Genomic DNA, 230,686 nt, shown 5'->3' with positions numbered 1-230,686 from the left:
ACACGAAGGAGGCCCGGGGCGCCGATCTCGCGCCCCGGGCCTCCGGTCCCGCCCGGGTCCGACCCGGTCCCGCGCCGACTCAGCCGACGAGCTGCTTGCGCAGCGTCTCCTCGTCGTGCAGCGCCGACATGGTCGAGAACCGTCCGTCGCGGACCGTGTAGATGCCGTACTCGGCGATCTCGAACCCCTTGCCGGTCGGCGCGACCCCGAGCCACTCCTGGACCGGGGTGCCGGTGTTGATCACGCGGGCGCCGATCCAGTCGCCGCTGACCAGGATCTCGTCGATCTCCCAGTGCATGTCGGGGACCGGGCCGCTGATGCTGTGCAGCTGCTCCACCAGCTCTGCCCGCGAGCTCGGCCGGCTGTGCATCACGATCTCGTCGTGCACGAACTCGTCCATCCGGTCGAAGTCGTGCGCGTTCAGCGCCTCGATGTAGCGGTGGTAGAACTCGCGCGGGTCGAAGTCAGGCATGGGTCTCCCTCTCGGTCGCCCCGGCATCCCGGGGCCGTCTCTGGCTCTTGTCCGAACCCCGCCCCGCCGAATTCTATTCCGATCGGTACAGAAATAGCCGAGCGACCTACTGCCCGGCGACGCGCGCCCGCTGGTAGTGGCGCCGCGCCTTGAACCGGTTGCCGCACAGCGCCATCGAGCACCAGCGGGCGGTGTTGGCGTTGCTGCGGTCGAGCAGGAAGCGGCGGCACTCGGGGTTCGCGCACGGCCGCAGCCGGCCCGGGTGCCGCTCGCCGATCGCCACCCAGGCGAGCAGCGCCCGCGCCGCGAGCCGCTCCCCCGCGGGCGCCTCCAGCTCCCAGCGCACCGCGCCGTCACGCACCCGGGGTCGCACCACGACCCGCTCGACGTCGGCCGCGAGCGCCTGCGGGCCCGAGCCGTCGCGGACGGCGTCGTCGACCGCGTCGCGGACGCGCCGGAGCGCCGCGACCTCGTCGGCAGTTCCTGCCCCGTCGCGGGCCACGGCCCAGCGCGCGGCGGCCTCGGGGTCGGCGAGCTCGTCGACCCGCTCGCCGTCGACGACGGGCGCCGTGTTCAGCAGGTCCAGCAGCAGGTCCTCGTCGTCCCGGGTGACCACGTCCATCCCTAACCTCCTTGATCGGTGTTGACAGGTTAGCACCGGCGATGTTGTTATAACCAGACCAAACCTACTGAGAGGGTTAGCATCATGGTCGCCATCCATCACCGGTTCACCGACGTGGACGGACACCGGATCTTCTACCGCGAGGCGGGGCCGGCGGACGCGCCCACGGTCGTCCTGCTGCACGGCTACCCGACGAGCTCGCACATGTTCCGCGCCCTGATCCCCCGGCTCGCCGAGCACTACCACGTCGTGGCGCCCGACCACCTCGGCTTCGGCCTGTCGGACGCCCCCGGCGTCGACGAGTTCGACTACACGTTCGACGCGCTCGCGCGGATCACCGCCGGGGTCCTGTCGAACCTGGGCGTCACGCGGTACGCGATCTACGTCCAGGACTACGGCGCGCCGATCGGCTGGCGCCTCGCGCTGGCGAACCCGGGCGCGATCACCGCGATCGTCAGCCAGAACGGCAACGCCTACGAGGAGGGGTTCGTCGAGAGCTTCTGGACGGACGTGTGGGCGTGGGGGCACCAGCAGGACGAGCGGACGGAGTCCGCCGTGCGCTTCGCCCTGAGCCGCGAGGCGATCCGGTGGCAGTACCTGCACGGCGTGCCCGACCCCACGCTGGTGGACCCGGGTACCTGGGAGCACGACGTCGCGCTGGTGTCCCGCCCGGGCAACGACCTGGTCCAGCTCCGGCTCTTCCGGGACTACAGCACGAACCGGCCGCTGTACCCCCGGCTGCAGCAGTACTTCCGCGACTCCCAGGTCCCGCTGCTGGCCGTGTGGGGCGAGAACGACGAGATCTTCGGCCCCGCCGGCGCGAAGGCCTTCGCCACGGACCTGCCCGACGCGCGGATCGCCCTGCTGGACGGCGGGCACTTCCTGCTCGAGTCCGCCCTCGACGAGGTCTCCGCCCTGATCCTCGACTTCCTCGAGACGACCCTCGCCCGATGACGTCCGGCGGGCCGCGTCCTCAGCCGAGCGTCAGCACGGTCTTGCCCGGCTCGCGGGTGCTCCCGTCCGCGAAGGCCGCCGGCAGCTCGTCCCAGGGCCGCACGGCCGAGACCACCGGGTCGAGCCGCTCCTCGTGGATCTCGCCGGCGAGCCAGGCGAAGTCCGGGCCGAGGTCCGGTTCCGCGCCCAGGAAGAACGTCGTCAGCGACCGGTCGTGCAGGGCGTCGTTGCCGAACAGGGCGCCGTAGGGGAAGGTCTCGGCCTGGCCGGCGGCGTGACCGAGCGCGACGAGCGTGCCGCCGGGCCGCAGCCGCGCGAAGGCCTCGACCAGCCCGGGCCCGCCCACGAGGTCGAGACCCCCGGCCACCGGGCCGTCGAGCTCGGCCGGCGAGGCCACGACCTCGCGGGCACCGAGCCGCAGGAGCAGCTCGTGGCGGGCCGGGTCCCGCGTCGTCGCCACCACGTGGGCGCCGCTGCGCGCCGCGAGCTGCACGGCGAACAGCCCGACCGCGGTGGTGCCGCCCAGCACGAGCACCCGGCGGCCGAGCACCGAGCCGAGCCGGCGCAGGCCGCGCAGCGCGCTCGTGGCCGCGACCGGCACGACGCTCATGTCCCGCGGGTCGGCGCCGGCCGGGGCGAGCCCGACCGACTCCGCGGTCACGAGACGCCGCTCGGCCCAGGCGCCGTCGGCCCCCAGCGAGACGACCGTCTCGCCCCGGCGCGGGCCGGTCCCGTCGGCGGCCTCGGCGACCACCACGCCCGCGGCGTCCCAGCCGGGCACGTGCCCGTCCGGCAGGCCGGCCAGCCCCTCCAGGTCGCCGTGGTTGGGCGCGAACGCCCGCACCTCGACGACGGCCTCGTGCGGGCCGGGTACGGGTTCGGGCACCTCCCGCAGGGCGAGCAGGGAGGCCGACGTGTGGTCAATGGTCCAGGCGAGCATGGTGCCACTGTATGCCAAGTGCCAGTGAGTGCCAGTTTGCTATGGTCGCCCCATGGACGACGACGCACCGCATCGCGGGACCCTCCGCGCACGGCGCATCGCCCGCACCCGGCAGCTCCTGGTGGAGACCGCGCTGCCGGCGTTCGGCGAGCTCGGCTACGACCGGGTGACGGTGGACTGGCTGTGCGACCGGGCCGAGGTCTCCCGGCGCACGTTCTTCCGCTACTTCGAGGGCAAGGAAGACCTCGCCCTGACGCCGCTCAACGACGTCTGGCGCGCCCTGATCGCCGACCTCGACACCACGCTGACCCGCGGCGGGCCCCTGCTCGACATCCTGTGCGACGCGCTCGTCGCCGCCGTCGAGCGCATGCCGCCGGGGTGGGAGCGGCTGGCCGTGCTCAGCACGCGCCTGACCGACGCCACCCCGGCGGTCGACGCCGCCGCCCTCCTGACCTGCGAACGCTTCACCCGGAGCACCCTCGACGCGCTCACCGCACGCCTGGCCGGCCAGGAGAACGCCGACCTGCTGGCCCGCGTCGTGTGCGCCGCCACGATCGCCGTGCACCGCACGGCCGTCGACCGCTGGCAGTCCGCCCCCGACGCCGAGCGCACGGCGACCCGGGCCGAGCTGTGCGCGCTGCTGCGCGCCGGGTTCGCGGACGCACGGCCGGCGCTGGCGATCGAGCTCCCGGACCCCGCGGCCTGAGCGCGGGGCCCGGCCGGTCAGGACGGGCGCCCGCTCACGCCCGGAGCAGTGCGGAGCGCCCCGCGAAGCGCGCCCTCTCCCCCAGCTCCTCCTCGATCCGGAGGAGCTGGTTGTACTTCGCGGTGCGGTCGGAGCGCGAGAGCGAGCCGGTCTTGATCTGGCCGCAGCCGGTCGCGACCGCCAGGTCCGCGATGGTCGTGTCCTCCGTCTCGCCCGACCGGTGCGACATGACGACCGTCCAGCCCGCCTCGTGGGCGGCGCCCACGGTCGCGAGCACCTCGGTGAGCGTGCCGATCTGGTTCACCTTGACCAGCACCGAGTTGCCGACGCCGGTGCGGATGCCCTCGCGCACCAGGGCCTCGTTCGTGCAGAACACGTCGTCGCCGGTGAGCTGGCAGCGGTCGCCGACCCGGGCGGTGAGGTCGCGCCAGCCGTCCAGGTCGTCCTCGGCCATCGGGTCCTCGATCGAGAGCACCGGGTAGGCGTCGATCAGCCCTTCCAGGTAGTCGGCGTGCTGGGCGGGCGCGCGCCGCACGCCCTCGCCCGCGTAGTCGTAGACGCCGTCGCGGAAGAACTCCGACGACGCCGGGTCCATGACCAGCCCGATGTCCGCGCCGGGCCGGTAGCCGGACCGCTCGACGGCGGCCATGACGAAGTCGAGCGCCTCCTCCGCGGTGCGCAGCGCGGGGGCGAAGCCGCCCTCGTCGCCGACGCCCGTGGAGTGCCCGGCCGCGAGCAGGTCGCGGCGCAGCGTGTGGAAGACCTCGCTGCCCATGCGGACGGCCTCGGCGAAGGTGTCCGCGCCCACCGGCACGATCATGAACTCCTGGAAGTCCAGCGGGTTGTCGGCGTGGGCGCCGCCGTTGACGATGTTCGTCATCGGCAGCGGCAGCAGGTGGGCCCCGTCGCCGCCGAGGTACCGGTACAGGGGCTGACGGCGGGCCGCGGCGGCGGCCTTCGCGGTGGCGAGCGAGACGCCGAGGACCGAGTTGGCGCCGAGCCGGGACTTCGTCGTCGTGCCGTCGAGGGCGACCAGTGCGGCGTCGAGACCCGCCTGGTCCGCCGCGTCCCGGCCGCGCACCGCCGCCGCGATCTCGCCGTTGACGTGGGCCACCGCGCGGTCCACACCCTTGCCGTGCCAGCGCGCGGGGTCGCCGTCGCGCAGCTCCACGGCCTCGCGGGTGCCCGTGGAGGCCCCGGAGGGGACCGCCGCGCGCCCCAGGGAGCCGTCCGTCAGGACGACGTCGACCTCGACCGTGGGGTTGCCCCGGCTGTCGAGGATCCGGCGCGCGGTGACGGTCTTGATGGCGCTGATCTCGCTGGCGGTTGCTCGTGCGGACATGGGATTCCTTCCCGTTGTCGTGCGCGGGCCCCGGCTGCGACGACGCTGGCGCTGAGCCCGACAGCGCCAAACAATACAGCAAGACTGTGCAGTTTAGGTGTGCAGTTTAGGTGCACAATTTTCCTGGCGACCGAAAGTTAAGATGACCTGTGCCCACCCCGGAGTCCGCCGCCACCGCCGCAGAGCTGCGCACCGCGATGGGCAAGCTCACCCGGCGCGTCAAGCACGAGGACCGCATCCCGCTCGGCCAGGTCGCGGTGCTCGGCGCCCTCGACCGGGACGGCGCCATGACCACCAGCGACCTCGCCGCCGACCAGCGCGTACGCCCGCAGTCGATGGCCCGGGTGGTAGGGCTCTTGATGGAGCAGGACCTGATCACGCGGCGCGCGCACCCCACGGACGGCCGCAAGTCGCTGGTGGAGCTGTCGGACGCGGGCCGCGCCGCGCTCGAGGCCGAGCGCGGCCGCCGGGCGGGCTGGCTCGCCGGGGCCATCGAGGCCGAGCTCACGGACGAGGAGCAGGTGCTGCTGGCCCGGAGCGCGGCGCTGCTGGAGCGGCTCGCCGCCCACTAGGGCTTGCGGGTCAGGCTCCGAACCGGCCTGGGCGGCAGCCCGCGAGCGCCGGCTCGACGGCGCCGTCGACCAGCTCGCGCGCGACCAGCCGGCCGACGACCGCGGCGAGCGTGACCGCCGGGTGCATCACCGCGAGGTAGAGGCCGGGGGCCTCGGCGACCGGGCCGATGATCGGGTCGCCGTCGGCCGGCATCGGGCGCCCGGCGACCCGCGCGCTCAGCAGCTCGACGCCGTCGGCGCCGCGGAAGGTGGACCGGACGGCGGCGAGCGCTCCTTCCGGAGAGTCGGCGGCGGCGATCAGCCGGTCGGAGGAGACCTGCCGCAGGTCGAAGTCCGGGGTGCTGACCACGCCGCGGACCAGGCCCGCCGGGGCGCGGAACCGCAGGAGCGTCGCGGGCGAGGCCTCGACCGGGACGCTCACCCCGAGCGGCGCGGCCAGGGCGGCCGTCGCGGTCCCGGCCGCGAGCACCACGGTCGCGGCCGGGTGGAAGCCGGCGGCGGTCTCGACGCCGACGACGCGGCCCGCGCCGTCCTGCCGGACGGCGGTGACAGGAGACCCCAGGTGCACCCGCGCGCCGTGCTCGCGCGCGCCCGCCACCAGCCGCTCGGCCGCGCCCGCCGGGTCGACGGCGCCGTCGCCGGGCGCCCAGAGGGCCCACCGTGGCGGCTGCCGGAGATTCTGCTCGCGCACCGCCACGGCCGCCGCGTCCAGGATCTCCTGCCCGGGCCCGGGCTCCGGCGCGCTCTCCCCCGCACCCGAGGCGTCCGCGCTCCAGCGCAGCGAGCCGGACCAGGTGACGGGCAGCCCCGGCAGCTCGGCCTCGAGCCGGTGGTACTCGTCGGTCGAGGCCACCCGCAGCCCGGCGGCCGCGCCGGTGCTGACGCCGGACGACCCGATCCACGCGAACGAGTCCGCCGTCACGCCACCGCCCGCCGGGCCGGCGTCGAGCAGCGTCACCGCCGCTCCGGCCCGGGCGGCTTGGTAGGCGATCGAGGCGCCGGCGATGCCCGCGCCGACGACCACCAGGTCCGTGCCGGCCGGTGAGCCCGGCGCATCGCGCGACGTCGTCATGCCGTCGACCGTAGGGGGAACACCCCCGGGGAGCACACGATTTTCCGGGCGCCCGGCCAAGCGTACGTAGGATCGGGCAGAGCGGGCAGGCCAGCGCAGGGGAGACATTCGACGGTGAACGACGACGCGGGAGCGACGAACAGCCCTGGCCGCCCGGCCCGGCGCGGCCCCTACGCCAAGGGTGTCGAGCGGCGGCGGCAGATCATCGACCAGGTGCTCGCCGTGTACGACGAGCTCGGGTTCGAGAGCACGTCCCTGCGGGCCATCGCCGACTCCATCGGGGTGACCCACCCGGTGCTCGTGCACCACTTCGGCACGCGCGAGCAGCTCTTCCTGGAGGTGCTGCGCGAGCACGACCTGCGCTTCGACGCGGACATCGAGGAGGGCTCGCTGGCCGAGCTGGTGCGGCGCTCGGCCCAGCACAGCGCCCGGGTCCCGGGGCTGACGGCGCTGCTGGGGAGCATGACCGCGCACGCGCTGGAGACCGGCAACCAGCGCAGCCACGCCTACTTCGTGCAGCGGTACGCGCGCCTCCGGCGTCAGGTGGGGGCGTTCCTCCAGGCCGCCCGCGCCGCCGGAACGGTGCGCGACGACGTCCCGCTGGACACCGCGGCCTGCCTGCTCCTCGCGGCCGCGGACGGGCTGTCCACGCAGTGGCTGCTCGACCGGGACGTCGACATGGAGGCAGCGCTCCTGCTCCTGGACCGGCTGCTGGCACCACCCGCGCCCGCCACGGCGACTTGAGTACCGACCGATCCTGAAAAAGTTACGCTGACGGGATGACCGCACCCGAGAAGTCGCTGCTCGGCCGCCCGCGAGGGTTCGACACCGACGAGGCGCTGGAGCGCGCGATGCTCTACTTCTGGGAGCACGGCTACGAGGGCGCCAGCCTGTCCGACCTCGAGGGCGCCATGGGCATCGGCCGCACGAGCATGTACGCGGCGTTCGGCAACAAGGAGCAGCTCTTCCGCAAGGCTCTGGACCGCTACGCCGAGGGCCCCGCCGCCTACACGGAGCGCGCGCTGCTGAAGCCGACCGCCCGGGAGGTCGCCACCGAGTTCCTCACCGGCGCAGTCCGGGCGTCGACGCGCCCCGGAGGACCCCCGGGGTGCCTGACGGTGCAGGGCGCGCTCGCCACCGGCCACTCCGGGCAGGCGGCGCACGACGCCCTGGTCACCTGGCGCGACGACGGCTTCCACCACCTGCACGAGCGGTTCCGACGGGCCGTCGACGAGGGCGACCTGCCGCCCGGCGCCGACGCGCGGAAGCTCGCCCGCCTCGTCATGACCGTGGGGAACGGCATCGCCGTCCAGGCCGCGAGCGGCGCCTCACGCGCCGAGCTGCAGGAGGTAGCCGACGCCGTCATAGACACCTGGCCCTCCCCCTGACCCTCGTTGAGTGCTGGGTTTTCGCCCGCCCGAACGGCGTCGGACGGGCGAAAACCCAGCACTCAACGAGGCCGGCGAGGCCGGCGGGGGTCGGGGACGGTTACGGGCGGGCCGCTTCCGAGACGGCCCAGCTGTCCTCGAGCATGTGGTAGCGGGTGATCAGACCGGCGTCGTCGACGGAGATGTCGAAGACGTACTCGCTGTCGATGAGCCGCCCGGTGGCGACCACCCGGGAGCTGAAGGTGCCCACGACGAGGGCACGGTTGCCGTCCGCCATGGTCACGTCGACCGCGAACCCCTCGGGCTGGATGCTCTCGGCGAGCTGGGCGAAGTGCTCGGCGACTCCCGCCCGGCCGGCCTTGCGGCCGATCCACGGCACGGTGCCGGTGTCGCCCTGGATGAACCAGTCGACGTCCTCGTGGAAGCGTTCCGCGAGCTCCTGGGGTGTGGCCCCGGCGAGCCGCGCGTCGAAGAAGCCGTTCACGGCGGTCAGGACCGTCGAGCTGCTGGGTCGGCCGGTCGGGCCGACGACTGTCGTATCGGTGGTCATCTCTGTCTCCTTGTGGGTTGCGTGATTGTCGGTACTTCGGGAAAGGGGAACGGTCATGCGGCGAACGCGCGCCTGCGCTGGACGGCCCAGATCAGCAGCGCGGGAAGCAGCAGGAGGCCGGCGGCGGTCATGATCACCGGCCAGCCGCCGGCGCCCCACAGGAGGCCGGCGAGTGCGGAGCCCACGGTGCCGCCGACGAAGTTGCCGACGACGAACACCGTGTTGAGGCGGCTGCGGGCCGACGGGTCGACGGCAAGCACGCGCGCCTGGAGGAGCATCTGCACCGCCTGCACGCCGACGGAGTACAGCGCGACCGAGACGACGACGGCCACGATCGAGCCGGGCGCGACGCCGGCGACCACGAACGACGCCATCGCCAGGACGAGGCCGACGCCGATCGCGGGCACGCCCAGGCCGCGGTCGTGCAGGCGCCCGACCTGCTGCGCCGCGAGCGCGCCGAGGATGCCGACCAGCCCGAGCAGGCCGATCCGGGTGGTCGAGAATCCGAACGGCTCGGCCGAGAGCAGCAGGGTCAGCCCGGTCCAGTACAGCGTGAACGTGGCCATCACCGCGGCGCCCATGAGGCCGAGCCACCGGACGGCCGCGCTCGTCACGTAGGTGCGCGGCACGGAGGCGAGGAGCGAGCCGTAGCCGACGCGGGCCCGGGGCTCGAGGCGCGGCAGGAACCGGTGCACCGTCACCGCCAGGACGAGCATGACCGCGGCGACGATCGCGTACAGCGCGCGCCAGCCGACGAGGTCGGTCACGACGCCGCTGACGGCCCGGGCGACCAGGATGCCGAGCAGCACGCCCGACACGACCGTGCCGAGCACCCGGCCGCGCTGCTCGTCGGTCGCGAGGTCACCCGCGAGCGGGGCGAGAAGCTGTCCGGACACGGTGCTCACGCCGACGAGCGCGAGGGTGACGAGCAGCACCGGCAGGCTCGGGGCGAGGGCGCTGAGCCCGAGCATGACGGCGGCGAGCAGCATGAGCAGGGGGATCATGACCTTGCGGTCGACGACGTCGCCGAGCGGCACCAGGAAGAACACCCCGACGGCGTACCCGATCTGCGTCACGGTGACCAGCAGGCCCGCCGCGCTCGCCGTCGTGCCGAACCCCGTGGCGATGGTGTCGAGGATGGGCTGCGACCAGTAGAGGTTGCCGACGGCGGCGCCACCGGCCAGCGCGAAGAGGAAGGTCGCGCCCCGGGACATCCCGGGACGCCGGCCGGCCGCGGGGGCGGCCGGCATCGGAGCTGGCGGCACAGAGGTGGTCACGTTCACGGCCTCGATAACAACGCCAACGTTGGCGTTGTTCCCGGGTAGTAGCGTGGGCTCGTCAGGCAACGCTTCCGTTGGGCAACACAGTGAGGATCCATCCGTGGTCAGGGACGTCGAGAGCACGAAGCGCAAGATCGTCGAGGCCGCGACCGTGGAGTTCGTCGCGCACGGTCCGGACGGCACGACGATCGAGCGGATCGCGCGGCGGGCCGGCGTGAACAAGGAGCGCGTCTACGCCTACTACGAGGGCAAGCCCCAGCTCTTCGCCGTCGTGCTGCGCGAGCAGTTCGCCGTGACCGCGGGCGCCGTGCCGCTGGAGGCGACCGACCCCGACGCCGTCGGCGAGTTCGCGGGCCGGCTCTTCGACTACAGCCGGGAGCACCCGCAGTTCGTCCGCCTCCTCATGTGGGAGGCGCTGTCGTACCCCGACGAGGTTCCCGACGAGGCCCTCCGGCGGGCCACCTACCAGCGCCGGTCCGCCTTCATCGAGGAGGGACAGGCCGCCGGCCGGCTGACGTCCGCGCTCGCCCCGGAGGTCCTCCACTTCATCCTCCTGGCGCTCGCCGCCTACTGGTCGGTCGTGCCCCAGGTGGCCCGCATGGTCACCGGCACCGCGACCGGCGACCTCGACGGGGCGGCCCGGCAGCGCGAGAGCGTCGTCGCGGTGGCCAGGCGCCTCGCCGAACCCGTGTGATCGAGAAGATCCCGGCCGGGCCGCGGACGCACGAGGCGCCCGTCCCGGACCACCGGGACGGGCGCCTCGCCGCCGTCAGGGCTCAGCCGGTGACGACCAGGCCCTCCTCCTGCTCGGCGGGGACCGCCGGCACGGGCCGCGGCGTGCCCTGGTCGGCGGGTCGGGTCTCGGCGGGGGTCGCCGGGGTGGCGGGCCGCTGCGTGCTCTGGTCCGTGGGTCCGGACTCGCTCGGGGTGGCCGGGACGGGCGTCGGCTCCGCCTCGTCGGACGGCGCCGGCGCTGCCTCGGACACCGGCTCCGCGGGGCGCGGCGCGGCGTCGTCGGCCTGGCCGGCGGCGTCGGCCCGCGAGCCGGAGTCCTGCGGCGCGGCCTTCGCGGTCTGCGGCGCGATGTCCGCGGCGGCGGACGGCGCGGCCGACCGCTCCTCCGGGACGGTGGCGCTGGCCTGCGTGCCCGCCGTGGCGAGCAGCGCGACGGCGAGCGCGCCCCCGGCGGCGGCGACGCCGCGCGCGGCCGCGCTCCAGGTGGCACGACGACGCACGGGGGCGCCGGTGGTCGATGGGACGTGGGTCTTCGGTTCGTTGGTCACGCAGCGGTCAGTGTGCGCCCGGGGGCGAAACATCACCGCCCCGGGATGTGGCGTGGTCCACACCGTTCGGGTGTGATGAACGGGGCCGTGCCGGACACCGAACCTTTCGCAGACCCGCGCCCGCTGTCCCCTGCCCACTGGAGCCCATCCTGTCCACCCACGCCGAGCCACGTGACCTCGCCCGGGACACGCTGACACCGGAGCAGACCGAAGCACTGGTCGACGAGCACGCGCGCGCCGTGCACCGCTACGCGCGCACACGCCTGGGCGCCGCCGAGGCCGAGGACGTCGTGGCCGAGGTGTTCCTCATCGCCTGGCGCAAGGGCGAGGTGCCGGACGAGCCGCGCTCCTGGCTGCTCGCCATCGCCCGGCGCGTCCTGGCCAACCAGGTCCGCGCCGACCGGCGGCGGGCCGCCCTCGCGGACCGGGCGATCCGGCATCCCGCACCACCCGGCCCCGACGACGCGCGGCTCGTCGACGAGCTCGACGTGCTGCACCGCGCCCTGGCGCTCCTGCGCCCCGCCGACCGCGAGGTGGTCGAGCTGCTGGCGGCCGCCGAGCTCAGCACCACGGAGCTGGCCCGCGTGCTCGGCTGCTCGGCCGCGACCGCGGCCACCCGCGTCTACCGGGCCCGACGCCGCCTGCGCGCCGCCTACCGCACCGTGACCGAAGGCCAGGAGGACTGACATGCGAGCGCTGACGAGAACGAAGAACGACCCCCTGCTGCGGGCCCGCCGGGCGATGCACCAGGTCGACGACGAGCTGGACCTGGCCCGCGTCCACGCCGCCACCTCGGGGTACGGCGCGCCGGGCACGGACCCCCTCCCCCTGGACGACGACGCCGCGGCGCGGGTGGAGATCCTCCGCCCCGGGCAGCGGCCCACGCAGCCCCGCCGTCGGGCGACCGCCTGGGCGCTGGCCGCGACCGTGGCGCTCCTGTGCGGGGCGGGGGTCGGCGCAGCCGCGCTGTGGTCGGACGACGGCGGGACGCTGCCCGGCGCGCCTCCTCCCGCGTCCCCGGCCCCCGCGTCCCCGGCCCCCGAGCACCCCGAGCACCCCGGGCAGACGCCGGCGCAGTCGTCGGAACCCGAGCAGACCACGGGCCCGCGCGAGTGTGCCCCGGCCCGCCCGACGCCGCAGCCGTCGGCCACCCCGTCGGACGAGATCGGCTCGGCCCGCTCCAGGTCTGCCGACTCGGGAGCGCCCGTCACCGCACCGCCGTCGGACGCCTGCGACGTGCCCGCGGGCGAGCGCTAGATCACATGCCCACCGCTTGAGTCTGCCCCTGGGGCAGATGGTCGACTCGGAGTGGATCATGGACGGGCAGCGCACCGAGCGCACCAGGGAGGCGGGGCGGCATGACGTGGAGCACGCGCGAGATCGCCGAGCTGTCGGGCACGACGACGAAGGCGGTGCGGTACTACCACGAGATCGGGCTGCTCGAGGAGCCCGACCGGGAGCCCAACGGGTACAACAAGCGGTACGAGGTGCGCCACCTCACGCGGCTCCTGCAGATCAAGCGGCTGACCGGCCTGGGCCTGTCCCTGGCGCAGGTGGCGGAGATGGGGACGACGAGTGACGGTCACCCCTCGGTGTTCCAGGAGATCGACGCCGAGCTGGAAGCCACGGTCGAGCGCATCCAGGGCATCCGGCAGGAGCTGGCCACGCTGTCCCGGCCGGGCGCGACCACCGACGTCCCCACCGGGTTCCAGGACGTCGCGCGGCCCCTGCGCGAGAACGACCGCGCCCTCCTGACGATCTACGCCCAGCTCTTCTCCGAGGAGTCGATGGACACGCTGCGCGAGGTCCTCGGCGCCGATCCGCACGGGGCGCTCGACGACGCGTTCCGGGACCTGCCCGCAGACGCGGACGAGGCCACACGGCAGGCGCTCGCCGAGCACATGGCGCCGTTCGTCGGCGCCAACGGGTCGGTGACGATGGAGCCCAAGGCGTCGACACCCCGCCAGGCCGAGGCGGCGCGGAACGCCGTGGGCCAGGCGCTGCAGGCGCTCTACAACGAGGCGCAGCTCGACGTGCTGCAGCGGGCGCACGCGCTCAGCTCGACCGTGGAGCCTGCGGCACGGCCGGAAACTCCGGCCAAGCCGGACACAGCCGACGACTAGAATTCACCCGCCGTCCGGAGTGTCGTCGGGTTGCCGTCGGCCGCAGGCGCGAAGATTCACCCGCTATGTCCCAACCGAGCGGGAGGTCAGCATGTCCGAGAACAAGAACAGAACCGTGTCCGGCCTGGTCAGAGTGCTCGTCGTCCTGTCCACCATGGTCAGCCTCGTCGCGGGCGGCGTCGTCGCCGCCGCACCGGCGGGCGCGACCGTCTACAGCTCCTGCACGCACAGCGGCTGCGCAGAGGCCTACGACTCCAGGTCGATCTGGAGCTCCAAGGGTTACCCGAGCACCCGCGGCTGGGTGAGCTGGCCGAACGGCCAGTGCAACTTCGCGGGTGGCACGCACTACAACAACGAGGGTCAGCTCCCGGCCGGCCACTCCTACCTCGAGTTCGACGTGACGCCGCGGGCCTGCGGCGCCTCCCGGCAGTCGTACCGGCTCGTGCTGGACCGCACGACCGGCGTCGTCTACTTCTCGCCCAACCACTACGGCGACTTCTACCGGATGTGAACCCGGCCCCGTGCGCCGCGCCCGGCCCGCCCGACGGCGGACGCGGCGCACGGGCCCGGCCCGATCGGACGGATAGCCTCGAACCATGACGCGTCACCTCCCCGTGCTCGTCGTCGACGGGACACGGTTCGACGACCTCGACGGCTTCGCCCGCGAGTTCTCCCGCCTGCTGAGCGGGTACACCTGGCGCGGCAACCTCGACGCGCTCAACGACGTGCTGCGCGGAGGTTTCGGTACCCCGCCGGACGGCTGGGTGCTGCGCTGGGCCGGCTCGGAGACGTCCCGCGTGGCGCTGGGACACCCCGAGACCGCACGGCGGCTGGAGCGCCTCCTGCCCGGCGTCGACCCGTCCAACCGTGCGGCCTTCGCCGCGCGGCTCGACGCCGCCCGCCGCGGCGAGGGACCGACGCTGTTCGACGAGATCGTCGCGGTCATCCGCGAGCACGGGCCGGGCGGCCGCGAGGCGGCGGACGGCGTCCTGCTCGAGCTGGTCTGACCCGATGGTCCCCGCCGCCGAGCTGCACGGGCTGCTGGTCGCCGACCGCGAGCGCACGGCCGAGCTGATCTCCTCCCTGTCCGGGAGCATCGCCTCGATGGTGGAGGCGGCGCGCCTGACGACGTCCGACGACGAGCACGACCCCGAGGGGTCGACGATCGCGTTCGAGCGCTCGCAGGCGAGCGCCCTGCTCGCCACGGCCACGGAGCACCTGGCCGACGTCGAAGCGGCGCTCGGGCGGATCGCCGCGGGCACCTACGGCGTCTGCGAGCGCTGCGGACGGGAGATCGCCCCCGACCGGCTGCGGGCCCGCCCGACGGCGCGCACCTGCATCGTGTGCGCCGCCGCCGTCGGGCCGAACCGGGGCGGGTGACAACGGGCCGCGGTGGTATCAGACGCGCCCGGCTCCCCTCGTTTTACTGCACACAGACAGACCTGCGCACGACAAGACGGAGTGCCTCGGCGTCCGCGCGACCTGGGAAGCGAGCACGCATGTCCGATCTTCACCTGGCCCTGCTGGGCCCTGTCCGGATGTGGCGGGACGGGACCGAGGTGCCCCTCGGCTCCCCGCAGCAGCGCGCCGTGCTCGCCGTGCTCCTGCTGCACGAGGGCCGCGTCGTGCCGGGCGAGGAGCTGGTCGACGCCCTGTGGGGCGACGTCCCGCCGAAGGGCGCCTGGGGCACGCTGCGCACCTACGTCTCCCGGTTGCGGCAGGTGTTCGCCGGATCGGCGGTCGTGATCAAGACGGCCGGCACCGGGTACGCCGCGCAGACCCCGCCGGGGTCCGTCGACGCCGTGGTCTTCAAGACCCTCGTGACGCGGGCCCGAGACCAGGCGGCCGCGGGCGACCCGGGGGCGGGGGCGACGACGCTGACCCAGGCGCTGGCGCTCTGGACCGGCGAGGGGCTCGACGGCGCGCCGGGCGAGTACCTCACGCAGCAGCGCGCCCGGCTGCAGGCCGCACGCCTGGCCGCCACCGAGCACCGGTTCGCCCTGCTGCTCGACGCCGGGACCGACGCCGCCGGGCAGGAGGACGTCACGGCGGAGCTGACGCTGCTCGTGCGGCAGCACCCGTACCTGGAGCAGCTCCGCGAGCTGCTCATGCGGGCGCTGTACCGGCAGGGCCGGCAGGCCGACGCCCTGGCCGTCTACCACGCGGGCGAGGCCCTGCTCCGCGACGAGCTCGGCATCGACCCCGGTCCCGCGCTCCGGGCCGTGCACCAGCGCATCCTCGTCTCGGACCCCGGCCTCCTGGGCACGAACGGGACTCCCGGGCCCCCGCCCGGCCCCGGCCCCCTGCCCGGGCAGCCCGGTCCGGCGCCCACCCTGCTGCCCGCGCGTCTGCCCCGCTTCACCGGCCGGGACACGGAGCTGGCCCGCATCGCCGACGCCTTCGCCGAGCCCGCCGACGGGCGGACCACGACCGTCGGGGTGCACGGGCTCGACGGCCTGGGCAGGTCGGCGCTCGTGGTCGAGGCCGCCCACCGGGCCGGCGACCGGTTCCCCGGGGGCCGCGTGTACGCGGACCTCGCGCAGGTGTCCGGGGACCTCGCCGAGGTCCTGGGCGCGTGGCTGGGCGCCTACGGGGTCCCGGCCGCCGAGGTGCCCGGCTCGGCGACCGCCCGGGGGGTCCGGCTCCGGGAGGCGGCGGGGAGCCGCCGCGTCCTGGCGGTCCTGGACGGCGTGGAGGACACCGCGACGCTCGGCCTGCTGACCGGCGTGCTGCCGCCGGGCAGCGTGGTGCTGTTCGTCGCGCGCCGCCGGCACCCCGAGCCGGTGAGCACCACGTGGGTGCCCGTCGGTCCCCTGCCCGCGGGCGACGGTCTGCGGCTCCTGGCGCACGTCGCCGGCCGCGACCGGCTCGCCGCCGAGCCGGCCGCCGCCACGCGCCTGGTGTCGCTGGCCTGCGGCTGGCCGCTGTCGCTCCGCCTCATCGGCGGCCGGCTGAACACCCACCCGCACTGGTCCGCCGCCGCGACGGCCGACCAGCTCGCCCACGAGCTCGCCCACCCGGCCGAGACGGTGCACGACGACTGCCTGCTCGCCGAGGCGCCCATCCTGCGTGCCTACACGCGCCTGCGGCCCACGCAGGCGCGAGCACTGGTCCGGACGGCGCGGCTGGACGGCGAGACCTTCGGCATCCACCAGGCCGCCGACGCGCTGGGGACGACGTGCGAGGACGCCTGGAGCGTCCTGGACTCGCTCGTGGAGCTGGGCCTGCTCACCGAGACCAGCCCGTCCGGCCTGCCGCAGGGCACGACGTACCGGATGGCCGGCGTCGTGCGCGCCTTCGCCCGGCGGCGGCCGGACGACGACGGTCCCGCCGCACGGCCGGTGCGGCGGGACCGCGCCGCGCTGTACGCGGCGAGCTGACCTCGGTGCCGGGCTGGCCCGGCGAAGGCCTGCGAAGGGCTCTGGTCAGGCCGGCACGGGCGCGACCGGGTGGTTGCCCCGGATCGTCCCCGCCGGGTCGTACGCCGCCTTGACCCGGCCGAGCCGGTCCAGCGTGGCGGGGTCGGCGAAGGGCGCCCCGCCGGCCCGTTCGGCGAAGTTCAGGTAGCCGGTCGGGGCCGACCAGGGGCGCATGACCTCGGACAGGGCGTCCAGGCCGCGGTGCGTCGCCTTCACGGCCGCCTCGACCGGCGTGATCGACACGCAGAAGACGGCGAAGGCCGCGTCGAACCCGGAGACCGCGCCACCCGCGGCAGGCTGCGGCGCCAGCGCGCCGCCGAGGTGCCGGATCTCGGCGCTGAGCACCGGGAAGTCGGCCTCCGGGCCGACCACGGAAAGGAACGCGTCCAGCGCCTCGGCCGGCAGCGCGTCCAGCAGGAAGCCGTCGCCCGTGCCGGGCATCGGCCCCGGCGGGTCCATGTGGATCTCGGCCAGCTCAGCGCCGGTGCAGGGGTGCACGGTGTCCATCACCGGCCCGAGCGCACGCAGGGGCGCGAGCGCGGCGTCGGTCGCACCCCCGTCCAGGGCGGAGACCAGCTCGACGACGACGAACGACCGGCCGCGCACCGGCTCGGGGACCTCGTCCATCATCGGGAAGCGCAGCAGCCGCCCGACCGACGTGACCTCGTCCGGGAGGGTCGCCGTCCACCCCCGCCACGCGTGCAGCACCTCGGCGGCCCGCTCGATCGGCCAGAACAGGGTGCCGCCGAGCGGCGCGCCGAGCTCGACGAGGCGGAACTCGAGCGCCGTCACGACGGCGAAGCTGCCGCCGCCCCCGCGGATCGCCCAGAACAGGTCCGGGTCGCTGTCCGCGTCGACGCGGCGCAGCACGCCGTCGGCGGTCACGACCTCGGCCGCCACGACCTGGTTCGCGGCCAGCCCACGCGAACGGGCCAGCCAGGACAGGCCACCGCCGAGGCTGTACCCCACCACGCCCACGTCCGCCGCCGTACCCGCCAGACCGGCGAGCCCGTACGGCGCCGCGGCGGCCGTGACGTCGGCCCACAGGGCTCCCGCCTCGACGAGGGCCGTGTGCGCGCCGGGATCGATCACGACGCCCCGCATCCCCGAGGTCTTGATCAGCACCGTGCCGGCCAGGGAGCCCAGCGGGCTCGCGTTGTGCCCGGTGCCCTGCGCCGCCACGCGGAGCCCCGCCCCACGAGCCAGCTCCACGGCGGCCACGACGTCCGCGGCGCTCGCCGCCAGGACCACGGCGTCGGGATGCTGGTCGACGGTGAGCTGCCACGCCTGGCGCGCGTCGTCCCAGGAGGGGTCGCCGGGCAGCACGAGGCCGCCGTCGAGCCGCGCGCGCAGCGCGGGTACGTCGAGTTCGTTCGAGGACATCGGGAGGTGCTCCGTTCGGTCGGGTTCAACGCCCTGATCCTCACGAGCCGCGGTCGACGACCGGTCGACGTCGTGTCGACGACCTGTTGACGGGTGAAAGTAGTCCTGATCAAGTCCTTGACACGACATCGGCCGCCCGACATGCTCCTTTTGCATGCATAGCGGCAAAAGTCCCACCGCCGTCGCTATCAACCGACAGAGTCGTCAAGGGGAGCATCCATGCAGAACTCGCTACGTCCGCCGCGCGCGCGGCGGATCACCACGGCCCTGACGGGCGGCGCGCTGCTCGCGGGCACGTTCGTCGGCGCCCCGGCCGTCGCCGCTCCTGCCACCCCCGCGGCCGCTCCACCGACCACCACGGCGACCACGACGTCGGCCGAGGCGTGCGGGGAGGGCGACGGGCTCCCCGACTCCAAGATCTCCATCCAGCTCTACACGCACGTCGGTGAGATCGGGTCCGGGACGCCGTCCCCGGAGACGATCGACCGGGTGCTCGGCGAGGTGGCGAACGCCGGCTTCACCAACGTCGAGCCGTACAACCAGCCCTACTCGATGCCGGTGGAGGACTACCAGGCGATCCTCGACCGGTACGGCCTCGAGGTGTCCTCCAGCCACGGCAGCACCGACTGGGACACGTGGCCCGCCACGGTCGACTACGCCGTCGCGCTGGGCCAGGACTACATCGGGACCGGCGGGATGGCGGGGAGCTACGGCACCTACGAGGAAGCGGTCGCGACCGCGGAGTACGTCAACCGGCTCGGCGAGTACGCGAACGAGCACGGCGCGAACAAGATCGTGCTGCACAACCACCAGACCGAGTTCACCACGCGCTACCCCCACCCGGAGACGGGCGAGATGGTCAGCGCCTGGCAGGTCATCGAGGAGAACACCGACCCGCGCTACGTCACGTTCCAGCTCGATGTCGGCTGGGCCGCGGACGCCGGCATCGACGTCCCGGCGTGGATCGAGGAGTACGGGGACCGCATCGAGCTCCTCCACGTCAAGGACGCCGTGAACCTGAACGCCGAGGGTGACCCGCGGCAGGTCGCCCTCGGCAACGGCGACATGGACCTCCCGGCGATCCTCGCCGCGTCCGAGCCGTACGTGCAGTACTACACCTACGAGTGGGACGACGCGCCGTCGTTCGAGTCCTCCGCGGAGTCCTACCGCTACCTGCGCTGCTACCTGGCCGACGGCGGGGGCGGCGACCAGTGCGACCCCGACGACGGTGAGTCGCTGGCGCTGGGCCGCCCGGTGACGACGTCGAGCGTCGACGACCCCGTCCGCACCGGCGAGATGGCGGTGGACGGCAACGCGGGCACCCGGTGGGGCAGCGCGTGGAGCGAGCCCGAGTGGATCGCGGTGGACCTCGGCGCGGACTACGACCTCAGCCGCGTCGTGATCGACTGGGAGACCGCGTACGCGTCGGGGTACGAGATCCAGACCTCGCCGGACGGCGAGGCCTGGACCACGGTGCACACCGTCACCGACGGTGACGGCAACTTCGACGACCTCGCCCTGACGGGCACGGGCCGGCACGTGCGCCTCCTGGCGACCGAGCGCGCGACGCAGTGGGGCTTCTCCCTCTACGAGCTCGAGGTCTTCGGCACGCCGGCCGGCGAGGAGCCGGCGCCGGGGCCTGTGACCCGCGGCGCCGGGTACTGGACGTCGGAGTACCGGCAGGTCCGGAACCCGGACCACACGGCCGACGAGCTGCTGTGCCTCCTGTCGGCCGCGCGCGGGCAGAGCGATGTCTTCGACGAGGAGGTCGGCCTGACCTCCCTGGACGACGCCGTGCGGGTGCTGTGGCCGCGCCACCACGACGAGCGGACCGACGGCTTCGACCGGCAGCTGCTCACCCTGTGGCTCAACGTCGCGACGGGCTCGGTCGCCCTGGACGACCGGGTCGCACGGTACGGCACGGTCGGTGACCTGCTGGCCGCCGCCGAGGCCGCGCGCCTCGACGAGGACACGAGGTGGGTCGAGCTCCTGAAGTACCAGGCGGTGCTGACCGTGGTGAACGCCCGGCACTGACCGGGACGGTGAGTGGCCGGGGGCCGGGGTGCGTCGTCGTGGCGCACCCCGGCCCTCGTCAGGTGGACGGGCCCTGGACGAGGATCGGCTCGACGAACCGCTCTCCCCCGGCGGTCGCCGGTTCGATGACGTTGTCGGCCGCGACGCGGCCCACGCCCATGAGGTCGAGGTCGATCGTGGTGAGGCGGCGCAGCTTCTGGTCGATCACGACCTCCTCCCAGTTGTCGACGCCGACCACGGAGACGTCCTCCGGCGCGCTGCGGCCCTGCGCCTCGAGCGCGTCGAGCATGCCGAACCCGATGTGGTCGTTGCCGCAGAACACCGCGTCGTACGGCTGACCGCCGTCGTCGAGCAGGTGCAGCGCCTGCTCGCCCCACTCGCGGCGCCAGGACCCGTGCAGGGTCGTGACGGGCGTCAGCCCGGCCTCCTCCAGCGCGCGCCGGAAGCCGGCATCGCGCCGCCGGACGGCGAGGTCGTCGGCCTGCGCGGTGACGTGCGCGACCCGGGTCCTGCCCCGCTCGACGAGGTGCCGCCCCGCGAGATACCCGGCCTGCTCGTTGTCCGGCAGGAAGACGTAGTCGCCGGGGTCGTCGGTGGCGGCGAAGGCATAGGTGACCGGGACCTCGAACTGGTGCGTGATCGACGGGGTCACGCGCGCGTAGCCGGACCCCACCACCAGGAGCCCGTCGATGCGCCGGTCCTGGAGGGTCCGGATGCTCTCGGTCATCTCACGGTGGGCGTCTATGCGGCCGTCGAACACGAGCGCCGCGCGCTCCCGGCTCCCGAGCCGCAGGACCGCGCCCATCACGACCGGCCGGGAGAACGTCGCCGTCGCGCGGTGGGTCAGCAGCCCGACGGTCCGGCTCCGGCCCGACGCGAACGACTGGGCGAGCGCGTTGGGCCGGAAGTCGAGTCGCTCGGCCGCCTCCAGCACGCGCGCCTTGGTCGCGGGTGAGACCACCGGGCTGTCGTTGAGCGCCTTGGAGGCGGTCGCCTTGGAGACGCCGGCCACCGCGGCGACGTCGCTCAGGCGCACGGCGCGTTGTGTCGCCATCCGATGATCCTATCGAGCCGTCGCCGGGTATCCGGGCACGTCGGCGGGCACGTCGGCCGGTTCGACGCCGAACGCGCCGCGGGCCGAGCCGAACGGGAGATCGCTCACGACGACGGGCCCGCCGCCGGCCAGCGACGCGTTGCCCGCCACGCCGACGGCGAGCGCCCGGACGCCGTCGAGCCAGGACGCGGCGCGGCCGAGGTCATCGCCGTCACCGTCACCGTCGGAGCCGACGCCGAGGAACAGGTCGCGGAGCAGCGCGTCGTCCGCGCCCCCGTGCCCGCCCATGGCCTGCGGCACGGCGATCTCGCGCGCGGCGCCGAAGTGCACCTGGACCAGCAGCCGCTCCCCGACCGGTCGCAGGCCGTCGCCGCCGGCCGCATCGGCCTGGGCGGAGGGGTCGACGGGCCGGTGCGCGGCGCGGGACTCGACGGCGCCGCGCTCGACCACCGAGAGCTCGGCCCGCCCCCGGGTGCCGTTGATCGCGACGGTGTACCCCTCCCAGGGGGCGTGCGCGTTCAGCGCGTACGTCATGGTCGCGCCCCGCGCGTAGTCGACGATCACGGACAGGTTGTCCTCGATGTCGATCCCGGCGGAGAACACGTCCTGGTCGCGCAGGTACCCGTCGTAGGCCTCCTGCTCGTGGTACAGGCCGCGCAGCAGCTCGTGCTCGCGCAGGTCGAGCGCGAACGGGTCGAGGTGGGCGCCGTCGTGGGTGCCCCGGGCCGGGCGCGGGCCGAGCCCGCGCCGGGCGGCGTTCACGTCGCCGTAGAAGCGCAGCCCGCCGCTGGCGTAGACCCGCGTCGGGAGGTCGGCGAGCCACCAGTTGACCAGGTCGAAGTGGTGGGAGGACTTGTGCACGAGCAGCCCGCCCGAGCTCTCCTTGAGCCGGTGCCAGCGGCGGAAGTAGTCGGCGCCGTGCGAGGTGTCCAGGAGCCACTCGAAGTGCACGGAGGTGACCTCGCCGATGTCGCCGCGCGCGACGACCTCCTTCAGCGCGGCGTTGCGGGGCGAGTACCGGTAGTTGAAGGTCGTGACGACGTCGCGCCCGGTGGCCTCGACCGCCTCCGCGATGCGCCGCACGCCCTCGGCGTCGGTGGTCAGGGGCTTCTCGACCACGACGTCGGCCCCGCCGTGCAGGGCCGCGACCACGAGGTCGGCGTGCGCGTGGTCGGGGGCGGTGACGATCACCCGGTCGATGCCCGCACGGGCGACGTAGGCGGTGACCGCGCCCAGGTCGATGCGCTCCGGCGCCGGGTACCCCGCCTGGGCCAGCCGGCGCTCGTTCCAGTCGAGCCGCCCGGCGTTGGTGTCGCCCCAGGCGACGAGCTCGGCCACCGAGGCGTAGGGGCCGGTGAGGGCGTCGAGGTAGAGCTGGGCGCGCCCGCCCGTGCCGAGCAGGGCGTACCGCGCGGGGCGGCTGGTCGTGCGTGTCATGGGTGTGTCCTCTGGATTCATGGGTACGGGTGGGTCAGCGGACCGGCACGACCGGGACGAAGAGCGCGGCGTTCTTGCTCGGCCCGATGCCGCTGCCCCACTCCAGGAACCCCTGGCGGGTGCCGCCGTCGTTGTCGTTGGCGAGCAGGGAGAACGAGAACGCGCCGTCCTTCGGGTCCACGCCGAGCTCGGCCCAGGGCACCACGACGTCGTACGTGGTGGTCCCGGCCTTGCGCACGACCTTTGCCTTGACGGTGCTGACGGTCCCGGCGGGGGCCGTGTACCGGTAGACCGACGTCGTCCCGCCGGGGTGGATGCCGAGCTCGACGCGCGAGGCCGGGTCCTGCCCGGGCAGGCCCCGCGCGGCGGCGAGCTGCACCGAGTCCCCCTCCCAGAGCCGGTCCACGGCGGCGGAGGGGCGGTGGTCGTCGTCGCGCACCGCCGCCCGGACCCGCAGGCCGCGGTCGCTCCAGGACAGCGCGAAGGTGCCGCCCAGGTCGTCCGCGGCCGGTGTGCCGCCGCTGAGCGCGACGTACGTGCCGCGGGCCCGCCAGTCCACGACGGCCGCGCGGTGCGGTTCCTTGGCCACCGGGGCCAGCGCCGTCGTACCGCTCAGGCGACGGATCTCCCCCGCCGCCGTCAGCGAGACCTCGAACTTCGTGGGCTGCCACGGGGTGAGGCCCGCACCACCGATCGCCGACGTCGTCGCCTCGCCCGCGGCCACCGAGAAGGCGGGGACCGCCCCGGACGTCTCGCCGACGGTCCAGCCGACGTCGGCCACGTCCACGGCGTCGCCGCCCGGGAGGTTCCGGGTGCCGAGTGCGAGCCCGACGTCGCCCCGCCTGCCAGTGACCGGACCGAAGGAGAGCACGGGGTTCTGCACGACCTCGGCGGTGTCGCCGACGTACGCGACCACGGCGTCGCCGCTGCGCACGGTGTAGGCGACGGGACGCTCCCCCGCCTCGCGCAGGGGCTCCAGGTCGAGCACGCCCTGCACCTCGGTGCCGGTGCCGCTCAGGGTCACGCCACCCCCGACCGGCCCGACGACGCTCACGTCGCCGGTCACGCCCAGGGCCGCGCGGTCCACGGCGACCGGGACGGACGCGCCGCCGCCGAGCGGGATCTGGTCCGGCGTGCTGACCTGGGCCGCCGCGTCGGCGACGACCGTCGAGGCGCCGACCGCGCCGGTGACGTAGACAGGGTCTCCCCCGACCGTGAGCTGCACCGTGGCGTTCGGACGCGCCCGCCAGGACCGCCCGTCACCCCGGACGACGCGGGACGAGGGGCCGGTCTCCACGGCCACGGTCACCTGGTCGCCGGTCGCCCACACCATCCGCACGACGCCGCCGGCATCGTCCGCGAAGTCGGCCACGACGGCGCCGTCGAGCCGACGGAGGTCGGTCAGCGTGCGCCCCGCCGTCTGGCGGTTGTAGACCGCGAGCGCCGGGTAGGCCGGCTTGGGCGTGAGCGCGGTGCCGCCGCCCGTGGGCAGCCGGCTGATGCCGAAGTTGTGCTCGGGCTCGGCGCGGTTGGCGCCGGAGTCGATGAGCTCGTAGTAGACGGTGCGCTCGACGCCCGCGGCCCGCAGCAGTGCCGCCGAGCGGACGACGTAGGCGGCCTGCTGCTGCTCGGTGGTGCCGCCGGTCGTCGTGGGCCAGCCGTGCTCGCTGAGCCAGATGGGGATGTCGGAGCCGGGCGCGTACTGGTCGATGAGGCCCCGGAGGGTGGCCACGCCGGCCTCGGTGCGGCCCTCGGGCGCCGCGGGGAAGTCGTAGGTGTGATAGCTGACGGCGTCGAGGTGGTCCAGGCCGCCGAGGGCGAACAGGTCCTCCATGAAGTCCCAGCGGGCGCCGGCGCTGACGGGTCCGACGACGCGGGCGCCGGGTGCGGCGGCGTGGATCGCGGCGGCGGCCGGTTCGAGCAGGTCGAGGTAGCAGGCGGCGGTCATGCCGCAGGCCCCGGTGTTGAAGGTGTGGTTGAACTCGTTGTAGACCTCGTAGTCGACGCCGGACCCGTAGTGCTCGGCGGCGGCCGCGGCATAGCGGGCGTAGGCGGCGATCCCCTCGGGCGACGACGGCGTCTTGCCGCCGTCGTACCAGCGGCTGAAGTAGGCGAGGATGACGATCGGGCGCTCGCCGCGGGCCTTGGCGGCCGCGATCTGGGCGTCGAACAGCGCGGGGAACTCGTACACCCCGGGCGACGTCTCGATGGTGTCCCAGGAGGGTCCTTCGCGCACCGTCCCGGCGCCGAGCGGCCCCATGAGCGCGTCGATCTGGTCGACGGAGTAGCGGTTGACGTGGGCGGCAAGGCCCACCTCCTGGTTGGGCCCGGCCGTGCCCTGCGGGTCGACGACCGCCAGGGTGCCGGTGCGGGTCAGGGGCTGCGGTGACGTGATGGAGAGGGTGAGCCCGTAGTAGCCGGCGGGCAGCGCGGACAGGTCGACCGAGGCCGCGCCGCCGGTGACGGCCGCCGTCCCCGTGTCGAGCCGCTGCCCGGAGGAAGCGCGCAGCTCCCATGCGACGCCGGCGGCGACGGTCGTGATCCCGACGTGCGCGTCGCCCGTCTCGTAGACGAGAGCGGTATCGGCGAAGGCGAGCGTGCCGGGCGGTGGCTCGTGGTCCTCGAACGACGGGTTGACCACGAGGTTCTCGTCGTCGCCCGCGACGGACATCCGCACGTCGTCGAACCAGACGGTCCCGGTGCCGCGCACGAGGAACCGCATGACGAAGGTCATGCTGCCCGCGGGCTGGGTGTGGCTCCACTCCAGGCGGGTCCAGCCGTTGGTGCCGGCAGGCAGCTCCACGCGCTGGGAGTGGTCGCCGCTGAGCACCACGTAGGCGGCGTCCGACGCGGAGAGGTCCTGCGTGCGGACCCAGACGCTCATGTCGTAGGTGACGCCTCCGTTGGCGCGGATGTTCTGCCGCAGGTCCACGTACGAGGCCGAGTACGGCGTGTCGAAGTCGACCCGTGCGGCGGCCGCGCCGTCCTGCGCATCCGTGGCGTCGGCGGTCACCACGAACTCGGGGCTGCCCGAGACCGTGGTGGTCCACCCGGGGAACGAGTCGGAGGCGGCGAGGTCGGCGCGTGCGGTCGGGGGTGCTGCGAGCAGCAGGCCCGCGAGCAGCGTGGTCGAGGTGAGCAGGGCGAGGACGGCACGCAGGGGCCGTCTCAGGGTGACGCGCATGTGGTTCTCCCTCCGGCTGACCGTCATCGGTCAGCCCTTCACGGCGCCGGCCTGGCCGGCGCTCCGCAGGAACTGGCGCTGGAACACGAGGAACAGCACGACCGGGATGACCACCGAGATGAACATCCCCGCCATGAGCAGGTTGGTCGGGGCCGTGTCGCTCACCCGGTAGAGGCCGACCGACAGCGGCTGCAGGTCCGGCGAGGGCAGGACGAGCAGCGGCCAGAGGAACTCCTTCCACGACGCGACGATGGTCAGCAGCGAGACGACGCCGATCACGGGCCGCGACATGGGCAGGACGATCGACCAGAAGACCCGGAACACGCCCGCGCCGTCGATCCGCGCGGCCTCGAAGACGTCCCGGGGCAGCCCGGCGAAGAAGCGCGCGACGAGCAGCACGTTGAACGCACTGGCCGCCGACGGCAGCCAGACCGCCCAGAACGTGTTGACGAGGTTGACGCCGAGCAGCGGCACGTCGAGCACCGTGACGTAGAGCGAGATCAGGGACACGACACCCGGGATGAAGAGGGTCGCCAGCACGGCCCCGTTCACCACCCGGGCGTACCGGGGTCGCAGCACCGCGATGCCGTAGCCGCCGGTCAGGGCGACCAGCAGCCCGAAGAACCAGCACCCCGCGGCCACCCAGACGGTGTTGAGCAGGTATTGGCCCACGTGGATCTGCGACCACGCGTCGGGGAGGTTCTGCCACTGGATGCCGCTGGGCCACCACGCGAACGGCTCGCGCAGGATGTCCTGGCTGGTGGACAAGGCGGCCTTGAACAGCCACAGCAGCGGCCCGAGGGCGACGACGCACAGGGCGACGACGAGCAGCACCGTCAGCACGCGCGTCGTGACCCGGACGGTCCGGCGCGACCGGTCGAGCGTCGAGACGTTCGACCGCTCCTCGGAGTCGGCAGCGCGGGTCGCGCTCCTGCGGGCACGGGGCGGGACAGGGGTCAGGGTGGTCATGACTCGCTCCACTTCCGGGTGAGCCGCAGGTAGACGGCGGACAGGAGGCCCAGGCCGACCGCGAGCAGCAGGCTCAGCGCGGTGGCCTTGCCGAAGTCGCCCGAGAGGAAGGCGTAGTTGTAGACGAGCATCAGCAGCGTCACGGTGCGGTTCTCCGGGCCGCCGCCGGTCATCACGAACGGCTCCGTGAAGACCTGCATGGTGCCGATGAGCTGGAGCAGGAGCATCAGCAGGATCACGCCGCGCAGCTGCGGCAGCGTGACGTGCCAGGTGCGCTGCAGGATCGACGCGCCGTCGACCTCGGCGGCGTCGTACAGCTCGGTGCGGATCGACATGAGCGCGGCGAGGTAGATGATCGTCGCGGTCCCCGCCGACGCCCACGTGGACTGGACGACGATGCTCGGGATCGCGAGGGCCGGCTCCTGGAGCCAGCCGACGGGCTCGATACCCAGCCGCGTGAGCACGCTGTTGAACAGGCCCGTGTCCGACGGCTCGTAGAACTGCTTCCACAGCAGCACGCTCACCACCGGCGGGATGATCACGGGCAGGTAGGCCAGCACGCTCGTGATCTGCCGGGTGCGGCGCAGCTCCGCCATGACCACCGCCATCAGGACCGGCAGCGGGAACCCGATCACCAGCGCGAGCACCGCGAACCACGCCGTGTTGCCGAGCGCCGTCCAGAGCAGCGGGTCGGCGAGCACCCGCTCGAAGTTGCTCAGCCCCACCCAGGTGGGCTCGGTGATGAGGTCCGTGCGCTGGAACGCGAGGATCAGGCTCTTCGCGATCGGCCACCACGCGAAGTACCCGAAGGTGAGCAGCAGCGGGAGGAACATCACGAGCGTGCCGACCCCGCCGCCGCGCACCCACGACAGCAGCGCGGCGGCCGGTGAGCGGCGGCGGCCGCCGCGGCCCGGGGGTTCCGCGTCACGCGGCGGCGTGGGTGGGGCGTCCGCGGCGGGCGGAGCGGTGACGGTCAGGGTGTTCTCCCTCATCCGGCGTCGACGAGGTCCTGCACCTGCGCCTGGGCGGCCTGCAGCAGCTCGGCGGGGTCGGCGTCCTCACGGGTGAGCACGGCCTGCGCGACCGGGTCGAGGGCCGCGTACAGCTCCTGCGCCTTGACGGCGGGCTCGGCCACGATCGTCGCGTCAGGCAGGGAGTCGATGTAGGCCCGGTAGTTCTCCCGCGGCACGTTGACCTGCGGTTCGATCCAGCCGAGGAAGGTCTCGTACTGCTCCTGCGAGACGACGGGGACCTCGGGCAGGCCCACGGGCAGGTCGTCCGCCACCTGCGACTCGGCCCAGGTGGTCGCCGCCTCCTCGTCGACGTAGCGGTCGAGGAAGTAGTACTTGGTCCACTCAAGCGCCGCGCAGAGCTGGTCCGGCGTCGCCTTCGGGCTGAACCACTGGATGTTGCCGCCTCCGAGCACGCCCACGGCGTCGTCGCCCGCCGGGAAGGGCGCCAGCCCGAAGTCCTCGGCCGGCATGCCGCGCGAGATCACGACGCTGTTGTAGAGGTTCGCGCCGTTGAGGCTCTGGCCCACGTAGCCGGCGGCCAGGTCGTCCCGGACGGTGTTGTTGTCGTGCAGGAAGTTGTCGCCCGCGGCGTCCTGCCCCCAGCGCACGTCGTGCAGGAACTCCAGGCTCTCCCGCATCCCCGGGGTGTCCAGGGTGACGGTCGTCGTGTCGCCCTCCGCCTCCTGGACGAGGCTGCCGTTCGAGTACGCCATCGAGGTCAGGAGCCAGCCGCCCACGTTGCCGGTGGTGGGGATGATGAACCCCGTCTCCCCCGTCTTGTCCGAGATGGTCGCGGCGGCGTCCAGCACCTCGTCCCACGTGGCCGGCGGCGCGTCCGGGTCCAGGCCGGCCTGCTCGAACAGCGCCCGGTCGTACACGAGGCCCATCGTGTAGGCGGCCCGCACGACCCCGAAGGTGTGCCCCTCCGCGTCCTGCGTGACGCCGGCGACCTGCGGGTTGAGCTGGCTGAGCACCTCGTCGCCCTCGACGTAGGTCGTGATGTCGGCGGCCTGCCCGCGCGCGACGAGGGCCTGGATGTCCGTGAACGGCACCTGCAGGGTGGTCGGCAGGGTCCCGCCGACGAGCAGGGCCGAGAACGTGGAGACGTCGTACTTGGTCTCCTCGTCCTCGATCGTGATGTTCGGGTGGAGCTCCTCGAACGCGGCGATCGCGTTCTCCCACGCCTCCAGCGTGGCCGCCTGGTCCGACGTCGGCCGCTCGCCCACCGTGATCGTCACGTCGGCCTCGGGGTCACAGGCCGCCCCGACCTGCGCTTCCGCACCCGTGTCCGCCCCGTCCGAGCAGCCGGTCGCCAGCACTCCGACGAGCGCGAGGCTCGAGACCACACCGCCGACGCGGCTCCAACGACGCTGTCGCATCCTCTACTCCTTCGTAGATCCCGGCCTCTTCGATAAAACCGGTTTCACGAAGAGTGCCCTCCCCAGCGCGGGAGTGTCAACCCCCGATCTCACGCCGGACCGTCCAGCGCTCCCGGACGAGCCAGGCCTCGCACGCCCGCGCCCACCCGAGCCACGACTCGTCCAGGCCCACGCCGTGCCCGCCGACGGGGTACAGGTGCAGCTCGTGCGGCACCCCCGCGGCCCGCAGCGCGGACGAGAGCAGGAGCGAGTGCTCGGCCGGCACCTTGTGGTCGTCGAACGAGTGGAAGACGAAGAACGGTGGCGCGGCGGGCGTCACGAGCGCGTTCAGCGACAGCGCCGCGCGCCGGGCAGGTGTGTCCTCCTCGCCCAGGAGCACCTGCGCGGAGTCCCGGTGCACGTGGTTCTGCAGCGTCACGACCGGGTACCCGAGCACGACGCCGTCGACGCGGGCGGCCGGGCCCGCCGGGGCGAGCGCCGCCAGGCCGGCGGCATGGCCGCCCGCGGAGAAGCCCACGAGCAGCACCCTTTCGACGCCGCCCGACCGGAGCTCGGCGACCCGGGCGGAGACCGCGTCGTGGGCCGCGGGGTGCGACTGCCCGACCGGGTACCGCAGCACGCTGGCCGGCAGGCCGAGCCCGCGCAGCCACTGCGCCACCGGCTCCGCCTCGTGCGCGGCGTGCCTCCGGTAGCCGCCACCGGGGAGCACGAGGGCATGATCCGTCATCTACAATCCTTGAAACCGGTTTTAGAAGAGGGGTCAGCGTGGCATGCGTCGACCGGGGCGTGCAAGTCGTCGTGACCCATCAACGGAAGGGCGCTGTGATGTCGCATGATCTGCTCGTGCTGCGGGAGGGCGACGACGTCGCCGTCGCCACGCGGGACCTGAGCCCGGGCGACCAGGTCGTGGTTCCCGGGGGTGGTCCGGTCGACGTCGGACAGCTCGACGTCGGGCAACCCGTGCCGCGGGGCCACAAGGTCGCGCTGCGGGCCGTGCCCGTGGGCGCTCCGGTGCGCAAGTACGGGCAGGTCATCGGGGTCGCCACCGCTCCCGTCGCGCCGGGTGATCATGTGCACTCCCACAACCTCGGCTTCGAGGACGGGTCGCGGGAAGCGCCTTTGGGCGGCGCGCACCACGAGCTTCCCGTGCCCGACGGCGTCCGGCCTACGTTTCGTGGTTTCCGGCGGGCCGACGGGCGGGTCGGGACCCGGAACTTCGTCGCGATCCTGACCAGCGTGAACTGCTCCGCCTCGACCGCGAAGATGATCGCCGACCAGTTCCGCGGCAACGTGCTGGACGAGTTCGAGAACGTCGACGGCGTCATCGCCCTGACCCACACCTCCGGGTGCGGCCTGGTCCCCGACTCCGAGGGCGGCCAGATCCTGCTGCGGACCCTGCGCGGGTACGCCGCCCACCCCAACGTCGCCGGCCTGCTCGTCCTGGGCCTGGGCTGCGAGATGGTGCCCGGCGCGGCGCTGTCGGCCCGGTCGGGGCAGGTCGCCGACCTCGGCATGCCCGGCATCGGCGCCCCCGACGACACTCGGTCCGGGCTGCTGGCCGCCATCGCCGACGACACCGTCGTCCGCTCCCTGACCATCCAGGAGACCGGCGGCGTGCGCGCGTCCGTCCGCGCCGGCGTGGCCGCCGTCCGCGAGATCCTGCCGCTGGTCAACCAGCGTGAACGGGTCGAGTGCGACGTGTCCGAGCTGGTCCTGGCCCTGAACTGCGGCGGCTCGGACGGGTACTCCGGCATCACCGCCAACCCCGCGCTCGGGTGGGCGTCGGACCGGCTGGTCGCCTACGGCGCCACCTCGGTGCTGGCCGAGACCCCCGAGGTCTACGGCGCCGAACACCTCCTGACCGCCCGGGCCACCGAACCCACCGTCGCCAAGAAGCTCCTGGACCGGATCGACTGGTGGCGTTCCTACGTCAAGGCCGGGGGCGGCACCCTGGACAACAACCCGTCCCCAGGCAACAAGGCCGGCGGCCTCACCACCATCCTGGAGAAGTCCCTCGGCGCCGTCGCCAAGGGCGGGCAGGCCGACCTGGCCGCCGTCTACGAGTACGCCGAACCCATCACCGAGCGCGGGTTCGCCTTCATGGACACCCCCGGCTACGACCCGGTCTCCGTGACCGGGCTGGTCGCGGGCGGCGCCAACGTCGTCGTCTTCACCACCGGCCGCGGCTCGGTGTTCGGGTGCCGGCCGACGCCGTCCATCAAGGTCGCGACCAACACCCCGATGTACTCCGTGATGTCTGAGGACATGGACCTCAACGCGGGTGTCATCGTCGACGGCACCGCGACCGTCGCCGACGTCGGCCGCCAGATCTTCGACCGCATCCTCGCCGTCGCCTCCGGCCAACAGACCGTCAGCGAGGAGCTGGAGATCGGCGCGGAGGAGTTCATCCCCTGGCACATGGGCGCCGTCACCTGACCCACACGCACGTGTCAGACGCTCAGGTCCCCCGAGGGACCTGAGCGTCTGACACGTGCGTGTGGGTCAGCGGGTCGAGCGAACCCCGCCGGTCGAGCTCGTCGCTTCGGCGGTCGAGCTTGCCGAGACCCCCGTGGTGTCATGGAGCCCTCTGTCCCACCTGACCCCGCGAGGAGCCCCACCCATGACCCGAGACGCGCTCGCGGTCCGACACGTGCACTTCGAGGACCTCGGGCTGCTGGCCCCGCTGCTGGAGGCCCGGGGCTACCGGACGTCGTACCTGGACGCCCCCGTCGAACCCGTCACACCCGAGGCACTGCTGGGCCCCGACCTCCTGGTCGTGCTCGGCGGCCCCGTCGGGGTGTACGACGACGAGGCCTACCCCTTCCTGCGCGAGGAGAAGGCGGCCATCCAGGCGCGCCTCGACGCGGGCCTGCCCACCCTCGGCGTGTGCCTGGGCGCGCAGCTCGTCGCCGCGGCGCTCGGCGCCGACGTCGAGGCCACGGGCCGCACCGAGATCGGCTACGCGCCGCTCTCCCTGACGGCCGAGGGACGCGGCTCCGTGCTGGCCGCCCTGGACGGCGTCCCGGTGCTGCACTGGCACGGCGACCAGTTCGCCGTGCCGGAGGGCGCCACCCTGCTCGCGGAGACACCCGGGTTCCCGCACCAGGCGTTCGCCCTGGGGCCGCAGGTGCTGGGGCTCCAGTTCCACCTGGAGGCCGACCACACGCGGATCGAGCAGTGGCTGGTCGGCCACGCCCACGAGCTCGCGAGCGCGGGCATCGACCCCGGACGCATCCGGGCGGACGCCGCGGCACATGGCCCGAAGCTCGCCGCAGCCACGGCACGCGTCTTCGAGCAGTGGCTGGACGGGATCGACCCACCAACGCGAACGCCCCGGGTCCCGTAAGGACCCGAGGCGGTATCGCAGATCAGACGTTGAACCCGAGCATCCGGAGCTGCTCCTTGCCGTCGTCCGTGATCTTCTCCGGACCCCACGGCGGCATCCAGACCCAGTTCACGCGGAACCCGTCCACGATGCCCTCGAGCGCCTGCGCGCTCTGGTCCTCGATCACGTCCGTCAGCGGGCAGGCCGCCGACGTGAGCGTCATGTCGATGGTGGCGTGGTTGTTCTGGTCCACCTGGACGCCGTAGATCAGGCCCAGGTCCACGACGTTGATGCCCAGCTCGGGGTCGATCACGTCGCGCATGGCCTCCTCGACGTCCACCACGGTGGTGGGCGTCGAAGCCGCTCCCTGCGCGGGGGCGTCCTGAACTTCCTGGCCGACGTCGGCGCTCGCCTCGGTCATCGGTCTCTCCTCAGCTCGTGGCCAGCGCGCCGCTGCGCGCCAGCGAGTCCTTGAGCGCCGCCCAGCCGAGCAGCGCGCACTTGATCCGGGCGGGGTACTGCGACACGCCCGTGAAGGCCGTCGCGTCCCCGAGGGCGTCCTCGGCGTCGTCGTCGCCCAGGCCCTTGCCGCGGGACGACATCAGGTCGTGGAACAGGCCGTCGAGCCGCGCCACCTCGGCGAGGTCGGCGCCCTCGACGAGCGACGTCATGACGGACACGGACGCCTGCGAGATGGAGCATCCCTGCCCCTCCCAGGAGACGCCCGCCACGGAACCCTCCGGCGTGACGTCGACCCGGAGGGTCACCTCGTCACCGCACGTGGGGTTCACCTGGTGCGACTCCCCCGCGAGGTGCCCCTCCACGGAGGCGGCCTCGACGAGCCCACGGCCCACCGGGTGCTTCGCGTGGTCCAGGATCACCTGCTGGTACATCTGCTCGAGCGTGCTCACGACGCTGCCTCTCTAGATCTCACCGAACCAGATCTCCTCGAAGAGATCACTCTGCTCCGAAGAACGCGCGGACCCCCGCCAACGCTTCCCGGAAGGCGACAACTTCTTCGACCGTCGTGTAGACCGACGCCGACGCGCGCGCCGTGGCGGCCACGCCGAACCGGCGGTGCAGCGGCTGCGCGCAGTGGTGTCCGACCCGCACGGCGATGCCCTTGTCGTCCAGCACCTGCCCGACGTCGTGCGCGTGCACGCCGTCGACCACGAACGAGACCACGGCGAGGCGGTCGGCCGTGTCGAGCGGGCCGATCACCCGCACGCCCGGGATGTCGGCGATCTTCAGCATCTCGGCGGCGAGCTCGGTCTCGTGCCGGGCCACGCCCGCCATGCCGAGCTCCCCGAGGTACTGCGCCGCGCAGCCCATGCCGACGGTCTGGGCGACCATCTGGGTGCCGGCCTCGAAGCGCTGCGGCGGCGGCGCGTACGTGGTCGACTCCATGGTCACGACCTCGACCATGGACCCGCCGGTGACGGTGGGCGGCATGGCCTCCAGCAGCTCGCGCCGCCCGTACAGGGCGCCGACGCCGGTGGGGCCGAGCATCTTGTGCCCGCTGAACGCGGCGAAGTCGACGTCGAGCGCGTGCAGGTCCACGGGCATGTTCGGCACCGACTGGCACGCGTCGAGCACGGTGAGCGCCCCGACCCGCTTCGCCGCCGCCACCAGGGTGGCGACGGGCGCGATCGCGCCGGTCACGTTCGACACGTGGCCGAAGGCCAGGACCTTGGTCCGCTCCGTCACGACCTCGTCGAGGGTCGAGAGGTCGAGCCGGCCGTCGTCCGCCACCGGGATCCAGCGCAGGACGGCGCCCGTACGGGCGGCCAGCTCCTGCCACGGGACGAGGTTGGCGTGGTGCTCCGCCTCGGTGACCACGATCTCGTCGCCCGGCGCGAGCCGGAACCGCGCCGCGGCCTCTCCCCCGCGACCCAGGGTCGCGTTGGAGAAGGCGTAGGCCACGACGTTGATCGCCGCGGTGGCGCCCGGCTGCCAGACGATCTCGCCCTCGTCGGCGCCGACGAACTCGGCGACGGCGGCGCGCGCCTGCTCGAACGCCTCGGTGGCCTCCTCGGCGAGCTGGTGCGCGCCGCGGTGGACCGCGGCGTTGCGCTGCTCGTAGAAGTCCACCTCGGTGTCCAGCACCACCTGGGGTTTCTGGGAGGTGGCGGCGGAGTCCAGGTACACGAGGGGCTGACCACCCCGCACCGTGCGCTCGAGCAGCGGGAAGTCCGCCCGGACGGCGGCCAGCTCGGTGGTGGAGAGCGAGCCGGTCTCGGCGGGCTGCAGCGCCGGGTCGCCCGGTCGCACGGTGGTGGTGGTCATCTTGTCTCCTCGAAGTGCCTCAGCGGTCGGTCAGGCCGTGGCCGTCGCGTTCGCGCCGACGTACTTGTCGTAGCCCTCTTCCTCGAGGCGGTCGGCCAGCTCGGAGCCGCCCTCCTCGGCGATCTTGCCGTCGACGAAGACGTGCACGAAGTCGGGCTTGATGTAGCGCAGGATGCGCGTGTAGTGCGTGATGAGCAGAACGCCGACCTCGGTGTTCTCCTTGGCGCGGTTCACGCCCTCCGACACGATGCGCAGCGCGTCGACGTCGAGGCCCGAGTCGGTCTCGTCGAGGATGGCGAAGCGCGGCTTGAAGAGCTCCATCTGCAGGATCTCGTGGCGCTTCTTCTCACCGCCGGAGAAGCCCTCGTTCACGGAGCGCTCGGCGAAGGCCGGGTCCATGCGCAGGTTCTCCATCGCGCCCTTGACCTCCTTGCCCCAGGTGCGCAGGGCGGGAGCGGTGCCGTCGATGGCGGTCTTGGCGGTCCGCAGGAAGTTCGCGACGGAGACGCCGGTGACCTCGACCGGGTACTGCATGGCCAGGAACAGGCCGGCGCGGGCGCGCTCGTCCACGGTCATCGCCAGCAGGTCCTCGCCGTCGAGCGTGACGGTGCCCGAGGTGACGGTGTACTTGGGGTGGCCGGCGAGCGCCGAGGCCAGCGTGGACTTGCCCGAGCCGTTGGGGCCCATGATCGCGTGGGTCTCACCGCTGGCGATCGTCAGGTCGACGCCGCGCAGGATCGGCTTGGGGCCTTCCTTGGTCTCGACGCTGACATGCAGGTCGCGGATCTCGAGGGTGGGCATATCTGTTACTCCAGGGTTGCGGAAGTCAGTGGTTCAGGAGACGGGGACGGTCACGTCGATGTCGACGAGCACGCGCTCGCCGTCGACGGTCACCGGGTAGACGGGCACGGGGCGCACCGCCGGGAGCTGGACGGGCATACCGGTCCGCAGGTCGAACTGGGAACCGTGCAGCCAGCACTCCACGAGGCAGCCCTCGACCTCGCCGTCGGACAGCGAGACGGCGCCGTGCGAGCAGATGTCGGAGACGGCGTGGAAGTTGCCGTCGGCGTCGCGGGCCACCGCGACCGCGACCGGGGCGCCGTCGGCGCCGTCGAGCTCCACGAGCATCGCCTCCTCCGGTCCCAGGTCGTCGGTCATGCAGGCCAGCTGCGCGGTCATGCGGTCGGAGCCTCGGCGGCCGGCGCCCCGGTGATGACGCTCATCGACTTCTCCAGCTCGGCCTCGATGGAGGCCAGCAGGCGCTCCTCGACCGACGGGACGCCGATCTCGTGGATGAGCTCGGCGAAGAAGCCGCGCACGACGAGACGGCGGGCCTCGATCTCGGGGATGCCCCGGGCCTGGAGGTAGAAGAGCTGCTCGTCGTCGAAGCGGCCGGTGGCGCTGGCGTGGCCGGCGCCGGCGATCTCGCCGGTCTCGATCTCGAGGTTCGGCACCGAGTCCGCGCGCGCGCCGTCCGTGAGGACCAGGTTGCGGTTGAGCTCGTAGGTGTCGGTGTTCTCGGCGTTCGCGCGGATCAGCACGTCGCCCACCCACACGGTGTGCGCGCCGGAGCCCTGGAGGGCGCCCTTGTAGGTCACGCGGGACTTGCACTCCGGCACCGCGTGGTCCACGAAGAGGCGGTGCTCCTGGTGCTGGTCGGTGTCCGCGAAGTACAGGCCCACCATCTCGACGTCGCCGCCCTCGGCGGTGAACTCGGCGTCCGGCGTGATGCGCACGACGTCGCCGCCGAACGTCACCACGACGTGCTTGAGCTTGGCGTCGCGCCCGATGCGGGCCCGGTGCGAGGAGGCGTGCACGGCGCCGGCGGCCCAGTCCTGGACGCTGACGACGGTCAGGTGCGCGCCGTCCTCGACCACGATCTCGACGGTCTCGGCGAGCGAGCCGACGCCGTTGTGGTCGATGACCACGACGGCCTCGGAGTGCCGCTCGGCGCGGACCAGCACGTGGGCGGCGGTCGCGTCGGCGGACACGCCGGTCAGGCGCACGGACGTGACGTCGGAGGCCACGGCCTCGGCCGGCACCGTCACGACGGTGGCCTGCTCGAAGGCGTTCCACGCGGTGACGGCGGTGCGGTCGCCGGGCTTGCCGGCGGTGCCCAGGCGGGCGTCGTCGCGGGCGACGGTCTCCACCTTGACCTCGGGGGCCGCGGTCACCTCGACCGTGACGCCCGAGGAGCCGAGGTCGGCCTGGAACAGCGGCTGGAGGCGGTCGGCCGGGGAGAAGCGCCACTCCTCCTCGCGGCCGTTGGGCACGGGGATGTCCTCCAGGGAGAAGGACGTGAGGCGCTCGGCGCGTGAGCCCTGGGGCTTGACGACGCCGTGGGAGTGGGCGCCGTCGGCAACAGCGCGCGTGTGATCGGTCGTGAGAGTCATGTCAGCCGACGGACCCTTCCATCTGCAGCTCGATGAGGCGGTTGAGCTCGAGTGCGTACTCCATGGGCAGCTCGCGCGCGATGGGCTCGACGAACCCGCGCACGATCATGGCCATGGCCTCGGTCTCCTCCATACCCCGGGACATGAGGTAGAACAGCTGGTCCTCGCTCACCCGCGAGACCGTGGCCTCGTGACCCATGGACACGTCGTCCTCGCGGACGTCGACGTACGGGTAGGTGTCGCTGCGGGAGATCTGGTCCACCAGCAGCGCGTCGCAGAGGACGTTGGACGCGGAGTGGGAGGCGCCCTCGAGCACCTGCACCAGACCGCGGTACGACGTGCGGCCGCCGCCGCGCGCCACGGACTTGCTGACGATCGACGACGACGTGTTCGGTGCCGCGTGGACCATCTTGGCGCCGGCGTCCTGGTGCTGGCCCTCGCCCGCGAAGGCGATGGACAGCGTCTCGCCGCGGGCGTGCTCGCCCAGCAGGTAGATCGCCGGGTACTTCATGGTGACCTTCGAGCCGATGTTGCCGTCGACCCACTCCATGGTGGCGCCCTCGGCCGCGGTGGCCCGCTTGGTCACCAGGTTGTAGACGTTGTTCGACCAGTTCTGGATCGTCGTGTAGCGCACGCGGGCGTTCTTCTTGACGACGATCTCGACGACGGCCGAGTGCAGGGAGTCCGACGTGTAGATCGGCGCCGTGCAGCCCTCGACGTAGTGCACGTACGAGCCCTCGTCGGCGATGATCAGCGTGCGCTCGAACTGGCCCATGTTCTCGGTGTTGATCCGGAAGTAGGCCTGCAGCGGGATCTCCACGTGCACGCCCGGCGGCACGTAGACGAACGAGCCGCCCGACCACACGGACGAGTTCAGCGCGGCGAACTTGTTGTCGCCCGACGGGATGACCGTGCCGAAGTACTCCTGGAACAGCTCCGGGTACTCGCGCAGGCCGGTGTCGGTGTCGACGAAGATGACGCCCTGCTCCTCCAGGTCCTCACGGATCTGGTGGTAGACGACCTCGGACTCGTACTGCGCGGCGACACCCGCGACGAGGCGCTGCTTCTCCGCCTCCGGGATGCCGAGCCGGTCGTACGTGGCCTTGATGTCCTCGGGCAGCTCCTCCCAGGAGGTGGCCTGCTTCTCCGTGGACCGCACGAAGTACTTGATCTTGTCGAAGTCGATGCCCGACAGGTCGGAGCCCCAGCTCGGCATCGGCTTCTTGCCGAAGAGACGCAGCGCCTTGAGACGCTGGTTCAGCATCCACTCGGGCTCCTTCTTCAGGGCCGAGATGTTGCGGACCACGTCCTCGTTCAGGCCACGCTGGGCGATCGCGCCGGCTTCGTCGCTGTCGTGCCAGCCGTACTCGTACTGGCCGATGCTGGCGATGATCTCGTCGTCGGAGCGCTGCTCTGGCGCTTGCGTTTCTGCGCTCATCACTTTCCTTCGGTGGGGGTCGTCGCGGGGAAGGTCTTCGGGCCGCCGGTGCCCTGGTGGGCGGAGGCGGTCACGGGGATGTTGGTCGTGCAAGCGTGCGCGCCGCCGGCGATCGTCGCCAGTCGCTGCACGTGCGAGCCCAGCAGCTCGCTGAACGCGCGGGCCTCCTGCTCGCACAGCTCGGGGAACTCCTCGGCCACGTGCTGGACCGGGCAGTGCCCCTGGCAGAGCTGGACCGCGGGCGCCACGACACCGGCCGTGGGGCCGGTCAGCGGCGCGGGCACGGGACGCACGGAGGCGGCGTAGCCGTCGGCCGACAGGAGCTGGACGAGCTGTGCGGCCCGCCCCTCGGCGTCGGCGGCCGTGAGGTGCGGGGCGTAGCTGCGCGCGACGGCGTCGAACCGCTCCTTGGCGAAACCCGCCACGGCCGCGCTGCCGCCCGTCTCCTTGAGGAACCGCAGCACCTGCCGGGCGATCTCCTGGTAGCCGCCCGCCAGCTCGGACTGGCCGCCGCTCGTGACGACGTACCGCCGGGCGGGGCGCCCGCGTCGGGGGGTGCCCGACGGCGTGGCCTCGTGGACGGTGATCTTGCCGTCCTCCTCCAGGAGGCCGAGGTGCCGGCGCACGGCCGGGGCGGTGAGCCCCAGGACGGTGGCCAGCGCGCCCGCGGTGACCGGGCCGCGCGAGGCGACGAGCTCGAGCACGCGCCGTCGCGTGGTGCCGTCCGTCTCGTGGCTCGCCGGATGGCTCACCGCGTGGCCGGCGGACACCTGTGCCGGTGCGCTCATGCTGGTCACCTCCTCGTCCGTCGGTCCGGGGCAGACCTCACCCGGCGGGCACGCCTTCGTAGACGCCAATGCTTTTGAGAACATCCTTGTTCCCTAATTCGAGATGCGCAAGGAAGGCGACCCTCAGTTGAGGCCGATCGCGACACATCTCACACGCCCTGTCCGCACCCAGGTCACGCCCTACGACGCCGCCCACGCGCGGCGCCGCCTACGATTGTGCGGTGCCCCTGTCCGACGCGCCCGCGATCGACCCCGCCCAGGCGGCCACCGCGAGCGCCGCCACAGCCAGCCCCGCCGGTGCCGACCACGAGGTCGCCGTCCAGGTGCGCGGGCTCGTCAAACGCTACGACGGTCGCGCCGTCGTGGACGGCCTGGACCTGGTCGCCCGCCGGGGCGCCGTCACCGCCGTCCTGGGGCCCAACGGCGCCGGCAAGACGACGACGATCGAGTGCTGCGAGGGCCTGCGCTCCCCCGACGGCGGCACCGTCCGCGTGCTCGGCCACGACCCCGTCTCCGAGGCCCGGGCGCTGCGCCCGCGCGTCGGCGTCATGCTGCAGGACGGCGGGCTGCCCACCGGGGTGCGCGCGCTGGAGCTGCTGCGGCACGTCGCCGCCATGTACGCGGCGCCGCGGCCGGTGGACGAGCTCGCCGAGCGCCTCGGCCTGCACGGTTTCGCGCGCACCACGGTGCGCCGCCTGTCGGGCGGGCAGCGCCAGCGCGTCGCGCTCGCCGCGGCGGTGGTCGGGCGGCCCGACGTCGTCTTCCTCGACGAGCCCAGCGCCGGCATGGACCCGCAGAGCCGGCGCGCCGTCTGGGACCTGGTGCGCGAGCTGCGGGCCGACGGCGTCGCCATCGTGCTGACCACGCACCTCATGGACGAGGCCGCGGACCTGGCCGACCACGTGCACGTCGTGGACCACGGCAGCGTCATCGCGTCGGGCAGCGTCCGTGAGCTGACGTCCGGCAGCGGGGCGGGCCCGGGCTCGATCCGCGTCGAGGCCACCCCGGACCTGGACCTCACCCCGCTCCGCGCCGCCCTGCCCGGTTCCTGGGTGGTCGGCGAGGGCGAGGCCGGCGTGTACACCGTGACCGGGGACGTGGACCCGGCGGCCGTCGCCGCCGTCACCGCGTGGCTCGCGGGACAGAACGTGCTGGCCCGGTCGGTCACGACCGGCAGCCGCACCCTCGAGGACGTGTTCCTCGACCTCACCGGAAGGCACCTGCGATGAGCGCGCCCACCTCGGTCGACGGCGCCTCGCGGGCCGAGCCCACCTCGCGGGTCGAGCCTGTCGAGACCGGTCCCGCCGCCGCGCCGGTCGTGCGCCGGATCGCCGCCCAGGCGTCGTTCGAGACGCGCGCGATCCTGCGCAACGGCGAGCAGCTCCTGGTGACGATCGTGCTGCCGGTGCTGGTCCTGTTCGCGCTGGTGCGCACGTCGTTCATCGACCTGGACACGCACGGCTTCTCGCGCGTCGACTTCGTGACGCCGGGCGTGCTCGCGCTGGCCGTCATGTCGACGGCGTTCACGTCGCAGGCGATCGCGACGGCGTTCGACCGCCGCAACGGCGTGCTGCGGCTGATGGCGACCACGCCGCTCGGGCGGTCCGGCCTGCTGGCCGGCAAGGTGCTCGGCGTGCTCGCCGTCGAGGTGGTACAGGTCGTGGTGATCTGCGGCGTGGCCGTGGCGCTCGGCTGGCGGCCGGAGCTCGGGGCGCTGCCCGCCGTCGTCGGCGCCGTGCTGCTCGGGACCGCCGCCTTCACCGCCCTGGCCCTGCTGCTGGCCGGGACCCTGCGCGCCGAGGGCGTGCTCGCCGTGGCCAACCTGGTGCTCGTGCTGCTCACGGTGGGCGGCGGCGTGCTGCTGCCCGCGGAGCAGCTCGCGGGCCCGCTGGCGCACGTCGCGGTGCTGCTGCCGTCCGGCGCGCTGGGCGAGGCGATGCGCGGGGCGCTGCTGTACGGCTCGGTGCCCCCGTTCTCCGTGGTGGTGCTGCTGGCCTGGACGGCGGCGCTGGGCGCGGGCGCGGCCCGCCTGTTCCGCTGGCACTGAGCCTCCGCGAGGCCTGATCCTCGACGGCGCGGGCCCCCTCGGGGAACCACGTACCACTCCACGCATACCCGGGCGGTATGACCTTTTCGTGAGGTTGGCGGGTGAAATTTGCCCATTTAGGGTTCACTTCACCTACATTCCCCAGGGAGGCAGCGTGACTTCCACTCACAGCAACCGTCGTCGGCTCATCGTCGGTGCCGGCTTCGCGATCGCCCTCGCGGCGGCCCCGGCGGCAGCGGCCGTGGCCTCGGCCGCACCGGACGAGGCAGCCACACCCGTCGCGGGCGCGGTCGTCGAGGACTCCTACATCGTGGTCCTCAAGGACAGCGACGTCACCAAGAAGCAGGTCCGGAGCACCGCGAGCAGCCTGGTGCAGGAGTACGGCGGCGAGGTGCAGCGCTCGTACACCAACGCGGTGCGCGGCTTCTCGGCGTCGATGTCGGCGGAGCAGGCCGAGCTCCTCGAGGCCGACCCGACCGTCGCGTACGTCGAGCAGAACCGCGTGATGACGGCGACCGACACGCAGTCGCCGGTCCCCTCCTGGGGTCTGGACCGGATCGACCAGGAGGCCCTGCCGCTCGACGACTCGTACACGTACGGGAACACGGGCGCGGGCGTCACGGCCTACATCATCGACACCGGCATCCTGAACAGCCACGAGGACTTCGGCGGCCGCGCGGTCAGCGGCACCGACACCGTGGACGGCGACGACGACGCCACCGACTGCGCGGGCCACGGCACGCACGTCGCGGGCACCGTGGGCGGCTCGGCCTACGGCGTGGCCAAGGAGGTCTCCCTCGTCGGCGTGCGCGTGCTGGACTGCGGCGGCTCGGGCACCTTCGACGGCGTGATCGCCGGCATCGACTGGGTCACGGCCGACCACGAGGCCGGTGAGCCGGCCGTCGCCAACATGTCGCTCGGCGGCGGCTTCTCGCAGGCCGTGAACGACGCCGTGTCCGCGGCCGTCGCGGACGGCGTGACCTTCGCGCTCGCCGCCGGCAACGACTACGCCGCCGACGCCTGCGACGGCTCGCCGAGCTCCACGCCGGAGGCCATCACGGTGGGCGCCACCGAGGACACCGACGCCCGCGCCGTGTACTCCAACATCGGCACCTGCGTGGACATCTTCGCGCCGGGCACCGACATCACGTCGGCCTGGTACACCGGCGACTCCGCCACCAACACCATCAGCGGCACCTCGATGGCCACGCCGCACGTCGCGGGCGCCGCGGCGCTCGTGCTGGGCGGCAACCCGGCCGCGACGCCGGCCGAGGTCGGTGACGCCCTGACCGGCGCCGCCGTGCCCGACGTCGTGACCGACCCGGGCACCGGTTCGCCGAACCTGCTGCTCAACGTCAGCGGTCTCTGACCCTCACCCCGCACGTGTCAGACGCTCAGGTCACCCCGGTGACCTGAGCGTCTGACACGTTCGTGACAGCTCGTCCGCATAAAGTCACACCCGGTGCGGTACCGGCGCGGGAGGCGGCGCCGTCGTCGGGCACTAGCGTGGGACCCGTGACCGCACCCGCCGCCCCCACCTCCTGGATCGACGCGCTCCCCGGCCGCGTGGACCGCTTCCGGCACTGGACCCGTGCCGTCCTGATCGCGAACCTGATCGGTCAGATCGGCATCATCGGGACCGGAGGCGCCGTGCGCCTGACCGACTCGGGCCTGGGCTGCTCCACGTGGCCGCAGTGCGAGCCGGGCAGCTTCACGCCGGTCTTCCACGAGGCCACCACGCTGCACCCGTACATCGAGTTCGGGAACCGCACGCTGACCGGGGTGCTCGGGATCATCGCGATCCTGGTCGCCATCGCGGTGTGCACCGACGTCAAGCGGTCCGCCTCCTACCGCATGCTCGGCCTGGTGCCCGGCGTCGGCGTGCTGATGCAGGCCCTGATCGGCGGCATCGTGGTGCTGCTGCACCTGCACCCGGGCTGGGTGTCCCTGCACTTCGCCGTCTCGGGCGGGCTGGTCGCCGCCTCCCTGTACCTGCTGCACCGGCACGGTGAGGGCGACGGCGCCCCGCGGCTCGTGGTCACGCCCCGCCGGCGGAACCTCGCGTGGGCGCTGGCCGGGCTGACCGCCGTCGTCGTCGTGCTCGGCGTGCTGACCACCGGCGCCGGCCCGCACAGCGGCGACTCCGAGGTGGGCTACCGGTTCTCGATCGACCCCGCGCTGCTGACCAGGTGGCACGCCATCGCGGTCTGGGCGTTCCTGGCCGCGCTGGTCGTGTTCCTCGTGGGGGTGCGCCGCGGCCCCGACACGGTGCGCCGGGCGGCCGTGCTCCTGCTGGTCATCACGCTGGCGCAGGGCCTGATCGGGTACGTGCAGTACTTCACCGACCTGCCGGAGCTGCTGGTCGGGCTGCACATGATCGGCGCCGCGGCCCTCATCGCGGGCACCACGCGCGTGTGGCTGACGACGCGGGTGCGCGACGTGACAGCGGTGAGCGCGCCGGTGGTCGCGCCGTGACAGCGGTCTGACAGTCCCGTGCGAGCGGCCCCGCGCACGCTGGGGCCATGAACACGAACGCGATCGAGGCACAGGGCCTCGTCAAGATCTTCGGCGACAACCGCGCCGTGGACGGCGTGGACCTCACCGTCCGCACCGGGACCGTCTACGGGGTGCTCGGGCCCAACGGCGCGGGCAAGACCACGACCATCCGCATGCTCGCCACCCTGCTGCGGCCCGACGGCGGACAGGCCCGCGTGCTCGGGTACGACGTCGTCCGCGACGCCGCCGCCGTCCGCTCGCTGATCGGCGTGACCGGCCAGTACGCCTCCGTCGACGAGACGCTGAGCGCGACCGAGAACCTGGTGGTCTTCGGCCGCCTGCTCGGCCTGTCCTCGCGCGCCGCGCGCGCCAAGGCCGCCGAGCTCCTGGAGGAGTTCTCCCTGACGGAGGCCGCCAGGCGGCCCCTGCGCGACTACTCGGGCGGCATGCGCCGCCGGCTCGACCTGGCGGCGAGCCTGATCTCCCGGCCGCCGCTCATCTTCCTCGACGAGCCCACCACCGGCCTCGACCCCCGCACCCGCAACCAGATGTGGGACACCATCCGCCGCCTGGTCGCCGAGGGCTCCACCGTGCTGCTCACCACGCAGTACCTCGACGAGGCCGACCAGCTCGCCGACCGGATCGCCGTCATCGACCGCGGCAAGGTCGTGGCCGAGGGCACCGCCGACGAGCTCAAGGCCACCGTCGGCGCCCAGTCGCTGCAGGTCGGGCTCGCCGAGGCGGGCGACCTCGGCACGGCCCTGAGCCTGGTGCAGCAGGTCTTCGGCACCGCCGGGACAGTCGCCCCGGAGGGGCTGCGCATCACCGTGCCGGTCCCCCACGCCGAGGCCGTCGCCGACCTGCTCGTCCGGTTCCGCGAGGCGCGCGTCGCCATCGACTCCGTCAGCCTCGACAAGCCGAGCCTCGACGAGGTCTTCCTGACGCTCACGGGCCACGCGGCCGACGACGACGCCGCGGCCGGCTCCGCCTCCGACCACACCGAGAAGGTGACCGCATGACCACCGCGACCCTCGCCCCCGCGCCCCGCCCCGCCGTGCCCCGGCCGGCGCGCATCGGGCTCGCCACCACCGTCTCGCAGTCGGTGACGATGGCCTACCGCGGCCTGCTCAAGGTGCGGCACACGCCGGAGCAGCTCATCGACGTGACGTTCCAGCCCATCATCTTCACGCTGATGTTCACCTACCTGTTCGGCGGCGCCGTCTCGGGCAGCGTGGCGGCGTACCTGCCGCTGATCATCCCCGGCATCCTGGCGCAGACCGTCATCACTGCCTCCGTGGTCACGGGCGTCCAGCTCCGCGAGGACATGGACAAGGGCGTGTTCGACCGCTTCCGCTCGCTGCCGATCGCCCGCATCGCGCCGCTCGCCGGTGCCCTGCTCGCCGACACCGTCCGGTACGTCGTCGCGACCACTATCACGTTCCTCACGGGCCTGGTCATGGGCTGGCGCCCGGGCGGCGGCCTCGGCGGCGTGGTGCTCGCCGGGCTGCTCGTGATCGTCTGCGCGTGGGCGCTGAGCTGGATCTTCGCCTACATCGGCGTGATCGCGCGGTCGGCCACGTTCGTGCAGGGCGTCTCGTTCATGGTGCTGTTCCCGCTGACGTTCCTGTCCAACGCGTTCGTCGAGGTCGACACCCTGCCGGGCTGGATGCAGGCGTTCGTGAACGTGAACCCGGTGTCGCACCTGGTCTCCGCCGTGCGCACCCTGGCGAACGAGGGCCTGGTCAGCGCCGACGTCGGCTGGACGCTGCTCAGCGCGGCCGTCGTCGTGGCGATCTTCGCGCCGATCGCGGTCCGGGCGTACCTCCGCAAGGCCTGATTCTGCTGGGCGGGTGCCCCGGCTCCGCCGGGCGGCGTCGAACGTAGGAGTAGTCGCTTCATGAGGGCTCATGGGGCGACTACTCCTACGTTCACCTGCTCGCGTTCACCGGCGTGACAGTCGTCAGGGACTCCAGGGTGGTCAGGGCGTGCTCCGCGAGGTTCTCGCGGGGGATCGCCGCGACGGCGGCCCGCGCCGACGCCACGGCGTCCGCGCCGTACCGGTCGGCCGCGGTCGCGAGGACCGGGCCGCGCCACAGGGCCTTGAAGTCCTGCCGCGAGCCCAGCGCCTCGGCGAGGGCCAGGAGCTCCAGGCCGACGGCGGGGTCTGGGCGGGGCTTCAGCTCGGCGGCTCCGGGGTCGGGGGGCGTTCCCGACGTGAGCACCGAGCCCACGGCGAGGCACACCGTGCCGAGCACGGGGTGGTCGGCGACGTGCCGCATCCACTCCCGGTACAGCGCCACCGCCCGACGGCGGACGACGTCGGCGACCTGCGCCGCCCGCGCGACCTGACCGGCGTCGACGAGGCGGATGATCCACGCGGACCCGACGATCACGGCCCAGGGCGCCGCCGGGGACGGGTCGCCCCGTCCGGCCGGGGGCGGCCCGCCGTCCGCGACCCCCGGAAGGTCCGCGACGCCCGGCAGGTCCGCGACGCCCGGCAGGTCCGCGAACACGTTCACCGCCTGCTCGTACAGGTCGAGCGCGCCGTCGACGTCGCCGCGCACCCAGGCGATCTCGGCCCGCCCCGCCCGGAAGACGGCGCGCGACTCGTCGCCTCCGCGCTCGGACTGGTCGGCCTCCGTCCCGTCCCGCTCGATCCGGGCGCAGATGGCCTCGGCCCCCGCGAGGTCGCCGTCGGCGATCGCGGCGCCGAGGTCCACCCAGTCGAGCTGCCGCAGCGCGCCGTCGGCCCCGATCACGGTCAGACCCTCGCGCGCCACGCGGGACCAGTGCTTCGCCGTCCGCGCGTCCCCCGCGCCGAAGGCCGTGGTGGCCAGGAACATCGCGGCGCCCGCGCGGCTGGCGACGTCGCCGATGCCCTGCGCCAGGTCGTAGGCGCGCGCCGCACCGGCGAGGGCCTCGTCGAGCCGCCCGGCGTTCTCCGCCTCCTGCGAGGCGACGAGGTGGGCGAGGAAGGCGATGAGCGGGTCGTCGGAGTCGCGCAGGGCGAGCACCGCGCCCGGCTCCCCCGCCAGCAGCATGCTCGCCACGGCGCGGGTCCGGGGGCCGACGGCGGCGCCGTGGTCGCGCAGCACGCGCCGGAGCCGGGCGAGCGCCCGCAGGTTCGCCGTCGTCCCGGAGAACGCCGTGGTGGCCGCGGCGTAGGCCAGGGCCAGCGCGGTGACGTCCGCCTCCGCGGCCGGGACCGGCCAGCCCGTGACCGCGTCGAGGACGGCGGGCGCCAGGTCCGCGGCGCGCTCCTCCGCGCCGCGCAGGGTCCACGCGCCGCCGAGCGCCACGAACCCGTGCACGACGACGTCGGGCCGCCCCGCCCGCACGGCCGCCCGGATCGTGAACAGCAGGTTCTCGTGCTCGCGCCGCAGCAGGTCGACGGCAGCGACCTGCTCGGGACCCAGCAGCCGGGACGTGCAGTACCGCGCCACGCCCGTGCCCCAGGTCAGCAGCGCGTCGCGGACGGCGTTGTCCTCGCCCGCCTCGGTAAGCCGCAGCAGACCGAACTCCCGGACGGTCTCCAGCATGCGGTAGCGCACCGGGGCCGGGGTGCCGGTGGTGGTGCCGGACGGCGCGGTGCCTGATGTCGCGGAGTGCTCCTCGACGACGAGGAGGGACTGGGTCACCAGGCCGTCGATGTCGTCGAGCACGTCGAGCGGGACCGGGTCCTCGGGGCCCGGCTGGTCGGGGCCGACGTCGTCCGCGCCGGTGCCGTCGAGGCGGCCGAGCGGCGCTGCCGCCTGGGCGGACAGGCCGTCGGGCAGCACGGACACCCGCCGCCACAGCGCGCGCTGCGAGGGCTCCAGCAGGTTCCAGCTCCACTCGATCACGGCCTCGAGGGTGCGGTGCCGGTCGGGCGCGGTCCGGTCGCCGCCGCGCAGCAGCGCGAACCGGGCGCCGAGGTGCCGCTCGATCTCCTCGACCGACAGGGTGCGCACGCGGGCGGCGGCCAGCTCGATCGCGAGCGGCAGCCCGTCGAGGCGGTCGCAGAGCCGGGCGACGACGTCGTCGGGCAGCCGGGCGCCCGGCCGGGCCGCGAGCGCCCGCTGCCGGAAGAGCTCGACCGCCGGGCCCCGGGCGGGCCCGGAGGTGCCGGTGCTGTCGCTCTCGGTGCTGCCGGCGGCGGGCGCCGCCGAGGCGAGCGGCGCCAGCGGGTACACCTGCTCGGCGGCGAGCCGCAGGGGTGCGCGGCTCGTGGTCAGGATGCGCAGGCCGGGGGCGGCGGAGAGCAGGACGTCCGCCCAGCGGGCGGCGCCGTCGGGCACGTGCTCGCAGTTGTCCAGCACCAGGAGGGTGCGCGCCGTGCGGGCACGCTCGACGATGCGGTCGCGCAGGTCCCCGGCGAGCAGGCGGTCGGCGAGGCGCGCGGAACCGGCCACCGCGGACACGCCGAGGCCGTCGGCGATCGCGAGGGCGACGTCGTCGTCGGCGCGGACACCCGCGAGCTCCGCGATCGCGATCGACAGCCCGTCCAGCGGGCCCGACGCCGTCGCGGCCCCGTCCGCCGCGACCGTGCGCGCCACCTCCTGGGCCAGGCGGGTCTTGCCGAGCCCGCCCGCGCCGAGGACGGTGACCAGCCGGTGCCGGGTGAGCTCGCCGACGACGGCGCGCACGTCGTCGGCCCGTCCGATCAGGGGCGTCGCGGGGGCGCGCAGGCCGCGCACGAAGCGGCCGGCGCCGGGCCGCGGGGTGGCGCCCTGCGAGGCGTCGACGGCCTGCGTGGCATCGCCCGAGGGTGTGGGTGGGGCGCTGTCCGCCTGCGGGGCAGGAGCGGACGGCGAGGCGGCAGCCGTCGGCGCCACGGGAGCATCCGCGGCGATGCGGTCGTGCAGTGCCACGAGGTCGGGGGCGGGGTCAGTGCCCAGCTCCGCGACGAGGGCGTGGCGCAGCCGCCCGAAGACGCGCGCCGCCTCGTCCGGCCTGCCCGACGCCGCGAGCGCCGTCATGAGGTCCCGCGCCGCGTCCTCGTCGAGGGGGTCCGCGGCCAGGGCCCCGCCGGCGAGCGTGGTCACGGTCGCGACGTCGCCCACGGCCCCGGCGGCCCGACGGCGCAGTGTGGTCAGCTCGTCGCGGAGCCGCCCGGCGGTGTCGCGCAGCTCTGCGGCGAGGCCCGGTGTCGTGTCGGCCAGCCCGTCGCCGGGCTCGCCGCGCCAGAGGGCGAGGGCGTCGTCGAGGAGCGCGGCCGCCGCCTCGGCACGCTCGCCGTCCGGTGCCCCGCCGTCCGGTGCGGGGTCGTCGTCGTGCGCCTGCTCCAGGAGCTCTCGCGCCTCCGCCACGGCCGCCCGTGCGCGGTCCAGGTCGCTCAGCCCGCCGAGCGCGTACCCCGCGGGCGTGAACCGCACGACGTCGGGACCCAGGGCGCGCAGCCGCGACACGAGGCTCTGGAGGGCGGCACGCGGGTTGGCCGGCAGGTCCTCGCCCCACAGCGCGTCGACCAGGGCCGAGACCGTCACGGCGCGAGGCGCCGCGAGCGCGAGCTGCGCCACGAGAGCGGAGGCGCGGGCGCCGCGCGGGGCGACCGGACCGGCGTCGGACAGCACGGCGACCGGCCCGAGAACCGCCACGACCGGGTCTTCCCCGCGCGCCCCGGTCGGGGTGCCGGAGGTGACGTGCTGCATGCGCGCCACTCTAAGCCGTGCACCTGGCCCGACGCCCCTGTACTCCCCCACCGCCCCGGAACGTGTCAGACCCTCAGGTCACCGGAGGGACCTGAGGGTCTGACACATCAGACGCGGGGAGCTCAGACCTCAGGAACCCAGAGGTCCTCGCCGTTCGCGGGCGTACCGACGGCGCCGACGCCGACCGGCACGGCCTCCGGCACGTCGCCCAGCGCGCGCTGCGCCACGGCACCCGACGAGAAGTTGGCGTAGCACTCCGGGCAGTACCAGTCCGGCGTCGGGACCGGGGTGTCGAAGCCGCCGTAGACGACGTCGGGCTCGAGCTTCATGTTGTCGTGGATCGCCTGGCCCCAGACGATGCGCTTGGTGGCGCCGCGCTGGCCGCACGACGGGCACGCCGGGCGCATCTGCGCGCGCTGCGAGAGCACGGCGTGCGGGTGCAGCAGCGCGTGGCACGGGGCGCACACGAGGAAGGTCTGCTCGATGAGCTCGGCCAGGGGGCGCTCGCCGGTCTGGCCGGTGTGGGCGCCGTCGTCGTGCGGGTTCAGCTGCATGACGTCGACGAACCGCTCGCAGGACGCGCAGCGCTCCTCGCGGCGCAGGTCGGTGCCGGAGACCTGCTTGTGGCCGAGCAGGCGCAGCACGTGCAGGTTGGGCGACAGCTCGTCGGTCTCGCAGTTGCCGGCGTCGAGCGTGCCGGTGGCGCCGTGCTTGTACTGGTGGGCGATGCCGTCGAGCACGAGGCGTGCGTGCTCCTGCGGCAGCCAGCCGGACGAGCGCGCGTAGGCCGCGGCGCCGTTGAAGAGGTCGTCCCAGACGACGGGCTTGTCCGGGCCGAAGACCTCGTCGCTGACCCAGTCCTCGCCCTGGCTCGCGCCCATGAGCTCGACCGCGGCGACGATGCCGGGCTCGGAGCCCACGACGGTGACGACGACGTCACCGCGCTGGGGGCCGTCCGCACCGCCCGGCAGGCGGTGCTCGTGGCTCCGGCTCGCGATGGCGACCGCCTCGCCCAGCCAGTCCTCGGACCAGTTCAGGTAGACGGACGGGACGAGCCAGGCAGGAAGGGACGAAACATTGGGAAGCATGTCGGGTTCGCTGGTCACGCGGGGAGAATAGCGCAGCGCGGTGACGCCGTTATGACACGCCCGGTGAGCGACCTTCGCGACTTACCCGGACACTTACCCGAACTCGACCACGACCTGGTCGTACCCCAACGGGGACAACATCGCCTGGAGGGTCGAGGTCGTGTTCGCGCGGGCGCGTTCGTCCAGGTCGGAGCCCGCCGCGGCGTCCGAGATCCGGTCCTGGGCCGTCGCGAGCGCCTCCTGCCGGGCGTCGGTGTCGGACGCGAAGAGATCACCCACGCGGTCGACGAGACCCCGGTCCTCCGTCAGGGCGCGGCTGGCGTCGAGGTCGATGCGCGGCTCGGCGAGCTCCGGCTCGGGCAGCGTGACGGTGACCGTCGTGCCGTCGTCGGAGATCTCGATCGCGTCCTCGTCGAGGTCGCGGAAGTCCACGTACGCGTCGACCGACCCGTTCACGGCGAGCACGATCCGCTCCCCCGCGAGCCAGCTCGGCACGTACTTCACGTCGTTCTCCAGGTCGACGAGCACCTCGTACTGCGCCTCGGCCGCCACGAACCGCGCCAGGTCCTGGATGCTGACCAGCACCGGCGTCTCGGAGCGGTCCACCTCGCCCGTCGTGAACGGGTTGAGGTTGTCCAGCACCGTGCGCCAGATCGCGTCGCGGAAGTCGTCGCGCAGCGTGAAGGCGGCCCCGACGACCAGTCCTGCGGTCAGGGCAGCGCCCAGGAGGAACCCCAGCACGCCCGCGAGCCCGGCGGGCATGCGGCGGCGCGGCTTGTTCGCCGTCGGCCCGCTGCCCGACGGCGTCGGCTCGGTCCTGGAACCCACCTGCTCGGTCTCTACCTCGGTGCCCGTCATCGCCGCGCCCCTTCCCGGGGAGATACCCGACATATCTCCCACCCAGGTCTCCCACGCTAGCCCCCACCACTGACACTCGCCCAGCAGGCCGGCACCTTCAAGGGGACCGTCCAGAAACGACTTCGGTCGGTTGCCCCGAGATCGGTCCGTCGACCGACCGATCTCGAAGCAACCGACCGAAGTCAGCAACGCATGCGACCTGAATTTTGCCTCAGGTCAGCCTCAGTTCTTGCGGTACTCCCACGGGGAGTCCACCGGGCGCAGCGTCTCCCAGGCGGAGGCCCGCCCGATCGCCGCCGCGAGCACGCCCGCGATCGTCGCCGCGTTGTGCAGCCGGCCCGCGAGCGCCAGCGCCGCGGCCTCCTCCAGCGGCACGGGCACCACGACCATGTCGGCCTCCTCGGCCTCGCGGGTGTGCCGCTCGTCGTCGGGCACCGGCGTGAGGTCGCGCGCCAGGTACACCCGGACGGCCTCGTTGCTGCCACCCGGCGTGGGCAGCAGGTCGAGCAGCACGTCCCAGGAGGCGGCGTTCATGTCCGCCTCCTCGGCCAGCTCTCGGGCCGCCGCGACGTGCGGGTCCTCGCCGTCCAGGTCGAGCAGGCCGGCGGGCGCCTCCCAGAGGAAGGCGCCGACCGGGTGCCGGTACTGGCGCAGCAGCAGCACGTCGCCGTCCTCGTTCAGCGCGACGACGACCACCGCGCCCGGGTGGTCGACGTACTCCCGCCGGACGATGCCGCCGGCCTCACCGAGGTCGACCTCGTCCGAGACCATGTCGACCACGAAACCCTGGAACGGGACGTCCAGCCGCCGCGCGGGGCGGGGGTCGATGACGTCCGTTACCTCGTCGCTGCTCATGCTGTCCCTCCGCCGCACCAACCGGCGATCCTGCTCGGTCTCATGCTCTGTCCGTTCCACACCGGTCGACGATCGTGCCGACGCTCATGCGGACTGCTTCTCGAGCGCCGCCGCGATCAGACCCGCGAAGAGCGGGTGTGCCCGCGTGGGGCGCGACTTGAACTCGGGGTGTGCCTGCGTGGAGACGAAGTACGGGTGCGTCTCGGCGGGCAGCTCGACGAACTCGACGAGCGACGAGTCGGGCGACGTGCCGGAGAACAGCAGGCCCGCCTCCTCCAGCTCGCCGCGGAACGAGTTGTTCACCTCGTACCGGTGCCGGTGTCGCTCGGTCACCTTCTCGCTGCCGTACGCCTTGGCGACGACGGAGCCGGCGGCGAGCTGCGCCTCGTAGGCACCCAGGCGCATGGTGCCGCCCATGTCGCCCTCGCCCTCCACGATCGACTTCTGCTCGGCCATGGTCGCCACGACGGGGTGGCTGCTGGTCGGGTGGAACTCGGTGGACGACGCGTCGGCCCAGCCCAGCACGTTGCGCGCGTACTCGATGACCATCGACTGCAGGCCCAGGCAGATGCCGAGGGTCGGCACCAGGTTCTCGCGCGACCAGCGCAGCGCCCCGACCTTGCCGTCGATGCCGCGCACGCCGAAGCCGCCCGGCACCAGCACTGCGTCGACGCCCTCCAGGGAGGCCTGCGCCCCCTCCGGCGTCTGGCAGTCGTCGGCGGCGACCCAGCGGATGGCGACCTTGGCGTCGTTGGCGAAGCCGCCGGCGCGCAGCGCCTCCGTGACGGACAGGTAGGCGTCCGGCAGGTCGATGTACTTGCCGACCAGCGCGACCTCGACGTTGTGCTCGGGCTCGTGCACGCGCTCCAGGAGGCGGCTCCAGCCGTCCCAGTCGACGTCGTGGAACGGCATGCCCAGGCGGCGCACCACGTAGGCGTCCAGGCCCTCGGAGTGGATGACGCGCGGGATGTCGTAGATCGACGGCGCGTCGGCGCAGTTGATCACGGCTTCGTTGTCGACGTCGCACATGAGGGCGATCTTGCGCTTGATGCTCTCGGGCACCACGCGGTCGGAGCGCAGCACGATGGCGTCCGGCTGGATGCCGATCGAGCGCAGCGCGGCCACGGAGTGCTGCGTGGGCTTGGTCTTCAGCTCGCCCGACGGGCCGATGTACGGCACCAGCGAGACGTGCAGGAAGAACACGTTGTCGCGGCCCAGCTCGTGCCGCACCTGGCGCGCGGACTCGAGGAACGGCTGCGACTCGATGTCGCCGACGGTGCCACCGATCTCGGTGATGATCACGTCGACGTCGTCGGACGCCTGCTCGCGCATCCGGAACTTGATCTCGTCGGTGATGTGCGGGATGACCTGCACGGTGTCGCCCAGGTACTCGCCGCGGCGCTCCTTGGCGATGACGCGCGAGTACACCTGGCCGGTGGTCACGTTGGACGAGGCGGGGAGCTCGACGTCGAGGAAGCGCTCGTAGTGCCCGATGTCCAGGTCGGTCTCGGCTCCGTCCTCCGTGACGAAGACCTCACCGTGCTGGAACGGGTTCATCGTGCCGGGATCCACGTTGAGGTAGGGATCCAGCTTCTGCATCGTGACGCTGAGGCCACGGGAGCGGAGCAGGCGGCCGAGTGACGACGCCGTCAGCCCCTTGCCGAGAGAGGACGCCACACCACCGGTGACGAAGATGTGCTTGGTCGGCGTGGAGGCGCCGGACCGCTGACGGGACTGGAGACTGCTTCGGTGTTCGACCACGGAACTCCATCCTAAACGAGGTACGGCGTGCTGGTGGTGTAACAACCAGCACACGCGCTTACCGCGTGGGACGTATTGCTCTGTTCTTGTCGAGTCTGCCCCTGTTGCGCCCTTTGCGCTCGCTAAGTCAGGACTTCCGGGAGAACTTCCTCCCCACCGTCCTGACCAGGGGGCCGAGGGCGGCGCGCAGGTCGCGGTCGAGCAGCACGGCCACCGCCAGCGTGATCACGGCGGCCAGCAGCCCGAAGGCCAGGCCGAGGCCCAGCTCGGCGGCGAACGCGCCGCCGTCGAACTCCACCTCGCCGGATGTCGCGCGCGACGCCGAGAAGAAAGAGCCCTCCGACAGCCCGAGCTGCCACGGCGCCCACAGCCCCGCCGCGGCCCCGACGGCGGCCGCCACGAGGAGCACGAGCAGCGCCCGCCAGACGCCACCGAGCGCGTCCCCGCCCAGGTGCCGCCGGACGGCCAGGAGCAGCCCCAGCCCGGCCACGACCATCCCGGCGGTGCCCACGGCGCCCAGGGCCGCCATGACGTCGGTCCGCAGCGCGAGGTCGACACAGGCGGAGGTGGCCTCGAAGCAGTCCGACTCCCGCGTCCGGGTCGCGAACAGCACCGGCACCAGGGCCGCGCCGACCGCCGCGACGCCCCAGCCGCTCGCGGTCGCGGTCACCGCGGCCCGCCCGTGGTCGACGGCGTACAGCGCGCGCGACAGGTGCAGGATCAGCGCGAACCCGATCAGCCCCGGCGCCATGGTGATCAGCCCGGCGGCCAGGCCGGGCGCGTCGCCCCGCACGATGAGGTCGAAGACCTGCTCGACGAACGGGGCCGCCGCGATCAGCGCGGCCATGCCGAGGGCGGTGACGAGCAGGAGCGACCGCGTGGTGCGCGCGACCAGGTCGCGCAGCTCCCGGAGCCGCCCCGCGGAGGCGTGCTCCGCGAAGTGCGGGAACGCGCTGGTCGCGATCGGGAAGGCCAGGACCGCGTACGGCAGCAGGTAGACCTGCTGGGCGTACAGGTAGACCGACAGGGTGCCGTCGCCGCCAGCCGCGTTGGCCGCGCGCAGGGTCAGGAACACCGAGAGCTGCTGCGCCACGAGAGCGCCCACGCCGGCGAAGGCGAGACGCGCGGCGCGCGGCCCCTCCCCCGACGGGAACCGCAGCGTGGGCCGCAGCCGCAGCCCTGTGCGCCACACGGGCACCACGAGCGGCAGGGCCAGGAACAGCACGCCCAGGGTGGTGCCCCACGCCAGCCAGACCAGCGCCTGGGTGGAGAGCGCGGCGACGTCCTGCTGGTCGCCGTCGGCCAGCAGGGCGAACACCCCGTAGACGACGATCACGACGAGGCTGGAGACCAGCGGCGCGAACGCCGGCCAGAAGAAGCGCTTGTGCGCCTGCAGGATGCCGCCCAGCACGACGGCCAGCCCGTAGAGCGGCACCTGGACGGCGAACACGCGCAGGAAGGACGTGGCGACGTCCACCTGCACCGGGTCGTCCAGGCCGGTCAGGCTGATGACGGGCCGCGCGAGCAGGGCCGTGAGGCCCGCCAGCGGCACGAGGACCACCAGGGTCCAGCCCAGCAGCGCCGACGCGATCCGCGAGGCCTGCTCCTTCGAGGCCGCGGTCCCGTCGGCGGTGAAGGCGGCCCGGGCCAGGGGCCCGGCCAGCAGCGGCACGACGGCGCCCGCCAGCGCCCCGCCGGCCGCGACCTCGAACAGCAGGTTCGGGAGCTGGTTCGCGGAGTTGAAGACCGTGCCGACGCCGTCGGACCCGAGCCACGCGCCCTGCGCGAGCCAGCGGCCGAAGCCGACCATGCGGCTGGCGAGGGTGACGACGGTGACGAGCAGCGCCGCGCTCGCCAGGGACCGGGTGCGGCTCACGCGCCCGGGGTGGCCACAGGCTTGGTCTGGGCGAGCTCGGCGACCGACTCCTCGACGGCGGCCGCGGGGCGGCGGCCGAGCATGTCGGCCCTGTTCAGCCACTCGTTCTCGGCGATCACCTGGGAGAAGCTCACCTTCTCGGAGGCGGCCATCAGGCCGACGACGCCGGCGAGCGTCGCCCACCGCACCGCCCGGGGCGCGTTGAACGCGACCTGGCTGCCGACCAGGGCGCCGAGGGCGTTGGCGCCGCCGTCGCCCAGCATGTCCTTCTCCCCCAGGTCACCGGGTGCCGCCGCGGCGGCCGCGCCCAGCACGGCACCCGCCGCGCCGGTGCCGGCGAGCGCGAACGGCAGGCTCGCGGCCACGCCGGCCTTGAGCGCCCGGCCGGGCCGCAGGTCGAAGAGGTTGATCAGGTTGGCGGTGCCGCCGATGAGCGCGCCGTTCAGGCCGATGTCGACCACGTGGCCGAACGCGGTGCGCGCCGTGCGCGGCGTGCCGACCGCCGAAGCGATGAGCGCCGAGCCGGAGATGCCGAGCACCTTGAGGCCGCCCGTGGTCAGTCGGCCCTCCAGGAGCGCGCCGAGGTGGCCGCGCAGGCCCTTGGTGCGGGTCTCGGTGTCCTCGGCGAGGTCGTCGTAGAGGCCGAAGCCGCCCGCGGCCGCCGTGGCGAACGCCGTCGCGACCGGGGCCGTGCCGCCGGAGACCGCGGCGCCGGCCACGAGGCCCGCGGTCACCGCGGGGCCCTCCAGCAGGCTGATCGGCTCGCCGCGGTGGTTGGTCCGCGTCCACGTCTCGTCCCCGCCGAGGGAGCCCTCGGCGACCTTCTCGTCGAGCTTGCGGCGCGCGAACGCGGTCGCGACCCCGGCCACGACGCCGGCGACGATGAACCTGCCTGCACCCATGAGTACCCCTCGGTCTGTGTCGGTCCTGCGGTTGTGTGCTGCGCGCGTGCGGCCCTGCTCGTCCCGGGTCAGCCCGCGGTCTCGCCGGTCGGGCCGCCGGCCGTGTCGCCGGACGTGTCCTCGGGGGCCGGCGGCAGCGGGAGCGTCGCGTCCTCCTCGAGCCCGTACTGCCCGACGACGCCGGAGAGCCGGGCCGCGACGGCGAGCGGCACGTTGATGCGGCCCACGAGCCGGTCGATACCGCTGACGGTCGTGATCTCGGCGGCGAGCTCCTCGTTGTCCCGCACGGCCTGCACGGCGTCGCCCGGGTCGTCCGTCGGCCCGGCGAGCACGGCCGCGCCGGAGACCTCCTGGGCGGCCTGCGCGACGGCGGTCCAGACGTCCGGCGTCGGCTCGGCATCCTCGGTGGCGCCGTCGGCCGTCTGCTGCGGCTGCCCGGCGGGGCCGACGAGCACCACCAGCGCCTCCGCGGCCTCGGTCTGCTCCTCGCCCGGCTCCACGAAGCCGAAGCGCTCGAGCTGGGCCTCCAGGTCGGTGGCCTGCGAGCTGCGGGTGCTGCCGCCGTCGTCGCCCGTGAGCGCGACGGCGAGCGCGGCGCCGAGCACGGCGCTCGGGTCGTCGTTCTCCGGGACGGCGTCGCCGAGGCCGTCGCGGAGGCCCGAGGCGACGGTCTCGCGCGTCGACTCCTCCTCCGGATCGGTCCACGCGTCGGTGAGCTCCGTCTTGGCCACGACGGTGGCGCCCGCGGTGTCGAGCTGGTTCAGCACGCCGTCGTGCACCTCCTGGGAGACGTCCCCGAGCTGCACCACCGCCACGCGGTCACCCTCGAGCGAGCCGGTGACCAGGCGCGTGCCGACGGCCTCGATGTAGCGCTCGTCGCCGTCCAGCGCGGTCTGCGTGGCGTCCAGCTCGGTGCGCAGGTCGGAACGCTCGGCGCGCAGCGCGTCCACCTGTTCCGTCAGCGTCTCCCCGATCGCTCCCTGCAGCGGGCCGGCGCCGAGGATGACACCGACCGCGAGGGCGAGGAAGACGGAGATGAGCGAGACGAGGTGGTATCGGAAGTCGATCACGGTAGGGAGAGGTCCTTAAGCATGTTCCGGGCGTGTCACGCCCGGCGTCAGGTCGGGGCGGCATACGTGCGAGGAGGCATCCTCGCAGGTCAGCCGCCGAAGAGGTTACCGATCCAGGACACGACGTCGTCGAAGCGTGCCCCCATCAGTCCGAAGAAGGTCTGGCCGGCCGAGGTCGAGGCGAGCGCGGCGAGCACCGCCGCGAGACCCGCGCCCGACAGCAGCGTGAGCTGGGTGTTCGAGATCCGTGTGCGGTACAGCCGGGACACGCCCTTGGCGTCGACCAGCTTGCCACCGACCCGGAGCCGGGTGAGGAAGGTGGAGGCCATGCCCGAGCGCCCCTTGTCGAGGAACTCCACGAGCGTGGCGTGGGTGCCGACGGCGACGATGAGCTCGGCGCCCTTGTCGTCGGCCAGCAGCATGGTGATGTCCTCGCTGGTGCCCGTCGCGGGGAAGACGACCGGCTCCACGCCGAGCGACTTCACGCGCTCCAGCCCGGGCGCCTTGCCGTCGCGGTAGGCGTGCACCACGATCTCCGCGCCGCAGGCCAGCGCCCGGTCGGACACGGAGTCCATGTCGCCCACGATCATGTCGGGCTGCCAGCCCGCGTCGATGATCGCGTCGGCGCCGCCGTCCACGCCGATCAGCACGGGCCGGTTCTCCCGGATGTAGGACCGCAGCTGCGCCAGGTCCTCCCGGTAGTGGTAGCCGCGCACCACGATCAGCACGTGCCGGCCGTCGATGTGGGTACGGATGTCGGGCACGCCGACGCCGTCGAGCAGGAGGTCCCGCTCGCGGCGCAGGTACGTCATCGTGTTCTCGGCGAACCGCTCGATCTCGGCCGACAGGCCCTCGCGGGCGGCGGCCATGTTCGCGGCCACGGTGCGCGGCGTCTGGTGCGTGCCGGTCGCCACGACCTCGCCGTCGACGACGACCTCGCCGCCCACGATCTCGATCTGGGCGTGCTCGTCGATCGCCATGACGGACGGGCCCAGGTCGTCGACGAGGACGATCCCGGCCTCGACCAGGATGTCGGGCCCCGTGTTGGGGTACCGGCCGGACGTGGACGGTGCGGCGTTCAGGACCGCGACGGGCGCGGCGGAGACCAGGGCGTCGGCGGCGACGCGGTCGATGTCGACGTGGTCGATCACGGCGATGTCGCCCTGCTTGAGCCGCGACGTGAGCTCCTTGGTGCGCGCTCCGATCCGGGCGGGTCCGTGGGCAACGGCCTGCGGCAGCACCGGGGCCTGGTCGGCGGCACTCTTGGCTGCGCTCTTGTCGGCGCGCTTCTCGGGTCGGGAGATCAGCTTCATCCGTTCTATCGTCCCACGACCGAGGACTCCAGGAGCTCCAGGGCGTGGGTACGCGCCGTCTCCGAGTCGTCCTGGCCGGACAGCATGCGCGCCAGCTCGCGGACGCGTGCGTCCGCGGTGACCTCGCGCACGCCCGTGACCGTGATCATCCCGTCGTCGCCGTCGCTCGCGCCGGCGTCGCCGTCGGAGCTCTTGGTGACCACGAGGTGGGCGTCGGCGAACGCGGCGACCTGGGCCAGGTGGGTCACGACGACCACCTGGGTGGTGCGCCCGAGCTGCGCCAGACGGCGGCCGACCTCGACCGCTGCCCGGCCGCCGACCCCGGCGTCGACCTCGTCGAACACGAAGGTGCTGCGCGGGGTCTCGGCCGTCCGCGCGGCGGCCGCGCCGCCCGACGTCGCCAGGGCGACCTCGAGGGCCAGCATCACGCGCGAGAGCTCACCGCCGGACGCGCCCTTGCCGAGCGGCCGCTCCGGGGCACCGGGGTGCGGCACCAGCAGGAACGTGACCTGGTCGGCACCGAACGGGCCCGGCTGGTCCAGCCGGTCCACCGTGACCACCAGGTGCGCGCCGCCCATCGCGAGCCCGTGCAGCTCGTTCGTCACGGCCGTGGCCAGGTCGGACGCGCCGCGCGAGCGCTCGGCCGTGAGGATCTCCGCGAGCCGGTTCAGCTCGCCGTCCAGCTCCTCGACGCGGGCCCGCATCGAGGTGAGGCGGTCGCCGCCGTCGTCCAGGTCGAGCAGGCGCAGGCCCGCGTCGCTGGCCCACTGCAGCACCGCGTCGATGCTCTCGCCGTACGACCGGGTCAGCGCGTTCAGCTCCGCCATGCGGTTGTGCGCGGTCTCCAGCCCGGCGGGGTCCGCCTGCAGGTCGTCCACGTAGGCGGCGACGTCGGTCGCCACGTCCGACAGGAGGTAGCCCACCTCGGCGAACCGGGTGGCCAGGGCACCGAGCGCGGCGTCGGAGTGCGCGGCGGCGTCCAGCGCGCGGCGCGCCCGCTCCACCAGGGCGATCGCGTTCTCCCGGGCGCCGTCGGCGTCCTCGCCCGCGACGGCCTCGTGCGCCTCCGTGGCCGCGGTGCGCAGGGCCTCCGCGTTGGACAGCCGCTCGATCAGCGCCTGCAGCTCGACGTCCTCGCCCGTCTGCGGGTCGACCCGCTCGATCTCCTCCAGGCCGATCCGCAGCAGCTCGACCTCGCGGGCCCGCTCGGCGCCGCGCGCCTCCAGGTCAGTGATCTCGGCCAGCAGGCCGCCGCGCTCGGTCCACGCGGCGCGGTACGCGGCCAGCACGCGCTGGTGGGCGGGGCCCACGAACGTGTCCAGGGCGTCGCGCTGCTTGCCGGAGGTGCGCAGGCGGAGCTGGTCGGCCTGGCCGTGCACCGTGAACAGGTCCTCGGCGATCTCCGCCAGCACGCCCTGCGGCACGGCACGGCCGCCCAGGTGGGCGCGCGAGCGGCCGTCGGCGATGGTGCGCAGGATCACGACGGTGCCGTCGTCCTCCACCTCGCCGCCCGCCTCGTCGACGCGGCCCAGCACGGCGTCGCGCCCGGAGACGCGCACGCGCCCCTCGACCGCCGCCGACGACGCGCCAGGGCGCACCGACTGCGGGTCCGCCTTGGCGCCCATGAGCAGGTTCAGCCCCGTGAGCACCATCGTCTTGCCCGCGCCCGTCTCACCCGTGATGACGGTCAGGCCGTCCGACAGGGGTACCCGGGCCGAGCGGATGACGCCCAGGTTCTCGATAGCGATCTCCTCGAGCACCTGACTCCTTAATGTTCTGGTGTGGTGTCGGCTGGGTCAGAAGGTACATCTTGCGCCTCGACGTGCCCCGACCCGACACGGTCCCGCCAGCCCGACACGGGAAGGTTGAACTTGGACACGAGGCGGTCCGCGAACGGTGCGTTGGACAGCCGTGCGAGCCGCACCGTACCCCCCTGGCGCACGACGACGCGAGACCCGCGGGGCAGCCGGATCTCCCGGCGCCCGTCACAGGTGAGCACGCCCTCGACCGTCGACTGGGGCAGCACGTCGACCGTGTACCTCGACTTCGGGCCGATGACCAGCGGCCGCGCGAACAGCGCGTGCGCGGACAGCGGCACCATCAGCACGGCGTCGACGTCGGGCCAGATCACCGGCCCGCCGCCCGAGAACGCGTGCGCCGTCGAGCCCGTCGCCGTGGACATCACCACGCCGTCGCAGCCGAACGACAGCAGCGGCCGGCCGTCCACCCCGATCGCGACCTCGAGCATGCGGTCGCGCGACGCCTTCTCGACGGTCGCCTCGTTCAGCGCCCAGCCCACGACCGGCTCCGCGGTGCCCGGCAGGTGCACCGTCACCTCGACCGTGGCGCGCTCCTCCACGTCGTAGTCGCGGGCAACGAGCCGCTGGACGGCGGCGCGCAGGTCCTCCCGCTCCGACTCCGCGAGGAAGCCCACGTGGCCCAGGTTCACGCCGAGCAGCGGCACCTCGGTGCCACGGGTCAGCTCCGCCGCGCGCAGGATCGTGCCGTCGCCGCCGAGCACCATCACGGCCTCGGCGTTGTGCACGCCCTCCGCGACACGCTTGGCGGCCATGTGGTCGCCGAACTCCTCCGCGAGGGCGTCGTCGTGCAGGGTGTACTCGAAGCCCGCGGCCTTCAGCTCGCGCAGCGCCTCGGCGAGCGCGGCGACCGCCCGGGGGCGGCCGCCATGGGTCACGATGAGGACGCGCCGGGTCACGGTCGGGGCTCCTTCTGCTCGTCGGTCTGCTGGTCCTGTTCCTGCTGGTCCTGCTGGTCGTGCTGTTCCTGCTCGTCCGGCTGCCGCCCGTGCACGACGACGGCCGGCGGCTCCGGCGGGTGGCCGGCCCGTGCGGCGGGCTCGCCCAGCACCGGGTCCCAGGCCACCGCCGTCTCGACGGCGGCCGCCAGGGCCAGGTCGTCGTCGGGCGTGGTCGTGTCCGGGGCCAGCCACACGAAGAACTCGCGGTTCCCGCTCGGCCCGGGCAGCGGGCTCGGCACGACCGCCCGCGCCACCAGGCCGAGGCGTTCGGCCGTGCTCAGCACCGTGGTGACCGCCTCCGCGTGCAGGGACCGGTCGCGCACCACGCCGCCGCTGCCCAGGCGCTCGCGCCCGACCTCGAACTGCGGCTTGACCATGAGCAGCGCCTGCGAGCCCGGGCCGAGCACGCCCGCGACGGCAGGCAGCACCACGGTCAGGGAGATGAAGGAGAGGTCGGCCACCACGAGGTCCGGCGTGCGGGCGAGGTCGCCCGGCACCAGGTCGCGGACGTTGAGGCCCTCGACCACCGTCACCCGGTCGTCGTCGCGCAGCGCCTGAACGATCTGGTCGTGCCCCACGTCGATCGCGACCACGTGCTCGGCGCCGCGGCGCAGCAGCACGTCCGTGAATCCGCCGGTCGAGGCGCCGAGGTCGGCGCAGAACGCGCCCTCGACCACCGGCGCGCCGGGCACACGAGCGAGCGCGTCGAGGGCGCCGGCCAGCTTGAGGGCGGCGCGCGACGCGAACTCGTGCTCCAGGTCGGGCCCGGGCGCGACCGTCACCTTGTCGCCGTCGGACACCGACGTCGACGGCTTGGCCACCACCTTGCCCGCGACCGTGATGCGCCCGGCCGCGACGAGGTCCGCGGCATGGCGCCGCGAACGGGCCAGCCCACGCCGGACCAGCTCCGCGTCCACACGCGCGCTCACAGTCGTCGTCGCCACCGTCAGGCGTCGCCGCTCAGGTGCGCCCGCAACGCGTCGTGAACCGCCTCGAACCGGGCGACGTGCTCGGCCGGGGGCAGGTCGTCGAGCCCGTCGAGCGCGTCGAGCGCATGCCGGACGCCCGCCTCGGGGTCGGCCGGGGCCGCCGCGGGTTCCTCGATCTCGTAGAACTCGTCCATCGTGCGTCAACGCTCCACTGTTGCTCGTCCGGCATGCTGCACAACACGGTACCCGCCGCCCCCGACAGAACCCGGGAGAATTCCGTGAGGTTCTCTGCGGGAGTAGCGCGGCGGAAGTGCGCTTCTACCCCGTCATTGCGCCCGGAAACTGCGTGTTTTCGGGCCCGATGACTGGGTAGAAGCGCACCTTCCGAGAGATCAGAGCGAGAAGTCCGGGACCGTCGTCTCGTCGAGCTTCTCGCCCGCGTCGACGGCAGCCCACGACGCCGCGCAGGCCGCGCGGACCAGGTCGATGCCCGCGCCGTCGACCCGCAGCTCGCCGTCGGCCACCTGCGCCGCCGCGCCGCCGGACACGTACCACCCGTCCGCGAGCACCGGCACCCGGTGCGGCTCCAGCAGTGCCCGCAGGTCAGCGCCCACGAACGACGGGCGCTCCCCCGGCACGGCCAGCACCGCGTCGCGCGCCGTCGAGACACCCGTCAGCACGTGCAGCCCCGGGTACCCGCCGCCGCGCGCGCCCGCGAGATCTGTGTCGAGCCGGTCCCCGATCACGAGCGGCCGGCTCGCGCGGGCCCGCTCGACCGCGAGCCGGTACATCGTGGGGGACGGCTTGCCGGCGCTGTCGGGGGTGACCCCCGTCGCCGACACCACCGCGCCCACCAGGGCGCCATTCCCGGGCGCGAAGCCGCGCGCCGTCGGCAGCGACAGGTCCAGGTTGCTCGCGACGTGCCAGGCGCCCCGGCCCACCGCGTAGGCGGCCTCGGCGAGCTGCGCCCAGCCCAGCTCGGGCGAGTAGCCCTGGGCGACGGCGTCCGGCTCGTCGTCCGCCGACTCCACCACCGTGAAGCCGGCCGACCGCACGGCCGTGACCAGGCCCTTCCCGCCGACGACGAGCACCTTCGCGCCCGCGTCCAGCCGGGTCGTGAGCAGCGCCGCACACGCCTGCGCGGCGGTCATCACCTCGTCCGGGTCGGTCGGGATGTCGAGGCCCGTGAGCTGGCCCGCGACCTCCTCCGGCTCCCGCGACGCGTTGTTCGTCACGAACAGCAGGCGCATCCCGCCCGACCGCGCCGCGGCGAGGCTCGCTGAGGCGTGCTCGATCGGCAGGTGCCCCTTGTACGCGACACCGTCCAGGTCGACGAGGGCGAGGTCGTAGGCCGCGGCCAGCGGGACGTCGCTGGAGAGCAGTCCGGCGCGCGCCGTCACGCCTTCTCCTGCCCGACGTCGGACCGGTCGCCCTCGGCGGCAGCGTCACCCTCGGTGGTGGTGGGCTGGGCGGGAGCCGGCTCGGCGTCGGCCGGTTCGGCCTGCTCGGCGTCGGCCGGGGCGTCGTCGGAGGCCTGGTCCGACTGCAGGTCGGAAGCCTCGTCGGACTCGGCGGCGGTGGGCTCGTCGACGGCGTCCGCCTCGGGCTCGTCCGCCTCGGTGTCGGCCTTGACGTCGTCGGAGTCGGCTTCGCCAGGCTCGTCGGAGTCGGGCTCGTCCGCGGCGTCCTCGTCCTCGGGCTCGTCCGGCGAGTCCGCGGAGTCTGCCGAGTCGCCGGAGTCCGCCGAATCGGCCGAGTCCCCGGAATCAGCCGAGTCAGCGGAATCGCCGGAGTCAGCGGAATCGCCCGACTCGGCAGACCCTGCCGAGTCCTCCTCGTCCTCGTCGTTCTCGTCCTCGTCCTCGTCCTCGTCGTCCGAGTCCTTGTCGTCGTCCTCGTCGTCGTCCGAGTCCTCGGGCTCGTCGTCCTCCGCGAACTCCTCGGGGTGCTCGGCGGCGTACTCCTGCTCGGCGAGCGCCGCGTCCTCCTCGACGTCGAACACGGTGATGTCCTCGCCGGGAGTCTGGGCGCCGATGGCGCGCTCGAGGGCCGCGCTGTCGACCGTCGCCAGGAGCGCGGTGGCCTCGTCGGCCCGGCCTGCGGCCTCGAGCGCCACGGCGCGGGCCTGCACCACGCGCAGCCCGAGGTCGCCCTGGGCGTCCTCGGCCGAGACCTTGTCCAGCACGGCCAGGGCGGCGTCGTGCTCGCCCAGGTCCGAGCGGGCGCCGCTCGCCACGATCGCGAGCTCGATGCGGCCTGTCGCGTCGAGGGTCGCGGCCTCCTCCGAGGCCGCGAGCGCCAGCGCGCGCTCCGGGCGGCCGAGGCCGCGCTCGGCGTCGGCCATGATCGGCAGGTGCTCCGACGAGCCGTTCAGCCGGCGGACCGTGCGCAGCTCGCGCAGCGCCTCGGCGTACCGGTTGGTGTGGTAGGCCGCGATGCCGGCGGCCTCGCGCACGATGTCGATGCGACCGGCGCCGCGCACCGCGGCCTGGGTGTGCTCGTAGGCACGCTCCGGGTCGACGTCGAGCAGCCGGCCCGCCATCACCAGGTGCAGCCCGACGTACTCGGCGTGGTCCTTGCTCAGGCCGCGCAGGCGCGAGCGGACGTCGCGGTCGAGCTGGCTGAACGAGGCGTCCTCGGCGATCTCCGGCTCGGGGGCGCGGGGAGCGCGCTCCTCACGCTCCTCGTGGTTCTCCGGGCGGGTCCGGTCGTCGCGGTCGCCGAACGAACGGCGCTGACGGTCGCCACCGCGGTCGTCGTTGCGCGGGCGGCTGCCGCCGCGGTCGTCGCGACGGGGACGGTCGCCGCCCCGGTCGTCACGACGCGGACGGTCACCACCACGGTCGTCGAAGGACCGGCGGGGCCGGTCGCCGTCGTTCCCCTGGAACGAGCGGGCGCCGCCGGCCTGCGCACCGCGGCTGTCGCGGGCGCCACGGTCGTCCCGGTCACCGTACGAGCGGCGCGGACGGTCGTCGCCGCCCCGCTGGAACGGACGGTCGCCACCGCGGTCGTCACGACGGGGACGGTCACCACCACGGTCGTTGAACGAACGCTGCGGGCGGTCGTCGCGTCCGCGGCCGTCGCGGGCACCCCGGTCGTCGCGGTCGTTGAACGAGCGCTGGGGACGGTCGTCCCGGTCACCGTACGAACGGCGCGGACGGTCGTCGCCACCACGCTGGTACGGACGGTCACCACCACGGTCGTCACGACGCGGACGGTCACCACCACGGTCGTCGAAGGACCGACGAGGACGCTCGCCCCCGTCGTTGAACGAACGCTGCGGACGGTCGTCCCGGTCACCGTACGAACGGCGCGGACGGTCGTCGCCGCCACGCTGGAAGGGACGGTCGCCACCACGGTCGTCACGACGCGGACGGTCGCCGCCGCGATCGTCGAACGAACGACGGGGACGGTCGTCACGGTCGTTGAACGAACGTTGCGGACGGTCGTCACGGTCGCCGAAGGACCGGCGGGGCCGGTCGTCGCCCTGACGCGCGGGGCGGTTGTCGCCCCGGTCGTCGAAGTTCCGGCGCGGCCGGTCGCCGCCGCGGTCGTTGAACGAGCGCTGCGGACGGTCGTCGCGGTCACCGAAGGACCGACGCGGGCCGTCGTCGCGGCGCGCGGGACGGTCGCCCCCGCGGTTGTCGCGGTCCTCGTACGGCCGGCGCGGACGGTCGCCGTCGCCACCACGGTACGGACGGGCACCGCGGTCGTCACGGGCGCCACGGTTGTCCCGCTCGCCGTACGGACGGCGGGGACGGTCGTCGCCGCCGCGCTGCTGGTACGGCCGGTCGCCGCCGCGGTCGTCGCGGCGCGGGCGGTCGGCCCCGCGGTCGTCGGAGGAGCGGCGCGGACGGTCGTCGTCGCGCCGAGGAGCGTTGCCACCACGGGGGCCGTCATTCCGGCGGCCCCGGTCACCACCGCGCTCTCCGCCCCGGTCGTCGCGACGCGGCCCGTAGCCCTCGCTGCGATTGCCGCCCTTGCGCTCGCCGCGGCGGTCGCCCTCGCGGTCGTTCCCCTGGTCACGGGGCGTTTCGTTCACGGTGTTCCCTTCGATGACAGATGCCCGAACATTCTCCCACGGGAGTGCCCGTCCCCCGGGGTCGAGACGATGTGACATGCACGTCCACGGGCTCCCTCACCGGACTTCCTACGGGCACATCGAGTTCGGTCCGTTGCCCCGAGATCGGTCCATCATCGGACCGGTCTCGACGCAACCGACCGAACTCAGTGCCGGCCCCTAGCCCAGCAGCTCCTGGGGCCCGACGCCGCGCAGCGACGCGTCGAGCACCAGCACCATGTGCGCCGTCGGCATGGCCCGTCCCTGCCGGGTCAGCGCGTCCGTGATCTGCAGCAGGCAGCCCGGGTTGGACGTGACCAGCAGCTCGGCGCCGGTCGCCGCCACGTGCGCGGCCTTGCGGTCCCCCAGCTCGCGTGCCGGCTCCGGGTTGGTCAGGTTGTAGATGCCGGCCGACCCGCAGCACATGTCTCCCTCGGCAATCTCCTTGACCACGAGCCCCGGGATCGTCGCGAGCACCGCGCGTGGCTGGGCCTTCACGCCCTGTGCGTGCCGCAGGTGACAGGCGTCGTGGTAGGCCACGGTCAGCGGCAGCGGGTGCCGCGGCGCGACGGGTTCCAGCTCCGCCAGCACCTCGGCGACGTCCCGGGTGCGGCGCGCGAAGGAGGCGGCCCGCTCCCCGTACGCGGCGTCGTCGGCGAGCAGGTCCGCATAGTCCTTCATCGTGGACCCGCACCCGGCCGAGTTCGCGACGATCCGCTCGACGCCGGCGTCCTCGAAGGCGTCGATCAGCGCCCGCGCGTAGTCCAGCCCCTCGGCCTCGCGCCCCGCGTGCACGGACAGCGCGCCGCAGCAGCCCTGGTCCGGCGGCACGACGACGTCGCACCCCTCCGCCGCGAGCACCCGCGCGGTCGCGGCGTTGACGCCCGGGTAGAACTCCCGCTGCACGCAGCCCAGCAGCAGCCCCACCGTCATCCGCCGCTCCCCGACGGCGGGCAGGCGCGCCGGCACCGGGACGCGTGGCCCCACCGGCGGCGCGACCGCCTCCATCGTCGCCAGCGTGGGCGAGATCCGCCCGAGCACCGGCCGCACCAGCCGCGACAGACCCGAGCGCTGGTATGCCGCGAGCAGCGGGAGCACCCGCCGCAGCCGCTCCGGACGCGGGAACAGCGCGAAGATCGCCGACCGCAGCAGCCGCTGCCCACGCGTCCGGTGCTCGGCGCCGCGCCGCTCGACCTGCTGCCGCGTCGCCTCGACGAGCTTGTCGTACTGCACCCCCGACGGGCACGCCGTCACGCACGCCATGCAGCCGAGGCACGCGTCGACGTGCTGCACGAGCGCCGCCGACATCGGCTCGCCCTCCAGGCCCTGCTTCATGAGGTGGATCCGGCCGCGCGGGGAGTCCATCTCCTCGCCCCACAGCGAGTACGTGGGGCAGGCGGGCAGGCAGAACCCGCAGTGCACGCAGTCGTCCACCAGCGCGCGGGCCGGCGGATGGTGCCCGTCGAAGGCGCCTTGCCCGTCAGACCCGGTCCCGTCACTCCCCGGACCGTCGAACGATCCCAGCAGGTCCGGCTTCGCCTCGGTCATCAGATGCCTCCCACGAATCGGCCGGGTGCCAGGTTCCGCCCGGGGTCGAGCTGCCGCTTGATCGCCCGCATCAGGTCGAGCCCGCCCACGGGACCCCACGCGTCGATCGCGGTCCGCACCTCGCGCGACGCGCGCAGCACCGTCACGGTCCCCTCCCGCGGGCTGGGTGCGGCCGCCCGCAGGTGCCCGACGGCGAGCGCGGTCGCCTCGGGCGTCCCCGTCACCGCGGCGTGCAGCACCCCGGCGGCGGTCCCGCGCAGCGCGATCCCGACGTCGTACCGCTGCTCGGCGTCGCGCGCGGCCGTGAGAAGTGCGGCCACCCCGGTGAGCGTGGCGGTCGCCTTGGCAAGCGTCACCCCACGGGTTTCGACAGGCTCAACCCGCGGGACCCCGCCCGTCGAGCCACCGCTGGTCAAGCTTGTCGAGACCCCGGTTTCGACAGGCTCAACCCGCGAAGAGCCGCCCACCGAGACCCCCGGAAGTTCCGCCCACCACCCAGGCGGCCCGTCCTGAACCCGCCCGCCCACCAACCCGGCCACGGCACCGGCCCGCTGCCCGACCGCGTCCCCCGTACCCTCCAGCAGCACCGCCACCTCGGCGACGTCGCTCCCCGCGGGCCGGTCGATCTCGACGGCGGCGGGCGCGAGCTGCGAGGCGACGACGTCCCGGGCCCGCGCGGCGACGTCGGCCAAGGGGCCGGAACCGACGACGAAGGCCCGGTCCGGCCGCACCGGGTGCAGCCGGAAGGCGGCCCGGACCACGATGCCGAGCGTGCCGTAGGCGCCGGTCAGCAGCTTGGCGAGGTCGTACCCGGCGACGTTCTTGACCACCTTGCCGCCCGACGACGCCCGCGTGCCGTCGGCGAGCACCACCGTCGCGCCGAGCACGAGGTCCCGGACCCCGCCGCGCTGCAGGCGCCGCGGGCCGGACGCGCCGGTCGACAGCAGGCCGCCGACCGTGGACCCGCCCACCAGGCGTCCGGGCGGCAGGTCCACCACGAGCTCCTGCGCCGCGCCGCGCACCGTCTCCAGCAGCGACGAGACGGGCAGCCCGGCCTCGGCCACGACCACGAGGTCGCCCGCGCCGTGCTCCACGAGCCGGTCCAGGCCCGTCGTGTCCAGGATCAGGTCGGCGCGCTCGGGCGGGGCGCCCCAGTCGAGCGCCGTCCCGGCGCCCCGCGCCACGGTGGCCATCCCCTGCGCGGTCGCCTCGCGCAGCACGGCCGCCACCCCCTCCGCCGACGCCGGCCGCGCCACCGCCGTGGCCGGCACCCCGTCGACGACGTCGTCGGGCCCGGCCTCCCGCACCTCGCCGCCGTGCTGCCGCAGCGCGTCGGCGAGCCGCCCCAGGTCCGCCATCAGAAGACCTCCGCCACACCGGACTCCGTCAGGGGGTGCGCGCCCTGGTGCCGCCCGGGCCGCTCCCCGCAGAGCCGCGGCGTGGGGAACACCTTGCCGGGGTTGGAGATACCGTCCGGGTCGAAGGCACAGCGCACCGCCTGCATCGTGTCGAGGTCGTCGGCGGTGAACATGCGTGGCATGTGCTTGGCCTTGTCGGCGCCCACGCCGTGCTCGCCCGTGATGGACCCGCCGTGCTCCAGGCACAGGTCGAGGATGCCGCCGGCCACCGCCTCCGCGCGGTCGACGGCGCCCTCGACCGCGCCGTCGAACAGGACCAGCGGATGCAGGTTGCCGTCGCCCGCGTGGAACACGTTCGCCACCCGCACGCCCGCGCTCTCGCCCAGCTCGGCGATCTGCCGCAGCACGAGCGGCAGTGCCGTCCGCGGGATCACGCCGTCCTGCACGATGTAGTCCGGGCTGATCCGGCCGACCGCCGCGAACGCGGACTTGCGGCCCTTCCAGATCAGGGCGCGCTCGTCGTCGTCCGCCGCGACCCGCACCTCGAACGCGCCCGCGGCCTCGCACAGCCGGACGACGTCGTCGAACTCCCCCGCGACGTCCGCCGCCGGGCCGTCCAGCTCGACCACGAGCACCGCGCCCGCGCCGGCCGGGTAGCCGCAGTGCACGGCGGCCTCCGCGGCCTCGATCGCGAGGGCGTCCATCATCTCGATCGCCGCGGGGACCACGCCGGCCGCGATGATCGCGGAGGTGGCGGCCCCGGCGTCGTCCATGGTGCGGAAGGCCGCGAGCAGGGTGCGGACCTCCTGCGGCAGCCGGGTCAGGCGCACCGTGGCCGCGGTGACGATGCCGAGCGTGCCCTCGCTGCCGACGAGCGCGCCGAGCAGGTCGTACCCGGGCGGGTCCGGCGCCTTGCCGCCGATCTCGACCAGCTCGCCGCCCGGGGTCACCAGGTCCACGCCGGTGACGTGGTTGGTGGTGAAGCCGTACTTGAGGCAGTGCGCGCCGCCCGAGTTCTCGGCGACGTTGCCGCCGATCGAGCACACCGACTGGCTGGACGGGTCGGGCGCGAAGTAGTAGCCGTCGGGGCTGGTCGCGGCGGTGAGGTGCAGGTTGATCACCCCCGGCTCGACGACGGCCCGCTGGTTGGCGACGTCGGCCTCCCGGATCGCGCGCATCTGCGACATGACCACGAGCACGCCCTCGGCGTGCGGCAGCGCACCGCCCGACAGCCCGGTGCCCGACCCGCGGGCGACGAAGGGCACGCCGTGCCGCGCACAGGCCCGCACCGCGGCCGCGATGTCGTCCGCGTCCCGCGCCAGGACCACGACCCCGGGGATCACGCGGTACGCCGCGAGCCCGTCGCACTCATAGGTCCGCCGCCGCTGACGGTCGGTGATCACCCGCTCCACCCCGAGCGCGCCCACCAGCTCGGCAACGACGCCGGACAATCCTGACTCGCTGACACCCACGGCAACCTCCTCGTTGCACGGTTTTCGCCCCGCGTTGAGTGCTGGATATTCGCCCTGCAAATCCGATTTGCAGGGCGAATATCCAGCACTCAACGAGGAAGGTCAGGGCATGCGGGCGTAGGCCGGGAGGGTGAGGAAGTCGGCGTAGTCGTCGGCGACCGCCACCTCCAGGAACGTCTGCTTCGCCTCCGCGTAGTCTGCCGGGTCGCCCGGCAGCTTGGCGATCTCCTCCTCGACGATCCGGTCGATCAGCTCGCGCGTGACCTGGTGCCCGGTGTCGGCGAGCGTGACGTCGTTGTGGAGCCACTGCCACACCTGGGACCGGGAGATCTCCGCGGTCGCGGCGTCCTCCATGAGGTTGAAGATCGCGACGGCACCCAGCCCGCCGAGCCAGGCCTTGAGGTACTGGATGCCCACCGAGATGTTGTTGCGCAGCCCCGCCTCGGTCACGTCCCCGGGTGTGGACGCGACGTCGAGCAGCTGCGCCGCCGTGACCTGCACCTCCTCGCGGGTGCGGTCGATCTGGTTCGGCCGGTCGCCCAGCACCGACGTGAAGACCTCCGTGCAGAGGTCGACCATGCCCGGGTGGGCCACCCACGACCCGTCGAAGCCGTCGTTCGCCTCGCGGGTCTTGTCGTCGCGGACCTTGGCGAACGCCGCCGCGTTGGCCTCCTCGTCGCGGCTCGGGATGAAGGCGGCCATGCCGCCGATCGCGTGCGCGCCCCGGGTGTGGCACGTCTTGACCAGCAGCTCCGTGTAGGCGCGCATGAACGGCACGGTCATCGTGACGGCGTTGCGGTCCGGCAGCATGAAGTCGGTTCCGCGGGTCCGGAACGACTTGATGACGGAGAACATGAAGTCCCAGCGCCCGGCGTTCAGCCCCGCGCTGTGCTCGCGCAGCTCGTAGAGGATCTCCTCCATCTCGAACGCCGCGGGGTAGGTCTCGATGAGCACGGTGGCGCGGATGGTGCCCCGCGGGATGCCGAGGAAGTCCTGGGCCAGCACGAACGCGTCGTTCCAGAGCCGCGCCTCCAGGTGCGACTCCATCTTGGGCAGGTAGAAGTACGGGCCCTGCCCCTTCTCGATCTGCCGCAGCCCGGCGGTGGCCAGGTAGAGCGCGAAGTCCACCAGGCTGCCCGACGCCGGACGCCCGTCCACCAGCAGGTGCTTCTCCGGTAGGTGCCAGCCGCGGGGACGCACGATGATCGTCGCCAGCTCCGCGTCCGGCTTGAGGGCGTAGTGCTTGCCGTTCTCGCCGGTGAAGTCGATGTTCCGGTTGATCGCGTCGAGCAGGTTGAGCTGCCCGCCCACGACGGCGCTCCACTGCGGCGTGTTCGCGTCCTCGTGGTCCGCGAGCCACGCCTTCGCCCCGGAGTTCAGGGCGTTGATCGTCATCTTGCGGTCCGTCGGGCCGGTGATCTCGCAGCGCCGCTCCTCGATGCCGGGCGCCGGCGGGGCGACGCGCCACGTCGGGTCCTCGCGGATGTGCCGCGTCTCGGGCAGGAAGTCCAGGGTGCCGCCGGCAGCCAGGTCCTCGACCCGCCGTCGCCGCGCCTCCAGCAGCTCGAGCCGACGGTCGTCCAGCTCGCGGTGCAGGGCCACGATCAGGCCGAGCGCCTGCGGGGTGAGCACCTCCTCCGCGCGGGGTGCGATGTCGCCGGTGATCGTCAGGCCGTCCGGAGTGTCCACGTCGATGTCCTTTGGTCGATCGGGCTGAGCTCCCGCTGATTCCATCGCTAATTCCACGATGCGGAAACCAAATACTTCCTAGCGAAAACACTAGGTGCCCGACGACGCCCGGTCAACGCTTCCGCGGTCGGTCAGCTCCCGGAGAGCTCCGCAGCGACCTCCCGCGCGGCCTCGTGCAGCAGCGGCACCGCACGCTCGCCGAACTCGAACGACACCCGGGCGGCCGGCCCGGACACGGACAGCGCCGTGGGCACGGGCACCCCCGGCACGACGACGGCGAAGCACCGCACACCGACCTCCTGCTCCCCGTCGTCCACGGCGTACCCGCGCTCCCGGATCTCGCCGACGGCGGCGAGCAGCGCCGTGACGTCGGTGATCGTCCGGTCGGTGGCGGCCTCGAGCCCGGCTCGGGCGGCGATGTCCCGGACCGCGGCGTCGGGCAGCTCGCCCAGCAGCGCCTTGCCGACACCCGTGCTGTGCAGGTGCACGCGCCGGCCCACCTCGGTGAACATCCGCATCGAGTGCGACGACGCCGACTGGGCCACGTAGACGGCCATCTCGCCGTCGAGCATCGCCAGGTTCGCGGTCTCCCCGAGCTCTCGTGCGATACGCGCCAGGTGCCGCCGGGCGCCTGAGCCGAGCTGACGGCCGGCGGCGTCGCCGAGTCCCATCACGCGGGCGCCGAGTGCATATCGGCGCGAGGGCAGCCGGCGGGCGTAGCCGCGGGCGACCAGAGTGCGCATCAGACGATGAATGGTCGCCAGGGGCAGTCCGGACTGCTCGGAGAGTTCGCTCAGGCCTGCGTCGCCGCCGTGCTCGGCCAACATCTCGAGCAGGTCGAGCGCCCGCTCGACCGACTGCACACCAGGTTCTGCCACGTCGCCCTCCCCATCGGAACGTCAGACCTGTCGGCTGACGGAACCAGCATTCCACAAGGCGGAAGAGGGGCGCCGTTCTTGGGCATGCAGAAGGGGGTGGGAGCTGGGTCGCTGTTGCGACCTGCTCCCACCCCCTGCTGGGAATGGTTGTCCGGCGGCGTCCTACTCTCCCACCCCGTCACCAGGGCAGTACCATCGGCGCTGTAGGGCTAAGCTTCCGGGTTCGGAATGGGACCGGGCGTTTCCCCCACGCTATGACCACCGTAACTCTATCGAGAACCAGGCAACCCCCGCGTCCAACACTCTGCCGGCGATGAAGCCAGTGGTGTTGGTAGGGGTTGGTGCCCGTGACTCGGGAACCGCATAGTGGACGCGACACGCAATGAACTTAATTTTTAGCTCGTGTGAGTGTGGTGATGAAGTTATCGGCAGGTTAGTACCGGTCAGCTCCACAGGTCTTCAGTCCCTGCTTCCACATCCGGCCTATCAACCCAGTGGTCTGCTGGGTGCCTCTCACACACAAGGTGTATGGAAACCTCATCTCGAAGCAGGCTTCCCGCTTAGATGCTTTCAGCGGTTATCCCTTCCGAACGTAGCCAACCAGCCATGCTCCTGGCGGAACAACTGGCACACCAGAGGTTCGTCCGTCCCGGTCCTCTCGTACTAGGGACAGCCCTTCTCAAGTTTCCTGCGCGCGCAGCGGATAGGGACCGAACTGTCTCACGACGTTCTAAACCCAGCTCGCGTACCGCTTTAATGGGCGAACAGCCCAACCCTTGGGACCTACTCCAGCCCCAGGATGCGACGAGCCGACATCGAGGTGCCAAACCATGCCGTCGATATGGACTCTTGGGCAAGATCAGCCTGTTATCCCCGGGGTACCTTTTATCCGTTGAGCGACGGCGCTTCCACAAGCCACCGCCGGATCACTAGTTCCGACTTTCGTCCCTGCTCGACCTGTCGGTCTCACAGTCAAGCTCCCTTGTGCACTTGCACTCGACACCTGATTACCAACCAGGCTGAGGGAACCTTTGAGCGCCTCCGTTACATTTTAGGAGGCAACCGCCCCAGTTAAACTACCCACCAGGCACTGTCCCTGATCCGGATTACGGACCGAGGTTAGACATCCGAAGCGATCAGAGTGGTATTTCAACAATGACTCCACCCGACCTGGCGGCCGAGCTTCACAGTCTCCCACCTATCCTACACAAACCGCACCGAACACCAATACCAAGCTATAGTAAAGGTCCCGGGGTCTTTCCGTCCTGCTGCGCGTAACGAGCATCTTTACTCGTAGTGCAATTTCGCCGAGTTCGCGGTTGAGACAGCGGAGAAGTCGTTACGCCATTCGTGCAGGTCGGAACTTACCCGACAAGGAATTTCGCTACCTTAGGATGGTTATAGTTACCACCGCCGTTTACTGGGGCTTAAATTCTGGGCTTCGCCGAAGCTAACCCGTCCTCTTAACCTTCCAGCACCGGGCAGGCGTCAGTCCGTATACATCGTCTTGCGACTTCGCACGGACCTGTGTTTTTAGTAAACAGTCGCTTCTCCCTGGTCTCTGCGGCCCTCCCCGCGTCCCCCAGCAAGTGGGTTAACGGTTCAGGCCCCCCTTCTCCCGAAGTTACGGGGGCATTTTGCCGAGTTCCTTAACCACGATTCTCTCGATCGCCTTAGTATTCTCTACCTGACCACCTGAGTCGGTTTAGGGTACGGGCGGCTAGTCCCTCGCGTCGAGGCTTTTCTAGGCAGCATAGGATCACCAGATTCCCGCATACACGGTCACTATCAGCTCTCACCCTCATATGACACCCGGATTTGCCTAGGTGTCGGGCTACAACCTTGGACGTGGACAACCATCGCCACGCCTGGCTACCTTCCTGCGTCACCCCTGTTAACACGCTTACCTACTACCGGATCAGGTCCCACGCCTCCCCCACGATGCCCTCCGAAGAGGACGGTGTGGGCTCGGGATGGTTAGTATCACCGGGCTCGGTATGGGCGGTACTTCGCCGGTAGGAGAATATCAACTCCTTGTCCATCGACTACGCCTGTCGGCCTCGCCTTAGGTCCCGACTTACCCAGGGCGGATGAACCTGGCCCTGGAACCCTTGGTCATTCGGCGGACGGGATTCACACCCGTCATTCGCTACTCATGCCTGCATTCTCACTCGTGTAGGCTCCACCGCTAGGTCACCCTGCGACTTCACTGCCCACACGACGCTCCCCTACCCACCCACACACCTGAACACACACCACAAGGGCGCATGCTGGGCTTGCGATCAAACGCAATGTGAGTGCCACGGCTTCGGCGGTGTGCTTGAGCCCCGCTACATTGTCGGCGCGGAATCACTTGACCAGTGAGCTATTACGCACTCTTTCAAGGGTGGCTGCTTCTAAGCCAACCTCCTGGTTGTCTGTGCAACTCCACATCCTTTCCCACTGAGCACACGCTTAGGGGCCTTAGCCGGTGATCTGGGCTGTTTCCCTCTCGACCACGGAGCTTATCCCCCGCAGTCTCACTGCCGCGCTTGCACTTACCGGCATTCGGAGTTTGGCTGACGTCAGTAACCTGGTGAGGCCCATTAGCCATCCAGTAGCTCTACCTCCGGCAAGAAACACGCGACGCTGCACCTAAATGCATTTCGGGGAGAACCAGCTATCACGAAGTTTGATTGGCCTTTCACCCCTAACCACAGGTCATCCCCCAGGTTTTCAACCCTGGTGGGTTCGGTCCTCCACGCCGTCTTACCGGCGCTTCAACCTGCCCATGGCTAGATCACTTCGCTTCGGGTCTAGACCCGGCGACTATGGACGCCCTATTCGGACTCGCTTTCGCTACGGATACCCCACACGGGTTAACCTCGCCACCGAGCACTAACTCGCAGGCTCATTCTTCAAAAGGCACGCCGTCACCCCTACCAAGGAGGCTCCGACGGATTGTAGGCACACGGTTTCAGGTACTATTTCACTCCCCTCCCGGGGTACTTTTCACCTTTCCCTCACGGTACTTGTCCGCTATCGGTCACTAGGTAGTATTTAGGCTTAGCAAGTGGTCTTGCCAGATTCACACGAGATTTCACGGGCCCCGTGCTACTTGGGATCCCCTCCACCAGGCCGCACCATTTCGTCTACGGGACTCCCACCCACTACGGTCCGGTATTCAACCCGGTTCGACTATGACACGACTTTCTTACTGGCCGGAAAACTGTCAGATTCTCCCGGAAGGTCCCACAACCCCGCACACGCAACGCCTGACAGCTTGACACGCATACGGTTTGGCCTCATCCGCTTTCGCTCGCCACTACTCACGGAATATCTCTTCCTGTCGGTACTGAGATGTTTCACTTCCCGACGTTCCCTCCACACGCCCTATACATTCAGGCGCGGGTAACCGAACATGACTTCGGCTGGGTTCCCCCATTCGGAGACCCTCGGATCACAGCTCGTCTGCCAACTCCCCGAGGATTATCGCAGGCTACAACGTCCTTCTTCGGCTCCTAGTGCCAAGGCATCCACCAATGTGCCCTTAAAAACTTCAGCAAACCTACAATCACAGAAACCAAGACCACATGCTCACACGACCACCAACCAGACGAAGTAAACCCCGCCGATCAGTTACGTCACGGAGCAGTCTTGGAAAAATTCAAAGATGCTCGCGTCCACTATGCAGTTCTCAAGCAACGGACGAACCCACCAGAGCAATCCGCAACCACCAACACCGGCTAGCCGGCTGGTCTGGTATGCCACTCAGTGACCCGTGTCCTCCAGAAACACTCAACCCACACTCACATCCCACCCGCCCGCTCCGAAGAGCAAGACCAGCAGTACGTGAGGCGGCCGGTTGCCTCAGGACCCAACAGTGTGCTTGGCAAGCCAACCCGTGCGACGACCACCACGTTCCTTCCCACCCCAAGGGGTCGGCGTACTAGCAGCAGTCACCACCAGGTGACTCTTCGTCAATGTTCCACCCATGAGCAACCACCCCAGACGCGTACGGCCTGGGCATGGCCTCTGCCACCAGCACCACCACCCACAAGGGGCGGCAAGGCGTCCCCGGTGTCCGGGGCCTGGTGGAGATGAGCTCCTTAGAAAGGAGGTGATCCAGCCGCACCTTCCGGTACGGCTACCTTGTTACGACTTAGTCCCAATCGCCAGTCCCACCTTCGACCACTCCCTCCCACAAGGGGTTGGGCCGTGAGCTTCGGGTGTTACCAACTTTCGTGACTTGACGGGCGGTGTGTACAAGGCCCGGGAACGTATTCACCGCAGCGTTGCTGATCTGCGATTACTAGCGACTCCGACTTCACGGGGTCGAGTTGCAGACCCCGATCCGAACTGAGACCGGCTTTTTGGGATTCGCTCCACCTCACGGTATCGCAGCCCTCTGTACCGGCCATTGTAGCATGCGTGAAGCCCAAGACATAAGGGGCATGATGATTTGACGTCATCCCCACCTTCCTCCGAGTTGACCCCGGCAGTCTCCCATGAGTCCCCGGCATAACCCGCTGGCAACATAGGATAAGGGTTGCGCTCGTTGCGGGACTTAACCCAACATCTCACGACACGAGCTGACGACAACCATGCACCACCTGTGTACGAGTGTCCAAAGAGAACCCCATCTCTGGGGCTTTCTCGTACATGTCAAGCCTTGGTAAGGTTCTTCGCGTTGCATCGAATTAATCCGCATGCTCCGCCGCTTGTGCGGGCCCCCGTCAATTCCTTTGAGTTTTAGCCTTGCGGCCGTACTCCCCAGGCGGGGCACTTAATGCGTTAGCTGCGGCACAGAACGAGTGGAACCCGCCCCACACCTAGTGCCCAACGTTTACGGCATGGACTACCAGGGTATCTAATCCTGTTCGCTCCCCATGCTTTCGCTCCTCAGCGTCAGTAACTGCCCAGAGACCTGCCTTCGCCATCGGTGTTCCTCCTGATATCTGCGCATTCCACCGCTACACCAGGAATTCCAGTCTCCCCTACAGCACTCTAGTCTGCCCGTACCCGATGCAAGCCCATGGTTGAGCCATGGGATTTCACACCAGACGCGACAGACCGCCTACGAGCTCTTTACGCCCAATAATTCCGGACAACGCTTGCGCCCTACGTATTACCGCGGCTGCTGGCACGTAGTTAGCCGGCGCTTCTTCTGCAGGTACCGTCACTCTCGCTTCTTCCCTGCTGAAAGAGGTTTACAACCCGAAGGCCGTCATCCCTCACGTGGCGTCGCTGCATCAGGCTTTCGCCCATTGTGCAATATTCCCCACTGCTGCCTCCCGTAGGAGTCTGGGCCGTGTCTCAGTCCCAGTGTGGCCGGTCGCCCTCTCAGGCCGGCTACCCGTCGACGCCTTGGTAGGCCATTACCCCACCAACAAGCTGATAGGCCGCGAGCCCATCCCCCACCGAAAAACTTTCCAACACCCACCATGCGGTAAGTGCTCGTATCCGGTATTAGACCTCGTTTCCAAGGCTTATCCCGAAGTGGAGGGCAGGTTGCTCACGTGTTACTCACCCGTTCGCCACTGATCCACCCAGCAAGCTGGGCTTCACCGTTCGACTTGCATGTGTTAAGCACGCCACCAGCGTTCGTCCTGAGCCAGGATCAAACTCTCCGTAAAAGAGAAACATCCACACCCACCAGGTGGGTGCGAACAATGATACTGGCCAGACCAAAACCAAACTGGTTTCAATCCGATCCAAAAAACGACCCCCACCATCCCCGCCCATCACCGAATGGTGATGCGACCTGAAACGCTGAGAGTCAAATGATTGGCATTGACTATCAAGCACACTGTTGAGTTCTCAAACAACCGACGCACACCGTCAGAGTCACGATTCCTACTGTTTCGCTTCCCTGTCCGGGGCAGTGACTTAAACTTACCAGGCCCTTTCGGACTTTTCCAAATCCCCGCCGGCCGCAGTGGCCGAGAGAATTCTTCGAGCAACCGAAGGAATTCTGATCCCATTTTTCGCCGACCATTCAAAGTCAGAAACCTTGATGATCCGCAGAGGAAGGGAACCATCCGAAGTGGACCGCGGTGCAAACCGCGTCATCCTCGTTCGGAGGCAACCTCTGTAACTTACCCTACCACGCTCCCCGGCGCAAGCATCCTGGTCAGAAACGATCAGAAGCGAAGCAACGGGGCGCCTGTCCGGCAAGCCCCACCCAGATCCGAAGCGCACGAAGCCACCTGCAAGATCTGGAGTGGTTTCCGCCCCGGGACCGGCCAGTCACGCCCTAAGCGCTTCCTGTCCGTGTCTCCCTGTCGGGCGAACAACGGGAACAGTACACAGCGATCGCTGTCCACGCAAAATCAGCGTGCGTACGACGTGCGCGGCGGTGCGCGAGGCATGTCTCGCCGCCGTCACCGGTGACGAGACAGGCGCCCGCGCACCCGCAGGCGACGTCATTCCACGGTGACGGACTTCGCCAGGTTCCGCGGCTTGTCCACGTCATGACCGAGCGTCAGCGCCGCGTGATACGCCAACAGCTGGAGCGGGACCGTCAGGAGCAGCGGGTCGAGCTCCCGCTCGTTGCGGGGCACGTCGATGCGCTCCGCCCGCAGCTCCCCCAGGTCCACGCCGGCGTGCGTGATGACCACGAGGGGGCCGCCGCGCGCGTCGATCTCGTGCAGGGCGGCCACGTTCCGGTCGGTCAGCTCGTCGTCGGGCACGATCGCGACGGTGGGCACCTCCGGCGAGATGAGCGCGAGCGGTCCGTGCTTCAGCTCGGACATCTGGTACGCCTCGGCGTGCCGGTAGCTGATCTCCTTGAACTTCTGCGCGCCCTCCCGCGCCACCGGGTAGCCGCGCACGCGGCCCACGAAGAACAGGCTCTCGGCGGCCGCAAGCGCCTTGGCAGCCTCCGCGATCCGCTCCTCGCCGTCGAGCACCTGCTCGATCTGGGCCGGCAGGGCCTGCAGGCCGGCGACGAGCCGGCGCCCGTCGGCGACGGAGAGGTCACGGACCCGGCCGAGCTGGAGGGCCAGCAGGGCGAAGCCCACGTACATGGTGGTGAGCGCCTTGGTGGAGGCGACGGCGATCTCGGGCCCGGCGTGCAGGTAGATGCCGCCGTCGCAGGCGCGGGCGATCGCGGAGCCGACGACGTTGACCAGGCCGATGACGTGGCCGCCCTTGCGCTTGATCTCCTCGACGGCCAGCAGCGTGTCGATGGTCTCGCCCGACTGGCTGACCGCGACATACAGGGTGTCGGGCTCGATGACGGGGTCGCGGTAGCGGAACTCGCTCGCGGCCTCGGCGTCGGCGGGGACGCGGGCGAGCTCCTCGACGAGCGACGCCCCCATCTGTCCCACGTAGTACGCCGAGCCGCAGCCCAGGATCTTGACGCGGCGGACGGCGCGCAGCGCGCGGGCGTCCATCTCGAGGCCGCCCAGGTGCGCGGTGGCGAAGCGTTCGTCCAGCCGGCCGCGCAGGGCGCGCTCCACGCTGGCGGGCTGCTCCAGCATCTCGGTGTACATGCGCGGGCGGCCGTCGATCTGGCCGTGCTCGTAGGCGCTGGGGTCGACGTCGACCTCGCGGGCCGTGGTCTGCGTGCGGGTCAGGTCCCGGCGGAACGTGGTGAAGCCCGCGGCCGTGACGGTCGCCAGCTCGCCGTCGGCCAGGTGGGCGACGGTGGTGGTGTGGCGGACGAGGGCGGCAAGGTCCGAGGCCACGAACATCTCCTTCTCCCCCACGCCGACCAGCAGCGGGCTGCCGTTGCGCGCCACCACCACCCGGTCGGGGAAGTCCGCGTGGACGACGGCGAGCCCGTAGGTGCCCTCCACCGCGTCGAGCGCGTCGATCACCTTGCCCTCCAGCGTGTCCGCGGTGGACAGCGAGACGAGGTGGGCGAACACCTCCGTGTCGGTGTCGCTCGCGAGCTCGATGCCCTGGCCGGTGAGGCGGGCGCGCAACGCGGCGGCGTTGTCGATGATGCCGTTGTGCACGACGGCGACCGTGCCGCTCATGTCGGTGTGCGGGTGCGCGTTCACGTCGGTCGCGGGACCGTGCGTCGCCCACCGGGTGTGGCCGATGCCGACGCGTCCGGACATCCGCTTGGGCAGCACCTCGGCGAGGTCCCGGACCCGGCCGGCGCGCTTGGTGACCTTGAGCTGGGAGCCGACGACGGCGACGCCCGCGGAGTCGTACCCGCGGTGCTCCAGCCTGCCGAGCGCCTCGACCAGCAGGGGGGCGGCGTTCTGGCCGCCGATGTAACCGACGATTCCACACATGATGGTGCTCCTTCGACGTGATGGGCGCGGGGCTCAGCCGTAGATCATCCGGCGCAGCTGCCGCTCGGTGAGCCGCGGCGCCGCGACGACGCGCTGCTCCAGCTCGGCGGCGATGCGCGCGAAGATCTCGGGGTTCTTCGCCCCGTGCGTCTTCAGCTCGGCGTGCCGGCGGCGGACGACGTCCTCCACCGGTTCGGCGAGGTAGGCGACGACGTCGCCGACGACCCGCGCCGCCTCGGCGGGCGTGAGGCCGGTGGTCGCCGCCACCTGGGCGACGAGATCAGGAGACGTCGTCATGACGCCGAGCATCACCCATCCGGACGGCGAACAGCAACTTCTTGCCCGGAATCGGGCAAGACCGTGCTCCGCGGCACGCACCGCGGCCGGAAAGAAGGTCCGGGCACACGAACGGCGGCCGCCCGCTGGTGAGCGGGCGGCCGCCGTCGTGCATGGCGGGCCGGTCAGGAAACCGGTCGGGCAGTCACTCCGAGGCGGCGACCGCCAGGGTCTTCTTGCCCCGGCGCAGCACCGCGTACCGCCCGTGGAGCAGGTCCTCGGGAGCGAGCGCGGCGTCGTCGGACGTGACCTTGACGTTGTTCACGTACGCACCGCCCTCGGCGATCGCGCGCCGCGCGGCGCCCTTGGACGCGACCAGGCCGGACCCGACCATCAGGTCGGCGACCAGGTCGCCGGCCTTGGCCGTCACGCGCGGCAGCTCGGAGACCGCGCCCGCGAGGGTGCGCACGTCGAGGTCGTCGAGCGAGCCGCGGCCGAACAGCGCCTGGCTCGCCGCGATGACCGCCTCCGTCGCCCCGGCGCCGTGCACCAGCGTGGTCACGTCACCCGCGAGCGCCTTCTGGGCCTCGCGCGCGAACGGCCGCTCGGCGACCTCCCGCTCGAGCTCCGCGATCTCGTCGCGGGAGCGGAAGGTGAACACCTTGAGGTAGCTCACGACGTCGGCGTCGGCCTGGTTGAGCCAGAACTGGTAGAAGGCGTACGGGCTGGTCATCTCCGGGTCGAGCCAGACGGAGCCGCCCTCGGACTTGCCGAACTTGGTGCCGTCCGCCTTGGTGATGAGCGGCGTCGTCAGGGCGTGCGCCCCGACCCCCTCCGCCTTGCGGATCAGCTCGACGCCGGCCAGCAGGTTGCCCCACTGGTCGTTGCCGCCGAGCTGCAGGGTGATGCCGTGCCGCCGGTACAGCTCGCGGTAGTCCATGCCCTGCAGCACCTGGTAGCTGAACTCGGTGAAGCTGATGCCCTCGTCCGAGGCGAGCCGTCGGGCCACGATGTCCTTGGACAGCATGGTGCCCATCCGGAAGTGCTTGCCGATGTCGCGCAGGAACTCGATCGCGGACATGGGGGCGGTCCAGTCGAGGTTGTTCACCATGCTCGCGGCGTTGCCCCCCTCGAAGGAGAGGTGCGGCTCGATCTGGGCGCGGATGCGCTCGACCCAGCTCGCCACGATCTCGGGCGAGTTGAGCGTGCGCTCGCCCGAGTCGCGGGGGTCGCCGATGAGGCCCGTCGCGCCGCCGACCAGCAGGTAGGGCCGGTGGCCGGCGTCCTGCAGCCTGCGTGCCGTGAGGATCTGGACGAGGTTGCCGATGTGCAGCGACGGAGCCGTGGGGTCGAAGCCCACGTAATAGTCCACGGTGCCCTCCGACAGTGCAGAACGCAGCGCGGCCTCGTCGGTGGACTGCGCCACCAGGCCTCGCCATTGCAGCTCGTCGAAGATGTGGGTCACCGTGGATGCTCCTTGTTTCATGGGACTGCGAGTTTCATGGGACTGCGGGCTCGTCTGCCCGCACGTCATAGTCTGCCCGACGGCGGGGCGGGGCTCGCCCCTCACCACTCCTCGTGGGACGCCGGCTCCGCGGCGGCGCGCACGATCACGATCGCGACGTCGTCGTCGACGTCGGTCGAGAGCATGCCGGACAGGGCCGTCTCGACCACGACGCCGAGCGCGGCGTCGTGGGTTCCCTCGAGCACCTTGGCGAGCTGGTCCAGCCGGGCGCGCAGGCCGGCCGTCCTCGTCTCGATCAGCCCGTCGGTGTAGAGCACGAGCGTGTCGCCGGGACACAGGTCCACCGCGTGGTCCTGCCGGGCCGCACCGGAGTCCATGCCGAGGAGCAGGTCGTTGCGTATCCGCAGGATCTCGCTCGTGCCGTCGGCCCGGACCAGGATGGGCGGCAGGTGCCCGGCGCTGGACCACCGCACGGTCCGGGACCGGCCGGTCGCCTGCTCCACGCGGGCCACCAGGGCGGTGGCGGTCGCGGCGTTGCCGAGCGCGAGGCCGTCGATGGCGGCGTCCACGCGCTCCAGCACCCGCGCGGGCGTCCCCTGGCTGTCGTAGCCGATGGCGCGTACGAGCGCACGGAGCTGGCCCATCGCGACGGCGGCGCGCAGGTCGTGCCCGATCACGTCGCCGATCACGAGGGTCGTCGCGCCGTCCCGGGTCGCGAACGCGTCGTACCAGTCGCCGCCGATGTCCCGCTCGGCCGCGGCCGGCTGGTAGTGCACGACGACCTCGAGGCCGTCGAACTGCGGTGGTTCGGTGAGCACGGCCTGCTGCAGCGCCAGGGACACCTCGGTGGCGCGGTTGCGTTCCTCCTCCGAGCGGGCGGCCCGGAGCTGCAGCGCGTCGTCGTTGACGCGGCGGCGGACGACGTCGCGCAGCGCCGCGGCGACCGTCGTCGACAGCACGACCATGAAGCGGACGTAGTCCGCGTCCCACGGCCGCACCACCGTGGCGCGCAGCACGAGGACGGCGAGGATCGTGCTGTCGTGGCCCGAGCGGACGGGTTTGACCACCATGCCGGGGGCCACCTGGCGCCGGCCGGAGCGCAGCGCCCGCAGGACGGCGGCCAGCTCGGCCGGCTCCCGGGCCTGCCCGGTCTCCAGGACGATCCCCGGGCCACGCACGTCGTACAGCGCGGCGCGGGCGATGTCGCCGCTGCGGGACAGCACCCGGAGCACGGGCAGCGCGAAGGTACGCAGGTCGGTGAACGTCGTGGGCAGGGTCGCGTGCACCTCGCCGAGCGCGACCAGGCGTCGCTGGTTGATCACCTCGAGCGTGGTCTCCGTCGCGATGTCGAGCACGCCCACGACCCGGCCGTCGTCGTCCAGCAGGGGGCTGTACGAGAAGGTGAAGTAGGTCTCCTCGTCATAACCGGAGCGGTTCATCAGCAGGAGCAGGTCACGGCTGAGCGTGGGCTGCCCCGTGGTCAGCACGGCGTCGAACAGCGGGCCGATGTCGTCCCAGATCTCGGCCCAGACGACGCGCGCGGGGCCGCCCAGCGCACCCGGGTGCTTGTCCGTGCCGAGCATCTCCCGGTAGCCGTCGTTGTAGATCAGCGTCAGGTCGGGGCCCCAGACCATCATCACGGGGAACCGCGTGGAGAAGCAGAGCCGGACGGCGTGCCGCAGCGACTCCGGCCAGGTGTCGGGCGGGCCCAGCGGGGTGGCGTCCCACGCCACCTCGCGGGCCTCGCGCCCGATGGCGCTGGGTGCCGTCGCCGCCTCGAACCATGCCGATCTCACGGGCAAATGCTAACGAGAACGTCGGCCCGTTCCCGACTTCCGCCGGGTGATTGCCGACTTGTCCCGGTTTGCGTCAGGCACTCCTCTTGGCGCCTCCGTCGGCCGCCGACGGCGCACCCGAGCGGTGGGCCGCCAGCCAGGCGTCCGCGATGAGCTGCGACGCCGCGGGCGTGGGATGCACGCCGTCGGGGGCGAGCTCCTGCGCCCCCGCGTGCTCCGCGGCGGCGGTGAGGACCGTGTGCAGCGGCACCGGCGTGGCCCCCGTCTCGGCCGCGAGCCGCCCCACGACCTCGCGCTTGCCGGCGAGGTCGTCGAGCCAGCCCTGCTGCTCCGGCCGCACCGGCAGCAGGAACGGCTCGACGAGGACCAGGCGGGGGCTGCCGGGCACCCGGTCCAGCAGCCGGCGGTACGTCGCCTCGAAGTCCTCGGCGCTCGTGGGGTCGTCGGCGTCGAACCGACGCCAGGTGTCGTTGACGCCCACGTACAGGGTGAGGACGTCGGGGGCGCTCGCCGCGACGTCGCGGTCCCAGCGGGCCTCCAGGTCGACGGCGCGGTCGCCGCCGATGCCGAGGTTGCGCACCTGGGCGCCGGGCAGGGCGGCCGCGACGAGGCGTACGTAGCCGTCGCCGAGCGAGGTGGCGTCCGCGCGGTCGCGGCCCGCGTCGGTGATCGAGTCGCCGACGAAGACGAGCCGCTCGGTGGTTCCGCTGCCGGTCATGAGGCAGTTCCTCTCGTGGTGGTGAACGCGTGGCGCTGGCGGCCGAGGCCCTCGATCTCCAGGGTGACGACGTCGCCGTCCCGCAGGTACGGGAAGCGGCCCGACAGGGCGACGCCCTCGGGCGTGCCCGTGCAGATCAGGTCGCCCGGCTCCAGCGCCATGTACTGCGACAGATGGTGCACGATCTCGGCGACACCGAAGATCATGTCCGCCGTCGACGAGTCCTGCCGCGGCTCCCCGTTGACGAAGGAGCGCAGCCGCAGGGCGCCCGGGTCCACCTCGTCGGCCGGGACGAGCGCCGGGCCGGTGGGCAGGAACCCCGGGCCGCACTTGCCCTTGGACCACTGGCCGAGCGAGTCGTCGAGCTGCCACGCCCGCTCGCTGACGTCGTCCACCACCGTGTAGCCCGCGACGTGCTCGCGCGCCGCCTCGACCGACGGCAGGTAGCTCGCGCGCCGGCCGATCACGACCGCGAGCTCCACCTCCCAGTCGACCTTCTCGGCGCCGGGCGGCAGCGGCACGGCGTCGTCCGGGCCGCCGATCGTGTTGGGGTGCTTGAAGAAGACGATCGGCAGGCGCGGCGGCTCCGCGCCGGACTCGCGCGCGTGCGCGGCATAGTTCTGCCCGATGCAGACGACGGCGGCGGGCCGCGCGACCGGCGCCCCGCGGCGCAGCCCGTCCGCGCCGTCGAGCACGGGCAGCTCCCCCGCCGCGAGCGCGGCCCGGGTGCGCGCCACGCCGTCGGCGGCGAGGAAGGTGCCGTCGACGTCGGAGGTGAGCGGGCGCAGGTCGTAGGTGACGCCGTCGGAGGTGACGGCGGGGATCTCCTGGCCGGCGGGGCCCAGGCGGAGCAGGTGCATCGTGTCCTCGTTCTCGGTGCGGGTACTGGGTGCGTTCTTGCGGGCGTTCTTGCGGGGGTGGGCTCAGGGCTGCTCTGGCGGGCGGACGCGCAGCTCGTGCATGCCGCCGTCGACCGCGAGCGCCGTGCCGGTGGTGGCCGTGGCGAGCGGGCTGGCGAGGTAGCACACGGCGTGCGCGACGGCCTCGGGGCTTACGAGCCGGCCGGTGGGCTGGCGGGCCTCCAGGGCGGCGCGCTCGGCCTCAGGGTCGGCGGCGGCGTCGAGCAGGCGGCCCACCCAGGGCGTGTCGACGGTGCCGGGGTTCACGCAGGTCACGCGGATGCCCTCGCGCACGTGGTCGGCGGCCATCGCGAGGGTGAGCGCCTGGACGGCGCCCTTGCTGGCGGAGTACAGGGCGCGCTGCGGCAGCCCGGTCCAGGAGGCGATCGACGCGGTGTTGACGACGGCGGCGTGCGCCGAGGCGCGCAGGTAAGGCAGGGCGGCGCGGGTGACCCGGACGATGCCGAGGACGTTCACGTCGAGCACGCGCAGCCACTCGGCGTCGTCGTTGTCGGCGACGGTGCCCTGGGCGCCGATCCCGGCGTTGTTGACGACGACGTCGATGCCGCCCATTCGCCGGGCGGCGGCCTCGACGGCGGCGCGCACGGCGGCGTCGTCGGTCACGTCGGCGACCTCTCCGGACGCGCCCTGCGGGACGCCGTCGGACGCGCGGTCGATCGCGACGACCTGGGCGCCGCGCTCCAGCAGGGCGGTCACGACGGCGGCGCCGATGCCGGACGCCCCTCCCGTGACGATGGCGCGGACGCCGTCGAACTCAAGGGCTGCGGTCACGGGAACTCCTCCTGGAAACGGCTGCGGTGGCGATTCATCGAATCTATAGCACCGATCCAGCGTGCTCCGATAGCCCTGGTCACCTGCTGGACCCACCGGTCGAGGGCTACCGGGGCGATACGTCATACCTCTTGGCCTCGTGGTCCATCCGGACGATGAACTACGGCGACGACCGATGAGTTCGGCAGTGCTCCGCCGTCGGACGTCGCATGGATACGAAAAAGGCTCTGCGGCAGGCCGGGACGTCGGGCAGGATCGAGCGATGAGCGCCACGGACATGCCCCACTGGAAGCGGAACGTCGGGCTGTTCCTGACCGGACAGACCATCTCGCTGCTGGGTTCGATGCTGGTCCAGTTCGCCGTCATGTGGCACCTGACCATCGAGACCCGGTCGGGTTCGGTGCTCATGCTCAGCATCGTGTTCGGCATGCTGCCGCAGGCGTTCGTCTCGATCTTCGGCGGCGTCTGGGCGGACCGGCACTCCCGCAAGCTGCTGATCATGGGCGCGGACACCACGATCGCCGTCGTCACGCTCGGCCTGGCGCTGCTCATGCTCAGCGGCGTGGACGACCTGTGGGTCATCTACGTGGCGCTGGCGGTGCGCTCGGTGTTCGCGGGCATCCAGACGCCCGCCGTGAGCGCGATGATCCCCCAGATCGTGCCGGCCGACCAGCTCATGCGGGTCAACGGGATGTTCCAGTCGATCCAGTCGGGCATGATGCTGCTCGCCCCGGCCCTGGCCGCCGCGATCTACGCGTCCTTCGACATCGTCGCGGTGTTCTTCGTGGACGCGGCCACCGCGCTCATCGGCGTCGGGATGCTCGCCCTGGTCACCGTGCCGCGCCTGGTCCGGGCCGACGGCGCGGACGGGCCGGTCAGCTACTTCGGCGACCTCGCGGCCGGCGTGCGCTACATCGGCGCCAACGCCCCCGTGAAGTGGCTGGTCGCGCTGTTCGCGCTGGTCATGTTCCTGGTCGGCGCCCCGAGCTACCTCACGCCGCTGATGGTCACCCGCACGTTCGGCGACGAGGTGTGGAAGCTGACCGCCAACGAGCTGTTCTGGGGCGGCGGCATGCTGCTCGGCGGCATCATCATGGCGACGGTCGGGCCCCGGATCAAGCGGCGGGTGCGGCTCATGGTCGGCTCGGTGCTCCTGACCGGCGTGCTGGTCGCCGGGCTGGGCCTGTCCACCAACATGTGGGTGTTCTTCGGGCTCGGCCTGCTGATCGGCATCATGTTCGCCGCCCTGAACACCCCGGCGTTCACGATCATCCAGGAGCGCGTCGAGCCGGAGATGCAGGGCCGGGTGTTCGGCTTCGTCGGCATCGTGATCACGGTCGCCATGCCGCTGTCGATGGTCGTGTTCGGGCCGCTGGCCGACCAGTTCTCCGTGGAGTCGCTGCTCGTCCTGGCCGGGGTGCTGCTCGTCGTGGTGCTGGGCGCGCTCCTCGCCGTCCCGGCGGCGCGGCGGTCGCTCGCGGAGATCGACCGGGCGCCGGAGCCTGCGGCGTCGGAGACTGCGGCGTCGGACGAGGCGACGGGGGCGCCGTCGTCGGAAAACCGGGAGCCGGCTGTGCCGCAGGACACAGCCGACCTGCACTGACGGCGTGAAAGGATCGATGGGTCCCATAGCCGGCAGCCATGTGCGCGGAAGGTTCCTGTGAGCGTCCCGAAGATCTATGCCCTGCACGAGAACCCCGAGTGGTTCCCTCCGTTCGCCGAGGCCTTCGCGGCCGAGGGCGTCGAGTACGTGGAGTGGGTGCTGACCGACGGCGTCCTGGACCTTGACGAGGCGCCGCCGGAGGGCATCTTCTGGTCCCGCATCTCGGCGAGCAGCCACACGCGCGACCACGGCCTGACCAAGGACTACTCGCGCGCGGTGCTGTCCTGGCTGGAGGCGTACGGCCGCCGCACGGTCAACGGCCGCCGCGTGCTGGAGCTCGAGATGAGCAAGGTGGACCAGCTCACCGCGCTCCGCGCCGCGGGCATCGACACCCCGCGCACGATCGCCGCCGTCGGCCGAGACCAGGTGCTGAAGGCCGCGCAGGGCTTCCCGACGCCGTTCGTCACCAAGCACAACCAGGGCGGCAAGGGCCTGGGCGTGCGCAAGTTCGACACGTTCGAGGACCTCGCGCAGTACGTGGCCTCCGACGAGTACGAGGAGCCCGTGGACGGCATCACGCTGGTCCAGGAGTACGTCGTGGCGGCCGACGGCGGCATCACGCGCGTCGAGCTCGTGGGCGGCGAGATGGTCTACGCCGTCCGCGGCGACACGGAGCGCGGCGGGTTCCAGCTCTGCCCCGCCGACGCCTGCGCCGTCGACCCGGTCACCGGCCGGCCGATCATGCCGGTGGGCGCGACCGTCTCGATGGCGCCCGACGAGGAGTGGGGGCTGTTCTCCGAGCGCGAGGGCTACGACGACCCCGTGGTCGGCAAGTACCTGGAGTTCACGCGGCGGCACGGCATCGAGGTCGCGGGCATCGAGAACATCCGGACGGCCGACGGCCGGGTGCTGACGTACGACGTGAACACCAACACGAACTACAACAGCGACGTCGAGCAGGGCACGGCCCGCTCGGGCCCGCGGGAGATCGTCCGCCACCTGGCCCGCGTTCTGAAGGACACCTACCCCGCCTGACGGCGCTCGTTGAGTGCTGGGTATTCGTCCTTCCGGCGCACGGAAAAGGGCGAATACCCAGCACTCAACGAACGGGTTGGGTTGGGTGGGGTGGGGTGGGGCGGGTCAGGCGAAGGCGAAGATCGGGCCGAACGTGATCACCACGATCGACGCCCAGATCGCGTAGACCGGGAGGTACTGCGTCTGCCAGTGCTCGATCGCGCCGAACGAGCGGCGGCCGCGCACGAAGCCCGTGGCGAGCCACGCCGCCCACGCGAGGTGGACCAGCAGCACGAGGTTGAGCCCGAGCGCCGCGACCTTGTTGGCGGTGAAGCCGAACTCGGCGATGCGGGTGAGCATCGCGGTCAGCGCGACGGCGTCCACCGCGAGCGCCGCGCCGACCAGCGCGAGCTGCATCCAGTCGAAGATCCCGGGCGGCGCGAGCGGGTCGCGCGCCGAGATCGAGTACAGCAGCAGGAACAGGACCAGCACGAGGATCGCGTCCATGAGGATGAGCAGGTCGCGGTCGACGTCGGTGAGCGGCCCGTTGACGAGCAGCACCACGAAGATCGCGACCAGCATGACGATGGTCAGCGGCGTGAACACCCGGGTCAGCACCGGGGCGATGTTCTCGACGACGTTCTTCTTGGCCTCCACCAGCCACGCGCCGACCAGGAGCGCGCCGGGCAGGCAGAACGGCAGGAGCCAGTCCGCGAAGACCGGCCCGAAGTCGACGCCGACGAGGCTGAGCGTGCCGAAGGTGAGCCCGATGAGCAGCATGCCGCCGAGCGCGATGAGCGCGAGGTAGATGATCAGCTCGCCGGTGAACCGCACGAAGTCCATGCGGCGCGCGCCCGACCGCCAGGCGCCGCCCGCGTAGACGACGCCGAGGAGCAGCCAGAGCACCACGGGCGTGTGGGTGATCGCGAGGAACTCGGTCATGCCGGCCCCGTCGAACTCGCCGGGCTCGAACGGGTAGAGGTTGACCACGAGCGCGAACGCCGTCGTGATCGCGACCAGCAGGGCGCTCACCCGCCACGGCACGTGCCGCTTCCACACGAAGTAGCCGGCGAGGAACGGCAGGACGGCGAAGACGCCGTTGCGCACGAGCACCAGCTCGTTGCCGACCGTCGCGGCGAGCAGCACCTTGAGCACGATGCCGGCGCCGACCGCGAGCGCCAGGACGACGGCGAGCTCCCGCCAGCGGCCGCCGTCGCCCGGCTCCTCGGGGACCAGCACGAGCTGCTTCCAGAGCCGGTCGGAGTGCTCGCGGGCGAACTCGCGGGAGACCTCGTCGAGGTTGCCCATGCGCTTGACGGCCACGAGGAAGGCTTCCTCGTCCTCCAGCCCGCTCGCGGTCAGGTCGCTGACCTGGCCGCGCAGGTGGTCCTCCATCTCGTCGACGTCGGCGGCGGAGATGGCTCGGCGGCGCTGGACGTAGCCGCGCCACAGGTCGATCTGCTCCTCGAGCACGACGTGCTCGGCCGGCTCGGCCGGCTCGGTCGGTTCGCTCCGGGGCCGGCCGAACCGGGGCTGCCCGCCGTCGTTCGCGTTCTGGTCGCTCATCAGGCCCACCCCTCGGCGACGGCGGGTCCGGGCTGGACGTCCTGCCAGACCTGCTTGAGCGCGTCGGACACGACGGCCCACTGCTGACGCCGTTCGGCGAGCGCCTCCCGGCCCGACGCGGTGATCGCGTAGTGCTTGCGCCGCCGTCCGACGTCGGAGGTGCCCCACGTCGCCTTGACGTACTCCAGGCGTTCGAGCCGGTGGAGCAGGGGGTAGAGCATGCCGTCGGTCCACTCCATGCGGCCGCCGGAGAGCTCGTTGACGCGCTTGAGGATCGCGTAGCCGTACGACTCGCCGTCGGCGAGGATGCCGAGGACGAGCGGCGTGGCGGACGCCGCGACCAGATCCTTGTCGATGTGCACCTGCACTCCTATGCCTAGTGCTGCTAGGGATGCCTACCCTAGCAGCACTAGGCATAGGGGTCCTAGGTTCGCGTGCGACGCGGCGCGGCCGCCCGGTAGACCGAGACGGTCGGCTCGCCGTCGAGCCAGAACCGCCAGGGGTACAGGTCCGCGCGGCCGCCGTCGCCGCTCACGCCCACGCGCGGCCCGGTCAGCACGCTGCCCGACGGCGCCGACGGCACGTCCAGCACCACCGCACCTTCCAGGTCCGTGACGTCGGCGCCGTCGTCGGACAGGTCGAGGCCGAGCGCGACGGTCAGGCGCGCGGGGCCGCGCGCCAGGTCGCGGTCGGTGCGGGCGACGCCGGAGGCGAGCCGCCGACGCCGGGCGAGCGCGACGCCCTCGGGGCCGGGGCCGGTCACCTCGCCGGCCCGCAGCAGCACCGCCGACGCCGCTCCCTCCGGCCCGCAGACCACGTTGGCGCAGTAGTGCAGGCCCAGGTGGCGGTACACGTACAGGTGCCCGGGCTCGCCGAACATCGTCTCGTTGCGCCGGGTCGGACCGCGGAAGGCGTGGGAGCCGGGGTCGTTGGTCCCGTCGTACGCCTCGACCTCGGTGATCCGCAGCGCGACGACGCCGTCGGCGGTGCGGCGGGTGAGCGTGGCGCCCAGCAGGTCGCGCGCGACGTCGACGACGGGCCGGTCGAAGAACTCCCGGGATGTCCGCCCCATCAGATCAGCGTGCCGACGCCGTCCAGGTGCAGGTCGGCGCGTTCCCGGGTGCGCTCGCGGGCGTAGTGCTCCGCCTCGTCGGCCATCCAGCGCAGCCAGTGCTCGCGGGCGTCCTCGCCGTCGCGGGCCAGGCCGCGGCGCAGCCGCTCGGCGTCGTCGGCCTGGACCCAGATGCGGAACGCGCCCAGCGCGTCCACCTGGCGCGCGCCCGCGCCGCAGCCCTCCACCACCACGTGGGCCGACGGCGGCACGTCGTGCCACTCGGCCCAGGCGCCGGCGACCCAGTCGTAGCGCCGGTAGCGGACCCGCTCCCCCGCGGCCAGCGGGTCCAGCACCCAGCGGCGCAGGTTCTCGGCGCCGCCGTCGGGGCCGGCCGCCCAGCCCTCGTAGAGGTCGTCCATGTGGATCACCGGGGCCTCCAGCGCGTCCGCGAGCTGTGCCGCCAGCGTCGTCTTGCCCGAACCAGCCGGCCCGTCGACGCACACCAGTCGCGTGTCGACCACCCTGATCCGGCCCAGCACCTCACCCAGCACCCCTGGCGTGACGGTCATCCCGCTCCCCTCATAGGTCTACCCAGTGATTGTGCCCGGAATCCGCGTGAGATCCGGGCACAATCGCTGGGTAGTGAGACCTAGCTGGGCTGGGCCCAGAAACGGAACTCCGTGGTCCGCTCCTTGGCCGCCTCGATCTGCTCGACGACGCGCGCCGGGGCGGTGCCGCCCACGTTGTCGCGCGAGGCGAGCGAGCCCTCGACGGACAGCACGGAGCGCACCTCGGGGGTGAGGTGCTCGGAGATCTTGGCGAGGTCGTCGTCGGACAGGTCCCACAGCTCGATCCCGCGCACCTCGCACTCCTGCACGCAGGAGCCCGCCACCTCGTGCGCCACCCGGAACGGGACGCCCTGCTTGACGAGCCACTCGGCGATGTCGGTCGCGAGCGAGAAGCCCTGCGGCGCGAGCTCGGCCATGCGGTCGGTGTCGAAGACCATGGTGCGCACCATGCCCGTGAACGCGGGCAGCACGGTGGTCAGGGTCGCCACCTGGTCGAACACCGGCTCCTTGTCCTCCTGCAGGTCGCGGTTGTACGCGAGCGGGAGGCCTTTGAGCGTGGTGAGCAGGCCGGTCAGGTCGCCGATCACGCGCCCGGCCTTGCCGCGCGCGAGCTCGGCGATGTCCGGGTTCTTCTTCTGCGGCATGATCGAGGAGCCCGTGGAGTAGGCGTCGTCGAGGCGGACGAAGCCGAACTCCTTGGTGTTCCAGAGGATGATCTCCTCGGAGATCCGCGACAGGTCGACGCCGATCATCGCCGCGACGAAGGCGAACTCCGCCGTCACGTCGCGCGACGCGGTGCCGTCGATCGAGTTCTCGACCGGCCCGCCCTCGAGGCCCAGGTCGGCGGCCACGGCCGCCGGGTCAAGGCCCAGCGACGAGCCCGCGAGCGCACCGGAGCCGTAGGGCGACTTCGAGGCGCGCACGTCCCAGTCGAGGAAGCGGTCGACGTCGCGCAGCAGCGGCCAGGCGTGCGCCAGCAGGTGGTGCGCCAGCAGCACGGGCTGGGCGTGCTGCAGGTGGGTGCGGCCCGGCATGGGCGCGCTGCCCGCGGCCTCGGCCTGGACGATGAGCTCGTCCACGAGGTCGAGCACCTGGGTGCCGATCGTGCGGGCCTGGTCGCGCAGGTACAGCCGGACCAGCGTGGCGATCTGGTCGTTGCGGGACCGGCCCGCGCGCAGCTTGCCGCCCAGCTCGTCGCCGGCGCGCTCCAGCAGGCCGCGCTCCAGCGCGGTGTGCACGTCCTCGTCGTCCAGCACGGGCAGGAAGGCGCCCGAGACGACGTCCTGCTCCAGCACGTCGAGCGCGTCGATCATCCGCGCGAGCTCCGGCTCGGTGAGCAGGCCGGCGGCCGCCAGGGCGCGGGCGTGCGCCCGCGACCCGGCGATGTCGTACTGCGCGAGCCGCCAGTCGAAGTGCGTCGACTGCGACAGAGCGGACAGCTCCGGCGACGGTCCGCCGGCGAACCGGCCGCCCCACAGGGCGACCTTCGGCCCGGTGTGCTCCCCCACCGTCGCGGACGGCCGGGCGGAGACGTCCTTGCCGTCGTGCTCGCTCACAGCGCGCCGGCCGTCAGGTTCGCCTTGGCGCCGAGGTCCACGCCGTTGCCGAACTTCTCGTCGCGGGCGGCGGCGAGCTTGGCCGTGAGGCCGTAGATCTCGATGAAGCCGCGGGCCTGCGACTGGTCGAACGCGTCGCCCTCGTCGTAGGTGGCGAGGTTGAAGTCGTACAGCGACTGCTCCGAGCGGCGGCCCGTGACCGTGGCCCGGCCGCCGTGCAGCACCATGCGGATCTCGCCGGAGACGTACTTCTGGGTGTCGTCGACGAAGACGTCCAGCGACTTCTTCAGCGGGGAGAACCACATGCCGTCGTAGACGAGCTCGCTCCAGCGCTGCTCGACCTGGCGCTTGAACCGGGCCTGCTCGCGCTCGATGGTCACGTTCTCCAGCTCCTGGTGCGCCGTGATGAGCGCGATCGCACCGGGGGCCTCGTAGATCTCGCGGGACTTGATGCCCACGAGGCGGTCCTCGACGATGTCGATGCGGCCCACGCCCTGCGCGCCGGCGCGGCGGTTCATCTCCTGGATGGCCTGCAGCGGGGTGACGGGCACGCCGTCGATCGCCACCGGGATGCCCTGCTCGAACGTGAGGATGACCTCGTCGGCGACCGGCGGGAACGTGGGGTCGTCGGTGTAGGAGTAGACGTCCTTGGTGGGCTCGTTCCAGATGTCCTCGAGGAAGCCCGTCTCCACGGCGCGGCCCCACACGTTCTGGTCGATCGAGAACGGGTTCTTCTTGGTCGTCGCGATCGGCAGGTCGTGCTTCTCCGCGTAGTCGATGGCCTTCTCGCGGGTCAGCGCGAGGTCGCGCACCGGGGCGATCGACTTCAGGTCGGGCGCGAGCGACGTGGTGGCGACCTCGAACCGCACCTGGTCGTTGCCCTTGCCCGTGCAGCCGTGGGCCACGGTCGAGGCGCCGAACTCACGGGCCGCGCGCACCATGTGCTTGACGATCACGGGGCGCGAGATGGCGGAGACCAGCGGGTAGCGGTCGAGGTACATGCCGTTGGCCCGCAGCGCGGGCATGCAGTACTCCGCGGCGAACTCGTCGCGCGCGTCGGCCACGTAGGCCTCGACGGCGCCGCAGTCCAGCGCGCGCTGGCGGATGACGTTCATGTCCTCGCCGCCCTGGCCGACGTCGACGGCCACGGCGACCACCTCGGCCCCGGTGGCCTCGGCGATCCAGCCGATGGCGACGGAGGTGTCCAGGCCGCCCGAGTAGGCGAGCACGACGCGTTCAGTCATGATTGACGTTCTCTTTCCGGTGGTGGTGTTCAGGTGCAATTCTGGGTGGTTCTCAGGCGCTGAGCGCGAGGAAGCGGCCCGCGAGGGCGGCGCCGTCGGCGTCGCGTGCGATCACGAGGATCGTGTCGTCCCCCGCGATGGTGCCGAGCATCCCGGGGAACACGGAGTGGTCGATCGCCGAGGCCAGCAGGTTGGCCGCCCCCGGCGGGGTGCGGAGCACCACGAGGTTGCCCGACGACTCGGCCGAGACCAGCAGCTCCTTGGCGAGCCGGGCCAGCCGCGCGGACAGGTACTCCTCGCTCGCGTCCGACTGGGCGCTGCGGTCGCCGCCCTCCCCCGGCACGGCGTAGACGAGCGTGCCGTCCGAGCCGCGCACCTTCTCGGCCTGCAGCTCGATCAGGTCCCGCGAGAGCGTGCCCTGCGTGACGCTCACGCCCTCGGCCGCCAGGGCGTCCGCGAGCTCGGCCTGCGAGTGGATCGCGTTGCGCGTCACGATCGCGGTGATCCGGGCGTGCCGGGCCGCCTTCGTGGTCGCGGTGGTCGCGGTGGTCGCCGCCGTCGGCTGCCGGGTGGTGACCATCAGCCCTGCCCCAGCAGCCAGGCCAGCAGCGCCTTCTGCGCGTGCAGACGGTTCTCGGCCTCGTCGAAGACCACGGACTGCGGCCCGTCGATCACCTCGGCGGTGATCTCCTTGCCGCGGTACGCCGGCAGGCAGTGCAGCACCAGCGCGTCCGGGGCGGCGACCGCGAGCAGCTCCGCGTTGACCTGGTAGTCCCAGAACGGCTTGGCCCGCTCCTCGGCCTGCGCCTCGTCGCCCATCGACACCCAGGTGTCGGTGGCCACGACGTCCGCCCCGGCCACGGCCTCCTTGGCCGACGTCGTCACGGTCACCGAGCCGCCCGTCGTCGCGGCGATCTCTCGCGCCCGGGCGACCACGCCGGCGTCGGGCAGGTAGCCCTCCGGGCCGGCGATCCGGACGTGCAGGCCCGCGGTGACGCCGCCCAGCAGGTAGGAGCTGCCCATGTTGTTCGCGGCGTCGCCCACGTAGGCGAACGTCGTGCCGGGCAGGCTCTCCAGCCCGCGGTGCTGCGCCACCGTGAGCAGGTCCGCGAGGATCTGGCACGGGTGGAACTGGTCGGTGAGCGCGTTGACCACCGGCACGCGCGAGGCGGCGGCCATCTCCTCGATGCGCTCCTGGCCGAAGGTGCGCCACACGATGGCGGCCACCTGCCGGTCGAGCACGCGCGTGGTGTCGGCGATCGACTCCCGCACGCCGATCTGCGCGAGGTTGCCGTCCACGATCAGCGGGAACCCGCCGAGCTCGGCGATCCCGGCCGCGAACGACACCTGGGTGCGCAGCGTCGGCTTGTCGGTGATGAACGCGACGGCGCGCGGGCCCTCCAGCGGGCGCTCGGCGTACCGGTCGGCGCGCAGGGCCAGCCCGAGCTCCAGGACCGTCTTCTGCTCGGCCGGCGTCAGGTCGTCGTCGCGCAGGAAGTGGCGGGTCATGCGAAGTCCTCCGGAAGGGAAGCGAAGAAGCGGGCGGCGTCGGTGGCCTGCTCCGCCGTCAGGATCAGGGGCGGGGCGAGCCGGATCGCGTCGGGCGCCACGGCGTTGACGATGAGTCCCGCCTCCAGCGCGGCCGCGGCGACCTGCGGCGCCACCGGCTCGTTCAGTACGACGGCGAGCAGCAGCCCGCGCCCGCGGACCTCCTTGACGAGCGGGCCGCCGCTCATCTCGATCTCCTGGCGCAGCAGCGCCCCGACCTCGCGCACGTTCGACAGCAGACCGTCGCGCTCGATGACGCCGAGCGTCGCGAGCGCCGCCGCCGAGGCCACGGGGTTGCCGCCGAACGTGCTGCCGTGCTGGCCGCGGCCGAGCAGGCGCGCGGCGTCGCCGTACGCGATGACGGCGCCGACGGGGAAGCCGCCGCCGAGGCCCTTGGCGACCGTGACGACGTCGGGCACGATGCCGCCGCCGATCTCCGGCTGCTGGTACGCGAACCACGTGCCGCACCGGCCGACGCCCGTCTGGACCTCGTCCAGGACGAGCAGCGCGCCGTGCGCCGTCGTGAGGCGGCGGGCGGCCGCGATGTAGCCGGGCGGCAGGGGCCGCACGCCGGCCTCACCCTGCACGGGCTCGACCACCAGGGCGGCGATCTCGCCGTGCTCGGCGACCGACCGCGGCGAGAACGCGGCCTCCAGGGCGGCGAGGTCGCCGAACGGCAGGTGCTCGACGCCGCCCGGGAGCGGCTCGAACGGCTCGCGGTACGCGGCCTTGGCCGTCAGCGCGAGCGCGCCCATCGACCGGCCGTGGAACGCGCCCTCCAGCGCGAGCACGCGCGTCCGGGTACCCACGCCCGACGACGTCGCGACGCGGCGCGTCATCTTGAACGCCGCCTCGACCGCCTCCGTGCCGGAGTTGGTGAGGAACACGCGCGACCCGTCGGGCGCCTCGGCGACGCGCAGCAGCGTCTCGGCGAGCGCGATCTGGGCGGGCGTGCCGAAGAAGTTGGAGACGTGGCCGAGCGTGCCGAGCTGGGCGCTGATCGCCGCCGTCAGCGTCGGGTGCGCGTGGCCCAGCGCGTTGACGGCAATGCCCGCGAGCAGGTCGAGGTAGCGCTTGCCGTCGGCGTCCCACACGTAGGAGCCCTCGCCGCGCACCAGCACGCGCTGCGGCGGGCCGAACGTGTCCATCACCGCGCCCGAGTACCGCTGGGTCCACGCGGCGACGGAGCCGTCGGCCGCCAGGGCCGCGCTCTCGTCGGCCGGGATCACCGTGCTCATGGGTTCGTTCCTTCCTGGGTCTCGACAGGCTCGACCAGCGGGCCCGGCACGACCATCGTGCCGTTGCCCCGCGTGGTGAAGACCTCCAGCAGCGCGCTGTGCGGCTGCCGCCCGTCGATGACGGTGGCGGCGCCGACGCCGCCCTCGACGGCGCGCAGGCACGCCTCCATCTTGGGCACCATCCCGGCCTGGAGGCTGGGCAGCAGCTCGGCCAGCTCGGGCGCCGTGATCCGCTCGACGAGCGAACCCTTGTCGGGCCAGTTCGTGTAGAGGCCCTCGACGTCGGTCAGGACGATGAGCTTCTTCGCGCCCAGCGCCACCGCGAGCGCCGACGCGGCGGTGTCCGCGTTGACGTTGAGCACCTGGGTGGGATCGTCCTTGTCGGGCGCGATGGTGGAGACGACGGGGATGCGCCCGGCCTCCAGCAGGTCCTCGACGGCGCGCGGGTCCACCTGGACGACGTCGCCCACGAGGCCGACGTCGACGGGCACGCCGTCGACGATCGCGTGGCGGCGCTGGGCGCCCAGGAGGCCGCCGTCCTCCCCGGACAGGCCGACGGCGACGGGGCCGTGGGCGTTGATCAGGCCGACGAGCTCCCGGCTGACCTGGCCGGTCAGCACCATGCGGACGATCTCCATGGCCTCCGGCGTGGTGACGCGCAGGCCGCCCTTGAACTCGGACTCGATGCCGAGGCGGTCGAGCATGGCGTTGATCTGCGGTCCCCCGCCGTGCACGACGACGGGCCGCAGCCCGACCTGGCGCAGGAACACCATGTCCTGCGCGAAGGCGGCCTTGAGCTCGGCGTCGATCATGGCGTTGCCGCCGTACTTGACCACGACGAGCGCGCCGGAGAACTCCTGCAGCCAGGGCAGGGCCTCGACGAGCACCTCGGCCTTCTGGTCGGGCCGCAGCCCGTTCACGATGTCGCTGCTCACGAGCTGTACGCGCTGTTCTCGTGCACGTAGTCGTGCGTGAGGTCGTTGGTCCACAGCGTGATCTCGGCGTCGCCGGCGTGCAGGTCGATCGTGAACGTCACGTCGCGCGACGCGGCCATGTCCACCTTCTCCGGGTCCTCGTGGGCGCCGCCGGCCTGGCAGACCATGACGCCGTTGACGCTGACGTCGAGCTCGGCGGGGTCGAACGGGGCGACGTCCTCGGGCACGGTGCCGACCTGGGACAGGATGCGGCCCCAGTTGGGGTCGTTGCCGAACACGGCGGCCTTGACCAGGTTGGACCGGCTGACCGCCCGGGCGACGGCGAGCGCGGCGTCCTCGGTGGTCGCGTTCGTGACGGTGATGGCGATGTCGTGGGACGCGCCCTCGGCGTCGGCGATGAGCTGGCGCGCGAGGTCGGCGCAGATCTCGGTGACAGCCTCGGTGAGTGCTGCCAGGTCGGGCGTGACGCCGGAGGCGCCCGAGGCCATGAGCACCACGGTGTCCGAGGTAGACATGGCGCCGTCGGAGTCGACGCGGTCGAAGGTGACGCGCGTGGCGGCGCGCAGGGCGGCGTCGGCGTCGGCGGCCGGGACGACGGCGTCCGTGGTCACCACGCACAGCATCGTCGCCAGGGCGGGCGCGAGCATGCCCGCGCCCTTGGCCATGCCGCCCACGGTGAAGGTGCCCGACGGCGTCTCGACGGTGCGGACCGCCGTCTTGGCGACGGTGTCGGTGGTCATGATGGCGGTGGCGGCGGCCGTCCCGGCCGCGTCGTCGGCGGCGAGCGCGCCGACGGCGACGGGCACGCCCGCGAGCAGCTTGTCCGCGGCCAGGCGGACGCCGATCAGACCGGTGGAGGCGACCAGCACGTCGATGGCGCCGATGCCGAGCTCGTCGGCGACCTTCTCCGCGGTGGCGTGCGCGTCCTGGAACCCGCCCGGCCCGGTGCACACGTTGGCGCCGCCGGAGTTGAGCACGACGGCGCGCGCGGCGCCGTCCTTCACGGCCTGGCGCGACCACATGACCGGCGCGCCGACCACGCGGTTGCTCGTGAACACCGCGGCGGCGGAGAACTCGGGGCCGTCGTTGACGACGAGGGCCAGGTCCGGGTTGCCGGAGGCCTTGAGGCCGGCCGTGATCCCGGCGGCGCGGAAGCCCTGGGGGGCGGTCACCGTCACGGTGCGACTCCTTCGGTGATGAGGCCGGCGGTCTCCCGCAGGCCGAGGGCGAGGTTCATGGACTGGACGGCGGCACCCGCGGTGCCCTTGACCAGGTTGTCGATGGCCGTGACCGTGACGACGCGGCGGGCGGCGGCGTCGACGGCCACCTGCACGAGGGCCGTGTTGGCGCCGAGCGTCATCGCCGTGCTGGGCCACTGGCCCTCGGGCAGCAGGTGCACGAACGGCTCGTCGGCGTACGCGGCCTCCCACGCGGCACGGACCTGCTCCGGGTCGGCGCCCTTCGCGAGCGGCGCGGTGGCCGTGGCGAGGATGCCGCGCGCCATCGGCACCAGGGTGGGCGTGAAGCTGATGGTCACCTCCGGCGCACCGGCGGCCCGCAGGTTCTGCTGGATCTCCGGGATGTGCCGGTGCGTGCCGCCCACGCCGTACGGCTGCGCCGAGCCGAGCGCCTCGCTCGCCAGCAGGTGCGGCTTGAGCGCCTTGCCCGCGCCCGAGTAGCCGTTGGCCAGCACCGCGACGATGTCGGTCGCCTCGACGACGCCCGCCGCGACGCCGGGCTGCAGGCCCAGGGTCACCGCGGTGACGTTGCAGCCGGGCACCGCGATGCGGCGCGCGCCGGGCAGCTTGTCGCGCTGGCGGGCGGCGGTCGCGAGGTCGGTCGCGGCCTCGCCGGGCGTGGGCGCGTGGATCAGCTCGGGCATGCCGTACGGCCAGGTCCCCGCGTGGGTCGAGCCGTAGAACTGCTCCCAGTCGCTCGCCGACTCCAGCCGGTGGTCGGCGCCCAGGTCGATGACCAGCACGTCGTCGGGGAGCTGCGCCGCGACCTGGCCGGACGCGCCGTGCGGCAGGCCGAGCAGCACGACGTCGTGCCCGCCCAGCGTGTCGGGCGTGGTGGGCTCCAGGATGCGGTGCGCGAGGCCGCGCAGGTGCGGCTGGACCTCGCCGAGGCTGGACCCGGCGCTGGAGTGCGCGGTCAGGGTGCCGATCTCGACGAAGGGGTGGGCCGCCAGGAGGCGCAGGGCCTCCCCGCCCGCGTAGCCGGAAGCGCCCGCGACGGCGACTCGGATGAGCTGGCTGCTGGACATATTCGGTACTATACATAGTTATGCAGCCGGGGCGAAACCTGTCTCGCGGGTGCGACGTAGGCTCGGGCTCATGCACGCAGTCGTAGCCCGTGAGGCGGGCGGCCCCGAGGTCCTGCAGTACACCGAGCTCCCCGACCCGACGCCCGGACCGGGGCAGCTCCTGGTCCGCGTCGCCGCGGCGGGCGTGAACTTCATCGACACCTACAAGCGCGCCGGCGTGTACCCGATGCAGTACCCGCACGTCGTCGGCGCCGAGGGCGCGGGCACCGTCGAGGCGCTGGGCGACGGCGTCACCGGCTTCGCCGTCGGCGACCGCGTGGCCTGGCACGACGGGCCCGGCTCGTACGCGGAGCTCGTCGCGGTGAACGCGGCCGGCGTCGTGCACGTGCCCGCGGACCTGGACCTGACCACGGCCGCCGCGCTGCCGCTGCAGGGCATCACGGCGCACTACCTGGTGCGGTCCACGTTCGAGGTGCAGCCCGGGCACGACGTGCTGCTGCACGCGGGCGCGGGCGGCGTCGGCCTGCTGGCCACGCAGCTCGCCGTGGCGCGCGGCGGCCGGGTGATCACCACGGTCTCGACTCCGGAGAAGGCGGCGCTCTCGTCCGCCGCCGGCGCGGCGCACACCATCGACTACGCCAGGATGTCCGACATCACCGCCGAGCTACCCGCGCTGGTGCGCGAGCTCACCGACGGCCAGGGCGTGCACGTCGTGTACGACGGCGTGGGCCGCAGCACCTTCGAGGCCTCGCTGGCGTCGCTGCGCCCGCGCGGCATGCTCGTGCTGTTCGGCGGCGCGTCGGGCCAGGTGCCGCCGTTCGACCCGCAGCGGCTCAACAGGGCCGGCTCCTTGTTCCTGACCCGGCCGACCATCGCGCACTACACGCTCACGCGCGGCGAGATCGAGTGGCGTACGTCGGAGGTGCTCTCGTCGGCGGCGTCGGGCGACCTGGACGTGCGCATCGGGGCGACGTACCCGCTGGCCGACGCCGGCGAGGCGCACCAGGCCCTGGAGGGCCGGGCGACTACTGGCAAGGTGCTGCTGGTGCCGTGAGGTGGTGGCTGTCGGGGCTTGGGCTTGGGTGAGATCGGTCGGTTGCGCTGAGATCGGTCGGTTGCGGGAACCCTTGCTGACTCTGAGATCGGTCACCTGCATGAGATCGGTCGGTTGCCTTGAGATCGGTCCACCGATGGACCGGTCTCGATGCAGCCGACCGATCTCATGTGCGGACCGCGATCAGGTAGGCATCCTGGCACTGTCGGCGGGTGCGGTCGGCGGCGCGGTGCTGCCCGGCGGTGCACGGTGAGGCCGGCAGTGGGCGGTGCGGCCGACTGCACCGAGATCGGTCAGTTGAGCTGAGGCTTGCTGGCCCTGAGATCGGTCACCTGCATTGACATCGGTCGGTTGCCTTGAGATCGGTCCGTCGTCGGACCGGTCTCGATGCAGCCGACCGATCTCATGTGCGGACCGCGATCGGGCAGGCCGCCGGGTGCGGTCGGCGGGTGCTGTCCGCAGGCGCGGTGCTGCCCGGCGGTGCACGGTGAGGCTGACCGTGCAGAGCGCGATCGACGGTGCACGGTACGGCCGACTGCACCGAGATCGGCCGGTTGCGCTGAGCCATGCCGACCCTGAGATCGGTCACCTGCATGAGATCGGTCGGCTGCCTTGAGACCGGTCCGACGATGGACCGATCTCAAGACACCCGACCGATCTCACCTGCGGACCACAATCAGGAAGGCAGCCGGGCGCGGTCAGCAGCGCGCGGCGCAGCCCGGCAGCGCCCGCTGCGGTCGACTGCACCGAGATCGGTCGGCTGCGCTGAGCCATGCCGACCCTGAGTTCGGTCACCTGCATGAGATCGGTCGGCTGCGTTGAGATCGGTCGGCTGCGTTGAGATCGGTCCATCGATTGACCGGTCTCGATGCAGCCGACCGATCTCACGGGGCGATCGCGGTCGGCAGTGCGCGGGGCGGACATCGGCGGCCGGGCGGCGTCCGCGGTCGACCTTCGGACGACGCCCGCTCCCCCACTGGTCGGGCGGTCCGGGCAGCGGCGTCGAACCGATCTAACGTTGAACCGGAATCAGCCGCGAGCAGCCCCGCGAGGGCCCAGGTCTTTACACAGAGCCCCGAGATAGCGACAATTCACCCGTCGAGTTTCGATCGCCCGGAGGTTCAACGTGGTACTTCCTCGCTTCAGCCCGCTCAAGCTTGTCGCCGGCGCGGCGGCCGCCGCACTTGCCGCAGGTGTCCTTGCCGTCGCCCCTGCTGTCGCGGCACCGGCCGACGTCGGCAGCCCCGCCGTCGGCGCCCTCGCCAACGCCGCACCCGGCACCCTCGGCGCCAGCGCCGACGCCGCGCCCAGCGCCCTCGCCGCCAGCGCACCCGCGGACGACGTCGCCGCCCAGACCACAGTGCGCCCGAGCCTCGTGCTCGACCGGGACTTCCCCGACCCTGACGTGTCCAAGTTCGGGAACACCTACTACGCCTACGCCACCAACCAGGGCAAGAACCTGCCCTGGGCCAGCGCGCCCGACCCGGACGGCCCCTGGACCTTCCAGTCGTCGGACGCCCTGCCGACCCTCGGCGCGTGGGCCAAGACGGGACGCACCTGGGCGCCCGACGTCTCCCAGCGCGCCGACGGCAAGTACCTGCTCTACTACACGGCCTGGCACAACTCCTCGGGCCGGCAGTGCATCGGCGCGGCGCTGGCCGACTCCCCCGGCGGCCCGTTCGTCCCCGTCGGCAGCGATCCGCTGATCTGCCCGCTGGAGGCGGGCGGCGCGATCGACGCGTCGAGCTTCGTCGACAGCGACGGCACCCGGTACCTGCTCTGGAAGAACGACGGCAACGCCATCGGCGCCACCACCTGGATCCACGTGCAGCGCGTCGCCGCGGACGGCCTCACCTTCCAGGGCGGCGCCACCCAGGTGCTGCGCAACGACCGGGCCGACGAGGCCGGCATCATCGAGGCGCCCGTCGTGACCAAGGTGGGCAGCAAGTACGTGCTGTTCTACTCGGCCGGCCCGTACAGCACCAACCAGTACGGCACCAACTACGCCGTCGCCGACTCGATCACCGGGCCGTACACCAAGGCGTTCCGGTTCCTCATGACCACCGACTCGCTCGACGGCGCCGTCGGCGGCCCCGGCGGTGCCGACGTATTGCGCGACGCCGGGGGCGACAAGCTGATCTTCCACGGGCACCGGGACGCGGGCGGCCGTGGCATGTACGTCGCCGACCTCGGCTGGGCGAACGGCAACCCCGTGGTGCGCGGCAGCCGGGTGCGCTACGAGGCCGAGCGCGGCACGCTGACCAGCTGCTCGGTCCGGGAGAACGCGGCCGGGGCGTCGGACGGCAAGGTCGCCGCGTACATCGACCACGCCGACAGCTCGGTCAGCATCGGGTCGATCTACGTGCCGACGTCGGGCAGCTACACGCTCCACGTGGGCTACGCCAACGGTTCGGTGGAGACGGCGTCGCACACGGTGACCGTCAACGGGACGTCCGCCGGGTCGGTCAGCTACCCGATCACCGGCTGGGACACCTGGCGGCAGGCGAGCAAGGACATCACCCTGCAGGCCGGCTGGAACACGATCCGGCTGGGCAAGGGGACGGCGTTCGCGGAGCTGGACTACATCGAGGTCGCGTAGGCCGAGAGATCGCGGATGCCGCCGACCCGGTGACCGCGCAGCCGAAGTGCGCGACAGCCCAGCGATCGGGCCCGGAACAGCCCTTGTTCCGGGCCCAATCGCTGGGCTGTGGCGCACATCGGGACCGGCGCCGCTACATACCTCCACGCACCGCCCGGCCCGCCGTGATGTATCTTGACGTCGAGATACTCGACGACGAGGAGTTGCCATGGCCGACTGGAACCCCGGCGCCTACCTGCAGTACACGGACGAGCGGTCCCGCCCGTTCACGGAGCTGGTCGCCCGCGTGCCCGGGTCGCCGGCCACGATCGTCGACCTGGGCTGCGGCCCGGGCCACCTCACCGCCGTGCTCCGCGCCCGCTGGCCGCAGGCGCAGGTCACCGGCGTGGACGCCTCCCCCGCGATGATCGCGCAGGCCCGCGCCGCCGACCCCGCCACGGAGTACGTGCTGGCCGACCTCGCCACCGACACGCACACCGCCGACCTCGTGATCAGCAACGCAGCGCTCCAGTGGGTCCCCGGGCACCGCGACCTGCTCACGACGCTCGCGGACCGCGCCGCGCAGACCTTCGCCTTCCAGGTGCCGGGCAACCACGACGCGCCCAGCCACCGGCTCCTGCGGGAGGTCGCCGCCCGTGCGCCGTACGCCGACGCCGTCGGGCCGGTGGAGCGGCGGGCCACCGCCGACCCCGCCGAGTACCCGGAGCTCCTGGCCCGGCCGGGCTGGGCCGTCGACGCCTGGGAGACCACGTACACGCACGTGCTGCACGGGCCGGACCCGGTGCTGCGCTGGATCTCCGCGACCGGCGCCCAGCCCACGCTCCAGGCGCTGGAGGCGAAGGACCCGGCCCTGCGCGCCCAGTTCGAGGAGGAGTTCGGGGCGGCGCTGCGCGAGGCGTACCCCGAGCACGCCCACGGCACGCCGCTGGCGTTCCGCCGGGTGTTCGCGGTCGCGACGCGCGCCTGAGACCCGCGTCTGAGACCCGGGCCGACGGCGGCCGCGCGCCCAAGCCCGGCCAGGCCCCAGGCCTCAGCCCTTCTGCGTCACCCGGGCCTCCAGCCCGGCCAGCTCCGCGTCGACGTACTCCCGGGTCCGCTTCCCCACCAGGCCGCCGACCAGCCACGCCAGCGAGCCGGTCTGGGTGATCGCGAGCGTCACCTTGGACCGGCCGTCCGGCAGCGGCTCGACCAGGTGCTCCGCCTGCGTGGTCACACCGGGCGCCTCGGTGATCCACGCGAAGTGCCGCGGCGGGTCCCACTCGTCCATCAGCCAGACCGCGAGCGGCAGCTCCGGCTGCTCGATCCGCACCTGGGTGCCGACGTCGGGCGGGTTGGGCCCGTCGATGATCTCGACCGACCGCATGGACGGCGTCCAGTCGGGCATGTGCTCGACGTCGGACAGGACCGCCCAGACCTCCTCGGGGGTCGCGTCGATCTCGGCGGAGGTGCTGTAGTTCGGCATCGGTGCTCCTGTCCTCGGGTCGGCGCCGTCGGCGGCGTCACCCCCTAGTCTCGGCCCGAACGGGCGGCGTCGGCCAGGTGGGGCAGGTGCTGCCCTGCTCGAAGAAGAGGTACTCGTGCACGGAGGAGACCTCGAACGCCCGCAGCATGCGGGCCCGTTCCTCCGGGGAGACCCAGCGTGCGGCGTCGTCGGCCAGGCGGCGGGCCTGGCGGGTGGACTCCTGGAAGCCCTCGTCGCCGTAGGTGCCGATCCAGGCCGCGTACGGGTGGCCGGCCAGGCCGCCGGGGCGGTGGCGGGCCTGGTCCACGAGCACGCTCCCGACGTGCGCGTACAGCCAGTAGCAGGGCAGCAGCGCGGCGACCGTCTCCGCGTAGCTGCCCGACGCCGCGGCGTGCAGGTGGCCGGTGTAGGCCGCGGTCACGGGCGAGGGCTCGACGGCCGCGATCTCGCCCGCGGCCAGCCCTGCGTGCGTGCCCAGCCAGTCCCGGTGGAGCGCTGTCTCGACCTCCAGCGCCGAGACGGACGACCGGGCGAGGAAGCCCTGCGCGGCCGGGTCGGGTGCGAGCTGGGCGGCGCGCGCCAGGACACGCGAGTACTCGCGCAGGTACGCGGCGTCCTGGGCGAGGTAGAACGCGAAGGACTCGGCGGGCAGCGAGCCGTCCGCGAGCGCCCGGACGAACGGCATGTGGTCGACGGCGTCGCGCCAGCCTGCGATGCGGTCCCAGGCCTCCTCGGTGAAGGTGCGGACGGCGGCCGGGCCGGCCGGTGGAGCGGCGTCGGCCAAAGCCTCGACGGAAGTCGAGGCGGAGACGGGGACAACAGAAGAAGTCACGATGGACATCCCTTCGCCAGCATGATCTGGATCAGGTTCGACGGGTGTGGTCTCAGCCCCGGTCGGGGCACCCCGTGTCACGTGCGGCAGAGGCTACCGGAACGGGCCGGTCGTAGGCTGCGGCCATGACAGACCGTCCGATCCGCATCGGTGTCCAGCTCCAGCCCCAGCACGCCGAGTACTCCCAGCTCCGCGACGCGGTGCTCCGCGCCGAGGACGCCGGCGTCGATGTTCTCTTTAATTGGGACCATTTCTTCCCGCTGCGGGGCAACCCCGACGGCAAGCACTTCGAGTGCTGGACCATGCTCGGCGCGTGGGCCGAGCAGACCGAGCGTGTGGAGATCGGCGCGCTCGTGAGCGGCATCGGCTACCGCAACCCGGACCTGCTCGCGGACATGGCCCGCACGGTCGACCACATCTCGGGCGGGCGGCTGATCCTGGGCCTGGGGGCGGGCTGGTTCGAGAAGGACTACGACCAGTTCGGCTACGAGTTCGGAACGCCGGGCTCCCGCATCGCGAGCCTGGCCGACGCCCTGCCGCGTATCAAGTCCCGGCTCGCGGCCGGCAATCCCGCGCCCACGCGGGAGATCCCGATCCTGATCGGGGGCGGCGGCGTGCGCAAGACGCTGCGGATCGTGGCCGAGCACGCCGACATCTGGCACGCGTTCGGCGACGCGCAGACCCTGACGAGCAAGTCGGCGATCCTCGACGAGCACGGCGCCGCCGTCGGGCGGGACACCGCCACGCTGGTCGAGCGGTCGGCCGAGGCCAAGGGCACGCCCGCCGAGACCGGCGAGGCGCTCGTCGAGGCCGGGGCGACCCTGTTCACCGTCGGGGTCACCGGGCCGGACTACGACCTGTCGACCGCCGAGGAGTGGATCGCCTGGCGCGACACGCGCGGCTGAGGCTCGGGCTCCGGTTCCTCGGAGCCGACGACGGCGGCCTGGCCCAGCCGCAGCGCGCTGTTCACCAGCCCGAGGTGGCTGAACGCCTGCGGCGTGTTGCCGAGGTGCTGTCCGGTGCGCACGTCGTACTCCTCGCTGAGCAGTCCGACGTCGTTGCACAGCGTGAGCAGCCGTTCGAACAGGGCGACGGCCTCCTGCACGCGGCCGGTGCCGTGCAGCGCGTCGACCAGCCAGAAGTTGCACACCAGGAAGGTCGCCTCGGCCCCGGGCAGGCCGTCCACCTTGTCGTCGGCGTCGTTGTGGTACCGCCGCACGAGCCCCTCCTGGCCGAGCTCCCGCTGCACGGCCTCGACGGTGCCGACGACGCGGGGGTCGTCCCACGGCAGGAAACCCACCTGCCCGATGAGCAGCAGCGCCGCGTCCAGGCCCTGGGACCCGTAGAACTGCGTGAACGTGTTGCGCACCGGGTCGAACCCGTTGGCGCACACGTCGGCGTGGATCCGGTCGCGCACCTCGCGCCAGTGCTCGACGGGCTCGTCCACCAGGCCGTACTTCTCGACCGCCCGCACGACCCGGTCGAAGCCCGCCCACGCCATGACGCGCGAGTGCACGAACGCGCGGCGCGGGCCGCGCACCTCCCAGAGCCCGTTGTCGAGGTCGTCCCAGTGCTCCTCGAGGTGCTCCAGCAGGGCGCGCTGCAGCCGCCAGACGTCGTCGTCCTGCTCCAGCCCCGCCTCGCGCGCCTGGTGCAGGACGTCCAGCGTCTCGCCCCACACGTCGATCTGGAGCTGGCTCGCGGCGTCGTTCCCGATCCGCACGGGTGCGGAGCCCTCGAAGCCGGGCAGCCAGTCGAGCGTGTACTCCGGCAGACGACGACGCCCGTCGAGCCCGTACATGATCTGCAGGTCCGCGGGGTCGCCGGCCACGGCCCGCAGCAGCCACGCCCGCCACTGCCGGGCCTCGTCGATGAACCCCGTGCCGATCAGGGCCTGCAGCGTGAGCCCGGCGTCGCGCAGCCAGCAGTACCGGTAGTCCCAGTTGCGGCTGCCGCCGAGCTGCTCGGGCAGCGACGTCGTCGCCGCCACGATGGCGCCCGTCGGGGCGTAGGTCAGCGCCTTCAGGGTGATCAGGGACCGGTGCACGGCGTCGGACCACGGACCCGAGTAGCTGCACCCCTCGAGCCAGGTGTGCCAGAAGTCCTCGGTGTCGCGCAGCGCCGCGTACGGCTCGACCGGCTCCTGGGTCTCCAGGTGGGACGCGTGGTAGTTCAGGACGAACGGCACCCGGTCGCCGGGCCCCACCGTGAACTCGGCGCGCAGCAGCGACCCGTCGCTGACCCCCTCGTGCGACATCGGGACCACCGAGTCGATGCGCACGGAGTCCGGGCCCGCCACGGCGCGCAGCGCGCCGCCGTCCTGCGTGATCCAGGGGACGATGTTCCCGTAGTCGAACCGCAGCCGCAGCTCCGTGGTCATCCGCACGCTGCCGCTGATGCCCTCGACGATCCGGACCAGGTCGGCCTCGTCGCCGCGCGGCGGCATCAGGTCGATCAGCCGCACCCGCCCCTCGGGCAGGTCCCACTCCGTCTCCAGGATCAGCGTGCCGTCCCGGTAGCGCCGGCTGGTGCACTCGCCGCCCGCCGTCGGGCCCAGCCGCCACGACCCGTGGCGCTCGTCCCCGAGCAGCGCGGCGAAGCACGCCGGCGAGTCGAACCGCGGCAGGCACATCCAGTCGATCGATCCGTCGCGGCCGACCAGGGCCGCCGTCTGCAGATCCCCGACCAACCCGTAGTCCTCGATGCGGCGCGTCACGGGACCACCCTAGGTTCGGCGCGACCGGGTGACCACCACCCCGGCCGCACCGCCCCCTCCGACGTGTCAGACGTACAGGTCACCCGGGGGACCTGTACGTCTGACACGAAGCGGGGCGCCCGGCTCGCTAGAACGACGACGCGTCCGCCGCGTACACCCACCGGTAGCCCGGGTACTCGCCGAGCGTCCACAGGTAGTCCCGCGTCGGGTCGTAGGACAGGTCCTCCGCACCCACCGTCAGCGCGTTGCCGTGCCGCACGATCGAGCCCGACGGCGCGACGAACGTGTGCAGGTCACCGTCCGAGTTCGGGTCCGCGAAGTTGTCGCCGTCGCTCTGCGAGAAGAAGAACTCCCCGTCGATCGCCGTCGAGCCCTGCACGCTCTCCAGGTCCGTCCGGTACGCCTCGGTCGCCTTGATGATCCCGTCCGACGCCGGCTTGAGGAACCGGTTCGTGTAGTCGATCGGCACCCGGATGGTCCTGACCTGCGCTCCCTTCTCGATGTCGTCGGAGCTGCGGTACTCGCTGACGACCACCGAGTCGGGCGAGCTGCTGCGGTCCAGCGACACCGACGAGTGCTGCAGCTGCGCGTAGCCGCCCGCCGTCGAGTCCGTGAACATGGCCGTCTGCGGCAGCACGTACTTGTAGTCGAACGCCTGGTACGAGCCGTCCGCCTGCCGCCCGATCTTCGAGGCCTCACCCGTCGAGACCTGCCACAGGTGGTCCAGGTCGAACACCCGGAACCCGCCCGTCGTGTCCGCCACGTACAGCAGGTTGCCGTACCACATGATGCCGCCCGCATGGATCTTCACCGGCTCGAACGACGGCGCGCTCGTGGTGCCGCTCGGCTCGACCAGCAGGATGTGCCGGTACGGCGGGGCGGAGGCGCTCGCCGACAGGTCCGACACGCTGATGCGCACACCCTTGTCGATGCCGTCCTTGGCGGAGTCGTACCAGCTCACCAGGTTGATGCGCCTGCCGTCGTAGGTGCCCGCGGCGAGGGCGTCCGAGCTGGTCGTGATGCCCTGCGGGTACCAGGCGTCCGTGTCCTGGTCGCCGTCGTTCCAGCAGTAGTACGCGGTGCGGTGCGTGACCGACGGCGCGCTGTCGCAGCTCGGCGTGCGGTTCGCGTCGTCGGCCACGGCGCCCATGGTCACGTTGGGCAGCGCGGAGTCGAGCGCGCCCACCAGGGCCGACGACGTCTGGGACAGCGTGTAGCGGAAGTTGCTCGCGGTGAGCGGGGTGGCGGCGGCCGCGAGGGAGCGGTCTGCTGTGTCGCTCGTGTCTGGGGCTGCTGGGGCCTGGGCTGCGGCGTGCTCAGCTGGGGCGTGGTCGGCTGCTGGGATCTGGGTGGCGGTGGCCTGGCTCGCCGTGGCGAGCAGGGCGACCAGCCCGAGGCTCGCTGCGGCAACTGCGGCGACTGTGGAGCGGCGACGACGGCGCACGGTGGTCTCCTTGCACGAAGGGACGTTGCCCGGCTCACCGTACGGAGCGTGGGTGTGTCCCGCCACGAAAGTTCACCCCGAACAGCGCTGACAGCGTTGACAGTCGGGTGCCCGGGTCATACGTTCCCTGGGGCGTGACGCACGGGGCGTCGCGGCACGTACTCGATCAGCGACGACTCGAGCAGCGAAACGGGTGGACCGATGGTGTTCCGAGACCTGGCACTGGCCTTGACCTCGCTCGTCACGGCGGTGGGGGTGGCTGTGGGCGGCAGCATCACCGCGGGTGCGGCGACGTCGGAGGGGATCGCGCCCGCCGCGACCAGGCCCGCCGCCGTCGGGCCCGCCGCCGTCGGGCCCGCCGCCGACACCTGGTCGACGTCGTGGACGCAGTCGCAGCAACGCAGCTCAGGGCTGAGCCCGGAGACGTTCCAGAACCGCTCGGTCCGGGTCGTGACGCGGCTGACGCAGGGCGGATCGGCGCTGCGCGTCCGGCTGCAGAACCAGTTCGGCACGACGCCACTGGTGGTGAACGCGACGACCGCGGGGCTGAGCGCCGGCGGCGCCGCGATCCGCCCGGAGAGCCTGCGTACCGTCACGTTCGGTGGGTCGGCCACGGTGTCGGTGCCCGCGGGCGGCGAGGTCTGGAGCGACCCGGTGGGCCTGGCGACGTCCGCCCTGGACGACCTGGCCGTCAGCTTCTACCTGGCGAACCCGACCCGGATGATGCTCCACGACCTGGCCGGCCGCACCAACTACTTCTCGGCGCCCGACGGCGGCAACACGACCGGCGACACCTCGGGCGGCGGGTTCCCCGACACGCACGGCTGGACGTACCTGGTCAGCGCGGTAGACGTCCTGGGGCCCGAGACCACGGGCACGGTGGTCGCGTACGGCAGCTCCGTGGTCGACGGCGTCGGCGCCGACAACTGCGGCGCCGGCTGCCCGCCGCCCGCCGTCTTCCAACGATGGACTGACACGCTCGCACAGCGGGTCGTCGACGAGCTGCCCGCGGACCGTCAGATCGCCGTCGTCAACGAGGGGATCGCCGGGACGACGGCGGTGCCCGCGTGCGGGGGCGGCGGCCTGGACGGCGTCTCCCGCCTGGACCGCGACGTGCTCGCCCTGCACGACGTGCGGGCGGTCATCTACTACTACGGCACCAACGACCTGGCGAACGACTGCGACGCGGAGACGATCCTGGCCGCCTACCGGGACACCTTCGCCCGCCTGCGGGCGGCGGGGATCAAGGTCTTCGTCACGCCGATCACGCCGCGGCCCGGCTACACGGCCGAGCAGAACGCGCGCCGCGCGGTCGTGAACGAGTTCGTCCGGGCGGGCGGCAACTGCTCGGGCACCTGCGACGGTGTCCTCGACTTCGACGCCGTGCTACGCGACCCGGCCGACCCGAACAGCATCTACCCGCCGTACGACACCGGCGACGGGGTGCACGCGAACATCCCAGGCCAGACGGCGATCGCCGATTCCATCCCCCTGAACAGCCTCACCCAAGCGGCGCTCCCGCCCCGCTGACGAAGTCCGGCCCGGCTGACGAGCCGCCCCCGTCGGCGAGGCGACCCCGGCCGGCGACGTCCGGCCAAACTCGGTGACGCCCCCTCCCCTTCGAGACCTAGGTCTCTTCGCTTTGAGCTGGTCCAAAGCCAAGAAACGTAGGTCTCAAAGGAGAGGTGCGGTCAGAGGCCAACCGCGACCGGACCGGCCGGGGCGCTTGCCCGACGGCGAAAGGGGCCCACCGGCGCGAGGGGCCGCCGGTCACCGGCTGCCCGCCGACGACGTCCGGCCAAACTCGGCGACGCCCCCTCTCCTTCGAGACCTAAGTTTCTTCGCTTTGAGGCGGCCCAAAGCGAAGAAACTTAGGTCTCGAAGGAGAGGTGCGGCCACGGGACTACCGCGACCGCGACCGGGGCCAGGGCCAGGGCCAGGGCCAGGGCCAGCCGAGCATCGGGCTCGCGTCAGCGGCCCGTGAGGGCTCGCTTCAGCGGGTCGGCGGTGCCCGCGGGCAGCACGCGGAGCCTGCGGGCCGTTCCCGACGCACCCTCCGCAGCCGCCTCGGCCGCACGCGCCCGCAGCGACTCGGGCGTGTCGTCCGAGACCCGGAGGAACCAGCCCGAGCACATGTCGAGCTCGCCGGCCGCGATCGCGTTGACCACGTCGGTCACCCGCTCGACCGGGGTCCACTCGGTGCGGTGCTCGTGGAGCGTCATGCCCGTGGACATGTCGGTCTTCACGACGCCGGGGGCCAGCTCGAAGACCCTGATGCCCTGGGCAAAGCCGTCGTCGTGCAGGTTGGCGCCCATCCGCAGCAGGGCGGTCTTGCTCGCGTTGTACGCCGAGCTGCCGCCACGCATCTCGTGCGAGCTCGCGCCCGAGGCCAGGTCGACGACCCGGCCCCCGCCGCGCGCGATCATGCCCGGCACCGTCCAGCGGCTGAACAGGAACGGCCCGCGCACGTTGGTCTCGAAGACCGACCACCACTCGTCGGGGTCGGCCTCCCACAGCGGGTGCTCCGACTCGATCGCGCCCGCGTTGTTGACCAGCAGGTCGATCGAGCCGAGCGCGTCCTGCGCCTGCTCGACGGCGGTACGCACCGCCCCCGGGTCGGACACGTCGGCGGTGAGCACGACGGCGTCCACCCCGGCGGCTCGAACCTCGGCGGCGACGGCCTCGAGCCGCGCCGCGTCCCGCGCGAGCAGGGCGACGTGCACCCCTGCCCGCGCGAGACCCAGCGCGATCTCCCGGCCGATGCCGCGCGAGGCGCCCGTGACGAGCGCCGTCCGCGCGGCCGGCACGGCGACGGGCCCCGCGGCGGCAGGCGCCCCCTCAGGGGTACCCGCCACCGGAGCGCCTGCCGCCGTGTCAGCCACGCAGCACCGCGCCGACCTTGGCGGACGCCGACTCCACGACGGCGTCGCGCACCGCGCGAACCTCCTTCGCGGACAGCGTCCGGTCCGCGGCACGCAGGCGCAGCGAGTACGCGAGCGACTTCTTGCCCTCGCCCACCTGCGACCCCGTGAACACGTCGAACAGGGCCACGTCCTCGAGCAGGTCACCGGCCCCGGCCACGATCGCCGACCGCACCGCCTCGGCGGGCACGCCGCCGTCGACGACGAAGGCGAAGTCCTCCTTGGCCGCGGGGAACGCCGACACCGGCGTGGCGCTGACGGGCTCGCCCGACGCCGCACCGACCAGGACGGTCAGGTCGACCTCGAACGCCGCCGCGCGGGCGGGCAGCCCGAGCGCCTCGACGACCTTGGGGTGCAGCTCGCCGGCGTGGCCGACGACCGTCCCGTCCGCGAGCTCGAGGCGCGCGCAGCGTCCCGGGTGCCACGGCATCCGCTCGGCGTCCCCGGAGACGACGACGTCGACCCCGGCGCGCTCGGCCACCAGACGGGCGGCCGCCAGGGCGTCCTCCCAGCCGGCGGCACGGCCGCCGCCCCACCAGCCGACGAGCTCACGCTTGCCGGTCAGCACGCCGGCGACCCGGCGCGGCTGGTCCGGGACCGCCGCGGCGAGTGCCGCGAGCTGCTCGTCGGTGGGCCGCACGCCGCCGGGCAGCGCGGGCGCGGCGGGCGCGCCCGGCACCGGGCAGGTGACGAGCCCGATCTCGTAGACCGCGAGGTCGGTGAGCCCGCGCGACACGTTGCGGCGCACGGTGTCGAGCAGCGTGACCAGCAGGTTCGACCGCATCAGCGGCTTGTCGTCCGCCATCGGGTTGACCAGACGGAGCGAGACGCGGCGCGCGTCGTCGTCCGGCAGGCCGAGGGCGTCGTACTCCGAGGTGCCCACGAACGGGTAGCTGAGCGTCTCGACGAACCCGGCCTCGGCCAGGGCGCGCGCGACGGAGCGACGCGTGCGCTGCTCCGCCGTGAGTCCGCGCCCTCCCGTGGCCGCGGGCAGCACCGAGGGGATCTGGTCGTAGCCCTGGATGCGCACGACCTCCTCGACCAGGTCGGCCGGCTCGGTCAGGTCGGGCCGCCAGGACGGCGGGGTGACCGTGAGCACGCCCTCGCCCGCCGGCTCGACGCCGGCGCCGATCTCCTCGAGCGTGCTGCGCACCTGCTCCGGGGTGTACTCGACACCCGAGAGCCGGGTGGGCTCGGTGACCTTGAGCGCGATCGGGGCGGGCGCCCCGGTCTCGTCCAGGTCGCTCACCGCGGGGTCGGCCATGCCGCCGCCCAGCTCGACGAGCAGGTCGACCACGCGCTGCGCCGCCACGGCGGGCAGCAGGGGGTCGACGCCGCGCTCGAACCGCTTGGCGGCCTCGCTCGACAGCTTGTGCCGGCGGGACGTACGGGCGACCGTGATCTGGTCGAAGTGCGCCGCCTCGACGAGCACGTCCGTCGTGGTCGGGCCGACCTCGGACGAGGCGCCGCCCATGACGCCGGCCAGGCCCAGGACGCGGCTGCCCGCACCCTCGGGCGAGTCGGTGATCAGCAGGTCCTCGGTGTGCAGCGTCCGGTCGACGTCGTCGAGCGTGGTGAGGTGCTCGCCCGCGACGGCGCGCCGGACCACGATCGGGGCGGAGACCTGCGCCAGGTCGTAGGCGTGCAGCGGCTGCCCGAGGTCGAGCATCACGTAGTTCGTGATGTCGACCGCCAGGGAGATGGACCGCATGCCGGAGCCCTCGAGGCGGTGCTTCATCCAGGCCGGCGTGGGCGCGGACGGGTCGATGTTCCGCACGATGCGCGTCACGAACCGGTCGCAGCCGACGGCGCCGTTGATCGGCGCGTCGTCCTGCACGCGCACCTCGAAGCCGTCGGCGGTGGCCGCCGGCTCGGTGCCGGTGACCAGCCCGTTGTCGGTGAACTTGGCGCCCGTGGAGTGGGAGTACTCGCGCGCCACGCCCCGGTAGCTGAACGCGTACCCGCGGTCGGGGGTCACGTTGATCTCCAGGACCTCCTCCCCGAGGCCGAGGAGCGCGATCGCGTCCTGGCCGGGGGTGAGGTCCTCCGCGGCGAACCCGTGCCGGGTCAGCACCAGGATGCCGTCGTGGTCCTCGCCGATGCCGAGCTCACGGACCGAGCAGATCATGCCGTCGGACACGTGCCCGTAGGTCTTGCGGGCGGCGATCGGGAACGGGCCGGGCAGCACCGTGCCGGGCAGCGACACCGCGACGAGGTCGCCCACGCCGAAGTTGTGCGCGCCGCAGACGATGCCGCGGGCGCCCTCCTCGTCGTTGTGCTCGGGGCCGACGTCGACCCGGCACCAGTTGATCGTCTTGCCGTTCTTCTGCGGCTCGGGGGTCATCTCGAGGACGCGGCCCACCACCAGGGGGCCGGTCACGGCCGCCCCGTGGATCGCCTCTTCCTCCAGGCCCACCTTCACCAGGTCGGCCGCGAGCTGCTCGGCGGTCAGGCCGGCGGGGAGCTCGACGTGGTCGGCGAGCCAGTCCTTCACGATGAGGGGCACTTCAGATCTCCGTCCCGAACTGGGTGGAGAAGCGCACGTCGCCCTCCACGATGTCGTGCATGTCCGCGATCGAGTGGCGCAGCATGAGCGTGCGCTCGATGCCCATGCCGAACGCGAAGCCCGTGTACTCGTCGGGGTCCACGCCGGCGGCGCGCAGCACGTTCGGGTTGACCATGCCGCAGCCACCCCACTCGATCCAGCCCGCGCCGCCCTTCTTCTGCGGGAACCACAGGTCCATCTCGGCGGAGGGCTCGGTGAACGGGAAGAAGGCCGGGCGCAGGCGCGTCCTGGCCTCGGGCCCGAACATCGCCCGCGCGAAGGCGTCCAGGGTGCCCACGAGGTTCGCCATGGTCAGACCCTTGTCGACCGCGAGACCCTCGACCTGGTGGAACACCGGCGTGTGGGTCTGGTCCAGCGCGTCCGTGCGGAACGTCCGGCCGGGGCAGGCGACGTAGAGGGGCACGCCGCGCTCGAGCAGGGAGCGCGCCTGCACCGGGGAGGTGTGGGTGCGCAGCACGAGGTTGGAGTCGGCGCCGTCCTGGCCCGCGACGTAGAACGTGTCCTGCATCTGCCGGGCCGGGTGGTCCGGGCCGAAGTTCAGCGCGTCGAAGTTGAACCACTCGGCCTCGACCTCGGGGCCGTCGGCGATCTCCCAGCCGAGGCCCACGAAGAAGTCGGCGATGCGCTCCTGGACGAGCTCGATCGGGTGCCGGGCGCCCGTCGTCGTGCGCTGCACGGGGAGGGTGACGTCGACCGTCTCCTCCAGCAGGACGTGCGCGTCGCGCGCGGCCTCGAGCTCCGTCTGGCGGGCGGCGATCGCCTGGTTGATCCGGCCGCGGCGCGGGCCCACGAGCTTGCCGGCCTTCGCCTTGTCGGGGCCCGGCAGCGCGCCGATCCCCCGGTTGGCGAGGGCCAGGGCGCTGCGGTCCCCCGTGTGCTGCGTACGGACGGCCTTCAGCGCATCGAGGTCGCCGGCCTTGGCGATGTCGTCGAGAGCGGTCTTGACCGCGGCGTCGAGTGCCGCCTCGTCGAGCGGATCGATGGGTGCCTTCTCATCGGGCGTGGACATGCTTGCCTTCCTGGCGGATTCGGGAGCCGGCCGGTCCCCTGCCTGGGGCCGCGCCGGCATCTGCAGTCTAGGTGCCCGCCAGGGCTCAGGACGCGTTGTCCACAGGGCAGCTCAGTGCCCGCGCGCAGCGCTCGCCGCACGGCCCGTGACGGGCCGCGTAAATCGGCGGGTGAGTGGCTGCATGGTGCCATCATTCCATGCCCTTCCGGGACCCGGCAACGTGATTGCGGGTGCCCACCCGACACCGCTTGGCACACTTTTTAGGGGTGTCGGTGAGCGGACATACGCTCGCTCCGGACGACCGGGCCATCATGCCCGTTTCAAGGCTTTGCGCTCGAATCAGCGCGGAATCATCGTCCTGCCGGGGTTCGGTGGCGGATGGTGAAGGGGTGCGTTATGGTGGAACACATGTTCGAGTGGTGGCTCGGACAACCATGTCTCCGCGGCCGGGGCGGCCCTGGTCCCGGCCGCGGAGACGGCCCCCGACCCGAGACCGGCGGCTCAGCCCTCGAGCGTCCAGGTCTCCACGACGTCGTACCGCGGCCCGCCCTGCGGCCCCTCCCCCGGGTGTGACTCCACCAGGGCGAACGACTCGGCCGTCCACCCGGGTCCGGCGTACACGGAGAGCGCCTGGGCGGCGGGTTCGAGCGCGGAGCGCGGCTCGGCTCCCGCACGCTTGCCCCAGCGGTCCCGGCCACGCGGCGGCTTGACCTGCCCGGCGCGCGCCCGGGCCACGGTCACGTGCGCGCGGTGCGGCTTGACGTCGTCGGGCACCTCACGGGGCGAGGCCGCGAGGCAGTCGGTCGCCAGGTCCTTCAGCGCGTCCGTGCCGCCGTCCACGCCGATCCACAGGACGCGCGCGCCGAACGACCCGGCACCGCGCAGCCGCAGGTCGATCGGCCCGTGCTTGCGCGCGACGTCGGACAGGTCGTCGCGCAGCTCCGGGACCGTCCCCTCGGGGAGGTCCGCGTAGAAGGCGAGCGTGATGTGCAGGCTCTCGCGGGGTACCCACCGCGGAGAGGCCGGCACACCGTCGATCGCGAGCCCGAGGTGGTCAAGGACGCTCTGGGGCGGGATGACCGCCGTGAACAACCGCACCTGACGATCCTAGGGGCGGGCCCCCGCTGCGGGCAGGCCTTTTCTCAGCGACGCCGACGGCGGCGGCGCGTGACGGCCCAGGCGACCACGGCGGCCGCGAGCACGAACGCGATCTGGCCCCCGAGGACGATCCGGTTCACGTCGACCGCGGGCACCCAGCGCACGCCCTGGTCGTCGACGACGAGGGCACCGGCCGGCTCGGCGCGCCGGCCGAAGCCGAACCCGCCGCCGCCACCCTCACCGAGGGTGTCGGCCTCGCCGCTCGTCTCGACCCCGGCCTCGCCCTCGGCATCACCGGTCGTGGCGTCATCGACCGTGGCAGCACCGCCGTGGTGCCCACCCGGCTCGCTGCCGCCTCCGCCGCCCGAGCCACCGCCGGTCGCCACGCGGGCGGCCGGGATCACCAGGGTGCCGTCGCGCTCGACCGGGTCCCCGTACACCTGCCGTACGCCGAACGCTCCGGTCAGGGCCTCACTGATGCGGTTCAGATCAGGCATGTACCTCATGCGCCCACGGTAGGCGACCGCGTCGCGACACGGTACGCCAGGACGCAAGAGTCACCCGCTCGGTCGACGTCAGCGCCGGCCGGTCGGCGCCCGGTCCGCCCACCACCGGCGCGAGCACAGCGCCGCCAGCAGGCCGCCGACGACGTTCACCAGCACGTCGTCAACGGACGCCACCCGGCCGAGCCCCAGCACGTACTGGAGCACCTCCACGGTCACGGCCACCCCGAGGAGCACGACGGCGACCCGCGCGAGCACCGCCCCGGTGCGGGGTCCGGGCACGGCGCGCCCGTCCGACCCCGGCACGAGCCGGAACCGGACCGGCAGGAAGAAGCCGAGCGCGGCGAGGACCAGCAGGTTGCCACCCACCTGGACCACCGCCGCCGGGACAGGTCCGGAAAGCTGTGCCGCAAGGTCACGGAACGGGACGAGCGACAGCCCACCGTCCCCGGGCACCGGCGTGAGGATCATCCAGATCCACGGCAGCGTGCCGACGACCATCCCGACCTCCGCGACCGAGTGTCGCCAGGCCCGGGCGTGCGGCACGCCCCGCAGGCGGCGGACCCGCACGAGCAGGCGGATCGCCACCGCCGCGGCGAAGAGCGCCAGCAGCGCCGGCCGCAGCACGTGGCCCCAGTCGCCCCACACGTCGGCGCCGGCGTCGGGGACCCTCAGCGCTGTGCCCTGCTGCTCGCGTACAGGCAGACCGTGGCCGCCGTCGCCAGGTTGAGCGACTCGGCCTTGCCCCGGATCGGCACCCGCACCACGGCGTCGGCCAGGGCCCGGTCCGCCTCGGGCAGGCCCCAGGCCTCGTTGCCGAACACCCAGGCGGTCGGGCCGGCGAGGTCCGGGGCGGTGCCGCTGCCGGCGTCGTCGAGCAGGTCGTCCAGGTCGAACGGGCCGGTGCCGTCCGCCGCAAGCACGTGGCACCCGGCCGCGCGCAGCTCGGCCAGCGCGGCGTCCAGCGACAGCCCCGTCACGACGGGCAGGTGGAACAGCGACCCGGCCGTGGAGCGCACGACCTTGGGGTTGTGCACGTCCACGCTCTCGCCGGCCAGCACCACGAGGTCGGCGCCCGCGGCGTCCGCGGCGCGGATCACCGTGCCGGCGTTCCCGGGGTCGCGGACCGTGGCCAGGACAGCGGCGAGCAGCGGCCGTCCGGCGCGCTCCTGGTCGCGCGCGTCCAGCGCCTCGCGCAGCGTGGGCGCGGCGGACCGGACGACGGCGAGCACGCCCTGGGCGTCAGCGCTCATCGCGTCGAGCACCTCGGGGGTGCCGACGTGCAGGAACAGCCCGGCGGCGCGGGCGTCGTCGACGATCTCGGTGTAGCGCGACGCCGCAGCGGGCGTCAGGTACACGTCCCGGACCGACGACGCGGCGTGCCGCACGACCTCGCGGACGCCCTGCGGCCCTTCGACCAGGTACTGACCGTGCCGGGAGCGTGCCGAACGCCCGGACAGTGACCGTACCTGCTTGACCCGGTCGGCTCGCGGGTTCGCGAGCGTCACGTCAAGCGGCACGGAGGCCTCCGAGGAGGACACTGTCCGGGCGTCCGGTGAGATGCTCAACCTCAGGCAGCGGCCGGGGCGTTGACGTCCGCCGGCAGCGCGTCCTTGGCGACCTTGACGATGGCGTTGAACGCGGCCACGTCGTTGACCGCGAGCTCGGCGAGCATGCGGCGGTCGACCTCGACACCAGCGGCCTTGAGGCCCTGGATGAGGCGGTTGTAGGTCAGGCCCTCCGCGCGGGACGCAGCGTTGATGCGCTGGATCCACAGCTTGCGGAAGTCGCCCTTGCGCGCCTTCCGGTCACGGTAGGCGTAGACGAGCGAGTGGGTGACCTGCTCCTTCGCCTTCCGGTAGAGGCGCGAGCGCTGGCCGCGGTAACCGGCGGCGCGCTCGAGGGTTGTACGGCGCTTCTTCTGGGCATTTACTGCCCGCTTCACGCGTGCCACGTGAGACTCCTTGTTACTTCGGGCTGGAAGGGTTCCTGGCGGCGCGCGTCAGGCGCGCGCCACGGGTTCACTTACCGAGCAGCTTCTTGACCTTCTTGACGTCGGCAGGCGAAACGACCTGGTCGACGGCCAGGCGACGCGTACGACGGCTGGACTTGTGCTCGAGGTAGTGGCGGGCGTTGGTCTGCTCGCGCATGACCTTGCCGCTACCCGTGACCCGGAACCGCTTCTTCGAGCCGGAGTGCGTCTTGTTCTTCGGCATGACTGCCGTCTCTCCTCATGTCGGTCGACCGCTGCAAGAGCGGCGACGTGTACCTGGGCCGGTCAGCCGGCCCGGTGTCGTGGTGGTCTTGGGGACCTCGTGCTCAGCCGGCCTGGCGCGGCGCACGCGGCTTGGGGGCCACGGGCTTCGGCACCGGCTTGGGGGCCGGGGTCGGCTTCGGGGCTGCCTTGGCGGCGGGCTTCGCTGCCGGCTTGGAGGCAGCCTTGACGACCGGCTTCGGCGCTGCCGGGGCAGGTGCCTCGACGACCGGCTCGGGCTCGGGCTCGACGACGGGCTCCGGCTCCACCTCGGCGGCGGGCTCGGGCTCGGCGACCGGCTCGGGCTCGACGACGGGCTCGGGCTCCGGCTCCGCGACCGGGGCCTCGACGGGCTCCGGGGCAGCAGCGACGGCGGGCTCCTCGACAGCAGACTCGACCGTCTCGTCGACCTGGTCCTCGACCTGGTCCTCGACGGGCTCGTCGACCGCACGCGCCTGCGCCTTGGCCTCCGACTTGGTCATCCGGCCCGCGTTGATCTCGGTGGCGCGCTTGCGCTGCTCGACCTTGGCGTCGGCCTTCTTCTTGACCGGCCCGAGGACCATGGTCATGTTGCGGCCGTCCTGCTTGGGCATGGACTCGACGAAACCGAGATCGGCGACATCCTCCGCCAGGCGCTCCAGCAGGCGACGACCCATCTCCGGGCGCGACTGCTCGCGGCCACGGAACATGATCATGACCTTGACCTTGTCGCCGGCCGAGAGGAACCGCTCGACGTGGCCCTTCTTGGTGCCGTAGTCGTGCGGGTCGATCTTGAGGCGGAAACGGATCTCCTTGAGGACCGTGTTCGCCTGGTTGCGCCGGGCTTCCCGCGCCTTCATGTCGGACTCGTACTTGAACTTGCCGAAGTCCATGAGCTTGGCGACGGGCGGGCGGGCGTCCGGCGCGACCTCGACGAGGTCGAGGTCAGCGTCCTGGGCGAGCTTCAGGGCGACCGCCGTGGCAACCACGCCGACCTGCTCCCCGCCAGGACCGATGAGACGGACCTCGGGGACACGGATCCGGTCGTTGATGCGAGGCTCGGTGATGGTGATGCTCCTTGGAAGTCGTTGATCGACCACCAGGAACGGGAAATGGCCCCCGCCCTGAACACAGGTGGAGGCCATCACGAGGAAAGGACACGCAAGGCCGGCGACGGTGCTGCCGGCCCTTCGTACCCGACCAAGGACCCGGACTCTGTCGGCATCTTGCGATGCGCTGTCGTGACTCGGGTGGGATGGAATCCACTTTGCGCACCCGGCTCACACCGGGTCGGTCGTGCCACACACGATAGCAGCCGGAGGAGACCGCTCGCCAGGCGGGCCGGTGTGAGGCCCGCCTCTCCCGTTTTCCGGGGGCGAAACCCGTTGCCCCACTCAACTGGAATGATTCCAGTTTAGGGCCTAGGCTGCTGGTCATGACCTCCACCGCCCCCGCCGCCGCGACGCCCGAGGACCTGCTCCGCGGCGCCGGCCTGCGCGTGACCGCCGCCCGCGTGGCCGCGCTGCGCGCCGTGGGCGAGAACCAGCACGCCACGACCGACGCCGTCCTCGGCTCGGTCCGCTCGGAGCTCGGCACCGTGTCCGTGCAGGCGGTCTACGACGTGCTGCACGCACTGACCGACGCCGGCCTGCTGCGCCGCATCGAGCCCGCCGGGCACCCGGCCCGCTACGAGCGGCGCACCGGCGACAACCACCACCACATCGTCTGCCGCTCGTGCGGCGCCATCGGCGACGTGGACTGCACGGTGGGCCACGCACCCTGCCTCACCCCGAGCGACGACCACGGCTTCGTGGTCGAGACCGCCGAGGTGACCTACTGGGGCCTGTGTCCCGACTGCCGCGACAAGGAGTCCGCCGTCGGCGACCCCGCCGTCGAGCACGCGACGCGGCAGCCAGCCGCGCGACCCTGACCGCACAGACCTTCCAGCCCCGCTGGAACCCCGCAAGAACCCCCGCAAGCAGCAGCAGAGGAAGGCATGTCTGAATGACTACTCCCTACACCACCACGCAGACCGGTACCCCGGTCGCCAGCGACGCGCACTCGCTGACCGTGGGCGCGGACGGCGCCACGGTCCTCCACGACCGCTACCTGGTCGAGAAGCTCGCGCAGTTCAACCGCGAGCGCATCCCGGAGCGCATCGTGCACGCCAAGGGCGGCGGCGCCTTCGGTGAGTGGGAGATCACCGGCGACGTGTCGCAGTACACGCGTGCCGCGGCCTTCCAGCCGGGCGCGACGGGCGAGGTGGCCCTGCGCTTCTCGTCGGTCGCCGGCGAGATGGGCTCCCCCGACACGTGGCGCGACGTGCGCGGCTTCGCGCTGCGGTTCTACACGACCGAGGGCAACCTCGACATCGTCGGCAACAACACGCCGGTGTTCTTCATCCGCGACGCGATCAAGTTCCCGGACTTCATCCACTCGCAGAAGCGCCTGCCGTGGTCGGGCCTGCGCGACGCCGACATGCAGTGGGACTTCTGGACCCTGTCGCCGGAGTCGGCGCACCAGGTCACGTACCTCATGGGCGACCGCGGCCTGCCGGCCTCGTGGCGCGAGCTGAACGGCTACGGCTCGCACACCTACCTGTGGACCAACGACGCGGGCGAGAAGTTCTGGGTCAAGTACCACTTCATCTCCCGCCAGGGCGTCAAGTTCCTGAGCGGCGAGGAGGGCGAGAAGATCGCCGGTGCGGACGCCGACTACTACCGTCGCGACCTGTACGAGGCGATCGAGCGCGGCGACAACCCGGTCTGGGACATCAAGGTCCAGGTCATGCCGTACGACGACGCGAAGACGTACCGGTTCAACCCGTTCGACCTGACGAAGGTCTGGCCGCACGCGGACTACCCGCTGATCCACTTCGGCCACTTCACGCTGAACCGGAACCCGAAGAACCACTTCGCGGAGATCGAGCAGATCGCGCTGTCGCCGGCCAACCAGGTCCCGGGCACCGACATCTCGCCCGACAAGATGCTGATGGCCCGCGTGTTCTCCTACCCGGACGCGCAGCGCTACCGCGTGGGCACCAACTACCAGTCGGTGCCGGTGAACCAGCCGCACGCCGCGCCGGTGCACAACTACTCGCAGGACGGCTCGCAGCGCCACCACTTCAACGAGGTGGGCACGCCCAACTACGCGCCGAACTCGTTCGGCGGCCCCGTCGCCGACCCGGCCCGCGGGCACGACGGCTCCTGGGCGCAGGACGGCGAGCTGGTGCGCACCGCCGCCACGCTGCACAGCGAGGACGGCGACTTCGTCCAGCCGGGCACGCTCTACCGCGAGGTGTACGACGACGGCGCCAAGGCCCGTCTGCTGGAGACGCTGACCGGCCAGGGCCAGTCGATCACGATCGAAGAGATCCGTGAGCGCTTCCTCCAGTACTGGACGAACGTCGACGAGGAGCTGGGCGCCAAGCTGCGCGCGGCCGTCGCGGCCTGACGCTCCCCCGCACGACGCCGAGGCCGGGCTCCCCACGAGGGAGCCCGGCCTTCGGCCGTTCCGGCATGAGGGATATCCCCATGGTCCGGCCGCCCTCCTTGTCCGACGGCGGAGGCGCCGCCTACGGTCCCAGGGGTGCTCCGGAGCGCTCCGGGGCACCGCACGAGACCGCCTGGAACAAGGGAGTCACCGATGTCCCGTTCGCTCGTCCGACTCGGCGCCGCGCTGACGGCCGGCCTGCTGGCCCTGACCGCCGCGGCGGGCCCCGCGGCCACCGCCCTGGAGAAGGTACCGGCGCAGGAGCCGGCGTCGGCGTCGGCCGCCGATGCCGACCACCGGGTCATCGCGTTCTACCAGACGATCTACGAGACCGGTTCGGACGGCGTGCGCCGTTACGTGGACCCCAAGCCGCTGCTCGGCTCGGTCACCGACGTCAACGTGGGGGCGATCCACCTGAACTCGGACGCGTCGCTGACGGTCAACGACATCCCGGCCGACCACGACGAGCTCGGCGTGATGTGGGACGACCTGGCGACGATGCAGGACCAGGGGGTCACGGTCAGCGCGTTCCTGGGCGGCGCGGCGCCCGGCACCTACCGCTACCTCCGCGAGGACTTCGACCGGTTCTACCCGGTGCTGCGCGACTTCCTGCGCACCTACGACCTGGACGGCGTGGACCTGGACATCGAGGAGACGTTCTCGCTGGCGGACACGGTCCGCCTGATCGACGCGCTGCGGGCCGACTTCGGGCCGGACTTCATCGTGACCCTGACGCCCGTCGCCACGGACATGGCGGGCCGCAGCAGCTTCTCCGGCGGCTTCTCGTACGCGGAGCTGGAGCGCCAGGCCGGCGACCGGATCGACTGGTACAACACGCAGTTCTACTGCGGCTGGGGCGACCTGCGCACCACGACGGTCTACGACCAGATCCTCGCCAACGGGTTCACGCCCGGCCGCGTCGTGGCGGGCACCGTGACCAACCCCGGCAACTGCAGCGGGTACGTGGACTGGGCCACCTTCGACGCCACGGTCGGCACCCTGGTGGACCGCCACCCGGACTTCGGCGGCGTGTTCGGCTGGGAGTACTTCAACTCGGTGGGCCACGACGGCGGCGGCCGGGAGAGCTGGTTCTCACATGTGTCGGACGTGGTGGGTTCCTGACGGGTTCGCGCGGTCGGTAGAAGGTCAGGTGGTCGGCAGCCCGCGCTGCCGACCACCTGACCTTCTGCCGACCGCCCTGATCAGCCGCGGATCAGCGGGTGCGGGATCGAGCTCAGGAGCCGGGTCGTGTACTCCTCGGACGGGGAGGCGAAGATCTGCTCGACCTCGCCCTTCTCCACGACGCGGCCGCGGTGCAGCACCGAGACCGTGTCGGCGAGCTGGCGGACCAGCGCGAGGTCGTGCGACACGAAGACGTAGGTCAGGCCCAGCTCCGCCTGGAGGCGTACGAGCACCTCCACGATGTCGGCCTGCACGCTCACGTCCAGGGCCGACGTCGGCTCGTCGAGCACCAGCACGTCCGGGCGCAGCACGAGCGCCCGTGCGATCGCCACACGCTGCCGCTGCCCGCCCGACAGCGCGCCGGGCCGCCGCGACAGCAGGCCCTCGGCCAGCCCGACGGCGTCGAGCGCCTCCCGCACGCGGCCGGAGCGCTCGGCACGGTCGCCGACGCCGAACCGGTCGAGCGGCTCGCGCACCAGCCGCTCGACGCGCCACGTCGGGTCGAGCGACGTGAACGGGTTCTGGTAGACGAGCTGCAGGTGCCGCCGCACGGCCCGCAGCCCCGCGGCGGAGCGGCCGTGCACGGCCTCGCCGTCGACGAGGATCTCGCCGGCGTCGGCCCGGTCGAGGCCGAGCAGGAGGCGCACCGCCGTCGTCTTGCCCGAGCCGGACTCCCCCACCAGGGCATGCGTGGTGCCGCGCGGCACGGCGAAGGAGACGTCGTCGAGGGCGGTGAGCCGGCGGCCGTCCACCGCGAACGTCCTGGTCACGCCGCGCAGCTCGATCCGGGGCACGGCCCCGGCCGGCCCGGCCTCGGCGGCGTCCGGCGAGTCGGCCGCAGCAGCACCAGCAGCAGCGCCGACGGCACCGCCCCGGGCCTCCCGCACCGCCCGGTACCGGTCCGGGTTCAGCGCCGGGACGTCGGCCTGCAGCTCACGCGCGTAGTCGGACCGGGGCGCGGCGAACACCTCCGCCGTCGGCCCCGCCTCCTGGACCACGCCGTCGCGCAGGACGACGAGCGAGTCGGCGCGCTCGGCGGCGATCGCGAGGTCGTGCGTGATGAGCAGGAGGCTGATGCCGAGGTCGGCCCGCAGCTCGGAGAGCAGGTCGAGGATGCGCTTCTGGATGGTCACGTCGAGGGCGGAGGTCGGCTCGTCCGCGACCAGCAGCGCGGGCCGGGGCAGCACCGCGAGCCCGATGAGCACGCGCTGCAGCATGCCGCCCGAGAGCTGGTGCGGGTAGGAGTCGTGGACGCGCTCCGGGTCGTCCAGGCCCACCTGCGCGAACGTGTCGAGGATCAGCCTCCGCCGGGCGCCGGCGTCGCGCTCGCCGGTCAGCGCCGCGGCCTCCTGCGCCTGGGACCCGATGGTGCGCACCGCGTTGAGCGAGCTGCCCGGGTCCTGCGGCACGAACCCGAGGGCCCGGCCGCGCAGCGGGCGGAACCGCCGCTCGGGGAGCGCGAGGACGTCGCGCCCCTCGAACTCGACCCGCCCGCGAGCCGCGCCGCCGTCGGGCAGCAGGCGCAGGAGCGAGCGGGCGATCGTGGACTTGCCCGACCCGGACTCGCCGATCAGGGCGAGGCTCTCGCCGCGGCCGAGCGTGAAGCTCACGTCCGAGACGACCTGCGTGCGCCCGTAGGCGACCGACAGCCCCTCGACGCGCAGCAGGTCGGACGAGACGGGGGCGGCGAGGCCCGCGGGCGCGGCGGCGGTCACGGTCATGGCGGTGCTCCCTCGGTCGGGTCGTTCAGGTCGGGTCGTTCAGGTCAGGTGGAGCAGGTCAGGCAGAGCAGGTCCGGTCAGGCGGTGCGGCGCAGCCAGCGGCTGACCCGGTTGACGGACAGCACCGTCGCGACGACGACGAGCGCGGGCGCGTACACGAGCCACGGCGCCGTCGGGTAGTCCTTGCCGGAGGAGACGAGCAGGCCCCAGTCGGACGCCGGCGGCGGGTCGCCGTAGCCGAGGAACGCGAGGCCCGCGATCACGAGCACGGACAGCCCGAACTGGAGCACCGCGAGCGCCAGCAGCGAGCGCGAGGCGTTGGGCAGCACGTGCCGCAGGAGGATGTGGGTGCGCGAGCCGCCCTGCAGCACGGACGCCTCGACGAACACGGCGCGGCGCGTCTTGATCACCTCGGCGCGCATGACGCGGGCGAACACGGCCACGGCGGAGACGCCGGTGGCGATGGCCGCGTTGACGGTCTGGAAGCCGAGCGCGCTGACGATCACCACGGCGAGCAGGAAGCTCGGGATGGCGAGCAGCACGTCGACGACACGGGCCAGGACCGTGTCGGTCCAGCCGCCGGCGGACCCTGCCACCAGGCCGATGGCTCCCCCGACGACGACGCCGATCGTGACGGCGACGAGCGCGCTCGTGACCGAGGAGGCCGTGCCGTGCACGACCCGCGCGTACAGGTCGCGGCCCAGGTGGTCCGTGCCGAACCAGTGGGCGGCGCTCGGGCCGAGGAGCTTGTCCGCGGGGACGCCGTTGACCGGGTCCTGGCTGGCGAAGACCCCGGGCAGGAGCGACCAGAGCAGCACGACCAGGAGCACCGCGAACGAGAGCAGCACGGTGGGCGGGACGGAGCGGGACCAGGCGCGGACGGGCGTCGTGCGCCAGGTGCCGACGACGGTGGTGGCGGTCATGCGACGCTCACCTGCCTCTCGGGGTCGGGCTGCTCCAGCCGGACGCGGGGGTCGAGCAGCGGGTAGACGAGGTCGGCGACCAGGTTGACGACGACGAACACCACGGCCGCCAGCGAGACCACCGCCTGGAGCACGGGCAGGTCCTGCGTGGAGACCGAGCGCTGCACGAGGCTGCCGACGCCGGTGCGGCCGAAGATCGTCTCGATGATGAGCGCGCCACCCAGCAGCTCGCCCACGGTCAGGGCGACCACGGTCACCACCGGCAGGGACGACGGCTTGAGCAGGTGCTTGGCGAACAACCGCGTCTGCCCGAGCCCGCGGGACCGGGCGACGGCCGCGTACTCCTGCCGGGACTCGTGGTCGAGCCCCGTGATCAGCACCTCGGCCACCTGGGCGGAGACCGGGATGCCGAGCGCGACGGCGGCGAAGAACGTGGCCCACGCGCTGTCGGGCTCGATCACCCGGAAGAGTCCGAGCTGGAAGGCGAAGACCTGGATGAGCAGCAGGCCCACCACGAAGGCCGGCACGGACAGGAACAGCGACGGGAACGCCCGCAGCACCCCCTGCCCGTACCGGCGCGGCAGGTGCTGCGTGCCGTAGGCGATGGCGAACGCGAGCACCAGGGCCATCGCCAGGGCCGACGCCGCGAGCGCCAGCGTGGACGGCACCACCTCGGCGATCAGGCGGGTCACCGGGAGGTTGGAGCGCAGGGAGACGCCGAGGTCGCCGACGACGAAGTGCGACAACGACTGCCAGAGCTGGACCGCCACGGGCTGGTCGAGGCCGTAGTAGGCCACGATCCGGGCGATCTCCTCCTCGGTGAACCCGTTCTCCGGGTTGCGCAGCGTGTTGGTCACCGGGTCGCCCGGCAGCACGCTGATCACCACGAAGGTGAACACGTACGCCAGCAGCACCACGACGACCGCCTGGAGCAGGCGCCGGCCGGCGAACCGCAGGTAGCTCGCGTTCATGGTGTGGCTCCCGCCGTCAGCTCTCGAGCCAGGCCGTGTAGTAGCTGGCGTAGGCGACGCCGTTGTACGTGATGTCGTGGAGCTTCGGGTTGCTCACGTAGATGCGCTGGACGATCTGGGTGACGGGCGCGAAGTAGGCCTCCTCCAGGAGGTGCTCCTGCAGCTCGTCGACGACCTTCGCGCGCTCGTCCAGGTCGGTGGCCTGCGCCACGGCGTCGCGCAGCTCGTTGGTCCGCGGGTCGCTCTGGCCCAGGCCGAACCAGTCCTCGCCGTTCTCGGCGTCGGTCAGGATGCTGGCGACCGTGCCGACGTCGATGAAGCTGCGCGTGACCTCGTAGTTGGACAGCGACGCGTTGCCGGAGACCCGCTCGCCGAAGGTGACGACGTCGTACGCCTGGATGTCGACGGAGAAGCCGAGCTCGCCGAGCTGCTGGGCCACGAGCTCGTCGATGGCCTTGGACGTGGCGAGGTACGGGTTGGGGTAGAGCGTGAGCTCGAGCGGCTCGCCGTCCTTGGTGCGGACGCCGTCGGCGCCCTCCTTCCAGCCGGCGTCGTCGAGCGCGGACGCGGCGAGCTCGGGGTCGTAGGCGAACGCGTCGGAGTGGTCGGTGGCCTCGGGGACGTTGCTCTGGATGAGCGTCTCGGCCGCGGACCAGTCCTCGGTGTAGACGGTCGAGAGGATCTCGTCGCGGTCGATGCCGTGCTGGAACGCCTGGCGCACCGCCGGGTCGTCGAACGGCGCGACCTGCGTGTTGAGCCGGTAGCCGTTGACGAAGCCGAGGTAGCGCGGCACGTCGACCGTGAAGCCCTGGTCCTTGAAGGAGTCGAGCTCCTGCGGCGTGGCGTTGTAGGCGACGTCGGCCTGGCCGGACTGGACCGCTCCCGTACGGGTCGAGGACTCGGCGACCAGCTTGTACGTGATCGTGTCGAGGTAGGCGGGGCCGGTGTGGCCCACGGCCTCGGGGCCCCAGTCGTAGTCCTCGCGCTTGGTCAGGACCACGCTGTCGCCCTCCTTCCAGGACTCGACGACGAACGGGCCGGAGCCGACGTCGTTGGACAGGTCGGCCTGGTCCTCGGCGGGCAGGGCGAGCGTCTCCGGGGAGATCAGGATCGAGCCGTGGTAGCCGAGCGTGGGCACGAACCCGAGGGTCGGGGCGTCGAAGTGCACCTCGACGGTGGTCTCGTCGACGGCCTCCGCGTGGTCGTACGTCTTGGGGAACAGGCCGACGGGGTTGATGCCCGCGTCCGGGGCGCCGAACGCCCAGGTGTCCAGGTTCTCGACGACGGCCTCTGCGTCGACGGGGGCGCCGTCCGAGAAGGTCACGCCGTCCTTGAGATGCAGCGTGAACTGGGTGGCGTCGTCGTTCTGCTCCCAGCTCTCGGCGACCCAGGGGCTGACCTCGCCCTCGGCGTCGACATAGACGAGCTTGTCGGTGACGTGGCCCCAGATGTGCCCCTGGAAGCTGGAGATCGAGCTGTTGTTGGGGATCCAGGTGTCGCCGAGCGAGTCGATGAGGAAGACGATGTCGCCGCCGTCCTGCGGCTCGCCGGTGCCCCCGCCCGCCGCGGCCGGGCTGCCGGCGGCGCAGCCCGCCGCGAGCGTGACGGTGGCGAGGGCGCCGAGGGCGGCGCGGGCCGGTGTGGTGGCGCGGGCGGCCCGGGCTGCCGAGGCGGCCCGGGCTGCCGAGGCGGCCCGGGGCGAACGCCCGGGGCGGCCTGCCGGGCGGCCGGAAGACGTGGTGCTCATCGGGGTCTCCTTCAGGTGCGGGGGTCTGGCGACTGGCGCGGACGGTAGCGACCGGGGGCCGCACGTCCATGGCCTGTGCCCGACTTCTCACATCATGAGACACAAAAATGAGACACCCTTGCCCTGGGAAACGTCCCGGCCGATCAGGGCACGGCGGTGCCGTCGGCGGCGAACGGCACGTCGTCGACCGGCACGTCCGCGAGGAAGCCGCCCGGCGCGAGGATGCCCGCCGGATCGAGGACGGCCTTGATCGCGCGCTGCAGGGCGATCTGCTCGGCGCCGAGCTCGTCGGCGAGCCAGTGCCGTTTGGCGATGCCGACGCCGTGCTCCCCGCTGAGCGTGCCACCGTGCGCGAGCGCGGCGCGGACCAGTGCGTCCGCGGCCTCGTGCAGCCGGGCGGGCGGGGCGGTCTCGCCCGGCTGCTTGGGCACGCTCAGGCCCGGGTGCAGGTTGCCGTCGCCGGCGTGCGCGACGGCGGTCACGTCGACGTCGAACCGCCGGCCGATCTCCTCGATCGCCTCCAGCACGGGCACCAGCGCGGACCGCGGCACCGCCACGTCCTCGCCGACCGACCACAGGTCGGCGCGGTGGCCGCGGCCCGTGCGGCGCAGCTCGTAGTACCGCTCGCCCTCGGCGTCGTCGAGCACCTGGGCGTCCAGGCCCGCGGCCGACAGCGCGTCGGCGAGCAGCGCGATCTCGGCGTCGGCGCCCGGACCGTCCGTCCGGACGAGCACGAGCCCGCCGCCGTGCCGCGCCACGAGGTCGGTGCCGCTGTGGGCGTCGATGTTCTCCAGGGTCGCGGCGTTGAGCAGCTCGACCGTCGAGGGCCGCACGCCGGAGCCGGTCACGACGCCGACGGCGCGCCCGGCGTCGGGCAGGGTGGGCACGGAGGCGACCAGGGTGCGCACCGCGGTGGGGGCCGGCAGGAGGCGCAGCGTGGCGCCGACGACGATGCCGAGCGTGCCCTCGCTGCCCACGATCAGGCTCACCAGGTCGTAGCCGACCACGCCCTTGACGCTGCGGTGCCCCGTGCGCAGCAGCGTGCCGTCCGCGAGCACCACGTCCAGCGCCAGCACGGACTCGCGGGTCACGCCGTACTTGACGCAGCGCAGCCCGCCCGCGTTGGTCGCGATGTTGCCGCCGATCGTCGAGATCTGGGATGACGCGGGGTCCGGGGCGTACATCAGCCCGTGCTCGCGCGCGGCGAGGTCGACGTGGTCGGTGATCGCGCCCGGGCCGACGACGGCGACGTGGTCGTCGGCGTCGATCCGGATGCCGGCCAGCCCCTCGGTGGACAGCACGATGCCGTCGGCCGGCGCCGCCGCCCCGCCCGCCAGCCCCGTGCCCGCGCCGCGCACCACGAGCGGCACGCCGTGCGCGGACGCCGCCCGCGCCACCTCCTGCACCTGCTCCACGGTGCGCGGCACGACGACGACGGCCGGTGGGCGGGTGTCGCGCAGGCCCGTGACGTCGGACCGGTAGGGCTCGACGGCGTCGGGGGCGGTGAGCACGTCGGCCGGGGCGAGGTGGGTGCGCAGGGCGGTGAGGAGCGGGGACGGGGTTGTCTCTTGTGCTCCGGGGGCCTCGGGGGTTCCGGGTGCTTCGGGCGCGGCGGCGGGCGGCGTGGTGGTCGACATGTCGCGGTTCTACGAGCCGCTCCCCCGCGAGTCAACGATCTTCGGCGACGTCTCGGATCTTGAGCGGCTCGCGCCCGTATCGCGTCCAGGGACTGAGAAGTTCGGCGAAACCGGGCGGCGTCGGGCCGGGCATGCCTTATACCTGCGGGCCGTACCCGCCCCGGCCGCCGACCGCCGTCGGGCCGGCCGCACCCCACCGCTTCCCGAGGAGACGACATGACGCTCACCGACCCGACCGCCCCGGACGCGCCGGCCGCCACCGCGCCGCTGGTCCCGTCCGCCCTGGCCCGGGGCCTGACGGTGCCGAAGGGCTTCGGCGACCAGAGCCTGCTGTCGCCGCGCCCCGACGCGATCCGCCTGCTCGGCGGCATCCCCGACCCGTCGGCGCTGCCCCTGGCCGAGCTGCGCGAGTCGCTCGGCGAGGTCTGGGACGCCGGCGGGGCCGCCGCCGCGCTGCAGTACTCCGGCTCGCACGGCTTCGAGGGCCTGCGCGGCTGGATCGCCGAGCGGGAGGGCGTAAACCCGCGCCGGATCCTGATCACGAACGGCGGCATGCACGGCCTGTCGCTGACGGTGCAGGCGCTGGTCGAGCGCGGCGGCCGGGTCGCCGTCGACAATCCCGCGTACCCGCTGTTCCTGCGCACTCTGGAGCTCGTCGGCGCCGAGACGCTGCCGGTGCCGGTCGAGGCGGACGGGCTCGACGTCGAGCACCTGGCCCGGCGTCTGGCCGAGGGCGAGCGGATCGCCGCCGTCTACACCGTGCCCGACTTCCACAACCCGTCGCAGGGCACGCTGTCGGCGGCCAAGCGCGCCGCGCTCGTCGAGCTGGCGGAGCGGTACGGGTTCGTGGTGATCGCCGACGACCCGTACCGCGAGCTGCGGTTCGCGGGCACCGACCAGGGCCGGCGCGTGTTCTTCGACTCCGACCACGTGGTGCACGTCAACACGTTCACCAAGACGCTCGGCCCGGGCCTGCGCCTGGGCTGGCTCGTGCTGCCCGACCACCTCGTCGACCCGTTCCTGCGGCTGCGCAACCGCCAGGACTCACACTCCTCGACGTTCGTGCAGACCCTCGTGGAGCACCTGCTGGTCAGCCGCCCCGGCTGGTTCGACACGACGCTCGCCGCGGCCCGCGAGCTGTACCGGCACCGCGCGGAGCTGCTGGTCGCGGAGCTGGAGGCCCAGCTCCCCGGCCAGCTGGAGGCCACCGTGCCGGAGGGCGGGTTCTTCCTCTGGCCGTGCCTCGCCGACGACGCCGTGGACGCCGCCGCGCTGCACGCCCGGGCGAGCGCCGAGGGAATCGACTACCAGCAGGGCGAGTTCTTCGTGACGGGACCCGGCACGGACTCCGCGCGCCGCCTGCGCCTGGCGTACGGCGACCGCACGGACGACGAGCTGCGCACCGCCGTCGAGCGGCTGGCGCGCGCCTTCGGCTGACGCCGGTGCCCACGAACGGGTCCGGATAGTGAGAAGTCCGGGTCTGGCCCTGGTCATCCTCCGATTCGCCGCCTATACCTCCCTCACGGTCAACCGCCCACCGCGCGACCACCAAAGCTCAACCTGTTGCGAGGAGCCCTCACATGACCTCACCGAACGCACCGACCACCACCGAGTCCGCACCCACCGTCGTGGTCGTCTCCGGCAACCCGCGGCCCGGGTCGCGCACCCTGGGCGCCGCCGAGGCGGCCGCGCAGCGGATCGCCGCGCACCTGGGCATCGACGACGTCGCGACGATCGACCTGGCCACGTTCGCCGCGGAGATCCTCGCGCCCGAGCACCCGGCGGCCGACGCCGCGAAGGAGCGCCTCGCCGGCGCCACCGTCGCCGTGATCGCCACCCCCGTCTACAAGGCGGCCTACACCGGGCTGCTCAAGTCCTTCCTGGACCTGTACGGCAACGACGGCCTCGCCGGCGTCGTCGCCGTGCCGCTCGTGGTCTCCGGCAACCCGGGGCACGCACTCGCGGGCGAGGTGCACCTGCGGCCCGTGCTCGTCGAGCTCGGCGCCGTGGTGCCGGCCCGCTCGCTGACCGTCACCGAGGGGCAGCTCGCCGACCTGGACGGCGTGATCGAGGCCTGGCTGGACCGGGGTGGTGAGGCGCTGCGGCGGGCCGTGGTGCCGGCGCTTGTTGCTGCCGGTGTCGGGGAGGTCGTGCGATGACCGCCGAGAACATCGATCTGTCCGCCCTGGAGGAGCTCTTGGCCCAGCAGGACGAGCCCCAGCTCAGCCCCGACGAGTTCAAGACCGTCTTCCGCAACCACCCCGCCGGGGTCGCCGTCGTCGCCCTGCTGCACGAGGGCCGACCCGTCGGCTTCACGGCGACGTCGGTCATCTCGGTCTCCGCGGCGCCCCCGCTGCTGGCGTTCTCGCTCGCCTCGACGTCCTCGTCGTGGCCCGCGATCTCCGAGGCCAGCACGCTGGCGGTCAGCTTCCTCGCCGACCACCAGGACCACGTCTCGGCGCGCTTCGCCACCAGCGGCATCGACCGCTTCGCCGACGGCGGCTGGTCACCCCTGCCCACCGGGGAGCCCGTGATCGACGGCGCCGTCTCGTGGTTCCGGGCGCGCGTCGTGCAGCGCACCCCGATCGGCGACAGCTACCTCGTCTCGCTGCGGGCGCTGGCCTCCAGCCTCACCGAGCGCGGCGGGCAGCCGGACGCCTCGCCGCTGGTCTACAAGAACCGCGCGTACCACCGCATCGGCGACGACACGGCGATCTGAGCGACGGCGCGGGGCTAGCGCCGTCGCGGGACGGTGTTGACGCCGCCCCGGGACAGCGTTGGCGCGGACGTTCTACCCAGTCATTGGGCCCGGAACCACCTGGTTTCCGGGCCCAATGACGAGGTAGACCAACCCCCGGCCGCACCCGGCGATGACGCCCGAAACGAGACGACATCCGGGCGTAATGACTGGGTAGACGGTGGTGTGGCATCTACCCAGTCATTGGGCCCGGAACGGGGCCAGATCCCGGCACAATCGCTGGGCACGCAGCTGTGTGCCGTCTACCCAGTCATTACGCCCGGAAGCGCAGCAGCCTTACCAGGACGGCAGCCCCAGCGTGGCCAGTGCCGACCGCAGTCGCTCCCGGCCGCGCAGCGACCCCGGCCCGCGCAGCCGGGTCAGCGTGCGACCGATCCAGCCGCCGTCCATGCCCTCCTCGCGGTAGAAGTCGGTCATCCGCCGCTCGTAGGCGGCCAGCGGCCGGAGCTGCCGCGCCGTGTCGTAGGTCTCGTGGTGCAGCACCACGGCCTGCGGCAGCCGCGGCTTGACCCGCCCGGGACGCGCCGCCGGGTCGGGGCGGCCGACGACGAGGCCCACGACGGGCGCCGTGCCGCGCGGCAGCCGCAGCTCGGCCGCGAGCGCCTCGGGCCGGTCGCGGACCCCGCCGAGGTAGACCGTGCCGAGCCCGAGCGACTCGGCGGCGACCATGGCGTTCTGCGCCGCGAGCGCCGCGTCGAGGTACGCGGTGACCGTGGTCTCCAGGTACCCGGTCGCGTGGACGGCCGTGTTCCGCCGCTCGGCGAGGGTGCGCACGCGGGCGACGTCGGCGACCCAGACAAGCAGCAGGGGCGCGTCGCGCACGTGCTCCTGCTGACCCGACAGCTCGGCGACGCGCGCCAGGCGCGCCGTGTCGGTGATCGCGACGACGCTCCAGAGCTGGAGGTTCGACGTCGTCGGCGCGGACTGGGCGGCCGCCACGAGGGTGGGCAGCACGGACGGCGCGAGCGGCCCGGGCAGGAAGCGCCGGACCGAGCGGTGCCCGAGCTGGACGTCCAGCACGGACCGCGGGAGGTCGGCCGCGGCGGCGACGGTGGCGGACACCTGCGGCGCTGCGGTGTCGGCTCGTCGCGGGCTCACGCCGTAGCGGGCGGCCACCTGGGCGCGCGCGGCGGCGAGCCGGCCGGCGTGCTCGGGTGAGCCGTGGTCGAGGGAGGGGTCGTGCGTGGAGCCGTGCGCTTCGTCGCGCACGGCGTCGTGCAGGGGGTCGTGCTGGTGCGCCCGCGGTGCGCGGACGGACCGGGCCGCCGCGCGGGCCGGGGGTGCGGGAGCGGTCTCGGTCGGGGTAGTGACCGGAAAGGCGTCGATGGCTGTCATGAGTGCTCCGTGGGGTGGACGGACCACTACGCACTCACGCCCGGGGCCGGTTCGTCAATGCCCCTCTTTGTCGTCTCACGATCCGGACATGGCCCGAGCGGCGCCGCCACGCCCGCTGCCAGGGTTCCCGTCGACGATCGCCCACTATATGGACTCTTTGCCGGATTGGTTGACTCGTCGGATTTTTTCCCGTCAGAGACCATTCGCCGTAGTCGTTGACCACAGCGGTTGCTGCCAGAGTCGCGCGCCCCCTGGCAGGAATTGCTGTGGTCAACGGCGCCGTCGGAGGCGGCGGCACGGTCGGCGGGGACGACGCGCGGGTGGCGGGGCGACCGGATGGCGAGACGATCCGGCAGGGCCATTGCGCTCGGCGGGGGCGGGGCTATGTTGCGCGCGGTCGGCGTCCGCGACAGGTCCGCGGGGCGCGCCGCGACGACATCCGGAGGATCCCCTTGCCCTCTTCACCGCCCCCAGCACAGCCCTCTGCACCGCCACCGTCAGCACACCCGGCCCCCTTCTTCGTGGGCCTTGACGCCGACGGCGCGGGCGCGCACCCGGCGGCCGCCGCCGTCGCGCGCCTCGCCGGCGCCGACCTCGTGTCCGGCACCCGGCTGGCGCGCACGGTCCGGCAGGCCGAGCACGCCGGCCTCACCTTCGTCTCCTTCACGGACGCCCTGCTCCCGGCGGTCGCGGGCTCGCCGGCGTCGGCCCGGCTGGAGTCCGTCACGCGCGCGGCGTTCGTCTCCCGCACGACGACGGCGATCGGCCTGGTGCCGCAGGTGCCGACCACGTACCCGGAGCCCTTTCACGTCGCGGCCCAGCTCGCGTCGCTGGACATCGCGGCGTCGGGGCGCGCCGGCTGGCTCGCCGCGGTCACCCGCGACGCCGCGACCGCCGACGCCTACGGCCGCACCGTCGTCGGCGACGTGTCGCGCGAAGCGCGCGACGTCGTGCAGGTGGTCCGCGACCTGTGGGACTCGTGGGAGGACGACGCGGTGATCCGCGACGTCCCCACCGGCCGCTACATCGACCGCGACCGCGTGCACCACGTGGACTTCGTGGGCGAGACCTTCTCCGTGAAGGGCCCGCTCATCACGCCCCGGCCGCCCCAGGGGCAGCTCGTGGTGCTGGCGTCCGACGGCGACGTGCGGCCCGCCCTCGGCCGCCCGGGCGCCCCGGAGGCAGGCGGCGCCGAACGCCTCGTCGACGTCACGCTGGTCGGCGGCTCCGGCGTCGGCACGGCGCGCGGCAACGCGACCGCGGCGCGCGAGCACTCGCCGCTGGCCGGCGTCGACCTCGAGGTGGTGCTCGACGCCGGGGGTCGCACCGGCGCGGACCGCCTCGCGGTGCTGGACGCCAGCACGCCCGCGGGCGTGCGCTCGCCGTGGGACACGCGCGCCCTGCGCTACGTGGGCGACGCCGCCGGGCTGGTCGCCCTGCTCACCGAGCTCGCCACGCCCGGTCCGGACGGCCGCCGCCCGGTCGACGGCGTGCGGCTCCTGCCCGCGGTGCTCGACGTCGACCTGCCGGTGCTGGCGCGCGACGTGCTGCCCGCACTGCGGGCCGCCCGGCTCGTCGCGGCGCCGCGTGCGGGGGCCACGCTGCGCGAGTCCCTCGGGCTGCCGCGCCCCGCCAACCGCTACGAGACGCGCGTCCTGGCCGACGCGCCGAGCGCCTGAGGAGGCCGCCATGACCGTGCCCGACCGCCACCCCGACGTCCCCGTGACCCGACCCGACGCCCAGGTGCACTTCGGCGTCTTCTTCCAGGGCGTCAACCACACCACCATCTGGTCCGACCCGGAGTCCGGGTCGCAGACCGACTTCGCCACGTTCGAGCGCGTGATCCGCACGGCCGAGCGCGGGCTGTTCGACGCGTTCTTCCTCGGCGAGGGACTGCGGCTGCGCGAGTCGCGCGGCGCCCTGCACGACCTCGACGTGGTGGGCCGGCCCGACGCGATCACGCAGCTCGCCGCGCTGGCCGCGATCACGACGCACATCGGCCTCGTCGCCACCCAGAACACCACGTACAACGACCCGGCCGACCTGGCCCGGCGGCTGCAGAGCCTGGACGTGCTGTCCGGCGGCCGCGCCGCGTGGAACGTCGTGACCACGGACAACGCCTGGACCGGCGCCAACTTCCGCCGCGGCGGGTACCTCGACCACGCCCTGCGGTACGACCGGGCGCAGGGCCAGCTCGACGTCGCCCGCCAGATCTGGGACGCCTTCCCCGACGCCGGCGGCAGCGACGCGTTCAGCGGGACCGTCGCGCACGTCTCCGAGCACAGCGCGATGTTCGACGTCGAGCTCGACCCCACCACGCCGCGCAGCCCGCAGGGGCATCCGATCATCTTCCAGGCGGGCGACTCCCCGCAGGGCCGCGACTTCGCGGCGGCCAACGCGGACGTGATCTTCTCCCGCCACGGCGCCGTGCTGGCCGACGCGCTGGAGTTCGCCGCCGACGTCCGCCGTCGGACCGTGGCCGCGGGCCGCCCCGAGGACGACGTGAAGATCTTCCCCGGCACCGGCATCATCGTGGGCGACACGCCCGCCGACGCCGAGGAGCGGGCGCGCTGGGTCCGCTGGAACCAGGTCAGCCCGGCCACGGCGCTGTCGATCGTGGGCAACATCTGGGGCGAGGACCTGTCCGGCTACGACCCCGACGGTCCCCTGCCCGCCCACGACCCGGTCGTGGAGGAGCTGGGCGGCGAGCGCGGCTCGGCCACCACCGGGGCGCGCACCCGCGAGGTCGCCGCGCGCTGGCGGGCGCTGGCCGAGGCCGAGCACCTGTCGATCCGCGAGCTCGTGGTCCGCGACAGCGGCGAGCGCGGCTTCCAGGGCATGCCCGCCTCGGTCGCCGAGGACCTGATCCGGTGGGTGCGCACCGGCGCCGTCGACGGGTTCAACATCAGCCCGTGGATCGTGCCGTCGGGCCTGGACGACATCGTCGACCGGGTGGTCCCGGAGCTCCAGGAGCGGGGCGCGTACCCGACGTCGTACACGGGAACCACGCTGCGCGAGCACCTGGGCCTGCGCGCCCCGCTCACCCGCCGGGCGGCCGCGACCGCCGTCGGCGCGGCGTAGCCCCACCACCCCCGTACGTGTCAGACGTACAGGTCCCTCGGGTGACCTGTACGTCTGACACGTACGGGGGTGTCTGACACTCAGGCCCGGGCTAGACGGCCCGCGCCACCGCCGCGTCGCCGGCCCGGGCCGGCGTCGGAAGCCCCAGGTTGTCGCGCAGCGTGGTGCCCGTGTACTCCGTGCGCAGCGAGCCGCGCTCCTGCAGCAGCGGCACGACGTCGTCGACGAACTCGTCCAGGCCGGTCGGCACGAGATACGAGCCGATGACGAACCCGTCCGAGCCGTCGTCCTGCACGAAGTCGTCGAGGGCGTCGGCCACCCGCGTGGGCGTGCCGACGAACGAGCCGCGCGTGAACTCCTCGACCGCCGTCTGCCGCAGGGACCAGCCGTTGGCCTCGGCCTGGGCGCGCAGCCGCGCCACGGTCGCGGGCCGGTCGGCGTGCGTCAGGGCGCGTCCCGCGATGAACGACGGCGCGTCGAGCGCGGGCTCGACGTCGGGCAGCGGGCCGTCGGGGTCGTAGGCCGACAGGTCTCGGTTCCAGATCTGCTCCAGCAGGATCTGCGCGGTGCGGCCCGTGACCTGCTCCTCGCGCACCCACCGGGCCTTGTCCTGCGCCTCTTTCTCGGTCGCGCCGAGCACGAACGACGCGCTCGGCAGGATCTTCAGGTGGTCGGGGTCGCGGCCGAAGCCGGCGGCGCGCGCCTTGACGTCCTGGTAGTAGGCGCGCGCCTCGTCGAACCGGCCGTACGGCGAGAAGATCGCGTCCGAGTTGGCCGCCGCGAAGTCCCGGCCCTGCGGCGAGACCCCTGCCTGCAGGATCACGGGGTGGCCCTGCGGCGCGCGCGGGACGCCGAACCAGCCGCCGACGTCGAACTGCGGTCCGGCGTGCGCGAACGAGCCCGCGCCGGACCGGGAGAAGACGCCCGCTTCCTTGTCGATGACCAGGTCCTCGGCGGCCCACGAGTCCCACAGGGAGCGCACGACCTCGATGGTCTCCGCGGCGCGCTCGTACCGCTGGGAGCGGTCCAGGAACCCGCCCCGGCGGAAGTTGGCGCCGGTGAACGCGTCGAAGCTCGTCACGACGTTCCAGGCCGCCCGCCCGCCGGAGAGGTGGTCGAGGGAGACGATCTGCCGGGCCAGCTCGTAGGGCTCGTTGAAGGTCGCGTTGATGGTCGCGGCCAGGCCCAGGTGCTCGGTCACGGCGGCGAGCGAGGCCAGCACCGTGAACGTGTCGGGCCGCCCGACGATGTCCTGGTCGAAGACCTGCCCGTCGCGCTCACGCAGCGCCAGGCCCTCCGCGAGGAAGAAGAAGTCGAACCGGCCGCGCTCGGCGGTGCGGGCCGTGTGCTCGAAGGTCGAGAAGTCGATCTGGCTGCCCGACTCCGGGAGGTGCCACAGCGTGTGGTGGTTCACGCCGCCCAGGTAGGCGCCGAGGATGATCTGCTTGCGGGGCGTGCCGGTGGGTGTGCTCATGGTCTGCTCGCTCTCACGTCTCGGGCGGGGTTGTCGGTGCGGTGCCGGTGGCGCGCACCGGTCAGACGACGGCGAACCGGCTGGGTACGTCGGTCGGCAGGCGCAGCAGCCCGCGCAGCGAGCCGGCGTCGTACGCGGTGCGGGCCAGGCCGCGGCGCCGCAGCTCCGGCAGCACGTCGGTGACCAGCGCCTCCAGGTCGTCGGGCAGCACGGCCGGGCGCAGGCGCACGCCGTCGTACCCGAGGGCGGTCCAGGCCTCGACCACGTCGGCGACGTCGGCCGCGGACCCGGCGAGCACCCGGGCATCGGTGACCCAGCCGGAACCGGCGGCCGAGCCCGCCCGCGCGTCCAGGCGCGCCAGCCGCTCGGCACCGGCCCGCCCGTTGGTGTCGAGCACCACGGCCAGGTCGGCGACGACGCGCAGCGGCTCCCCCGTGCGGCCCACCCGCTCCTCGGCGGCGCGCACCTCGGCCAGGATCGAGGCCGCCGTCGCGTCGTCCTGCGGCGTCACGAAGACGACGTCGGCGGAACGGGCGGCCAGCTCGTACGGCACGGTGGCGTGCGCGAGCGCGGTGACGACGGGCTGGCCCTGCGGCGGACGCGGCGTGATGGACGGGCCGCGCACCGAGAACCACGGCGTCTCGACGTCGACGCGGTGCACCTTGTCGCGGTCGATGAACCGGCGCGTGGCGACGTCGCGGATCTCGGCGTCGTCCTCCCAGGAGTCCCAGAGCGCGCGGACCGCGTCGACGACGGCGGCCGCCTCGGCGAACCGCTCCGCGACCTGCTCGTCCGCCCTGCCGGAGGTGTAGTCCTCCTGCGTGATCTCCGGCAGGTCGCGGCGGCCCGTCAGCCGCGCCTCCGTGCCCGACGGCGAGGCGCGCACCTGCCAGCCCGCCCGGCCCCGGCTGGTGTGGTCCAGGGTGGCCAGGGCCTTGGCGACGTGGAACGGCTCGGTGTGGGTGACCGTCACGACGGGCACGAGCCCGACGTGGCGCGTCGTGGGGGCCACGCGCGCCGCGACGAGCTCGGCGTCCAGCCGCACCCGCACGCGGTCGGTCCGGTCGGCGGCCGGGTCGTCCCAGGGCCCGACGGGGATGCCGAAGCTGTCCTCGAACGTCACGAGGTCGACGAGCCCGGCCTCGGCGAGCTGGGTCAGGCCGACCCAGTAGGCGGCGTCGGTCAGGGCCTCGGGGCGGGCGCCGGGCTCGCGCCACGCGGCGGGGTGCCAGCCGGCGCCGTCGAGCGCGACGGCGACGATCGGTGTGGATGCCGGGGCTTGGTCGTGTCCTGCGGCCGGTTCGCGGGCGGGGTCGTCGGCCGGATCGTGCGCCGGATCCTGTGGTGCGGTGAGAGAACCGTCGGTCGTCATGGCTGCTCCTCGCGGCGTCGGGCGGCCCGGGCGGGGGCCGCGGTGGCGCCGACGATAGGTGCGCCCGGCACCCTGCCAAGGGGTCCGCCGGAACATCTCACATGCTGGAGGAATGTGTCAGACCTACAGGTCACCCGAGGGACCTGTAGGTCTGACACGTCCGGGGGTCACCGGAACGGCTCAGAACGCGCGCAGGTTGGCCCGCAGCCCGCCGTCGGCCCACTCGGTGCGCAGGATGCCGCGGCGCCGCAGGATCGGGACCAGCTCGTCGAGAGTGCGGTGCACGGTGACGGGGTGCAGGTCGCCCCACAGCAGCACGCCGTCGTTGCCCCACTCCCCCAGCTCCTCGATGAGGTCGGCGAACTCGCCCGCCGTGCCCACCCAGCCCGTGCGGTCGGCGATGCGGCCCAGCCGGGCGAGCCCGCCGAGCAGCACGCGCAGCGGCGTGGTCGCCAGGTCGTGCTCGCCGACCAGCCGCTTGATGGACCCGTGGGAGACATGGTCACCGAACAGGCCCGTGGGCAGCGGCTTGTCCAGGTCGAGCGCCGTCAGGTCGGTCTCCAGGTCGCTCGACTGCTGCTCGGCGATGCGCCACAGCGTGCCGTCGTCGGGGTTGGCGGACGCCGCGACCAGGCGGTCGGCCTCCTGCGGGCTGGACACGAGCACGGGCTTGATCGCGAACAGGACCTTGACGTGCTCCAGCGCCCGGCCCGACGCGCGGGCGGCGGCGTGCACCTTGGCCCGGTAGTCGCGCACGCTGCGCTCCGTCAGGGGCGTGAGCGCGAGCTGCACGTCGCTGTTCGCGCCCGCGAACGCCAGCCCGCGGCCCGAGCCGCCCGGCGAGACGATCACGGGCTCGCCGTCCGCGCCGTCGGCGAACGGGAGCGCGTTGAGCGGGCCGTCGAACGCGAAGTGCTCGCCGCGGTGCCGCACCGGGCGCAGCAGGCCGCCGTCGGCGTACCGGCCCCCGGTCCGCGTGCCGCCGGGCCCGACGGCGCCCGGGTCGGCGATCAGCGCGCCGTCGTCCCAGGAGCGCCACAGCGAGCGGACGCCGTCGAGCCACTCCTCGGCGCGGTCGTACGCGGCGTCGTGCCCGAGCGGCGGCGCGTCCGAGAAGTGCCGCGCACTGCCGGTGTCGGTCACGAGGTTGAGGCCGAACCGGCCGCCCGAGAGGTGCTGGAGCGTCGCGAGCTGGCGCGCCCCGGTGTAGGGCAGCACGGCGGCCGGGTTGACCGTCGGCACGATGCCGAGGTGCTGGGTCGCGGCGAACAGGTACGGGGCCAGCAGCAGCGGGTCGTGCTTGGGGCCGCCGAACGCCTGCCGCACGCGCAGGTCGATGGTCTCGGGGCTGCCGAGCGACGGGGCGTCCTCGATGATCAGCAGGTCGACGCCCGCCTGCTCCAGGGCGCGGGCCGACTCGACGTAGAGGTCGGGCCGGGTCCAGTCGTAGTTCCAGTCCAGGTAGTCGTGGCCCCAGCCGTGCGGCCCGAAGCCGCGGGCCAGGAACCAGCCGAGGTGCTGCTGGCGGGTCATGGTGTCTCCTTGCGTGTGGTTCGGGCGGCCGCGAGCCCCCGGTCGAGGTCGCCGATCAGGTCGGGCAGGTCCTCGATGCCGACCGAGAGGCGCAGGGTGCCCGGGTGGATGCCCGAGGCGGCGCGTTCGGCCGGAGTGCGCAGCACGTGGCTGGTGCTCTCGGGGTGCAGCACGAGCGAGCGGACGTCGCCGATGTGGGTCATGTGGGTGAAGACCTGCACGGCCTCGACGAGCGCCCGCGCCGCGGGGGCACCACCGTGCAGCGTGAAGGTGAACACGGAGCCCTGGCCGTCCGGCAGGTACCGCTTGGCCAGCGCGTACGACGGGCTGGAGTCGAGCCCCGAGTAGTCCACGGACGCGACCTCGGGCCGGAACGCCAGCCAGCGCGCGACCTCCAGGGCTGACGCGCTCTGCCGGGCCACCCGCAGCGACAGGGTCTCGATGCCCTGGCCCACGAGGAACGCGTTCAGCGGCGACGGCGTCGGGCCGAACCGCGGCGCGACCGTCTCGCGCAGGTACGCCAGGCGCGCCCGCCCGCCGTGCCGCTCGGCCACGCTCGGCCCGCCCGTGCGCGACGGCGCCACCAGGTGCGGGTACAGCGCGCCCGAGGCGCGCGCGTCGAACGTCCCGGCGTCGACGACGACGCCGCCCAGCACCGAGCCGTGCCCCGCGAGGAACTTGCTGGCGGAGTGCACGACGACGTCGGCCCCGTGCTCGATCGGGCGCAGCAGGTAGGGCGTCGCGAGGGTGTTGTCGACGACGAGCACCAGCCCGTGCGCGTGCGCGACGTCGGCCACGGCCGCGAGGTCGGGCAGGTCGTTGCGGGCGTTCGGGATCGACTCCAGGAACAGCACCCGAGTCTCGGGGCGGATCGCTCGCTCCCAGGCGGCCGGGTCGGCGGCGTCGTCCACGAAGTCGGCCTCGATGCCGAGGCGCGGCAGGTTCTCCAGGAGCAGCCCGCGGGTGCCCTCGTAGATGCTGGACGCCGCGAGCACGCGCTGCCCCGCCTCGACCAGGCCGAGCAGGGCGACGGTGACGGCCGCCTGCCCGCTGGCCAGGAAGAGCGCGTCGGCGCCGCCCTCCAGGGCCGCGATCCGCTGCTCGACGGCGGCCGTGGTCGGGTTGCCGGTGCGCGTGTAGGCGAAGCCCTCGCCGGCGCCGAAGTGCCCGGCGGCCTGCTCCCACTCCTCGAACTCGAACCCGGCGGTCAGGTAGACGGGCGTGGCGCGCGGGACCACGTGGCCCGACGCCGCGGGGTCGGGCGCACCGGTGGCGCGCCCGGCGTCGTCCCGCCCCGCGCTGCGCGCGTGCACCTGCCGGGTGGCGAAGCCGGTCATGGGGCCGCGCTCGGCTCGGCCGCCTCCGTCGCGGGCAGGCCCGCCTCCTTCCAGGCCGGGAACCCGCCGTCGACGTGCGAGACGTCGGTGTAGCCGCGGGCGGCGAGCGCCTCGGCGACGGGTCCGGAGCCGTTGATCGAGCCGCAGACGATCACGACGGGCGTGTCGAGGGTGATCGCGGGGTTGTCGGACGGCCCGAACAGCGCGTCGAGGTCGTTCCGGTCCGCGAGGGTGGCGCCCGGGATCTCGCCCGCCGACGCGCGGCCGGCGGCCGAGCGGACGTCGATCAGCAGGGCGCCGCCGGCGACCTTGGCGCCCGCGGCGTCGGGGGTCTGCAGCTCAGGGGTGGTCATGGTGGGTCTCCTTGGTGTGGGGGGGTACGGGGGCCAGGCGCTGGTGCTCGTCAGGCGCTGAGCAGCCGGCCCGTGGGCAGTGCCTCGCGCTCCCGCTCGGCGTCGGACAGTCCGAGCGAGCCGCGCAGCGTCGTCTCCGTGCGCTCGGTGCGGAACAGGCCGGCGTGCTGGAGGGCGGGCACCAGGTGGTCGGTGATCGTGTCGAGGTCCGAGCTGAGCGAGGACGGCCGCAGCAGGAACCCGTCGACGGCGCCGACCGTGGTCAAGTCGGCGATCAGGGTGGCCAGCTCGTCCGGGGTGTCGGCGATCACGAGTCCGTCGCCCATGGCCGCGGTGCCCTCCAGGGCCTCGACGAGCTCCAGCCGGGCGCGGGCGCTGGCCCGCTCGGCCGCGAGCACCACGTAGACCTCGGCGAGCACGCGCACGTCCTCGGGGTCCCGCCCGGCCGACAGCGCCGAGTCCCGCACGAGCCGGCGCAGGCGCACCGCCTGCGCGGCGTCGGTCACGGTGATCCGCGCGACGTCGGCGGTGCGGCCGGCCAGCGCGGCGCTTGCCTCGGAGCGCGCCGACACGACGAGCGGCGGCGGCACCTGCGGCAGGGCGTCCTCCGTGCCGGCGGCCGGGCGGCCGCGGACGGCGAACCGGATGCCGTCGTGGTCCACGCGGAACCGGCCCTCGGCGTCGAGCTCGACCGCGCCCGACCCGCTGCCGGGACGCCCCGTCCACACCTGGGTGACGGACCGGATGCCGAGCTCGACCCGGGCGGCCCAGGCGTCGTCGGCCTCGGGGAGCCTGCTCTGCCGCACGGCCTGCCAGCCGGCCCGGCCGCTGCTCGCGCGGTCGATGCTGCTCAGCGCGACGGCGGCGTGGCCCGCCTCGACGTGCACGGTGTCGACGGCGGCGACCAGGCCGATGCCCGTCGTGACGCGCGCGGCGCGGGCCGCGGCGACGGCCGTGTCCAGCCGCCCGGTGACCTGGCTGCGGCCGGGGTGGAGCAGGAAGCCCTCGTCGAGGCTGACGAAGTCCAGCAGGCCACGGTCTGCGGTCCGCATGAGGTGCAGGAAGCGCTCGCCGTCGAACGGGCGCGGCGCGATGGGGCCACGTGCCCGGTGGGCGCCCGGGCGGGCGCCGGCGGAGGTGAGGTCCACGCCGAGCACGACGGGACGGGCGGACGGGCCGGTGGACGAGAGGGACGTGGGCTGCGACGGGTACGGCACGGCGGGGCTCCGTTCGGGCTGCGGCGGCACGACGGCGCCCGGAGGACCCGGCCGACGCGCGGGATGCACGACGGCGCCTGGGGGTCACCCGGGAGCGTGGCTGCCGAGAGGCAGGAAAGAGACGTCCGGTCAGGAACGTGAGGGCCGGATACGGCCGGGGCTCGGCGTACGACGCCGAGGGAAGGTCAGTGCCGGGCTGTCGCCGTCAGCGACAGGAACAGTGACAACACATGTCCTCGCGCGGGGCAGCACCAGCCCGCAGGGGGACGATCCGGGACGGCAGGGACACGTGGACGGCGGGGGCAGCGGGGGCGGCGCTCCGGGTCATCGTCGTTCTCCTCACCTGCTCGCCCATCGGCGAGCGACGCGTGTTGTCATCCGCCGGCCGGCGGTGGACCTGGTCCTCACCCGGGGCACCCACCCGCGCGGGGGGTTGCCGTCCGACCAGCCGGGGCTTCGTGTCGGAGCTCATGACCTGCCGAGACCTTCTACATCTCTCCGATCGGATTGGTGTGGTTGGTCTCGATGTCACAGAAGATACGAATGGAACCCATAGAAGTCAACGATCTGTCCGCCAGATCTCACATCCCGGGACCTGGGGGTGGTTGGTGGGGTGGGCGGGGGCTGGTGCAACGGCTGCGCGGCGCCCGGCGCGGTGCTTGGCGCGGCGCCCGGGCCGGCACTCGGCCCGGCGCTTGGTCCGGCACCCGGTCCGCGAGATCGGCCGGTTGCACCGGCCGTTCAATGAGCTCGGTCGGTTGCTTTGAGATCGGTCGGCTGATTGACCGATCTCAAACCAACCGACCGAGCTCATTGAAGGCGGACAGACATGCAAGACCCGAGCACATGGAGGGCGTGGTGGCCCGGAGCACACACCTGGGGCCGGCGCAGCCCGGGCGAGCCCTCCCCTGGTTGGCGTCGCCGTCCCCCCATGGGCATCGCCGCCGGGGCACACGGATGTGCGCTTCTACCCAGTCATTGGGCCCGGAACCGGGCTGTTTTCGGGCGTAATGACTGGGTAGAAGCGCACCTTCCCGCGGGCCGCGGTCTGCGGAGCCCCCATCGCTCAGAGGTGCATTGCGCTCGGTCGACAATGTCTACCGAGAGCAACGCATCCCGATCGCGCATGTTCTCCCCGCGCCTCCCGTCCGGCTCCGCCGCACAGGTACACGGAAGTGCGCTTCTACCCAGTCATTCGGCCCGGAACCAGGCTGCTTTCGGGCGTAATGACTGGGTAGAAGCGCACTTCGGGTTCGGGCCCGACACCGGGGACGGCGTGAGTGGGTGCCGCCGTCGGAGCTGCGAAGGGTCAGGCCAGGAGGAGCTCGATCTGGGTCAGGGCGCCCGAGTCGGTGAGTTCCAGCCGGACGGCGGTCAGCGGGACGGGCTCGTCGAGCACGAACGGGCGCAGCTGGCTGGGCCAGCGCCACTCCTCGCCCGACCGCTCGTCGAGCACCCGGCCGTCGGCCGCGACCAGTCGCCACGCCGACGGCGCCCTGTCAGGAAACGCACCCGAGGTCAGCGTGTAGGCGCGCAGCACCGCGTCTGCCGGGACGTCTGCCGGGGTGTCTGCTGCGGGCGCCCACTCGAGAGTGCCGTTCACCTCCGCCGACGCCGTGAGGTCGCCGTCGGTCAGGTGCGGCAGCGCGCTGCCCTCGGCACTGCGCCAGCCGCCGTCGGCTCGCCGCCACGGTCGGTCGGACGCCGGCCGGAGAGCACCGGCGCCATCGGCCCCGGCACCGGCAGCACCAGCAAAGGCAGCACCGGCACCGACGACGACGGCACCAGGTGCGGCAACACCGACCACGGCATCAGCACCCTCACCTACAACGTCGTCCTCAAGCACACCCCAGCGGGTCGGCACGTCCGACAGGGCGAAGCGGAGGGTCGCTCCCCCGACCAGGTCGGCGTTGTCGACCGACGGCTCGACCACGACGCGGCCAGCACCAGCACCAGCACCAGCACCAGCACCAGCCGACACCTCGAGTCCCGCCACGTACAGCCGCTCGGCCGCGCCCGGGGCCTCGATCACAAGGTCGCCGTCGGGCCGGTGCACCACGGCGCGCTCGAAGAGCGGCGACGTGACCGCCCACCGCGGCGACCCGATCTCCAGGGGGTACAGGCCGAGCGCGGCGAGGATGTACCAGGCCGACATCTCGCCGTTGTCCTCGTCGCCGTGGTAACCCTGGCCGATGTCGTTGCCGGTCCACAGCCGGGTCAGGATCTCGCGCACGACCTCCTGGGTGCGGTCGGGCCGCCCGGCGACCGACCACGTCCACGCGATGTGGTGCGACACCTGGTTCGACTGGCCGAGCTGGCCCAGGCGCACGTCGCGCGCCTCGAACATCTCGTGGATCGCTGTGCCGTAGCTGCCGGGCTTGTCGGCCTGCTCGGGCTCGGCGAAGAACCGCTCCAGCAGCCGCTCCAGCCCGGCGCGCCCGCCGTGCAGCGCGGCGAGGCCCGCGCCGTCGTGCACGGGGTGGAACAGGAAGTTCCAGGCGTCCGACTCGGTGTAGTCGCCGCCCCACGCGTCCGGGTCGAACGGTGCCGGGTCGAACGCCCCGTCCCGCCCGCGTCCCCGGAAGAACCCGGTTGCGGCGTCGAAGAGGTGCACGTACCCGAACGCGCTCTGCCGCAGGTAGGCGGCCTCGTCGCGCAGAGCCCGACGCCGCTCGTCGGGCGTGCCGGGCGCGTCCGCGAGCGCCTGCGCCATCTTGGCCAGCCCGGCATCGTTGATGTAGCCCTCCAGGCTCCACGACACGGACTCCTCGACGTCGCGCGGCACCCAGCCGTTCGTGAGCGCGAAGTCCTGGCCCTTGCGGCCGACGCCGGAGCGTGTGGGCAGCGCCGTCGCGTTCCGCAGCCCGGCGTCGTACGTGGCGAGCGGGTCGGGCAGGTCGACGCCGCGCAGGTACAGGTCGGCGAAGGCGACGTCGGACGACGTGCCCGTCATCAGGTCGGCGTAGCCCGGCGACGACCAGCGGGCGACCCAGCCGCCCTCGCGGTACTGCTGCACGAACCCGTCGGCGAGCCGTCCGGCGACCTCCGGGTAGAGCAGCGCGTAGGCCGGCCAGCAGGTGCGGTAGGTGTCCCAGAACCCGTGGTTGACGAACATCTCCCCGGGCACCGCGGGGGCGCCGTCGAGCACGGGCGAGGCGTGCACGGCCTCGCCGTCGGCCCCCACCTCGGTGTACGACGACGGGTACAGGTTCAGCCGGTACAGGTTCGAGTAGAGCGTGACCTGCTGCTCCTCGGACGCGCCGTCGACGTCGAGCACGCCGAGGCGGTCCTCCCACAGCGTGCGGGCGGCGTCGGCGACCTCCTCGAAGGTGCCGGACACCTCGCGTTCCAGGGCGAGCCGGGCGAGCTCCTCGCTGATGTACGACGTCGCCACGCGCACCTCGACAGCCCGGTTCGCCGCAGCATCGGCACCGCTCGCGGAAGCAGCGTCCAGCGCCACCGTCGCGTACGTCGCGTGCTCCCGCCCCCGCGCCCGGCCCGTGCCCAGCACCGGCCGAGAGATCCGCCCGACGACGTACATGCGGCTGCGCCCCACCGACAGCGGGCTGCCGTGGTCGCTCCAGCCGGTGAACGTGCCGTCGTCGTGCACGGTCACGGAGACGGGCGCACCGTCCGCGCCGGTGTCACCCACGGCGTCGATCAGCAGGTGGCCCTTCGTGGCGCCGGGCGGGAAGGTGAACCGGAGCACGCCGCCGTGGTCGGACGCCGCGACGGCGACGCGGGCGCCGCCGTCCAGCCCGACGTCGTAGCGGTGCGGCCGGGCGGTCTCGTCGTCGTGCGAGAAGCCGACGGACCGGGCCGCCAGACCCGCGTCCGGGACCTCGCCGTCGCCCGAGGCGGAGGCGGGCACCAGGTGGAACGCGAGCTGGTCGCGGTCCCCCATCCAGGGGCTCGGCTCGTGCGAGATGCCCACGCCCTGCAGGCGCGGCCGGTTGTCCGGGCCGTTGTGCGCGGCCCAGGAGTAGAGCCAGCGCTCGGAGGCGGCGTCGGTCAGCGGGACCCACATCGTGAAGCCGTTCGGCACGGCGGCGGCGGGCACGTTGTTGCCGCGCGAGTAGGCGCCCGTGGAGTGGGTGCCGCGGCGGGTGTCCACGAGGTCGGTGCGGCCGGTGCCGGTGCGCACGGCGCGGGGCCCCACGGACACGGTGTCGAGCCACACCTCGCTGACCCCGCCGTCCGGCGCGGCGGTGACGACGGCGACGGCGCGCACGCGACGGCCGGGCAGGGCCTGCGCCACCGGGGTCAGGTCCACGCGGACCAGGTTCCAGTGGTCGGGCACCAGGATGCGCGCGTCCCCCTGCCCGACGGCGGTGGCCGGCATCCCGTGCTGGTCCCCCAGCGCGCGGCCGGTCTCGGTCCCCGCGACCCAGGTGCCGTCGTCGAGCAGCAGGTCGAGCCCCACGTACGTGGAGGCGTAGGTCAGCTTCTCGTCGAGCACCGGCAGGACGGCGTAGCGCAGCTCGGTGCCGGCCTCGACGGGCAGGTCCAGGCCGTCGAGCAGCACGGTCCGGCCCTCGCCGTGGTGCCGCACCAGGGTCGCGTTCTCGCTGGTCAGGCCTGCGCAGGGGCGGCCGGCGGGGACGTGGGCGGGGCCGGTCATGCCGCGACCTCCGCCGTCGTCGGGCCAGGGAAGGACAGTGCGGTGACGGCCGCGGGCGCGGCGACGTCGGTGTCGTAGCAGATTGCAGTGGGCCTTTCGTCGAGGGCGGGGACCGCCCTGGTGTTCGGGCCGGGCCGGTGCCCGGTGTCGTGCGGCGGCGGGGGTGCGCTCACAGGTCGGCGAGCAGCTTGTTGCACTCGTCGACCGCCGCGTCGAGGGCGTCCTGCGAGGTCCGGTCCCCCGCGATGGCCGCCGCGAACTGCTGGTTGATGATGGTGGTCATCTCCTCGCTGACCTCGACCGGCTGGAGCACCCGTGCCGTGGTGAGGTTGCTGAACGCGATGGCCTTGGCGTCGCCCTGGGGCGAGCCGTCGCTCTCGGACAGGTCCGGGTTCTCCTGCGAGGACGCCGTGGACGGGAAGACGCCGGGCACCTCCGCGGAGAACGCCTCCTGGTTGGCCGCGTTCGTGACGAACCGGGCCAGCGCCACCGCCGTGGGCAGGTGCTCCGACTGGTTCGAGACGGACAGGCCCTGCACGTACAGCGGGGTGTCGCCCATGTACGGCGAGGACGCGATCTTGCCCTCCAGCGCCGGGTTGTTCGCCACCGCGCTGTTGATGAAGTTGCCGCCGCCGGTCGACCAGGCCACCTTGCCGTCGGTGAAGAGCTGGCCGTTGCCGAGGTAGGCGTCGGTGAGCACGTCGTCCGGCATGAGCCCCTCGGCGTAGGCGTCCCGGTAGACGTCCAGGAGCGCGGCCGCCTCCGGCGTGTTGAACGTGAACTCGGCGCCGTCGTCGGACAGCAGGGGGATGCCGGCCGCCGCGAGGTCGCCCAGGCCGGGCTTGCGGCTCATGAGGTACCCGCCGGTCGCGTCGTGCATGGTCCGGGCCTGCGCGACGAGCTCGTCGAGGGTGGTCGGCGGGTTGGCCGGGTCGAGCCCGGCGCCCACGAGCATCTCGGTGTTCCAGTAGTTCACGTCCGTGGTCAGGTACCAGGGGAAGCCGTACGTGCCCTCGAGGCCCGCGTACCGGTAGGCCGCGAGCGCCCCGGGCACATAGGTCTGCGCGAGGGTGTCGTCGACGGTGGTGATGTCGGTGAGCAGGCCCTCGCGCGCGAGGGAGAGCGCGAAGTCCGGGGGCAGGTTCGTGACGTCGGGCAGCTCGCCCCCCGCGGCCTGCTCCAGCACCTTCTCCGAGTAGTTGTCGCCGGGCTGGTCGAGCCAGGTGACCTGGGTGCCCGGGTACTGCTCCTCGAAGGCGGCGATGACGCCCTCGACGTACTCCGTGTAGCGGGGCTGGAGCGCCCACGTCTGGAGGGTGACCGCGCCGGTCACGTCGGTCGTCGGGTCCGCCCCGCCGTCCGGGTCGGTGGTGCCGGAGCCGTTGAGGCCGCAGCCGCCGAGCGCGGCCAGCATGGTCAGGGCGGCTCCCGCGGCCCCGATCCTGGTGATGCTCATGACAGTCCTTCCGGCAGAGGCCTCGTCGCGTCTGGGGATCTCCGGTGGGCGTGTGGTCGCCACCGCACGACGAAAGCGCTTCAGCGAGGACCAAAGAGTCTTCGCCGGTGCCCGCCGGTGTCAAGGCTGGCACGAACCTCGTGTCAGACCTACAGGTCACCCGGGTGACCTGTAGGTCTGACACGCGCGAGGAGCGGGTCAGGCGCGCGTGAACCGCAGCGTGCGCACCTCGAACGGGCCCAGGTCGAGTGGCACCGTGCCGTCCGCCGTCAGCCCCGCGACCGCGCCACCGTCGGCGCCGCCCTCGACGCCGCCCTCGACGCCGCCCTCCACGTCGCCCACGATGCCGTCCTCGATGAGGCTGACGGTCCGGGCGCCGCTCACGGGCGCGGCCACCGTCACGGTGCCCGACGCGCGGCGGCCGTGCGCCTCGTAGACGCGCACCACGAGGTCACCCGACCGGTCGTCGGCGAGCTTGACCGCCGACAGCGTGACGCCGCCGGTCACGCCCACCAGCGGCTCGACGCCGGACGCGCCGCGCAGCTCGCGCGGACGCGCGCCGAACGTCGCCCCGGCCTCGGTCGCCACCGCGGTGTCCGCGCCGACGACCAGGCCGTACCGGTGCGTCTGGAGGCCCTGGTCGGTCTCCGGGTCGGGGAACCGGGGCGCCCGCAGCAGCGACAGCCGCACGGTCGTCGTCACCTCCGGCGCGCCCGGCGACGGGGCGACACCGTGCTCGGACACCTCGCGCGTCACGTCGTAGGCGTACGACGAGTCGTTGACGAGCCCGACGCCGAAGCCCGGCTCCTCCGCGAGCAGCCACTTGTGCATCGACGTCTCGAACTTGGCGGCCTCCCAGCTCGTGTTGGTGTGCGTGACCCGCTTGTGGAACCCGAACTGTGTCTCGGCGGCCACGTGCTCGGCGCGCACGTCGAGCGGGAAGGCGACCTTGAGGAACTTCTCGGTCTCGTGCCAGTCGGTGCGCAGGTCGACCTCCAGGGTGCGGCTGCCCGGCGCGAGCGTGATCACCTGTTCCAGGCTGGAGGCCGAGAACTGCCGGCGCACCGTCACCACGGCCACGCCGTCCTCCACCGCGGCGGTGACCTTCTCCGCCTCGCGCAGGTCGGTCACCGAGTTGCGGTAGAACCGGTCGACGTCCCAGGCGTCCCACTTGTTCGGGAAGTCCTGGTGGAGCTGCAGCACGTTGGCGTCCCGGCCGGGCGCCACCGCGTCCCGGCCGGTGGCCAGGTCGACGGCGGCGGTGACGTGCCCGGCGGCGTCCAGCGTGATCCGCACCAGCTCGTTCGCCAGGACGTACCCGCCGTCGGGCAGCTCCTCCAGCGTGCTCGACGCCGCGGCCGGGGCGGACGCCGGGGCCACGCCGAGGGCCGGCACGCCCGCCTGCGCGAAGACGGCGGGGTTGGCCCGCAGGGCCACCTCGCCCTCGCCGACCAGGGCCCGCAGCGCGCGGTCGATGATCGCCTGCGCACCCTCGGTGATCGCGGCGTGCTGCGCCACGGCCTCGCGGTGCACCCAGGCGATGGACGTGCCCGGCAGGATGTCGTGGAACTGGAGCAGCAGGACCTGCTGCCACAGGGCGTCGAGCTCCTCGTAGGGGTAGTCCGCCCCGGTCCGGGCCGACGCCGTGGCCGCCCAGGCCTCGGCCTCGACCAGGAGCTGCTCGTTGCGGCGGTTGCCCTGCTTGGTCCGGTGCTGCGACGTCAGCGTGGCGCGGTGCAGCTCCAGGTAGAGCTCGCCCACCCAGACAGCGCTGTCATCCGTCCCGGACGCGACCAGCTCCCCGCGAGCGCGCTCGAAGAACGCGTCCGGGTGCTCCCAGCGCACCTTGGCGCTGCCCTCCAGGCTCGCGAGCCGCTTGGCCCGGCCCGTCATCTCGCGGGTGGTGCCGCCGCCGCCGTCGCCGTATCCGACGGGAGCGATCGAGCCCGTGGCGCGGCGCGACTCGCGGAACTGGCGGGTCGCCTTGGCGAGCTCCTCGCCCGAGAGCTCCGAGTTGTAGGTGTCCATCGGCGGGAAGTGCGTCAGCACGCGCGACCCGTCGATGCCCTCCCACCAGAACGTGTGGTGCGGGAAGACGTTGACCTGGTTCCAGGAGATCTTCTGCGTGAAGAACCAGTCGAACCCGGCGCGGCGCACGAGCTGCGGCAGGGCCGGCGAGTAGCCGAACGAGTCGGGCAGCCACACCCCGTGGGAGCGCAGGCCGAACTCGCGCTCGAAGAACCGCTGCCCCTGGGAGAACTGGCGCACCAGCGCCTCGCCCGACGGCATCACGGTGTCGGACTCGACCCACATGCCGCCCAGCGGCAGGAACCGGCCGGAGGCGACGGCCTCCTTGACGCGGGCCCACACCTCGGGCCGGTGCTCCTTGACCCACGCGTACTGCTGCGCGGACGACATGCCGTAGACGAAGTCGTCGGTGCGCTCGATGAGGTCCGCCATGGACGACGTCGTGCGGGCGACCTTGCGGATCGTCTCGCGCACGGGCCACAGCCAGGCGGAGTCGATGTGCGCGTGCCCGACGGCGGAGACCTCGTGGGCGCTGTGCTCGGCCGGGCTGGCCAGCACGTCCGCGAGCGCGGCCCGGGCCGCGGCGGCGGTCTCGGGGATGCGCTGGAGGTCGAGCACGTCGAGGGCGTCGTCGAGCGCCTGGAGGATCCGCATCCGGCGCGGTCCGGTGGGCAGCTCGGCCTGGAGACCCAGCAGCACCTCGACGTCGAGCGCGAGGTCGTGCACCTCGGACTCGAAGACCGCGAGGTCGATGCGGCGGGTCGTGTACAGCGGGTGCGGGGACGAGGTGGTGGTGTCGCCCTCCGTGGTCCGCTCGAACACGTTGTGCCCCAGCAGCACCGGGTTGGACGCCGCCTCCAGGTACAGCTCGACCTGCTCGCCGCCGGCCGCGGCGTCGGCGACGACGACGTGCTGGTTGCGCGGGTTGATGGACTTCACCGGGGTGCCGTCGGGGCGGTAGACCAGGGCCTCGGCCTGGAAGCCGGTCCGGTCGACGTCGAAGCCCAGGTCGACCACGGCCTCGACCGTGCGTCCGGCCCACTCCGCGGGCACCGTGCCCGTCAGCCGGAACCAGGTGGTGGCCCACGCCGGGCCCCACGGGGTGCCCACCTCGTACGGCTCCATCGTGAGGGCGAGGCCCTCGGCCGGCGGGATCGGCTCGCCCGGCAGGGCGTGCCACTCGACGTCGAGCGGTACCGACGTCGAATAGACCGCCGGCCAGATCCGCTCCGTCAGCACCCGGTGCGCGCGCCCGGTGGTCAGTGTGATGTCGTCGTGCATCGAAAGGGCCTCCCCTGTTTCACCGTTGAACGCACGCAGGCTAACCCAGACCGTCGTCCTCGTCCGGCGGGCGTTCGGTGGGCGTGCGGTGTGGCGTCCGGTGGGCGTCCACACCCCCGGGGGGATGAAAGGATGGTGCCCATGAGCACGAGTGACGAGACACCCACCGGCTTCGAGGCTCCGGTGGGCACCGACCAGGCCACGCGGGACATCGCGGAGGTCGCCGCGGTCGAGGTCATCACGACCGCGGCCGTCCACCTGATGAGCGCGGCGGCGGTGAAGTGCGGCCTGGCCGAGGGCGAGGACGCCGAGGAGCTCAAGGACCTCGACGAGGCACGCAAGCTGATCACGGCGCTGGCCGCCCTGGTGGTCGCGAGCGCCCCCGACATCGGCAACCAGCACGCGCGCTCCCTGCGCGACGGCCTGCGCAGCCTCCAGCTCGCGTTCCGCGAGGCCTCCGTCATCCCCGACGCGCCGGGCGAGGGCCCGGGCGAGAAGTACACGGGTTCCGTCGTCTGATGTCGGAGCATCCCGTCGCCGTGGTGCCCGGTCCGGCGCCCGAGCCGGGGCCGGCCCCGCGTCGTGGGGGCGGGCGTGGCTCACGCGTGCTCGCGATCGTGCTGGTCGCGACGATCGCCGTCGGCGCGTACCTGTGGGTCACGACCGTCCGCTGGCAGCGCACGGCCACCGAGTGGCAGGACAAGGCGCAGGGGTACGCCGACGAGGTCGGGTCGCTGCGGCTGCAGCTCGACGGCGCCAACACGGAGCTGCAGGCCGCCCGCGACCAGCTCTCGGCGGCGACGTCGCGCATCACCGACCTCGCGAACGAGAAGGCGCAGCTCGGTGACGAGAACGTCGCCTCGCAGCAGGTCCTCGACTACCAGACGCAGGTCAGCGGGGCCGCAGCCACGGTGGCGTCGGCGCTCGGCCAGTGCGTGTCGGGCCAGGAGCAGCTCGTCGGCTACCTCAAGGAGGCCGACCAGTACGAGCCGGCCGACCTGAGCCGCTACGAGCGGGAGGTCAACGCGCTGTGCGCGGACGCCGAGGACGCCAACCAGGCCCTGCAGCAGGAGCTGCGCCGGTGAGGCGGACGGCTCGTCCGCGTGCCGGCCGGCTCCTGGTCGGACTCGCGCTGACCGGGTCGCTGGCCGGCTGCGGCGTGCTGCCGCCCCTGCCGGACCCGGTGCCGAGCGACATCGTGCCCACCTCGCCCGTGGACCTGTCCCCCGCGGCCGGCGGCGACGCCCTGAGCCCGGACGGGTTCGACGCCGTGGAGCGCATGGCGGTCCGCATCCGCAACGTGGGCTGCGAGGAGCTGTCGACCGGTTCCGGGTTCGCGATCGACGAGCACACCCTGATCACGAACAAGCACGTGGTCTCGGACTCGAAGGACCTGGAGGTCAGCACCTACGACGGGCACGACATCACCGTGGGCGCCACCTCGACCGCGGGCCTGGCGGACCTCGCCGTGGTGCGTACGACCGACCCGCTGCCGTCGCACCCGGAGCTGGCGAAGGCCGACCCGGAGCCCGGCGACCACGTCACCGTCGTGGGCTACCCCGCGGGCGGCGAGCTCACCGTCACCGAGGGCGAGGTGAAGGGCCGCACGCGCGACCCGCTGAACGCCAACCTCGGCGAGGTGCTGCTCACGGACGCGCCCGTCGAGCCCGGGTCGTCCGGGTCGGCAGCGCTGGACGACAAGGGCCGCGTGATCGGCGTCGTCTACGCCAAGACGGCGGACGACAACAGCCTGCTGGTGCCGCTGTCGACGCTCCAGGATGTGCTGGCCGACGACACGGCGTTCACGCCGGCGTCGGGCTGCTGAGCGGGGCGCTCAACAGGTCCCGACGCTCCGCTCAGCGGGCCGGGACGCTCAGCGCGCCGCCCCGATGCGGAGCTCCAGCGAGTCCACGCGGGCCGAGATGACCTCGGACGCCGCCAGGCGGGCGTTGACCTGCTTCAGCACCGCGTCGAGCCCGGCCCGGTCGAGGCCCGGGTCCAGCGCGAGCACGACCGCGACCTCGGCCTTGCGGCCCGGCTCGGCGTGCGCGCGCACGACATGCTGCACGGGCGCCGCGGCGACGGTGACCTCGGACGCGACCTCGGGGTCGACGGCGAGCCCGTCCTCGTGCGGCACCAGGGCGGGCCGCCAGGGCTGACCCTGCGCCAGCGCCCACACGGCGGGGCGCGGGACCAGCGCCGTCGACGGACCGGCCGGGTCCACGACGATCAGCGCCCAGTTCTCGCTCACGGCCGACAGCGCCGCGCGGGTCGCCTCGACCGGGACCGGCCGCGCGTCGGGCCGCCAGGCCTGCATCGCGGCCACGGAGGTGAACACGGGCAGGGCACGCCGGCCGTCCGGGGCCTCCAGCGCCACGACGCCGGACGACGCCTCCTTGTCCACGGCCAGCCCGTCCGGGTTCTGCTCGACGACGCCGGCCTCGGCCAGCACGGGCACCAGCACGCGGGTCTCGGCCAGCCGGGCGACGACGTCGCGCAGCGGGACGGCCCCAGTCGTGTGGCCCGCCAGCAGCCGGGTCAGCTCGGCGTCGGCCGAGCCGTCGTCGCCGGCGAACTGGCTGGAGGGCTGGATGGACTTCACTCGGCGGCCTCGGCGGTAGCGGCGTCGGCGTCGCCCGGGCGCCCCGCGACGTCGAGCGCCTCGGGGAGCGTGAAGGCCCCCGCGTACAGGGCCTTGCCGACCACGGCGCCCTCGATGGTGCCCAGGGCGCGCAGCGCCCGCAGGTCGTCGAGGGACGAGATGCCGCCCGAGGCGACGACGTGCGCGGAGGTGCGCGCGGCGACGTCGGACAGGAGGTCGACGTTGGGGCCGCGCAGCGTGCCGTCCTTGGTCACGTCGGTGACGACGTAGCGGGAGCAGCCCGCCTCGTCGAGGCGGCCGAGGACCTCCCAGAGGTCGCCGCCCTCCTTGGTCCAGCCGCGGGCGGCGAGGGTGGTGCCGCGCACGTCGAGGCCGACGGCGACGCGGTCGCCGTGCTCGGCGATGACCTTGGCCGTCCAGGCCGGGTCCTCCAGCGCGGCGGTGCCGAGGTTGACGCGGCGCGCGCCGGTCGCCAGGGCCCGCTCCAGCGACTCGTCGTCGCGGATGCCGCCCGACAGCTCGACCTGTACGTCCAGCTCACCGACCACACGCGCGAGCAGGTCCGCGTTGGAACCGCGGCCGAAGGCGGCGTCGAGGTCCACGAGGTGCACCCACTCCGCACCGCCGGACTGCCAGTCCAGGGCGGCGGTCAGCGGGTCCCCGTACGAGGTCTCCGAGCCGGCCTCCCCCTGGACGAGGCGGACGGCCTGGCCGTCGGCCACGTCGACGGCGGGCAGGAGCACGAGTCGGTCGGTCATGTCTCTCCAAGTTCGTTCAGTTCGATGTGTTGAGTGCTGGGTATTCGCCCCTTTCCGGGGCCCGGAAGGGCGAATGTCCAGCACTCAACGGGTGGGGCTAGGCCAGGGTCCTGAGCCAGTTCTCTAGGAGCTGGGCGCCCGCGTCGCCCGACTTCTCGGGGTGGAACTGCGTGGCCGCGAGCGGTCCGTCCTCGACGGCCGCCACGAAGCGGCCTCCGTGGTCGGCCCACGTGACCTTCGGCGGCGTGAACCGGCCCACCGCGTTCTCGTCGTAGCCCTTGGTGAACGTCTGGGCGGCGTACGAGTGCACGAAGTAGAAGCGCTCGTCCTCGATCCCGGAGAACAGCGTCGAGCCCTCCGGGGCCTCGACCGGCGACCAGCCCATGTGCGGCACGACGTCGGCGTGCAGCCGCTCGACGACGCCGGGCCACTCGCCGATGCCGTCGGTGCGCTCGCCGTGCTCCACCCCGGCGTCGAACATGACCTGCATGCCCACGCAGATGCCCAGCACGGGGCGGTTGCCGGCCAGCCGGCGGCCCACGACCTCGTGGCCGCGCACGGCCGTGAGGCCCGCCATGCAGGCGGCGAACGCGCCGACGCCGGGCACGACCAGGCCGTCCGCGTCCTGCGCGAGGGTACGGTCGGCGGTCAGCGTCACGTCGGCGCCCACCCGCTCCAGCGAGCGGACGGCGGACCGGACGTTGCCGAAGCCGTAGTCGAGGACGACGACGCGCGCGCCCACGGTCAGATCCCGTCCTTGCTGTCCGGGCCCGTCTCGCCCTTGCCCATGCTCTTGCGGGCCTTGCGGGCGGCGGAGGTCAGCATCCGCATCGCCTTGAACTTGCTGATCGAGTCCGAGCCGACGACGCCCTCGATGTCCGCGACGGACGTGGCACCGGTCAGCAGGTCGACGACGTTCTCGGGCGCGCCGCCCAGGACGAGACCCGGGGCGAGCTCGTCGCCGCGGACGCCGTCGGCGAACCGGACCGCCGTCATCTGCTCGCCCGTGCGGGTCACCAGGACCAGCGGGACGCCGCGCACGAGCTGGGAGATCGCCGCGGCGGCCTGCTCGGGCGCGTCGCCCGAGCGGTCCCGCAGCACGCCGACGGCGCCGACCGAGGTCGGCACGGCGTCCAGGTCGAGCTGGGCCAGGGAGCTGGCGGCCGCGAGGGGCTCGGCGCCGGCGATCTGGGTGATGATCGCGGCGAACTCGGGCTCCCCGCTGCCGGTCAGCGAGGACAGGTCGTCCGGGATCTCGAGGTTGTCGAGGTCGAACTCGGGCAGGTCGTCGCCGGTGGGCGTGCTGCTGTCGGACCCGTTGTTGTCGGGCCTGGGGCTGTCGGACATGGCTGCTAGAGCGCACCCTTCGTGGACGGGATGCCGTCGACCCTCGGGTCGACGGCCACGGCGGCGCGTAGCGCACGCGCCAGCGCCTTGAACTGAGCTTCGACGATGTGGTGCGGGTCGCGGCCCGAGAGCACGCGGACGTGCAGGCAGATGCCAGCGTGGTGCGCGATGGACTCCAGCACGTGCCGCGTCAGCGAGCCCGTGAAGTGCCCGCCGATGAGGTGGTACTCCTGGCCGGGCGGCTCGCCCTCGTGCACCAGGTACGGCCGGCCCGACACGTCGACGACGGCCTGCGCGAGCGCCTCGTCGAGCGGCACGAGCGCGTCGCCGAACCGGGAGATGCCGGCCTTGTCACCGAGCGCCTGGCGCAGCGCCTCACCGATGCTGATGGCGACGTCCTCCACCGTGTGGTGGGCGTCGATGTGGGTGTCGCCGGTCGCCTGCACGGTGAGGTCGATCAGGGAGTGCTTGCCGAGCGCCGTGAGCATGTGGTCGTAGAACGGCACGCTCGTGCTGATCTCGGTGCGGCCGGTGCCGTCGAGGTCGAGCTCGACCAGCACCTTCGACTCGGACGTGGCGCGCTCCACGCGTGCTGTCCTGCTCATGCGCTTTCCTCCCCCTGCTCGTGCAGTACCTCGGTGAGCGCCGCGCGGAACGCGGCCATCTCGGCGGACGTGCCGATGGAGACCCGCAGCCAGCCCTCGGGCCCGGTCTCGCGGATCAGCACACCGCGGTCGAGCAGACCCTGCCATACCGCGTGCCGGTCGCCGAACCTGCCGAACAGCACGAAGTTGGCGTCGGTCTCCGCGACCTCGAACGGGCTCCCGTCCGGCAGGTGCTGCTTGCGCAGCCACGTGACCGTCGCGTCGCGCTCGGCGCGCAGCGTGGCGACCTGCGCCATCAGCGACTCGCGGTGGCGCAGCGCGGCGCCGGCGGCGGCCTGGGTGATGGCGCTCAGGTGGTACGGCAGGCGCACGATGCGCAGCGCGTCCACGAAGGCGGTCGACGCGACCAGGTAGCCGAGCCGCGCGCCGGCCGCGGCGAACGCCTTGGACATCGTGCGCGAGACGGCCAGGTTCGGGTACCGCTCCAGCAGCGCGACCGCCGACGGCGTGCCCGGGCGGCGGAACTCAGCGTATGCCTCGTCGACCACGACGACCGGGCGGGCACCGTCGATGTCGACCGTGAGGGCGGCCTCGCAGACCGCCTCGATCGTGGCCGTGGGCAGCGCCGTGCCGGTCGGGTTGTTGGGGCTGGCCAGCAGGATCACCGACGGACGGACCTCACGGATCGTCGCGGCGGCGTGCGCCGGATCGAGCGTGAAGTCGTCCTCGCGGCGGCCGACCACCCACGTCGTGTGGGTGTCGCGCGCGTACTCCGGGTACATCGAGTACGTGGGCGCGAACGACAGCGCGGTGCGACCCGGGCCGCCGAACGCCTGCAGCACGTGCAGCATGACCTCGTTGGACCCGTTGGCCGCCCAGACGTCGAACGGCGCCAGATGGACGCCCGTCTCCATCTCCAGGTAGTCGGCGAGGTCCTGGCGCAGCACGGTGGCGTCGCGGTCCGGGTAGCGGTTCATGCCGCGTGCGGCGCGCGCCACCTCCTCCGCGATGGTCGCGACCACGTCCTCGCCGGGCGGGTACGGGTTCTCGTTGACGTTCAGCAGCACCGGGACGTCGAGCTGCGGCGCGCCGTACGGCTCCTCGTCCGCCAGCTCGGGGCGCAGCGGCAGGCGCACCGAGGACGCCGGGGCGCCACCCTGGGCGCTCTGCTGGTCGACGGCGTTGGTCATCACCGCACCAGTCTACGAAGCGCGCGGCACCGGCCCGGCACCAGTCCGCCCACCGGGCGGGTGGCCCTGGTCACGAGACCGGTGGGCAGGCCGGTGCCGACCGCCCGGGAGGCACCCGTCACCGCACGCCCAGCACGAACGGGTACACCGCTGCCGCGCCCGCCTCGCGCAGCAGGCGGGACGCGACCGTGAGGGTCCAGCCCGAGTCCGTGTAGTCGTCCACCAGCAGGACCGACCGGCCGGGCAGCCCGCGCAGCGCGCCGTCGGGGAGCTGGAGCTGGAGGCGCCGGGCCACGCCCGCGAGCCGCATCGCCGAGTTCACGTCGTGCCGGCCGGGCTCCTCCTGACCGGCGACCGGGCCCACCGCACCGATCATCGGCACGCCCAGGTACTTCGCCAGACCGGTGGCCAGGTGGAAGGAGAGCTGGGGCCGCCGGACCGAGCGGACCGCCACGACGGCCTCGATCACGAGCGGGCCGGGCTCGGCCCCGGCTGCCTCCGACCCCGCGGTCTCGCCGGTCTCGCCGTCGGGCGCGCCGGACTCCGCCGTCTCGTCCGTCGCCACGAGCGGGCGCAGCGCCGGCCACTCGTCCAGCACCCGGGCGGCGGCCCGGCGCAGCGGGACCGGCAGCTCGCCGTCCTTCGCGTTCGGGGCGAGCAGCTCGCGCAGCGGGCCGGACCAGCCGAGGCCGTCCAGCCGGGCGACGGCGCGGCCGGGCTCGGCCAGCTCGGCGGGCGGGATCTTGCCCTTGAGGTCCAGGCCGATCGAGGCCAGGCCGGTGGGCCACATCTTGCGGGGCTCGACCTCGATGCCGGGCCGGTCCATCTCGGCACGCGCGGCGGCGACCGCCTCGGCGTCGGGCGGCTCGGGCAGGGCCATGGAGCCGCACCGGTCGCAGCGGCCGCACTCCCAGCCCGGGGCGAGGTCCGGGTCGTCGAGCTGGGCGCGCAGGTACGCCATGCGGCAGCCCGGGGTGTTGACGTAGTCGACCATCGCCTGCTGCTCGGCCGCGCGGGTCGCGGCGACGCGCGCGTACCGCTCGGCGTCGTACGACCAGGACTGCCCGGTCGCCTCCCAGCCGCCCTTCACGCGCCGGACGGCGCCGTCGACGTCGAGCACCTTGAGCATGGTCTCCAGGCGCGAGCGGCGCAGGTCCACCTGCGTCTCCAGCACGGCCGTGGACATGGTGCCGCCGCCGCTCAGGGCGTCGAGCGTGGCCCGCACCTGCCCCTCCGCCGGGAACGCCTGCTCGCCGAACCACTCCCAGATCGCCTTGTCCTCGGTGCCGGGCAGCAGCACCACCAGCGCCTGGTCCACGCCACGGCCCGCGCGGCCCACCTGCTGGTAGTACGCGATGGGCGACGACGGCGCACCGAGGTGCACCACGAACGCCAGGTCCGGCTTGTCGAAGCCCATGCCGAGGGCCGACGTCGCGACCAGCGCCTTGACGTCGTCGTTCTTCAGGTCGGCCTCGAGCTGCTCGCGCTGCGCCGGCTCGGTGCGGCCCGTGTACGCGGCCACCGCGAGGCCGTAGCCGCGCAGCTGCTCGGCCACCTGCTCCGCCGCCGAGACGGTGAGGCAGTAGACGATGCCGGACCCCTCGATGTCCTGCAGCGCCTCGGCCAGCCAGGCCACCCGGGTGGGCTGGTCGCCGAGCTCCAGCACCGCCAGGTGCAGCGACTCCCGGTCGAGCCCGCCGCGGAGCACCAGCACGTCCTCGCCGCTCGCCTCGTCGCCGTGCACGGCGAGCTGCTCGGCCACGTCGGCCGTCACGCGCTCGTTCGCGGTCGCGGTCGTGGCGAGCACGGGGATGCCCGACGGGAGGTCGGCCAGGAGGGTGCGGATGCGCCGGTAGTCGGGGCGGAAGTCGTGGCCCCAGTCGGAGATGCAGTGCGCCTCGTCGATGACCACGAGGCCGGCGTCGGCGGCCAGGCGCGGCAGCACCTCGTCGCGGAAGCCGGGGTTGTTCAGGCGCTCCGGCGAGCACAGCAGCACGTCGACCTCGCCGCGCGCGATCGAGGCGTGCACCTCGTCCCACTCGGTCATGTTGGCCGAGTTGATCGTGACCGCCCGGATGCCGGCGCGCGAGGCCGCCGCGATCTGGTCGCGCATGAGCGCCAGCAGCGGCGAGACGATGACCGTGGGACCGGCGCCCCGGGCCCGCAGCAGCCGGGTCGCCACGAAGTACACGGCCGACTTGCCCCAGCCAGTGCGCTGCACGACGAGCGCGCGGCGGTGGAACGCCGCGAGCGCCTCGATGGCCGTCCACTGGTCGTCGCGCAGCCGCGCGTCGTCGCGGCCGACCAGGTCGCGCAGCGCGGCCTCGGCCTCCTCGCGCAGGGAGGCCCCCGGCGTCGCGGCCGGGACCGCGCGGGCCTCCGGGGCGGCGTCCTCGGCCTCTGCCTCCTCGTCGCCCCCGGGCGCGTCCGGTGCCTCGGCGCCCTCCGCCGCCGGTTCGTCCACCTCGGCCGGCGGCCACCGGCGGACCGGTGCCGCGGCCGCCACACCGCCGTCGGGCAGCAGGCCGCGCAGCATCTGGAGCTTCGCCGCCTGGGCCTCGGGGGTGTTGCGCGCCGACGGCGGCAGCCCGGGGTCACCGACGTCGGTCAGGTGGGCGTCGTCGGGCGGCTCCTCCATGGTGAAGGGCAGGTCTGCGAAGGGGTCCTTGGTCACGTGTTCGATCCTAGGAGCAGCCACCGACACCGCGAGCCGGTTATCCACAGCCGGGTACGCTTGGCACACTATTCGCGGACGGTTCCTCGCGCCGTCTCAGCACGCGCCGCCGAAGCGGCGCCGTCGGGCAGACCCGGCGCACCCACCGGACCCACCGACGCCGCCAGCGAGGCGAGCAGCGCGAGCCGCTCCCCGCTCGGCGAGCCCGGGGCGGCGTGCAGCAGCACGACCATCTGCCGGTCGGTCCCGGCGATCGACAGCTTCTCCATGTCGAGCTCCAGCTCCCCGACCTGCGGGTGCAGCATGTGCGTGACGTGCGGCCTGCCGAGGTTGACGTCGTGCCGCGCCCAGAGGGTGCGGAAGCGCTCCGAGGCGAGCGAGAGCTCCCCGACGAGCCGTGCGGGGCGCTCGTCGTCCGTGTCCGTGCCGACCGCCTCGCGGAACCGGGCCACGATCTGGGGCGCCACGCCGGGCCAGTCCGGGTGCAGGGCCTGCTCGGCGGGGTCCAGGAACAGGTCGCGGAGCCGGTTGCGGCCCACCCGGAGGGTGGGCGACAGGGCCTCCGCCAGCGGGTTCACCGCGAGCACGTCGAAGTACCGGCCCTCGATGTAGCCCGGGATGCCCACCCGCTCCAGCAGCCGCAGCGTCCCCTCGGGCACCACCTCGCGGCGCGGACGACGACGCCGGCGGGGCGCCGGGGCCGCCAGGCCGAGCAGGTGCCTCGTCGCCGCCTCGTCCAGGAGCAGCACCCGGGCGATCGACTCCAGGACCTGGGCGGACGGGTTGCGGTCCCGGCCCTGCTCCAGCCGCAGGTAGTAGTCGGCGCTGATGCCCGCGAGCAGCGCCACCTCCTCGCGCCGCAGGCCGGCCACCCGGCGCACGCCGCCCTCCGGCAGGCCGACGTCGGCGGGGCGCACCAGCTCGCGGCGCGCCCGCAGGTACTCGCTCAGCTGGGTCTCCCGGGTCATGCCCTCCACGGTAGGCCGAGCGGCTCGCGGCTGCCTGGTCCCCGTACACCCAGGATCGCGCGGGTACTGCCTGTCCGCGCCGGGCCGCCGGACGGTGGAGCCATGACCACACAGACCCTCCCCGGCGGCACCTTCACGCTCGCCGACGACCTGACCCTCTCCCGCGTCGGCTACGGCGCCATGCAGCTCGCCGGGCCCGGCGTCTTCGGCCCGCCCGCCGACCGCGCGGCCGCCGTCGCCGTCCTGCGCGAGGCCGTCGCGCTCGGCGTCAACCACATCGACACGGCCGACTTCTACGGCCCGTACGTGACCAACGAGATCATCCGCGAGGCCCTGCACCCCTACGCCGCGGACCTGCACCTCGTCACCAAGGTGGGCGCGGTGCGCGACGCCGAGGGGCACTGGGTGTTCCGCCGCGAGCCGGACGAGCTGCGCAAGCAGGTCGAGCAGAACCTGGAGCACCTCGGCCTGGACACGCTCGACGTCGTGAACCTGCGCGTCGGCGGGTTCGACGCCCCGGAGCCCGGGTCGCTGGCACCGCAGTTCGCCGCCCTGGCCGCGCTTCGGGACGAGGGCCTGATCCGGCACCTCGGCGTCAGCACCGTCACGGCGGAGCAGGTCGCCGAGGCGCAGACGATCGCGCCGGTCGTCTGCGTGCAGAACATGTACAACATCGCCAACCGCGGCGACGACGCGCTGATCGACTCCCTGGCCGCGCAGGGCATCGCCTACGTGCCGTACTTCCCGCTCGGCGGCTTCTCGCCGGTGCAGTCAGCGGAGCTGGACGCCGTCGCGGCCCGGCTGGGCAGCACCCCGGCCGCCGTCGCGCAGGCGTGGCTGCTCCAGCGTTCGCCGAACATCCTGCTGATCCCGGGGACGTCGTCGGTGGCCCACCTCCGCGAGAACGTCGCGGTCGCAGGGCTCACCCTGCCCGACGACCAGGTCGCGGTGCTGGACGCGATCGGCGGCTGACCTCTCCGGACGACGCACGGTCGGCAGGCGAACGGCGCCGGGCGGCCGGACCCCCAGGTCCGACCGCCCGGCGCCGTCGCGCCCGGGGCCCTACCGCCCCTGCAGCGCCTTCACGTTGTCGCCGAAGGTCCAGCCGCGCGACCCGTCCCAGTTGATCGACCAGGTCATGAGGCCCTTGAGCGCCCCGTTGTACGAGCCGTACGCCTGCGAGACCAGCGACGGCGCCATGTACCCGCCGCCCGCGCCCTGCTGCGCGGGCAGCCCGGGCACCTGCTTCTCGTACGGCACACGGATCGTGGTGCCCTGGATGACGAGGCCGTCGTCGAGGCAGTCGGTCTGGGCCTGGAAGCCGGCCACGGTCCCGGCGGCGTACGAGTTGCCGGAGCAGTCGTACATCGACCCGTTGTAGTACTGCATGTTGAGCCACCACAGGCGCCCGTTGTCGGCGTACTTCTTGATGATCGGCAGGTAGGAGCCCCAGATCGAGCCGTAGACGACGCTGCCGCCGGTGACGTAGGCAGTCTCGGGCGCCATCGTGAGGCCGAACCCGGCCGGCATCCCGGCGAGCACGCCGTCGATGATCCGGATCAGGTTGGCCTGCGACGTCGAGAGCTGGCTGATGCTGCCGCTGCCCGTCAGGCCCGTCTCGATGTCGATGTCGATGCCGTCGAAGTTGTACTCCCGCAGGATCGGCACGATGGTCGCGACGAACCGGTCGGCCACGGCCTGCGAGGACAGGTCGATGCCCGCGGTGGCGCCGCCGATCGACATCAGGATCGTCAGGCCCGCCTCCTTGGCGGCGCACATCTCCTCCGGGCTGGGCACCTGGACGCCGGAGTCCATGCCGTCCTCCCACAGCACCGTGCCGTCGGAGCGGATCACCGGGAACGCGAGGGTGGCGACGTTGTAGCCGTGCTGGGTGATCCGCGAGTCGGTGATCGGGATCCAGCCCATGCCGGGGTGCACGCCGTTGCTCGCGCCGTCCCAGTTCTCCCAGTAGCCCTGCAGCACCTTGCCCGACGGGCGCGGGCGCTGGCTGCAGTCCGTCGGCGTCGGCTCGGGGTCGGGGGTCGGGTCCGTGGGGTCCGGGTCCGGGTCGGGTGTCGGGTCGGTCGGGTCAGGGTCGGGCTGCGTCGCGCACGCGCCGTCGTCGGCCCAGAGGCTGGGGGTGGTGTCGGGGGTCCAGCCCGCGCCGACGTGCGCGGTGTGCCCCACCAGCGCCGTGTAGGCCCGGCCGCGGTGCGTCACGTGCGCGCCTGCGGTGTAGGAGCTGCCCTCCGCCCAGGCGGAGGCCGCGCAGTCGGCAGCGGCGGCCTGGGCCACCGGCCCGGCCTGCGCGACGACGACCGGTACCGCCAGTCCGGTCACCAGCAGGGCGGTGATCCCCGCCGCCAGGAACGATGTACGCCGTCTCATGGCACTCCCTAGGGCCGTGGTATTTGTCAGGAACGCTAGCCAAATACCGGACCCCCGGGAATACGGGGAACCCACAACCCGACCACACGCCGACGCCGGGCACTCACCCGCCCCGACCTAGACTCGCGGCGTGATCCGACTCAACCCCGAGCAGCTCGTCTTCGTCACCGAGCGCCACCTCGCGACCCTCACCACCCTGCGCCCCGACGGCACGCCGCACGTCGTCCCGGTCGCCTTCACCTGGGACGCCGACGCCGGGGTCGCGCGCATCACCACCAACCGCAGCTCGTTCAAGGCCCGCCACTCCGCCCCGGGGCCCGACGGCGGCCAGCCGCGCGCCGCGCTGTGCCAGGTCTCCGGCGGCCGGTGGATCACGCTGGAGGGCACCATCGCCGTCAGCGAGGACGAGGCCGAGATCGCCGACGCCGTCGCCCGCTACGCGCGCCGCTACCGCGAGCTGGGCCCCAACCCGGACCGCATCGTGCTGCGCGTGACGGTCGACAAGGTGATGGCGTCGACGTACATGGCGTCCTGACGCTCAGCCGACCTTGGCGGACTCCTCGCCGGCCGGCATCAGCACGCTGACACGGTCGCCGCGCACGAGCTGGCGGCCGCGGCGCGTCTCGACCTCGCCGTTGACCCGCACCTCGCCGTCGGCGATCAGGTCGCGGGCCTGCGCGCCGTCCTCCGCGAGGTCGGCGAGCTTCAGGAACTGGCCCAGGCGGATGACGTCGTCACGGATGGGCACCTCGGGAACGTTCGGCTCAGAGTTGGACACCACAGCATTGTCTCGCGTCCGCCGCCCTAGACTGGCCGGGTGATCCAACGCATCGACCTCCGCGGCCGGTCCCTGGGCCGCCGCGCCCTTCTCGACGTCCTTCCCCGTGCCGAGGTCGGAGTCGACGAGGCCGTCCATGTGGTCGAGCCGCTGCTGCGCCAGGTCCGCGAGGGCGGCGCGGCCGCCCTGCGCGAGATCGCGCTGCGGTTCGACGGGATCGCTCCCGAGCACCTGCGGGTCCCCGCGTCCGCGCTGACCGAGGCGCTCGACGGCCTGACGCCGCTGGTCCGCTCCGGCCTGGAGGAGGCGATCCGCCGCGTGCGCCGGGTGCACGGCGCCCAGCTGCCCGCCGACCACGTGACCGAGCTCGCGCCGGGCGCCGTCGTCCGGCAGCGCTGGATCCCGGTCCAGCGCGTCGGCCTGTACGCGCCGGGCGGTCTGGCCGTGTACCCGTCGTCGGTGGTGATGAACGTCGTCGCCGCGCAGGAGGCGGGCGTGCCCGGCCTGGCCGTGGCCTCCCCGCCGCAGAAGGACAACGGCGGTCTGCCGCACCCGACCATCCTCGCGGCGTGCGCGCTGCTGGGGGTCGACGAGGTCTACGCCGTGGGCGGCGCCCAGGCCGTGGCGATGTTCGCGTACGGCGCGGCGGGCAGCGCGGAGCAGGACGGCGAGACGCTGTGCGAGCCCGTCGACGTCATCACCGGCCCCGGCAACGTGTACGTCGCGGCCGCCAAGCGCCTGGTGCGCGGCATCGTGGGCATCGACTCCGAGGCCGGGCCCACGGAGATCGCCGTCCTCGCCGACGCCACGGCCGACGCCGGGCACGTGGCCCTCGACCTGATCAGCCAGGCCGAGCACGACCCGATGGCCGCCTCCGTGCTGGTCACCGACTCGGTCGAGCTCGCCTCCGCGGTCGAGGCCCGGGTTCAGGACCTCGCGTCGGCCACCAAGCACTCCACCCGGGTGGCGCGTGCGCTGGAGGGCCCGCAGTCCGCCGTCGTGCTGGTGGACGACATCGAGGCCGGTCTCGCCGTCGTGAACGCCTACGGCGCGGAGCACCTGGAGATCCAGACCGTCGACGCCGGCGCCGTGGCCGCGCGCGTGCACAGCGCGGGCGCCATCTTCGTGGGCCCCTGGTCGCCGGTGTCGCTCGGCGACTACATGGCCGGGTCCAACCACGTGCTGCCCACCGGCGGCACCGCGCACTTCGCGAGCGGCCTGGGCGTGCACGCCTTCCTCAAGTCGGTGCAGCAGATCGAGTACACGCGCGACGCGCTCGAGGAGCTGACCGACCGCATCGTCGCCGTCGCCAACGACGAGGACCTGCCCGCGCACGGCGAGGCGGTCCGGGGCCGCTTCCACTAGCCCCGCCGCCGTCGGGCCGTCGTCGTCCGCCCTTCCCTTCACCTTTGAGACCTAAGTTTCTTCGCTCTGGGGCGCCCCAAAGCGAAGAAACTTAGGTCTCAAAGGAGATGAGCGAGTCGGGCTCAGACTCCCGAGCCCGACGGCCGCGACGCCCGCAGGTGCGCCCGCTCCGCCAGCTCCGACTCGGCCACCAGCTCCAGCATCGGCTTGCCCGGCGCGCACATCATCGTCGCCACGAACTCGGTCCGGGCATCGTCCAGCGCGTTCCCGTCCTGGTAGTGGATGACGTCGCCGCCCGGCTCCCAGAACGTGCCGCCGGCCTCGACGACCCGCTCCGGCTCGCCCTCCAGCTCGAACCGGACCGCGCCCTGGATCACGTACCCGAACGCCGGCCCGGAGTGCCGGTGCGGCGGCGTGCCCGGGTCGCCCGGCTCCCACTGGACGTGGATCGTCATCGCCGAGGCGCCGTCGGGCACGGTGATCGGCGATGCGTCCTGCAGCATCGTGGCCGCCGTCATCCAGCTCGCCGCCGGCCCGTCGTGCTCGCCGGCCCCGTGCGTGTGCTCGGCGTGGTTCTCCGTCATGGTGCTGCCCTTCGTCGTGGCCAGTTCGTCATGGTCGTTCCGACGTGTCGACCGGACAGCCCGCTGATCTGTGACTGGGTGAAACCTGTACAGAAGCATTGACATGGCACCGGGCGGTAAGCGAGGAATGTCGCACACCTGCACGTTGCACGTTCCATCGCTGCCGAAACCGAGGGAGCCGTAATGTCATACCGGTCCAGAACGCCCCTGCTCGCCGTGGCCGCGGTCACGGCACTAGCGGCGGCGTTCACGCCAGCGGCCGCTGCCGTGATCCCCGCCGCTCCACCGTCGACCGACAAGGTCGACCCCCGGGACGCCCTGGCCGAGAACCTGGTTCCGGCCGAGACCACCCCGCAGGCCGGGGTGGAGCGCGACGCCGGTATCCAGAAGCTCGCCCTCGGCCGCGGCAAGGCGGAGCGCACCTACCTGATCCGCCTGGCCGACGCCGCCGTGCCCACCTACACCGGTGGCGTCGAGGGCCTGGCGGCCACGACGCCCCGCGCGGGCCGGACGCTCGACCCGTCGACCGCCCGCGTGCGCGCGTACACGGAGTTCCTCGAGGCGGAGCAGGACGACTTCGTCACCCGCATCGAGCGCACCGTGGGCCACGACGTCGAGGTGCCGTTCACCTACCAGTACGCCGTCAACGGCCTGTCCGCCGTCCTGACGCCGCAGGAGGCAGCGGAGGTCGCCAAGGACCCGGCCGTCGCGCACATCGCGCTCGACAAGGAGCACGAGCTGCACACGGACGCCGGTCCGGCGTGGAGCAACGCCGACGCGCTGTGGAACGCCGTCGAGGAGCTCGACCTGCCGGAGGACTACAAGGGCGAGGGTGTCGTGATCGGCACCATCGACACCGGCATCCACCCCTCCAGCCCCTCGTTCGCCGAGACCGGCGACGACGGCTACACGCACACCAACCCGCTCGGCGCGGGCAACTACCTGGGCGTCTGCGACCCGGCGAACACCGACCAGTACGACCCCGACTTCCCCTGCAACGGCAAGCTCATCGGCGCCTACGGGTTCCTGAGCGCCGCCGACCGCAGCGCGCTGGACGAGGACGGGCACGGCTCGCACACGGCCTCCACCTCGGGCGGCAACGTGGTCGACGACGTGACGCCGACGGCGCCGGAGGGCACGAACCCGCCGACGTTCGACGTCTCCGGCGTCGCCCCGCACGCCAACGTCATCAGCTACCGCGGCTGCTGCACCAGCGCGGGCCTGACGGCGTCGATCGACCAGGCCATCGCCGACGGCGTCGACGTCATCAACTACTCCATCGGCTCCTCGTCGCCGTCGGACCTGTGGAACGACTTCGACGCGCTCGGCTTCCTCAACGCGCGCGCCGCGGGCATCTTCGTCGCCACGTCCAACGGCAACGACGGCCCCGGGTTCGCGACGACGGGCTCCCCCGCCGACGCGCCCTGGCTGACGTCGGTGGGCGCCTCGACGCACAACCGGCACATGCTCAACGCCCTGGAGAACCTCACCGGCGGCACGAGCGACCTGCCCGACCTCACCGGCAAGTCCCTGACCGGCCCGCTGCCCGCGACCGGCATCATCGACGCCGGCTCCGTGGGCGACCCGCAGTGCACCACGACCACGGGCCACGAGGCGGACTACGCCGACAAGATCGTGGTCTGCGCCCGTGGCGGCAACGGCCGCGTCGAGAAGTCCTCGAACGTCGCGGCGCAGGGCGCCACCGGCTTCGTGCTGACGAACGACGAGGTCAACGGCGGCTCGCTGCTCGGTGACGCGTTCACCGTCCCGGGCGTCGCGCTCAGCTTCGCCGACGGCGAGACCCTGCGCGACTGGCTCGCGGAGGGCTCGGACCACACCGGGTCGATCGCCGGCACCACGTTCGTCACGGACGACGCGCTGGGCGACACGATGTCCAGCTTCTCCTCGCGCGGCCCCAACCGGGCCGTCGACACGATCGTGCCGTCCATCACCGCACCCGGCGTCGACATCCTCGCCGCGTACGGCGTGGCCGACGGCGCGTACGACCACGTCGAGTACGGCATCATCTCGGGCACCTCGATGTCGAGCCCGCACGTGGCCGGCGCGGGCGCTCTGCTCACGCAGGCCCGGCCGGAGTGGACCCCGGCGCAGCAGCAGTCGGCGCTCATGACGACGGCGCGCACGAGCGTCAAGGACTTCGACGGCTCGCCGGCCACCCCGTACGAGCAGGGCAGCGGGCACATGGACATCGGGGCCGCCGCCCAGGCGGGCCTGCTGTTCGACGAGACGGCCGCGAACTACCTGGCCGCCGACCCGGAGCAGGGCGGCGAGCCGAGCACGCTCAACCTGCCGTCCTTCGCCGACACCCAGTGCCTCGCGAACTGCTCCTGGGAGCGGACGGCGGTCGCCCCGCCGTCGGCCCCCGCGGACGTCACCTGGACGGCGTCGGTCGAGTCCGACGACGCCCTGGCCCTGTCGGTGGACCTGTCCACGGACACCGTCTCGCCCGGCGACTCGCTCGGCATCACGGTCACGGCCGACGTCGACGGCGCCCCCGACGGCGAGACGCTGTTCGGGCGCGTCACGCTCACCCCGAGCAACGACGACGTCCCCGCGGTGACCCTGCCGGTCGCCGTCGTCCCGTCCGGCGCGATCCTGCCGAACGAGATCGACGTGACCACGCGCCGCGACACCGGCTCCCAGGCCGTGACCGGCCTGAAGTCCATCGCGGTCAGCGACTTCACCGGTTCGGTGAAGGGTCTGGTCGAGGCCGACCTGCACGAGGGCTCGCTCAGCCAGGACCCGACGAACGCCGACGCGTTCGACGACCTGAGCCAGGTCGAGGTCACCACGCTGGAGGTGCCCGACGGCGCGTCGCGGCTCGTCACGGAGATCACCGCGGCCGAGGCGGCGGACCTCGACCTGTTCGTCGGCACCGGCAGCACGCCGAGCGCCGCGACCCAGGTCTGCGCGTCCACGTCGTCCGGCTCCGCCGAGGCCTGCGACATCGCCGACCCCGAGGCCGGGACCTGGTGGGTGGTGGTCCAGAACTGGGCCGGCAGCGACGACCAGCCCGACGCCCACACGCTGGCGACCGCCGTCGTCCCGTCCGAGGACCTCGGCAACGCCGGGGTGGCCGGGCCCGACGGCGAGGTGCCGGTGGGCGAGCCGTACGACGTGCGGCTGCACTGGAACCTGCCCACGGCCGCCGCGGGCGACCTGTTCTTCGGCACCGCGGTGCTCGGCACCTCGCCGGACAGCCCGGGCGACATCGGTGAGATCCCGGTCCGCCTGAACCGCGTGGCCGACGACGTGACCAAGACCGCCTCGGTCGAGGCCGCCGGGATCGGCGACACCATCGGCTACGACATCACCGTCCAGCCGAACGTGACGCCCGAGGACCTCACCTACACGGTCACCGACACGGTGCCGGACGGGCTGAGCATCGACGAGGCGTCGGTGACGGGTGACGGCGTCGTCGACGGCCAGACGATCACGTGGGAGGTCGAGGTGCCCACGCAGGTGGGCGCGGTGGGCTCCTACGAGGCGTCCACGCCGGCCGACGACCCGCAGTGCGCGGCGTGGGCAGGGTTCCTCGACCTCGGCTCGGTCGGCGTCGGGTTCAGCACCCTCGACGGGGACAGCGCGGCCGTGAACGCGTTCTCGCCCATCGGCCCGTTCCCGCACTACGGCGACCAGTCGCCGGGCCTCATCGTCTCCGACGACGGCCTGATCACGATCGCGGGCGGCTACACCGGCCGGCCGTGGGAGCCGCAGGAGATCCCGGCGACGGACGGCCCGAACGGCGTCATCGCGCCGCTCTGGTCCGACCTGCAGCTCTCGCTCGCCAACGACCGCGGCGTGCGGCTGGCGACGTCCGGCGGCGAGGTCGCGGTGGTCCAGTGGGACGACCCGTTCCCCTACGGCGGTGACCCGGCCGACCTGTCCAACTCCGTGGGCACGTTCCAGGCCTGGATCTACAACTCGGTGTCCGAGACCCGGCCCGAGATCACCTTCGAGTACGGCGAGGTGGGCACCCTGCCCGACCTGGCCACGATCGGCATCGAGAACCTCGCGGGCACGGCCGGCACCGCCGTCGTGAACGCGGGCGACCCCTCGTCCGCCGTGACGGAGGGCGGGTCGGTCTGCCTCGACTACGTGGGGCCGGACGTCGACCCGGTCTCGCTGTCGTACGAGGTCACGGTGGCCCCGGACGCGGTGACCGGCACGTACACCAACTCCGCCGAGCACGTCACCAACAACCCGTTCGACGAGCCGGCCGTCACCTCGGTCGACGTCGACGTGACCGGTCTGCCGGACGTCCCCGCCTGGGACCGCAAGGCGATCTACACCGCCGGTGACGAGGTCCTCCACGACGGCTCCGTGTGGGTCGCGCAGTGGTGGACCAAGGGCCAGAAGCCGGGCGCCACGCCGTGGGGCCCGTGGGCCGAGGTCGGTGCCGACGTGGTCTGCGGCGCGGAGACCTACCAGGCCTGGACGGACTCGTGGATCTACACGGGCGGCGAGACCGTCGAGCACGAGGGCAAGCTCTGGCGGGCCCAGTGGTGGACCCGCAACCAGGAGCCGGGCATCCCGTGGGGCCCGTGGCAGAAGGTCGGCGCCTGCTGACCTGAACCACCCCAGACGTGTCAGACGCTCAGGTCCCCCGAGGGACCTGAGCGTCTGACACGTGGGTGCAGGGTCAGAAGCCGAACGTGAGTACCCGCGGCATGTCCGTGCCGTGGCGGCCCGCGTCGTGGACGGCGCGGAGCACCGCGAGCTCGTGCGGCACGACCGGGTCCGGCAGCCCGACGAACGGGAACCAGGCCAGGTCGGCGGCCTTGTCGGGCTCCTGGATCGACGGCGTCCCCGTCCAGCGGGTGACCTCGAACATGAAGTCGACCCGCTGCTCGATCGCAGGCCCGCCCGGCTCGCCCCGGTGCAGCACGGTGAGCGGCCGGACGTCCTCGGGTGCCACCTCCACGCCGAGCTCCTCGCGGGCCTCGCGCACGGCGGCGTCGATCACCGACTCGCCCTCCTCGACGTGCCCCGCGGCCGCGCAGGCCCAGAAGCCGTCGCGGTAACCGGTGCCCTGCCGGAGCTGGAGCAGCACCTGCCCCTCGCGCCGGAAGTACAGGTAGGCCGCGGGCACGAGCGTGAACCGCTCGTGGTCGCCCTCGTCGTACCGGTCGGTCCGGTCCGGGGCCGCGCCGGGGGCCTCGGTCACGAGAGGCAGCCCTGGCCGAGCAGCGCCTTGAGGTCGCCGAACAGCGCGGGCGACTTCTCCACCCGCAAGCTGTCGGCGGCCCGCACGACGGTCCGCTTCCCGGGCTCCGCCACGGCGATGTGTACCTCCGCCGATCCGGGATGTGTCGCGAGCACCTCGCGCAGCCGGACCACGACCGACTCGATCGCGCGCGTGTGCGGCATGGTCACGGACAGCGGCGAGTCGGAGCCCACCGTGATGTCCGGCAGGGCCACCTCCATGGCCTGCAGCTGCATGGACTCGTCACGGCGTCGCACCCTGCCGCGCAGCACCACGACCTGGTCCTCGGCCAGCATCGTCGAGTAGGCGAGATAGGTCTCGCCGAAGAACATGACCTCGACGGCACCCTCGAGGTCCTCGACGGTCACGGCCGCCCACGGGTTGCCGTTCTTGCTCATCTTGCGCTGCACCGAGGTGAGCAGGCCCGCCACGGTCACCACGGAGCCGTCCGGCCGGCTCTCGTCGGCGAGCAGCGAGGCGACCGAGGTGTCCGCCGCCCGCTGCAGCACGTGCTCCAGCCCGGACAGCGGGTGGTCGCTCACGTACAGGCCGAGCATCTCCCGCTCGAACTGGAGCTTCTGCTTCTTCTCCCAGTCCGGCAGGTCCGGCACGTCGACCGAGAAGCCCATGCCCTCGTCGTCGCCACCACCGCCGAAGTCGGCGAAGAGGTCGAACTGGCCCTCGGCCTCCTTGCGCTTCACGCCGATCACGGAGTCCACGGCCTGCTCATGGATCACGAGCAGCGAGCGCCGGGTGTGGCCGAGCGAGTCGAACGCGCCGGCCTTGATGAGGGACTCGATGGTGCGCTTGTTGCAGACGGGGGCGGGGACCTTGTCGAGGAAGTCCTGGAAGGACGTGTAGGTGCCCTTCTCCTCGCGGGCCTCGACGATCGCGTCGACGACGTTGCGGCCCACGTTCCGCACACCGGTGAGGCCGAAGCGGATGTCGCCGCCGACGGCCGTGAACTTGGCCGCGGAGTCGTTGACGTCCGGCGGGAGCACCGTGATGCCCATGCGACGGCACTCGTTGAGGTAGAGCGCCATCTTGTCCTTGTTGTCACCCACCGACTGCAGCAGGCCGGCCATGTACTCGGCGGGGTAGTTCGCCTTGAGGTACGCGGTCCAGTAGGCGACGAGGCCGTAGCCGGCGGAGTGCGCCTTGTTGAAGGCGTAGCCGGCGAACGGGACCAGGGTGTCCCAGACCGCCTTGATCGCGGCGGCGCTGTACCCCTTCTCCTTGGCGCCCTTCTCGAAGTTGACGTACTCCTTGGCCAGCACCTCGGGCTTCTTCTTGCCCATGGCACGGCGGAGCAGGTCGGCCTGTCCGAGCGAGTAGCCGGCCATGATCTGGGCGGCGCGCTGGACCTGCTCCTGGTAGACGATCAGGCCGTAGGTCTCGTCGAGGATCTCCGCGAACGGTTCGACGACCTCCGAGTGGATCGCCTCGATCTGCTGCTGGTTGTTCTTCCGCAGCGCGTAGTTGATGTGCGAGTTCATGCCCATCGGCCCGGGCCGGTACAGGGCGATGACGGCGGAGACGTCCTCGAAGTTGTCGGGCCGCATCTGTCGCAGCAGTGACCGCATGGCGCCGCCGTCGAGCTGGAACACGCCGAGCGTGTTGCCGCTGGCGAGCAGGTCGTAGGTGGGCTTGTCGTCGAGCGCCACGTTCTCGATGTCGACCGGGTCCTTGCCGTTCATCACGATGTTCTCGAGCGCGTCGTCGAGGATCGTGAGGTTGCGCAGACCCAGGAAGTCCATCTTGATCAGGCCGAGGCCCTCGGACGTCGGGTAGTCGAACTGCGTGATGATCGCGCCGTCCTGCGGGCGCTTCATGATCGGGATGATGTCGATCAGCGGGTCGCTCGACATGATGACGCCGGCCGCGTGCACGCCCCACTGGCGCTTCAGGCCCTCGATACCGCGCGCGAGCTCGACGACGCGCTGCGCCTCGGGGTCGGTCTCGTGGACCTGGCGGAACTCCGCCGCCTCCGAGTACCGCTTGTCCTTCGGGTCGAAGATGCCGCTGAGGGAGATGTCCTTGCCCATGACGGCGGGCGGCATCGCCTTGGTGAGCTTCTCCCCCATGGCGTACGGCATGCCGAGCAGCCGGGCGGAGTCCTTGAGCGCCTGCTTGGCCTTGATGGTGCCGTAGGTGACGATCTGGGCCACGCGGTCGTCGCCGTACTTCTCCGTCACGTACCGGATGGCCTCACCGCGCCGACGCTCGTCGAAGTCGACGTCGACGTCGGGCATGGAGACGCGCTCCGGGTTGAGGAAGCGCTCGAAGATGAGGCCGTGCTCCAGCGGGTCCAGCTCGGTGATGCCCATCAGGTAGGACACCATCGACCCGGCGGCCGAACCACGCCCCGGCCCTACCCGGATGCCCTGGTCCTTGGACCAGTTGATGAAGTCGGCGACCACGAGGAAGTACCCCGGGAAGCCCATCTGGATGATGACCTCGACCTCGTAGTCGGCCTGCTTGCGCACGTCGTCCGAGTAGCCGTTCGGGTACCGGCGGCGCAGGCCTGCCTCGACCTCCTTGATGAACCAGGAGATCTCGTCCTCGCCGTCCGGCACGGGGAAGCGGGGCATGTAGTTGGCCGAGGTGTCGAACGAGACCTCGCACTGCTCGGCGATGAGCAGCGTGTTGTCGCACGCCTCGGGCAGCTCCTTGAAGACCTTCCGCATCTCGGCGGCGGACTTCACGTAGTAGCCGGAACCGTCGAACTTGAAGCGGTTCGGGTCGTCCAGCGTGGAGCCGGAGTTGATCGCCAGCAGGGCCTCCTGGCTGGTCGAGTCCTCCTCGCGCACGTAGTGCAGGTCGTTGGTCGCGACGAGCTTCGCGCCGATGGTCTTGGACAGCTCGAGGAGCTCCTTGGTCACCCGGGTCTCGATGGAGAGCCCGTGGTCCATCAGCTCGACGTAGTAGTTCTCCTTGCCGAAGATCTCCTGCAGCTCGCCCGCCTGGCGCACCGCCTCGTCCCACTGGCCCAGCCGCAGCCGCGTCTGGATCTCGCCCGACGGGCAGCCCGTCGTCGCGATGAGCCCGTCCGAGTACCGCTCCAGCAGGTCGCGGTCCATCCGGGGCCACTTGCCCATCTGGCCCTCCAGGGAGGCCAGGGAGGACGCCCGGAACAGGTTGTGCATGCCGGTGTTGTTCTTGCTCAGCAGCGTCATGTGCGTGTACGCACCGCGCGCCGAGACGTCGTCCGACTCCTGGCCCGCCTCGCCGTAGCGCACGCGGGTCTGGTCGAACCGGCTGGTGCCCGGCGTGATGTACGCCTCGACGCCGATGATCGGCTTGATGCCCGCCTTCTGCGCCTGCGCCCAGAACTCGTGCGCCCCGAACAGGTACCCGTGGTCGGTCGTCGCGATGGCGTGCTGCCCCTGCCGCCCGACCTCCTCCATGAGGTCGCCGATCCGGGCCGCGCCGTCCAGCATCGAGAACTCTGTGTGGACGTGGAGGTGGACGAAGTCGTCGCTCTTCGAAGCGGTGGCGGAGGGCATGTCCACGATCTTAGGACGGCTCTCCGACACTCCGGCCCAGCAACGCCGAGCCACTTCTCACATCAGGTGTACGCACCCCGCACCACATCGAGCGCGGCCTCCAGGTCGGCCGGGTACGGCGACTCCACCTCGACCCAGCGGCCGGTCACCGGGTGCTCGAAACCCAGCCGGTGCGCGTGCAGCCACTGCCGGGTGAGCCCCACCTTGGAGGCCAGCACCGGGTCCGCGCCGTAGGTCAGGTCGCCCACGAGCGGGTGGCGCAGGGCCGCGAAGTGCACGCGGATCTGGTGGGTGCGCCCGGTCTCCAGGTGCACCTCCATCAGCGACGCCGCGGACAGCATCTCCAGCGTCTCGTAGTGCGTCACCGACGCCTTGCCGTCGGCGGTGACCGCGAACTTCCAGTCCGAGCTGGGGTGCCGGCCGATCGGCGCGTCGATCGTGCCCGACGTCGGGTCCGGGTGGCCCTGCGCGAGCGCGTGGTAGACCTTGTCGACCGTGCGCTCCTTGAAGGCGCGCTTGAGGCCCGTGTACGCGACCTCCGACTTCGCCACGACCATCAGGCCCGACGTACCGACGTCGAGCCGGTGCACGATCCCCTGGCGCTCCGCGGCGCCCGACGTGGAGACGCGGTATCCCGCGGCGACCAGCGCCCCGACCACGGTGGGGCCGGTCCAGCCCGGCGACGGGTGCGCCGCCACGCCGACGGGCTTGTCGATCACGACCAGGTCGTCGTCGTCGTACACGATGCCCATGCCGGGCACCGGCTCCGCGACGACCTCGACGGCGGGCCGCTCCTCCGGCATGTCCACCTCGAGCCAGCCGCCCGCGACGACGCGGTCCGACTTGCCCACCTGGTGGCCGTCGAGCGAGACGGCGCCCGCCTCGGCGAGCTCCGCCGCGCGGGTCCGGGAGAACCCGAGCATGCGCGCCAGCGCGGCGTCGACCCGGTCGCCCGCGAGACCGTCCGGGACGGGCAGGGTGCGCAGCGCCATCAGGCGGGGTCGGCCGTACCGCCGTCGGACGCGCCGCCGTCGGCCTTGCCGGACTCCGGGCTGGACTCCGGCTCCTCGTCGGTGTGCCGCTTGCCGTCCAGGCCGATCCCCCGCAGGGACAGCAGCGCGATCAGCACGGCGGCCCCGACGACGGCGATGTCGGCCACGTTGCCCACGAAGTAGCCGGCGTAGTCGATGAAGTCCACGACGTGGCCGCGCGCGAACCCGGGCTCCCGCGCCAGGCGGTCGATCAGGTTGCCGACGGCGCCGCCGAGCAGCAGGCCCAGCGCGACGGCCCAGCCGCGCGACCCGAGGCGGCCGATCGCCCGCACGATGAAGACCACGACCACCGTCACGACGATGGTCAGGATCCAGGTGTAGCCCGAGGCGATCGACAGCGCGGCGCCGGGGTTGTAGATGAGGCGCAGCCCGAGCAGGTCGCCGACGAGCGGGATCGGCTCGGCGTTCACGGCCAGCGCGGACTCGGCCCACCACTTCGTGAGCTGGTCGACGGCCAGGACGAAGGCCGCGAGGACGAGCGTCCAGGTCACGAGCACGCGGCTGCCGGACGGCGAGGGTGTGGCTGCGGGACTCGTCTCGTCACCGGCCACGGCGGAGGGTTCAGCGGGAGTAGACATCAGGCAAAGTCTCCCACGCCCGGAGCCCCTGCCGGGCCCGGTGCCCGGCGTCACGCGGAAGGCCCGGCGACACACTGCCGGCAACCGGGCCACGAGCGATTTCCACCGCACATGGCGAATCCCCGGAAAATGGCGCTTACGGGTAAAGAGCCACGGAATGTCGGACCACCCCGGAACGAACAACGAGGCCCTTTCCCGGAATCCCGGGAAAGGGCCTCGTCTGGTGCGACATCAACGCCGTGTCACCGCACGGCGGGAGTCAATTGACGCTGGTGCGTCAGCAAGCGGCGTAGCCGGTCACGTTACCGGTCTGGAACAGGTTCAGCGGGCCGTCCCAGTGCCACGGCGCGACGCAGACGTTGTTCAGGACGTTGACCGAGTCCTCGCCACCGATGACGGCGTCGCCCTCACCGCAGGCCTGGTAGTCGGTCAGGTTCGCGGTGCTGTCCAGGTTGCCCGGGCCCTCCCAGTACCAGGGGGCGACGCACACGTTGTTCAGCGCGTTGAAGCTGCCGTCGCCACCGATCTCGACGACCTCACCAGCAGTGGCGACGTCCTCGGGGACCATCACGCCGTCGATCCCCTCGGGGAGCTCCGCGTTCTGGGTCGCGCCGAGCACGTCGAGCGCACCGTCCACGCCGACGACGCCGACAGCGCCCTCGACCCCGCCGAGCACCGCGCTGGCCTCGGACGGGCTGACCACGAGCGCCTCAGGCGCGTCGCCGAAGGTCAGCGCGCTCGCACCCGTCGCAGCGGCGACGATGAGCCCGGCCGACATGGCCACGGCAGCGCCGGCACGACACGTTGCACGGAATCCTCGGATCATTGTGTTTTCCCCCTCGAATGGCATCCGTCAAAAGAACGATGAACCACACGTGTGTGATTCACCTGGACGAGCATCCGGCGAGAAATTCACCCTGTCAATCGGAACGTGAACCCATGCACGGAGCCCCTGGTGCGTGAAATACGACATTCCAGGAGCGAACTCCATACCAATGCATCAGGTATGCACGTAACTCAGACATCACAGCGTTGATATCGGGTACGCGACCCGGCGCGACACCGTCGTCGCGCCGGTCGCTCAGGCCCCGCGGCGCTCTTCGCGCGCCTTCGCCTCGACGGAGAGCGTGGCCCTCGGGAAGGCCTGCAGCCGGGCCTTGCCGATCGGCAGGTCCGTGAGCTCGCACGTGGCGTAGGTGCCCTTTCGGATCCGGCCGAGGGCGTGGTTCGTCTGGTCCAGGAGGTCGCGCATGTTGTTGACGAGCGTCAGCTCCTGCTCACGCTCCAGGGCGCTCGAGCCGTAGTCGGCCTGGTCGTCGCCGGCCCCGTCGCCCGAGTTCCGCAGCAGGTCGGACAGCTCACGGTCGGCGACCAGGAGCTCGCGCTCCAGCCGCTCCTTGTCCTCGAGGAGCAGTGCGGCCAGCTCCTCCGCCTCGCGGACGGTCCAGGGTTCTTCACCGTCACGGACGGGAAACTTCTTCACGTCTCGTGTCAGGTTCGGGAACTCCTGCTTGATCGCCGCTCGCGTCGCAGTCGTGATCTTGGTCATGGGTTCCCCTTCACGGTCGCCCCCGGTGGTCAAGTGCACGAAGCGTAAGCACAAGCGGCCAGACGCACAACGGGGCACGCCGGTGTGGCGTGCCCCCATGATGTGCGCCTGGCGCACAACTCGCACGGCGACCGGACGTGAGGTGGGAGCGTCCTGTCGCCGTGCGTGCTGTCTGGTGCTCTGCTGTCAGATCCCCTGGGCCATCTCGACCGGCCGGCCGGACTGCTGGTTGTTCCGCGGCGGCAGCGCCGAGCCGCGGGCGTCCAGGTCACCCAGCAGGTTCTGCAGGAAGCTCTTCAGGCGCGTGCGGTAGTCCCGCTCGAACAGGCGCAGCTCGTCGATCTTGCGCTCCAGGAGCGAACGCTCCTGCTCGAGCTGCGAGAGCGTGCGGTGCGAGGTCTCCTCGGCGTCGCGCACGATGCGCGCACCCTCGGTCTTGGCCTCCGTGATGAGGCGGTCGCCCTCCTCCTGGCCGGAGCGCACGTAGTCGTCGTGCAGCTTCTGGGCCAGCTGGAGCATGCCGGTCGCCGACTCCGGCTCCGGGCCGTTGCCCTTGGGGCCGGCTGGACCGGTCGGCATGACGGGAGCCGCGACCGGCGCCGCCTGCGCGCGGGCGGGGGCGGCGGCGTCGCTGCGCGACAGCTCGGCGATCCGCCGCTCGGCGGCCGCGACCTTCTGCCGGAGCCCCTCGTTCTCCTCCTGGACGTTGGTCAGCGTCCGCACGACCTCGTCGAGGAAGTCGTCGACCTCCTCCACGTCGTAGCCCTCGCGGAACTTCGTCGCGGAGAACTTCTTGTTGAGGATGTCCTCTGCAGTAAGCAGTGCCATCGTGTCACCTCGAAAGTTAGAACGTAGGAACGCTGAACTCGGACGTCGGCGCTAGCAAGCCGCTCGCCCTTCGCCGAAGCCCACGGTAGCGGACGACATCGGCCCGGGACACCGGGAGCACCGCCGGGCACGAATTCCTCACAGAGTGTGCCGTGTCACCCCAGGCCATTTCCATGGCCCGGTCAATGATTTAGCACGCTTGGCCACCGGGCGTCCGGGTGAGTCTGCCGCGAACCGGCACACATTCACCACGTACCCGGCCGCCCTAGAGGCGCCCGATGATCGACGAGAGCAGCGACACGCCGAAGAACAGGACGATGAACGCCAGGTCGAGCTGCACCTGACCCAGCCGCAGGGGCGGGATCAGCCGGCGCAGGAACCGCAGGGGCGGGTCCGTGACCGTGTAGATCGCCTCGGCGATCACGAGCAGCACACCACGGGGCCGCCAGTCCCGGGCAAAGAACTGCACCCAGTCGAAGATGAGCCGTCCGATGAGGAACAGCAGGAAGAGCCACAGCAGGAAGCCGATGAAGTCCCAGATCACAAGGGACAACCTAACCTGTCCGGACCCGGTTGCAGGTGATCTCGCAGGTAAAGGGACCGTGCGAGTCCGCGAGAACCGCCCCGGACAGGGGTGAGGGGCGGCCGCTTCCGCGACCGCCCCTCACCCTTGCTCGATGTGTGTGCCGGACTCAGCTCTGGTTGTAGAAGCCGCCGCGACCGTTCGGCTTCTCGGTGGCGACCTGCTCCTCGGCGGCGATCTCCACGTGCTCGGGAGAGAGCAGGAAGACCTTGTTGGTCACCCGCTCGATCGAGCCGTGCAGACCGAAGATGAGGCCGGCCGAGAAGTCGACCAGGCGCTTGGCGTCGGCGTCGTCCATGTCGGAGAGGTTCATGATGACGGGAGTGCCGGCGCGGAAAGCCTCGCCGATGCTCCGTGCGTCGTTGTACGAGCGCGGGTGCACGGTCGTGATGCGGCGCAGCTCCCCGGTGGAGAGCGCCTGGTGGGGCACGCCATCGCGGTGCAGCGGCGTGACCTGCGCGTGTCGGTGGTCCTCCACGTTCTCCTCCAGGCCCTCGTCATACTCGTCGAGGTACTCCTGCTCGCCCTGATCGTCGGCGAGGCCCAGATACAGCATGGTCTTGCGAAGCGCTCCGGCCATCGCACACTCTCCGTTCGTCGCCTGCTGTGCGTCCTTCTGTCTGTGTCCCAGCGGGCCCGTACAACAGGTCCGACCTTGACCTCACGTCGAGGTCGCCTTGACAAAAGTAGCTCGGCGCAATCCGACCCGGAAGTGCGACACGCCGTGCCACGAACAACTTTGCCAAAGTTGTTCAGCGATTGCTCGCTAAAAACGACATCCGTGTGATTTCGCAGGTCAGGGCCCTGTTACCGGCGTGTCGCGACGGTGGCACAGATCCGCCACGGACGGTCAGAAAAGCGCCACGACACCGGCCTGGCGGCCCGTCGTGACCCCCGTCACGCTCGCCCGCCGGTGCGAGAACAGTTCTTTGTCCTCGAGCGTGCAGCGCTCGACCCGCGTCACCGCGACCCCGCGGGAGGCGAGCTGCGCGACCACCCCGGCGGGCAGGTCGAGGCCCGGCGTTCCCTCACTCGTGGTCGCGAAGGTCTCGGGCACGGCGGCGGCCACCTCGTCGCGCATCGCGGCGGGCACCTCGTAGCACCGCCCGCACACCGCGGGGCCGACGGCGGCGCGCACGCGCACGGTGTCCGCACCCCGGGCGACGAGCGAGTCGAGCGCCCGGTGCACCACGCCGGCCAGGACGCCCTTGCGCCCGGCGTGCGCGACGGCGACGACGCGCGCCACCGGGTCGGCGAGCAGCACCGGGACGCAGTCCGCGACCAGCACGCCAAGGCCGAGGCCGGGCTCGGCGGTGACGAGCGCGTCGCCCTCCCCCGCCGACGCCGGCGGCCGGTCCGCCGCCCACGCCTCGCGCTCGGCCGGACCGAGCTCGAGCACCACGTCGCCGTGCACCTGGGTGGCGAACGCCACCGGCGCGCCGAGCCGGTCGGCGGCACGGGAGCGGTTGACCGCGACGCGGTCCTCGTCGTCGGACACGTTCAGGCCCAGGTTGAGACCGCCGCCGCCGTCCGCCGCCCAGGGGGCGGGCGAGACGCCGCCCGCGCTGGACGTGAAGAAGGCGCGCACCCCGTCGCCCAGGTCGACGGGGTGCACGCCTGCAAGAGTCCGGGTTTCGCTCACGGGTGTGAGGTTACCCGGCCGGTCACTTCAGGAAGTCGGGGACGTCCAGGTCCTCGGCCGCACGGCGCGGGTTCTCGTCGTACAGCGGCGGGACCTCGACGCGCTCGCCCTGCTCGCGGTTGACGTCCTGCCGGTTGAACGAGCCCTGCACCACGACCGCCGGCTCGTCCAGCGTGCGCGGCACGTCGTCCGAGCCCTCGTCGTCGATCACGCGGGGCAGCGTGGACACGGGGGCCGGCTGCTGCGTCGGGGGAACCGACGGCGGCATGCCGTTCCCGGTGTACTCGGGCGCACGACGAGCGGCGTCCGACACGTCGGGCAGCGGGACCGGCGCCGTCGCGGGGCTGCGCGAGCCGGCCCCGACCGCGCCGGCGACCTGGCCGAGCGCCCGGTTGTCCTTGCGCTCCTTGGGCAGGCCGCCGTCGAAGCCGGCCGCGATGACGGTGACCCGCACCTCGTCGCCCAGCGCGTCGTCGATGACCGTACCGAAGATGATGTTCGCCTCCGGGTGCGCGGCCTCCTGCACCAGGCGCGCGGCCTCGTGCACCTCGAAGAGGCCGAGGTCGCTGCCACCCTGGATCGAGAGCAGCACGCCGTGCGCGCCGTCGATCGAGGCCTCGAGCAGCGGCGAGGAGATCGCCAGCTCGGCGGCCTGGACCGCACGGTCCTCGCCGCGCGCGGAGCCGATGCCCATGAGCGCCGAGCCCGCACCCTGCATCACGGACTTCACGTCCGCGAAGTCGAGGTTGATCAGGCCGGGCGTGGTGATGAGGTCGGTGATGCCCTGCACGCCGGAGTGCAGCACCTGGTCGGCCGAGTGGAACGCCGCGATCGCGGAGACGTTGCGGTCCGACATCGACAGGAGCCGGTCGTTCGGGATCACGATCAGCGTGTCGACCTCGTCGCGGAGGTTCTCGATGCCGCTCTCGGCCTGGACCGCGCGGCGGCGGCCCTCGAACGTGAACGGGCGCGTCACGACGCCGACGGTCAGCGCGCCGAGCGAGCGCGCGATGCGCGCCACGACGGGAGCGCCGCCGGTGCCGGTGCCGCCGCCCTCGCCGGCGGTGACGAAGACCATGTCGGCGCCGCGCAGGACGTCCTCGATCTCCTCGGCGTGGTCCTCGGCGGCCTTCTTGCCGACCTCGGGGTCCGCGCCGGCGCCGAGGCCGCGCGTGAGCTCCCGGCCGACGTCGAGCTTGACGTCGGCGTCGGACATGAGGAGTGCCTGTGCGTCGGTGTTGATCGCGATGAACTCGACGCCCTTGAGGCCGACCTCGATCATGCGGTTGACGGCGTTCACACCACCGCCGCCGATACCGACCACCTTGATTACTGCCAGGTAGTTCTGCGGAGTTGCCACGTCGTCGCCTTTCGATTCGGGTCCCGAGTCCCGACTCTCGTCCCTCCCAAAGTCTCAGGTTGAGGTAGAGGGTTAGAGTTATGTCAGGTTGCTGCTGAGTTCGACGGTAGGTGCGCCGCCGGGGTGTGTCGAAGACATCGTCGCGCGTGTCGCGCACCGATGCACGCGAGAAATCACAGCGATGTGATTTCGCCGCCGTTCAGTGCGTGACCGGGAGCTCCGGCGACGACACGTCGACCGTCGTCGCCGTCGGTTCCGCCTTCAGGAGCGTCTGCGCGACCTTCGTCTTGAGCGGCACCTCCGCGCCGTTCCCCCACCGGATGACGCGCCCGTCGGTCAGCGTGGTCCGCACGTCGTCCTGGGTCGCCGCGCTCACCGTACGGATGTCGGCGGCGAGCCTGGGCGGCAGCGCGCCGAGCACCGAGAGGGCCGCGTCCAGGGCGCGGCGGCCGGCCCCGGGGTCGGACAGGGAGGTGACGATCGAGGGCAGGCCGTCGGGCACCTCCTCGACCGTCGCGACGCGCACGCCCTCGGCGTCCATCAGGGCGTGCACCCCACCCGGCTGCGGCACGGCGACGACCGGCTCGCGCGACGTGAGCTCCACCCGCAGCCCGTCCGGCCAGGCGCGCGTGATCCGCACGTTCTTGACGGCGTTCATCGCGAGGATCTCCTCGCGCAGGCCCACCGTGTCCAGGCGCGGGAGCGGGATGCCCGCCTCGTCGGTCACGGCGTCGCGCACCTCGCCGACGTCGACCGTGGTGCCCTGGCCCGTGACCCGCACCTGCTCCGGGTCGAGGGAGAACAGCGGCGAGAAGAACGCCGCCCACACCAGGCCCGCCGCGACGGCGACCGAGAGCACGGTCCAGCCGATCCGGCGCCACACGCGGTAGCGCGCCATCGCGATGCGTTCGGCGAGACGGTCGGCGAGCTGGTCCGAGACCACGCCGCCGCGTCCGCCCGACGACGGCGCGGTGCCGGTGCCAGGACCGGGACGGCCGGCCGCCGGACGCTGCTCGGCCGGGCGCTGCCCCGCCGGACGCTGCTGGGCCGCGCGCTCCCGGCCCGGGGCCGACGGCCCGCTGCTGCTCGGCCGGCCCTGGGAACCCTGCGCCGGCCGGCCCTGGACCGATCGCACCCCGCCGGTCCCCGGCCGTGCCGGGTCGGACGGCGCCGGGACCCGGCGCCGCGGCGCGGCGCCCCGCGGCGTCCGGTCGCGCCGGTCCAGGGTCTGCTCGTCCTGGTCGGGTGCGGCCGCGCCCTGGTCCTCCGGGCGCGGCCGTGCCGTGCCCGCGGCGCGAGGGCGCGCGGGCGGGCGCATCAGTCCTCGCCCAGCCCCGGCGTACCGGTCGCCACGCGGGCCGCGAGGCGCGCGAGGACGGCCGGTCCGAGCTGGGTCACGTCGCCCGCGCCCACGGTGAGCACCACGTCGCCCGGCCGGGCGAGGTCGGCGATCACGTGCGCGGCGTCGAGCCGGTCCGGCACCGCGTAGGCGGCGCCGTGGTCGGCCATGAGGTCCACGATCGTGTTCGGCGTGACCGTCGGGTCGAGCTCCTCGCGCGCCCCGTAGATGTCCGTGACCACCACCTCGTCCGCGGCGGACAGCTCCGCGGCGAACCGGTCGGCGAACGTCTTGGTGCGCGAGTACAGGTGCGGCTGGAACAGCACCAGCACCCGGCCGCCGTCGGCGACCTCGCGGGCCGCCGTGAGCACGGCCTTGATCTCCGTGGGGTGGTGCGCGTAGTCGTCGACGACGAGCACGCCGTCGGCCTCGCCCTTCTCCTCGAAGCGGCGGCCCGTGCCGATGAACGCCTGGACGCCGGCGACCGCCTGCTCGGCGGGCACACCCAGCTTCACCGCGACGATGACGGCGGCGGTCGCGTTGAGCACGTTGTGCTTGCCCGGGACGGACAGGCGCATCGTGATGCCGGGGACGGTGCCGGACACGCCGGCGCCGTCGGCCACCTGCTCGTTGGTGCCCAGGATGTCGCCCCGCAGCACCGCCGTGGTGCCCTCCGGCGTCGTGGAGATGTCCGTGACCCGCACGCGGGCGGTGTCGTTGGTGCCGTAGGTGATGACGTGGCCGCCCGTGGCGCAGATCGTGGCGCCCACGGACAGCGAGCCCTCGTCGTCGGCGCAGGCGATCAGCCAGCCCTCGGGCACCAGGCGGCGCGCGAACCGGATGAACGCGCCGTTGAACGCCTCCGCGGTGCCGTAGTGGTCCAGGTGGTCGGCCTCGACGTTGGTCACCACGGCGATGGTGGGCGTGTAGTTCAGGAACGAGCCGTCCGACTCGTCGGCCTCGGCCACGAGCACGTCCGACGAGCCCAGGTGCCCGCCCGGCGTCGAGCCGTTGGCGGTCCGCACGGTGGAGCCGATCGCGTACGACGGGTCCAGGCCCGCCTCGCGGAGGATGGTGGCGACCATGGCCGACGTCGTGGTCTTGCCGTGCGCGCCTGCGACGGCGACGCCCCGCGACCCGTCCATCAGCGCCGCCAGCGCCTGCGAGCGGTGCAGCACGTTGAGGCGGCGGCCGCGGGCCGCGGACAGCTCCGGGTTGTCCTCGTGCACCGCGCTGGAGATCACCACGGTGTCCGCGCCGGTGAGGTGGGCGGCGTCGTGGCCCACCCAGACCTTGACGCCCTCGGCGCGCAGCGCGGCGAGCGCCTCCGACTCCGCGGCGTCGGAACCCTGCACGGGCACCCCGCGCCCGGCGAGCAGGCGGGCGACGACGGACATGCCCGCCCCGCCGATGCCGATCATGTGGACGCGGCCGAGCTTGGTGACCTGGTCCGTCGTCTCAGTGACCGTGGTGCTCATGACCTGACCTCCGTGGTGTCGGTACCTGCTGACCGTACGGCTTGCTCGACGAGATCGACGACACGTGCGGCGCCGTCACTGGTGCCGGCCGCCCGTGCGGCCTTCGCCATCACACCGAGCCGCTCGCGGTCCGCGAGCAGCGAGGGCACTTCCGCGGCGACCCAGGCGGGCGTGACGTCGGCGTCGTCCACCAGCAGGCCGCCGCCCGCCGAGACCAGCGGGGCCGCGTTGAGCCGCTGCTCGCCGTTGCCGATCGGCAGCGGCACGTAGACGGCGGGGATGCCGAGGGCGGCGAGCTCGGCGACGGAGCCGGCGCCCGAGCGGCAGACCACGAGGTCGGCCACGGCGTAGGCGAGCTCCATCTGCTCCAGGTACTCCCGCACCTGGTAGCGCTCGGCGTCGACGCCGGCGACGGTCTCGCGCACCTCGTCGGCCTTGCCCTTGCCCGTCAGGTGCAGCACCTGGGCGCCGGCCGCGAGGATCTGGGCGGCGGCGCCCGAGACGGCGCGGTTGAGGCTCAGCGCGCCCAGCGAGCCGCCGGTGACCACGAGGGTGGGCAGGGCGGGGTCGAGGCCGAGCTCGGCGGCGGCGCGGGCGCGCAGCCCGGCGGCGTCGGCCTCGCGCGCCTCGACCAGCTCCGCGATGGCCTGCCGCAGCGGCAGGCCGGTCAGGGTGCCGCCGCGCAGCGGCGTGCCGGGGAAGGTGAGGCCCACGCGGGCCGCCCACCGGGCGCCGAGCCGGTTCGCGAGGCCGGGCCGGGCGTTCTGCTCGTGGATCACGATCGGCACGCCCTTGCGCTTGGCCGCGAGGTAGGCCGGGGTGGCGACGTACCCGCCGAAGCCAATCACGGCCTGGGCGTCGATCTCGTCGATCGCGTCCTCCGCGGCCCGCACCGCCGCCGTCAGCCGGCCCGGCAGCCGCAGCAGCTCGGGGCTGGGGCGGCGCGGCAGCGGCACGCGCGGGATCGGGCGCAGCTCGTAGCCGCGCGCCGGCACGAGGTCGGCCTCCAGGCCGGTCGTGGTACCGAGCGCGAGCACGCGCGCGCCGGGCTGGCGGCGCCGCACCTCGTCGGCCACCGCGAGCAAGGGGTTCACGTGTCCCGCGGTGCCGCCTCCGGCAAGCACCACCGACACAACTGCTGAGCTCATCATCACCTTCTCGTCGTCGCCCGGGCCCGGGCGAATCGATCGCGACGCGGCCTGCCGTGCAGGATCTGTTCACAGATCAGGCCGCCGTGCACTTTTCTACCGTCTCCGTACCGCGCCGCCCAGCACAGCCAGTGACTTGCGGACGACGCTACCGCGTGCAGCGAGCGCCTTGGCAGCCCCTGGCTCGGTCCGGGCGAACGAGATCACCATCCCGAGCGCGGCCATGGTGGTGATCAGGGCCGAGCCGCCGGCGGAGACCAGCGGCAGCGGCACTCCGATCACCGGCAGCACGCCGATGACCACGCCGATGTTCACGAACGCCTGGCCCACGATCCAGCAGCCGACGGCGGCCGTGGTGACCTTGACGAACGGGTCCGTGTGCCGCCGGATCACGCGGCTCATCGCCAGCCCCAGCACGGCGAACAGCGCGAGCACCAGCACCGTGCCGAACAGGCCGAGCTCCTCGCCGATCACGGCGAAGATGAAGTCGTTGTGGGCCTCGGGCAGGTAGTTCCACTTCTCGCGGCTGCCGCCCAGGCCCACGCCCCAGAGGCCGCCCGTGCCGAGGCCGAACAGGCCGTGGAGGGACTGGTAGCACTCCGAGGCGGCGTCGCACTCCGCGCCGTAGGTCGCGATGATGCGCCGCAGCCGGTCGCCGGACCCCTGCTGCAGGATGAACACGTACCCGACGACGAACGCGGCGACGGCGCTGCCGAGCCCCATCAGCGAGAGGGGGACGCCGGCCACGAGGAACGCGCCGGCCACGAGCAGGCCGATCACCAGGGCCGTGCCGAGGTCGCCGCCGCCGAGCACCAGGCCCATGACCACGACCGCCCCGGGCACCGCGGGCATGATCGCGTGCGACCAGCTCCCGAGCAGCGCCTGCTTGCGGCCCAGCACGGTGCCCAGCCAGACGGCGAGGGCGAGCTTGGCCAGCTCGGAGGGCTGGAAGCGGACCGGCCCGAAGGAGAGCCAGTTCTGCTGGCCGTTGGTGACCTCACCCATGAAGATCACCGCGACGAGCAGCGCCACCGCCACCAGGAGCGCGGGCAGCGCGAGCATCTTGTACCAGCGGATCGGCAGGTGGGCGGCGATCAGCAGCACCGGCAGGCCCATCAGCGCGTACTGCGCCTGGACCAGGAAGGCCGCGTACGGCGACTGCCCCTCCGCGATGGAGGTCACCGTCGAGCTGGACAGCACCATGATCAGGCCGATCACGGTCAGCAGCCCCGTGGTGCCCACCAGCAGGTAGTAACTGGTCACCGTCGAGTTCCACTGACCGAGCCAGGGCCGGGCGTCGGCCTTGCGGTCGGGTGCCTTGCGGCTCGTGGTCGTCGTGGCCATCCCCTGCCCCTTCCCGCGGCTCAGCGCGTGGTGGTCAGGTCACGCACCACGCGGACGAACTCCTCGCCGCGGTGCGCGTACGAGGCGAACTGGTCCTGCGACGCGCCCGCCGGTGCCAGCAGCACGGTGTCCCCCGCCTGCGCGAGGTCCCGCGCGGCCTCGACCGCCCGGCGCATCACGGTCTCAGTGTCACCGGGATCGATCACCACAACCGGGACCTTGGGCGCGTGTCGGGCCAGCGTGTCGGCCAGCGGGCCAGGTTCGGCGCCGATGACGACGGCGGCCCGCATCCGGTCGGCGCGCGAGGAGACGAGGTCGTCGAACGTGGCGCCCTTGGCCAGGCCGCCCGCGATCCACACCACGGTGCCGTGCGCGAAGCCCGCCAGCGAGGCGGCCGCGGAGTGCGCGTTCGTCGCCTTGGAGTCGTTCACGTAGGTGACACCGGCCGACTCCGCGACCCGCTGGATGCGGTGCTCGCCGGGCCCGAACGACCGCAGGCCGTCGCGGACGGCGGACGCGGGCACGCCGTGCGCCCGGGCCAGCGCGGCGGCGGCCAGGGCGTCCGCGACGATGTGCGTGGGCACGACGCCGTTGTGGTCGCCGAGCTGCTTCAGGTCCGCGAGCGTGCCGAGCTCGGCGGCGCTCTTGCGGCGGTCCGGGTCGTCGTCGGCGGCGTGGAAGGCGCGGTCCACGAGGACGTCGTCGACCAGCCCGAGGTCGCCGGGGCCGGGGGTGCCGACGGCGAAGCCGACGGCGCGCGCGCCGTCGACCACGTCGGCCTCGCGCACCAGGTCCTCGGTCGTCGCGTCGGCGACGTTGTAGACGCACGCGACCTGGACGTTCTCGTAGATGCGGCCCTTGTCGCGGGTGTAGGCGGCGAGCGAGCCGTGCCAGTCGAGGTGGTCGGCGGAGACGTTGAGCACGGCGCCCGCCTGCAGCGACATCGTGTGCGTGAAGTGGAGCTGGAAGCTGGACAGCTCGACGGCGATCACGTCGAGCATCGGGTCCAGGGCCGCCTCCACGAGGGAGCGGCCCACGTTCCCGACGGCGGCGGTGCGCAGGCCCGCGGCCCGCAGGATGGCCGCGAGCATCTCGACGGTGGTCGTCTTGCCGTTGGAGCCGGTGATGCCGAGCCAGGCGGCCGGCTCGTCGGTGCCGAGGCGGTTCGCGCGCAGGCGCCAGGCGAGCTCGACCTCGCTCCACACGGGCACGCCCGCGGCCAGCGCCGCGGCGACCACCGGGTGGTGCGGCGGGAAGCCGGGCGAGGCGACGAGCAGGTCGGCGTCTGCGAGCAGGGCGGCCGCGGCGTCGGCGTCGAGCGCGCCGTGGTCGGCGTCGTGCGCCCTGTCGTCCACGGTGACCAGGGAGGCGACGCGCGGTTCGAGGACGCGCTGGAGCGACCGCCCGGTGACGCCGAGCCCGGCCAGGACCACGCGCGCCTGTGCGAGGGGGACGCGCGGCTCGGCCGGGCCGTAGGTGTCGCCTTCGGGCCCGGGGGCCTCGGTCACGAGGCCACCCACTCGGCGTAGAAGATCCCCATCCCGAGGCCGGCGAGCAGGCCCGCGATGAGCCAGAACCGGATCACGATGGTGACCTCGCCCCAGCCCGAGAGCTCGAAGTGGTGCTGCAGCGGCGCCATCTTGAAGACGCGCCGGCCGGTCATCTTGAAGAAGCTCACCTGGATCACCACGGACGAGACGATGAGCACGAACATGCCGCCGATGAGCACGCCCAGCAGCTCGGTGCGGCTCAGGATCGACAGGCCGGCCAGGGCGCCGCCGAGGGCGAGGGAGCCGGTGTCGCCCATGAAGATCTTGGCGGGGTTGGCGTTCCACCACAGGAAGCCGACGCAGGCGCCCGTGATGGCTGCGGCGACGATCGCGAGGTCCTGCGGGTCGCGCACCTCATAACAGCGTGGGCCGGCCGTGGCCAGGAACTGGCAGGACTGGTTGAGCTGCCAGATGCCGACCAGCACGTACGCGCCGAAGGTGATGATCGAGACGCCGGTGGCCAGGCCGTCCAGGCCGTCGGTCAGGTTCACCGCGTTGGACCAGGCCGAGACCAGCAGGTTGGCCCAGATCACGAAGAGGATCAGGCCGACGGTCGCGCCGGCGAACGCCAGGTCGAACTCGGTGTCGCGCAGGAACGAGATCTTGGTCGACGCCGGGGTGCGCGAGTTCTCGTTGGGGAACTGCAGCGCGAGCACGGCGAACGAGATGCCGACGATGCCCTGGCCGATCAGCTTGGCGCGGGCCGTCAGGCCGAGCGACCGCTGCTTGCGGATCTTGGTGAAGTCGTCGAGGAACCCGACCAGGCCGAGGCCCGCCATGAGGTAGAGCGCCAGCAGCGCCGACACGCTCGGCAGCCGCCCCGACACCAGCATGGAGGCCGCGACGCCGATCAGGGTGGCCGCGATCATGACGACGCCGCCCATGGTCGGGGTACCGCGCTTGGTGAAGTGCCCCGTGGGGCCGTCCTCGCGGACGAACTGGCCGTAGTTCTTGTGGACCAGGAACCGGATGAAGACCGGTGTGCCCAGCAGGGCCACGAGCAGCGCCACTGCGGCGCTGACCAGGATCGCGATCACTTGTTGTTGTCCTTATTGGTCTGTGCCATCGACAGGTGGTCGCCGAGCTCCCAGAGCCCGGAGCCGAGCGACGACTTCACGAGCACGACGTCGCCGGACTCCAGCGACTCGTCCAGCAGCGAGCGGGCGGCGGGCAGGTCGGGCACGAAGATCGTCTCCGAGCCCCAGGAACCTTCCTGCATGGCGCCCTCGTGGATGTGGTAGGCGCCGTCGCCCACCACGACGAGCTGCTTGATGTTCAGCCGTACCACGAGGCGGCCGATCTCGTCGTGCGCGACGCGCGCGCCTTCACCGAGCTCACGCATCTCGCCGAGCACGGCGACCGACCGGCGCGTGCGCCCCGCCATGACGGCGAGCGTGCGCAGGGCGGCCTTCATCGAGTCCGGGTTCGCGTTGTACGCGTCGTCGATCACGGTGACGCCGTCGGGCCGCTCGGTGACGGCCATGCGGTGCGGGCTGCGGGCGGTGGCCTCGGTGAGCCGCTGCGCGACGTCGGCCACGGGGACCCCGAGGCGCAGGGCGACGGTCGCGGCGGCGAGCGCGTTGCTCACGTGGTGGGGGCCGACGAGCTGGAGGGCGACGTCGGCGCGCTGCTCGCCGTCGTCGGCGGTCTCTGCGGTGGACGGAGCCACGGAGGCGGCGACGCGGAGCGTGAAGCTCGCCCGGCCGGTGGCGTCGACCGAGATGTCCTCGGCGCGCACGTCGGCGGACGGGATGGTGCCGAAGGTCCGCAGCGCGGTGCCGGGGGCGACCTGGCCGGCCATGGCGGCGACGCGCAGGTCGTCGGCGTTGAGCACCACGGAGCCGCCGTCGACGACGCCGGAGACCATCTCGGCCTTGGTCTTGGCGATGGCCTCGACGCTGCCGAAATGGCCCACGTGCGCCACGCCCACGGCGAGCACGACGCCGACGTTCGGCGGCGCGATGCGCGTGAGGTAGGCGATGTTGCCGATGCGGTCGGCGCCCATCTCGGCGATGAGGTAGCGCGTGTCCCGCGTGACCCGCAGGACGGTCAGCGGCAGACCGATCTCGTTGTTGAACGAGCCGGTGGGGACGATGATCGCGTCCTCGCCGCTCACCTCGGGGGTGAGGAGCTGGCCGAGCAGGTCCTTGGTGGTGGTCTTGCCGACCGAGCCCGTCACGCCCACGACCTTGGGCCAGCCGTCGCCGCCCTCGCGGACCGTCGCCAGGACGTACCGGGCGAGCTCGCCCAGGGCCTCCTGCGGGTCGTCGACGACGACGGTCGGCAGACCGTCCAGCTCGCGTGCCGCCAGCACCAGCGTGGCTCCCGCGGAGACGGCGCGGGCCGCGAAGTCGTGCCCGTCCACCCGCTCCCCCGGCAGGGCCACGAAGAGGGCACCGGGCGCGGCCTGGCGCGAGTCGATGATCACCGCCCCCGTGACCGTCACGTCCGGGTCGGCATGCAGCCGCCCGCCGGTGGCTGCGGCGACCTGTGCCGCAGTCAGCTCGATCATGCCTCTGTCGTCCTCTCCTGCGTGGGTCCTGCTGGGGTAGCACGTCTACCGCTGGGGTAAGACGCTCACTGCTGAGGTCGCGCGACCTCGTCGATCTACCGGGTCACGCGCCGCGGGCCGCCAGTGCGGCGCGCGCCTCGACCCGGTCGTCGAGCTCGTGGTCCACGCCGGCGATCTCCTGGATCGTCTCGTGCCCGCGACCCGCCACCAGCACGGTGTCGTCCGGGCCGGCCGCCAGGATCGCGGTGCGGATGGCATCCGCGCGCGGGGCGACCTCGTGGACCTCCACCGTACGCGAGCCGCTGTCGTCCGCCGCCTCCACGGTGCCCGGCGTGCCGCTGCCGGGTGCCCCGGTACCGGGGTCCGTGACGCCGGTTCCGGCGAGCACCTCGGTGCGCACCTTGCCCGGGTCCTCGTCGTGCGGGTCGTCGTCGGTCACGTAGACGACGTCGGCTCCGTGCACCGCGGCGGCGCCCATGAACGGGCGCTTGCCGGGGTCGCGGTCGCCCGTGGCACCGAAGACGACGGCGAGCCTGCCCGTCGTCGTCGGGCGCAGGGCCGCGAGCGAGAGCTCCAGGGCCTCGGTGTTGTGCGCGAAGTCGACGACCACGCGCGGGGCCGTCGCCAGCACCTCCATCCGGCCGGGCACGGTGGCGCTCAGGCCGTCGGCGGCGGCCAGCGCGTCGGTGACGTCGCGGATGTCCGAGCCGCCCTCCAGCACCATCGCGACGGCGAGGGCCGCGTTGGCGACGTTGTAGCCGCCCGGCAGCGAGGTCGAGGTCCGCAGCGTGCGCCCGTCGCGATGCGTCAGCGTGAAGGCGGACCCGGTGCCGTGCGGCGCGACGTCGGTGACGACCCAATCGGCGGCCTTGCCCGGCAGCGTCGTGAGCGTGGCGACCGGGATCTGCGCGGCCTCGGCCATGCGCTCGCCCCAGGGGTCGTCGACGGTGACGACGCCGCGGCGCGCGCGGGCGGGCGTGAACAGGTCGGCCTTGGTGGCGAAGTAGGACTCGAAGTCGCCGTGGAAGTCCAGGTGGTCCTGCGTCAGGTTGGTGAACCCGGCGACGCCGAACACGATGCCGTCCACGCGGTGCTGCGCCAGCGCGTGCGAGGAGACCTCCATGGACAGGGTGCGCACGTGGTCCTCGCGCATCGCGGCCAGCAGGGCCTGCAGGTCGGCGGCCTCGGGCGTCGTCAGCGTGCTGGCGATGACGCGGTCGCCGGAGCGGGTCTCGACGGTGCCGATGAGGCCGCCCGTCCAGCCCAGGGCCCGCAGCAGATGGTCGAGCTGGTAGGTCGTGGTGGTCTTGCCGTTGGTGCCGGTGACGCCGAACGTCATCAGGCCCTCGGCCGGGTTGCCCAGCACCCAGGCGGCGACGGAGCCGAGGATGGCGCGCGGGTCGTCGGCGACGATGACCGGGACCGTGCTGCCGACCGCGAGCAGCTCGGCCCCGCGCGCGTCCGTGAGGATCGCGGTGGCCCCGCGCCCGACGGCGTCCGCGGCGAACTGCGCACCGTGCGCGCGGGCGCCGGGCAGGGCCACGAACAGGTCCCCCGGCTGCGCGACCCGGTTGTCCGAGGCCACGCACGTGACCGCGGCGTCAGCGGGCTGACCTGGGGCGATGGTGAGGCCGAACGCGACGGCGAGGTCCGAGACCTGGCGCGCTGTCGTGGCGGCCGGTCGGATCCGGTCGATCGGGGATGTCACGGAGAAGAACCTACCGTCTCGCGGAGGTGGGTCTCGTCCTGGGTGTGGGCCTCGGGTGGTGGTTGTGGGGTAGTCCGGTCGGCCCTCAGGCCAGGCTCACGTCAAGGATGGTTCTAGCCTTCACCGGCAGGAGCCGGACCTATGCGAGCTGATCGGCTATCGGCGAGGCCGAACTGCCGAGGTAGATCGCGCCGCCGTCTTTCGGGACCACTACGGGCCCGTTACCCACCAATGTGGCCATCAGATCACCGTCCGCCAAGAACCTGCGCGTGTTGTAGCCGAACACCCAGGCACCCGGATACTCCGCGCAGGAGGCAACAACGATCTCCATCTTGTGGGTCGATCGCATGTGCTCGTCGAGATATCTCTGCGCCGCCTCGTAAGCGTCCTGAAAAAGCATCCTCATCCCCTTCGCAGACTTCGATACCAGCTGCTGACAGCTGATCCTGCGGGTCCCGGCCCGAACGAAGAGGTTCGGCTGTCGTCTCCCCACGGCGGGTCTTCTTGCAGAAGCCCGCAAACCCTGCGCCTCATCAGATCATCGCTGTGCATCAGCTCCGCCAGAACCACAGATCGCCGTGCTTGAGCCGGACTCTCATCGCCGAGAGCTGGAGCAAGATCCATTCGGCCGAGGTCCAGTGGCGACCGGTGAAGGCGTCGATGTCGCTCAGCGCGTTCAACGCGCGAGCCGTTAGGCGGTCGTCCACCAGGAACCGGCGCAACGAGCGATAGACCGCGTCGTTCGAGACGCGTCCGTTGATGCGCGCAGAGTGCCCGATGCATGTGACGGCGAGCTCCCGGACATTACGACAACGGTGCTCCACGGCCAGGCGTACCAAGAACTCTTCGAGCCAGGAGACATCCGTCTCGGCGTGCGTCAATGTCAGCAGGCTCCTGGTGGCAACTATGGGGTCTCCACCTTGGATTCTCTCGACCGTCTCGTGCCGATCGATCAGCCCCCACGTCTCACTCATCGCTCGGGTGCCTCGGCGTCAGGACCGAGTTCGAGGATCTCGCCGCGAGGGGTCGCCAGCCACCGGATGTACCAGACATGTTGTTCCTCGACACTGACGACGTCCTCGGCTCCTGCGGGCCAGAAGATATCGACGACCGGAGGCTTTTCCCCCTTCGGGACTCCCCCGAGAACATAGGCCCGACGACCCTGTGTCCACTGCCGCTGCATCGCAGAGGGATAGACGTTTCTTCGAGCGCCGGCACACAGCAGGCGGCGACCGCCGAGCTCAAGAGTGCGCCGCACCTCACACAGCGCTTCGAAAAAGTCCTGGCCCGAGCCCTCGACGGCGGAGCCGTCCGGCAGCTCGACCAGGATCGAGAACTCGTTGCCCACACGTAGGTGGAGTTCCGCCGGCAGCTCTTCGTCGAGGAGCGCCACCACCTCAAGGCTGTTCATCGTGTCAGCCCCCGTCCAGGTGACCATCGGGACGTCCCGCACGGGGAGCAGGGTGCGTTTCGCGAACCTTCACTTGGGGCGTGCGACCTCCTGTCCAGACCAGGAGGCCGGCAGAGCGTACGCGATCGGGGTGTGTTGCTGTGCGTGGACATTGTCCACGCACAGCAACACACCCCGGCGACCAACACTTTCCCCGTCGGCGGCCCAGCCCGTCGATCGAGCAGCTGGCCCCACCCTTCTCGACCTCATGGGCCCTCAGGAAGGCCACTTCCGGCACCCCTTCTTCCGGGTCGACAAAAAACCCTCTACTTCCTCAGCGGCAACAAGCACTCCATCGGACTCCTCATCCGAAACCACGTACCAATAGAGCCACTAATGCCAACAGGGCTTCTCCCTCACCGACCGCAACGCTTCTAGGTAGAACACGACGGCACGGCTAGCCGCGCGAGATCACCGCCCAGCAACCGTCTCGTCAACGGCTTCAGGCATGCCCCCCAGAACCAGGCGATCCATGGCGACCGGCATCGGGCCGAAGGTCTTCACGAAAGCCTCTACCGAATAGAGCTCGGAGCCTTCGTCGAGCCCCAGAAAGAACCGTCCATCGCTCAGCGATCCAACTGGAACGATCTGGCGGCCCAGATCCTGCGACCACTCGAGGAATCTGTCACCTTCTCCGACGCACTCCTCAGGATCAAGAGCAAACGACTCACGAGCACGTGAGATACCAGGACCTCTGTACACAACCGACAAGCCGCCGAACTCCGTGAGAAACGCGGTGGCGGCAGCATGCACCTCTACCCCCTCGTCCCGAAGCTGCGCGACCCACAGGTCGATGGAGATCGACCGCCCAGGAAACCAGCCGGCCTGCGTGAGTGTCGTCACCGTCACGTCATCAAACATGGGCGCCTGCCATCCATGAGATGCCATCAGTTCCCAGCTCGACGAGTTCGTGGCGATAACCCCCTGTCCGAACAAGTGCTCGGAACACGTCCACTAGCACATCGACGGTTCCCGTATTCAGAATCAGCAGATCAGGAACTCGGAAGTACGTGCCGGACTGGCACTCGCCCGACTCCCGGTAGGAATCCATCAGCCTGGCGACCTCGCCGAGCGTCAGCACTGTTGCCACCCACCGAGTGCCGTCCGACACGGTCAGCACGACATCGGCGTTGACCACAGACCCGTCGTCGTCCACGCCGCGGACGACGATCCGGGCGCCCTCTCCAAGGTCGATCTCATGGCTCATTATCAACCCTCTCAGCAGCCCACATCCGGCCCACCCTCTGCACGACGAGGAGCGTAGAGGATGCAGAGCTCAGGCAGGGGTCACTCGAAAAAGCGCCTCTGCGCCTCGTCCAGATCGACCGACTGCAGGCTCTCGATGCTTGCCGCCAGGACATGAGCGACGAAGTCTGCGTCGAGCAACACGTCACGCGCTTCGAGATAGTGGGCGAGGTCGCTGTACCAGGTCCAGTGACCGTCGGTGTGCAGATGGAGCGGGCCGATGTAGGCCCCGTCGAAATGATCGACGACGACAGAGCCAGAAGCTGCCAGTACCGGGGCAGCGGCCAAGTAACTGAGAAGGCGCGTCTTCGTCTCGTCCGCGTAGCGAACGCGCTCGCCGATCGACGGACCAGCCGGGTCGCCGTGCCTCAGCTCCTTGAAGCGCCCGACACCTCGCAGCCCCATCAGCGACTGCTCCACGAACGTCCGGCGATCCGCTCGCTCATGTCAGTCCCCGTCCAGGTGTAGTTCCGTCGTCCTGTCCGAGGCGCAACGCTCGGCCAGACCCAGGATCGGCGCCAGGAAACCTGGGTGATCTGATTCCGCTGTTGCACGGAGCTCCTCGACGAACTGCTCCATCTCCTCCGACAACAGCACGAGCGAACCATAGGGCTTGGCACGGGTGAGCATCGGCAGGTCGGAGCCCGCACAAGCCGTTGTGAACTCCTCATTCCGGTCGACGTAGAAGTCGAGGAGCTCGAGCTTCCTGCGTCGTGGGCTCGTGCCTTTCCGGGTCACACGGAAGAGCGCTACATCGATGCCCATCAAGACCTCCGGAAGGGCCGGGGAGAACGTACGCAACCGGGGTGTGTTGCTGTGCGTAGACAATGTCTACGCACAGCAACACACCCCGGTGACCAACACTCTCCCCGTCGGCGGCCCAGTCCGCCGATCGAGCTGCCGGCCCGGCAGCCCCCAGGCCTACCGCGCCACCAGGTCCGGCAGCTTCGCCGACTCCGACGTGTGCAGGTGGCACGCCACCAGCCGACCGTCCTCGGCCTGCGCCGTCCGGCCCAGCACCGGCAGCTCGGTGCGGCACACGTCCATGACGTGCGGGCACCGCGGAGCGAACGGGCAGCCCGGCTCACGCTGGGACAGGTCCGGCGGGGCGCCGGGGATGCCCGACAGGTCGCGCCGGGGCCCGTGCAGCGGGGGGAACGACCCGAGCAGTCCCGCGGAGTACGGGTGCCGGGGCTGCGTGTAGACGTCGCGCGCGGCGGCCGTCTCCACGATCTCGCCCGCGTACATGACGGCGATGCGGTCGGCGACCTCGACCAGGAGGGACACGTCGTGCGTGATGAGCACCACGGAGAAGCCCAGCCGCTCGCGCAGCTCCATGACCTGCTCCAGGATCTGGCGCTGCATCACCACGTCGAGCGCCGTGGTGGGCTCGTCCATGATGAGCACCTGCGGCTCCAGGGCCAGCGCCATCGCGATCATCACGCGCTGCCGCATGCCGCCGGAGAGCTGGTGCGGGTAGGCCCGCAGCCGGTCGGCAGAGATACCCACCAGCCGCAGCAGCTCCGCCGCACGCTCCCGGGCCTCACCGCGCCCCATGCGCGGCCGGTGCGCCAGGATGCCGTCGACGAGCTGCTTCTCCACCCGGAACACCGGGTTCAGCGAGCTCATCGCACCCTGGAACACGATCGCGATGTCGCGCCAGCGGGCGGCCCGTAGCTCGGCGTCGGACAGGGCGAGCAGGTCGGCCCGCTTGCCGTCACGACCTGTGAGCCATACCTCGCCGCCCGTGATGAGGCCCGGCGGCGGCAGCAGTCGCGTCGCCGCGTAGGCGAGGGTCGACTTGCCGCAGCCCGACTCCCCCGCCAGCCCCAGCACCTCGCCGCGGCGCAGCGTGAGCGAGACGTCCCGCAGCACGTGCGTCGGGTCGTCGCCGAACCCGTAGTCGACGCTCAGGTTCCGGACCTCGAGGACCGGGTCCTCCGCCGTGACAGCACCTGCGCTCATGACCGCACCTCCCGCACCACCGGGGTGAACCCCACGCGCGGCCGGATGCCCCGGCGACGCAGCGAGCGCGCGTGCAGGCCGGTGGACCGCAGGCGGGGGTTGACGATCTCGTCGATACCGAAGTTGACCAGGGTCAGCGCCATGCCGAGCAGCGCGATGCACGCCCCGGCCGGCACGAACCACCACCACGCGCCACGCTGCAGCGCGAGGTTGTTCTGCGCCCAGAACAGGATGGTGCCCCAGTTCCAGTCGCTGACCGGCGTGATGCCGATGAACGACAGCGTGACCTGGGAGAGCACCGCGAACGTCACGGTGCCGACGAACCCGGACGCGATCACGGCCGTCAGGTTGGGCATGACCTCGGCGAGCACGAGGCGCCACGTGCGCTCCCCGTTCGCACGGGCCGCCTCGACGAAGTCACGCTTGCGCAGCGACAGGGTCTGGGCGCGCAGCACGCGAGCGCCCCACGCCCAGCCGGTCGCCCCGATGACCAGCGCGACGGTGAGCCCGCCGGCGGACGGGAGCTGCGCGGCGATCAGGATGATCAGCGGCAGCTGCGGGATGACGAGGAACATGTTCGACAGCGCGGACAGCGACTCGTCGCCGATGCCGCCGACGAACCCGGCGGTCACGCCCACGAGCACGCCCACGACGGTGGCGCTCACGCCGGCCACGAGGCCGACGACGAGCACGCCGCGGGCGCCGACGATGATCTGGGACAGGATGTCGCGCCCGGTGTGGTCGGTGCCCAGCCAGTGGGTGGCCGACGGCGGGCTGAGCAGCGCGTCGCTCACCTGGTTGGGGTCATACGGCGAGAGCCAGGGCCCCACGAGCGCGAGCAGCGTGAAGAAGCCCAGGATGACCAGGCCGGTGATGACCTTGCCGTTGCGGAGAAACAGCAGCTGGTTCTTCATCGGTCCTCCGTCCGGGTGCGGGGGTCGAGCAGGGCGTAGGCGAGGTCGGCGATCATGTTCGCCACGAGGACGGACAGCGTGATGACCAGGAAGCAGCCCTGCATGAGGGGGTAGTCGTGCGTGGAGACGGCCTGGTAGAGCGTGTAGCCGATGCCCTGGTAGGAGAAGACCATCTCCATGATGAGCGTGCCGCCGACGACGAAGCCGAGGGACAGCGCGAAGCTGGAGACCTGCGGCAGCACGGCGTTGCGCGCGGCGTAGCCGAGCATGACCTGCCGTTCCGGCAGGCCCTTGGCGTGCGCGACGGTGACGTAGTCCTCGGAGGAGACGGTCACCATCATGTTGCGCATGCCGAGCACCCAGCCCGCCACGGAGGACAGCACCACGGTCAGCGCGGGCAGGAACCCGTAGTAGATGACGGACCCGATGAACTCGCCGGTGAACGCGGGCACGAGCCCGCGGTCGTAGCTGCCGGACGACGGGAACCAGCCGAGGTTCACGGACAGCAGGGCGATGGTGATCAGACCCAGCCAGAAGTACGGCACGGCCTGGAAGAACGTCGCCACGGGCAGCAGCCCGTCGGCCCAGGTACCGCGGCGCCAGCCGAGGAACGTGCCGATGAGCGAGCCGATCACGAACGCGATGATCGTGGCGACGCCGACCAGCCCGACCGTCCACGGCAGGGACTGGCTGACGATGTCGGCCACGGGCGTCGGGAAGTGCGTGAACGACAGCCCGAGGTCGCCCCGCAGGAGCAGTCCCCAGTAGTCGACGTACTGCTGCCACAGGCTGGTGTCCTGGTCCAGGCCGAACAGGACCCGCAGCGAGTGCTCGGCGTTGGAGTCGATGCGGCCCTGCATGCGGCCCAGCAGGGCCGTCACGGGATCGCCCGGCAGCATGCGCGGGATGAAGAAGTTGATGGTGATCGCGGCCCACGCGGTCAGCGCGTAGAACACGACCCTGCGCAGCAGGAACCTCATGCGGCCGCCTCCCCGTTGCCACCGGGGCGGACGGCGGAGCCACCGCTGGTCGAGCCTGTCGAGACCAAGGGCCGCCCCTCCCGCTCGGAGTACCCCCAGCAGGCGGCGGACCGACCGGGCGTGACCTCGATCAGCTCGGGCGTCTCGCTGCGGCACAGGTCCGTGGCGTACGGGCAGCGCGGCGCGAACCGGCAGCCGGGCGGCGGGTCGACGAGGCTCGGCGGCTCACCGCCGGTCCCCTGCTCCCGCACGGCCGCGGCGCCGGTGCCCGCCAGGTCGTCGGGGTCGGGCGCGGACGCCACGAGCAGCCGCGTGTAGGGGTGCAGCGGCTCCTGGGTGACCGACTCGCTGTCCCCGTTCTCCATGACCTGCCCCGCGTACAGCACGGTGGTCCGGTCGGCGAAGTACCGCGCGGACGCGATGTCGTGCGTGATGTAGAGGACGGCGATGCCGAGCCGGTCGCGCAGGTCGGCCAGGAGGTTGAGGATGCCCAGCCGGATCGAGACGTCCAGCATGGACACGGGCTCGTCGGCGAGCAGCACCTCGGGCTCCGCGGCGAGCGCCCGCGCGATGGCGATGCGCTGCCGCTGCCCGCCGGACAGCTCGTGCGGGAACTTGTCTACGTACCGCGTGGCGGGCGTGAGGTGCACGCGCTCCAGCAGCTCGGTCAGGGCCGCCTCCAGCTCGGGCCCGCGCAGCTTGCCCCCGGTGGACTGCTTGCGGTGCAGCCGCAGCGCACGCGTGAGCGTGTAGCGCACGGGGTGCACCGGGTTCAGGGACGCGAAGGGGTCCTGGAAGATCATCTGCACGCGTCGCACGTACGCGCGGAACGCCCGCCGCCCGCGCACGCGCGCGTCGGCGCCGTCGAGCAGCACCTGACCGCCCGTGAGCGGGACGAGCTGCGCGAGCAGGCGGGCGACCGTGGACTTGCCGGACCCCGACTCCCCCACCACGGCCAGGACCTGGCCGCGGTGGAGCTCGAGGTCCACGCCGTCCACGGCGTGGATCGCCCGGGCGGGCGAGCTGCCGCTGACGCGGCGCCCGCCCGCCCGGAAGTGCTTGGTGAGGCCGTGCGCGGCCAGCACCGGTGTGCTCTGACTCAACTCTGTCCTGCCAACTCGAGGTTCATCAGGATCTGCGCGGCCTGCACCCCGGTGGGCTGGGGCTGGTTGTACGGGTCCTCCTCGGAGGGCCAGCCCACGTAGTTCTGCGTCGAGTACTGCGCGGTGGCCGGGCGGGTCCAGATGGCGATGCCCGGCACCTCCTCGACGAAGACCTGCTGGATGGTCTCCAGCGCCGCGGTGCGCGTGGCGTCGTCGGGCGCGGCGGCGTAGTCCGCGAGCGCCTTCGTGGCGTCGTCGTTCTGGAAGCGGCCGAAGTTCCACGTGGCCGGCTCGCCGAGCTTCTTGTAGTGCGCGCCGTCCAGGATGTCGGAGTACATGTCCCAGGGGGTGGCGCCGCCGTCGGTCCAGTGCAGGGTGGCCTGGAAGTCGCCGCCGGGGATGATGTCGGCGAACCAGCCGTCCTGGTTGACGGGGTTGACGGTGGCGGTGGCGCCGAGCTCGGCGGCGGAGTTCTTGATGAGGTCCAGGGCGGTCAGGTAGTCGTTCCAGCCGGCCGGGTTGACGAGCTCGAACGTCACCTCCTCGCCGTCGGGGTCGACGAGCTTCTCGCCCTCCCAGCTGTAGCCGGCGTCCTCCAGGAGGGCGCGGGCGCCCTCGACGTCGACGGCGTACTCCTGGTCGGCGTAGTCGGCGGCGAGGAACTCCTCGCCGGCGGGCAGGGGCAGGCCGGTGACGCTGGTCAGGGCGGGGTTGACGCCGGAGGTGGCGACGTCGACGAGCTCCTGGCGGTCGACGACCATGTTCAGGGCCTGGCGGAACGCCTTGTCGTCGAACGGCTTGGTCTCGTTGTTGAGGTAGAGGACGTCGATGCCGAGGCCGCCGGCCGCGTACTGGTGGTAGTGCTCGGGGTCCTGGGCGATGTAGACGTTCTCGTAGTCGGCGATGAACGTCCAGCCCCACTGCGCCTCACCGGTGGTCAGGGCGGTGGTCAGGGCGTTGTTGTCGTTGTACGAGGAGTACCGGATCTCGGGGACGGCGGGCTCGCCGCCCCAGTAGTCGTCGCGCGCCACGACGGTGGCGGCCTGCGGCGTCCACGTCTCCAGCGTGTACGGGCCGGTGCCCACGGGCTCGGGGTTGGTGTCGGTGGTGGGGTCCTCGACATCGGCCCAGATGTGCTCGGGCACCATGACCAGGTCGTACAGCTTGGACTGGTTGACGAACTGCCCGGCGGTGAACGTGACGGTGACGGTGGAGCCGTCGGTCTCGATCGTGTCGTAGGGCAGGGCGCCGGTGTTCAGCGCCTCGAAGTCCTTGCGGAGCTGGATGGAGAACGCGATGTCGTCGGCGGTGAACTCCTCGCCGTCCGACCAGGTGACGCCCGCGTGGGGCGTGATGACGGCCTCGGTGAAGTCCTCGTTCCACTCGACGCTGTCGGCGAGCCAGGGCGTGGGCTCCTCGGAGGGCCGTGCCTGGTTGCGCATCATCAGCGGCTCGTAGATCGCGAAGGCGTAGCCGAGCGAGAGCGCGGACGAGCCGGTGGCGAACGGGCTGTGGTTCTCGGTCTGGACGCCGTTCGGCATGCCGACGGTCAGGGTCTCCCCCCCGCCGGCCTGGGTGGCGGTGCCACCACCGCCACCGCCGCTGCAGGCTGCCAGCAGCGCGACGGCGGCCGCGGCAGCCACCACGGCGACGTGCTTGTGAATCCTCACGGTGTGCCTCCTTGCACTTGTCCCCCGACGGGACAGATGGGATGTGATCACTGGTTCCCGGCGCCGGGTTCTTCCCCGGGCCGGACGGTCAGCTCGTTGGTCAGGCGCAGGTCCGCGACGGACCTGCCGGTACGCAGCCGGTAGGTGCCCGGCGGCGTGGTCCAGCCCTTGGCCTGCGGGTCCCAGACCTGCAGCGCCCGGGTGGGAACTGGTACGCGCACGGTGGCGCTGCCCATGGCGGGCACGTCCGCGACGGCGAAGCCGCCGAGCCAGCGCACGGGGCGGCTCGGGCCGCCGTCGGGCGCCTCGACGTAGACCTGGACCACCTCGCGGCCCGCGCGCGGGCCGGTGTTCCGGACGGTCACGTACGCGGTCAGGGTCGCGGGCGCGTCGTGGGACTGGCCCCAGGCGAGGACGGCGTCCTCGTACTCCCAGGTGGTCCAGCCCAGGCCGTGCCCGAAGGGCGCGGCGGGCACGGGGGCGCCGTCCGCGGCGTCGCCGGCCGCGGGAGCGGCGGCCAGCCGCCGCTCCCAGGCGCGGTAGCCGACGTCGGTCCCCTCGGTGTAGTCGACGACGCCGTCCACGGGACGGGCGTGCGGCACGGGGACGTCCTCGAAGCGCGCCGGCAACGTCCACGGCAGGCGCCCGGACGGCTCGGTGGCGCCGGTGAGCACGTCGGCGAGCGCGGTGCCGGCCTCCTGCCCGGCGAGCCAGCCCCACAGCACGGTGGGCACCTCGGCCAGCCAGGGCAGCAGCACGGGCGCGCCCGCGTTGACGACGACGACGGTGCGCGGGTTGGCCGCGACGACGCGCCGGACGAGCTCGTCCTGGTTGCCGGGCAGGTCCAGGTCGGGGCGGTCGTAGCCCTCGGACTCGACCTCGGCGGTGGTGCCGACGAGCACGACGGCGACGTCGGCGGTGGCCGCGGCCTCGACCGCGCCGGCCAGCTCCTCCTCGACGGAGGGGCCGGGCAGGCGGTGGACGAGGGCGGCGCGCACGAAGTGGCCGTAGCCGACGGCGTGCACCACCTGGAGCGTCGCGTCGAGGCCAGCGGTGCCGTCCGCCTCCGCGAGCGCCGCGATCGGGTGGTTGTGGCCGGAGGAGAGCACGACGTCCTCGTTCACGACGGTGCTGCCCGTGGCGACCTCGGCGCCGTCGACGAGCACCCGGTGCACGCCGACGGTGCCGACGCCCAGCTCGTGGGTGCCCGGCTCGCCGAGCGTGACGGTCGCCCGCAGGCGGACGGCGTCGGCGTCGGGCCGCACGTCCTGCAGCCAGCCGGTCCACGCGGTCGCGGTGTGCTCCTCCAGGACGCCGCCGTCGGCGGCCAGGAGCGTGACGCGCAGGCCGGGCTCGCCGGTGACGGGGTCGGTGCAGCGGTCGACGTCGAGCTCCGGCGGGTTGCGCAGGGCCCGGGCGCCGGCCAGCAGCGTGACCTCGGAGCCCTGCGGCAGCGCGGCGCGCAGCTCGGCGGCGGGGTAGGTGAGGCGGTCGGGCTCGACGAACGAGGAGCCGCCGCCCTGGAAGAAGGGCTCGACCGCGGCGGGGCCGAGCAGCGCGACGCGCAGGGGGCGCGCACCCTCGGACACGAGCGGCACCAGCCCGGCGTCGTCCTTGAGCACGACGACGGAACGGGCGGCCACCTCGCGCAGCAGCGCGGCCGACGGCGCGGCGGCGCCGGACGACGGGGCGGCCGTCACCTGGTCGGGCACGGCGTGGAGCGCGCCCGCGACGCCGCCCGTCACGCCGCCCGTGACGCCGCCGGCGGAGCCGACCGAGAAGCCGACCGAGGCCCCGCCTGCCGTGCCGGGCAGCACGAGCCGGCCGGTGCGCCGGGCCAGCCGGAGCAGGCGCAGCACCTTGTCGTCGAGCTCGGACTCGGCGACCTCGCCGGAGCGGACGGCGTCGAGCAGGCCGTCGCCCCAGGCGCCGTCAGGCCCGGGCATCTGCAGGTCGAGGCCGCCGCGCACGGCGGGCACCACGGACTGCGTGGCGACCCAGTCGCTGACGAACAGGCCGTCGTAGCCCCACTCCTCCTTGAGCAGGTCGACCACGAGCGGCCGGTGCTCCAGGAGGGGTGCCGCGACGCCCTCGGTGTCGGCGCCGTTGTAGGCACCCATGACGGACCACGGGTTCACGTCGCGCACCAGGCGCTCGAAGGGCGCCAGGTACGCCTCGCGCAGCGTCCGCTCGTCGAGACGGGCGAGGTAGCGGGTGCGCTCGGTCTCGGAGTCGTTGGCGACGTAGTGCTTCACGCACATCCCGACGCCCTGCTCCTGCGTGGCGCCCACGAGGGCCACCGCGATCTCGGCCGTCAGGTGCGGGTCCTCGGAGTAGCACTCGAAGTGCCGGCCGCCCACGGGCGTGCGCTGCAGGTTCACCTGCGGGGCGAGCACGACGTCGACGCCGTGCCGGCGCGCCTCCGCGGCGAACAGGACGCCCGAGCGCCGGGCCAGGTCCAGGTCCCACGTGGCGGCCAGAGCCGATGGCGCGGGGAACATCGCCGACGTCCCGCCGCCCGAGCCGCGCACACCCACCGGGCCGTCGGACATCACCACCGGCTCCAGCCCCAGCCGGGGCACGGCCGTGGTCGTCCACATGGACGCGCCCACGACGAGCGACACCTTCTCCTCGGCGGAGAGCTCCGACAGGAGGCGGAGCAGCTCGGGCTCCGAGGTGACGTCCTGCGTGGCGACTGTCTGCGATGACACGTGCGTTCTCCGTTCGGCGGTGGACGGCTGCCCGCATTCAACCACACTTACTTACTGGTAAGTAAGCCCGGTTTCTCGGTTATCGTGAGCCCATGCCAGAAGTGACCGGGCAGGCTGCCCCGAAGGCCAAGCGACCCACCCGCGACCAGCGGCGGGAGGAGATCCTCGCCGCCGCCACGCGCGTGTTCGGGTCCAAGGGCTATCACCAGGGCTCGCTCGTCGACGTCGCCGCCCAGGTGGGGATCACGCACGCCGGCGTGCTGCACCACTTCGGCAGCAAGGACAAGCTGCTCTGGGAGGTGCTGGAGTACCGCGACCGCGTGGACGTGCAGCACCTGGAGGGCAAGCACATCCCGGGCGGCATCGAGCTGTTCCGGCACCTGGTCACCACGGCGCGCCTGAACGCCGACCGGCGCGGCATCGTGCAGGCCTACGCGGTGCTGACCGGCGAGTCCGTGACCGACGGGCACCCGGCGTCCACCTGGGTGGCCGAGCGGTTCACCGTGCTGCGCGGCGAGATCTCCCAGGCCGTCCGCGAGCTCGCCACCGAGCGGGACGTGACCCTTCCCGAGGGCGAGCCCGAGCGTGCCGCCGCCGCCGTCATCGCCGTCATGGACGGCCTCCAGCTCCAGTGGCTGCTCGACCCGGAGGCCGTCGACCTCGCGTCGGCCACGGGCTTCGCCATCGAGTCGATCCTGACGGCCACCCTCGGCGCCCCCGTGCGGATCACGGGCGACTGACCCGCGACCCGCACGGCCGGGCTCACCGCCCGGCGCTCACCACTCGGTCTTGAGCCGGTGCTTCGCGCGCTCGCTCGGCGGCACGTCCATCTTCTGCAGCGTGAAGCCCATGACGTCGCTGAACACCGGGGCGGCGACGTCGCCGCCGAAGATCGAGCTGTGCGGGCTCTTGAGGAAGACGGCCACGGTGTACCGGGGGTCGTCGGCCGGCGCGACGCCGATGAACGACGCCATGTACGTCCAGCCGTTGCCCGCGGGCATCTGCGCGGTACCGGTCTTGCCCGCCACCCGGTAGCCCGGCACGGCGGCGTTCTTGCCCGTGCCCTCGTCCCCTGTCACGGTCTCCATCATCTCGACCAGGGTGTCCGCGGTGTCCGCGGAGATGACCCGCTCCCCCGGCTCCTGGTCGGCCGGCGTCACGGTGCCGTCGGGGCTGGTGGAACCCTCGAACAGGGTCGGCGTCATCCGCACGCCGCCGTTCGCCACCGTGGAGAACACGCTCGTGGCCTGCATCGCGTTGACGGACAGGCCCTGGCCGAACAGCACCGCGTACTGTGTGCGGCCGTCCCAGTCCGCGACGTCGGCGGGCGGCATGATGCCCGCCGACTCGCCAGGCAGGTTCAGGCCCGTCGGCTGCCCGAACCCGAACTTGTAGAGGTAGTCCTGCCGGGTCTGCAGCGGGATCTTCTCGCCGGCCTGCACCGTGCCCGTGTTGGACGACTGCGCCAGGACGCCCGTCAGCGTCAGCTTCTGCACCGGGTGCTCGTGCGAGTCCTGGAACGTCTGGCCGTTCGGCGTCGTGTACCGGTCCGGCACGGTGAACTGGCTCTCGGGCGTCCAGTAGCCGCCCTCGAGCGCGGCGGCCATGGTGACGACCTTGCCGGTCGAGCCCGGGTCGAAGACGTCCTTCACGGCGCGCGAGCCGCCCGCGACGGCCGACGTCGAGCGGTCGTTCGGGTTCACCGCCCCCGAGTCGGCGAGCGCCACGATCTCGCCCGTACGCACGTCCTGCACGATGGCGATGCCGTACTCGGCACCGGAGGTGCGGACGGCGTCGTCGATGGAGTCCTGCGACTTCCACTGGATGTCGTGCACCAGCGAGAGCTGGATGCTGTCGCCCGGGACCGCCGGGACGGACTCCTGGCCGGCGGCGGGGATGCGCAGGCCGTCGAGGCTGCGCTCGTACGTGTCCGAGCCGGCGGTGCCCGCCAGCAGGTCGTCGTAGGCCGCCTCGATGCCACCCTGCCCGGTCTGCTCGTCGTTCACGAAGCCGACCAGCGAGCCCGCGACGGCGCCCGACGGGTACGTGCGCCGCGAGGTGAGGTCGGTGCGGATGTACGCGCGGACCTGCAGGTCCGCGATGGCGCGCTGCACCTGGGGCACCACGTTCTTGGCGAGCACGCGGTAGCGCGACTTGCCCACGAGGTCGGCGGCGAGCTCGGCCTTGGGCATGTCGAGGATCGGCGCGAGGAGCTGCGCGATGCCCAGGGCGCCGTCCTGCACCTTGTCGCCCTCGGCGTCCACCCGGCCCGAGCCGCGGAAGTCCTCGATCGCCACCGGGTCGCCCACGACCGTGTACCGGTCCACCGAGGTCGCGAGCACGACGCCGTCCGCGTCGGTGATGTCGCCCCGGTGCGCGGGCGTGACGGCCGTGGCCGTGCGCGCGGCCTCGGCCTCGGCGGCCAGGCTCGGCCCCTCGATGAGCTGCACGTGGACCAGCCGCACCAGGAAGATGAGCACGACGACGGCCGCGATGCCGACGAGCCAGCGCTGCCGGACCTCGGGCCGGCCCGGGCGGGGCGGCAGCGGGCGGACCATGCGGGACCGCGCCACCGGGGACCGCGCCGGGCGCGGGGCGGCGGTGCCGGGCGGGGCGGGGCGTGGTGCGGTGCTTCGGGGCGCCGCGGCGCGCGGGGCCGCGCCGCGCGGGGCGCCGGGCGCGTCGAAGCCCAGCCGGGTGCTGGAGGTACGCGGCTGGGACTTGTTCGGCTGGGACTTGCCGGGCTGGGCCCTGCTCGGCCGGGACTTCTTCGGCTGAGCCTTGGGCTGGGCCTTCTTGGGCTGCGCCGTGGCCGGCCGGGCCTTGGGCTGGGCCCTGCTCGGTTGCGCCTTGCTCGGCTGGTCCTTGCGCGGCGGGCTCGCCCCCTGCGCGGACTTGCCCGGTGCGGGCTTGCCCTGACCCTGGGCGGACCGGCCCGACCGGGGCGGCGTCGAACGCGGGCCGGCAGCGCGCCCCGAGGGGGTGCGCTGCCGGCCCGAGCCCGGCGTCGTCCCTGTCACTGGTCCGTACCCTTCACCACCTTGCCGGTACGGACACTGACCATGGTCGGGTTCTCCGCGGGCACCATGCCGAGGCCGCGGGCCTTGTCCGGGAGGTCCGTGTGGGCGGCGCTCAGGTCCTCCTGCAGGCCCTGGACGTCCTGGGCGGTCTGGGCGACCTCCCCCTGCAGCTGCGACATCTCGTAGGAACCGCGCGCGAGCGTGGTGTTGAGCACCAGGACGGCCACGAGCGAGCCGACCATCAGGGTGGCGCACAGCACGAAGAACGGCACGCGGCTCTTCGCGTGCAGCGGCGCGCGGACCACGTCCAGGCGGCGGCCGCGCTGTGCGGCACCTCCCGAGATCGCGGTCAGCGGGGCCCTGCGGGTGCGGGGCAGCTCGGCCGGACGGACTGCGCGGGCCGTCGCGGCGTTGGTAGCACTCATCGGCGGTCCTCCTTCGCTGTGTGGTGCCTGGTGGTGCGGTTCAGCAGGTGCTCGGGCGTGGGGCGCAGCCGCTGGGCGGCGCGCAGCCGGACCGACGCCGAGCGCGGGTTGCGCTCCAGCTCTGCGGCGTCGGCCTCCTCCGCGCCCCGGGTGAGCGCCTCGAGATAGGGCCGGTGGGTCTCGGGCTCGACGGGCAGCCCGGGCGGGGCGGACGACGTCGTGCCCTGCGCGATGGCGCGCTTGACGATCCGGTCCTCGAGCGACTGGTACGACTCCACGACGATGCGGCCGCCCACGGCGAGCGCCTCGATCGCGGCGGGCACGGCCCGCTCGAGCACCTCGAGCTCGCCGTTCACCTCGATGCGCAGCGCCTGGAAGGTGCGCTTGCCCGGGTGGCCGCCCGTCTTGCGGGTCGCGGCGGGGATGACGGCGCGCAGCAGGTCGACGAGCTCGCCGCTGCGTTCCCACTCCCGCTCGGCCCGACGGCGGACGATCGCCCGCGCGATCTTGCCCGCGAAGCGCTCCTCGCCGTACTCCCGCAGGATCCGCGCGAGGTCGCGCTCGTCGTACGTGTTGAGCACGTCGGCCGCCGTCAGCTCCTGGGTGGAGTCCATGCGCATGTCGAGCGGCGCGTCCTGCGCGTAAGCGAAACCGCGGTCGGTCTCGTCGAGCTGCAGCGAGGACACGCCGAGGTCCATGAGCACGCCCTGCACGGCACCGCCGGCGTGCTCGTCGACCACCTCGGTGATCTCGTCGTACACCGCGTGCACCGGCGTGAACCGGTCGCCGAACCGCGCCAGGCGGTCGCCGGCGAGGGCGAGGGCCTGCGGGTCGCGGTCGATGCCGATCACGCGGGCCGACGGGAGCTGCTCCAGCACGGCCTCGGTGTGGCCGCCCATGCCGAGCGTGCAGTCCACCAGGACCGAGCCGGGCTCGGCGAGCGCGGGGGCGAGCAGGTCGACGCAGCGCTGGAGCAGCACCGGGAGGTGGCGATCGGCGGCGTCGCTGCCGGGGCCTGGACCGTTGCCGGTCACGTTCATCGGTGTCTCCTTCCTGCGTCGTGCTGGTCCTGCCTGGTGCCGTCCTACGGTCCTGCGGTCGTGCTGTCCTGCCGGAACCGGCCTGCCCGGCGGGGCGGGGTCGTCCGGTCAGGTCTCCCTCCGCACGGGTCCGGCGACGGGGAAGTGCGCCGGTTCCTGCGGGAGGAGGCCTGGCCGTACGGCCGTCCGCCGCCTGCCCTAGAAGCTCAGCCCGGGGAAGATCTCCTCGGCCTGATCGATGTAGTCGGGCTCGGTCTGTTCCTGATATGTGGCCCACGCCTCCGCGTCCCACACCTCCACGCGGGTACCCACTCCGATCACGACCACCTCGCGGCCAAGACCGGCGTACTCACGCAGGTGCGTCGGGATGGAGACCCGGCCCTGCTTGTCCGGGACCTCGTCGCTCGCTCCCGCCAGGAAGTTTCGCGTGTAGTCCCGTGCTGCCTTGCTCGTCACCGGCGCCTGCCGGATCTGGGTGTAGATCTGCTGGAACTCGTCCATCGGAAGAAGAAAGAGGCACCGCTCCTGCCCTTTGGTCATGACCAGACCTCCGGACAGTCGCCCCCGGAACTTCGCGGGAAGGATCAGGCGTCCCTTCTCGTCCAGCTTCGGGGTGTACGTGCCGAGGAGCAGACCCAGTCCTGCGAAACCTTCTGCCATCGCAGTCATGAGCCGACACCTCCTTCCGCTCCCGCACACTCCACGCTACTCCACTTTCCACCACCACACTCGGAAAAACACTGGGGAGAACTGCCCACCGACCCTCAATGCCCAGGTCAAAGAGGTAAAGAGCAGGTGGAGTAAATCCATGTCCGGCGTGGCGTGGAATGTCTGATCAGCCCGCTCCGTGCCGCCCGTCTGCGCGCGCGGACGCCCTGGTGGGGCATCGAATCGCCAGGGCGAGGCCAGCCCTGGGATGTGTGAAGACCGCGTGACGCACCCGACAGAGTGCTTTACATCTCTACTAGGCTGGACCAGCCGGGCGAGCGTTCATCGCCCCGGCGCCCGAACAGCGCGCCCAGCGCCAGAAACCCGGCCTGACTCCCGGCCCGATGGAGGTCCCCCAGTGCACACGGAACCCGCCACGTCCGGCCTCACGGATCCTCACTACGCCGGCGGACCCGCCCCGCAGGCGGCGCCCGGACCGGGCGCGCTCGACGAGCTGGTGGAGACCATGGCCCGCGTCCGGGGCGCCGTCGAGTCCGTCGTGACGGGCCGGCCCGGCCTCGCCGACATCACGCTGGCCGTCCTGCTGGCCGAGGGCCACCTGCTCGTCGAGGACGTGCCCGGCGTCGGCAAGACCACTCTCGCCAAGGCGGTCGCGCGCAGCATCGACTGCCACGTCGGCCGCATCCAGTTCACCCCGGACCTGCTGCCGAGCGACCTCACGGGCGTCAACATCTTCCGTACCGGCACCCACGAGTTCGAGTTCCGGCCGGGCCCGGTGTTCAGCAACATCGTGATCGGCGACGAGATCAACCGCGCCTCGCCGAAGACCCAGTCCGCGCTGCTGGAGTGCATGGAGGAGGGCCAGACCACGGTCGACGGCACCACCCACCAGCTCCCCCGGCCGTTCCTCGTGGTCGCCACGCAGAACCCGGTCGAGATGGAGGGCACCTACCCGCTGCCCGAGGCGCAGCGCGACCGGTTCATGGCCCGCATCACCGTGGGGTACCCGGACATCGACGCCGAGATGCTCATGCTCGACCGGCAGGAGGCCACCACACCGCTGGCCCACCTGGAGGCCGTGACCGACGGGCACACGCTGCTGCGGTTCTCCGCCCTCGTGCGGTCGCTGTACGCGTCCCCCTCGGTGAAGCGGTACGTGGTGGGCCTCGTCGGCGCGACGCGCGAGCACCCCGGCCTGCGGCTCGGTGCCTCGCCGCGGGCCTCGCTCCAGCTCCTGCGCGCCGCCAAGGCCATCGCCGCCATGGCGGGCCGCGACCACGTGCTGCCCGACGACATCCAGCGGCTGGCCCGTCCCGTGCTGGCCCACCGCCTCATCCTCACGACCGAGGCCCGCCTCGGGGGCGTGACCCCGGAGACGCTCGTGGACGAGATCGTGCAGCGCACACCGGTGCCGGCGCTCGAGCCCGCCGACCGGCGTCAGTTCTGAGCGGCCGGGGCGGCAGGCACATGACATGGCGTGACACGCTCGCCAGGATCAGCCGGGTCCGGCTCACCCCCCGCGGCATCGGCGCCGCCTGCGTGGGCGGCGTCCTGATCCCGCTCGGGCTGGTGCTCACCCTGCCCGACCTCGTGGGGCTGGGCGCGGCCGCGCTCATCGCCGTCGCGGTGGCGTGGCTGGTCATCGGCACGCAGCGGCTGGAGTCGGGGCGCGGCGCCCTGCAGGTGACGCGGTCGGTGGCACCCAACCCCGTGGTGCGCGACCGCACGGCGGAGGTGAGCCTGCTGGTCGCGGCGCACCAGGCCTCCGGCGCGGCGTACGAGCGCCTGTCCCGGCTGCGGCTGTCGGAGCAGGCGGCGCACGAGCTCGCCGGGCACCAGGGCATCCGCGCCCGGGTCTCCGCGCGCGCCGACCGGATCACCGTGCACTACTCGCTCACGCCGATGCGCCGCGGCCGCTGGTCGCTCGGCCCGCTGCTGACCACCCGGACCGACGTGTTCGGCCTGGTCCGGGCCACCCAGCCGCTCGGCAGGGCCACGCACGTCCCCGTGTGGCCCCGGACCGTCGAGCTCGCCGTCCGCACGCGGTCCGTGGGCGACGTCGACCATTCCGCCACCGGGGCGCGCCTGCAGTCCAGCGACGACTCCGTGCTGCGCGAGTACGTCGCGGGCGACGACCCGCGCCGCGTGCACTGGGCCAGCGCCGCGCGCCGCGGCCAGCTCATGGTCCGCGCCGACGAGAGCGCCGGCGTGCGGCCCGTGAGCGTGCTGCTCGACCGTTCCCTGCTGCCGCACTGGCAGGAGTCCGGGAGCATGCGCCGCCCGGCCGCGGTGGACGACGGCGAGTGGGCCGTCGAGCTCGCCGCCTCGATCGCGACCTCGTTCCTCGACGGCGGCCACCCGGCCCGCCTCGTGACCACCAGCGTCGCGCCGAGCGTCGAGGGGGTGCGGTTCGCGACCACGCGCGCCAGCCGCTCCGCCCTGCTGGACGCCTGTGTCGACATCCGCGGGCACCGCGGCGTCTCGGAGGGGCAGCACGCGACCAGCACCACCGCGCGTGCGCTCCGGCTCGCCCGGGCCCCCGGCGAGATCGTCGTGGCCGTGCTCGGCCCCCAGGGACCCGACGCGCGCCACGACCTCGCCGCGCTCGGCGCCGAGGGCACCTGCTGGGCCCTTCTGGTGGCGCCACGCGGCGCCGGCTTCCAGCACGAGCTGGACCAGACGGCCGCCGAGCTGCGCGCCTCCGGCTGGCACGTCAGCACCTGCGAGGCCCGCACCGACCCGGAGCGCGCCTGGGCCCTGCTCGCGGAGCGTGCGCCATGATCCCCGCGCACCGCGGCCCGCTGGTCCGCACCGTCGCCTCCGGCGTGCTCGTCGCGATCGCCGTCATCGCCTCCATGCACGCCCTCACGCTCGTCATCGACCCCGGACCCTGGCTCACCGCCGGCACCACCGGCGTGCTCCTCGTCTCCGCCACCACGTGCGTGGTGCGGTACGTGCTGCTGCGCAACGCGGTGGACCGCGCGGCCACCCGCCGGGCGGCCGGCCAGGGGCCGAGCGCCGACCGCGCCGCCGACCGGGCGGCGGGCGGCGCCTCGTTCGTCGCGACGGCGGCGGGCCTCGTCGTGGCCGTCTGGTACGTCCTGGCCCGCTACGGCGGCCCCGGGCAGCGGTTCGAGCCCTTCGTGGGCCCGGACGCCGTGGAGCAGGCGCTCGAACGGTTCCGGCAGGCGACCGAGCTGATGAGCACCCAGGTGGCGCCGGTCGACCCCGGCCCCGCGATCAGCATGGTCGCCGTCGGCGGCACGCTGCTGGTGCTGCTCGTGGTCGACTCGCTGGCCGGGGCCCGTATGCCCGGCTTCGCCGGGGTGCCGCTCCTGCTCCTGTGGACGCCGCCCCTGACCCTCATCGGCGACGTGCAGTGGCCGGTCTTCGTCATCAGCGTCACCGCGATCCTCCTGCTGCTCACCGTCGACCCGGTCGGGGTGACCCCCGGCCGGCGCACCGACTCGGAGTCCGCGGCGGTACGCCGGGCGCAGCGGTTCCGCTCCGGCATCACGGCGCTGACGTCCGTGGCCGTCGCCGCGGCCTCGCTCGGCGTGGCGACCGGCATGGCCGCGCTGCCGGCGCTGGCCGGCACGTGGAACCAGCTCATCTCGACGCCGTCCGACACGGTCGAGCTGTCCTCCGAGCTCGACATGCGCCAGCCGCTGAGCGCCCGGTCCGCCAACACGGTGCTCACGTACACGATGGCCGACGGCGAGCCGACCGGTCCCCTGCGCGTCATGACGCTCACCGCGTTCGACGGCGTCCAGACCAACCGGAACGTGCCCACCGGCGGCCTGGCCACCTTCGACGCGACCACGGTCCTCGCCCCGCCCGGTGAGGGCGCCGCGGGCGAGAGCCGCCGCATGGACGTCCGGATCGGGCAGCTCGACGGCGCGGAGCTGCCGCTGCCGCTCGAACCCCGGACGGTCGACGTCGACGGCGACTGGGCCTACGACGCCCTGCGCGACGAGGTGCGCAGCAACCAGGGCACCGAGCAGGGCGCCCCGTACACCGTCGACGTCCTCGACCGGGGGCTCACGCCCGAGCTGCTGCGGGCCACGCCCGCCTCGGGCGACCCGCGGTCCGCCGGCTACACGGAGGTGCCGGACACCGAGCACCGCGAGGACATCGCCGCCTACGCCCAGGAGGTCGTGGGGGACGCGCCCACGCGCTTCGACGCCGTCGTCGCGCTGCAGAACCACCTGCGCTCGGGCGCCGGGTTCGTCTACAACCCGGACGCCGACTACCGGGGCTCGTCCGACACCGTCTGGGACTTCCTGCAGAACAAGGAGGGGTACTGCACGCAGTACGCCCTCTCGATGATGGTGATGGCGCGCAGCCTCGACATCCCGGCCCGGATCGGCGTCGGCTGGCTGCCCGGCCGGCCCGACGGCAACGGGAGCTACCGGGTCACCGGCCAGGACTCGCACGCCTGGCCCGAGATCTACTTCCCGTCCGTCGGCTGGGTCCGTTTCGAGCCGACGCCGCAGGTGCAGACCGGCCCGCTGCCCGCGTACGCGAACCCGGGCACGGGCACCGCGCCCAGCGCCCTGCCCACGCCGTCGCGGGCTCCCGAGGTGCCCACGCAGCAGCCGTCGCAGCAGCCCGAGGAGTCCGGGGCGGGCGCCACGGAGGACGCGTCGGCCGGCAGCCAGGTGTCCGACCGGACGCTGCCCGGCTGGGCCTGGGCGGTCGCGGTCATCATCGCGCTCGGGGTGCTCGGCGGGGCCGCCTGGCTGCTGCTGCGCCGTCGGGCGGAGGTCGAGGAGCTCGACCCCGAACGGGCCTGGGCCCGGGTCCTGGCACTGCTCGCCGAGCAGGAGGTGCGGCTGGGCCCGTCGGTCACGCTGCGCCGGGCGCCGGAGGTCATCGCGGACGAGGTGCGCACGCGCACGGGCACACCCCTGCCCGACGACGTCGCCGAACGGCTCACCGCCCTGGCCGACGCCGCCGAGGACGAGCGGTACGCCCGCGACTCCACGCCGCCGACGGCCGCCGAGCTCGAGGAGCTCACGACCACGGTGACGACGGAGCTGGCGGCGGCCCTCACCCGCAAGCCCTGACCCCACCCCGTTGAGTGCGGGATATTCGTCCTTCTCGAGGCTCGAGAAGGACGAATATCCCGCACTCAACGAAGCCGGGCTTCACGGAGCCGGGCACACGACAGGAGCCGGGCCCCGACGGGGCCCGGCTCCTGTCGTGCGGTGGTCCGGTGGGGACCACCTCGAACGGTTGGCCGGCTAGCGGCCGCCCTGATTACGCCGGTTCTCCCAGCGCTCTTCCAGCCGGGCGAGGAAGCCGCCGGAACGGCTGCCACCCTGGCGCTTGCGGGCCTTGCGTGCTCCCCCTTGGGGAGGCTGGACCGTGCCGTCTTCGCCGACGACCCCGACCGGGCCCTCTTGCTGCTTCTTGCGCGGTCCGAGGAACGCGAAGACCACACCCGCGAACATCAGCACGAAGCCGATGGCCCCGAGCCACGTACGCGACGTCGCTGCACCGACGACAAGAAGAAGCAGGCCGACGACGACGCCGGCCCCGGACAGCACATAACGGAGCGCATTACCACGGCCTGTGGACTGGAGCGTGTTCGCCAGCCGCGGGTCGTCTGACGTCAGAGCACGCTCCATCTGCTCCAGCACCCGCTGCTCGTACTCGGACAGAGGCATCGAGACCCCCGGATCTCGCAAAGGAACAGTGTCCCTCTCAGGATAGGACGACCCGGCCGTCGTTGGTAGTCGACATCCCGGGCATACCCATGACTATAGGGGCAGATCAGTAAAGATGCGTGCCGTTCTTGCGGTGTACACCCAGGTCGATCGCCGTTTTCCCAAACTTCTCACGCACCGCGTCGAGCGCGACCTCCGCCTCGCGCTGCGCCCCGGAGCGCGGGTCGACCGCTTCCTCCAGCGTGAGCTGCTGGGTGGAACCGTCACGTTGACGCAGGTTTTCACCCCGTACGCCCACCAGCCGGACCGGGAGGCCGCCCAGATCGACCGCCGCGACGAGCTCGCGCGCCACGAGATAGATCTCCCGGGCGACGTCCGTGGGACCGTCCAGCGTGCGTGACCGGGTGAATGTCGCGAAGTCGCTGGAGCGCACCTTCACCGACACCGTGCGCGCCATGACGCCCTGGTGCCGCAGCCGGGCCGCCACCCGGTCGGACAGCTCCAGCACCCGCCGGTTCACGGTCTCGGTGTCGTCCTGGTCCGTGCCGAAGGTGGTCTCGGCGCCGATGCTCTGCTCGTGGTGCTCGGGCACGACGGGGCGCGGGTCGCGGCCCCACGCGAGGTCGTGCAGGTGCGCGCCGCTGACCCGGCCGACGGCCGCCTGCAGGCTCGGCAGGTCGGTGTTCGCCAGCTCCTCGACCGTGGTGATCCCCCAGGCGGCGAGCGACTTCTCGGTCTTCTCCCCCACGCCCCACAGCGCCCCGACGGGCAGCGTGTGCAGGAAGTCGACGGTGGCGGACACCGGCACGAGCATCAGACCGTCCGGCTTGGAGTGCGTGGAGGCCAGCTTCGCCACGAACTTGTTCCGGGCGATGCCCACCGAGGCCGTCACCCCGTGCTCCCGCTCGATCCGGCGGCGCAGCGCGGCCCCGATCACCGTGGGCGGGCCCAGGCGCCGTCGGGCACCGCTCACGTCCAGGAAGGCCTCGTCCACGCTGATCTGCTCGACCAGCGGCGTGACCTCGTGCAGCATCCCCATGACCGAGCGGGACACGTCGCGGTACAGGTCGTGGTCGGGCCGCACGACGACGGCCTGCGGGCACAGCACGCGCGCCCGCGTCATCGGCATCGCGGACCGGACGCCGAACGCCCGCGCCTCGTACGTGGCGGCGAGCACGACGCCCCGCTCCTGCGCGCCGACGATGACGGGCAGCCCGCGCAGCTCCGGCCGCCGGGCCAGCTCGCAGGACGCGAAGAACGCGTCCATGTCGAGGTGCAGCACGGAGCAGCCGGACTCGTCCGACCCCCAGTTGCGTCTCGCCGCCGCTGACCGCGGCCCCTTGCTCACTGACGTGCTCCGTTCCTGCTGTCGTCCAGCACTCGCCTGTGCGGTGCCGCGAGGATCACTGACTCAAGGACCGCTGCCCCGAGGATCACACGGCCCGGGGGCCGGTCCGCGCCCGCCGCGCGGGGCGGGTCACGACGCCTCGGGCACCAGGGTGAGGCGCTGCGTCGCGAAACCCGTCTGCGGGTCCACGAGCATGGCCACCTCGTCCCGGAAGTCCTCGGCGCACGCGAGCAGCTCGTCCGCACGCGCGGCCTCGACCTGCTCCGGTCGGCCGGCGTCCACGGCTGCCCGCAGGGGCGCGCCGGAGGCGAAGTAGCCCGACCAGGCCGCGAGGTCCGGCTCGGCGTGCGCGAGCATGTCCCACACCGTCCGCGCGCCGGAACGCGCCGACGGGCGGCCGCGCAGCGCCACGATGGCGGCGGCCGACCGGATGGCCGCGAGGTGCGCGTGCACGAACCGGTCGCCCGGGTCGGCCGCACGCGCGGCCTCGGCGAGCTCCGCGTCCGCCTTGCGCAGCAGCGCGCTGACACCCGGCGGGACGGCGCGCGGCACGAGCATCCGTGCCGAGACCACGTCCCGACCGCTCTGAGACTGCATGCTGCCCATCTCGAACCTCCGATCGAACCCCTTGTGCGACACTATCGAACATACGTTCTATCCTGTCAAGCGGGCCGCGGGTCCGGGGGACACTGTCCTCATGGCCCGCCGCTCCGCCCGACGCCGCCCATCCTCCTCCGCACCACTGACACTCCCCGCCGAGCTGCCCGTCGGCCCCGTGCCGATCAGCACCGGCACCGCCGAGGTGGTGCGCGACCCTGACTTCCCGCAGCGGGTGACGCTGCACGTCAACGGCGTGCCGAGCTCCAGCCTCGACCTCGCCGACCCCGGTTTTCTCGACTTCGAGTACATGCAGCAGATGGCAGCGTTCGTGGCGCTCCTGCCGCCCGGGCCGCTGCGGGTGCTGCACCTCGGCGCGGCCGGCAGCGCCTTCGCCCGGCACGTGGAGCACGAGCGGCCCGGCTCCCGCCAGCTCGGCGTCGACCTCGACCCCCGCCTCCTGGAGCTCGTCCGCGAGTGGTTCGCCCTGCCGCGCTCGCCCCTGCTGCGCCTGCGCGCCGACGACGCCGGGCGCGCCCTCGCCTCCGCCCGCGACGCCTCGTACGACGTGGTGGTCCGCGACGTCTTCGCGGGCGACCGCACGCCCGCGCACCTCGTGGGCACGGGCTTCGCCGCCGAGGCCCACCGGGTGCTGCGGCCCGGCGGCATCCTCCTGGTCAACTGCGCCGACCGGCCGCCGCTGACCACCGCGCGCCGTGAGGTCGCGAGCCTCGCCGAGGCGTTCGGGCCGGGTGCCGCGGCACAGGGCCGACTGGCCGCCGTCGCCGAGCCCGCGATCCTCAAGGGACGCCGCTACGGCAACCTGGTGCTCGCCGCCGTCCGCGAGGTGCCCGAGGACGGGCCGGGGGACGACGTCGGGGGCGCCGACCCGGGTGACGCCCGGGACGACGACCCGCGGGCCACGCAGAAGGGCGCCCAGGACGGCCCGCAGGCGCCCGGGCAGGCAGGCAGCGACGTCGGGCAGCCGGACCTGCGTGACGCGCGCCTGGGGCGCGCCCTGCGCGCCCTGGCGGTGCCGGCCACGCTCCTGGCGGGCGACGACGCCGCGGCGTTCGCCGGCACGGCCGCCCCGCTGGAAACCGCCGCCCCGGCCTGACCACACCCCCGCACGTGTCAGACGTACAGGTCCCCCGGGGGACCTGTACGTCTGACACGTCGCTCGCGGGTGGGGCGAGGGCGCGAAAAAGGCCACGCTCCCCGGAGGGAGCGCGGCCTTCTCACGAGTTACCTCAGAGCGGAACGACTGCTTCCGCCTGCGGCCCCTTGGGACCCTGCGTGATCTCGAACTCGACCCGCTGGGCCTCCTCGAGAGACCGGTACCCGTTGGACTGGATTGCGGAGTAGTGGACGAAGACGTCAGCGCCGCCGCCGTCCTGGGCGATGAACCCGAAGCCCTTTTCCGCGTTGAACCACTTCACAGAACCCTGCGCCATGCTGTCCTTCGACCTTCCGTCCGGGATCCGACGGCGAGCCCGTTGCCCGCCCCCGTGCCGCAATGCTTTCCCGACTTGCTCACGACACGCCGGACGTGGCCTTGGTACGTCACTGCAACGTGCGCCAGTGTGGCATGGACCACTCAAATGTGCCATGGAACACGCACATTTATGCCGCAGCTATGACACACCGGGCCGAGGAATTACCCGCAAACCCTGCTCAGACCCCGTTTTCGGGCGGCTGAGCCTGCGGCTCCGCTCCTGGCGCGTGCCTCGTTCCTCAGCCCGCACCCTGCGCTACGCCTTCGGCTCAGTCGCCGTTCTGCTGGGCGAGGAAGCGTTCGAACTCCGCCCCCAGCTCCTCGGCGCTCGGGATCGGCGTGGTCTCCGCCAGCAGGCTCGGGCGGCCGATCGACCGCGCGAACGCGTCGTACTGCTCCTCCAGCGCCTTCACGACGGCGGCGATCTCGGTCGACTCGGCGACCTGCTTCTCCACCTCGATCTTGGCGTCGGTGGCGGCCTCCTCGAGTGCGGGGATCGCCAGGTCCAGCCCGGTCGCGCGCTCCGTGTGGTGCAGCGCGACCACCGTGGCCGGCGGGTACTGCGACTGCGCGAGGTAGTGCGGCACGTGCACGGTGAAGCCGAGCGCGTCGTGCCCCGTCTCGCCGAGCCGGTACTCCAGCAGGGCGGCCAGGGAGCCCGGCACCTTCACGCTGCCGAACCACGACGTGTAGTCGTCCACGAGCCCGGGCCGGGTGGCGTGCGCCGTCAGCGACAGGGGTCGGGTGTGCGGCAGCCCCATGGGGATGCCCTGGATGCCGACCACGAGGCTCACGCCGAACCGGTCGACGAGCTGGATCAGCCCGGCCACCACGCGTTCCCACTGCAGGTCCGGCTCGGCGCCGTGCAGCAGCAGGAAGCCGGTGCCCTCGGCGTCGGTCAGGTGGTCGACGGCGAGGTAGGGGGCCTGGTAGTCGGCCCACCGGTCGGAGTCGAAAGTCATCGTCGCCCGCTTGGAGCGGTAGTCCAGCAGCTGGTCCACGTCGAACGTCACGAGACGCTCCACGCGGAACTCGTCGATCAGGTGCTCGACGGCGAGGTCGCCGGCGCTGCCCGCGTCCACGAACCCGCGGACGGCGTGCAGGAGGACGGGTCCGTCGGAGCTGCCGGGCACGCTGCGACCCAGCGTGCGCTCGACCGCTGCTTCGTCGACGTCGTAGATGCCCTGGGGGTCAAGCACGTGCGCTCCCTCGCTCGTCCGGAGTACTGCCGAACACCCGATCAGAAGGGGTGTCTGCTCTGGTCCAACGTCAGGACGCCCGGGTGTCTTCCCGTTACGCCCTGAGCGTCGTGAGCGAGTTTCGGATCAGCGGCCGGGCAGGCGCACGACGGACACGAAGAAGTCGTCGATCCGGCGCACCACGTCGATGAACCGGTCGAAGTCCACCGGCTTGGTCACGTACGCGTTGGCGTGCAGCGAGTACGAGCCGACCACGTCCTCCTGGGCGTCCGACGTGGTGAGCACCACGACCGGGATGTGCCGCAGCATGGGGTCGCCCTTGGCGACCGCGAGCACCTCGAGGCCGTCCATCTTCGGGAGGTTGAGGTCGAGCAGCACCAGGTCGGGGGTCGGCACCGTGGCGTACTGCCCCTGCTTGCGCAGGAACTCCAGCGCGCTCACGCCGTCGCCCACGACGGAGACGTTGTTCGGGACGCGATGGTCCTCGAACGCCTCCCGGGTCATCAGCACGTCACCCGGATCGTCCTCCACGAGGAGGATCTCCATCACCTTCTGACCGCTCACGTTGACCACCCGGCCCGTACCTGTCCCATGGAGTCCTCACCGGCGGGCCCCTTCCTCGCGACCCGTCGTCGGCCCTGGTCAGGCCGCATCATTGAAGCGTAGTCGACTGCGCGCGTTCGGTCGAAAGGCGCCCCGTACCAGGTTGGCCCTGGCGCCGCGCCAGCGTGAACCGCACGATCGTGCCGCCGCCGTCGGCGGGCTCGATCCAGATGCGGCCCTTGTGGTACTCCACGATGCGTTTGACCAGCGAGAGGCCGATGCCGGTGCCCGCGTACTGCTCGCGCGAGTGCAGCCGCTGGAAGATGACGAACACCCGCTCCGCGTACTGGGCGTCGATGCCGATCCCGTTGTCCACCACGGAGATCTCCCAGTGCGCCCGCATGCTGCGCACCTCGATCCGCACGTTCGGCGTCCGCTCCGGGTCGCGGAACTTGACCGAGTTGCCGATCAGGTTCACGAAGATCTGCTGGAGCAGCGCCCGCTCGCCGTGCACGACGGGCATCGGGTCGTGCACGATCTCGGCGCCCGACTCCTCGATCCGCTCGGACAGCTCCGACAGCGCGGCGGTGAGCACGCCCTCCAGCTCCACGTCCTCGCGCGGCACGCCCGTGCGCCCCACGCGCGAGAAGCTCAGGAGGTCCTGGATGAGCCGCTGCATGCGCTTGGCGCCGTCCACGGCGAACTCGATGTACTGGTCGGCGCGCTCGTCGAGCGTCCCGCCGTACCGCTTCTGCAGGAGCTGCGTGAAGCTCGCGACCTTCCGCAGCGGCTCCTGGAGGTCGTGCGAGGCCACGTACGCGAACTGCTCCAGGTCCCGGTTGGACCGCTCCAGCTCGCGCGCCTGCTCGCTGAGCAGGGTGTGCGCGTTCTCGACCTCCTGGTGCGACAGCCGGATCTCCTCCACCTGGTGCACCAGCTCGCGGCGCATCGTCTCCACGTGCATGGCGAGCAGGGCCACCTCGCCCGTGCCGGCGGGCCGGATCTCGCGCCCGAGCACCCCGCTGCTCACCACGCGGACGGCGGCCGTCAGCTCGGTCAGCGGCCGGATCACCCAGGACTCCAGGGCGAGCCACATCATGGTGCCCATCAGCACGACGACGAGCACGAGCGTCGCGACCGCCCCGAGCAGCAGCCGCTCCCAGACGGTGCGGGTCTCCACGATCGCGTCGCGCTGCGCCCCCAGCTCGGCCAGGTACCGGACGACGGCGGTGTTGGCCGCGTCGTACAGGGCGTCGCCCT

General features: G+C 72.6%; 197 protein-coding genes, 3 rRNA genes and 2 riboswitches (1 of these 202 running past the window's edge). Of the genes, 50 read left to right on the top strand and 150 right to left on the bottom strand.

Features of this window, described 5'->3' with window-relative positions; translation table 11 throughout:
• Positions 1 to 79 precede the first annotated feature (79 nt).
• Positions 80 to 472 (bottom strand): ester cyclase, encoded by a 393-nt coding sequence (locus tag FHX71_RS05740; RefSeq protein WP_182614819.1) that lies wholly within the window; start codon positions 470 to 472, stop codon positions 80 to 82.
• A 106-nt stretch (positions 473 to 578) separates the two neighbouring features.
• Positions 579 to 1,094, bottom strand: a complete 516-nt coding sequence (locus tag FHX71_RS05735; protein WP_182614818.1) for a CGNR zinc finger domain-containing protein — start codon at positions 1,092 to 1,094, stop codon at positions 579 to 581.
• Positions 1,095 to 1,178: 84 nt separating this feature from the next.
• Here FHX71_RS05735 and FHX71_RS05730 point away from each other — a divergent pair, with 84 nt between their 5' ends.
• Positions 1,179 to 2,048: an alpha/beta fold hydrolase gene (locus FHX71_RS05730; protein WP_182614817.1), complete on the top strand. Its 870-nt coding sequence runs from the start codon at positions 1,179 to 1,181 to the stop codon at positions 2,046 to 2,048.
• Positions 2,049 to 2,067: 19 nt separating this feature from the next.
• On the opposite strand, the gene FHX71_RS05725 is transcribed toward FHX71_RS05730, so the two are convergent.
• Complete coding sequence (locus FHX71_RS05725) at positions 2,068 to 2,988, bottom strand: zinc-binding dehydrogenase (RefSeq protein ID WP_182614816.1); 921 nt, start codon at positions 2,986 to 2,988, stop codon at positions 2,068 to 2,070.
• 52 nt (positions 2,989 to 3,040) lie between these two features.
• Here FHX71_RS05725 and FHX71_RS05720 point away from each other — a divergent pair, with 52 nt between their 5' ends.
• Positions 3,041 to 3,694 (top strand): TetR family transcriptional regulator, encoded by a 654-nt coding sequence (locus FHX71_RS05720; protein ID WP_182614815.1) that lies wholly within the window; start codon positions 3,041 to 3,043, stop codon positions 3,692 to 3,694.
• A gap of 34 nt (positions 3,695 to 3,728) precedes the next feature.
• Here FHX71_RS05720 and eno read toward each other — a convergent pair whose 3' ends face one another.
• On the bottom strand, positions 3,729 to 5,009 hold the full coding sequence (gene eno / locus FHX71_RS05715; protein WP_312877084.1) for a phosphopyruvate hydratase: 1,281 nt from the start codon (positions 5,007 to 5,009) through the stop codon (positions 3,729 to 3,731).
• Between the two features lie 176 nt (positions 5,010 to 5,185).
• Between eno and FHX71_RS05710 the strand changes: the two genes are divergently transcribed.
• Positions 5,186 to 5,608, top strand: a complete 423-nt coding sequence (locus FHX71_RS05710) for a MarR family winged helix-turn-helix transcriptional regulator (RefSeq protein ID WP_182614813.1) — start codon at positions 5,186 to 5,188, stop codon at positions 5,606 to 5,608.
• A 10-nt stretch (positions 5,609 to 5,618) separates the two neighbouring features.
• On the opposite strand, the gene FHX71_RS05705 is transcribed toward FHX71_RS05710, so the two are convergent.
• On the bottom strand, positions 5,619 to 6,680 hold the full coding sequence (locus tag FHX71_RS05705; protein WP_182614812.1) for an NAD(P)/FAD-dependent oxidoreductase: 1,062 nt from the start codon (positions 6,678 to 6,680) through the stop codon (positions 5,619 to 5,621).
• 114 nt (positions 6,681 to 6,794) lie between these two features.
• Between FHX71_RS05705 and FHX71_RS05700 the strand changes: the two genes are divergently transcribed.
• Positions 6,795 to 7,424, top strand: a complete 630-nt coding sequence (locus FHX71_RS05700) for a TetR/AcrR family transcriptional regulator (RefSeq protein WP_182614811.1) — start codon at positions 6,795 to 6,797, stop codon at positions 7,422 to 7,424.
• 35 nt (positions 7,425 to 7,459) lie between these two features.
• The gene (locus tag FHX71_RS05695) at positions 7,460 to 8,068 is read left to right on the top strand and encodes a TetR/AcrR family transcriptional regulator (RefSeq protein WP_182614810.1); all 609 of its coding nucleotides are present in this window, start codon (positions 7,460 to 7,462) and stop codon (positions 8,066 to 8,068) included.
• Between the two features lie 100 nt (positions 8,069 to 8,168).
• Here the strand turns inward: FHX71_RS05695 and FHX71_RS05690 are convergent, their stop codons facing one another.
• The gene (locus FHX71_RS05690) at positions 8,169 to 8,618 is read right to left on the bottom strand and encodes a nuclear transport factor 2 family protein (protein ID WP_182614809.1); all 450 of its coding nucleotides are present in this window, start codon (positions 8,616 to 8,618) and stop codon (positions 8,169 to 8,171) included.
• Between the two features lie 53 nt (positions 8,619 to 8,671).
• Positions 8,672 to 9,895, bottom strand: a complete 1,224-nt coding sequence (locus FHX71_RS05685) for an MFS transporter (RefSeq protein ID WP_220489519.1) — start codon at positions 9,893 to 9,895, stop codon at positions 8,672 to 8,674.
• 103 nt (positions 9,896 to 9,998) lie between these two features.
• On the opposite strand from FHX71_RS05685, the gene FHX71_RS05680 reads away from it, so the two are divergent.
• On the top strand, positions 9,999 to 10,592 hold the full coding sequence (locus FHX71_RS05680) for a TetR/AcrR family transcriptional regulator (protein WP_182614808.1): 594 nt from the start codon (positions 9,999 to 10,001) through the stop codon (positions 10,590 to 10,592).
• Between the two features lie 82 nt (positions 10,593 to 10,674).
• Here FHX71_RS05680 and FHX71_RS05675 read toward each other — a convergent pair whose 3' ends face one another.
• Positions 10,675 to 11,181, bottom strand: coding sequence for a hypothetical protein (locus FHX71_RS05675; protein WP_182614807.1), 507 nt, complete (start codon positions 11,179 to 11,181; stop codon positions 10,675 to 10,677).
• 239 nt (positions 11,182 to 11,420) lie between these two features.
• Between FHX71_RS05675 and FHX71_RS29055 the strand changes: the two genes are divergently transcribed.
• The 7 genes from FHX71_RS29055 (at position 11,421) to FHX71_RS05640 (ending at position 16,684) form a co-directional block, all read left to right on the top strand.
• A complete protein-coding gene (locus FHX71_RS29055; RefSeq protein ID WP_312876937.1) occupies positions 11,421 to 11,867 on the top strand; it encodes an RNA polymerase sigma factor in 447 nt (148 codons plus the stop codon).
• Between the two features lies 1 nt (position 11,868).
• On the top strand, positions 11,869 to 12,438 hold the full coding sequence (locus FHX71_RS05665) for a hypothetical protein (protein ID WP_182614805.1): 570 nt from the start codon (positions 11,869 to 11,871) through the stop codon (positions 12,436 to 12,438).
• 101 nt (positions 12,439 to 12,539) lie between these two features.
• The gene (locus tag FHX71_RS05660) at positions 12,540 to 13,304 is read left to right on the top strand and encodes a helix-turn-helix domain-containing protein (protein WP_182614804.1); all 765 of its coding nucleotides are present in this window, start codon (positions 12,540 to 12,542) and stop codon (positions 13,302 to 13,304) included.
• Positions 13,305 to 13,395: 91 nt separating this feature from the next.
• Positions 13,396 to 13,815 (top strand): ribonuclease domain-containing protein, encoded by a 420-nt coding sequence (locus FHX71_RS05655; protein WP_182614803.1) that lies wholly within the window; start codon positions 13,396 to 13,398, stop codon positions 13,813 to 13,815.
• 85 nt (positions 13,816 to 13,900) lie between these two features.
• On the top strand, positions 13,901 to 14,311 hold the full coding sequence (locus FHX71_RS05650) for a barstar family protein (RefSeq protein ID WP_182614802.1): 411 nt from the start codon (positions 13,901 to 13,903) through the stop codon (positions 14,309 to 14,311).
• Positions 14,312 to 14,315: 4 nt separating this feature from the next.
• Positions 14,316 to 14,684, top strand: coding sequence for a TraR/DksA family transcriptional regulator (locus FHX71_RS05645; RefSeq protein WP_182614801.1), 369 nt, complete (start codon positions 14,316 to 14,318; stop codon positions 14,682 to 14,684).
• Between the two features lie 119 nt (positions 14,685 to 14,803).
• Positions 14,804 to 16,684 carry an AfsR/SARP family transcriptional regulator gene (locus tag FHX71_RS05640; protein WP_182614800.1) on the top strand — a complete coding sequence of 627 codons (1,881 nt, stop codon included), beginning with the start codon at positions 14,804 to 14,806 and terminating at the stop codon, positions 16,682 to 16,684.
• Between the two features lie 45 nt (positions 16,685 to 16,729).
• Here the strand turns inward: FHX71_RS05640 and FHX71_RS05635 are convergent, their stop codons facing one another.
• Positions 16,730 to 18,106: an FAD-binding oxidoreductase gene (locus FHX71_RS05635; RefSeq protein WP_182614799.1), complete on the bottom strand. Its 1,377-nt coding sequence runs from the start codon at positions 18,104 to 18,106 to the stop codon at positions 16,730 to 16,732.
• A 219-nt stretch (positions 18,107 to 18,325) separates the two neighbouring features.
• Here FHX71_RS05635 and FHX71_RS05630 point away from each other — a divergent pair, with 219 nt between their 5' ends.
• Entirely contained in the window at positions 18,326 to 20,140 is a 1,815-nt protein-coding gene (locus FHX71_RS05630) for a galactose-binding domain-containing protein (RefSeq protein WP_182614798.1), read from the top strand.
• A gap of 58 nt (positions 20,141 to 20,198) precedes the next feature.
• Here the strand turns inward: FHX71_RS05630 and FHX71_RS05625 are convergent, their stop codons facing one another.
• From FHX71_RS05625 to FHX71_RS05595, 7 genes are all read right to left on the bottom strand, one after another.
• Positions 20,199 to 21,194, bottom strand: a complete 996-nt coding sequence (locus FHX71_RS05625; RefSeq protein WP_220489517.1) for a LacI family DNA-binding transcriptional regulator — start codon at positions 21,192 to 21,194, stop codon at positions 20,199 to 20,201.
• A 9-nt stretch (positions 21,195 to 21,203) separates the two neighbouring features.
• On the bottom strand, positions 21,204 to 22,631 hold the full coding sequence (locus tag FHX71_RS05620; protein ID WP_246402240.1) for a Gfo/Idh/MocA family protein: 1,428 nt from the start codon (positions 22,629 to 22,631) through the stop codon (positions 21,204 to 21,206).
• 34 nt (positions 22,632 to 22,665) lie between these two features.
• Entirely contained in the window at positions 22,666 to 25,815 is a 3,150-nt protein-coding gene (locus tag FHX71_RS05615) for a sugar-binding protein (protein WP_182614797.1), read from the bottom strand.
• A 30-nt stretch (positions 25,816 to 25,845) separates the two neighbouring features.
• Positions 25,846 to 26,784: a carbohydrate ABC transporter permease gene (locus FHX71_RS05610; protein WP_182614796.1), complete on the bottom strand. Its 939-nt coding sequence runs from the start codon at positions 26,782 to 26,784 to the stop codon at positions 25,846 to 25,848.
• Positions 26,781 to 27,776, bottom strand: a complete 996-nt coding sequence (locus tag FHX71_RS05605) for a carbohydrate ABC transporter permease (protein WP_182614795.1) — start codon at positions 27,774 to 27,776, stop codon at positions 26,781 to 26,783. Before FHX71_RS05605 ends, FHX71_RS05610 begins: the two co-directional genes overlap by 4 nt.
• Positions 27,773 to 29,176: an ABC transporter substrate-binding protein gene (locus FHX71_RS05600; RefSeq protein ID WP_182614794.1), complete on the bottom strand. Its 1,404-nt coding sequence runs from the start codon at positions 29,174 to 29,176 to the stop codon at positions 27,773 to 27,775. The genes FHX71_RS05605 and FHX71_RS05600 overlap by 4 nt, the downstream gene beginning before the upstream one ends.
• 76 nt (positions 29,177 to 29,252) lie before the next feature.
• Positions 29,253 to 29,903, bottom strand: a complete 651-nt coding sequence (locus tag FHX71_RS05595; protein ID WP_182614793.1) for an alpha/beta hydrolase — start codon at positions 29,901 to 29,903, stop codon at positions 29,253 to 29,255.
• A 98-nt stretch (positions 29,904 to 30,001) separates the two neighbouring features.
• Between FHX71_RS05595 and FHX71_RS05590 the strand changes: the two genes are divergently transcribed.
• Complete coding sequence (locus FHX71_RS05590) at positions 30,002 to 31,612, top strand: D-arabinonate dehydratase (RefSeq protein ID WP_182614792.1); 1,611 nt, start codon at positions 30,002 to 30,004, stop codon at positions 31,610 to 31,612.
• A gap of 184 nt (positions 31,613 to 31,796) precedes the next feature.
• Complete coding sequence (locus tag FHX71_RS05585; RefSeq protein ID WP_182614791.1) at positions 31,797 to 32,522, top strand: glutamine amidotransferase; 726 nt, start codon at positions 31,797 to 31,799, stop codon at positions 32,520 to 32,522.
• Between the two features lie 22 nt (positions 32,523 to 32,544).
• Here the strand turns inward: FHX71_RS05585 and FHX71_RS05580 are convergent, their stop codons facing one another.
• The 8 genes from FHX71_RS05580 to FHX71_RS05545 are packed head-to-tail and all read right to left on the bottom strand — an operon-like array spanning position 32,545 to position 39,406.
• Entirely contained in the window at positions 32,545 to 32,922 is a 378-nt protein-coding gene (locus tag FHX71_RS05580) for a metal-sulfur cluster assembly factor (RefSeq protein WP_182614790.1), read from the bottom strand.
• A gap of 10 nt (positions 32,923 to 32,932) precedes the next feature.
• Complete coding sequence (gene sufU, locus FHX71_RS05575) at positions 32,933 to 33,412, bottom strand: Fe-S cluster assembly sulfur transfer protein SufU (protein ID WP_182614789.1); 480 nt, start codon at positions 33,410 to 33,412, stop codon at positions 32,933 to 32,935.
• 46 nt (positions 33,413 to 33,458) lie between these two features.
• Positions 33,459 to 34,787 carry a cysteine desulfurase gene (locus FHX71_RS05570; RefSeq protein WP_182614788.1) on the bottom strand — a complete coding sequence of 443 codons (1,329 nt, stop codon included), beginning with the start codon at positions 34,785 to 34,787 and terminating at the stop codon, positions 33,459 to 33,461.
• Positions 34,788 to 34,817: 30 nt separating this feature from the next.
• Positions 34,818 to 35,588, bottom strand: a complete 771-nt coding sequence (sufC, locus tag FHX71_RS05565) for a Fe-S cluster assembly ATPase SufC (RefSeq protein ID WP_020012944.1) — start codon at positions 35,586 to 35,588, stop codon at positions 34,818 to 34,820.
• A 33-nt stretch (positions 35,589 to 35,621) separates the two neighbouring features.
• Entirely contained in the window at positions 35,622 to 35,966 is a 345-nt protein-coding gene (locus tag FHX71_RS05560; RefSeq protein ID WP_182614787.1) for a non-heme iron oxygenase ferredoxin subunit, read from the bottom strand.
• A complete protein-coding gene (gene sufD / locus FHX71_RS05555) occupies positions 35,963 to 37,180 on the bottom strand; it encodes a Fe-S cluster assembly protein SufD (RefSeq protein WP_182614786.1) in 1,218 nt (405 codons plus the stop codon). The genes FHX71_RS05560 and sufD overlap by 4 nt, the downstream gene beginning before the upstream one ends.
• A gap of 1 nt (position 37,181) precedes the next feature.
• Positions 37,182 to 38,618: a Fe-S cluster assembly protein SufB gene (sufB, locus tag FHX71_RS05550; protein ID WP_182614785.1), complete on the bottom strand. Its 1,437-nt coding sequence runs from the start codon at positions 38,616 to 38,618 to the stop codon at positions 37,182 to 37,184.
• Positions 38,618 to 39,406 carry a helix-turn-helix transcriptional regulator gene (locus FHX71_RS05545; RefSeq protein ID WP_182614784.1) on the bottom strand — a complete coding sequence of 263 codons (789 nt, stop codon included), beginning with the start codon at positions 39,404 to 39,406 and terminating at the stop codon, positions 38,618 to 38,620. The genes sufB and FHX71_RS05545 overlap by 1 nt, the downstream gene beginning before the upstream one ends.
• A gap of 221 nt (positions 39,407 to 39,627) precedes the next feature.
• Here FHX71_RS05545 and FHX71_RS05540 point away from each other — a divergent pair, with 221 nt between their 5' ends.
• The 6 genes from FHX71_RS05540 to FHX71_RS05515 all read left to right on the top strand — a co-directional run bounded on the left by FHX71_RS05540 (position 39,628) and on the right by FHX71_RS05515 (position 45,786).
• Positions 39,628 to 40,635: an ABC transporter ATP-binding protein gene (locus FHX71_RS05540; RefSeq protein WP_312876936.1), complete on the top strand. Its 1,008-nt coding sequence runs from the start codon at positions 39,628 to 39,630 to the stop codon at positions 40,633 to 40,635.
• On the top strand, positions 40,632 to 41,453 hold the full coding sequence (locus FHX71_RS05535) for an ABC transporter permease (protein ID WP_220489515.1): 822 nt from the start codon (positions 40,632 to 40,634) through the stop codon (positions 41,451 to 41,453). Before FHX71_RS05540 ends, FHX71_RS05535 begins: the two co-directional genes overlap by 4 nt.
• A 154-nt stretch (positions 41,454 to 41,607) precedes the next feature.
• Positions 41,608 to 42,822: a S8 family peptidase gene (locus FHX71_RS05530; protein ID WP_182614783.1), complete on the top strand. Its 1,215-nt coding sequence runs from the start codon at positions 41,608 to 41,610 to the stop codon at positions 42,820 to 42,822.
• A gap of 146 nt (positions 42,823 to 42,968) precedes the next feature.
• The gene (locus tag FHX71_RS05525) at positions 42,969 to 43,928 is read left to right on the top strand and encodes a COX15/CtaA family protein (protein ID WP_182614782.1); all 960 of its coding nucleotides are present in this window, start codon (positions 42,969 to 42,971) and stop codon (positions 43,926 to 43,928) included.
• 47 nt (positions 43,929 to 43,975) lie between these two features.
• Positions 43,976 to 44,968 carry an ATP-binding cassette domain-containing protein gene (locus tag FHX71_RS05520; RefSeq protein ID WP_182614781.1) on the top strand — a complete coding sequence of 331 codons (993 nt, stop codon included), beginning with the start codon at positions 43,976 to 43,978 and terminating at the stop codon, positions 44,966 to 44,968.
• Positions 44,965 to 45,786: an ABC transporter permease gene (locus FHX71_RS05515; protein ID WP_182614780.1), complete on the top strand. Its 822-nt coding sequence runs from the start codon at positions 44,965 to 44,967 to the stop codon at positions 45,784 to 45,786. Before FHX71_RS05520 ends, FHX71_RS05515 begins: the two co-directional genes overlap by 4 nt.
• 91 nt (positions 45,787 to 45,877) lie before the next feature.
• Here FHX71_RS05515 and FHX71_RS05510 read toward each other — a convergent pair whose 3' ends face one another.
• The 15 genes from FHX71_RS05510 to FHX71_RS05440 all read right to left on the bottom strand — a co-directional run bounded on the left by FHX71_RS05510 (position 45,878) and on the right by FHX71_RS05440 (position 65,534).
• On the bottom strand, positions 45,878 to 49,579 hold the full coding sequence (locus FHX71_RS05510; protein WP_182614779.1) for an AfsR/SARP family transcriptional regulator: 3,702 nt from the start codon (positions 49,577 to 49,579) through the stop codon (positions 45,878 to 45,880).
• 122 nt (positions 49,580 to 49,701) lie between these two features.
• Positions 49,702 to 50,685 carry a hypothetical protein gene (locus tag FHX71_RS05505; RefSeq protein ID WP_312876935.1) on the bottom strand — a complete coding sequence of 328 codons (984 nt, stop codon included), beginning with the start codon at positions 50,683 to 50,685 and terminating at the stop codon, positions 49,702 to 49,704.
• A 75-nt stretch (positions 50,686 to 50,760) separates the two neighbouring features.
• On the bottom strand, positions 50,761 to 51,525 hold the full coding sequence (locus tag FHX71_RS05500; protein ID WP_182614778.1) for a DUF4230 domain-containing protein: 765 nt from the start codon (positions 51,523 to 51,525) through the stop codon (positions 50,761 to 50,763).
• 222 nt (positions 51,526 to 51,747) lie between these two features.
• Positions 51,748 to 52,380, bottom strand: coding sequence for an NUDIX domain-containing protein (locus tag FHX71_RS05495; protein WP_182614777.1), 633 nt, complete (start codon positions 52,378 to 52,380; stop codon positions 51,748 to 51,750).
• Positions 52,381 to 52,464: 84 nt separating this feature from the next.
• Complete coding sequence (gene pyrG / locus FHX71_RS05490; RefSeq protein WP_182614776.1) at positions 52,465 to 54,141, bottom strand: CTP synthase; 1,677 nt, start codon at positions 54,139 to 54,141, stop codon at positions 52,465 to 52,467.
• Positions 54,142 to 54,268: 127 nt separating this feature from the next.
• Entirely contained in the window at positions 54,269 to 56,017 is a 1,749-nt protein-coding gene (gene murJ / locus FHX71_RS05485) for a murein biosynthesis integral membrane protein MurJ (protein ID WP_182614775.1), read from the bottom strand.
• Entirely contained in the window at positions 56,014 to 56,919 is a 906-nt protein-coding gene (locus FHX71_RS05480; protein WP_182614774.1) for a hypothetical protein, read from the bottom strand. Before FHX71_RS05480 ends, murJ begins: the two co-directional genes overlap by 4 nt.
• A gap of 68 nt (positions 56,920 to 56,987) precedes the next feature.
• Complete coding sequence (locus tag FHX71_RS05475) at positions 56,988 to 57,989, bottom strand: copper transporter (protein WP_182614773.1); 1,002 nt, start codon at positions 57,987 to 57,989, stop codon at positions 56,988 to 56,990.
• Between the two features lie 89 nt (positions 57,990 to 58,078).
• Complete coding sequence (gene steA / locus FHX71_RS05470) at positions 58,079 to 59,302, bottom strand: putative cytokinetic ring protein SteA (RefSeq protein ID WP_246402238.1); 1,224 nt, start codon at positions 59,300 to 59,302, stop codon at positions 58,079 to 58,081.
• A 5-nt stretch (positions 59,303 to 59,307) separates the two neighbouring features.
• A complete protein-coding gene (gene recN / locus FHX71_RS05465) occupies positions 59,308 to 61,062 on the bottom strand; it encodes a DNA repair protein RecN (protein ID WP_182614772.1) in 1,755 nt (584 codons plus the stop codon).
• A gap of 8 nt (positions 61,063 to 61,070) precedes the next feature.
• Positions 61,071 to 62,018 carry an NAD kinase gene (locus tag FHX71_RS05460; protein ID WP_182614771.1) on the bottom strand — a complete coding sequence of 316 codons (948 nt, stop codon included), beginning with the start codon at positions 62,016 to 62,018 and terminating at the stop codon, positions 61,071 to 61,073.
• Positions 62,015 to 62,989 (bottom strand): TlyA family RNA methyltransferase, encoded by a 975-nt coding sequence (locus FHX71_RS05455; protein WP_312876934.1) that lies wholly within the window; start codon positions 62,987 to 62,989, stop codon positions 62,015 to 62,017. The genes FHX71_RS05460 and FHX71_RS05455 overlap by 4 nt, the downstream gene beginning before the upstream one ends.
• A gap of 17 nt (positions 62,990 to 63,006) precedes the next feature.
• Positions 63,007 to 63,183: a hypothetical protein gene (locus FHX71_RS05450; RefSeq protein ID WP_182614770.1), complete on the bottom strand. Its 177-nt coding sequence runs from the start codon at positions 63,181 to 63,183 to the stop codon at positions 63,007 to 63,009.
• Between the two features lie 198 nt (positions 63,184 to 63,381).
• A complete protein-coding gene (locus tag FHX71_RS05445) occupies positions 63,382 to 64,389 on the bottom strand; it encodes an HAD-IIA family hydrolase (RefSeq protein ID WP_182614769.1) in 1,008 nt (335 codons plus the stop codon).
• Positions 64,386 to 65,534, bottom strand: coding sequence for a Replicase polyprotein 1ab (locus tag FHX71_RS05440; RefSeq protein WP_182614768.1), 1,149 nt, complete (start codon positions 65,532 to 65,534; stop codon positions 64,386 to 64,388). Before FHX71_RS05440 ends, FHX71_RS05445 begins: the two co-directional genes overlap by 4 nt.
• Before the next feature lie 3 nt (positions 65,535 to 65,537).
• Between FHX71_RS05440 and FHX71_RS05435 the strand changes: the two genes are divergently transcribed.
• A complete protein-coding gene (locus FHX71_RS05435) occupies positions 65,538 to 67,106 on the top strand; it encodes a hypothetical protein (protein ID WP_182614767.1) in 1,569 nt (522 codons plus the stop codon).
• Positions 67,107 to 67,229: 123 nt separating this feature from the next.
• On the opposite strand, the gene FHX71_RS05430 is transcribed toward FHX71_RS05435, so the two are convergent.
• The 15 genes from FHX71_RS05430 to FHX71_RS05360 form a co-directional block, all read right to left on the bottom strand.
• On the bottom strand, positions 67,230 to 68,597 hold the full coding sequence (locus FHX71_RS05430) for a heterodisulfide reductase-related iron-sulfur binding cluster (RefSeq protein ID WP_182614766.1): 1,368 nt from the start codon (positions 68,595 to 68,597) through the stop codon (positions 67,230 to 67,232).
• Entirely contained in the window at positions 68,597 to 69,955 is a 1,359-nt protein-coding gene (locus tag FHX71_RS05425) for an FAD-binding oxidoreductase (RefSeq protein WP_182614765.1), read from the bottom strand. The genes FHX71_RS05430 and FHX71_RS05425 overlap by 1 nt, the downstream gene beginning before the upstream one ends.
• Positions 69,955 to 71,427 carry an FAD-linked oxidase C-terminal domain-containing protein gene (locus FHX71_RS05420; RefSeq protein ID WP_312876933.1) on the bottom strand — a complete coding sequence of 491 codons (1,473 nt, stop codon included), beginning with the start codon at positions 71,425 to 71,427 and terminating at the stop codon, positions 69,955 to 69,957. Before FHX71_RS05420 ends, FHX71_RS05425 begins: the two co-directional genes overlap by 1 nt.
• A gap of 102 nt (positions 71,428 to 71,529) precedes the next feature.
• A complete protein-coding gene (aceB, locus tag FHX71_RS05415) occupies positions 71,530 to 73,161 on the bottom strand; it encodes a malate synthase A (protein WP_220489511.1) in 1,632 nt (543 codons plus the stop codon).
• Between the two features lie 86 nt (positions 73,162 to 73,247).
• Complete coding sequence (locus FHX71_RS05410; RefSeq protein ID WP_182614763.1) at positions 73,248 to 73,994, bottom strand: IclR family transcriptional regulator; 747 nt, start codon at positions 73,992 to 73,994, stop codon at positions 73,248 to 73,250.
• 149 nt (positions 73,995 to 74,143) lie between these two features.
• Positions 74,144 to 74,260, bottom strand: a 5S ribosomal RNA gene (gene rrf, locus FHX71_RS05405).
• Positions 74,261 to 74,407: 147 nt separating this feature from the next.
• A 23S ribosomal RNA gene (locus FHX71_RS05400) occupies positions 74,408 to 77,537 on the bottom strand.
• Positions 77,538 to 78,086: 549 nt separating this feature from the next.
• Positions 78,087 to 79,609: ribosomal RNA gene (locus tag FHX71_RS05395) — 16S ribosomal RNA — on the bottom strand.
• The 16S, 23S and 5S rRNA genes sit together here, the layout of an rRNA operon.
• A gap of 789 nt (positions 79,610 to 80,398) precedes the next feature.
• Positions 80,399 to 82,222, bottom strand: coding sequence for a glutamine--fructose-6-phosphate transaminase (isomerizing) (gene glmS, locus FHX71_RS05390; protein WP_182614762.1), 1,824 nt, complete (start codon positions 82,220 to 82,222; stop codon positions 80,399 to 80,401).
• Positions 82,223 to 82,255: 33 nt separating this feature from the next.
• Positions 82,256 to 82,519 (bottom strand): hypothetical protein, encoded by a 264-nt coding sequence (locus FHX71_RS05385; protein ID WP_182614761.1) that lies wholly within the window; start codon positions 82,517 to 82,519, stop codon positions 82,256 to 82,258.
• A 184-nt stretch (positions 82,520 to 82,703) separates the two neighbouring features.
• Positions 82,704 to 83,963 carry a tyrosine--tRNA ligase gene (tyrS, locus tag FHX71_RS05380; RefSeq protein ID WP_312876932.1) on the bottom strand — a complete coding sequence of 420 codons (1,260 nt, stop codon included), beginning with the start codon at positions 83,961 to 83,963 and terminating at the stop codon, positions 82,704 to 82,706.
• Between the two features lie 101 nt (positions 83,964 to 84,064).
• On the bottom strand, positions 84,065 to 85,759 hold the full coding sequence (locus FHX71_RS29950; RefSeq protein ID WP_182614759.1) for a SpoIIE family protein phosphatase: 1,695 nt from the start codon (positions 85,757 to 85,759) through the stop codon (positions 84,065 to 84,067).
• Between the two features lie 73 nt (positions 85,760 to 85,832).
• A complete protein-coding gene (locus FHX71_RS05370; RefSeq protein ID WP_182614758.1) occupies positions 85,833 to 86,477 on the bottom strand; it encodes an SGNH/GDSL hydrolase family protein in 645 nt (214 codons plus the stop codon).
• Complete coding sequence (locus tag FHX71_RS05365) at positions 86,474 to 87,337, bottom strand: fumarylacetoacetate hydrolase family protein (protein ID WP_182614757.1); 864 nt, start codon at positions 87,335 to 87,337, stop codon at positions 86,474 to 86,476. Before FHX71_RS05365 ends, FHX71_RS05370 begins: the two co-directional genes overlap by 4 nt.
• Positions 87,338 to 87,400: 63 nt before the next feature.
• Positions 87,401 to 88,168: an SDR family NAD(P)-dependent oxidoreductase gene (locus FHX71_RS05360; RefSeq protein ID WP_182614756.1), complete on the bottom strand. Its 768-nt coding sequence runs from the start codon at positions 88,166 to 88,168 to the stop codon at positions 87,401 to 87,403.
• Between the two features lie 262 nt (positions 88,169 to 88,430).
• On the opposite strand from FHX71_RS05360, the gene FHX71_RS05355 reads away from it, so the two are divergent.
• Together FHX71_RS05355 and FHX71_RS05350 are read left to right on the top strand one after the other, a co-directional pair.
• The gene (locus FHX71_RS05355; RefSeq protein ID WP_182614755.1) at positions 88,431 to 89,771 is read left to right on the top strand and encodes an MFS transporter; all 1,341 of its coding nucleotides are present in this window, start codon (positions 88,431 to 88,433) and stop codon (positions 89,769 to 89,771) included.
• A 57-nt stretch (positions 89,772 to 89,828) separates the two neighbouring features.
• Entirely contained in the window at positions 89,829 to 90,806 is a 978-nt protein-coding gene (locus FHX71_RS05350; protein ID WP_182614754.1) for an ATP-grasp domain-containing protein, read from the top strand.
• A gap of 105 nt (positions 90,807 to 90,911) precedes the next feature.
• Here FHX71_RS05350 and FHX71_RS05345 read toward each other — a convergent pair whose 3' ends face one another.
• From FHX71_RS05345 to argC, 12 genes are all read right to left on the bottom strand, one after another.
• Positions 90,912 to 92,351 (bottom strand): permease prefix domain 1-containing protein, encoded by a 1,440-nt coding sequence (locus FHX71_RS05345; RefSeq protein ID WP_246402236.1) that lies wholly within the window; start codon positions 92,349 to 92,351, stop codon positions 90,912 to 90,914.
• Positions 92,351 to 92,713, bottom strand: a complete 363-nt coding sequence (locus FHX71_RS05340; protein WP_182614753.1) for a PadR family transcriptional regulator — start codon at positions 92,711 to 92,713, stop codon at positions 92,351 to 92,353. Before FHX71_RS05340 ends, FHX71_RS05345 begins: the two co-directional genes overlap by 1 nt.
• A gap of 62 nt (positions 92,714 to 92,775) precedes the next feature.
• Complete coding sequence (locus tag FHX71_RS05335) at positions 92,776 to 93,423, bottom strand: DNA-3-methyladenine glycosylase (RefSeq protein WP_182614752.1); 648 nt, start codon at positions 93,421 to 93,423, stop codon at positions 92,776 to 92,778.
• Positions 93,423 to 93,974: a uridine kinase family protein gene (locus tag FHX71_RS05330; RefSeq protein ID WP_182614751.1), complete on the bottom strand. Its 552-nt coding sequence runs from the start codon at positions 93,972 to 93,974 to the stop codon at positions 93,423 to 93,425. Before FHX71_RS05330 ends, FHX71_RS05335 begins: the two co-directional genes overlap by 1 nt.
• A gap of 80 nt (positions 93,975 to 94,054) precedes the next feature.
• Entirely contained in the window at positions 94,055 to 95,530 is a 1,476-nt protein-coding gene (gene argH, locus FHX71_RS05325) for an argininosuccinate lyase (protein WP_376770123.1), read from the bottom strand.
• Positions 95,527 to 96,774, bottom strand: coding sequence for an argininosuccinate synthase (locus FHX71_RS05320; RefSeq protein ID WP_182614750.1), 1,248 nt, complete (start codon positions 96,772 to 96,774; stop codon positions 95,527 to 95,529). The genes argH and FHX71_RS05320 overlap by 4 nt, the downstream gene beginning before the upstream one ends.
• A gap of 52 nt (positions 96,775 to 96,826) precedes the next feature.
• On the bottom strand, positions 96,827 to 97,354 hold the full coding sequence (locus tag FHX71_RS05315; RefSeq protein WP_182614749.1) for an arginine repressor: 528 nt from the start codon (positions 97,352 to 97,354) through the stop codon (positions 96,827 to 96,829).
• A complete protein-coding gene (argF, locus tag FHX71_RS05310; protein WP_182614748.1) occupies positions 97,354 to 98,283 on the bottom strand; it encodes an ornithine carbamoyltransferase in 930 nt (309 codons plus the stop codon). The genes FHX71_RS05315 and argF overlap by 1 nt, the downstream gene beginning before the upstream one ends.
• The gene (locus FHX71_RS05305) at positions 98,280 to 99,560 is read right to left on the bottom strand and encodes an acetylornithine transaminase (protein WP_182614747.1); all 1,281 of its coding nucleotides are present in this window, start codon (positions 99,558 to 99,560) and stop codon (positions 98,280 to 98,282) included. The genes argF and FHX71_RS05305 overlap by 4 nt, the downstream gene beginning before the upstream one ends.
• Positions 99,557 to 100,495: an acetylglutamate kinase gene (argB, locus tag FHX71_RS05300; protein ID WP_182614746.1), complete on the bottom strand. Its 939-nt coding sequence runs from the start codon at positions 100,493 to 100,495 to the stop codon at positions 99,557 to 99,559. Before argB ends, FHX71_RS05305 begins: the two co-directional genes overlap by 4 nt.
• Positions 100,492 to 101,673 carry a bifunctional glutamate N-acetyltransferase/amino-acid acetyltransferase ArgJ gene (gene argJ, locus FHX71_RS05295; protein ID WP_182614745.1) on the bottom strand — a complete coding sequence of 394 codons (1,182 nt, stop codon included), beginning with the start codon at positions 101,671 to 101,673 and terminating at the stop codon, positions 100,492 to 100,494. The genes argB and argJ overlap by 4 nt, the downstream gene beginning before the upstream one ends.
• The gene (gene argC / locus FHX71_RS05290; RefSeq protein WP_182614744.1) at positions 101,670 to 102,761 is read right to left on the bottom strand and encodes an N-acetyl-gamma-glutamyl-phosphate reductase; all 1,092 of its coding nucleotides are present in this window, start codon (positions 102,759 to 102,761) and stop codon (positions 101,670 to 101,672) included. Before argC ends, argJ begins: the two co-directional genes overlap by 4 nt.
• Before the next feature lie 70 nt (positions 102,762 to 102,831).
• Here argC and FHX71_RS05285 point away from each other — a divergent pair, with 70 nt between their 5' ends.
• The 3 genes from FHX71_RS05285 to FHX71_RS05275 all read left to right on the top strand — a co-directional run bounded on the left by FHX71_RS05285 (position 102,832) and on the right by FHX71_RS05275 (position 107,381).
• The gene (locus FHX71_RS05285) at positions 102,832 to 103,815 is read left to right on the top strand and encodes a quinone oxidoreductase family protein (protein ID WP_182614743.1); all 984 of its coding nucleotides are present in this window, start codon (positions 102,832 to 102,834) and stop codon (positions 103,813 to 103,815) included.
• Positions 103,816 to 104,941: 1,126 nt separating this feature from the next.
• Complete coding sequence (locus FHX71_RS29945) at positions 104,942 to 106,414, top strand: family 43 glycosylhydrolase (protein ID WP_182614742.1); 1,473 nt, start codon at positions 104,942 to 104,944, stop codon at positions 106,412 to 106,414.
• 208 nt (positions 106,415 to 106,622) lie between these two features.
• A complete protein-coding gene (locus FHX71_RS05275) occupies positions 106,623 to 107,381 on the top strand; it encodes a methyltransferase domain-containing protein (protein ID WP_182614741.1) in 759 nt (252 codons plus the stop codon).
• Positions 107,382 to 107,444: 63 nt separating this feature from the next.
• Here the strand turns inward: FHX71_RS05275 and FHX71_RS05270 are convergent, their stop codons facing one another.
• Positions 107,445 to 107,876 (bottom strand): SRPBCC family protein, encoded by a 432-nt coding sequence (locus FHX71_RS05270; RefSeq protein ID WP_182614740.1) that lies wholly within the window; start codon positions 107,874 to 107,876, stop codon positions 107,445 to 107,447.
• A 37-nt stretch (positions 107,877 to 107,913) separates the two neighbouring features.
• Positions 107,914 to 108,708, bottom strand: a complete 795-nt coding sequence (locus FHX71_RS05265; RefSeq protein ID WP_182614739.1) for a TenA family protein — start codon at positions 108,706 to 108,708, stop codon at positions 107,914 to 107,916.
• A riboswitch (TPP riboswitch) is annotated at positions 108,700 to 108,793 on the bottom strand. Its footprint overlaps the gene before it by 9 nt.
• A gap of 40 nt (positions 108,794 to 108,833) precedes the next feature.
• Here FHX71_RS05265 and FHX71_RS05260 point away from each other — a divergent pair.
• Entirely contained in the window at positions 108,834 to 109,613 is a 780-nt protein-coding gene (locus FHX71_RS05260; RefSeq protein ID WP_182614738.1) for an LLM class F420-dependent oxidoreductase, read from the top strand.
• Here FHX71_RS05260 and FHX71_RS05255 read toward each other — a convergent pair.
• The gene (locus FHX71_RS05255; protein WP_182614737.1) at positions 109,559 to 111,424 is read right to left on the bottom strand and encodes a glycoside hydrolase family 15 protein; all 1,866 of its coding nucleotides are present in this window, start codon (positions 111,422 to 111,424) and stop codon (positions 109,559 to 109,561) included. The two genes, FHX71_RS05260 and FHX71_RS05255, sit on opposite strands and share 55 nt — an antisense overlap.
• A gap of 127 nt (positions 111,425 to 111,551) precedes the next feature.
• The gene (locus FHX71_RS05250) at positions 111,552 to 112,868 is read right to left on the bottom strand and encodes a hypothetical protein (protein ID WP_312876931.1); all 1,317 of its coding nucleotides are present in this window, start codon (positions 112,866 to 112,868) and stop codon (positions 111,552 to 111,554) included.
• A gap of 201 nt (positions 112,869 to 113,069) precedes the next feature.
• Between FHX71_RS05250 and FHX71_RS05245 the strand changes: the two genes are divergently transcribed.
• Entirely contained in the window at positions 113,070 to 114,398 is a 1,329-nt protein-coding gene (locus FHX71_RS05245; RefSeq protein ID WP_246402234.1) for a GDSL-type esterase/lipase family protein, read from the top strand.
• Between the two features lie 440 nt (positions 114,399 to 114,838).
• Here the strand turns inward: FHX71_RS05245 and FHX71_RS05240 are convergent, their stop codons facing one another.
• From FHX71_RS05240 to infC, 10 genes are all read right to left on the bottom strand, one after another.
• Positions 114,839 to 115,723 (bottom strand): SDR family NAD(P)-dependent oxidoreductase, encoded by an 885-nt coding sequence (locus tag FHX71_RS05240; RefSeq protein ID WP_182614736.1) that lies wholly within the window; start codon positions 115,721 to 115,723, stop codon positions 114,839 to 114,841.
• 19 nt (positions 115,724 to 115,742) lie between these two features.
• Positions 115,743 to 118,295 (bottom strand): phenylalanine--tRNA ligase subunit beta, encoded by a 2,553-nt coding sequence (pheT, locus tag FHX71_RS05235; RefSeq protein WP_182614735.1) that lies wholly within the window; start codon positions 118,293 to 118,295, stop codon positions 115,743 to 115,745.
• A 1-nt stretch (position 118,296) separates the two neighbouring features.
• Positions 118,297 to 119,364 carry a phenylalanine--tRNA ligase subunit alpha gene (pheS, locus tag FHX71_RS05230; protein WP_182614734.1) on the bottom strand — a complete coding sequence of 356 codons (1,068 nt, stop codon included), beginning with the start codon at positions 119,362 to 119,364 and terminating at the stop codon, positions 118,297 to 118,299.
• 501 nt (positions 119,365 to 119,865) lie between these two features.
• Positions 119,866 to 120,462: an RNA 2',3'-cyclic phosphodiesterase gene (gene thpR / locus FHX71_RS05225; protein ID WP_182614733.1), complete on the bottom strand. Its 597-nt coding sequence runs from the start codon at positions 120,460 to 120,462 to the stop codon at positions 119,866 to 119,868.
• Positions 120,463 to 120,506: 44 nt separating this feature from the next.
• On the bottom strand, positions 120,507 to 120,968 hold the full coding sequence (locus tag FHX71_RS05220; protein ID WP_220489509.1) for a hypothetical protein: 462 nt from the start codon (positions 120,966 to 120,968) through the stop codon (positions 120,507 to 120,509).
• A 69-nt stretch (positions 120,969 to 121,037) separates the two neighbouring features.
• On the bottom strand, positions 121,038 to 121,613 hold the full coding sequence (locus FHX71_RS05215; RefSeq protein ID WP_220489507.1) for a VanZ family protein: 576 nt from the start codon (positions 121,611 to 121,613) through the stop codon (positions 121,038 to 121,040).
• 23 nt (positions 121,614 to 121,636) lie between these two features.
• Complete coding sequence (locus tag FHX71_RS05210; RefSeq protein WP_312876930.1) at positions 121,637 to 122,485, bottom strand: TrmH family RNA methyltransferase; 849 nt, start codon at positions 122,483 to 122,485, stop codon at positions 121,637 to 121,639.
• A 50-nt stretch (positions 122,486 to 122,535) separates the two neighbouring features.
• Entirely contained in the window at positions 122,536 to 122,919 is a 384-nt protein-coding gene (rplT, locus tag FHX71_RS05205) for a 50S ribosomal protein L20 (RefSeq protein ID WP_182614731.1), read from the bottom strand.
• A 67-nt stretch (positions 122,920 to 122,986) separates the two neighbouring features.
• Complete coding sequence (rpmI, locus tag FHX71_RS05200) at positions 122,987 to 123,181, bottom strand: 50S ribosomal protein L35 (protein ID WP_182614730.1); 195 nt, start codon at positions 123,179 to 123,181, stop codon at positions 122,987 to 122,989.
• Positions 123,182 to 123,284: 103 nt separating this feature from the next.
• Positions 123,285 to 124,343, bottom strand: coding sequence for a translation initiation factor IF-3 (gene infC, locus FHX71_RS05195; protein ID WP_182614729.1), 1,059 nt, complete (start codon positions 124,341 to 124,343; stop codon positions 123,285 to 123,287).
• Positions 124,344 to 124,633: 290 nt separating this feature from the next.
• Here infC and FHX71_RS05190 point away from each other — a divergent pair, with 290 nt between their 5' ends.
• The 3 genes from FHX71_RS05190 to FHX71_RS05180 all read left to right on the top strand — a co-directional run bounded on the left by FHX71_RS05190 (position 124,634) and on the right by FHX71_RS05180 (position 127,812).
• Entirely contained in the window at positions 124,634 to 125,128 is a 495-nt protein-coding gene (locus FHX71_RS05190) for a Fur family transcriptional regulator (RefSeq protein ID WP_182614728.1), read from the top strand.
• A 74-nt stretch (positions 125,129 to 125,202) separates the two neighbouring features.
• Entirely contained in the window at positions 125,203 to 126,651 is a 1,449-nt protein-coding gene (locus tag FHX71_RS05185; protein ID WP_182614727.1) for a catalase, read from the top strand.
• Positions 126,652 to 126,843: 192 nt separating this feature from the next.
• Positions 126,844 to 127,812, top strand: coding sequence for a glycosyl hydrolase family 18 protein (locus FHX71_RS05180; protein WP_182614726.1), 969 nt, complete (start codon positions 126,844 to 126,846; stop codon positions 127,810 to 127,812).
• Positions 127,813 to 127,892: 80 nt separating this feature from the next.
• On the opposite strand, the gene FHX71_RS05175 is transcribed toward FHX71_RS05180, so the two are convergent.
• The 5 genes from FHX71_RS05175 to FHX71_RS05155 form a co-directional block, all read right to left on the bottom strand.
• Positions 127,893 to 129,593, bottom strand: coding sequence for a dipeptide ABC transporter ATP-binding protein (locus tag FHX71_RS05175; protein ID WP_182614725.1), 1,701 nt, complete (start codon positions 129,591 to 129,593; stop codon positions 127,893 to 127,895).
• A 77-nt stretch (positions 129,594 to 129,670) separates the two neighbouring features.
• Positions 129,671 to 130,516 (bottom strand): ABC transporter permease, encoded by an 846-nt coding sequence (locus tag FHX71_RS05170; protein WP_182614724.1) that lies wholly within the window; start codon positions 130,514 to 130,516, stop codon positions 129,671 to 129,673.
• Positions 130,513 to 131,487, bottom strand: coding sequence for an ABC transporter permease (locus tag FHX71_RS05165; RefSeq protein WP_182614723.1), 975 nt, complete (start codon positions 131,485 to 131,487; stop codon positions 130,513 to 130,515). Before FHX71_RS05165 ends, FHX71_RS05170 begins: the two co-directional genes overlap by 4 nt.
• Before the next feature lie 16 nt (positions 131,488 to 131,503).
• Positions 131,504 to 133,234: an ABC transporter substrate-binding protein gene (locus FHX71_RS05160; protein ID WP_182614722.1), complete on the bottom strand. Its 1,731-nt coding sequence runs from the start codon at positions 133,232 to 133,234 to the stop codon at positions 131,504 to 131,506.
• Positions 133,235 to 133,377: 143 nt separating this feature from the next.
• Positions 133,378 to 134,871, bottom strand: coding sequence for an FAD-binding oxidoreductase (locus FHX71_RS05155; protein ID WP_182614721.1), 1,494 nt, complete (start codon positions 134,869 to 134,871; stop codon positions 133,378 to 133,380).
• Positions 134,872 to 135,087: 216 nt separating this feature from the next.
• Between FHX71_RS05155 and FHX71_RS05150 the strand changes: the two genes are divergently transcribed.
• From FHX71_RS05150 to FHX71_RS05140, 3 genes are all read left to right on the top strand, one after another.
• Positions 135,088 to 136,308: an aminotransferase-like domain-containing protein gene (locus FHX71_RS05150; protein ID WP_182614720.1), complete on the top strand. Its 1,221-nt coding sequence runs from the start codon at positions 135,088 to 135,090 to the stop codon at positions 136,306 to 136,308.
• 143 nt (positions 136,309 to 136,451) lie between these two features.
• The gene (locus FHX71_RS05145) at positions 136,452 to 137,030 is read left to right on the top strand and encodes an NAD(P)H-dependent oxidoreductase (RefSeq protein ID WP_182614719.1); all 579 of its coding nucleotides are present in this window, start codon (positions 136,452 to 136,454) and stop codon (positions 137,028 to 137,030) included.
• Entirely contained in the window at positions 137,027 to 137,590 is a 564-nt protein-coding gene (locus FHX71_RS05140; RefSeq protein ID WP_182614718.1) for a flavin reductase family protein, read from the top strand. Before FHX71_RS05145 ends, FHX71_RS05140 begins: the two co-directional genes overlap by 4 nt.
• Before the next feature lie 315 nt (positions 137,591 to 137,905).
• Here the strand turns inward: FHX71_RS05140 and FHX71_RS05135 are convergent, their stop codons facing one another.
• Positions 137,906 to 138,964, bottom strand: coding sequence for an NADPH-dependent oxidoreductase (locus tag FHX71_RS05135; RefSeq protein ID WP_220489504.1), 1,059 nt, complete (start codon positions 138,962 to 138,964; stop codon positions 137,906 to 137,908).
• A gap of 521 nt (positions 138,965 to 139,485) precedes the next feature.
• Here FHX71_RS05135 and FHX71_RS05130 point away from each other — a divergent pair.
• On the top strand, positions 139,486 to 140,643 hold the full coding sequence (locus tag FHX71_RS05130; protein WP_312876929.1) for an LLM class flavin-dependent oxidoreductase: 1,158 nt from the start codon (positions 139,486 to 139,488) through the stop codon (positions 140,641 to 140,643).
• Between the two features lie 10 nt (positions 140,644 to 140,653).
• The gene (locus FHX71_RS05125) at positions 140,654 to 142,045 is read left to right on the top strand and encodes an NtaA/DmoA family FMN-dependent monooxygenase (RefSeq protein WP_182614716.1); all 1,392 of its coding nucleotides are present in this window, start codon (positions 140,654 to 140,656) and stop codon (positions 142,043 to 142,045) included.
• Positions 142,046 to 142,136: 91 nt separating this feature from the next.
• Here the strand turns inward: FHX71_RS05125 and FHX71_RS05120 are convergent, their stop codons facing one another.
• The 10 genes from FHX71_RS05120 to FHX71_RS05075 all read right to left on the bottom strand — a co-directional run bounded on the left by FHX71_RS05120 (position 142,137) and on the right by FHX71_RS05075 (position 158,717).
• Positions 142,137 to 143,519, bottom strand: a complete 1,383-nt coding sequence (locus FHX71_RS05120; RefSeq protein WP_182614715.1) for an NtaA/DmoA family FMN-dependent monooxygenase — start codon at positions 143,517 to 143,519, stop codon at positions 142,137 to 142,139.
• Positions 143,520 to 143,580: 61 nt separating this feature from the next.
• Positions 143,581 to 144,891, bottom strand: coding sequence for an LLM class flavin-dependent oxidoreductase (locus FHX71_RS05115; protein WP_182614714.1), 1,311 nt, complete (start codon positions 144,889 to 144,891; stop codon positions 143,581 to 143,583).
• Between the two features lie 180 nt (positions 144,892 to 145,071).
• Positions 145,072 to 146,424, bottom strand: a complete 1,353-nt coding sequence (locus FHX71_RS05110) for an LLM class flavin-dependent oxidoreductase (protein WP_182614713.1) — start codon at positions 146,422 to 146,424, stop codon at positions 145,072 to 145,074.
• Positions 146,421 to 147,761, bottom strand: a complete 1,341-nt coding sequence (locus FHX71_RS05105) for an O-acetylhomoserine aminocarboxypropyltransferase/cysteine synthase family protein (protein ID WP_182614712.1) — start codon at positions 147,759 to 147,761, stop codon at positions 146,421 to 146,423. The genes FHX71_RS05110 and FHX71_RS05105 overlap by 4 nt, the downstream gene beginning before the upstream one ends.
• Positions 147,758 to 148,114: a rhodanese-like domain-containing protein gene (locus FHX71_RS05100; protein WP_182614711.1), complete on the bottom strand. Its 357-nt coding sequence runs from the start codon at positions 148,112 to 148,114 to the stop codon at positions 147,758 to 147,760. Before FHX71_RS05100 ends, FHX71_RS05105 begins: the two co-directional genes overlap by 4 nt.
• Before the next feature lie 50 nt (positions 148,115 to 148,164).
• Positions 148,165 to 149,331, bottom strand: a complete 1,167-nt coding sequence (locus FHX71_RS05095; RefSeq protein WP_182614710.1) for an LLM class flavin-dependent oxidoreductase — start codon at positions 149,329 to 149,331, stop codon at positions 148,165 to 148,167.
• 363 nt (positions 149,332 to 149,694) lie between these two features.
• A riboswitch (SAM riboswitch) is annotated at positions 149,695 to 149,807 on the bottom strand.
• An 833-nt stretch (positions 149,808 to 150,640) separates the two neighbouring features.
• Positions 150,641 to 153,952, bottom strand: a complete 3,312-nt coding sequence (locus FHX71_RS05090; protein ID WP_182614709.1) for a GH92 family glycosyl hydrolase — start codon at positions 153,950 to 153,952, stop codon at positions 150,641 to 150,643.
• Positions 153,949 to 154,125 (bottom strand): hypothetical protein, encoded by a 177-nt coding sequence (locus tag FHX71_RS05085; RefSeq protein ID WP_182614708.1) that lies wholly within the window; start codon positions 154,123 to 154,125, stop codon positions 153,949 to 153,951. Before FHX71_RS05085 ends, FHX71_RS05090 begins: the two co-directional genes overlap by 4 nt.
• Positions 154,122 to 155,408 carry an ABC transporter substrate-binding protein gene (locus FHX71_RS05080; protein WP_182614707.1) on the bottom strand — a complete coding sequence of 429 codons (1,287 nt, stop codon included), beginning with the start codon at positions 155,406 to 155,408 and terminating at the stop codon, positions 154,122 to 154,124. Before FHX71_RS05080 ends, FHX71_RS05085 begins: the two co-directional genes overlap by 4 nt.
• A gap of 198 nt (positions 155,409 to 155,606) precedes the next feature.
• A complete protein-coding gene (locus FHX71_RS05075) occupies positions 155,607 to 158,717 on the bottom strand; it encodes an alpha-mannosidase (RefSeq protein WP_182614706.1) in 3,111 nt (1,036 codons plus the stop codon).
• Positions 158,718 to 158,858: 141 nt separating this feature from the next.
• Between FHX71_RS05075 and FHX71_RS05070 the strand changes: the two genes are divergently transcribed.
• Genes FHX71_RS05070 through FHX71_RS05060 form a run of 3 tightly spaced genes read left to right on the top strand, consistent with a single transcriptional unit; the run spans position 158,859 to position 160,542 of the window.
• The gene (locus tag FHX71_RS05070; protein WP_182614705.1) at positions 158,859 to 159,236 is read left to right on the top strand and encodes a DUF1844 domain-containing protein; all 378 of its coding nucleotides are present in this window, start codon (positions 158,859 to 158,861) and stop codon (positions 159,234 to 159,236) included.
• Positions 159,236 to 159,802, top strand: a complete 567-nt coding sequence (locus FHX71_RS05065) for a hypothetical protein (protein ID WP_182614704.1) — start codon at positions 159,236 to 159,238, stop codon at positions 159,800 to 159,802. The genes FHX71_RS05070 and FHX71_RS05065 overlap by 1 nt, the downstream gene beginning before the upstream one ends.
• Positions 159,799 to 160,542, top strand: coding sequence for a S1C family serine protease (locus tag FHX71_RS05060; protein WP_182614703.1), 744 nt, complete (start codon positions 159,799 to 159,801; stop codon positions 160,540 to 160,542). Before FHX71_RS05065 ends, FHX71_RS05060 begins: the two co-directional genes overlap by 4 nt.
• A gap of 48 nt (positions 160,543 to 160,590) precedes the next feature.
• Here FHX71_RS05060 and FHX71_RS05055 read toward each other — a convergent pair whose 3' ends face one another.
• From FHX71_RS05055 to FHX71_RS05020, 8 genes are all read right to left on the bottom strand, one after another.
• A complete protein-coding gene (locus FHX71_RS05055) occupies positions 160,591 to 161,319 on the bottom strand; it encodes an SseB family protein (protein WP_182614702.1) in 729 nt (242 codons plus the stop codon).
• On the bottom strand, positions 161,316 to 162,077 hold the full coding sequence (priA, locus tag FHX71_RS05050; protein ID WP_182614701.1) for a bifunctional 1-(5-phosphoribosyl)-5-((5-phosphoribosylamino)methylideneamino)imidazole-4-carboxamide isomerase/phosphoribosylanthranilate isomerase PriA: 762 nt from the start codon (positions 162,075 to 162,077) through the stop codon (positions 161,316 to 161,318). Before priA ends, FHX71_RS05055 begins: the two co-directional genes overlap by 4 nt.
• Positions 162,078 to 162,174: 97 nt before the next feature.
• Entirely contained in the window at positions 162,175 to 162,819 is a 645-nt protein-coding gene (gene hisH, locus FHX71_RS05045) for an imidazole glycerol phosphate synthase subunit HisH (protein WP_182614700.1), read from the bottom strand.
• Positions 162,820 to 162,821: 2 nt separating this feature from the next.
• Entirely contained in the window at positions 162,822 to 163,424 is a 603-nt protein-coding gene (locus tag FHX71_RS05040) for a hypothetical protein (protein ID WP_182614699.1), read from the bottom strand.
• A 5-nt stretch (positions 163,425 to 163,429) separates the two neighbouring features.
• Positions 163,430 to 164,029: an imidazoleglycerol-phosphate dehydratase HisB gene (gene hisB, locus FHX71_RS05035; protein WP_182614698.1), complete on the bottom strand. Its 600-nt coding sequence runs from the start codon at positions 164,027 to 164,029 to the stop codon at positions 163,430 to 163,432.
• Positions 164,026 to 165,219 (bottom strand): histidinol-phosphate transaminase, encoded by a 1,194-nt coding sequence (locus FHX71_RS05030; RefSeq protein WP_182618485.1) that lies wholly within the window; start codon positions 165,217 to 165,219, stop codon positions 164,026 to 164,028. Before FHX71_RS05030 ends, hisB begins: the two co-directional genes overlap by 4 nt.
• Before the next feature lie 118 nt (positions 165,220 to 165,337).
• Positions 165,338 to 167,893, bottom strand: coding sequence for a RecQ family ATP-dependent DNA helicase (locus FHX71_RS05025; RefSeq protein WP_182614697.1), 2,556 nt, complete (start codon positions 167,891 to 167,893; stop codon positions 165,338 to 165,340).
• 68 nt (positions 167,894 to 167,961) lie between these two features.
• A complete protein-coding gene (locus FHX71_RS05020; protein WP_182614696.1) occupies positions 167,962 to 168,861 on the bottom strand; it encodes a helix-turn-helix domain-containing protein in 900 nt (299 codons plus the stop codon).
• A 102-nt stretch (positions 168,862 to 168,963) separates the two neighbouring features.
• On the opposite strand from FHX71_RS05020, the gene FHX71_RS05015 reads away from it, so the two are divergent.
• Positions 168,964 to 169,833 (top strand): oxidoreductase, encoded by an 870-nt coding sequence (locus tag FHX71_RS05015; protein ID WP_182614695.1) that lies wholly within the window; start codon positions 168,964 to 168,966, stop codon positions 169,831 to 169,833.
• Between the two features lie 90 nt (positions 169,834 to 169,923).
• Here the strand turns inward: FHX71_RS05015 and FHX71_RS05010 are convergent, their stop codons facing one another.
• Complete coding sequence (locus FHX71_RS05010; protein ID WP_182614694.1) at positions 169,924 to 171,249, bottom strand: carbohydrate-binding protein; 1,326 nt, start codon at positions 171,247 to 171,249, stop codon at positions 169,924 to 169,926.
• 130 nt (positions 171,250 to 171,379) lie between these two features.
• Between FHX71_RS05010 and FHX71_RS05005 the strand changes: the two genes are divergently transcribed.
• Positions 171,380 to 171,784: a pyridoxamine 5'-phosphate oxidase family protein gene (locus tag FHX71_RS05005; RefSeq protein WP_182614693.1), complete on the top strand. Its 405-nt coding sequence runs from the start codon at positions 171,380 to 171,382 to the stop codon at positions 171,782 to 171,784.
• A 3-nt stretch (positions 171,785 to 171,787) separates the two neighbouring features.
• On the opposite strand, the gene FHX71_RS29670 is transcribed toward FHX71_RS05005, so the two are convergent.
• On the bottom strand, positions 171,788 to 172,030 hold the full coding sequence (locus tag FHX71_RS29670; RefSeq protein ID WP_182614692.1) for an RNA-binding S4 domain-containing protein: 243 nt from the start codon (positions 172,028 to 172,030) through the stop codon (positions 171,788 to 171,790).
• A 36-nt stretch (positions 172,031 to 172,066) separates the two neighbouring features.
• Here FHX71_RS29670 and hisD point away from each other — a divergent pair, with 36 nt between their 5' ends.
• Positions 172,067 to 173,392: a histidinol dehydrogenase gene (hisD, locus tag FHX71_RS04995; protein ID WP_182614691.1), complete on the top strand. Its 1,326-nt coding sequence runs from the start codon at positions 172,067 to 172,069 to the stop codon at positions 173,390 to 173,392.
• Between the two features lie 122 nt (positions 173,393 to 173,514).
• Here hisD and FHX71_RS04990 read toward each other — a convergent pair whose 3' ends face one another.
• The gene (locus FHX71_RS04990) at positions 173,515 to 173,976 is read right to left on the bottom strand and encodes a cupin domain-containing protein (RefSeq protein ID WP_182614690.1); all 462 of its coding nucleotides are present in this window, start codon (positions 173,974 to 173,976) and stop codon (positions 173,515 to 173,517) included.
• Between the two features lie 183 nt (positions 173,977 to 174,159).
• On the opposite strand from FHX71_RS04990, the gene FHX71_RS29665 reads away from it, so the two are divergent.
• Positions 174,160 to 178,566, top strand: coding sequence for a S8 family serine peptidase (locus FHX71_RS29665; protein WP_182614689.1), 4,407 nt, complete (start codon positions 174,160 to 174,162; stop codon positions 178,564 to 178,566).
• A 73-nt stretch (positions 178,567 to 178,639) separates the two neighbouring features.
• Here FHX71_RS29665 and FHX71_RS04980 read toward each other — a convergent pair whose 3' ends face one another.
• The 32 genes from FHX71_RS04980 to FHX71_RS04825 form a co-directional block, all read right to left on the bottom strand.
• Positions 178,640 to 179,164 carry an NUDIX hydrolase gene (locus FHX71_RS04980; RefSeq protein WP_182614688.1) on the bottom strand — a complete coding sequence of 175 codons (525 nt, stop codon included), beginning with the start codon at positions 179,162 to 179,164 and terminating at the stop codon, positions 178,640 to 178,642.
• Entirely contained in the window at positions 179,161 to 182,709 is a 3,549-nt protein-coding gene (gene dnaE, locus FHX71_RS04975) for a DNA polymerase III subunit alpha (RefSeq protein WP_182614687.1), read from the bottom strand. Before dnaE ends, FHX71_RS04980 begins: the two co-directional genes overlap by 4 nt.
• A gap of 62 nt (positions 182,710 to 182,771) precedes the next feature.
• Positions 182,772 to 183,701 (bottom strand): RluA family pseudouridine synthase, encoded by a 930-nt coding sequence (locus FHX71_RS04970; protein WP_182614686.1) that lies wholly within the window; start codon positions 183,699 to 183,701, stop codon positions 182,772 to 182,774.
• Positions 183,701 to 184,339: a signal peptidase II gene (locus FHX71_RS04965; protein ID WP_246402231.1), complete on the bottom strand. Its 639-nt coding sequence runs from the start codon at positions 184,337 to 184,339 to the stop codon at positions 183,701 to 183,703. The genes FHX71_RS04970 and FHX71_RS04965 overlap by 1 nt, the downstream gene beginning before the upstream one ends.
• A gap of 277 nt (positions 184,340 to 184,616) precedes the next feature.
• Entirely contained in the window at positions 184,617 to 185,123 is a 507-nt protein-coding gene (locus tag FHX71_RS04960) for a hypothetical protein (RefSeq protein ID WP_182614685.1), read from the bottom strand.
• A 297-nt stretch (positions 185,124 to 185,420) separates the two neighbouring features.
• A complete protein-coding gene (locus FHX71_RS04955) occupies positions 185,421 to 185,888 on the bottom strand; it encodes a TraR/DksA family transcriptional regulator (protein WP_182614684.1) in 468 nt (155 codons plus the stop codon).
• 186 nt (positions 185,889 to 186,074) lie between these two features.
• Positions 186,075 to 186,716, bottom strand: a complete 642-nt coding sequence (locus FHX71_RS04950) for a DivIVA domain-containing protein (protein ID WP_182614683.1) — start codon at positions 186,714 to 186,716, stop codon at positions 186,075 to 186,077.
• A 265-nt stretch (positions 186,717 to 186,981) separates the two neighbouring features.
• Positions 186,982 to 187,260 carry a YggT family protein gene (locus FHX71_RS04945; RefSeq protein WP_376770122.1) on the bottom strand — a complete coding sequence of 93 codons (279 nt, stop codon included), beginning with the start codon at positions 187,258 to 187,260 and terminating at the stop codon, positions 186,982 to 186,984.
• A 148-nt stretch (positions 187,261 to 187,408) separates the two neighbouring features.
• A complete protein-coding gene (locus FHX71_RS04940; protein WP_182614681.1) occupies positions 187,409 to 187,879 on the bottom strand; it encodes a cell division protein SepF in 471 nt (156 codons plus the stop codon).
• Positions 187,880 to 188,149: 270 nt separating this feature from the next.
• The gene (pgeF, locus tag FHX71_RS04935) at positions 188,150 to 188,941 is read right to left on the bottom strand and encodes a peptidoglycan editing factor PgeF (protein WP_312876928.1); all 792 of its coding nucleotides are present in this window, start codon (positions 188,939 to 188,941) and stop codon (positions 188,150 to 188,152) included.
• 22 nt (positions 188,942 to 188,963) lie between these two features.
• Complete coding sequence (gene ftsZ / locus FHX71_RS04930) at positions 188,964 to 190,301, bottom strand: cell division protein FtsZ (RefSeq protein ID WP_182614680.1); 1,338 nt, start codon at positions 190,299 to 190,301, stop codon at positions 188,964 to 188,966.
• A gap of 199 nt (positions 190,302 to 190,500) precedes the next feature.
• On the bottom strand, positions 190,501 to 191,619 hold the full coding sequence (locus FHX71_RS04925; protein WP_182614679.1) for a cell division protein FtsQ/DivIB: 1,119 nt from the start codon (positions 191,617 to 191,619) through the stop codon (positions 190,501 to 190,503).
• Positions 191,619 to 193,118, bottom strand: coding sequence for a UDP-N-acetylmuramate--L-alanine ligase (gene murC, locus FHX71_RS04920; RefSeq protein ID WP_182614678.1), 1,500 nt, complete (start codon positions 193,116 to 193,118; stop codon positions 191,619 to 191,621). Before murC ends, FHX71_RS04925 begins: the two co-directional genes overlap by 1 nt.
• Positions 193,115 to 194,269 carry an undecaprenyldiphospho-muramoylpentapeptide beta-N-acetylglucosaminyltransferase gene (gene murG, locus FHX71_RS04915; RefSeq protein WP_182614677.1) on the bottom strand — a complete coding sequence of 385 codons (1,155 nt, stop codon included), beginning with the start codon at positions 194,267 to 194,269 and terminating at the stop codon, positions 193,115 to 193,117. Before murG ends, murC begins: the two co-directional genes overlap by 4 nt.
• Positions 194,270 to 194,362: 93 nt before the next feature.
• On the bottom strand, positions 194,363 to 195,610 hold the full coding sequence (locus FHX71_RS04910; protein ID WP_182614676.1) for an FtsW/RodA/SpoVE family cell cycle protein: 1,248 nt from the start codon (positions 195,608 to 195,610) through the stop codon (positions 194,363 to 194,365).
• A gap of 20 nt (positions 195,611 to 195,630) precedes the next feature.
• Positions 195,631 to 197,118 (bottom strand): UDP-N-acetylmuramoyl-L-alanine--D-glutamate ligase, encoded by a 1,488-nt coding sequence (murD, locus tag FHX71_RS04905; RefSeq protein ID WP_312876927.1) that lies wholly within the window; start codon positions 197,116 to 197,118, stop codon positions 195,631 to 195,633.
• The gene (gene mraY / locus FHX71_RS04900) at positions 197,115 to 198,197 is read right to left on the bottom strand and encodes a phospho-N-acetylmuramoyl-pentapeptide-transferase (RefSeq protein WP_182614675.1); all 1,083 of its coding nucleotides are present in this window, start codon (positions 198,195 to 198,197) and stop codon (positions 197,115 to 197,117) included. Before mraY ends, murD begins: the two co-directional genes overlap by 4 nt.
• Positions 198,194 to 199,672, bottom strand: a complete 1,479-nt coding sequence (locus tag FHX71_RS04895) for a UDP-N-acetylmuramoyl-tripeptide--D-alanyl-D-alanine ligase (RefSeq protein WP_182614674.1) — start codon at positions 199,670 to 199,672, stop codon at positions 198,194 to 198,196. Before FHX71_RS04895 ends, mraY begins: the two co-directional genes overlap by 4 nt.
• Before the next feature lie 103 nt (positions 199,673 to 199,775).
• Entirely contained in the window at positions 199,776 to 201,380 is a 1,605-nt protein-coding gene (locus FHX71_RS04890; RefSeq protein WP_182614673.1) for a UDP-N-acetylmuramoyl-L-alanyl-D-glutamate--2,6-diaminopimelate ligase, read from the bottom strand.
• 139 nt (positions 201,381 to 201,519) lie between these two features.
• Entirely contained in the window at positions 201,520 to 201,780 is a 261-nt protein-coding gene (locus tag FHX71_RS04885) for a YrhB domain-containing protein (protein WP_182614672.1), read from the bottom strand.
• A 151-nt stretch (positions 201,781 to 201,931) separates the two neighbouring features.
• Positions 201,932 to 202,354 carry a hypothetical protein gene (locus FHX71_RS04880; protein WP_182614671.1) on the bottom strand — a complete coding sequence of 141 codons (423 nt, stop codon included), beginning with the start codon at positions 202,352 to 202,354 and terminating at the stop codon, positions 201,932 to 201,934.
• Positions 202,351 to 202,833: a hypothetical protein gene (locus FHX71_RS04875; protein WP_182614670.1), complete on the bottom strand. Its 483-nt coding sequence runs from the start codon at positions 202,831 to 202,833 to the stop codon at positions 202,351 to 202,353. The genes FHX71_RS04880 and FHX71_RS04875 overlap by 4 nt, the downstream gene beginning before the upstream one ends.
• A gap of 408 nt (positions 202,834 to 203,241) precedes the next feature.
• Positions 203,242 to 203,691 carry an SUKH-3 domain-containing protein gene (locus tag FHX71_RS04870; protein ID WP_182614669.1) on the bottom strand — a complete coding sequence of 150 codons (450 nt, stop codon included), beginning with the start codon at positions 203,689 to 203,691 and terminating at the stop codon, positions 203,242 to 203,244.
• Complete coding sequence (locus tag FHX71_RS04865; RefSeq protein ID WP_182614668.1) at positions 203,684 to 204,037, bottom strand: hypothetical protein; 354 nt, start codon at positions 204,035 to 204,037, stop codon at positions 203,684 to 203,686. The genes FHX71_RS04870 and FHX71_RS04865 overlap by 8 nt, the downstream gene beginning before the upstream one ends.
• An 80-nt stretch (positions 204,038 to 204,117) precedes the next feature.
• A complete protein-coding gene (locus FHX71_RS04860; RefSeq protein ID WP_182614667.1) occupies positions 204,118 to 204,495 on the bottom strand; it encodes a hypothetical protein in 378 nt (125 codons plus the stop codon).
• Between the two features lie 27 nt (positions 204,496 to 204,522).
• Positions 204,523 to 204,840, bottom strand: a complete 318-nt coding sequence (locus tag FHX71_RS04855) for a hypothetical protein (RefSeq protein ID WP_182614666.1) — start codon at positions 204,838 to 204,840, stop codon at positions 204,523 to 204,525.
• Between the two features lie 156 nt (positions 204,841 to 204,996).
• Positions 204,997 to 206,040 carry an ABC transporter ATP-binding protein gene (locus FHX71_RS04850; RefSeq protein ID WP_182614665.1) on the bottom strand — a complete coding sequence of 348 codons (1,044 nt, stop codon included), beginning with the start codon at positions 206,038 to 206,040 and terminating at the stop codon, positions 204,997 to 204,999.
• Entirely contained in the window at positions 206,037 to 206,954 is a 918-nt protein-coding gene (locus tag FHX71_RS04845; protein WP_182614664.1) for an ABC transporter permease, read from the bottom strand. Before FHX71_RS04845 ends, FHX71_RS04850 begins: the two co-directional genes overlap by 4 nt.
• The gene (locus FHX71_RS04840; RefSeq protein ID WP_182614663.1) at positions 206,951 to 207,934 is read right to left on the bottom strand and encodes an ABC transporter permease; all 984 of its coding nucleotides are present in this window, start codon (positions 207,932 to 207,934) and stop codon (positions 206,951 to 206,953) included. The genes FHX71_RS04845 and FHX71_RS04840 overlap by 4 nt, the downstream gene beginning before the upstream one ends.
• Positions 207,931 to 209,037: an ABC transporter ATP-binding protein gene (locus tag FHX71_RS04835; RefSeq protein WP_220489500.1), complete on the bottom strand. Its 1,107-nt coding sequence runs from the start codon at positions 209,035 to 209,037 to the stop codon at positions 207,931 to 207,933. The genes FHX71_RS04840 and FHX71_RS04835 overlap by 4 nt, the downstream gene beginning before the upstream one ends.
• Positions 209,034 to 210,707, bottom strand: coding sequence for an ABC transporter substrate-binding protein (locus tag FHX71_RS04830; RefSeq protein WP_312876926.1), 1,674 nt, complete (start codon positions 210,705 to 210,707; stop codon positions 209,034 to 209,036). The genes FHX71_RS04835 and FHX71_RS04830 overlap by 4 nt, the downstream gene beginning before the upstream one ends.
• A 47-nt stretch (positions 210,708 to 210,754) precedes the next feature.
• Positions 210,755 to 213,418, bottom strand: coding sequence for a beta-d-glucosidase (locus FHX71_RS04825; RefSeq protein ID WP_182614662.1), 2,664 nt, complete (start codon positions 213,416 to 213,418; stop codon positions 210,755 to 210,757).
• 92 nt (positions 213,419 to 213,510) lie between these two features.
• On the opposite strand from FHX71_RS04825, the gene FHX71_RS04820 reads away from it, so the two are divergent.
• Positions 213,511 to 214,158 carry a TetR/AcrR family transcriptional regulator gene (locus tag FHX71_RS04820; RefSeq protein WP_182614661.1) on the top strand — a complete coding sequence of 216 codons (648 nt, stop codon included), beginning with the start codon at positions 213,511 to 213,513 and terminating at the stop codon, positions 214,156 to 214,158.
• Positions 214,159 to 214,194: 36 nt separating this feature from the next.
• On the opposite strand, the gene FHX71_RS04815 is transcribed toward FHX71_RS04820, so the two are convergent.
• From FHX71_RS04815 to mraZ, 4 genes are all read right to left on the bottom strand, one after another.
• Positions 214,195 to 216,438, bottom strand: coding sequence for a peptidoglycan D,D-transpeptidase FtsI family protein (locus tag FHX71_RS04815; protein WP_182618479.1), 2,244 nt, complete (start codon positions 216,436 to 216,438; stop codon positions 214,195 to 214,197).
• Positions 216,435 to 216,863 carry a cell division protein FtsL gene (gene ftsL / locus FHX71_RS28775; RefSeq protein WP_220489498.1) on the bottom strand — a complete coding sequence of 143 codons (429 nt, stop codon included), beginning with the start codon at positions 216,861 to 216,863 and terminating at the stop codon, positions 216,435 to 216,437. The genes FHX71_RS04815 and ftsL overlap by 4 nt, the downstream gene beginning before the upstream one ends.
• Positions 216,860 to 217,903, bottom strand: a complete 1,044-nt coding sequence (rsmH, locus tag FHX71_RS04805) for a 16S rRNA (cytosine(1402)-N(4))-methyltransferase RsmH (protein WP_182614660.1) — start codon at positions 217,901 to 217,903, stop codon at positions 216,860 to 216,862. The genes ftsL and rsmH overlap by 4 nt, the downstream gene beginning before the upstream one ends.
• 198 nt (positions 217,904 to 218,101) lie before the next feature.
• Positions 218,102 to 218,572 carry a division/cell wall cluster transcriptional repressor MraZ gene (gene mraZ, locus FHX71_RS04800; protein WP_182614659.1) on the bottom strand — a complete coding sequence of 157 codons (471 nt, stop codon included), beginning with the start codon at positions 218,570 to 218,572 and terminating at the stop codon, positions 218,102 to 218,104.
• Between the two features lie 397 nt (positions 218,573 to 218,969).
• Here mraZ and FHX71_RS04795 point away from each other — a divergent pair, with 397 nt between their 5' ends.
• Genes FHX71_RS04795 through FHX71_RS04785 form a run of 3 tightly spaced genes read left to right on the top strand, consistent with a single transcriptional unit; the run spans position 218,970 to position 223,641 of the window.
• Positions 218,970 to 220,019, top strand: coding sequence for an AAA family ATPase (locus FHX71_RS04795; protein WP_182614658.1), 1,050 nt, complete (start codon positions 218,970 to 218,972; stop codon positions 220,017 to 220,019).
• A 20-nt stretch (positions 220,020 to 220,039) separates the two neighbouring features.
• Positions 220,040 to 221,353 carry a DUF58 domain-containing protein gene (locus tag FHX71_RS04790; RefSeq protein WP_182614657.1) on the top strand — a complete coding sequence of 438 codons (1,314 nt, stop codon included), beginning with the start codon at positions 220,040 to 220,042 and terminating at the stop codon, positions 221,351 to 221,353.
• Positions 221,350 to 223,641, top strand: a complete 2,292-nt coding sequence (locus FHX71_RS04785; RefSeq protein ID WP_182614656.1) for a transglutaminase TgpA family protein — start codon at positions 221,350 to 221,352, stop codon at positions 223,639 to 223,641. The genes FHX71_RS04790 and FHX71_RS04785 overlap by 4 nt, the downstream gene beginning before the upstream one ends.
• Before the next feature lie 177 nt (positions 223,642 to 223,818).
• On the opposite strand, the gene FHX71_RS04780 is transcribed toward FHX71_RS04785, so the two are convergent.
• The 3 genes from FHX71_RS04780 to FHX71_RS04770 all read right to left on the bottom strand — a co-directional run bounded on the left by FHX71_RS04780 (position 223,819) and on the right by FHX71_RS04770 (position 226,189).
• Positions 223,819 to 224,244 (bottom strand): SCO2097 family morphological protein, encoded by a 426-nt coding sequence (locus FHX71_RS04780; protein ID WP_182614655.1) that lies wholly within the window; start codon positions 224,242 to 224,244, stop codon positions 223,819 to 223,821.
• A gap of 106 nt (positions 224,245 to 224,350) precedes the next feature.
• The gene (locus tag FHX71_RS04775) at positions 224,351 to 225,592 is read right to left on the bottom strand and encodes a DNA polymerase IV (RefSeq protein WP_182614654.1); all 1,242 of its coding nucleotides are present in this window, start codon (positions 225,590 to 225,592) and stop codon (positions 224,351 to 224,353) included.
• Positions 225,593 to 225,721: 129 nt separating this feature from the next.
• Positions 225,722 to 226,189: an SAV_6107 family HEPN domain-containing protein gene (locus tag FHX71_RS04770; RefSeq protein ID WP_246402217.1), complete on the bottom strand. Its 468-nt coding sequence runs from the start codon at positions 226,187 to 226,189 to the stop codon at positions 225,722 to 225,724.
• Between the two features lie 100 nt (positions 226,190 to 226,289).
• Here FHX71_RS04770 and FHX71_RS04765 point away from each other — a divergent pair, with 100 nt between their 5' ends.
• Positions 226,290 to 227,306 carry a spermidine synthase gene (locus tag FHX71_RS04765; RefSeq protein WP_182614652.1) on the top strand — a complete coding sequence of 339 codons (1,017 nt, stop codon included), beginning with the start codon at positions 226,290 to 226,292 and terminating at the stop codon, positions 227,304 to 227,306.
• 133 nt (positions 227,307 to 227,439) lie between these two features.
• Here FHX71_RS04765 and FHX71_RS04760 read toward each other — a convergent pair whose 3' ends face one another.
• The 4 genes from FHX71_RS04760 to FHX71_RS04745 all read right to left on the bottom strand — a co-directional run.
• On the bottom strand, positions 227,440 to 227,643 hold the full coding sequence (locus tag FHX71_RS04760) for a cold-shock protein (protein WP_116674592.1): 204 nt from the start codon (positions 227,641 to 227,643) through the stop codon (positions 227,440 to 227,442).
• 310 nt (positions 227,644 to 227,953) lie between these two features.
• Positions 227,954 to 228,883, bottom strand: coding sequence for a proteasome assembly chaperone family protein (locus tag FHX71_RS04755; RefSeq protein WP_182614651.1), 930 nt, complete (start codon positions 228,881 to 228,883; stop codon positions 227,954 to 227,956).
• Between the two features lie 126 nt (positions 228,884 to 229,009).
• A complete protein-coding gene (locus FHX71_RS04750; RefSeq protein WP_182618478.1) occupies positions 229,010 to 229,429 on the bottom strand; it encodes a response regulator in 420 nt (139 codons plus the stop codon).
• Positions 229,430 to 229,535: 106 nt separating this feature from the next.
• Positions 229,536 to 230,686: the 3' portion of a sensor histidine kinase gene (locus FHX71_RS04745; protein ID WP_182614650.1), read on the bottom strand. 499 nt of this gene lie beyond the right edge of the window; only the last 1,151 of its 1,650 coding nucleotides appear in the window; the start codon falls outside the window, past its right edge; the stop codon is at positions 229,536 to 229,538.

The sequence above is a fragment of the Promicromonospora sukumoe genome, from assembly GCF_014137995.1.
In the GTDB taxonomy this organism is placed as follows: domain Bacteria; phylum Actinomycetota; class Actinomycetes; order Actinomycetales; family Cellulomonadaceae; genus Promicromonospora; species Promicromonospora sukumoe.
This window is presented reverse-complemented; position numbering and strand designations above follow the sequence as displayed.

Coding starts and splice junctions, on each gene's coding strand:
- FHX71_RS05740 (WP_182614819.1), bottom strand. CDS start 472: ATGCCTGACTTCGACCCGCGCGAGTTCTACCACCGCTACATCGAGGCG.
- FHX71_RS05735 (WP_182614818.1), bottom strand. CDS start 1,094: ATGGACGTGGTCACCCGGGACGACGAGGACCTGCTGCTGGACCTGCTG.
- FHX71_RS05730 (WP_182614817.1), top strand. CDS start 1,179: ATGGTCGCCATCCATCACCGGTTCACCGACGTGGACGGACACCGGATC.
- FHX71_RS05725 (WP_182614816.1), bottom strand. CDS start 2,988: ATGCTCGCCTGGACCATTGACCACACGTCGGCCTCCCTGCTCGCCCTG.
- FHX71_RS05720 (WP_182614815.1), top strand. CDS start 3,041: ATGGACGACGACGCACCGCATCGCGGGACCCTCCGCGCACGGCGCATC.
- FHX71_RS05705 (WP_182614812.1), bottom strand. CDS start 6,680: ATGACGACGTCGCGCGATGCGCCGGGCTCACCGGCCGGCACGGACCTG.
- FHX71_RS05695 (WP_182614810.1), top strand. CDS start 7,460: ATGACCGCACCCGAGAAGTCGCTGCTCGGCCGCCCGCGAGGGTTCGAC.
- FHX71_RS05690 (WP_182614809.1), bottom strand. CDS start 8,618: ATGACCACCGATACGACAGTCGTCGGCCCGACCGGCCGACCCAGCAGC.
- FHX71_RS05665 (WP_182614805.1), top strand. CDS start 11,869: ATGCGAGCGCTGACGAGAACGAAGAACGACCCCCTGCTGCGGGCCCGC.
- FHX71_RS05660 (WP_182614804.1), top strand. CDS start 12,540: ATGACGTGGAGCACGCGCGAGATCGCCGAGCTGTCGGGCACGACGACG.
- FHX71_RS05655 (WP_182614803.1), top strand. CDS start 13,396: ATGTCCGAGAACAAGAACAGAACCGTGTCCGGCCTGGTCAGAGTGCTC.
- FHX71_RS05650 (WP_182614802.1), top strand. CDS start 13,901: ATGACGCGTCACCTCCCCGTGCTCGTCGTCGACGGGACACGGTTCGAC.
- FHX71_RS05645 (WP_182614801.1), top strand. CDS start 14,316: ATGGTCCCCGCCGCCGAGCTGCACGGGCTGCTGGTCGCCGACCGCGAG.
- FHX71_RS05640 (WP_182614800.1), top strand. CDS start 14,804: ATGTCCGATCTTCACCTGGCCCTGCTGGGCCCTGTCCGGATGTGGCGG.
- FHX71_RS05635 (WP_182614799.1), bottom strand. CDS start 18,106: ATGTCCTCGAACGAACTCGACGTACCCGCGCTGCGCGCGCGGCTCGAC.
- FHX71_RS05630 (WP_182614798.1), top strand. CDS start 18,326: ATGCAGAACTCGCTACGTCCGCCGCGCGCGCGGCGGATCACCACGGCC.
- FHX71_RS05625 (WP_220489517.1), bottom strand. CDS start 21,194: ATGGCGACACAACGCGCCGTGCGCCTGAGCGACGTCGCCGCGGTGGCC.
- FHX71_RS05620 (WP_246402240.1), bottom strand. CDS start 22,631: ATGACACGCACGACCAGCCGCCCCGCGCGGTACGCCCTGCTCGGCACG.
- FHX71_RS05615 (WP_182614797.1), bottom strand. CDS start 25,815: ATGCGCGTCACCCTGAGACGGCCCCTGCGTGCCGTCCTCGCCCTGCTC.
- FHX71_RS05610 (WP_182614796.1), bottom strand. CDS start 26,784: ATGACCACCCTGACCCCTGTCCCGCCCCGTGCCCGCAGGAGCGCGACC.
- FHX71_RS05605 (WP_182614795.1), bottom strand. CDS start 27,776: ATGAGGGAGAACACCCTGACCGTCACCGCTCCGCCCGCCGCGGACGCC.
- FHX71_RS05600 (WP_182614794.1), bottom strand. CDS start 29,176: ATGCGACAGCGTCGTTGGAGCCGCGTCGGCGGTGTGGTCTCGAGCCTC.
- FHX71_RS05595 (WP_182614793.1), bottom strand. CDS start 29,903: ATGACGGATCATGCCCTCGTGCTCCCCGGTGGCGGCTACCGGAGGCAC.
- FHX71_RS05590 (WP_182614792.1), top strand. CDS start 30,002: ATGTCGCATGATCTGCTCGTGCTGCGGGAGGGCGACGACGTCGCCGTC.
- FHX71_RS05585 (WP_182614791.1), top strand. CDS start 31,797: ATGACCCGAGACGCGCTCGCGGTCCGACACGTGCACTTCGAGGACCTC.
- FHX71_RS05580 (WP_182614790.1), bottom strand. CDS start 32,922: ATGACCGAGGCGAGCGCCGACGTCGGCCAGGAAGTTCAGGACGCCCCC.
- FHX71_RS05570 (WP_182614788.1), bottom strand. CDS start 34,787: ATGACCACCACCACCGTGCGACCGGGCGACCCGGCGCTGCAGCCCGCC.
- sufC (WP_020012944.1), bottom strand. CDS start 35,588: ATGCCCACCCTCGAGATCCGCGACCTGCATGTCAGCGTCGAGACCAAG.
- FHX71_RS05560 (WP_182614787.1), bottom strand. CDS start 35,966: ATGACCGCGCAGCTGGCCTGCATGACCGACGACCTGGGACCGGAGGAG.
- sufD (WP_182614786.1), bottom strand. CDS start 37,180: ATGACTCTCACGACCGATCACACGCGCGCTGTTGCCGACGGCGCCCAC.
- sufB (WP_182614785.1), bottom strand. CDS start 38,618: ATGAGCGCAGAAACGCAAGCGCCAGAGCAGCGCTCCGACGACGAGATC.
- FHX71_RS05545 (WP_182614784.1), bottom strand. CDS start 39,406: ATGAGCGCACCGGCACAGGTGTCCGCCGGCCACGCGGTGAGCCATCCG.
- FHX71_RS05535 (WP_220489515.1), top strand. CDS start 40,632: ATGAGCGCGCCCACCTCGGTCGACGGCGCCTCGCGGGCCGAGCCCACC.
- FHX71_RS05520 (WP_182614781.1), top strand. CDS start 43,976: ATGAACACGAACGCGATCGAGGCACAGGGCCTCGTCAAGATCTTCGGC.
- FHX71_RS05515 (WP_182614780.1), top strand. CDS start 44,965: ATGACCACCGCGACCCTCGCCCCCGCGCCCCGCCCCGCCGTGCCCCGG.
- FHX71_RS05510 (WP_182614779.1), bottom strand. CDS start 49,579: ATGCAGCACGTCACCTCCGGCACCCCGACCGGGGCGCGCGGGGAAGAC.
- FHX71_RS05500 (WP_182614778.1), bottom strand. CDS start 51,525: ATGACGGGCACCGAGGTAGAGACCGAGCAGGTGGGTTCCAGGACCGAG.
- FHX71_RS05495 (WP_182614777.1), bottom strand. CDS start 52,380: ATGAGCAGCGACGAGGTAACGGACGTCATCGACCCCCGCCCCGCGCGG.
- FHX71_RS05480 (WP_182614774.1), bottom strand. CDS start 56,919: ATGGGTGCAGGCAGGTTCATCGTCGCCGGCGTCGTGGCCGGGGTCGCG.
- steA (WP_246402238.1), bottom strand. CDS start 59,302: ATGAAGCTGATCTCCCGACCCGAGAAGCGCGCCGACAAGAGCGCAGCC.
- FHX71_RS05450 (WP_182614770.1), bottom strand. CDS start 63,183: ATGGACGAGTTCTACGAGATCGAGGAACCCGCGGCGGCCCCGGCCGAC.
- FHX71_RS05430 (WP_182614766.1), bottom strand. CDS start 68,597: ATGACCGAGGCGAAGCCGGACCTGCTGGGATCGTTCGACGGTCCGGGG.
- FHX71_RS05425 (WP_182614765.1), bottom strand. CDS start 69,955: ATGGCGGACCTGGGGCGGCTCGCCGACGCGCTGCGGCAGCACGGCGGC.
- aceB (WP_220489511.1), bottom strand. CDS start 73,161: ATGGAATCAGCGGGAGCTCAGCCCGATCGACCAAAGGACATCGACGTG.
- glmS (WP_182614762.1), bottom strand. CDS start 82,222: ATGTGTGGAATCGTCGGTTACATCGGCGGCCAGAACGCCGCCCCCCTG.
- FHX71_RS05385 (WP_182614761.1), bottom strand. CDS start 82,519: ATGACGACGTCTCCTGATCTCGTCGCCCAGGTGGCGGCGACCACCGGC.
- FHX71_RS05370 (WP_182614758.1), bottom strand. CDS start 86,477: ATGACCGGCAGCGGAACCACCGAGCGGCTCGTCTTCGTCGGCGACTCG.
- FHX71_RS05365 (WP_182614757.1), bottom strand. CDS start 87,337: ATGCACCTGCTCCGCCTGGGCCCCGCCGGCCAGGAGATCCCCGCCGTC.
- FHX71_RS05355 (WP_182614755.1), top strand. CDS start 88,431: ATGAGCGCCACGGACATGCCCCACTGGAAGCGGAACGTCGGGCTGTTC.
- FHX71_RS05345 (WP_246402236.1), bottom strand. CDS start 92,351: ATGAGCGACCAGAACGCGAACGACGGCGGGCAGCCCCGGTTCGGCCGG.
- FHX71_RS05335 (WP_182614752.1), bottom strand. CDS start 93,423: ATGGGGCGGACATCCCGGGAGTTCTTCGACCGGCCCGTCGTCGACGTC.
- FHX71_RS05330 (WP_182614751.1), bottom strand. CDS start 93,974: ATGACCGTCACGCCAGGGGTGCTGGGTGAGGTGCTGGGCCGGATCAGG.
- FHX71_RS05320 (WP_182614750.1), bottom strand. CDS start 96,774: ATGACTGAACGCGTCGTGCTCGCCTACTCGGGCGGCCTGGACACCTCC.
- FHX71_RS05315 (WP_182614749.1), bottom strand. CDS start 97,354: ATGGTCACCACCCGGCAGCCGACGGCGGCGACCACCGCGACCACCGCG.
- argF (WP_182614748.1), bottom strand. CDS start 98,283: ATGACCCGCCACTTCCTGCGCGACGACGACCTGACGCCGGCCGAGCAG.
- FHX71_RS05305 (WP_182614747.1), bottom strand. CDS start 99,560: ATGAGCACGGTGATCCCGGCCGACGAGAGCGCGGCCCTGGCGGCCGAC.
- argC (WP_182614744.1), bottom strand. CDS start 102,761: ATGTCCAGCAGCCAGCTCATCCGAGTCGCCGTCGCGGGCGCTTCCGGC.
- FHX71_RS05285 (WP_182614743.1), top strand. CDS start 102,832: ATGCACGCAGTCGTAGCCCGTGAGGCGGGCGGCCCCGAGGTCCTGCAG.
- FHX71_RS05275 (WP_182614741.1), top strand. CDS start 106,623: ATGGCCGACTGGAACCCCGGCGCCTACCTGCAGTACACGGACGAGCGG.
- FHX71_RS05270 (WP_182614740.1), bottom strand. CDS start 107,876: ATGCCGAACTACAGCACCTCCGCCGAGATCGACGCGACCCCCGAGGAG.
- FHX71_RS05260 (WP_182614738.1), top strand. CDS start 108,834: ATGACAGACCGTCCGATCCGCATCGGTGTCCAGCTCCAGCCCCAGCAC.
- FHX71_RS05245 (WP_246402234.1), top strand. CDS start 113,070: ATGGTGTTCCGAGACCTGGCACTGGCCTTGACCTCGCTCGTCACGGCG.
- pheS (WP_182614734.1), bottom strand. CDS start 119,364: ATGTCCACGCCCGATGAGAAGGCACCCATCGATCCGCTCGACGAGGCG.
- FHX71_RS05220 (WP_220489509.1), bottom strand. CDS start 120,968: ATGAGGTACATGCCTGATCTGAACCGCATCAGTGAGGCCCTGACCGGA.
- rpmI (WP_182614730.1), bottom strand. CDS start 123,181: ATGCCGAAGAACAAGACGCACTCCGGCTCGAAGAAGCGGTTCCGGGTC.
- infC (WP_182614729.1), bottom strand. CDS start 124,343: ATGGCCTCCACCTGTGTTCAGGGCGGGGGCCATTTCCCGTTCCTGGTG.
- FHX71_RS05190 (WP_182614728.1), top strand. CDS start 124,634: ATGACCTCCACCGCCCCCGCCGCCGCGACGCCCGAGGACCTGCTCCGC.
- FHX71_RS05185 (WP_182614727.1), top strand. CDS start 125,203: ATGACTACTCCCTACACCACCACGCAGACCGGTACCCCGGTCGCCAGC.
- FHX71_RS05180 (WP_182614726.1), top strand. CDS start 126,844: ATGTCCCGTTCGCTCGTCCGACTCGGCGCCGCGCTGACGGCCGGCCTG.
- FHX71_RS05175 (WP_182614725.1), bottom strand. CDS start 129,593: ATGACCGTGACCGCCGCCGCGCCCGCGGGCCTCGCCGCCCCCGTCTCG.
- FHX71_RS05170 (WP_182614724.1), bottom strand. CDS start 130,516: ATGACCGCCACCACCGTCGTCGGCACCTGGCGCACGACGCCCGTCCGC.
- FHX71_RS05165 (WP_182614723.1), bottom strand. CDS start 131,487: ATGAACGCGAGCTACCTGCGGTTCGCCGGCCGGCGCCTGCTCCAGGCG.
- FHX71_RS05160 (WP_182614722.1), bottom strand. CDS start 133,234: ATGAGCACCACGTCTTCCGGCCGCCCGGCAGGCCGCCCCGGGCGTTCG.
- FHX71_RS05155 (WP_182614721.1), bottom strand. CDS start 134,871: ATGTCGACCACCACGCCGCCCGCCGCCGCGCCCGAAGCACCCGGAACC.
- FHX71_RS05150 (WP_182614720.1), top strand. CDS start 135,088: ATGACGCTCACCGACCCGACCGCCCCGGACGCGCCGGCCGCCACCGCG.
- FHX71_RS05145 (WP_182614719.1), top strand. CDS start 136,452: ATGACCTCACCGAACGCACCGACCACCACCGAGTCCGCACCCACCGTC.
- FHX71_RS05140 (WP_182614718.1), top strand. CDS start 137,027: ATGACCGCCGAGAACATCGATCTGTCCGCCCTGGAGGAGCTCTTGGCC.
- FHX71_RS05135 (WP_220489504.1), bottom strand. CDS start 138,964: ATGACAGCCATCGACGCCTTTCCGGTCACTACCCCGACCGAGACCGCT.
- FHX71_RS05125 (WP_182614716.1), top strand. CDS start 140,654: ATGACCGTGCCCGACCGCCACCCCGACGTCCCCGTGACCCGACCCGAC.
- FHX71_RS05120 (WP_182614715.1), bottom strand. CDS start 143,519: ATGAGCACACCCACCGGCACGCCCCGCAAGCAGATCATCCTCGGCGCC.
- FHX71_RS05115 (WP_182614714.1), bottom strand. CDS start 144,891: ATGACGACCGACGGTTCTCTCACCGCACCACAGGATCCGGCGCACGAT.
- FHX71_RS05110 (WP_182614713.1), bottom strand. CDS start 146,424: ATGACCCGCCAGCAGCACCTCGGCTGGTTCCTGGCCCGCGGCTTCGGG.
- FHX71_RS05105 (WP_182614712.1), bottom strand. CDS start 147,761: ATGACCGGCTTCGCCACCCGGCAGGTGCACGCGCGCAGCGCGGGGCGG.
- FHX71_RS05100 (WP_182614711.1), bottom strand. CDS start 148,114: ATGACCACCCCTGAGCTGCAGACCCCCGACGCCGCGGGCGCCAAGGTC.
- FHX71_RS05090 (WP_182614709.1), bottom strand. CDS start 153,952: ATGACCGGCCCCGCCCACGTCCCCGCCGGCCGCCCCTGCGCAGGCCTG.
- FHX71_RS05080 (WP_182614707.1), bottom strand. CDS start 155,408: ATGAGCATCACCAGGATCGGGGCCGCGGGAGCCGCCCTGACCATGCTG.
- FHX71_RS05075 (WP_182614706.1), bottom strand. CDS start 158,717: ATGCACGACGACATCACACTGACCACCGGGCGCGCGCACCGGGTGCTG.
- FHX71_RS05070 (WP_182614705.1), top strand. CDS start 158,859: ATGAGCACGAGTGACGAGACACCCACCGGCTTCGAGGCTCCGGTGGGC.
- FHX71_RS05065 (WP_182614704.1), top strand. CDS start 159,236: ATGTCGGAGCATCCCGTCGCCGTGGTGCCCGGTCCGGCGCCCGAGCCG.
- priA (WP_182614701.1), bottom strand. CDS start 162,077: ATGACCGACCGACTCGTGCTCCTGCCCGCCGTCGACGTGGCCGACGGC.
- FHX71_RS05040 (WP_182614699.1), bottom strand. CDS start 163,424: ATGTCCGACAGCCCCAGGCCCGACAACAACGGGTCCGACAGCAGCACG.
- hisB (WP_182614698.1), bottom strand. CDS start 164,029: ATGAGCAGGACAGCACGCGTGGAGCGCGCCACGTCCGAGTCGAAGGTG.
- FHX71_RS05030 (WP_182618485.1), bottom strand. CDS start 165,219: ATGACCAACGCCGTCGACCAGCAGAGCGCCCAGGGTGGCGCCCCGGCG.
- FHX71_RS05020 (WP_182614696.1), bottom strand. CDS start 168,861: ATGACCCGGGAGACCCAGCTGAGCGAGTACCTGCGGGCGCGCCGCGAG.
- FHX71_RS05015 (WP_182614695.1), top strand. CDS start 168,964: ATGACCACACAGACCCTCCCCGGCGGCACCTTCACGCTCGCCGACGAC.
- FHX71_RS05010 (WP_182614694.1), bottom strand. CDS start 171,249: ATGAGACGGCGTACATCGTTCCTGGCGGCGGGGATCACCGCCCTGCTG.
- FHX71_RS04990 (WP_182614690.1), bottom strand. CDS start 173,976: ATGACGGAGAACCACGCCGAGCACACGCACGGGGCCGGCGAGCACGAC.
- FHX71_RS29665 (WP_182614689.1), top strand. CDS start 174,160: ATGTCATACCGGTCCAGAACGCCCCTGCTCGCCGTGGCCGCGGTCACG.
- dnaE (WP_182614687.1), bottom strand. CDS start 182,709: ATGCCCTCCGCCACCGCTTCGAAGAGCGACGACTTCGTCCACCTCCAC.
- FHX71_RS04970 (WP_182614686.1), bottom strand. CDS start 183,701: ATGGCGCTGCGCACCCTGCCCGTCCCGGACGGTCTCGCGGGCGACCGG.
- FHX71_RS04965 (WP_246402231.1), bottom strand. CDS start 184,339: ATGTCTACTCCCGCTGAACCCTCCGCCGTGGCCGGTGACGAGACGAGT.
- FHX71_RS04955 (WP_182614684.1), bottom strand. CDS start 185,888: ATGACCAAGATCACGACTGCGACGCGAGCGGCGATCAAGCAGGAGTTC.
- FHX71_RS04950 (WP_182614683.1), bottom strand. CDS start 186,716: ATGGCACTGCTTACTGCAGAGGACATCCTCAACAAGAAGTTCTCCGCG.
- FHX71_RS04940 (WP_182614681.1), bottom strand. CDS start 187,879: ATGGCCGGAGCGCTTCGCAAGACCATGCTGTATCTGGGCCTCGCCGAC.
- FHX71_RS04925 (WP_182614679.1), bottom strand. CDS start 191,619: ATGCGCCCGCCCGCGCGCCCTCGCGCCGCGGGCACGGCACGGCCGCGC.
- murC (WP_182614678.1), bottom strand. CDS start 193,118: ATGAGCACCACGGTCACTGAGACGACGGACCAGGTCACCAAGCTCGGC.
- murG (WP_182614677.1), bottom strand. CDS start 194,269: ATGATGAGCTCAGCAGTTGTGTCGGTGGTGCTTGCCGGAGGCGGCACC.
- FHX71_RS04910 (WP_182614676.1), bottom strand. CDS start 195,610: ATGGCCACGACGACCACGAGCCGCAAGGCACCCGACCGCAAGGCCGAC.
- FHX71_RS04895 (WP_182614674.1), bottom strand. CDS start 199,672: ATGATCGAGCTGACTGCGGCACAGGTCGCCGCAGCCACCGGCGGGCGG.
- FHX71_RS04885 (WP_182614672.1), bottom strand. CDS start 201,780: ATGCTTTTTCAGGACGCTTACGAGGCGGCGCAGAGATATCTCGACGAG.
- FHX71_RS04880 (WP_182614671.1), bottom strand. CDS start 202,354: ATGAGTGAGACGTGGGGGCTGATCGATCGGCACGAGACGGTCGAGAGA.
- FHX71_RS04870 (WP_182614669.1), bottom strand. CDS start 203,691: ATGTTTGATGACGTGACGGTGACGACACTCACGCAGGCCGGCTGGTTT.
- FHX71_RS04865 (WP_182614668.1), bottom strand. CDS start 204,037: ATGAGCCATGAGATCGACCTTGGAGAGGGCGCCCGGATCGTCGTCCGC.
- FHX71_RS04855 (WP_182614666.1), bottom strand. CDS start 204,840: ATGGGCATCGATGTAGCGCTCTTCCGTGTGACCCGGAAAGGCACGAGC.
- FHX71_RS04850 (WP_182614665.1), bottom strand. CDS start 206,040: ATGAGCGCAGGTGCTGTCACGGCGGAGGACCCGGTCCTCGAGGTCCGG.
- FHX71_RS04845 (WP_182614664.1), bottom strand. CDS start 206,954: ATGAAGAACCAGCTGCTGTTTCTCCGCAACGGCAAGGTCATCACCGGC.
- FHX71_RS04840 (WP_182614663.1), bottom strand. CDS start 207,934: ATGAGGTTCCTGCTGCGCAGGGTCGTGTTCTACGCGCTGACCGCGTGG.
- FHX71_RS04820 (WP_182614661.1), top strand. CDS start 213,511: ATGCCAGAAGTGACCGGGCAGGCTGCCCCGAAGGCCAAGCGACCCACC.
- ftsL (WP_220489498.1), bottom strand. CDS start 216,863: ATGAGTGCTACCAACGCCGCGACGGCCCGCGCAGTCCGTCCGGCCGAG.
- rsmH (WP_182614660.1), bottom strand. CDS start 217,903: ATGAACGTGACCGGCAACGGTCCAGGCCCCGGCAGCGACGCCGCCGAT.
- mraZ (WP_182614659.1), bottom strand. CDS start 218,572: ATGACTGCGATGGCAGAAGGTTTCGCAGGACTGGGTCTGCTCCTCGGC.
- FHX71_RS04790 (WP_182614657.1), top strand. CDS start 220,040: ATGACATGGCGTGACACGCTCGCCAGGATCAGCCGGGTCCGGCTCACC.
- FHX71_RS04785 (WP_182614656.1), top strand. CDS start 221,350: ATGATCCCCGCGCACCGCGGCCCGCTGGTCCGCACCGTCGCCTCCGGC.
- FHX71_RS04780 (WP_182614655.1), bottom strand. CDS start 224,244: ATGCCTCTGTCCGAGTACGAGCAGCGGGTGCTGGAGCAGATGGAGCGT.
- FHX71_RS04770 (WP_246402217.1), bottom strand. CDS start 226,189: ATGCAGTCTCAGAGCGGTCGGGACGTGGTCTCGGCACGGATGCTCGTG.
- FHX71_RS04765 (WP_182614652.1), top strand. CDS start 226,290: ATGGCCCGCCGCTCCGCCCGACGCCGCCCATCCTCCTCCGCACCACTG.
- FHX71_RS04760 (WP_116674592.1), bottom strand. CDS start 227,643: ATGGCGCAGGGTTCTGTGAAGTGGTTCAACGCGGAAAAGGGCTTCGGG.
- FHX71_RS04750 (WP_182618478.1), bottom strand. CDS start 229,429: ATGGAGATCCTCCTCGTGGAGGACGATCCGGGTGACGTGCTGATGACC.